General features: G+C 49.0%; 201 protein-coding genes, 22 tRNA genes, 3 rRNA genes, 1 other RNA gene and 5 pseudogenes (2 of these 232 only partly in view). 99 read left to right on the top strand and 133 right to left on the bottom strand.

Annotated elements, in window-relative coordinates:
- Positions 1 to 709: the 3' end of an IS66 family transposase gene (tnpC, locus tag EA26_RS04710; protein WP_039424673.1), read on the top strand. The gene continues 824 nt to the left of window position 1, outside the view; the window shows 709 of its 1,533 coding nt (coding positions 825-1,533); its start codon lies off the left edge, out of view; its stop codon occupies positions 707 to 709.
- On the opposite strand, the gene EA26_RS04705 is transcribed toward tnpC, so the two are convergent.
- The 4 genes from EA26_RS04705 to zipA form a co-directional block, all read right to left on the bottom strand.
- On the bottom strand, positions 706 to 1,140 hold the full coding sequence (locus EA26_RS04705; RefSeq protein ID WP_052079619.1) for a hypothetical protein: 435 nt from the start codon (positions 1,138 to 1,140) through the stop codon (positions 706 to 708). The genes tnpC and EA26_RS04705 overlap by 4 nt on opposite strands.
- Positions 1,141 to 1,219: 79 nt before the next feature.
- Positions 1,220 to 2,227, bottom strand: a complete 1,008-nt coding sequence (gene chiP, locus EA26_RS04700; protein WP_039424671.1) for a chitoporin — start codon at positions 2,225 to 2,227, stop codon at positions 1,220 to 1,222.
- Between the two features lie 489 nt (positions 2,228 to 2,716).
- Positions 2,717 to 4,726, bottom strand: a complete 2,010-nt coding sequence (gene ligA, locus EA26_RS04695) for an NAD-dependent DNA ligase LigA (protein ID WP_039424667.1) — start codon at positions 4,724 to 4,726, stop codon at positions 2,717 to 2,719.
- Between the two features lie 64 nt (positions 4,727 to 4,790).
- Complete coding sequence (zipA, locus tag EA26_RS04690; protein ID WP_039424666.1) at positions 4,791 to 5,669, bottom strand: cell division protein ZipA; 879 nt, start codon at positions 5,667 to 5,669, stop codon at positions 4,791 to 4,793.
- A gap of 220 nt (positions 5,670 to 5,889) precedes the next feature.
- Between zipA and cysZ the strand changes: the two genes are divergently transcribed.
- The 5 genes from cysZ (at position 5,890) to crr (ending at position 10,777) form a co-directional block, all read left to right on the top strand.
- The gene (gene cysZ, locus EA26_RS04685) at positions 5,890 to 6,627 is read left to right on the top strand and encodes a sulfate transporter CysZ (protein WP_039424662.1); all 738 of its coding nucleotides are present in this window, start codon (positions 5,890 to 5,892) and stop codon (positions 6,625 to 6,627) included.
- Between the two features lie 155 nt (positions 6,628 to 6,782).
- Complete coding sequence (gene cysK / locus EA26_RS04680; protein ID WP_039424659.1) at positions 6,783 to 7,751, top strand: cysteine synthase A; 969 nt, start codon at positions 6,783 to 6,785, stop codon at positions 7,749 to 7,751.
- A 277-nt stretch (positions 7,752 to 8,028) separates the two neighbouring features.
- A complete protein-coding gene (locus tag EA26_RS04675; protein ID WP_039424654.1) occupies positions 8,029 to 8,286 on the top strand; it encodes an HPr family phosphocarrier protein in 258 nt (85 codons plus the stop codon).
- Positions 8,287 to 8,423: 137 nt separating this feature from the next.
- Complete coding sequence (gene ptsI / locus EA26_RS04670) at positions 8,424 to 10,148, top strand: phosphoenolpyruvate-protein phosphotransferase PtsI (RefSeq protein WP_039424651.1); 1,725 nt, start codon at positions 8,424 to 8,426, stop codon at positions 10,146 to 10,148.
- 119 nt (positions 10,149 to 10,267) lie between these two features.
- A complete protein-coding gene (gene crr / locus EA26_RS04665; protein WP_039424649.1) occupies positions 10,268 to 10,777 on the top strand; it encodes a PTS glucose transporter subunit IIA in 510 nt (169 codons plus the stop codon).
- Between the two features lie 56 nt (positions 10,778 to 10,833).
- On the opposite strand, the gene EA26_RS04660 is transcribed toward crr, so the two are convergent.
- The 16 genes from EA26_RS04660 to EA26_RS04580 form a co-directional block, all read right to left on the bottom strand.
- Entirely contained in the window at positions 10,834 to 11,961 is a 1,128-nt protein-coding gene (locus tag EA26_RS04660; protein ID WP_039424647.1) for a flagellin, read from the bottom strand.
- Positions 11,962 to 12,082: 121 nt separating this feature from the next.
- The gene (locus tag EA26_RS04655) at positions 12,083 to 13,216 is read right to left on the bottom strand and encodes a flagellin (RefSeq protein ID WP_039424645.1); all 1,134 of its coding nucleotides are present in this window, start codon (positions 13,214 to 13,216) and stop codon (positions 12,083 to 12,085) included.
- Between the two features lie 582 nt (positions 13,217 to 13,798).
- Positions 13,799 to 14,956 carry a flagellin gene (locus EA26_RS04645; RefSeq protein WP_039424642.1) on the bottom strand — a complete coding sequence of 386 codons (1,158 nt, stop codon included), beginning with the start codon at positions 14,954 to 14,956 and terminating at the stop codon, positions 13,799 to 13,801.
- 409 nt (positions 14,957 to 15,365) lie between these two features.
- Entirely contained in the window at positions 15,366 to 16,559 is a 1,194-nt protein-coding gene (gene flgL / locus EA26_RS04640) for a flagellar hook-associated protein FlgL (protein WP_039424639.1), read from the bottom strand.
- A 14-nt stretch (positions 16,560 to 16,573) separates the two neighbouring features.
- Positions 16,574 to 18,490 carry a flagellar hook-associated protein FlgK gene (gene flgK, locus EA26_RS04635; RefSeq protein WP_039424637.1) on the bottom strand — a complete coding sequence of 639 codons (1,917 nt, stop codon included), beginning with the start codon at positions 18,488 to 18,490 and terminating at the stop codon, positions 16,574 to 16,576.
- Positions 18,491 to 18,627: 137 nt separating this feature from the next.
- On the bottom strand, positions 18,628 to 19,548 hold the full coding sequence (gene flgJ, locus EA26_RS04630) for a flagellar assembly peptidoglycan hydrolase FlgJ (RefSeq protein WP_039424636.1): 921 nt from the start codon (positions 19,546 to 19,548) through the stop codon (positions 18,628 to 18,630).
- Positions 19,549 to 19,566: 18 nt separating this feature from the next.
- Complete coding sequence (locus EA26_RS04625) at positions 19,567 to 20,658, bottom strand: flagellar basal body P-ring protein FlgI (protein ID WP_039424634.1); 1,092 nt, start codon at positions 20,656 to 20,658, stop codon at positions 19,567 to 19,569.
- Positions 20,659 to 20,716: 58 nt separating this feature from the next.
- Positions 20,717 to 21,496 carry a flagellar basal body L-ring protein FlgH gene (gene flgH, locus EA26_RS04620; RefSeq protein WP_039424631.1) on the bottom strand — a complete coding sequence of 260 codons (780 nt, stop codon included), beginning with the start codon at positions 21,494 to 21,496 and terminating at the stop codon, positions 20,717 to 20,719.
- A gap of 37 nt (positions 21,497 to 21,533) precedes the next feature.
- Positions 21,534 to 22,322: a flagellar basal-body rod protein FlgG gene (gene flgG / locus EA26_RS04615; RefSeq protein ID WP_039424628.1), complete on the bottom strand. Its 789-nt coding sequence runs from the start codon at positions 22,320 to 22,322 to the stop codon at positions 21,534 to 21,536.
- A gap of 18 nt (positions 22,323 to 22,340) precedes the next feature.
- Positions 22,341 to 23,090 (bottom strand): flagellar basal-body rod protein FlgF, encoded by a 750-nt coding sequence (flgF, locus tag EA26_RS04610; RefSeq protein ID WP_039424626.1) that lies wholly within the window; start codon positions 23,088 to 23,090, stop codon positions 22,341 to 22,343.
- A gap of 255 nt (positions 23,091 to 23,345) precedes the next feature.
- Positions 23,346 to 24,650 carry a flagellar hook protein FlgE gene (gene flgE / locus EA26_RS04605; protein WP_039424625.1) on the bottom strand — a complete coding sequence of 435 codons (1,305 nt, stop codon included), beginning with the start codon at positions 24,648 to 24,650 and terminating at the stop codon, positions 23,346 to 23,348.
- Between the two features lie 31 nt (positions 24,651 to 24,681).
- Positions 24,682 to 25,389 (bottom strand): flagellar hook assembly protein FlgD, encoded by a 708-nt coding sequence (flgD, locus tag EA26_RS04600; RefSeq protein ID WP_039424622.1) that lies wholly within the window; start codon positions 25,387 to 25,389, stop codon positions 24,682 to 24,684.
- 17 nt (positions 25,390 to 25,406) lie between these two features.
- A complete protein-coding gene (flgC, locus tag EA26_RS04595; RefSeq protein ID WP_039424619.1) occupies positions 25,407 to 25,823 on the bottom strand; it encodes a flagellar basal body rod protein FlgC in 417 nt (138 codons plus the stop codon).
- Positions 25,824 to 26,222, bottom strand: coding sequence for a flagellar basal body rod protein FlgB (gene flgB / locus EA26_RS04590; protein ID WP_039424618.1), 399 nt, complete (start codon positions 26,220 to 26,222; stop codon positions 25,824 to 25,826). It lies immediately after the preceding gene.
- 281 nt (positions 26,223 to 26,503) lie between these two features.
- Positions 26,504 to 27,331 carry a protein-glutamate O-methyltransferase gene (locus EA26_RS04585; RefSeq protein ID WP_039424614.1) on the bottom strand — a complete coding sequence of 276 codons (828 nt, stop codon included), beginning with the start codon at positions 27,329 to 27,331 and terminating at the stop codon, positions 26,504 to 26,506.
- An 11-nt stretch (positions 27,332 to 27,342) separates the two neighbouring features.
- On the bottom strand, positions 27,343 to 28,269 hold the full coding sequence (locus EA26_RS04580; protein WP_039424611.1) for a chemotaxis protein CheV: 927 nt from the start codon (positions 28,267 to 28,269) through the stop codon (positions 27,343 to 27,345).
- 83 nt (positions 28,270 to 28,352) lie between these two features.
- On the opposite strand from EA26_RS04580, the gene flgA reads away from it, so the two are divergent.
- The 3 genes from flgA to EA26_RS04565 all read left to right on the top strand — a co-directional run bounded on the left by flgA (position 28,353) and on the right by EA26_RS04565 (position 30,028).
- Entirely contained in the window at positions 28,353 to 29,099 is a 747-nt protein-coding gene (gene flgA, locus EA26_RS04575; RefSeq protein ID WP_039424608.1) for a flagellar basal body P-ring formation chaperone FlgA, read from the top strand.
- Positions 29,100 to 29,260: 161 nt separating this feature from the next.
- On the top strand, positions 29,261 to 29,587 hold the full coding sequence (gene flgM / locus EA26_RS04570) for a flagellar biosynthesis anti-sigma factor FlgM (RefSeq protein ID WP_039424606.1): 327 nt from the start codon (positions 29,261 to 29,263) through the stop codon (positions 29,585 to 29,587).
- A gap of 15 nt (positions 29,588 to 29,602) precedes the next feature.
- The gene (locus tag EA26_RS04565) at positions 29,603 to 30,028 is read left to right on the top strand and encodes a flagella synthesis protein FlgN (RefSeq protein WP_039424603.1); all 426 of its coding nucleotides are present in this window, start codon (positions 29,603 to 29,605) and stop codon (positions 30,026 to 30,028) included.
- Between the two features lie 196 nt (positions 30,029 to 30,224).
- On the opposite strand, the gene flgP is transcribed toward EA26_RS04565, so the two are convergent.
- On the bottom strand, positions 30,225 to 30,656 hold the full coding sequence (gene flgP, locus EA26_RS04560) for a flagellar assembly lipoprotein FlgP (protein ID WP_039424600.1): 432 nt from the start codon (positions 30,654 to 30,656) through the stop codon (positions 30,225 to 30,227).
- 9 nt (positions 30,657 to 30,665) lie between these two features.
- A complete protein-coding gene (locus EA26_RS04555; RefSeq protein WP_039424598.1) occupies positions 30,666 to 31,301 on the bottom strand; it encodes a FlgO family outer membrane protein in 636 nt (211 codons plus the stop codon).
- A 171-nt stretch (positions 31,302 to 31,472) separates the two neighbouring features.
- On the opposite strand from EA26_RS04555, the gene EA26_RS04550 reads away from it, so the two are divergent.
- The 3 genes from EA26_RS04550 (at position 31,473) to EA26_RS04540 (ending at position 33,422) form a co-directional block, all read left to right on the top strand.
- Complete coding sequence (locus EA26_RS04550; protein ID WP_039428768.1) at positions 31,473 to 32,606, top strand: flagellar assembly protein FlgT; 1,134 nt, start codon at positions 31,473 to 31,475, stop codon at positions 32,604 to 32,606.
- Between the two features lie 54 nt (positions 32,607 to 32,660).
- A tRNA-Arg gene (locus tag EA26_RS04545) sits at positions 32,661 to 32,737 on the top strand.
- A 178-nt stretch (positions 32,738 to 32,915) separates the two neighbouring features.
- Positions 32,916 to 33,422 carry a hypothetical protein gene (locus EA26_RS04540; protein ID WP_039424596.1) on the top strand — a complete coding sequence of 169 codons (507 nt, stop codon included), beginning with the start codon at positions 32,916 to 32,918 and terminating at the stop codon, positions 33,420 to 33,422.
- A gap of 122 nt (positions 33,423 to 33,544) precedes the next feature.
- Here the strand turns inward: EA26_RS04540 and gltX are convergent, their stop codons facing one another.
- A complete protein-coding gene (gene gltX / locus EA26_RS04535; protein WP_039424594.1) occupies positions 33,545 to 34,972 on the bottom strand; it encodes a glutamate--tRNA ligase in 1,428 nt (475 codons plus the stop codon).
- A gap of 241 nt (positions 34,973 to 35,213) precedes the next feature.
- Here gltX and EA26_RS04530 point away from each other — a divergent pair, with 241 nt between their 5' ends.
- Together EA26_RS04530 and EA26_RS04525 are read left to right on the top strand one after the other, a co-directional pair.
- On the top strand, positions 35,214 to 37,925 hold the full coding sequence (locus tag EA26_RS04530) for a cation transporter (protein WP_039424591.1): 2,712 nt from the start codon (positions 35,214 to 35,216) through the stop codon (positions 37,923 to 37,925).
- On the top strand, positions 37,925 to 38,368 hold the full coding sequence (locus EA26_RS04525; RefSeq protein ID WP_039424590.1) for a DUF411 domain-containing protein: 444 nt from the start codon (positions 37,925 to 37,927) through the stop codon (positions 38,366 to 38,368). Before EA26_RS04530 ends, EA26_RS04525 begins: the two co-directional genes overlap by 1 nt.
- A gap of 77 nt (positions 38,369 to 38,445) precedes the next feature.
- Here the strand turns inward: EA26_RS04525 and EA26_RS04520 are convergent, their stop codons facing one another.
- Positions 38,446 to 41,097 carry a beta-N-acetylhexosaminidase gene (locus EA26_RS04520; RefSeq protein ID WP_039424587.1) on the bottom strand — a complete coding sequence of 884 codons (2,652 nt, stop codon included), beginning with the start codon at positions 41,095 to 41,097 and terminating at the stop codon, positions 38,446 to 38,448.
- 278 nt (positions 41,098 to 41,375) lie between these two features.
- Between EA26_RS04520 and EA26_RS04515 the strand changes: the two genes are divergently transcribed.
- On the top strand, positions 41,376 to 42,374 hold the full coding sequence (locus EA26_RS04515) for a TraB/GumN family protein (RefSeq protein WP_226978279.1): 999 nt from the start codon (positions 41,376 to 41,378) through the stop codon (positions 42,372 to 42,374).
- Between the two features lie 189 nt (positions 42,375 to 42,563).
- Here EA26_RS04515 and EA26_RS04510 read toward each other — a convergent pair.
- Positions 42,564 to 42,640 (bottom strand) — tRNA-Pro (locus EA26_RS04510).
- A 257-nt stretch (positions 42,641 to 42,897) separates the two neighbouring features.
- Between EA26_RS04510 and EA26_RS20245 the strand changes: the two genes are divergently transcribed.
- The 3 genes from EA26_RS20245 to rluF all read left to right on the top strand — a co-directional run bounded on the left by EA26_RS20245 (position 42,898) and on the right by rluF (position 44,919).
- A complete protein-coding gene (locus EA26_RS20245) occupies positions 42,898 to 43,038 on the top strand; it encodes a DUF3149 domain-containing protein (protein WP_039424584.1) in 141 nt (46 codons plus the stop codon).
- 145 nt (positions 43,039 to 43,183) lie between these two features.
- Complete coding sequence (smrA, locus tag EA26_RS04500) at positions 43,184 to 43,768, top strand: DNA endonuclease SmrA (RefSeq protein ID WP_039424581.1); 585 nt, start codon at positions 43,184 to 43,186, stop codon at positions 43,766 to 43,768.
- A 104-nt stretch (positions 43,769 to 43,872) separates the two neighbouring features.
- A complete protein-coding gene (gene rluF / locus EA26_RS04495; protein WP_039424577.1) occupies positions 43,873 to 44,919 on the top strand; it encodes a 23S rRNA pseudouridine(2604) synthase RluF in 1,047 nt (348 codons plus the stop codon).
- A 60-nt stretch (positions 44,920 to 44,979) separates the two neighbouring features.
- On the opposite strand, the gene ybaK is transcribed toward rluF, so the two are convergent.
- From ybaK to hemA, 8 genes are all read right to left on the bottom strand, one after another.
- Entirely contained in the window at positions 44,980 to 45,453 is a 474-nt protein-coding gene (gene ybaK / locus EA26_RS04490) for a Cys-tRNA(Pro) deacylase (RefSeq protein ID WP_039424574.1), read from the bottom strand.
- Positions 45,454 to 45,556: 103 nt separating this feature from the next.
- The gene (ushA, locus tag EA26_RS04485; RefSeq protein WP_039424572.1) at positions 45,557 to 47,218 is read right to left on the bottom strand and encodes a bifunctional UDP-sugar hydrolase/5'-nucleotidase UshA; all 1,662 of its coding nucleotides are present in this window, start codon (positions 47,216 to 47,218) and stop codon (positions 45,557 to 45,559) included.
- Between the two features lie 325 nt (positions 47,219 to 47,543).
- Positions 47,544 to 48,395: a 3-deoxy-8-phosphooctulonate synthase gene (gene kdsA / locus EA26_RS04480; protein WP_039424571.1), complete on the bottom strand. Its 852-nt coding sequence runs from the start codon at positions 48,393 to 48,395 to the stop codon at positions 47,544 to 47,546.
- Positions 48,396 to 48,413: 18 nt separating this feature from the next.
- Positions 48,414 to 49,223, bottom strand: a complete 810-nt coding sequence (locus EA26_RS04475; protein WP_039424569.1) for a SirB1 family protein — start codon at positions 49,221 to 49,223, stop codon at positions 48,414 to 48,416.
- 6 nt (positions 49,224 to 49,229) lie between these two features.
- Positions 49,230 to 49,613 (bottom strand): SirB2 family protein, encoded by a 384-nt coding sequence (locus EA26_RS04470; RefSeq protein WP_039424566.1) that lies wholly within the window; start codon positions 49,611 to 49,613, stop codon positions 49,230 to 49,232.
- Between the two features lie 18 nt (positions 49,614 to 49,631).
- On the bottom strand, positions 49,632 to 50,498 hold the full coding sequence (gene prmC, locus EA26_RS04465; RefSeq protein ID WP_039424563.1) for a peptide chain release factor N(5)-glutamine methyltransferase: 867 nt from the start codon (positions 50,496 to 50,498) through the stop codon (positions 49,632 to 49,634).
- A gap of 4 nt (positions 50,499 to 50,502) precedes the next feature.
- The gene (gene prfA / locus EA26_RS04460; protein ID WP_039428763.1) at positions 50,503 to 51,591 is read right to left on the bottom strand and encodes a peptide chain release factor 1; all 1,089 of its coding nucleotides are present in this window, start codon (positions 51,589 to 51,591) and stop codon (positions 50,503 to 50,505) included.
- Between the two features lie 28 nt (positions 51,592 to 51,619).
- A complete protein-coding gene (gene hemA, locus EA26_RS04455) occupies positions 51,620 to 52,879 on the bottom strand; it encodes a glutamyl-tRNA reductase (RefSeq protein ID WP_039424560.1) in 1,260 nt (419 codons plus the stop codon).
- 155 nt (positions 52,880 to 53,034) lie between these two features.
- Between hemA and lolB the strand changes: the two genes are divergently transcribed.
- From lolB to EA26_RS04345, 22 genes are all read left to right on the top strand, one after another.
- Complete coding sequence (gene lolB / locus EA26_RS04450) at positions 53,035 to 53,649, top strand: lipoprotein insertase outer membrane protein LolB (protein WP_404976590.1); 615 nt, start codon at positions 53,035 to 53,037, stop codon at positions 53,647 to 53,649.
- Entirely contained in the window at positions 53,646 to 54,518 is an 873-nt protein-coding gene (gene ispE, locus EA26_RS04445) for a 4-(cytidine 5'-diphospho)-2-C-methyl-D-erythritol kinase (RefSeq protein WP_039424557.1), read from the top strand. Before lolB ends, ispE begins: the two co-directional genes overlap by 4 nt.
- A gap of 29 nt (positions 54,519 to 54,547) precedes the next feature.
- Entirely contained in the window at positions 54,548 to 55,495 is a 948-nt protein-coding gene (locus tag EA26_RS04440) for a ribose-phosphate pyrophosphokinase (protein WP_039424556.1), read from the top strand.
- A 131-nt stretch (positions 55,496 to 55,626) separates the two neighbouring features.
- Positions 55,627 to 56,217, top strand: coding sequence for an aminoacyl-tRNA hydrolase (gene pth / locus EA26_RS04435; protein WP_039424555.1), 591 nt, complete (start codon positions 55,627 to 55,629; stop codon positions 56,215 to 56,217).
- 10 nt (positions 56,218 to 56,227) lie between these two features.
- Positions 56,228 to 57,319 (top strand): redox-regulated ATPase YchF, encoded by a 1,092-nt coding sequence (gene ychF / locus EA26_RS04430; protein WP_039424554.1) that lies wholly within the window; start codon positions 56,228 to 56,230, stop codon positions 57,317 to 57,319.
- A 279-nt stretch (positions 57,320 to 57,598) separates the two neighbouring features.
- Positions 57,599 to 57,675 (top strand) — tRNA-Met (locus tag EA26_RS04425).
- 37 nt (positions 57,676 to 57,712) lie between these two features.
- Positions 57,713 to 57,797, top strand: a tRNA-Leu gene (locus EA26_RS04420).
- Between the two features lie 28 nt (positions 57,798 to 57,825).
- A tRNA-Gln gene (locus EA26_RS04415) sits at positions 57,826 to 57,900 on the top strand.
- A 76-nt stretch (positions 57,901 to 57,976) separates the two neighbouring features.
- Positions 57,977 to 58,053: transfer RNA gene (locus EA26_RS04410), tRNA-Met, on the top strand.
- A gap of 21 nt (positions 58,054 to 58,074) precedes the next feature.
- Positions 58,075 to 58,161 (top strand) — tRNA-Leu (locus tag EA26_RS04405).
- 18 nt (positions 58,162 to 58,179) lie between these two features.
- A tRNA-Leu gene (locus tag EA26_RS04400) sits at positions 58,180 to 58,264 on the top strand.
- Positions 58,265 to 58,290: 26 nt separating this feature from the next.
- Positions 58,291 to 58,365 (top strand) — tRNA-Gln (locus tag EA26_RS04395).
- 45 nt (positions 58,366 to 58,410) lie between these two features.
- Positions 58,411 to 58,495: transfer RNA gene (locus EA26_RS04390), tRNA-Leu, on the top strand.
- Positions 58,496 to 58,517: 22 nt separating this feature from the next.
- Positions 58,518 to 58,594: transfer RNA gene (locus EA26_RS04385), tRNA-Met, on the top strand.
- A 21-nt stretch (positions 58,595 to 58,615) separates the two neighbouring features.
- Positions 58,616 to 58,702, top strand: a tRNA-Leu gene (locus EA26_RS04380).
- 18 nt (positions 58,703 to 58,720) lie between these two features.
- Positions 58,721 to 58,805, top strand: a tRNA-Leu gene (locus tag EA26_RS04375).
- A 26-nt stretch (positions 58,806 to 58,831) separates the two neighbouring features.
- Positions 58,832 to 58,906, top strand: a tRNA-Gln gene (locus tag EA26_RS04370).
- Positions 58,907 to 58,951: 45 nt separating this feature from the next.
- Positions 58,952 to 59,036, top strand: a tRNA-Leu gene (locus tag EA26_RS04365).
- 28 nt (positions 59,037 to 59,064) lie between these two features.
- Positions 59,065 to 59,139, top strand: a tRNA-Gln gene (locus tag EA26_RS04360).
- 45 nt (positions 59,140 to 59,184) lie between these two features.
- Positions 59,185 to 59,269 (top strand) — tRNA-Leu (locus EA26_RS04355).
- A 26-nt stretch (positions 59,270 to 59,295) separates the two neighbouring features.
- A tRNA-Gln gene (locus tag EA26_RS04350) sits at positions 59,296 to 59,370 on the top strand.
- Between the two features lie 45 nt (positions 59,371 to 59,415).
- Positions 59,416 to 59,500: transfer RNA gene (locus EA26_RS04345), tRNA-Leu, on the top strand.
- Positions 59,501 to 59,622: 122 nt separating this feature from the next.
- Here the strand turns inward: EA26_RS04345 and EA26_RS04340 are convergent.
- The gene (locus EA26_RS04340; protein WP_039428758.1) at positions 59,623 to 60,771 is read right to left on the bottom strand and encodes a 2-octaprenyl-3-methyl-6-methoxy-1,4-benzoquinol hydroxylase; all 1,149 of its coding nucleotides are present in this window, start codon (positions 60,769 to 60,771) and stop codon (positions 59,623 to 59,625) included.
- 305 nt (positions 60,772 to 61,076) lie between these two features.
- On the opposite strand from EA26_RS04340, the gene miaB reads away from it, so the two are divergent.
- The 5 genes from miaB (at position 61,077) to lnt (ending at position 66,650) form a co-directional block, all read left to right on the top strand.
- The gene (gene miaB, locus EA26_RS04335) at positions 61,077 to 62,501 is read left to right on the top strand and encodes a tRNA (N6-isopentenyl adenosine(37)-C2)-methylthiotransferase MiaB (protein ID WP_039424552.1); all 1,425 of its coding nucleotides are present in this window, start codon (positions 61,077 to 61,079) and stop codon (positions 62,499 to 62,501) included.
- Between the two features lie 71 nt (positions 62,502 to 62,572).
- On the top strand, positions 62,573 to 63,685 hold the full coding sequence (locus EA26_RS04330; RefSeq protein ID WP_039424549.1) for a PhoH family protein: 1,113 nt from the start codon (positions 62,573 to 62,575) through the stop codon (positions 63,683 to 63,685).
- A complete protein-coding gene (ybeY, locus tag EA26_RS04325) occupies positions 63,675 to 64,139 on the top strand; it encodes an rRNA maturation RNase YbeY (RefSeq protein WP_039424546.1) in 465 nt (154 codons plus the stop codon). The genes EA26_RS04330 and ybeY overlap by 11 nt, the downstream gene beginning before the upstream one ends.
- 78 nt (positions 64,140 to 64,217) lie before the next feature.
- A complete protein-coding gene (gene corC, locus EA26_RS04320) occupies positions 64,218 to 65,093 on the top strand; it encodes a CNNM family magnesium/cobalt transport protein CorC (protein WP_039424543.1) in 876 nt (291 codons plus the stop codon).
- A 39-nt stretch (positions 65,094 to 65,132) separates the two neighbouring features.
- The gene (gene lnt / locus EA26_RS04315; protein ID WP_039428756.1) at positions 65,133 to 66,650 is read left to right on the top strand and encodes an apolipoprotein N-acyltransferase; all 1,518 of its coding nucleotides are present in this window, start codon (positions 65,133 to 65,135) and stop codon (positions 66,648 to 66,650) included.
- A gap of 80 nt (positions 66,651 to 66,730) precedes the next feature.
- On the opposite strand, the gene EA26_RS04310 is transcribed toward lnt, so the two are convergent.
- The gene (locus tag EA26_RS04310; protein ID WP_039424541.1) at positions 66,731 to 67,201 is read right to left on the bottom strand and encodes a zinc ribbon-containing protein; all 471 of its coding nucleotides are present in this window, start codon (positions 67,199 to 67,201) and stop codon (positions 66,731 to 66,733) included.
- Positions 67,202 to 67,323: 122 nt separating this feature from the next.
- Between EA26_RS04310 and leuS the strand changes: the two genes are divergently transcribed.
- The 13 genes from leuS to EA26_RS04245 all read left to right on the top strand — a co-directional run bounded on the left by leuS (position 67,324) and on the right by EA26_RS04245 (position 80,324).
- Positions 67,324 to 69,900, top strand: coding sequence for a leucine--tRNA ligase (gene leuS / locus EA26_RS04305; protein ID WP_039424538.1), 2,577 nt, complete (start codon positions 67,324 to 67,326; stop codon positions 69,898 to 69,900).
- Between the two features lie 175 nt (positions 69,901 to 70,075).
- Positions 70,076 to 70,594, top strand: coding sequence for an LPS-assembly lipoprotein LptE (locus EA26_RS04300; RefSeq protein ID WP_039424535.1), 519 nt, complete (start codon positions 70,076 to 70,078; stop codon positions 70,592 to 70,594).
- A gap of 5 nt (positions 70,595 to 70,599) precedes the next feature.
- A complete protein-coding gene (holA, locus tag EA26_RS04295; RefSeq protein ID WP_039424532.1) occupies positions 70,600 to 71,625 on the top strand; it encodes a DNA polymerase III subunit delta in 1,026 nt (341 codons plus the stop codon).
- Positions 71,626 to 71,694: 69 nt separating this feature from the next.
- Complete coding sequence (rsfS, locus tag EA26_RS04290) at positions 71,695 to 72,012, top strand: ribosome silencing factor (protein ID WP_039424530.1); 318 nt, start codon at positions 71,695 to 71,697, stop codon at positions 72,010 to 72,012.
- Positions 72,013 to 72,016: 4 nt separating this feature from the next.
- A complete protein-coding gene (gene rlmH / locus EA26_RS04285) occupies positions 72,017 to 72,487 on the top strand; it encodes a 23S rRNA (pseudouridine(1915)-N(3))-methyltransferase RlmH (RefSeq protein WP_039424527.1) in 471 nt (156 codons plus the stop codon).
- 30 nt (positions 72,488 to 72,517) lie between these two features.
- On the top strand, positions 72,518 to 74,410 hold the full coding sequence (gene mrdA, locus EA26_RS04280) for a penicillin-binding protein 2 (protein WP_039424524.1): 1,893 nt from the start codon (positions 72,518 to 72,520) through the stop codon (positions 74,408 to 74,410).
- Complete coding sequence (gene rodA / locus EA26_RS04275; protein WP_039424521.1) at positions 74,410 to 75,531, top strand: rod shape-determining protein RodA; 1,122 nt, start codon at positions 74,410 to 74,412, stop codon at positions 75,529 to 75,531. The genes mrdA and rodA overlap by 1 nt, the downstream gene beginning before the upstream one ends.
- Complete coding sequence (locus tag EA26_RS04270) at positions 75,531 to 76,325, top strand: septal ring lytic transglycosylase RlpA family protein (protein ID WP_039424518.1); 795 nt, start codon at positions 75,531 to 75,533, stop codon at positions 76,323 to 76,325. The genes rodA and EA26_RS04270 overlap by 1 nt, the downstream gene beginning before the upstream one ends.
- A 92-nt stretch (positions 76,326 to 76,417) precedes the next feature.
- The gene (locus EA26_RS04265; protein ID WP_039424515.1) at positions 76,418 to 77,599 is read left to right on the top strand and encodes a serine hydrolase; all 1,182 of its coding nucleotides are present in this window, start codon (positions 76,418 to 76,420) and stop codon (positions 77,597 to 77,599) included.
- A gap of 120 nt (positions 77,600 to 77,719) precedes the next feature.
- Entirely contained in the window at positions 77,720 to 77,998 is a 279-nt protein-coding gene (ybeD, locus tag EA26_RS04260; RefSeq protein ID WP_039424513.1) for a DUF493 family protein YbeD, read from the top strand.
- 178 nt (positions 77,999 to 78,176) lie between these two features.
- Positions 78,177 to 78,833, top strand: a complete 657-nt coding sequence (lipB, locus tag EA26_RS04255; protein WP_039424509.1) for a lipoyl(octanoyl) transferase LipB — start codon at positions 78,177 to 78,179, stop codon at positions 78,831 to 78,833.
- Positions 78,830 to 79,795 (top strand): lipoyl synthase, encoded by a 966-nt coding sequence (lipA, locus tag EA26_RS04250; protein WP_039424507.1) that lies wholly within the window; start codon positions 78,830 to 78,832, stop codon positions 79,793 to 79,795. Before lipB ends, lipA begins: the two co-directional genes overlap by 4 nt.
- Before the next feature lie 193 nt (positions 79,796 to 79,988).
- Entirely contained in the window at positions 79,989 to 80,324 is a 336-nt protein-coding gene (locus tag EA26_RS04245; protein ID WP_039424504.1) for a hypothetical protein, read from the top strand.
- A gap of 75 nt (positions 80,325 to 80,399) precedes the next feature.
- Here EA26_RS04245 and glyA read toward each other — a convergent pair whose 3' ends face one another.
- A complete protein-coding gene (gene glyA / locus EA26_RS04240; protein WP_039424502.1) occupies positions 80,400 to 81,650 on the bottom strand; it encodes a serine hydroxymethyltransferase in 1,251 nt (416 codons plus the stop codon).
- A gap of 346 nt (positions 81,651 to 81,996) precedes the next feature.
- Between glyA and EA26_RS04235 the strand changes: the two genes are divergently transcribed.
- On the top strand, positions 81,997 to 82,596 hold the full coding sequence (locus tag EA26_RS04235; protein WP_039424500.1) for a YitT family protein: 600 nt from the start codon (positions 81,997 to 81,999) through the stop codon (positions 82,594 to 82,596).
- A gap of 239 nt (positions 82,597 to 82,835) precedes the next feature.
- On the opposite strand, the gene treC is transcribed toward EA26_RS04235, so the two are convergent.
- The 4 genes from treC to gmhB form a co-directional block, all read right to left on the bottom strand.
- The gene (treC, locus tag EA26_RS04230) at positions 82,836 to 84,521 is read right to left on the bottom strand and encodes an alpha,alpha-phosphotrehalase (protein ID WP_039424497.1); all 1,686 of its coding nucleotides are present in this window, start codon (positions 84,519 to 84,521) and stop codon (positions 82,836 to 82,838) included.
- A 70-nt stretch (positions 84,522 to 84,591) separates the two neighbouring features.
- Complete coding sequence (gene treB, locus EA26_RS04225; protein WP_039424494.1) at positions 84,592 to 86,016, bottom strand: PTS trehalose transporter subunit IIBC; 1,425 nt, start codon at positions 86,014 to 86,016, stop codon at positions 84,592 to 84,594.
- 171 nt (positions 86,017 to 86,187) lie between these two features.
- Complete coding sequence (gene treR / locus EA26_RS04220; RefSeq protein ID WP_039424491.1) at positions 86,188 to 87,135, bottom strand: trehalose operon repressor TreR; 948 nt, start codon at positions 87,133 to 87,135, stop codon at positions 86,188 to 86,190.
- Positions 87,136 to 87,174: 39 nt separating this feature from the next.
- Positions 87,175 to 87,741 carry a D-glycero-beta-D-manno-heptose 1,7-bisphosphate 7-phosphatase gene (gene gmhB, locus EA26_RS04215; RefSeq protein ID WP_039424488.1) on the bottom strand — a complete coding sequence of 189 codons (567 nt, stop codon included), beginning with the start codon at positions 87,739 to 87,741 and terminating at the stop codon, positions 87,175 to 87,177.
- 270 nt (positions 87,742 to 88,011) lie between these two features.
- Between gmhB and metN the strand changes: the two genes are divergently transcribed.
- Genes metN through EA26_RS04200 form a run of 3 tightly spaced genes read left to right on the top strand, consistent with a single transcriptional unit; the run spans position 88,012 to position 90,556 of the window.
- Positions 88,012 to 89,046 carry a methionine ABC transporter ATP-binding protein MetN gene (metN, locus tag EA26_RS04210; RefSeq protein WP_039424485.1) on the top strand — a complete coding sequence of 345 codons (1,035 nt, stop codon included), beginning with the start codon at positions 88,012 to 88,014 and terminating at the stop codon, positions 89,044 to 89,046.
- Positions 89,036 to 89,713: a methionine ABC transporter permease gene (locus tag EA26_RS04205; protein WP_039424482.1), complete on the top strand. Its 678-nt coding sequence runs from the start codon at positions 89,036 to 89,038 to the stop codon at positions 89,711 to 89,713. Before metN ends, EA26_RS04205 begins: the two co-directional genes overlap by 11 nt.
- Before the next feature lie 33 nt (positions 89,714 to 89,746).
- A complete protein-coding gene (locus tag EA26_RS04200) occupies positions 89,747 to 90,556 on the top strand; it encodes a MetQ/NlpA family lipoprotein (protein WP_039424478.1) in 810 nt (269 codons plus the stop codon).
- 69 nt (positions 90,557 to 90,625) lie between these two features.
- Here EA26_RS04200 and EA26_RS04195 read toward each other — a convergent pair whose 3' ends face one another.
- Positions 90,626 to 91,402 (bottom strand): Zn-ribbon-containing protein, encoded by a 777-nt coding sequence (locus tag EA26_RS04195; RefSeq protein ID WP_039424475.1) that lies wholly within the window; start codon positions 91,400 to 91,402, stop codon positions 90,626 to 90,628.
- A gap of 2 nt (positions 91,403 to 91,404) precedes the next feature.
- Entirely contained in the window at positions 91,405 to 91,950 is a 546-nt protein-coding gene (gene syd, locus EA26_RS04190) for a SecY-interacting protein (protein ID WP_039424472.1), read from the bottom strand.
- Positions 91,951 to 92,041: 91 nt separating this feature from the next.
- On the opposite strand from syd, the gene queF reads away from it, so the two are divergent.
- From queF to xni, 5 genes are all read left to right on the top strand, one after another.
- Positions 92,042 to 92,887, top strand: a complete 846-nt coding sequence (gene queF, locus EA26_RS04185; RefSeq protein WP_039424469.1) for an NADPH-dependent 7-cyano-7-deazaguanine reductase QueF — start codon at positions 92,042 to 92,044, stop codon at positions 92,885 to 92,887.
- Between the two features lie 27 nt (positions 92,888 to 92,914).
- Entirely contained in the window at positions 92,915 to 95,179 is a 2,265-nt protein-coding gene (locus tag EA26_RS04180; RefSeq protein ID WP_081947124.1) for a tetratricopeptide repeat protein, read from the top strand.
- 99 nt (positions 95,180 to 95,278) lie between these two features.
- Positions 95,279 to 96,838, top strand: coding sequence for a GGDEF domain-containing protein (locus EA26_RS04175; RefSeq protein WP_039424463.1), 1,560 nt, complete (start codon positions 95,279 to 95,281; stop codon positions 96,836 to 96,838).
- A gap of 261 nt (positions 96,839 to 97,099) precedes the next feature.
- Entirely contained in the window at positions 97,100 to 98,476 is a 1,377-nt protein-coding gene (ppnN, locus tag EA26_RS04170; protein ID WP_039424459.1) for a nucleotide 5'-monophosphate nucleosidase PpnN, read from the top strand.
- 62 nt (positions 98,477 to 98,538) lie between these two features.
- Complete coding sequence (xni, locus tag EA26_RS04165) at positions 98,539 to 99,321, top strand: flap endonuclease Xni (protein WP_039424456.1); 783 nt, start codon at positions 98,539 to 98,541, stop codon at positions 99,319 to 99,321.
- A 223-nt stretch (positions 99,322 to 99,544) separates the two neighbouring features.
- On the opposite strand, the gene rlmM is transcribed toward xni, so the two are convergent.
- The 7 genes from rlmM to pomA form a co-directional block, all read right to left on the bottom strand.
- Complete coding sequence (rlmM, locus tag EA26_RS04160) at positions 99,545 to 100,636, bottom strand: 23S rRNA (cytidine(2498)-2'-O)-methyltransferase RlmM (protein WP_039424453.1); 1,092 nt, start codon at positions 100,634 to 100,636, stop codon at positions 99,545 to 99,547.
- Positions 100,633 to 101,031 (bottom strand): DUF423 domain-containing protein, encoded by a 399-nt coding sequence (locus EA26_RS04155; RefSeq protein WP_039424450.1) that lies wholly within the window; start codon positions 101,029 to 101,031, stop codon positions 100,633 to 100,635. Before EA26_RS04155 ends, rlmM begins: the two co-directional genes overlap by 4 nt.
- Entirely contained in the window at positions 101,021 to 101,647 is a 627-nt protein-coding gene (locus EA26_RS04150) for an alpha/beta fold hydrolase (protein WP_039424446.1), read from the bottom strand. Before EA26_RS04150 ends, EA26_RS04155 begins: the two co-directional genes overlap by 11 nt.
- Positions 101,625 to 102,548 (bottom strand): transcriptional regulator GcvA, encoded by a 924-nt coding sequence (locus EA26_RS04145; RefSeq protein ID WP_039424444.1) that lies wholly within the window; start codon positions 102,546 to 102,548, stop codon positions 101,625 to 101,627. The genes EA26_RS04150 and EA26_RS04145 overlap by 23 nt, the downstream gene beginning before the upstream one ends.
- A 411-nt stretch (positions 102,549 to 102,959) precedes the next feature.
- Positions 102,960 to 104,408, bottom strand: coding sequence for a tRNA uracil 4-sulfurtransferase ThiI (thiI, locus tag EA26_RS04140; protein WP_039424443.1), 1,449 nt, complete (start codon positions 104,406 to 104,408; stop codon positions 102,960 to 102,962).
- 138 nt (positions 104,409 to 104,546) lie between these two features.
- Entirely contained in the window at positions 104,547 to 105,494 is a 948-nt protein-coding gene (locus tag EA26_RS04135) for a flagellar motor protein MotB (protein WP_039424440.1), read from the bottom strand.
- Positions 105,495 to 105,509: 15 nt separating this feature from the next.
- Positions 105,510 to 106,271 (bottom strand): flagellar motor protein PomA, encoded by a 762-nt coding sequence (gene pomA, locus EA26_RS04130; RefSeq protein WP_039424439.1) that lies wholly within the window; start codon positions 106,269 to 106,271, stop codon positions 105,510 to 105,512.
- Positions 106,272 to 106,637: 366 nt separating this feature from the next.
- Between pomA and xseB the strand changes: the two genes are divergently transcribed.
- The 3 genes from xseB to dxs are packed head-to-tail and all read left to right on the top strand — an operon-like array spanning position 106,638 to position 109,670.
- Positions 106,638 to 106,880, top strand: coding sequence for an exodeoxyribonuclease VII small subunit (xseB, locus tag EA26_RS04125; RefSeq protein WP_039424437.1), 243 nt, complete (start codon positions 106,638 to 106,640; stop codon positions 106,878 to 106,880).
- 8 nt (positions 106,881 to 106,888) lie between these two features.
- Positions 106,889 to 107,785, top strand: coding sequence for a (2E,6E)-farnesyl diphosphate synthase (gene ispA, locus EA26_RS04120; protein ID WP_226978280.1), 897 nt, complete (start codon positions 106,889 to 106,891; stop codon positions 107,783 to 107,785).
- A gap of 19 nt (positions 107,786 to 107,804) precedes the next feature.
- Positions 107,805 to 109,670 carry a 1-deoxy-D-xylulose-5-phosphate synthase gene (dxs, locus tag EA26_RS04115; protein ID WP_039424434.1) on the top strand — a complete coding sequence of 622 codons (1,866 nt, stop codon included), beginning with the start codon at positions 107,805 to 107,807 and terminating at the stop codon, positions 109,668 to 109,670.
- An 85-nt stretch (positions 109,671 to 109,755) separates the two neighbouring features.
- Here the strand turns inward: dxs and pgpA are convergent, their stop codons facing one another.
- From pgpA to vcdP, 15 genes are all read right to left on the bottom strand, one after another.
- Positions 109,756 to 110,262, bottom strand: a complete 507-nt coding sequence (gene pgpA / locus EA26_RS04110; protein ID WP_039424432.1) for a phosphatidylglycerophosphatase A — start codon at positions 110,260 to 110,262, stop codon at positions 109,756 to 109,758.
- Positions 110,259 to 111,236, bottom strand: a complete 978-nt coding sequence (gene thiL, locus EA26_RS04105) for a thiamine-phosphate kinase (protein WP_039428751.1) — start codon at positions 111,234 to 111,236, stop codon at positions 110,259 to 110,261. The genes pgpA and thiL overlap by 4 nt, the downstream gene beginning before the upstream one ends.
- A gap of 62 nt (positions 111,237 to 111,298) precedes the next feature.
- Positions 111,299 to 111,766 (bottom strand): transcription antitermination factor NusB, encoded by a 468-nt coding sequence (nusB, locus tag EA26_RS04100; RefSeq protein ID WP_039424429.1) that lies wholly within the window; start codon positions 111,764 to 111,766, stop codon positions 111,299 to 111,301.
- Positions 111,766 to 112,236: a 6,7-dimethyl-8-ribityllumazine synthase gene (ribH, locus tag EA26_RS04095; RefSeq protein ID WP_039424426.1), complete on the bottom strand. Its 471-nt coding sequence runs from the start codon at positions 112,234 to 112,236 to the stop codon at positions 111,766 to 111,768. The genes nusB and ribH overlap by 1 nt, the downstream gene beginning before the upstream one ends.
- Positions 112,237 to 112,446: 210 nt before the next feature.
- The gene (ribBA, locus tag EA26_RS04090) at positions 112,447 to 113,556 is read right to left on the bottom strand and encodes a bifunctional 3,4-dihydroxy-2-butanone-4-phosphate synthase/GTP cyclohydrolase II (protein ID WP_039424424.1); all 1,110 of its coding nucleotides are present in this window, start codon (positions 113,554 to 113,556) and stop codon (positions 112,447 to 112,449) included.
- Between the two features lie 95 nt (positions 113,557 to 113,651).
- Positions 113,652 to 114,308 carry a riboflavin synthase gene (locus EA26_RS04085; protein ID WP_039424421.1) on the bottom strand — a complete coding sequence of 219 codons (657 nt, stop codon included), beginning with the start codon at positions 114,306 to 114,308 and terminating at the stop codon, positions 113,652 to 113,654.
- Positions 114,309 to 115,421, bottom strand: a complete 1,113-nt coding sequence (gene ribD / locus EA26_RS04080) for a bifunctional diaminohydroxyphosphoribosylaminopyrimidine deaminase/5-amino-6-(5-phosphoribosylamino)uracil reductase RibD (protein WP_039424418.1) — start codon at positions 115,419 to 115,421, stop codon at positions 114,309 to 114,311.
- 2 nt (positions 115,422 to 115,423) lie between these two features.
- Positions 115,424 to 115,873: a transcriptional regulator NrdR gene (gene nrdR / locus EA26_RS04075; RefSeq protein WP_039424414.1), complete on the bottom strand. Its 450-nt coding sequence runs from the start codon at positions 115,871 to 115,873 to the stop codon at positions 115,424 to 115,426.
- A 179-nt stretch (positions 115,874 to 116,052) separates the two neighbouring features.
- Entirely contained in the window at positions 116,053 to 117,303 is a 1,251-nt protein-coding gene (locus tag EA26_RS04070) for a glutamate-5-semialdehyde dehydrogenase (RefSeq protein ID WP_039424411.1), read from the bottom strand.
- Between the two features lie 25 nt (positions 117,304 to 117,328).
- Positions 117,329 to 118,468, bottom strand: a complete 1,140-nt coding sequence (gene proB, locus EA26_RS04065; RefSeq protein WP_039424408.1) for a glutamate 5-kinase — start codon at positions 118,466 to 118,468, stop codon at positions 117,329 to 117,331.
- 128 nt (positions 118,469 to 118,596) lie between these two features.
- Positions 118,597 to 118,986, bottom strand: a complete 390-nt coding sequence (crl, locus tag EA26_RS04060; RefSeq protein WP_039424405.1) for a sigma factor-binding protein Crl — start codon at positions 118,984 to 118,986, stop codon at positions 118,597 to 118,599.
- A gap of 106 nt (positions 118,987 to 119,092) precedes the next feature.
- A complete protein-coding gene (frsA, locus tag EA26_RS04055; RefSeq protein WP_039424402.1) occupies positions 119,093 to 120,343 on the bottom strand; it encodes an esterase FrsA in 1,251 nt (416 codons plus the stop codon).
- A 109-nt stretch (positions 120,344 to 120,452) separates the two neighbouring features.
- Positions 120,453 to 120,917, bottom strand: a complete 465-nt coding sequence (gene gpt / locus EA26_RS04050; RefSeq protein WP_039424401.1) for a xanthine phosphoribosyltransferase — start codon at positions 120,915 to 120,917, stop codon at positions 120,453 to 120,455.
- Between the two features lie 142 nt (positions 120,918 to 121,059).
- Entirely contained in the window at positions 121,060 to 122,349 is a 1,290-nt protein-coding gene (locus EA26_RS04045; protein WP_039424399.1) for an NCS2 family permease, read from the bottom strand.
- A 475-nt stretch (positions 122,350 to 122,824) separates the two neighbouring features.
- Complete coding sequence (gene vcdP / locus EA26_RS22660; RefSeq protein WP_483368912.1) at positions 122,825 to 122,914, bottom strand: small protein VcdP; 90 nt, start codon at positions 122,912 to 122,914, stop codon at positions 122,825 to 122,827.
- Positions 122,915 to 123,367: 453 nt separating this feature from the next.
- On the opposite strand from vcdP, the gene EA26_RS04040 reads away from it, so the two are divergent.
- The 3 genes from EA26_RS04040 (at position 123,368) to EA26_RS04030 (ending at position 126,625) form a co-directional block, all read left to right on the top strand.
- Positions 123,368 to 124,840 (top strand): aminoacyl-histidine dipeptidase, encoded by a 1,473-nt coding sequence (locus EA26_RS04040; protein WP_039424396.1) that lies wholly within the window; start codon positions 123,368 to 123,370, stop codon positions 124,838 to 124,840.
- 145 nt (positions 124,841 to 124,985) lie between these two features.
- Positions 124,986 to 126,044, top strand: coding sequence for a succinylglutamate desuccinylase/aspartoacylase family protein (locus EA26_RS04035; protein ID WP_039424393.1), 1,059 nt, complete (start codon positions 124,986 to 124,988; stop codon positions 126,042 to 126,044).
- A 113-nt stretch (positions 126,045 to 126,157) separates the two neighbouring features.
- Positions 126,158 to 126,625: a hypothetical protein gene (locus EA26_RS04030; RefSeq protein ID WP_052079188.1), complete on the top strand. Its 468-nt coding sequence runs from the start codon at positions 126,158 to 126,160 to the stop codon at positions 126,623 to 126,625.
- An 80-nt stretch (positions 126,626 to 126,705) separates the two neighbouring features.
- Here the strand turns inward: EA26_RS04030 and EA26_RS04025 are convergent, their stop codons facing one another.
- On the bottom strand, positions 126,706 to 127,023 hold the full coding sequence (locus tag EA26_RS04025) for a DUF3622 domain-containing protein (RefSeq protein ID WP_039424389.1): 318 nt from the start codon (positions 127,021 to 127,023) through the stop codon (positions 126,706 to 126,708).
- Between the two features lie 158 nt (positions 127,024 to 127,181).
- Positions 127,182 to 131,090 (bottom strand): phosphoribosylformylglycinamidine synthase, encoded by a 3,909-nt coding sequence (gene purL / locus EA26_RS04020; protein ID WP_039424386.1) that lies wholly within the window; start codon positions 131,088 to 131,090, stop codon positions 127,182 to 127,184.
- Between the two features lie 295 nt (positions 131,091 to 131,385).
- On the opposite strand from purL, the gene mltF reads away from it, so the two are divergent.
- On the top strand, positions 131,386 to 132,972 hold the full coding sequence (gene mltF, locus EA26_RS04015; RefSeq protein WP_039424383.1) for a membrane-bound lytic murein transglycosylase MltF: 1,587 nt from the start codon (positions 131,386 to 131,388) through the stop codon (positions 132,970 to 132,972).
- A gap of 442 nt (positions 132,973 to 133,414) precedes the next feature.
- On the opposite strand, the gene tadA is transcribed toward mltF, so the two are convergent.
- Entirely contained in the window at positions 133,415 to 133,954 is a 540-nt protein-coding gene (gene tadA, locus EA26_RS04010) for a tRNA adenosine(34) deaminase TadA (protein ID WP_039424380.1), read from the bottom strand.
- Between the two features lie 26 nt (positions 133,955 to 133,980).
- A complete protein-coding gene (locus EA26_RS04005; RefSeq protein ID WP_020328114.1) occupies positions 133,981 to 134,868 on the bottom strand; it encodes a LysR substrate-binding domain-containing protein in 888 nt (295 codons plus the stop codon).
- Between the two features lie 155 nt (positions 134,869 to 135,023).
- Between EA26_RS04005 and EA26_RS04000 the strand changes: the two genes are divergently transcribed.
- Together EA26_RS04000 and fghA are read left to right on the top strand one after the other, a co-directional pair.
- Positions 135,024 to 136,154, top strand: a complete 1,131-nt coding sequence (locus tag EA26_RS04000) for an S-(hydroxymethyl)glutathione dehydrogenase/class III alcohol dehydrogenase (RefSeq protein ID WP_039424373.1) — start codon at positions 135,024 to 135,026, stop codon at positions 136,152 to 136,154.
- 108 nt (positions 136,155 to 136,262) lie between these two features.
- Positions 136,263 to 137,111 (top strand): S-formylglutathione hydrolase, encoded by an 849-nt coding sequence (gene fghA, locus EA26_RS03995; RefSeq protein ID WP_039424371.1) that lies wholly within the window; start codon positions 136,263 to 136,265, stop codon positions 137,109 to 137,111.
- Positions 137,112 to 137,156: 45 nt separating this feature from the next.
- Here fghA and EA26_RS03990 read toward each other — a convergent pair whose 3' ends face one another.
- The 5 genes from EA26_RS03990 to EA26_RS03970 all read right to left on the bottom strand — a co-directional run bounded on the left by EA26_RS03990 (position 137,157) and on the right by EA26_RS03970 (position 141,822).
- On the bottom strand, positions 137,157 to 138,716 hold the full coding sequence (locus EA26_RS03990; RefSeq protein WP_039424368.1) for an AbgT family transporter: 1,560 nt from the start codon (positions 138,714 to 138,716) through the stop codon (positions 137,157 to 137,159).
- Positions 138,717 to 138,989: 273 nt separating this feature from the next.
- Positions 138,990 to 139,406, bottom strand: coding sequence for a type IV pilus modification PilV family protein (locus tag EA26_RS03985; protein WP_039424365.1), 417 nt, complete (start codon positions 139,404 to 139,406; stop codon positions 138,990 to 138,992).
- The gene (locus tag EA26_RS03980) at positions 139,396 to 140,742 is read right to left on the bottom strand and encodes a hypothetical protein (protein ID WP_039424362.1); all 1,347 of its coding nucleotides are present in this window, start codon (positions 140,740 to 140,742) and stop codon (positions 139,396 to 139,398) included. Before EA26_RS03980 ends, EA26_RS03985 begins: the two co-directional genes overlap by 11 nt.
- On the bottom strand, positions 140,739 to 141,329 hold the full coding sequence (locus EA26_RS03975; RefSeq protein ID WP_039424359.1) for a PilW family protein: 591 nt from the start codon (positions 141,327 to 141,329) through the stop codon (positions 140,739 to 140,741). The genes EA26_RS03980 and EA26_RS03975 overlap by 4 nt, the downstream gene beginning before the upstream one ends.
- On the bottom strand, positions 141,310 to 141,822 hold the full coding sequence (locus EA26_RS03970) for a GspH/FimT family pseudopilin (RefSeq protein ID WP_039424356.1): 513 nt from the start codon (positions 141,820 to 141,822) through the stop codon (positions 141,310 to 141,312). Before EA26_RS03970 ends, EA26_RS03975 begins: the two co-directional genes overlap by 20 nt.
- A 95-nt stretch (positions 141,823 to 141,917) precedes the next feature.
- Here EA26_RS03970 and EA26_RS03965 point away from each other — a divergent pair, with 95 nt between their 5' ends.
- A complete protein-coding gene (locus EA26_RS03965) occupies positions 141,918 to 142,358 on the top strand; it encodes a type IV pilin protein (protein WP_039424354.1) in 441 nt (146 codons plus the stop codon).
- A 703-nt stretch (positions 142,359 to 143,061) separates the two neighbouring features.
- Here EA26_RS03965 and dnaJ read toward each other — a convergent pair.
- The 4 genes from dnaJ to grpE form a co-directional block, all read right to left on the bottom strand.
- Positions 143,062 to 144,207, bottom strand: coding sequence for a molecular chaperone DnaJ (dnaJ, locus tag EA26_RS03960; protein WP_039424351.1), 1,146 nt, complete (start codon positions 144,205 to 144,207; stop codon positions 143,062 to 143,064).
- 199 nt (positions 144,208 to 144,406) lie between these two features.
- Positions 144,407 to 146,317, bottom strand: a complete 1,911-nt coding sequence (dnaK, locus tag EA26_RS03955; RefSeq protein WP_039424349.1) for a molecular chaperone DnaK — start codon at positions 146,315 to 146,317, stop codon at positions 144,407 to 144,409.
- Positions 146,318 to 146,554: 237 nt separating this feature from the next.
- Entirely contained in the window at positions 146,555 to 147,826 is a 1,272-nt protein-coding gene (locus EA26_RS03950; protein WP_039424347.1) for a dicarboxylate/amino acid:cation symporter, read from the bottom strand.
- 324 nt (positions 147,827 to 148,150) lie between these two features.
- Positions 148,151 to 148,753 carry a nucleotide exchange factor GrpE gene (gene grpE, locus EA26_RS03945; protein ID WP_039428747.1) on the bottom strand — a complete coding sequence of 201 codons (603 nt, stop codon included), beginning with the start codon at positions 148,751 to 148,753 and terminating at the stop codon, positions 148,151 to 148,153.
- Positions 148,754 to 148,899: 146 nt separating this feature from the next.
- Here grpE and nadK point away from each other — a divergent pair, with 146 nt between their 5' ends.
- The 3 genes from nadK (at position 148,900) to bamE (ending at position 152,180) form a co-directional block, all read left to right on the top strand.
- Positions 148,900 to 149,784 carry an NAD(+) kinase gene (gene nadK, locus EA26_RS03940; protein WP_039424345.1) on the top strand — a complete coding sequence of 295 codons (885 nt, stop codon included), beginning with the start codon at positions 148,900 to 148,902 and terminating at the stop codon, positions 149,782 to 149,784.
- A gap of 201 nt (positions 149,785 to 149,985) precedes the next feature.
- On the top strand, positions 149,986 to 151,650 hold the full coding sequence (recN, locus tag EA26_RS03935; protein ID WP_039424344.1) for a DNA repair protein RecN: 1,665 nt from the start codon (positions 149,986 to 149,988) through the stop codon (positions 151,648 to 151,650).
- 170 nt (positions 151,651 to 151,820) lie between these two features.
- A complete protein-coding gene (gene bamE / locus EA26_RS03930; protein ID WP_039424343.1) occupies positions 151,821 to 152,180 on the top strand; it encodes an outer membrane protein assembly factor BamE in 360 nt (119 codons plus the stop codon).
- Positions 152,181 to 152,297: 117 nt separating this feature from the next.
- On the opposite strand, the gene EA26_RS03925 is transcribed toward bamE, so the two are convergent.
- Together EA26_RS03925 and EA26_RS03920 are read right to left on the bottom strand one after the other, a co-directional pair.
- A complete protein-coding gene (locus EA26_RS03925; protein ID WP_039424341.1) occupies positions 152,298 to 152,594 on the bottom strand; it encodes an RnfH family protein in 297 nt (98 codons plus the stop codon).
- Entirely contained in the window at positions 152,591 to 153,022 is a 432-nt protein-coding gene (locus EA26_RS03920) for an SRPBCC family protein (RefSeq protein ID WP_039424339.1), read from the bottom strand. Before EA26_RS03920 ends, EA26_RS03925 begins: the two co-directional genes overlap by 4 nt.
- Positions 153,023 to 153,137: 115 nt before the next feature.
- On the opposite strand from EA26_RS03920, the gene smpB reads away from it, so the two are divergent.
- A complete protein-coding gene (gene smpB / locus EA26_RS03915; RefSeq protein ID WP_039424337.1) occupies positions 153,138 to 153,623 on the top strand; it encodes an SsrA-binding protein SmpB in 486 nt (161 codons plus the stop codon).
- A gap of 67 nt (positions 153,624 to 153,690) precedes the next feature.
- Positions 153,691 to 154,057, top strand: a transfer-messenger RNA (tmRNA) gene (gene ssrA, locus EA26_RS20235).
- Positions 154,058 to 154,300: 243 nt separating this feature from the next.
- On the opposite strand, the gene EA26_RS03910 is transcribed toward ssrA, so the two are convergent.
- Positions 154,301 to 154,894, bottom strand: coding sequence for an NADPH-dependent FMN reductase (locus tag EA26_RS03910; RefSeq protein WP_039424335.1), 594 nt, complete (start codon positions 154,892 to 154,894; stop codon positions 154,301 to 154,303).
- A 1-nt stretch (position 154,895) separates the two neighbouring features.
- The gene (locus tag EA26_RS03905) at positions 154,896 to 155,795 is read right to left on the bottom strand and encodes an EamA family transporter (RefSeq protein ID WP_039424333.1); all 900 of its coding nucleotides are present in this window, start codon (positions 155,793 to 155,795) and stop codon (positions 154,896 to 154,898) included.
- Positions 155,796 to 155,915: 120 nt separating this feature from the next.
- On the opposite strand from EA26_RS03905, the gene EA26_RS03900 reads away from it, so the two are divergent.
- The gene (locus EA26_RS03900; protein WP_039424332.1) at positions 155,916 to 156,395 is read left to right on the top strand and encodes a MarR family winged helix-turn-helix transcriptional regulator; all 480 of its coding nucleotides are present in this window, start codon (positions 155,916 to 155,918) and stop codon (positions 156,393 to 156,395) included.
- 55 nt (positions 156,396 to 156,450) lie between these two features.
- Here the strand turns inward: EA26_RS03900 and EA26_RS03895 are convergent, their stop codons facing one another.
- Positions 156,451 to 156,675, bottom strand: a complete 225-nt coding sequence (locus EA26_RS03895; protein WP_039424330.1) for a hypothetical protein — start codon at positions 156,673 to 156,675, stop codon at positions 156,451 to 156,453.
- A gap of 273 nt (positions 156,676 to 156,948) precedes the next feature.
- Between EA26_RS03895 and EA26_RS03890 the strand changes: the two genes are divergently transcribed.
- On the top strand, positions 156,949 to 157,911 hold the full coding sequence (locus EA26_RS03890) for an L-threonylcarbamoyladenylate synthase (protein ID WP_039424328.1): 963 nt from the start codon (positions 156,949 to 156,951) through the stop codon (positions 157,909 to 157,911).
- Between the two features lie 299 nt (positions 157,912 to 158,210).
- Positions 158,211 to 158,775 (top strand): annotated as a pseudogene (locus EA26_RS20230) (DedA family protein).
- 19 nt (positions 158,776 to 158,794) lie between these two features.
- Here the strand turns inward: EA26_RS20230 and EA26_RS03880 are convergent.
- Together EA26_RS03880 and EA26_RS03875 are read right to left on the bottom strand one after the other, a co-directional pair.
- A pseudogene (locus EA26_RS03880) lies at positions 158,795 to 159,771 on the bottom strand (ion channel).
- 87 nt (positions 159,772 to 159,858) lie between these two features.
- A pseudogene (locus tag EA26_RS03875) lies at positions 159,859 to 160,770 on the bottom strand (LysR substrate-binding domain-containing protein).
- 100 nt (positions 160,771 to 160,870) lie between these two features.
- Here EA26_RS03875 and EA26_RS03870 point away from each other — a divergent pair.
- Entirely contained in the window at positions 160,871 to 162,124 is a 1,254-nt protein-coding gene (locus EA26_RS03870) for a D-amino acid dehydrogenase (RefSeq protein WP_039424324.1), read from the top strand.
- Between the two features lie 294 nt (positions 162,125 to 162,418).
- Positions 162,419 to 163,960, top strand: coding sequence for an alanine/glycine:cation symporter family protein (locus EA26_RS03865; protein WP_039424322.1), 1,542 nt, complete (start codon positions 162,419 to 162,421; stop codon positions 163,958 to 163,960).
- 123 nt (positions 163,961 to 164,083) lie between these two features.
- On the opposite strand, the gene EA26_RS03860 is transcribed toward EA26_RS03865, so the two are convergent.
- The 4 genes from EA26_RS03860 to guaB form a co-directional block, all read right to left on the bottom strand.
- Positions 164,084 to 164,677, bottom strand: coding sequence for an acetate uptake transporter (locus EA26_RS03860; protein WP_039424320.1), 594 nt, complete (start codon positions 164,675 to 164,677; stop codon positions 164,084 to 164,086).
- A gap of 157 nt (positions 164,678 to 164,834) precedes the next feature.
- The gene (locus tag EA26_RS03855) at positions 164,835 to 166,526 is read right to left on the bottom strand and encodes a chitinase (protein ID WP_039424318.1); all 1,692 of its coding nucleotides are present in this window, start codon (positions 166,524 to 166,526) and stop codon (positions 164,835 to 164,837) included.
- Between the two features lie 242 nt (positions 166,527 to 166,768).
- The gene (gene guaA / locus EA26_RS03850) at positions 166,769 to 168,322 is read right to left on the bottom strand and encodes a glutamine-hydrolyzing GMP synthase (protein ID WP_039424317.1); all 1,554 of its coding nucleotides are present in this window, start codon (positions 168,320 to 168,322) and stop codon (positions 166,769 to 166,771) included.
- A gap of 114 nt (positions 168,323 to 168,436) precedes the next feature.
- Positions 168,437 to 169,900 carry an IMP dehydrogenase gene (gene guaB, locus EA26_RS03845; RefSeq protein ID WP_039424315.1) on the bottom strand — a complete coding sequence of 488 codons (1,464 nt, stop codon included), beginning with the start codon at positions 169,898 to 169,900 and terminating at the stop codon, positions 168,437 to 168,439.
- A gap of 232 nt (positions 169,901 to 170,132) precedes the next feature.
- On the opposite strand from guaB, the gene xseA reads away from it, so the two are divergent.
- Positions 170,133 to 171,464 (top strand): exodeoxyribonuclease VII large subunit, encoded by a 1,332-nt coding sequence (gene xseA / locus EA26_RS03840; protein ID WP_039424313.1) that lies wholly within the window; start codon positions 170,133 to 170,135, stop codon positions 171,462 to 171,464.
- Here xseA and EA26_RS20225 read toward each other — a convergent pair.
- The 20 genes from EA26_RS20225 to trmJ all read right to left on the bottom strand — a co-directional run bounded on the left by EA26_RS20225 (position 171,457) and on the right by trmJ (position 190,219).
- Positions 171,457 to 171,681 carry a zinc ribbon domain-containing protein gene (locus EA26_RS20225; protein ID WP_081946362.1) on the bottom strand — a complete coding sequence of 75 codons (225 nt, stop codon included), beginning with the start codon at positions 171,679 to 171,681 and terminating at the stop codon, positions 171,457 to 171,459. The two genes, xseA and EA26_RS20225, sit on opposite strands and share 8 nt — an antisense overlap.
- A gap of 31 nt (positions 171,682 to 171,712) precedes the next feature.
- Complete coding sequence (locus tag EA26_RS03835) at positions 171,713 to 172,735, bottom strand: GGDEF domain-containing protein (RefSeq protein ID WP_039424311.1); 1,023 nt, start codon at positions 172,733 to 172,735, stop codon at positions 171,713 to 171,715.
- 423 nt (positions 172,736 to 173,158) lie between these two features.
- Positions 173,159 to 174,649 (bottom strand): ribosome biogenesis GTPase Der, encoded by a 1,491-nt coding sequence (gene der / locus EA26_RS03830; RefSeq protein ID WP_039424309.1) that lies wholly within the window; start codon positions 174,647 to 174,649, stop codon positions 173,159 to 173,161.
- Positions 174,650 to 174,829: 180 nt separating this feature from the next.
- Entirely contained in the window at positions 174,830 to 175,990 is a 1,161-nt protein-coding gene (bamB, locus tag EA26_RS03825) for an outer membrane protein assembly factor BamB (RefSeq protein ID WP_039424307.1), read from the bottom strand.
- 12 nt (positions 175,991 to 176,002) lie between these two features.
- On the bottom strand, positions 176,003 to 176,617 hold the full coding sequence (locus EA26_RS03820) for a YfgM family protein (RefSeq protein ID WP_039424305.1): 615 nt from the start codon (positions 176,615 to 176,617) through the stop codon (positions 176,003 to 176,005).
- A gap of 68 nt (positions 176,618 to 176,685) precedes the next feature.
- Complete coding sequence (hisS, locus tag EA26_RS03815; RefSeq protein WP_039424303.1) at positions 176,686 to 177,954, bottom strand: histidine--tRNA ligase; 1,269 nt, start codon at positions 177,952 to 177,954, stop codon at positions 176,686 to 176,688.
- Positions 177,955 to 178,014: 60 nt separating this feature from the next.
- On the bottom strand, positions 178,015 to 179,133 hold the full coding sequence (ispG, locus tag EA26_RS03810; RefSeq protein WP_039424301.1) for a flavodoxin-dependent (E)-4-hydroxy-3-methylbut-2-enyl-diphosphate synthase: 1,119 nt from the start codon (positions 179,131 to 179,133) through the stop codon (positions 178,015 to 178,017).
- Between the two features lie 6 nt (positions 179,134 to 179,139).
- Positions 179,140 to 180,060: a RodZ domain-containing protein gene (locus EA26_RS03805; protein WP_039424299.1), complete on the bottom strand. Its 921-nt coding sequence runs from the start codon at positions 180,058 to 180,060 to the stop codon at positions 179,140 to 179,142.
- Positions 180,061 to 180,460: 400 nt separating this feature from the next.
- The gene (rlmN, locus tag EA26_RS03800) at positions 180,461 to 181,585 is read right to left on the bottom strand and encodes a dual-specificity RNA methyltransferase RlmN (protein WP_039424297.1); all 1,125 of its coding nucleotides are present in this window, start codon (positions 181,583 to 181,585) and stop codon (positions 180,461 to 180,463) included.
- Positions 181,586 to 181,809: 224 nt separating this feature from the next.
- Entirely contained in the window at positions 181,810 to 182,235 is a 426-nt protein-coding gene (gene ndk / locus EA26_RS03795; protein ID WP_039424295.1) for a nucleoside-diphosphate kinase, read from the bottom strand.
- A 63-nt stretch (positions 182,236 to 182,298) separates the two neighbouring features.
- Positions 182,299 to 183,597 carry an aminopeptidase PepB gene (pepB, locus tag EA26_RS03790; RefSeq protein ID WP_039424293.1) on the bottom strand — a complete coding sequence of 433 codons (1,299 nt, stop codon included), beginning with the start codon at positions 183,595 to 183,597 and terminating at the stop codon, positions 182,299 to 182,301.
- A 153-nt stretch (positions 183,598 to 183,750) separates the two neighbouring features.
- Positions 183,751 to 183,945 carry a Fe-S cluster assembly protein IscX gene (iscX, locus tag EA26_RS03785; protein ID WP_039424291.1) on the bottom strand — a complete coding sequence of 65 codons (195 nt, stop codon included), beginning with the start codon at positions 183,943 to 183,945 and terminating at the stop codon, positions 183,751 to 183,753.
- A 54-nt stretch (positions 183,946 to 183,999) separates the two neighbouring features.
- Positions 184,000 to 184,338 carry an ISC system 2Fe-2S type ferredoxin gene (gene fdx, locus EA26_RS03780; RefSeq protein WP_039424290.1) on the bottom strand — a complete coding sequence of 113 codons (339 nt, stop codon included), beginning with the start codon at positions 184,336 to 184,338 and terminating at the stop codon, positions 184,000 to 184,002.
- A gap of 12 nt (positions 184,339 to 184,350) precedes the next feature.
- Complete coding sequence (gene hscA / locus EA26_RS03775; protein ID WP_039424288.1) at positions 184,351 to 186,204, bottom strand: Fe-S protein assembly chaperone HscA; 1,854 nt, start codon at positions 186,202 to 186,204, stop codon at positions 184,351 to 184,353.
- A 20-nt stretch (positions 186,205 to 186,224) separates the two neighbouring features.
- The gene (hscB, locus tag EA26_RS03770) at positions 186,225 to 186,740 is read right to left on the bottom strand and encodes a co-chaperone HscB (RefSeq protein WP_039424286.1); all 516 of its coding nucleotides are present in this window, start codon (positions 186,738 to 186,740) and stop codon (positions 186,225 to 186,227) included.
- Positions 186,741 to 186,795: 55 nt separating this feature from the next.
- Positions 186,796 to 187,119: an iron-sulfur cluster assembly protein IscA gene (iscA, locus tag EA26_RS03765; RefSeq protein ID WP_039424285.1), complete on the bottom strand. Its 324-nt coding sequence runs from the start codon at positions 187,117 to 187,119 to the stop codon at positions 186,796 to 186,798.
- Positions 187,120 to 187,192: 73 nt separating this feature from the next.
- Positions 187,193 to 187,576, bottom strand: coding sequence for a Fe-S cluster assembly scaffold IscU (gene iscU, locus EA26_RS03760; protein ID WP_039424283.1), 384 nt, complete (start codon positions 187,574 to 187,576; stop codon positions 187,193 to 187,195).
- A gap of 47 nt (positions 187,577 to 187,623) precedes the next feature.
- The gene (locus EA26_RS03755; protein WP_039424280.1) at positions 187,624 to 188,838 is read right to left on the bottom strand and encodes an IscS subfamily cysteine desulfurase; all 1,215 of its coding nucleotides are present in this window, start codon (positions 188,836 to 188,838) and stop codon (positions 187,624 to 187,626) included.
- A 30-nt stretch (positions 188,839 to 188,868) separates the two neighbouring features.
- On the bottom strand, positions 188,869 to 189,375 hold the full coding sequence (gene iscR, locus EA26_RS03750; RefSeq protein ID WP_039424279.1) for a Fe-S cluster assembly transcriptional regulator IscR: 507 nt from the start codon (positions 189,373 to 189,375) through the stop codon (positions 188,869 to 188,871).
- 112 nt (positions 189,376 to 189,487) lie between these two features.
- Positions 189,488 to 190,219, bottom strand: a complete 732-nt coding sequence (gene trmJ, locus EA26_RS03745; protein WP_039424277.1) for a tRNA (cytosine(32)/uridine(32)-2'-O)-methyltransferase TrmJ — start codon at positions 190,217 to 190,219, stop codon at positions 189,488 to 189,490.
- A gap of 243 nt (positions 190,220 to 190,462) precedes the next feature.
- Here trmJ and suhB point away from each other — a divergent pair, with 243 nt between their 5' ends.
- Positions 190,463 to 191,266, top strand: a complete 804-nt coding sequence (suhB, locus tag EA26_RS03740; RefSeq protein ID WP_039424275.1) for an inositol-1-monophosphatase — start codon at positions 190,463 to 190,465, stop codon at positions 191,264 to 191,266.
- A gap of 155 nt (positions 191,267 to 191,421) precedes the next feature.
- On the opposite strand, the gene secF is transcribed toward suhB, so the two are convergent.
- The 6 genes from secF to EA26_RS03710 form a co-directional block, all read right to left on the bottom strand.
- Positions 191,422 to 192,369, bottom strand: a complete 948-nt coding sequence (gene secF / locus EA26_RS03735; RefSeq protein WP_039424273.1) for a protein translocase subunit SecF — start codon at positions 192,367 to 192,369, stop codon at positions 191,422 to 191,424.
- 14 nt (positions 192,370 to 192,383) lie between these two features.
- Positions 192,384 to 194,240: a protein translocase subunit SecD gene (gene secD, locus EA26_RS03730; RefSeq protein WP_081946361.1), complete on the bottom strand. Its 1,857-nt coding sequence runs from the start codon at positions 194,238 to 194,240 to the stop codon at positions 192,384 to 192,386.
- A gap of 21 nt (positions 194,241 to 194,261) precedes the next feature.
- Positions 194,262 to 194,591 carry a preprotein translocase subunit YajC gene (yajC, locus tag EA26_RS03725; RefSeq protein WP_039424269.1) on the bottom strand — a complete coding sequence of 110 codons (330 nt, stop codon included), beginning with the start codon at positions 194,589 to 194,591 and terminating at the stop codon, positions 194,262 to 194,264.
- A 117-nt stretch (positions 194,592 to 194,708) separates the two neighbouring features.
- Positions 194,709 to 195,845, bottom strand: a complete 1,137-nt coding sequence (gene tgt / locus EA26_RS03720; RefSeq protein ID WP_039424268.1) for a tRNA guanosine(34) transglycosylase Tgt — start codon at positions 195,843 to 195,845, stop codon at positions 194,709 to 194,711.
- Between the two features lie 161 nt (positions 195,846 to 196,006).
- Positions 196,007 to 197,059 carry a tRNA preQ1(34) S-adenosylmethionine ribosyltransferase-isomerase QueA gene (queA, locus tag EA26_RS03715; protein ID WP_039424267.1) on the bottom strand — a complete coding sequence of 351 codons (1,053 nt, stop codon included), beginning with the start codon at positions 197,057 to 197,059 and terminating at the stop codon, positions 196,007 to 196,009.
- A 199-nt stretch (positions 197,060 to 197,258) separates the two neighbouring features.
- Positions 197,259 to 198,485, bottom strand: a complete 1,227-nt coding sequence (locus EA26_RS03710; protein WP_039428745.1) for a S1 family peptidase — start codon at positions 198,483 to 198,485, stop codon at positions 197,259 to 197,261.
- A gap of 227 nt (positions 198,486 to 198,712) precedes the next feature.
- Here EA26_RS03710 and EA26_RS03705 point away from each other — a divergent pair, with 227 nt between their 5' ends.
- Complete coding sequence (locus EA26_RS03705) at positions 198,713 to 199,168, top strand: CBS domain-containing protein (protein ID WP_039424265.1); 456 nt, start codon at positions 198,713 to 198,715, stop codon at positions 199,166 to 199,168.
- Between the two features lie 76 nt (positions 199,169 to 199,244).
- Here EA26_RS03705 and aceA read toward each other — a convergent pair whose 3' ends face one another.
- From aceA to EA26_RS03690, 3 genes are all read right to left on the bottom strand, one after another.
- A complete protein-coding gene (aceA, locus tag EA26_RS03700) occupies positions 199,245 to 200,555 on the bottom strand; it encodes an isocitrate lyase (RefSeq protein ID WP_039424263.1) in 1,311 nt (436 codons plus the stop codon).
- Between the two features lie 136 nt (positions 200,556 to 200,691).
- Entirely contained in the window at positions 200,692 to 202,329 is a 1,638-nt protein-coding gene (gene aceB / locus EA26_RS03695) for a malate synthase A (protein WP_039424261.1), read from the bottom strand.
- Positions 202,330 to 202,934: 605 nt separating this feature from the next.
- Positions 202,935 to 203,840, bottom strand: coding sequence for a hydrogen peroxide-inducible genes activator (locus EA26_RS03690; protein WP_039424259.1), 906 nt, complete (start codon positions 203,838 to 203,840; stop codon positions 202,935 to 202,937).
- A 197-nt stretch (positions 203,841 to 204,037) separates the two neighbouring features.
- On the opposite strand from EA26_RS03690, the gene EA26_RS03685 reads away from it, so the two are divergent.
- From EA26_RS03685 to ppk2, 3 genes are all read left to right on the top strand, one after another.
- Entirely contained in the window at positions 204,038 to 204,649 is a 612-nt protein-coding gene (locus tag EA26_RS03685) for a peroxiredoxin C (protein WP_039424257.1), read from the top strand.
- 275 nt (positions 204,650 to 204,924) lie between these two features.
- On the top strand, positions 204,925 to 205,668 hold the full coding sequence (locus EA26_RS03680; RefSeq protein WP_039428744.1) for a copper homeostasis protein CutC: 744 nt from the start codon (positions 204,925 to 204,927) through the stop codon (positions 205,666 to 205,668).
- Positions 205,669 to 205,741: 73 nt separating this feature from the next.
- A complete protein-coding gene (gene ppk2, locus EA26_RS03675; protein ID WP_039424254.1) occupies positions 205,742 to 206,518 on the top strand; it encodes a polyphosphate kinase 2 in 777 nt (258 codons plus the stop codon).
- A gap of 5 nt (positions 206,519 to 206,523) precedes the next feature.
- Here the strand turns inward: ppk2 and phoU are convergent, their stop codons facing one another.
- The 5 genes and pseudogenes from phoU to EA26_RS03655 form a co-directional block, all read right to left on the bottom strand.
- Positions 206,524 to 207,222 (bottom strand): phosphate signaling complex protein PhoU, encoded by a 699-nt coding sequence (gene phoU / locus EA26_RS03670; protein ID WP_039424252.1) that lies wholly within the window; start codon positions 207,220 to 207,222, stop codon positions 206,524 to 206,526.
- Between the two features lie 45 nt (positions 207,223 to 207,267).
- Complete coding sequence (gene pstB / locus EA26_RS03665) at positions 207,268 to 208,086, bottom strand: phosphate ABC transporter ATP-binding protein PstB (RefSeq protein WP_039424249.1); 819 nt, start codon at positions 208,084 to 208,086, stop codon at positions 207,268 to 207,270.
- Position 208,087: 1 nt separating this feature from the next.
- Positions 208,088 to 209,056 (bottom strand): annotated as a pseudogene (pstA, locus tag EA26_RS03660) (phosphate ABC transporter permease PstA); the annotation flags it as partial.
- Between the two features lie 263 nt (positions 209,057 to 209,319).
- Positions 209,320 to 209,767, bottom strand: a pseudogene (locus EA26_RS22565) (phosphate ABC transporter permease PstA); the annotation flags it as partial.
- A 21-nt stretch (positions 209,768 to 209,788) separates the two neighbouring features.
- Positions 209,789 to 211,981 carry an ABC transporter permease subunit gene (locus tag EA26_RS03655; RefSeq protein ID WP_039424247.1) on the bottom strand — a complete coding sequence of 731 codons (2,193 nt, stop codon included), beginning with the start codon at positions 211,979 to 211,981 and terminating at the stop codon, positions 209,789 to 209,791.
- Positions 211,982 to 212,190: 209 nt separating this feature from the next.
- Between EA26_RS03655 and ppk1 the strand changes: the two genes are divergently transcribed.
- A complete protein-coding gene (gene ppk1, locus EA26_RS03650) occupies positions 212,191 to 214,293 on the top strand; it encodes a polyphosphate kinase 1 (RefSeq protein WP_039424246.1) in 2,103 nt (700 codons plus the stop codon).
- Positions 214,277 to 215,779, top strand: a complete 1,503-nt coding sequence (ppx, locus tag EA26_RS03645; protein WP_039424245.1) for an exopolyphosphatase — start codon at positions 214,277 to 214,279, stop codon at positions 215,777 to 215,779. Before ppk1 ends, ppx begins: the two co-directional genes overlap by 17 nt.
- Before the next feature lie 69 nt (positions 215,780 to 215,848).
- Here ppx and EA26_RS03640 read toward each other — a convergent pair whose 3' ends face one another.
- The 3 genes from EA26_RS03640 to phoB are packed head-to-tail and all read right to left on the bottom strand — an operon-like array spanning position 215,849 to position 218,803.
- Complete coding sequence (locus EA26_RS03640; RefSeq protein ID WP_039424243.1) at positions 215,849 to 216,799, bottom strand: PstS family phosphate ABC transporter substrate-binding protein; 951 nt, start codon at positions 216,797 to 216,799, stop codon at positions 215,849 to 215,851.
- Positions 216,796 to 218,094, bottom strand: coding sequence for a phosphate regulon sensor histidine kinase PhoR (phoR, locus tag EA26_RS03635; RefSeq protein WP_039424242.1), 1,299 nt, complete (start codon positions 218,092 to 218,094; stop codon positions 216,796 to 216,798). Before phoR ends, EA26_RS03640 begins: the two co-directional genes overlap by 4 nt.
- Before the next feature lie 19 nt (positions 218,095 to 218,113).
- Complete coding sequence (gene phoB, locus EA26_RS03630; RefSeq protein ID WP_039424239.1) at positions 218,114 to 218,803, bottom strand: phosphate regulon transcriptional regulator PhoB; 690 nt, start codon at positions 218,801 to 218,803, stop codon at positions 218,114 to 218,116.
- A 218-nt stretch (positions 218,804 to 219,021) separates the two neighbouring features.
- Here phoB and rdgC point away from each other — a divergent pair, with 218 nt between their 5' ends.
- From rdgC to EA26_RS03615, 3 genes are all read left to right on the top strand, one after another.
- Positions 219,022 to 219,936, top strand: coding sequence for a recombination-associated protein RdgC (gene rdgC, locus EA26_RS03625; protein WP_039424236.1), 915 nt, complete (start codon positions 219,022 to 219,024; stop codon positions 219,934 to 219,936).
- Between the two features lie 142 nt (positions 219,937 to 220,078).
- Positions 220,079 to 221,479: a prephenate-dependent tRNA uridine(34) hydroxylase TrhP gene (gene trhP, locus EA26_RS03620; protein ID WP_039424233.1), complete on the top strand. Its 1,401-nt coding sequence runs from the start codon at positions 220,079 to 220,081 to the stop codon at positions 221,477 to 221,479.
- 2 nt (positions 221,480 to 221,481) lie between these two features.
- Positions 221,482 to 221,736 (top strand): YfhL family 4Fe-4S dicluster ferredoxin, encoded by a 255-nt coding sequence (locus EA26_RS03615; protein WP_039424230.1) that lies wholly within the window; start codon positions 221,482 to 221,484, stop codon positions 221,734 to 221,736.
- Between the two features lie 17 nt (positions 221,737 to 221,753).
- Here the strand turns inward: EA26_RS03615 and mepA are convergent, their stop codons facing one another.
- Positions 221,754 to 222,593 (bottom strand): penicillin-insensitive murein endopeptidase, encoded by an 840-nt coding sequence (gene mepA, locus EA26_RS03610; protein ID WP_081947029.1) that lies wholly within the window; start codon positions 222,591 to 222,593, stop codon positions 221,754 to 221,756.
- Positions 222,594 to 222,815: 222 nt separating this feature from the next.
- Here mepA and EA26_RS03605 point away from each other — a divergent pair, with 222 nt between their 5' ends.
- On the top strand, positions 222,816 to 224,090 hold the full coding sequence (locus EA26_RS03605; RefSeq protein ID WP_226978283.1) for an erythromycin esterase family protein: 1,275 nt from the start codon (positions 222,816 to 222,818) through the stop codon (positions 224,088 to 224,090).
- A 91-nt stretch (positions 224,091 to 224,181) separates the two neighbouring features.
- Here EA26_RS03605 and EA26_RS03600 read toward each other — a convergent pair.
- The 7 genes from EA26_RS03600 to clpB form a co-directional block, all read right to left on the bottom strand.
- Positions 224,182 to 224,258: transfer RNA gene (locus tag EA26_RS03600), tRNA-Trp, on the bottom strand.
- A gap of 45 nt (positions 224,259 to 224,303) precedes the next feature.
- Positions 224,304 to 224,380 (bottom strand) — tRNA-Asp (locus tag EA26_RS03595).
- Positions 224,381 to 224,434: 54 nt separating this feature from the next.
- Positions 224,435 to 224,550: ribosomal RNA gene (rrf, locus tag EA26_RS03590) — 5S ribosomal RNA — on the bottom strand.
- Positions 224,551 to 224,685: 135 nt separating this feature from the next.
- Positions 224,686 to 227,572 (bottom strand): 23S ribosomal RNA (locus tag EA26_RS03585).
- 290 nt (positions 227,573 to 227,862) lie between these two features.
- Positions 227,863 to 227,938, bottom strand: a tRNA-Glu gene (locus EA26_RS03580).
- Positions 227,939 to 228,005: 67 nt separating this feature from the next.
- Positions 228,006 to 229,574: ribosomal RNA gene (locus EA26_RS03575) — 16S ribosomal RNA — on the bottom strand.
- Together the 16S, 23S and 5S rRNA genes with 3 tRNA genes alongside form the textbook arrangement of a ribosomal RNA operon.
- A gap of 466 nt (positions 229,575 to 230,040) precedes the next feature.
- Positions 230,041 to 230,686: the final stretch of an ATP-dependent chaperone ClpB gene (gene clpB, locus EA26_RS03570; RefSeq protein WP_039424226.1), read on the bottom strand. It continues 1,928 nt past the right edge of the window; the window shows 646 of its 2,574 coding nt (coding positions 1,929-2,574); the start codon falls outside the window, past its right edge; it ends in the stop codon at positions 230,041 to 230,043.

Below are 230,686 nucleotides of genomic sequence, written 5' to 3'. Positions count from 1 at the left end.
CTCGCCAGATGCCGCACTGCCCAATGTAAAAAATATCGTCTTGTATGACTATCAAAACAGTCGCGCGAGGTCGTGCCCTGTTGCCTTCTTGGGCGACTATGATGGGTATCTGCAAACCGATGGCTATGGTGTTTATGATGGGCTTCATCGAGTCACCAATGTCGGTTGCTTTGCGCATGCTCGGCGCAAGTTCATGGACGCGAAAAAGCTTCAAGGCAAAGGTAAGTCAGGCAAAGCGGATAAAGCGCTGGCCAAAATCCAGAAACTCTATGGGATAGAATCCCGCTTAAAAGGTGCCAGTGCCGAAAAACGGAAAGCAGAGCGCCAAGAGCATGCTAAGCCGATACTGGATGAGCTTTATGAATGGATGACAACTCAGAAAGTGCTTGAGTCTAGCCCGCTGGGTAAAGCGATAAAATACACGCTCGGTCAGTGGCCGAAGCTCATTCGCTATATCGATGACGGTCACTTATCGATAGACAATAACCGTGCTGAACGCGCAATAAAACCGCTGGTTATTGGGAGAAAGAACTGGCTCTTCTCGACCAATCCCAATGGAGCGGAAGCGAGCGCGATGCTTTACAGTATCGTCGAGACAGCGAAAGCCAACGGCCTTATCCTTTACGACTACATAGTCAAGTGCATGCAGGAGTTAGCGAAAGCAGAACCAGATATCGATGCACTCCTGCCTTGGAACTTCAAACACTAACAATATCGCCCCGTGGGTTCATGGGGCGGATACGGTATTTCAAACCACTGAGTAACCGTACAATGCTCCGTACAAGATTCTGCCGTGGGGCGATAATCAACCAATTCGATATCATTTCCCAACAAGTTAGCTGATTTAAAGGAATCATAGCTTTTAAAGTAACTGACAGACATTCTAATCTTGGAGTCTCTTACAGAGGCAGAATGAGATTTAGGCATGACCGCAAGATAGAACAGTTCGGCTTTAACCAAGTTGGTACCAATCAACGCTTGAGTATCTGGTTGAATTGATTTCGCCTGCAACTCTACATAACTACTCCTTTCCTTTGTACTTTTTACAACATCCTCAAAGTCACTGTTGCTGTCCAAAGTGGTACATCCAATAACAAGTAAGGATATAGAAATGAGGGACAGACTTCTTAATAGTTTCATGTTCTTGGTCCTTTAGAAAAATACGCCAGCGAGATGCTGGCGTACAAGTAGAAGAAAGGCAATAGAGATGTGTTGGAAATTAGAAGCCGTATTCAAGGCCTACACGGACAAACATTTTCTTATCATCGGCATTGTATGCGTCATGTTGACCCACACGAACATAAGGAACAAAACCGTTGTGCACATACATTAACTGTGCAGAAAGAACTTCGTCATCGTCTTTGAGCTCAACACCCTTGACTTCAGATTCCAAGTTAGCAGCATAACCTAGCTTGAAGCCCCATGGGCCATTCCAGTATTGACCGATAAGAGAAACTTGAACTTGCTCAGCTTCTTGACCAGCATATACAGTATGCTTCGATTCACCCTCGTTGTATTTGTAAGCACCTGCTAAACCAAATCCGGCTGGTAGCGGTAACTCAAACCCAAGAATATAGGCAGATGAATCAACAGCAGAGCCATCGTATTTGGAGTTTGATTCTAAACCGGCATGAACCGTAACAACGTCAGAAAAGTTGTAGTGAACAGCAGCACCAAAGTGGTTCGAGTCTTTAACTGCGGTATCGCCACGTCCTGCTGAAATGTTGAACGTTAAACCACCAAAAGCTGGCGAGTCGTAGCGAGCGATATCGCCTTTACGATCGTAATGAGCCTTAACATCACCGCCCCAGTCAAATACACGTCCAAGTCCTGGGTTTGAATATGGCCAGTCTACAATTTCGTATAGAGGAGTAAGCATACGACCGAAACGTACTTTACCCCAATCGCCTTGCAGTCCTAGGAATGTATCACGAGCACCTAGTGTAGAACCTTTGCCGTCCTCACCTACGTATCCAGATTCGATCTGCATAAACACGTTCAGGTTATCAAACATGTCTTTGCTAGCACGGAAGCCGATACGAGATTCATTCTCGTAGTCGTACCCGTTGCCATCTTCTTGGTTAAAGATAGAGATCGCAGCAACGCCATATGCCTGAACATTAAAATCAGAGATGACGCCTACTTGGGATGTTTCGTTAGCAAAAGAAGCAGTAGACGCAGCCGCAACTACAATACCTAGAAGAGTACGTTTAAACATTTTGTCCATGGAAAAACTCCTAAAAATGGATATAGCTGTATTGTCTTTCTCGCCTTTAGTTGGCCGCCGAAGGGGAGAAATCATTTCCTGTGAAAAAACCTCATAATGACTAATTTTGGTTTTTTTATTTCCTGCATACACCGTGTGTATCCATGACTCATAGACTAACTTCGCGGCGTAAAACATCCAATCAGAACTTATTTTTTTCTAAAAAAATATGAGCAACCCCAAATTTCCACGTCCTAAATTGATCGAGATCTAATTTTTCCCCAACCAAACAAAAAACGATAAAATCTTTTTAAAACAAAAAGATAAGCGGAAACCATTGAAGTGCGTCGCATTTTTGAGAGTGGAAAATGAAATGAAATCAAGTGGAGAGATTGCTCACAGCAAAATCTGCAAGGATTGTTCTCCTATTGTGGATGGGATTATTTTTGATAAAAAATAACCCTCTAAAGTTTCCTTTAGAGGGTTTTAGATTTCTCTGAATTTTGTTCTTTATAGCAGAGCGAGGAGATCTTGTTCGCTTCTTATCTCAACCCCAAGCTCTTGCGCTTTTACCAGTTTAGATCCCGCCGCTTCCCCGGCAAACAGTATGTCTGTTTTTTTGGAAACACTTCCTGTCACTTTGGCACCCAGAGATTCAAGTGCCGCTTTAGCTTCATCACGGTTAAGTTGAGTCAGCGTTCCGGTTAAAACCACTATTTTCCCAGCCAAAGGCTGCTGTGTTTGAACATTCGGCTCGACAATGTCAGGCCAATGGACCCCCTGAGCAAGCAGATCTTGCACCACCGCTTGGTTCTTTTCTTCCGAGAAAAATGCCGTGATATGGCTCGCAACGACATCGCCAATATCTTGCACCTCAACCAGCTCATCATGGGTCGCAACTTGCAACTTATCCAGCGTTTTAAAATGTCGAGCGAGATTCGCAGCCGTCGCCTCTCCGACTTCTCTGATACCGAGTGAGTAGAGAAAGCGTGGTAATGTGGTGTGTTTCGCTTTATTTAGAGCGTTTACCACATTTTGTGCCGATTTAGGCCCCATACGATCCAACACCGTCAGTACTCCAGCCGACAATCGAAAGAGATCCGCTGGCGTCTCAACCATTTCTCGGTCGACCAGTTGTTCAATCACTTTTTCGCCTAACCCATCCACATCCAGAGCCTTACGGGAGACAAAATGTTTCAGCGCTTCTTTGCGCTGTGCCTGACAGACTAACCCTCCCGTACATCGGGCCACAGCCTCCCCTTCCACTCTCTCTACATGAGAGTGGCAAACAGGGCAGTCTTTGGGAAACTCAATGGGCTGTTCTCTGCCCGTGCGGCGATCACGAACGACAGAAACAACCTGCGGGATCACGTCCCCAGCACGGCGAATCACCACACTATCACCAATCATCACACCAAGGCGGGCTATCTCATCGGCATTGTGCAAGGTGGCGTTACTCACCGTAACGCCGCCGACAAAAATAGGCTCTAGCTTTGCAACGGGTGTAATAGCGCCTGTACGACCAACCTGAAACTCCACATCATTTAAGAGAGTGATCTCTTCTTGCGCGGGAAACTTGTAGGCAATCGCCCAACGTGGTGCACGCGCCACAAACCCAAGTTGTTCTTGAACGGCGATATCGTCGATTTTGATCACCACACCGTCTATCTCGTAAGGCAGTGCGTCGCGACGAGCAAGAATATCAGCATAATAAGCGCGCACTTCATCAAGCCCTGACACCTTTTGCGTCTGAGGACACATTGGCAGCCCCCACTCTTTAAGTTGCAAAAAGCGCTGGTAATGACTAGAAGAGAGTTCCGTCCCCTCAACTAAACCAACACTGTAGGCATAAAATGCCAACGGACGTGATGCGGTGATACGTGAATCCAGTTGACGCAAACTGCCCGCTGCTGCATTGCGCGGGTTAACGAACACCTTCTCGCCTTTTTTACGCGCTTTTTCGTTGAGCTGCTCAAAACCGGCTTTCGGCATAAACACCTCACCGCGAACTTCAAGGCGAACCGGCCAGCCTTGACCATTCAGTTTTAATGGCACTGATGAGATGGTACGAACATTTTCAGTGATGTTCTCCCCTGTTGTTCCGTCCCCGCGAGTCGCAGCCTGAACTAAGATGCCATTTTCATAGAGCAGACTCACCGCTAAACCGTCCAGTTTCGGCTCGCAGCAAAACACTTCAATTGACGAACCCGCTAATCTGTCCTGCGCGCGTTTGTGGAAAGCGGCCAACTCTTCATCACTAAACGCGTTGTCTAGAGACAACATGGGGATTTCATGCGTAACTTGAGCAAAGCTCTCAAGCGGCATACCACCGACTCGGCGGCTTGGTGAATCTAGGGTCACTAAATCGGGATGAGCAGTTTCAATGTCAATCAACTCGCGCATCATTCGGTCATATTCTGCGTCGGGAATTTCCGGATTATCTTCGACATAATAGCGAAATGCATGGTAATGGAGCTGTTGTTTGAGTTCTTCTAGTCTATTCAATATCGATTCAGACATCTTCCAGTCCTTAAGCACTATAAAAAAGGGCTCCCTTGGGAGCCCTGACGGTTAACCAGGAAGCTTAAGACTTTGTGCTCTTAAACTCAACAATTTGGCGTCTGTATGCGGCCAATCTGTCGGGAGTCATGAGATTACGATGGTCGTCAAGCACATTCCCTCCCAAGTCATCAGCAATCTGCTGGGCAGTTTTAAGCATTAACTTGAAATTCTGCTCCGCATCGCCATAGCAAGGCAGCGTCATGAAAAAGGAGATGCCTTTAGTGGTAAACGTCGCCGGATCATCGTGTTTTAATGTGCCAGGATGCATCATATTGGCAACACTAAAGAGTACCTTGCCATTCCCAGACAAATCCGCATGGCGATGGAAAATGTCCATCTCGCCGTAAATCAGGCCATTTTGCTGCATGCTGTCAAACAATCGGGTACCAACAAAAGGAGCCTCCCCTGCGCAGTGAACATTTAAAACGATCACTTCCATCTCAGGTTCAGGGTCTGCCTGAGCTGCACTCTGTTTTGGCTCAGCTTGTTCGGAGGGAACAATCGGTTCTTCGCCATGAGATTCGTTGACCTCTGATGCAGAAAAACTTGGCGTAACCTCTACCTCATCATTTAGTACAGTTTGTGCAGGCTCGGCGAACTTTCTATCTTGGTTATCTAGATCATCGATCAATGGGTCACCAATTAAAGGATCTGGTGAGAAAGGCATGCTTTCTTCAAACGCAGGCTCTTTACGCTCTTTACGAATGATTTCAAAATCATCTTCAGGCGCGACGCTAAGTGTATTTTCCTGCGTTTCGTTTTCACTCAAATCCAGTTTACTCAGTGGCTTATCACCGAACTTGGCTTTTCCCTCTTTTTTGCTTGTCCATAATCCGTGAAACAGCAACGCTGCAATTGCCAGAGCACCGACAACAATGAGTACGAATCGCAATTCCTGCATTTTTTACTCTCATATTCCCCAAGACACACCAGTGACAAAACGTTGAAAGGTCTCTGCGGGTCAGTTAAAACATCATTATCGTGTTACTTTACCAAAGATAACAAGAGAGTTAGAACAAATTAATGTCATAAGTTCCGTAATTGGTGTGATTTCTTCCACGCTTTTTTTCTCTCGCCAGATGAGTACAATAAACGCTCTATTTCTTTTGCAGAACAACGAGATGAATACTGAGTACAATCAACGCAGTGGGTTTGGCTACTTTTTCTACGGCCTCGAGCTGGCCTTTGCTCCACGTATCCGACGCTTCATTATTTTGCCGCTGCTAGCGAATCTGCTACTGGTCGGCGGTGCACTTTACTATCTCTTCTCACACCTAAATGGTTGGATTGACAATTGGGTTGGTCAACTGCCCGAGTTTTTGTCTTGGCTAAGTTACCTACTGTGGCCTTTGTTAGCGCTTACCATCATTGCAACGTTTTCCTATTTCTTTAGCACCTTAGCGAATTTTATCGCCGCACCATTTAACGGCTTGTTGGCCGAAAAGGTGGAAGAGGCGCTCACAGGTCAAAAGGTCAATGATGAGGGTATAGCGGCGGTGCTCAAAGACGTTCCTCGAGTGCTCGCCCGTGAATGGCGTAAGCTTCTTTATGTTCTGCCGAAAGTGATTGGTTTATTTATCCTGCTGCTGATCCCTGCACTCGGGCAAACGCTCGGCCCCGTGCTGTGGTTTATCTTCACGGCTTGGATGCTTGCCATTCAATATTGTGACTATCCGTTTGATAATCACAAGGTGCCTTTCAACGACATGAGAAACACTTTGAAACAAAATCAAGCCAAAGCCTACACCTTTGGTGCGGTGGTTTCGATATTCACTTCTATCCCGATTTTGAACCTCTTCGTCATGCCCATTGCTGTATGCGGCGCAACGGCCATGTGGGTGAATGAGTTTAAGCGTTGATCTTGTGCCAGATGAGTGAGTTTGTCTCGTCTGGCAATATTTCGTTCCAACAGCGCCCGCCCTCATAAGATATAACTTTTTAATCCTTTTCCGTTGTGTATAACCAGCATATTCTTTTGCCATATTCACTAAACGTGTAATGAAGGAACATCACCATGAGCAAGATCTACGAAGACAACTCCCTGACCATTGGCAATACTCCTCTCGTTCGTTTGAACAAAGTCAGTAAAGGCAAAGTGTTAGCCAAGATTGAATCGCGCAACCCAAGTTTCAGCGTTAAATGCCGAATCGGTGCAAATATGATTTGGGAAGCCGAGAAGGCAGGAACGCTTAAACCTGGTGTAGAGCTCGTCGAGCCAACCAGCGGAAATACCGGTGTTGCGTTGGCATTCGTCGCCGCTGCTCGTGGCTACAAATTAACTCTAACCATGCCGGAATCAATGAGCCTTGAGCGTCGTAAACTTCTCAAAGCGCTAGGAGCAAACCTCGAACTGACTGAAGCAGCGAAAGGCATGAAAGGGGCAATTGCCAAAGCTGAAGAGATCGTAGCAAGCAACCCAGAAAAGTATCTGCTACTCCAACAATTTAATAACCCAGCTAACCCACAAATCCACGAAAAAACGACAGGCCCTGAAATTTGGGAAGCCACTGATGGTCAAGTCGATGTATTCGTTGCTGGTGTGGGTACTGGTGGTACATTAACGGGTACTAGCCGTTACATCAAAGGCGAGAAAGGCAAAGCCATCATCTCTGTTGCCGTTGAACCAGCGGAATCTCCTGTCATTAGCCAAGCGCTTGCGGGTGAGGAAATCAAACCAGCGCCACACAAAATTCAAGGTATCGGCGCAGGTTTCATTCCTGGCAACCTAGATTTAGAGATGATTGACCGCGTCGAAACCGTTACATCAGACGAAGCGATTGAGATGGCTCGTCGTCTGATGGAAGAGGAAGGCATTTTGGCGGGTATTTCGTCAGGCGCAGCTGTCGTTGCGGCAAATCGCCTTGCTGAACTACCTGAATTTGAAGGAAAAACCATCGTAACTGTGCTACCAAGTTCAGGTGAACGCTATTTGAGCACGGCACTTTTTGCAGGGATTTTCACCGAGAAAGAGAACCAGCAGTAATACGAATCCAAATCAATTTTTCGTTTAAAAAAGCCCCATTCAGGGGCTTTTTTGTTGATCCCTGCCTCACCTTTGGTAATATCGGGATGTTTTATTTTAAGCTTCAAAATAATTTATAACAACGATGTAACCTCTTAGGTTACGAGTTGCAAAAAATTTTGACTCGCGTCAGCTTCAACATGCTTACCGTTGCCCGTCGCTAGCGGGTATCGAATAAAGCAGTTAAGCTTAAAACTTGTCACTATCAACAAAAATACAATCAATTGGGGTATATCACATGTACGAGAAGCAAGTAGAAATCACAGCAGAAAACGGTCTTCACACTCGTCCAGCTGCGCAGTTCGTAAAAGAAGCAAAAGCTTTCGATGCGGATATCACTGTGACTTCTAACGGCAAAAGCGCAAGCGCCAAAAGTCTGTTCAAACTGCAAACTCTTGGCCTTGTGAAAGGCACTGTAGTTACAATTTCTGCTGAAGGCCCACAGGCTAAACAAGCAGTTGACCACCTAGTTGCTCTTATGGATCAACTTCACTAATCCTGTTCTCCTCAACAAAGCCATTTAGCCAACTAAATGGCTTTGTTTGAAGATAAAATCCGATTAGTCGGCTACAGTTTTCGTTAGCGATTTAGTCACACATTCCCGTTTACGTTTGACCAACTTAAGGTAAGGCTATGATTTCAGGCATCCTGGCATCTCCTGGTATTGCAATTGGTAAAGCACTACTACTTCAAGAAGATGAAATTGTCCTAAACACTAACACTATCACCGCAGAGCAAGTAGACGCTGAAGTTAAGCGTTTCTACGATGCCCGTTCTAAATCTTCTGCTCAGCTAGAAACCATCAAGCAGAAAGCGTTGGAAACGTTTGGTGAAGAGAAGGAAGCGATCTTCGAAGGTCACATCATGCTTCTTGAAGATGAAGAGCTAGAAGAAGAGATCCTAGCGTTCATCAAAAATGACAAGATGACGGCGGATAACGCAATTCACACCGTTATCGAAGAACAGGCAATGGCGCTTGAGTCTCTTGATGATGAGTACCTGAAAGAACGTGCCACGGATATCCGCGATATCGGTTCTCGTTTCGTTAAAAACGCCCTAGGCATCAACATTGTGTCACTGAGTGACATCAATGAAGAAGTTATTCTGGTGGCTTACGACCTAACACCGTCTGAAACGGCGCAAATCAACCTAAACTACGTGTTGGGCTTTGCGTGTGATATTGGCGGTCGTACTTCGCATACCTCAATCATGGCACGCTCACTTGAGTTGCCAGCCATTGTTGGAACAAACGACATTACCAAACGTGTTAAAAATGGCGATATGCTGATTCTTGACGCGATGAATAACAAAATTATCGTTAACCCTTCAGAAACTCAGCTTGAAGAAGCCAAAGCGGTCAAAGCGGCGTTTCTTGCAGAGAAAGAAGAGCTGGCGAAACTGAAAGATCTACATGCTGAAACTCTAGACGGCCATCGTGTAGAAGTATGCGGCAATATCGGTACAGTGAAAGACTGTGATGGCATCATCCGCAACGGCGGTGAAGGTGTTGGTCTGTATCGTACCGAGTTTTTGTTCATGGACCGGGACGCTCTGCCTACTGAAGAAGAGCAGTATCAAGCGTACAAAGAAGTTGCGCAAGCAATGGAAGGTCAAGCGGTGATTATCCGTACTATGGATATCGGCGGCGACAAAGATCTGCCATATATGGATCTACCAAAAGAGATGAACCCGTTCCTTGGCTGGCGCGCAGTACGCATCAGCTTGGATCGTCGTGAAATTCTACGTGACCAGCTACGTGGTATTCTGCGTGCATCAGCACACGGTAAACTGCGTATCATGTTCCCAATGATCATCTCTGTTGAAGAAATTCGCGCGCTGAAAGAAGCGATCGAAGAGTACAAAGCAGAACTGCGCGCTGAAGGTTTGGCTTTTGACGAAAACATCGAAATCGGTGTCATGGTTGAGACACCAGCAGCAGCAGCGATTGCACACCACTTAGCCAAAGAAGTGTCATTCTTCTCAATCGGTACCAACGATCTGACCCAGTATACACTCGCGGTTGACCGTGGTAATGAGATGATTTCTCATCTTTACAACCCACTTTCACCAGCAGTACTGACTGTTATCAAACAAGTTATTGATGCATCTCATGCTGAAGGCAAATGGACGGGTATGTGTGGCGAATTAGCGGGTGATGAACGCGCAACTCTGCTACTATTGGGTATGGGGCTAGATGAGTTCTCTATGAGCGGTATCTCAATTCCAAAAGTGAAGAAAGTAATCCGCAACGCAAATTTCGCAGCAGTAAAAGCAATGGCTGAAGAAGCACTTGCCTTGCCAACCGCTGCAGAAATTGAAGCGTGTGTAGAAAAATTCATCGCAGTGCACGCGAAGTAATCTGCAGCCAAAATTCGAGTTTATAGAGTACGTTAGGCGACTAAAAAAAGTCGTCTAACAACTCGGATTGGTATACTATAATTCGACAGAATAAAACTAAACCTTAGGAGCATGACGCAATGGGTCTGTTTGATAAACTTAAGAAGCTTGTATCTGATGACAGCGCTGATGCTGGCGCAATCGAGATCATCGCACCTTTGTCTGGTGAAATCGTAAACATTGAAGATGTGCCAGATGTTGTTTTTGCTGAGAAAATCGTAGGCGATGGTATCGCTATCAAACCAGCAGGCAACAAGATGGTTGCTCCTGTAAACGGTACTATCGGTAAGATCTTCGAAACGAACCACGCATTCTCAATCGAGTCTGACGATGGTGTTGAGCTTTTCGTTCACTTCGGTATCGATACCGTTGAGCTGAAAGGTGAAGGCTTCAAGCGTATCGCAGAAGAAGGTCAAACTGTAAAAGCAGGCGACACTGTGATTGAGTTCGACCTAGCGCTCCTTGAAGAGAAAGCAAAGTCAACCCTAACTCCTGTTGTTATCTCTAACATGGATGAAATCAAAGAGTTGAATAAACTTTCTGGTTCTGTGGTTGTCGGTGAAACGCCAGTTCTGCGCGTGACTAAGTAATTATTTTTACTTGGAACCGAACACCAAAAAACGCTGCAAATTGCAGCGTTTTTTGTTTATGCCAGTAAGCTGATTGCACCATTAGGCGATTGTTTGGCTTGAGCCAACAAAGCGGAAGTAGCTTGCTGACGGAACTGTGATTTAACTAAAGCAGTTGACTCTCTAGCAAAGTCGGCGTCCTCTATCCTTCCTCTTGATGCAGTGACATTGCGATGAATATTATGCAAATTGTCCATTGTTCCCGATACTCGGTTCTGAAAACCACCAATTTCACTCCGATGAGAATCAACGTATTTAATTGCACTATCTAACACAGCAATGGCCAGTTGAGCGTTACCCACTGTACTAATATCAAGATCATCGAGCGTAATCTCGTGATGCTCCTCAATATCGACCTCACTGTTAAAACTGCCGCTTATCCTTACTCCATCTGGCGCGTCACGATTTGAGACATAAAACTGCAACCTGCCATCTTGGGTTACCGATGAGTTCACGACATCTTGGCGTGCGTTGATATAAGTCGCAACTTCTTCAAGATTATCTCCAGGTTTTAAGGAAAGCTGTATCTTCTGCTCCTCACCACCCGCATCCTGATAAGTAAAATTGAGTTGCCGAGAATCTTTTGCGACCTGCCAATCAGGGGAGAGACTCACATCTGCCAAATAGTGACGCCCGCCCATTTCAGGTGTCTGGGTACACATATTATTTAATGTCAGTGAGATGGAGTTTGCATTCGCACCAAGATGAAAACTTTTAGAACCAAATTTGCCGTTAAACAATTCAGCACCGGCAAAGGTGGTGGTTCTAGCGATTCTATCCAGTTCATCTTTTAGCATCACCGTTTCCTGCTGCATACTCTGACGATCATCGTCAGTATTCGAGCCGTTAGCGGATTGCAAAGAGAGCGATCGTAATCTCTGCAGTATCGCACTGCTTTCCTGCAACGCCCCTTCAGCGGTTTGTGCCACTGAGTAGGCGTTATTTGCATTGGTCAGCGCCATATCCAAACCTCGCAGTTGTACATGTAAGGTATTGGCGATTTGCATGCCTGCAGCATCATCACTTGCACTATTGATTCTTGATCCGGAACTCAGATTTTTTTGGGTTTCAGCCACCTCGCCTGCCGCGTTGCCCAGATACCGCTGGGCGACCATCGCAGACACGTTGGTATTTATTGAAACCATTTATGCGATATCCCTCTCCTTTCGTCTTGTGCTAAACCAGACATATACGTCATGTCGAAATCGTTGCTAGTTAAGGAGAAAAAGCCAAGTAACCACTTACTTAGCTTTTTCTCAATCTCCATTAACCCAGTAGGCTAAGCGCTGAGTTTGGCGCTTGTTTCGCCTGAGCAAGAATCGAACTGGATGCTTGCGACAGAATTTGTGTTTTGGTCAATTGAGTCGTCTCTTTCGCGAAGTCGGTATCTTTGATACGGCTCTTCGACGCGTTCACGTTCTCATTGATGTTGTCCAAGTTGCTGATTGCGTGGTTGAAACGGTTCTGGAACGCACCCAGCTCTGCACGGTGGCTGTCCACGTATTTCAGCGCCGCATCGAGAATCGCTACCGACTCTTGCGCACCTTGCACGCTGGTCACGTCAATGGTGTCTACCGTTACTTCTTTGCCCTCACCAATGCCAAGCTCACCCGCTAGGCTGCCCGAGAAAGAGAGCTCGCCTTGCACTTTGTTGGTACCGGCGAAGATTTGCAGTTTGCCGCCTTCACCGACAGAGGCTTTCAGCAGGTCGGTTTGACCGTTGATGTAGGTGGCCAGCTCTTCGATGTCATCACCCGCTTTGGCGTTGATGTTGATCTCTTGCTCGTTACCAAATGTATCGGTCAGTGAGATAGTCAGGTCGTTGTCACCGGCAGAAACGGTCCAGTTTTTGTCTTTCCCTTCTTCTGCTTGGTAGCTGATGCCGCCCATCATCTTGTTGTCTGAGCGCATGTCTTTGAGTGACAGCATCACCGCTTCACCGTTGTCCGCACCAATCTGCATCGATTTGGTACCGTAGGTGCCGTTAAGCAGTTTGTTACCACCAAATGATGTGGTTTCTGCAATACGGTTCAGCTCGTCGTTAAGCGCAGTCACTTCTTCTTGAATCGCCACACGCTCTGCTTTGGAGTTTGAGCCGTTAGCCGATTGCAAAGACAAGTCACGCATACGTTGCAGGATGTTGGTGGTTTCGTTCATCGCACCTTCGGCGGTTTGCGCGATGGAGATACCATCGTTGGCGTTACGCACCGCCACATCCAAACCACGACTTTGTACGTTCAAGCGGTTCGAGATTTGCAGACCCGCTGCGTCATCTTTCGCGCTGTTGATTTTGAAACCTGAAGACAGACGTTCCATCGACGTTTGTTGCGCGCTGTTTGCGCCGTTTAGGTAACGTTGTGCTGTCATTGCTGCTACGTTGGTATTTACATTCACTGCCATGATGAATTCTCCAATTGATTTTCCGATGTTACGGTTTCCGACGTCTCGGAAAACCAAGTAGTTCTCTCAAAGTTACTTTTATTAACGACGTCAAACGCCGAAGCTTTAGCAAAATATTTAAAAAAATAATAAATAGAGATCGGATTAATAAATCTGAGTAAAACTTGCGCTTTGGCGCTCAAGTTTTGTTTGAAGATGTCGAATGGCGAGAATAGGAAAAGGTAAGCATTATCAGCGTTAACGGTGATTTTTTGCCACTTATCGGCAGCTTGTAGGAAAATTGCGCTGAAGAGGACAAATGTCGGCAGAAATGCCAAAGAATAGTCGTTAGAGGGAAACTGAGAAAAAGAAAAAGAAAAAGAAAAAGCCCCATTCCTTTGAGAGAACCGGGGCTAGGTTGGTAGCCAGAGCCAATGTGGAGATCAAGAGAAATGAACACATTTCCGGCACACCGGACAACTCCACATCAATAATGTCAGGCAGGTGAGAGATGAGAGAGCCTTTCATTCAATGTAAAGTTGTTTGCCACGTCATCCTGTACCATAAGCGCACGTCTGAGCCATAGCTGGTACAGGACTTCCGTTAGCCCTGCAATAGTGACATTGCAGAGTTTGGCAACTGTTTTGCTTGAGCAAGTATTGAAGTACCTGCTTGTTGCAATATTTGTGCTTTCGTCATTTGCGTTGTTTCCTTAGCAAAATCGGTATCTTTAATTCGACTGTTCGAAGCATCCACGTTTTCCTGCACGTTAGCGAGGTTGTTAATGCTGTGGTTGAGACGGTTTTGCTTCGCACCAAGATCCGCTCGCTGCGAGTCGACGTATTTTAGTGCGGCATCAATTACGCTGATGGCATTTTGTGAGCCTTGTACGGTGCGCAGATCCACATCCTGCACCGTCGTTTTGATCGGCTCATCACTGAGACCAAGTTCACTGGCTAGGCCACCAGAAATGGAGATTTCACCTTTCACGTTCGGCTCTGCGACGAAGATTTGCAGTTTGCCATCTTCACTCACTGATGCGTTAATCAGATCCGACTGGCCGTTGATGTAAGTCGCGAGTTCTTCAATGTCATCACCTACTTTGGCCATAATATTGATTTCTAGATCATCTACATCGCCATCTTCATCTTCGCCCATCATCGGCAGCACAATTGTCAAATCTGCCTTGTCGGCACTGACACTCCAATTGCGGTCTTTGCCATTTTCCGATTGGAAGGTGGTACCACCCATACGGAAGTCATCAGCGCGAACACTTGTCAGCCCCATAATCATGGCTTCACCGGAGTTAGAGCCAATTTGGAAGGACGCATCACCAAAGGAGCCATTGAGCAGACGCCGACCACCAAAAGAGGTCGTTTCTGCAATACGGTTAATCTCGTCTTGCAGAGCATTAGCTTCTTCGTTAATCGCCTGACGCTCTGCTTGCGTATTCGTGCCGTTGGCCGACTGGATGGACAGATCTCGCATACGTTGCAATACCGAGGTGACCTCGTTCATTGCCCCTTCTGCGGTCTGCGCAATCGAGATACCATCGTTCGCGTTGCGCATCGCCACATCCAAACCTCGCGACTGGGCCGTCAAACGGTTAGAGATTTGCAGACCGGCTGCGTCGTCTTTGGCACTGTTAATTTTGTGACCAGATGACAAACGTTCCATTGAGGTGTTTAACTCATCTGTCGCTTTGTTTAAGTAACGTTGGGCGGTCATCGCGGAAACGTTAGTACTTACTGTTACAGCCATTTTGCTCTCCTTCTGAGTTCGCAAGCTCCTGCGAAGCGGCCAGCTTTACTCTCATTTGGAAAAGCACTGACCGTAATTACTTGCCAAAACTGCCTTGGGCAGCTTGTAGAACCAGGTAAATCCACTCTGAATTATCTAATTCAATTTGTGTGCCAATTTTTCATCTCGTCATCTTAATTTTTTAAATTCATTTAAAACAAACAGTTAAATAAATAAAAATAAGACGCTCTTTGTCCTTTGGCACTTATCTTTGTGTTGCCATTCAGCTTTGCCACCTTGCCGCTTTGCCGTTTTTAAAGGCGAACTTCAAAGCGGCAATCTTATTCCATCTCTATCCGCGCTTAAGGCTTGGCACATAAGGCATCAATCGAGGCGGAAAAACGAATCAGCTACGACTTATATTGAACATTTATAAGTAGTTAAACAGAGTCAGATCTTTGGTTTTACCAAACGCGAGCTGCGAAGCTTGCAATGCTCTGGAATTCTCATTGAACTCAATAATTGCTTTGGAGTAGTCCAAATCTTCAAAGTTACTCTTAGCTTTGCTCAGAGATAAATTGAAGTCTTCATGCTGCTGCTCTTGGATATCCAAGGTACTGAGGCGCGCACCAATATCAGTACGGGCTTTGTTTAAATGGATGAAAGCCGCATGAAACTCCTCAGTCACCTGATGCAACTTCGCTGTTGCGTTGGCATCCGAGACTGGGGCGTCGGAATACTTCGCCGCATTTTTAAAACTGTCAAAAATCGAGAAATGTTCACGAGGTTTAAGCTCGATCACATCTCCCCGTTTGATTTGCCCACGCAAATCAATCGTCAAATCGTTGTATTTGATCCCAGTGCTGGCGTTAAACTCATCGGCGGCCACCACGCTGCCATCTTTCTCCAACTGATAGCCCCATTTGCCATTACTCATATCGACAAAAGTGACACGATAAGTCGACTTGTCGAAATAGTCCTCATTAACTGCTTTATCGAGTAGCAGTTCAGAGGCATTTTGCAGCTGGTATTCGGGTTCGTAATCACCAAATGGGTTCGGGATATCCATAAACAACTTGCTGCCCGGATCGTTCATCGCCATTTCTAAACTGGCCGAAATACGCATTTTGCGCTGATAGTCGTCACCGGAATAGGTGACGCTGCCATCGTAATCGCGGAAAAAAGGCTGGGTTTTCGATTTGGTTCCGGCAAAGGTGTAGTTGCCGGATTCATCCTGTGCGTTTGCCAGATAGAGGAAATTGTTTGCCAGTTCCTCTATTTCACGTTTTTTGGCCATTCGATCTTCCGGCGACAAAGCACCGTTAATCATTTCCATTACCGTGCGTTTGGCTTCATCGGCAAACTGCTCTTGGTTTGCCACATTCACTTCATGCTGTTCTAGGCGGTTGCGCACCAGCACAATCGCGTCTAAATACTGTTTTAGTTGCTCAGCTTGCTGACCGATATTTTGAATGTAGTGCGTCGCCAGCGGATCATCGCTCGGCGAGAGCAACTTTTTGCCCGAAGCCAGTTGCGCTTGATTGTGATGGATTTTATTTTCCATTCGGCGCAAGTCATTCTGAACGGACTGATAGTTATGGAAGCTGGCAATACGTGAAATCATCTACCGTCTCCTCTCTATCGCAATTGCAAAATGGTGTTAAAGGTATCGTTGGCGGCCTGCATGATGCGGGACGACGCCATGTAGGCTTGCTGAAAACGCATCATGTTGGACGCTTCTTCATCCAAGTTGACCCCAGAAATCGCCGCCACTCTCTCTTGTGCCGCTTCATTCTCATGCTGGGCTATGTTCGCTAGGCGCGTCGCCGTTGAGTTGCGTAATCCGACGTTGGTATTGAGGTTGTGATACACATCCAAAATGGTCGACTTATTGCCGTCCATTTTTTTATCCAACTGAATTTGCTGCATTTTCCGCAAATTGCCGTTATCGCCATCCGAGGGGACAAGGTTTGCCGTGAACTTATCGTTTGCCAGCGCACCGGAGGTCAACTCAAACACCGTCTCCTTGCCGTCTTTGTAGCTAGGATGGTTAGAAGGCAGCGCCACGGAAATCGGCCCTTCTGGTGGATAAGGCGCAGGGCTGCGCACCACGTTGCCTTTGGTGTCAATCACAGCAAATTGGTCACCTTTAGGCGATACAATCACTTCAAATTCACGCAAGTCACCCGCAGCCAGAATGTTGAACTGAGCGGTGCCTTGGGCAAAAGTGGTGGACGCTTCGTAGCTCTGCGCGGCAATGGTGTTGGCGTCATTGGTTTCCACCTTCATCTGCGCCGCCGAATTTCGTGTCGGCCGCAGGAGAATCTTTTCGCCCGATTTCGGTTCGTTGCGCACTTCAACCCGCATGCCGTCCAGATAGAAAGCGGACTTGGCTGAGTCGAGCGACACGGCAACGGTTTCACCAGATGGCTTGGTCACGGTGTAGTTACTACCATCATAGCGCAGGGCATACTCGCCGCCCTGTAAGGCGGCAATGTCATTGATGAAGACGGCGACTTCAGCCGTTGAATCCGGCGCAGCAACCGCGCGCGATTTGGCAATTAACTCCGAGTTGACATCGGTAAAAATCAGCCCACCAATATTTCCACGTAAATCCAAGCCTTGTTTTTGTAACAAGTTGACTTCATTAGAAAATGCAGCCGCCATTCTGCCCAGTTCATCCATAACATGGGGGATCTGATTGTCACGCATATCCAGCATGGCGCCGAGTTTGCCGTCTAAGGCAACACTTTTAATCGGTTTGAGCGAATTACCTTCGTAGATGGCCAGACGGCGTTGATGAACGTCTGGGTAGCCGCCAATCATCTTAAGCTGACTTGCTTCCGTACCCGAGACCAAAGTGTGGCCGTTACCGATATGAATATTGAAACCTTCCGCATTAGAGCGTGGCGTGACGGTGACTTTGGTGTACTCAGACAACTCTTTAACCAATTTTTCATGTTGGTCCATCAAGTCGTTATGCGGCCCGGGGGTGCGCATCATTAAGCGATGAATGTCACGAATTTCCACTGCGATCTGGTTGATGCGCTCGATGCCCATATCCAGCTTTTTATTGGTTACATCATACTGCTGGCGCACCGTTTCGTGAAAACCGTTCACCGTTTCGGCAATAATTCTCGCTTTTTCAAGCAATACTTTACGCGCACCAATGTCGTTTGGGCTGTCTGCCAACGTTTTTAGGGCATCAAACCATTCATTGAGGTTTTCTGGAATTTTCTTTGAGGCCACAGAAGAGAGCATACCGGAGAGCATCTCTAAGTTGGCTTCGATGTCGCTCTTGTTGGCATAGTTAGTGGCTGAGAGATTCAGTTCATTGACGGCAAATTGGTCCCACGAGCGGCGAACATTTTCCACATGCACGCCCATACCAAACGTTGAACCACCAAATTGACGCGGATCGTTGGTCGCCTGAACCACAGACTGACGGCTATAACCTTCTGTATTGACATTAGAAATGTTATGACCGGTGGTGTTTAACTGTCTCTGAGCCGTAAGTACGCTCTGAGTACCTACATTCAGAAGATCCGACGCCATACGTGCCCCCAAAAACTCAATCAAATCAGTAAAAACTGAGTACCTGAACACAATAAAGCAAAAGGTATGCCAATAGAGAAAAACGCTGTTTACACAAAGAATAAGGGCCTGATTTTACTCAGGCCCTTGCGTGGAACTTACATGTTTTCAATCCGTTCTTTTACGCTGAGTACCTTCTCAGCGTAATCAGGATCGGTCGCGTATCCGGCCCGGTGAATACCACGGATGAACGCTTCAGAGTCGCCATTGTGCTGCAAAGCCACTTGATAACGAGGGTTCTGATTGAGGAACGCCACATAATCGTTGAAGCTGTCAGCAAACGAGTTATAAGCGCGGAAGGACGCGGTCTCTTTCACTGGCGTATTGTCATGGAACTCCAGTGTTTGCGTGCGCACTTGCTCACCTTGCCAACTGCGATCCGCCTTAATGTTGAACAGGTTATTACTGCTGTTACGGGCATTTTTCACTACCTTCTGCCCCCATCCCGTTTCTAGCGCCGCTTGCGCTAACAGTAAACTAGGTTCTACGCCCAAGGTTTTGGCGGCGCGCTCAGCATAAGGACGCATCGACTGAACGAACGACTCTGGTGAATCAAAGCGAGCCGTCTCTTTGCGACTCAGTTCACCCGATTCGATTAAGCGTTGCTCAATCTCACGCGCTTTGCTGGTATTGACAGGCATTCTCAATGGCGCTTCTTTGCCGGCTTCTCGCATCGCCAGCTCGTTTTTATCCACGCCTTTGTTCGCGCTCAGCTGGGCAACAATCATGTCCGCTAAACCCAATGATCCGGATGAACTCAGTTCGCTGGCCATCTGTTCGTCCAACATCTGGCGATAGAACTGCTCATTCTGGCTATTCATCAGCTCCGACTCAAAGCCCGCATTGGCATCCCGCATGGATTTAAACAGCATCGAGGTGAAAATCGATTCAAACTGTTTGGCCGCCGCTTTCAGCGCTTCCTGTTCATGCGCCTCATCACCACCAACCGCTTGTTGGCGTAGCTTATCTAGGCTGCTGACGTCGTGAATAAAACCGATGTCATTTGCGTTGTTGATCATGTTTGCCTCCCCGAACCATCAGATGATGATCAGTTGTCCTTCAATGGCACCTGCTTGCTTAAGCGCTTGCAAAATCGCCATTAGATCCGAAGGGGCTGCGCCAACCTGATTGACCGCACGAACTAAGTCGTCCAGTGTCAGTCCCGGTTCAAACTTGAACATTTTGCCTTCTTCTTCGGTGACCGAAATATCGGAATTCGGCACCACGACTGTCTCACCACCAGCAAAGGAATTGGGTTGACTGACGCTCAGATTCTCTTTGATGGCCACCGTCATGCCGCCGTGCGTCACTGCCGCTGGCTTCAAACGCACATGCTTACCAACCACAATGGTGCCAGTGCGCGAGTTAACAATGATTTTTGCTGCACCATCTGCTGGGTCAAACTCTAAGTTCTCGATCGCAGAAAGAAAAGCAACGCGCTGGCTGATGTCACGTGGCGCACGAACTCGCACCGATGTGGCATCCACTGCAGAGGCCATTTGAGGGCCTAGGAAGTTATTGACCGCATCGGCCATACGCTGCGCGGTGGTGAAATCGGATTCGAGTAGGTTAAAGGTGATAAAGTCACCGCGACCAAACGGCGTAGGCACTTCACGTTCAACCATTGCGCCGCTGGAGATGATACCAACAGTCGGGTTATTGCCGACTATTTTCGAACCGTCGGCCCCTTCTGCACTAAAACCACTGACCACTAAGTTGCCTTGTGCAACGGCATAGACTTGCCCATCTAAGCCTTTGAGGAAGGTTTGCAGTAGAGTGCCGCCGCGCAAACTTTTGGCACTGCCGATCGATGAGACGGTAATGTCGATTTGTTGCCCAGGTTTTGAGAAAGGTGGCAGTTCCGCGGTAACCATCACGGCGGCAACGTTTTTGATCTTCGGCTTGGTGCCCGCGGGTAATTGAATGCCGAAGTTTTGCAACATGGCGTTAAAGCTCTGTTCGGTAAACGGTGTCGACTCCCCAGTGCCCGGCAAGCCAGATACTAGGCCATAGCCCACCAGTTGGTTACTTCTTACCCCCGCGACCTGGGAGACATCTTTGATGCGCGCCGCTTGTGCCGAAGTCACCGTCATAAATAGACTGATTAGTATCAGGGTGAATTTTTTCATCTTAACTTACCTTCCTCTCTCAACCACTGGCCATGTTCAATTGCCACTGGTTTGCCACTTACAGAGAGACATTAAAGAATCGTGCCAAGAATCCAGGTTGCTGCATATCCTGCTGCGTTCCAGTTCCAGAGTATTGGATTCTTGCGTTAGAGACGCGGTTTGACGCAATTGTGTTGTCAAAAGCGATATCGTCGGGACGAATGGTACCGCTAAGACGAATGTACTCGTCGCCCGTATTGAGAGTTAGCCACTTCTCGCCACGGATAACGAGATTGCCGTTTGCCAGCACTTCAATCACTTCGACCGTGATCGAACCACTGATGCTGTTACTCTGATTGGCAGAAGCGTCACCAGTAAAGCTGTTAGCATTGCTCAAGTTGTAGGAAAAGTTGTATTTGCCATCAATTTTCAGCTCTTGCCCGCCCACTTGCAAAGGATCCATGCTGGCATCATTACTTTTTGATAATCCGGCATTGGCACTTTTCGACGCATTGGTGGTTTCATCTAACAGCACGGTAATAATGTCGCCAAGACCACGTGGTTTGGAGTCATCATACAGATCGGAGATGTGATCGGCGCTAAACAGAGATCCCGTAGCCGCGGCATAATGCTCGGGCTTTTGATTAGGGTGGATGGGCGCCCAAGCCGGGTCACCAGCGACTGGATCGCTACGACCACGCAAGGTATCCACAATACCCGTGCTTTGGTCTTTCGATTTGTCACCTTCAACCGCATCCACGACGGTCGTGGCTTGGCTCACTTCGCTGGTTTCGATCGGTTCTAACATCGTACAACCGCTCATCACTGCCACTAATGCAATCAGACTTAAGCGTTTCATAGCACTCTCCCTCAGGTTCATCTCAAGCTAAGTACGATTACAACTGTTGGTTAACGAAGCTCATCATCTTGTCGACTGACGAGATCACTTTTGAGTTCATCTCGTAGACGCGTTGTGCTTCGATCATATTCACCAGCTCTTCCGTCACATTAACGTTCGAGGTTTCCAACATTGACTGACGCACTTCGCCTAAACCATCCAAGCCTGGAACCCCTTCTTGCGGATCACCACTTGCGCCTGTAGGTAAGTAAAGGTTCTGCCCAATCGGCTCTAAACCACCCGGGTTGACAAAATCGGTGATGGTTATCTGGCCCACAACTTGGTTATCTTGCTGACCACGGATTCGCACTGACACTTCACCATCGGTACCGACCGTAATGGAGATAGCATCTTCAGGAATGACGATTTCTGGTTCAAGCGGGTAACCCGAACCTGAAGTGACCACCACCCCTTCACCATTGAGAGTAAACTGGCCATTACGGGTATAGCCAATATTGCCGTCTGGCATGGTGATTTGGAAAAAGCCATCCCCTTCCACCATCAAATCCAGTGCGTTGGTTGTCGTTTGCGCATTGCCGTGGGTGTGCACTTTTTGCGTTGCCACCACTTTCGAACCCGCACCAAGCATCAGGCCGCTTGGCAGTTCCGTATTTTGTGACGATTGGCCACCAGGCTGGTTGATGTTTTGATAGAACAGATCTTCAAACACCGCGCGGCCTTTTTTAAAACCGATGGTTGAGGCGTTAGCTAGGTTGTTTGAAATGGTTGCAATGTTGGTTTGCTGAGCGTCGAGCCCTGTCTTACTTACCCATAGTGCCGGATGCATAATTTAACCCTTACTCTGTTAGCTCATACGAAGCAGTGAATCGGACGCTTTGTCCAGCTCTTCTGCCGTGCTCATCATTTTCACCTGCATTTCGAATTGTCTTTGCAGGTCAATCAGCGCGGTCATCTCGCCGACGGCATTCACGTTGCTGCCTTCAATCGCACCAGTCATGATCTGTACGGTGGCATCGGCGTCGTACGCTTGATTGGGATCTTTGTGACGGAACAGTCCGTTGGTATCTTTAAACAGCGTGCTGTTGTCGGTTTTGACAAGCTTAACGCGGTCGATCTGTTCCATTTCTTCGGCAGGCGCGCCTTGCGGCAACACAGAAATGGTGCCATCTCTGCCAATTTCGATCTTACTGATCGGTAAGGGAATCGTGATCGGTGCTCCGCCTTCACCAAGCACCAGATGCCCGTTGGCATTGGTCAGTAAACCATTTTGATCTACTTTCAGATTGCCGTTGCGGGTCAACCCCTCTTTGCCAATTTTGTCCATGACCGCAATCCAGCCATCACCTTCAACGGTGATGTCCATATCACGACCTGTGGTGATCACACTGCCCTGAGCAAAATTATGTCCTGGACGCTCCGTCATGCTAAATACACGAGTCGGTAAGCCTTCGCCATACGCTTGCATTGACCGAGCTTGTGCCAAATCGGCACGAAAGCCAGTGGTACTGACGTTTGCTAGGTTGTTGGCACGCAGTTGCAACGCTTGCATATTTTGTTTAGCGCCGCTCATGGCTAGAAAGAGTGCACGATCCATAATCTGCTCCTGAAATCGAATTCTAGGATCAGAAAAGCAATCATCATGCCAATTTATTTTTCATTTAAATATCAAATGGATGACTTAGAAATGTAAGCGAGAGGCAAACACATGAGTAGGAAAATCACTCAGCGGCATGCCGGGCGGCAAGCAAGAGGCAATCGAGATGATGGTTAAGGGGTAGAGAAGAAACAAGGCTTAACCTGGGTGAGGTCGTCCAGGTTAAGCACCAGATGAATGTCATGAATAAAACGATTAACGAATCTGCAAGATATTCTGTTGCAACTGGTTGTGCACTTCAAGCGCACGTGAGTTTGCTTGGAAGTTACGCTGAGCTGAAATCAGATCCACTAATTCTTGCGTCATATCGATGTTGGACTGCTCCAAAGAACCACTAGAAACGGTACCAAATGAACCTTTGTTCGATTCACCCCAGATTTTATCCCCGGAGTTGTTGGTAGAGTTCCACTGTGTGCCACCTTTTTTGTCCAAACCTTGCTCATTCGGTACACGAACTAACGCCACTCGACCTAAGGTAACACTCTCACCATTTGAATAAGTGCCGTAGATACTGCCACTTTCATCAAAGTCCACTTTGGTTAAGAAACCCGTTGTCGCGCCATCTTCGTCAAACTTAGTCAGCTCAAACGGAGCGGCAAACTGGGTGGAAGAGTTGAGGTCAAAGTTCAGCACTTGCGTCGGATCGCCACCATTCATATCAATGGGGTTAACGCCCGCACCGAGTTGGTCAGTCACAATCGGCTGCCCATTGTTTAAGCTAGCAAGCGTGCCATCATTATTGAACTTAATCGTGTGCCCGACATGACCCGTTGCGTTAGTGGCATCACCACCAGTGATGTTGACTGGCTTCTCACCTTGGCTATCCGTTACCGTGTAGTAGGTTTGCCAAGTATTCGGTTGAGTCTGATCTTTCAGGTAGTAAGTCGTCAGTTTGTACGACTGGCCCATAGAGTCATAAATGGTTGAAGACGTTGAACGGTTATAAGTATCAGGATCCTCAAAGTTAAACGCGAGAGGATCTTTAAGTGCACCACTTGCTGGCAAGTTCACTCCAACCGTCACATTTGCCGTCTGCTTTGGTTTGCCAAATTCCGCCGGAATGTTAATAGGTTGTGGTTCGTACGAGGTGACATCGCCACTCGCAGGATCAACCTGATAGCCCAGCAAATATTCATCATTTGCCGTGACCATGTAGTTGTTCTTGTTGAGGTGAAAAGCACCGTTACGGGTTAACTCGTTCTGATTCGGCACCATTCTGTCTTTTGCCACCGCAAAGAAACCCGTACCGCTAATACGCAAATCCATTGGGTTATTAGTGTAAACACTGGAACCCTCATGGAACTGCTGCGCCACTTGGTTTGCCTGAACACCACCACCTGGGGTGGTTTTCGCATTGGTAAACAGAGAATTTGAGTAGACATCGCCAAACTCAGCACGCGATTCCTTAAAGCCGTATGTGTTGGCGTTGGCAATGTTGTTACTCGTGGTGTTCAGATCTAACTGAGCTGCGGACAAACCGCTTAAAGATACATATGACATTCCAAAATCTCCTTAATCCAGCCAGCGTAAATTACGCTTTGCCAACTTCTAGTACTTCAGCAAGTCGAACTGGCGAATCAAAGCCAGCCAGATTGAGCAGTACGTTACCATCGCCTTTACCCAGCAGAACACTGTTCACGTTGGCATAGGTTGAAACCGGGAAGTCAGTCGCCTGACCATCCAGCAAACCGGATGCTTTCACTTTGTATTTGCCAGCCGGCAATGGATTACCGTTTTCATCTTTACCGTCCCATTCGACACGGTTATCACCCGCAGGTTTCGCCCCCACCTCAAAGGTACGAATTAACTGGCCAATCTCGTTTTCCACTCGCACAATCACGTTATCCATGGCTTGTGGTAGTTTGACCATGGCAGGCATGCCTGCCTCTTCCTGCTTCATACCCGCCGCGCCTGGCACCAACACATCACGCCCCACTAAAGAAGACGCTTGCAATGCTTGGTTGGACGTCATTGACGAGTTGAGACTCTCAAACTGAGTGTTCATCTTGCCAATGCCATCAACTGTCGCAAATGAAGCCATTTGCGCAATCATCTGGTCATTACTAACCGGCTTAAAAGGGTCCTGTTGAGCCAATTGCTTAGTCAGCAAGGATAAAAAGTCCTCTTGTTTAAGATCCTGTTTACCCGTTGTTGCCGTCGGCTTTTTGCTCTCTTGCAAACTCTTAAGCTGGTCGATATAGGACAAGCCGCTTTGACCAACGTTATTGATTCCGGCCATACGTTAACTCCTTATCCTTATTGACCCATCTGCAGCGTACGCAGCAGCATTTGTTTACTCGCATCTGCTACCTGAACATTCGTTTGGTATGAACGGGAGGCAGAAATCATATTGGCCATTTCTTCCATGACATTGACGTTCGGTTTGTAAATGTAACCTTCATCATTTGCCAATGGATGTTCAGGGTTATATTCCGCGGTCAACGGTTTATCACTTTCCACAATACCGAGTACTTGTACTGGCACTGTATCGCCACGGTTATACATGGCATTACTTAACTCAGCGCCAAACACAGCATGGCGCGCTTTATAAGTGTCTTTTGCAGAGCTGCTGACACTGTCGGCGTTGGCCAAGTTGCTTGAAGTGGTATTTAGACGAACGGACTCAGCACTCATTGCAGAACCAGTTACATTGAACACATTGAATAAGCTCATCTAGTTACCTCCTTTAAGCGCTTTGGTTAAGTTCTTGAATTTGCCACCCAGAAAATCCAGTGAGGCTTGATGGCGAATCTGGTTTTGCATAAACAGGTTACGCTCTAAATCCAAATCCACCGTGTTGCCATCTCCGGTGTCCGGTTGGGTCGGAAGGCGATAAAGTTTTTCCCCCATCACCGTTGTAGTGGCAGGAATATGCCGACTGTCCGTTCGGCTAAGACCAATGCTTGCCCCCGAACTTGCCGCCTGTAACTCCTTCGCAAAGTCTAAACCTCTTGCTTTGTATCCTGGCGTGTTCGCTTGCGCAATGTTGGTCGAGATAACCTCGGCATTGCGTTCACGTACTCCCACCGTGTACTGGTGGATGCCTAGTGCATTGTCAAAGGAGATAGCCATATGCGCCTCTACAAACAGAACTGACCGTTACTAACCAAATAAAAGCAAAGAGCGTGCCAATGCGTGCAATTTAAATTTATTCAGTCCATGGAAAAGTTAGCAATTACTAAGCCAAGTATGCAGATGGAATGTCGTAGTTCCGCATACCCAGACTTAAGCTAAAGATATACGCAGACGGATACAGGCTCAAGAAAAGGGGAGAGAGAAAAAACAGAGAAAGGGCAAATAAAAAGCCTGACAACAGGTCAGGCTAGTTTGCTAAGGAAAATAAAAGGTTTCCACTATTTCAATTTGTAGATGATGCCAGGGTTACAGCGAACCATTTCAAACCGGTCAGTTAAACCTGTCAACGACTCCGAAGCACCAAGCAACAAGTAGCCACCGGGGTTCAAACTGTTCGCCATTTGGTTCAACACTTTCGATTTCATATCCGGCGAAAAATAAATCAACACGTTACGGCAAAAAATAATGTCGAACTTACCCAACAAGGCGTAGCTGTCCATTAAATTTTGCGGGCGAAAATTAACCAAGCGCTTAACGTTGTCTTTGACCTTCATGCGGCCATCGCCCGTGTCTTCAAAAAAGGTGCGACGGCGTTCTGGGGACAACCCACGCCCCAAGGCCAGATTATCGTATATCCCAGCCCGACACATGTCCAACATGCTGGCTGAGATATCAGTTGCCGTAATCGACACACTTGGCAGCATACCTGGCTTACGTTGCTGTGTTTCCAGCACCGTCATTGCCATAGAATACGGTTCTTGTCCTGATGAACTGGCGGCAGACCAAATTTTTATCGGACGTTTGTTTGCCGCAATCTCAGGTAAAAGTTTTTCCGCCAAAACAGTAAACGGATAGGTGTCCCTAAACCACAGAGTTTCGTTGGTTGTCATTGCATCAACGGCGGCAACACGTAGTTCTCGGTTACGCCCCGTGACGACGTCTCTCAACAAATCAGACAACGAAGCGAGCTTAAATTTGGTTACTAACGGGCTAAGACGACTGCGTACCAAATACTGCTTGCTGTCGCCCAGCACGATACCACACTGAGATTCCAAAAAACGGCTGAAGTCGCGATACTCTTGATCACTGATTGTAATAGCAGTCATTAATGTCTCTTTTATTTTGTTAGTGCAGTTTTAACCGCATTCCCAAGTTCATCTGGGTTAAATTTCGCGATAAACGCATTTGCACCCACTCTCTCCACCATCGCTTGGTTAAAAACGCCGCTCAGTGACGAGTGAAGAATAACATACAAATCTTTCAAATCCGCATTGCGGCGAATTTCTGCCGTCAGCGTGTAGCCGTCCATTTCTGGCATCTCAATGTCAGAGATCACCAGAGAAATTTGGTCTCGAATTGGTCCTTCAGCTGCCATTTCTAACAACTTATCATACGCTTCTTTGCCGTCTTTCACCGAGACACAGTCAAAGCCGATATTGGTGATCGCACGCTCCACCTGTTTACGCGCAACCGTAGAGTCATCGGCGATCAAGATGCGACGAACCAGCGCTTTTTCCGTCTCTACTTTGGCGATCTCTTCACCGATAGAAGAATCCATGGTTTCATCAACTGGCGCAATTTCTGCAAGGATTTTTTCAACGTCGAGAATTTCAACCAGTTCATTGTCAATGTTGGTGACTGCGGTCAGGTAGTTTGCTCTACCTGCCCCTTCTGGCGGTGGCAGAATCGCTTCCCAGTGCATGTTAATGATGCGCTCAACCGAAGTAACCAAAAACGCTTGAATCGTTCGGTTGAACTCAGCGATAACGACAAAACACTTGTCGATGTCGGTTGTTGGCCGGCCACCAATCGCCAAACTCAAATCGATGACAGAAACCGTATGGCCACGGATATGAGCGACACCTTTAACTAAACGGTGCAGATTTGGCATTGAAGTAAGCTTAGGGCATTGCAGGACTTCTTTTACTTTAAATACGTTAATACCATAACGCTGGCGGCCCATTAAACGAAAGGTCAACAATTCCAATCGATTCTGACCGACGAGTTGCGTACGCTGATTCACAGAATCAAGAATACCCGTCATAAGCTCATCTCCATCTCAAACTCAAACTTTTCGATTAAAAGTGATACTCTAAAATTACAGCTGTATAACACCAGAGAAACAGAATGGCACACTCTAATACTTGTTTATATTCATTTACCATCTCTAAGTGTAGAGCTTTCTTCAAAAGTTACGCTAAGTCTATCGGCATTTTGCTAACTTTGTTTAGTTTTTTTGCTCATGCAGCCACAGAAAATCAAATAAAACAGATACAGTTAGCGGCGGAAGAGCACATTTTAGCCAACGTGGAACAGCCCCCTGGTGGTGAGCTGTCAGTGAGTGCCGCTAATATTGATAGTAGAATAAAAGCCACCGATTGCCCGGTTGCTTTGAGTACAAGTGCTAACTCAGATAACGCCAACCGCAGCAACATTAATGTGCTGGTCGAATGCCCTCCAGACGATTGGCAAGTGTATGTCCCTGTCCGTTTGTCTATCGCTATTCCTATGGTGGTTGCCACGCGAACCCTTGCCCGAGGAGAGGTTATCTCCCTTGGCGATGTAAACCATGAGATGATCGAGTTGCAGCGCTTTCGTAAAGAAGGCTTTGCCGAAAGCTCACAAGTGGTTGGTGCGAAAGTCAAACGCACGATTCGCTTGGGAGACGTGATAGAACGAGGTGACGTCTGTGTGGTCTGTCGCAATGAAAAGGTGATTATCAAGGCCAGCCAAGATGGGATGGTCATCACAACTCAGGGGACCGCATTACAAGATGGCGCGGCAGGTGAACAGGTCAGAGTGAAAAATGACAAGTCACAACGTATAATCGAGGGTATTGTCAGTGGCATTGCCGAAGTTACGGTTCAGTTCTAACCTTTTCGTGCCTTAACTCGCCGAAGTGGTATGATAAACGCGGTTGAATTCAGGCCCGATTCCTGCTAGTTAAACAAAAGGCAAATTTTTTTCTAAAGTATTGGCTGGGTGTGTCGATACTGTGTGTACGAGTTCAATTACTTCGTAATTAAGGTTTATATATGGCAAGTATCGATAACATACGTTCAGGGCAAGTGATGACGACGAACAGTCGTAGCGCTGCACGTACAGACTCTAGCTCGTTGGCGGAGACACGCACCGAAGCGAAAAAGAGTCCTGTTGCACAAGACGCCGTGTCGCTGAGTCAACAAAGTCGCGATATCGGACAACTCCATCAGGATATGGCCGCCAAACCAGCATTTGATGCTGCAAAAGTTGCCGCGATCAAAGAAGCCATTGCAAACGGCTCTTACAAAGTCGATCCTGAAAAGCTGGCTGATAATATGATGAAATTTGAAAACGAACTGGCTGATCGTATCAAAGCGTAGTCAAGGTAGGTAATCATGGCTGCTTTAGTTGATTTAGTGGAATTTCAATACGAAAGTGCTAAAGCTCTCTCTTTATTGTTGGAACAGGAAAGCAAGGTGATTGCTAGCCGTGTATCTGTTGATATTGAGAAAATTGCCAAAGAAAAAATGACGCTCATTGGTCGACTACAACAAACCGACCATCGCATTGCCTCTCACCCGCACGTCAAGCAACTTACCGAAGATCCTCAATTGAAAGAAAAGGTCGCCAGTATTCAATCGATCATTCTTGATTGCCAGCAAATCAATCAGATCAATGGCGATGCACTTAATCGAGCACAATCCAGTTTTAACAAACTCAACAATATGCTTCAGCAAAGCCACGGAAAAGTCGGCATGACTTATAACGCTGGCGGTAAAACCCATACCATTTCAACTTTGGGTACCAATATCAAAGCCTAAAGTTATTTGTAATAATTGATGTTTCTCGTCGCACTCCTTGATGCCCCGATTATCAACTCCCGTTGCTATTCGTCTTGCACCGCTTGTTTTATCCATACTGACCTTGTTTTATTAATACTGACTAAGCAAAAAAAAAGCGACCCATGAATGGGCCGCCTGAGTAGAGATTATCTGCTGCTTATCTGTATTGGGTGGTCTAGAAAAGTGTTTGCTGACGTTTCTCCGGCACTTGTTGCACTTCACCGTAGTCACGCAATTTGTCCATTTTACGGATGTCTAAGCGCAGTTCAGTGACATAACTATCCCCAACAGGGTAACTGCGCACTACCTCTGCTCCGCGTATCACCCCATCGACCGCGCCAGACGTGTTCTCGACACCAAGTCGTTGGTCCTCCAACTGCGCTCGACCACTGACACGCATGCCATACACTTGCTCGGCCAGCTCGCGGTATGCATCAATTTTTGAAGCTCTCATCGCGCGCACGCGCTTTTCTTCGTCATTTCGTCCGGTTTGTTCACTGATGCTGGCGTAACCAACGGCCACCAAAATCTCTTCCTGACGAATTTGTTGCAATGGCTGACAAGCACTAAGCAAAAAAGCAGCCAAGAGAAATAAGAACTTTTTCATTACCAACTCCTATGGACGCAAGATAACCGTGTAAGGCTGACGGATCGTTGGATCGGAGCGAATAATCACACCATCTTGAGTACGAATACTGTTTAGCGTATCTAAGTCGCGGCCAATTCGATCCGCAGGGAGGAAACCTTGCGCCGAAGCCACCACCACTCGTGTTTGCATGCCGACCACACGAGCATTGACTAACACACCGCCTTCTTGGCGCAACATCGTGCCCGTCAATACGTATTGAATCTCTTGCTCTTGCGCTAAATCTTTCCAATCACGACTTAAAGCAAAATCGCCCTGCTGGGTAACCTGAATGGAACCTGTGGTTTTGAAATCCACCACTTTAAAACCACGACGCTGCAACTGATAAATAAATCCTTCGGAAACCGAATTCCCCAACCAGTTGGTGGCATCCATATTTTGCAGGTCAACAAAAGAGGTAACGGCGATCGGAGTTCGCGCAGAAACGCTGGTATTTGAAAGGATCAAATCTTCCGTCAAGCTTTCCACGAAAAAGTCCATGGTATGACGAGGGCTTTCCATCAGCATAAACTGACTACCCGAGTAAGGTTCTTTACCGTTGTAAATCGGTGAGTACGCGCATGAGCTCAAGGCCATAACAGACGCGACAACAAGCCATTTTTTCATGGGTTAGTCTCCAGATAATCTCAGATGTCCAATAAGACTGCTTTTGTATTCCTGCTGGTTTACAATCTTGGAACAGTCTTTGCTTTTCTATCTCTGCAACAAGACGAAAACGACATCCAAATACAGCTGAAAAATGTAAAGCAATATTTGTACCCACTTGGTAATACAGTAATGAAAAAACTTATACTTGGTTTTATTTCAATAACTTTGATGATGGTTTCCTCGATCAAAGCTCATGCGTCTTGGTACGAGGTGACAGGGGTTGCCACCATTGTTTCCTCCGAAGAAGTAGCACGGATACACGCTCTGGAAGATGCCTTGTATAAAGCGGTGACGTTTTCTGGCGCGGACATAGGTAGCCTGAGTAACTTACGCCCCTATTTAGAAGATGGTCGCACGGAATACCAGTTTACTAACCATGAAGTACGCTACATCTTAATCGAGTCTCAGCGCACACGTGGCAACAAGGTTGAGATTAAAGCCCGAGTCGACATCTATCCGTCGGCAAATGGTTGCCATGTCAGCCAATACAAAAAGACGCTACTCGTCGGCAACGTCGAGCTGCTCTCCCCACAACAAGCGGTGATGGGGCAAATCTATAAGGTAGGGGATGATTTCAGCCAAGTGCTCAACAAGCAGTTTGACCAGCAATCAAAAAGTTTTGTCTCTGTCGGCACCACCGATTATGCAATAGACAAGCGCAATCCTGAGCGAATCAAAATGATTGCGCAGGATGCAGGTGCTCAATACATCATTGGGGGCGAAATCACCGACCTGACGGCAACCATTGAATCAAAATTGCTGGCTGACGATATCATTAACCGCCAGTTTGCGCTGGAAATGAAAGTCTACGACGGCAAAACCGGCAACGAGATTTATGCGAAAAGTTACCGTGAAGTAGCCAAATGGCCCTTTGCCAAAACCAGCCAAGTGGACACTCGTAGTGCTCGCTTCTGGGCTTCCACTTTTGGCGAAATGATGCTGCGCGTAAGCCGCAACATCATGCTCGACATGGAGTCGGAAGTATCGTGCAAAATTACCCTGCCGGAAGTGGTTGCCGTATTTGGTAACACAGTGACGATGGACCTTGGCCGCATACACGGAGTACGCCAAGGCGATAAGTTGCAGCTTTGGCATACTGCCGCCTTCATCGATCAGTATGGTTTGCCGCGTAACAAGGTATCGCAAAGTGACATTACCCTGACGGTTTCGCGAGTTTACGAAAATGAAGCGGAGCTTACTGTGGATCAGCCCGATTTGGCTTCCAGTATTCAAATTGGCGATGTGATGCACAAACCGCTTTAGAATCAAAGGATAAGTTTAAAACTCGAAGTTTATCTAGTAGAATATCGACGCTTTGCTCCCATGGCACAGCTGGATAGCGCAGCCCCCTCCTAAGGGGCAGGTCACAGGTTCAAATCCTGTTGGGAGCGCCATATTGAATGAAGACTGGTTAGCCTAGCTACCAGTCTTTTATTTTGCGGTTTGAAAATATCCCACCTCAATTTTCTGATGCCCATACAAATTTTTGCGTTAGCACGGCTTTTACTACTTTAATTATTTCTAATATTTTCTTACTCTAAACGTATATTAATAGAATTATTACTTAAAGTTATGACTAAGAGCAATCTGATAACGAACACTGGTCACCGTTTTATCTCCAAAGGTAGAACCGCTTTTAAGATCCACATCCATACTCCGGACGATACCGTGCTGCATCGCTCGATCGGCTTTATTAAAATGGGCGAAAAGAAAGCGCTGCAGAAAGCGCTCAAAATGCGCAATGAACTTGGCAAAGAGATGTGGGGCAAATTTTGGCGTCGTCTCCTTAAAGATCCGCATCTGATGACGCGCCTGCCTCACAGTTTAGAGCCCAAAATTGTTCATAAACCGAGCCCTACACAAAACGATCCAAACAACCGAGACACCTGCTACATCGCTAAATGGCGAGAGCTGAACGACCAGGGCGAGTATCGCTACAAAACCGTTGTTCGCTCTATCAATAAGTACGGCAAACTCGCCGCTTACTCGCAAACTAAAAAAGCGCTACTTGATGCTCATAAAGAGAATCTTGAGATCCTGACTTTTATGGGGCGGCTGAGCAGTATTGATTTGAAATAACCCTCATTAAGATTGCTTGTTCGTCAGTGCGCAATGGAGGGGTCTGCACTTCAAAAAAGGCCCAATTTCGCGCAAAAAAAACCGCAGCATCTGGGCTGCGGTTTGCTTTAGAAGAGCCATTCTTATTGAGCGTTGGCTTCACGCTCAGCGATAGACGCCAGCGCCATCTTAATACGTGCCACCACGCGCTCTTTACCAATCAGTTGCATTACCGCATCCACCGATGGCGACTGACCACCGCCAGTCACTGCAACGCGCAGCGGCATACCAATTTTACCCATACCGATTTCAAGCTCAGCACACACATCCGCAATCACTTGGTGTAGGTTTTCCGTTGTCCACTCAGACAGAGCCTCCACTTTCGCCAAGGCAAGCTCCAGCGGCTCTTTTGCCACACCACGTAGGTGCTTCTTCGCGGCATCTGCGTCAAACGCATCGAAATCTTGGTAGAAGTAAGCGATTTGATCGGCCAGTTCAACCAGTGTATTACAACGTTCACCAACCAGTTTAATGACCTCGGTGATCGCAGGGCCATTGTCTTTATTTATCCCTTTTTGATCTAAGTGCCATTGAAGGTGCTCAGCGACGTACTCAGGCTCAGAGGTTTTGATGTAGTGGTTGTTCAACCAAAGCAGTTTGTCGGTGTTAAACGCGGAAGCCGATTTTGAAATCGCATTCAGACTAAACAGATTGATCATCTCTTCTTGTGAGAAGATCTCTTGGTCACCGTGAGACCACCCCAAACGCACTAAGTAGTTATTCAGTGCGACTGGCAGGTAACCCATGTCGCGGTACTGCATAACCGAGACCGCACCATGACGCTTAGACAGTTTCGCACCATCGTCGCCGAGAATCATGGCACAGTGAGCGAAAGTCGGTACTGGCGCGCCCAAAGCTTCATAGATGTTAATTTGACGAGGCGTGTTGTTGATATGGTCTTCACCACGAATAACGTGCGTAATGCCCATGTCCCAGTCGTCTACTACCACACAGAAGTTATAGGTTGGTGAGCCATCGGTACGACGAATGATAAGATCGTCCATTTGGCTGTTGCTGATTTCGATACGACCACGAATTTGATCGTCAAACACCACGCTGCCCGATTTTGGGTTACGGAAACGAATCACACAAGGGTCGCCCTCTTTTGCCGCTTCGTTAACCGCTTTAATTTTCGGGTGATCCGCATCGTAACGAGGCATCTCTTTGTTCGCTTCTTGCTCTGCACGCACTTCGTCCAGCAGCTCTTTAGAAGCGTAACATTTGTAGGCTTTATCTTCCGCCAGCAACTTATCAACCATTTCGTTGTAACGGTCAAAACGTTGTGTCTGGAAGTAAGGGCCTTCGTTCCATTCCAGTCCAAGCCATTGCATACCTTCAAGGATGGCGTCTACCGCCTCCTGAGAGTTACGTTCTAGGTCAGTATCTTCAATACGCAGAACGAATTCACCACCTTGGCTTTTTGCGAACAACCAAGAGTAAAGTGCGGTGCGCGCACCACCAACGTGAAGGTAGCCAGTTGGGCTAGGAGCAAAACGAGTTTTAACCGTCATCAGAATTCCTTAGGGATAAAAGGCAGCATTCAAGGTGATTGCTGCGCGTTCAAGGATAAAAGTGGCGACATTTTACCACCGCAGAGCGAATCTACAACATGGAGATAGCATTCTACGCTCGCCTAATCCGCGTATCTCGCGCGGCAAATCAAGCGTTCATTTCTCACCAAAAGAATGCTTGACCTTCCCCCTAAGGGAAGGTTTATCGTGTTCAACACATTCTTTCGTTGGGAACCAAAAGATGACCTATTACACCCTGCCTTTATCTGGACTCAACTGCATGGGCTGTGCGCGCAAAGTGGAGAAGGCGCTGCATCAGGCACACTCCGTGAACATCACCGCCCTTTCCCCTACAGAAATTACTTTAGAAAGCGAGACGGCACTGCGCGACCTCGTAGCCACCATTGAAACCTTGGGTTACCAAGCCGGGCATCAGTATCACTTTGCTCTGCAAGGATTAAACTGTGGTGGCTGCGTGAAGAAACTGACCACGCTACTCAGCCAGCAGGCAGAAGTGGTGCGTTTTGATGCAAGCAAAGATGAGCTCACCCTCACCACCAGCTTAAGTGAAGCCGAAGTGGTGAGTTTGATTGCCACGCTGGGCTATCTGGCGCAGCCGTTTGCAAACCGGGGATTAGAAATCACCGATCCCACACAACCCTCTTCTGCGCCAGACCATCAGACTGAAGTAAAGAGCGCGTCCTCCGCTCATGCTCTGCATTTACTGATCCAAGGCATGACCTGCGCAAGCTGCGTCTCTTCTGTCGAAAAAGCCTTAAGCTCAGTGGCTGAGGTCGACAAAGCTCAGGTCAACCTTGCCGAACAAAGCGCGCTGGTTTTTACCCAGTCAGATACAGAAGCCTTACACAGCGCCTTGGTTGCCGCCGTTAAGCAAGCGGGTTACCAAGCCGAAGTGGTGCTTGACGCTGAACTCACTCAGCAAAAACAGAACGAGCAGATGCAACAAACTCAGCGCAAACACCAAAACAGCGCATTGGCAGGCATTGGGGTGGGAGCGCCTTTAATGCTGTGGGGCGTACTGGGTGGCAGCATGACGATTACCAGCACACAAGACCAAGTGGCTTGGGGTGCGGTCGGTCTCGCCTGTTTGCTCTTGCTTGCCACCGCGGGCAAGAGTTTTTTTACCAATGCTTGGCAGGCACTGATGCACAAACGCGCGACCATGGATACGCTGGTTGCATTGGGCACTGGAGCCGCTTGGCTCTACTCGATGTTGGTGGTTTTATTTCCAAATTGGTTTCCACAAGCCTCGCGTCATGTTTACTTTGAAGCCAGCGCTATGATCGTTGGCTTGATTTCACTAGGACACTATATCGAAGCGAAAGCCAAAGCGCGTACAACTCAATCGCTGCAATCGCTGATAAACCTTCAGCCTCAAACCGCAAGTTTGGTGACCGACCAAGGCGAGCAAACCATCGCTGTCAAACAGATTCAATTAGGGATGAAACTGCGCATCAAGCCAGGAGAAAAAATCCCCGTTGATGGTTTGGTGATTTCTGGCGAGTCGTATCTCGACGAATCCATGCTCACAGGTGAACCCGTTCCGGTTTTCAAACAAGCACAAGATAAGGTCTCGGCTGGCACACTGAATCAAGATGGTGCCCTAGTAATCCAAGCCACAGGAATAGGCGCAGACACTATGCTGGCGCGCATCATTCGTCTGGTTCGCCAAGCACAAAGCAGCAAACCGGCGATGGCCAAATTGGCCGACGAAATTTCGGCAGTTTTTGTTCCCGTAGTGGTTGCCATCGCGCTCTTTGCCGCCGCGATCTGGTTTGTGTTTGGCCCAGATCCGAAAGCGAGTTACATGTTAGTGGTCACGACGACAGTGCTGATAATCGCTTGCCCGTGTGCCCTAGGTTTAGCCACGCCGCTCTCTGTCACTGTCGGTGTTGGTAAAGCCGCCGAGATGGGCATTTTGATCCGCGATGCCGATGTACTGCAATCGGCCAGTCGCATCAATACTGTGGTGTTTGATAAAACAGGCACCCTGACCCAAGGCGCGCCGAGCGTACAACAGCTGTTTGCCTTCAATCACGACGCATCTTCGTTGCTTTCGTTGCTACTTAGCGCTGAGCAGCATTCAGAACATCCGCTGGCCAAAGCGATCGTCAACTACGCCAAAACGCAACAAGCCACGGCGCAAGCGCTAGAACAATTTGAAAACTTGCGCGGAAAAGGGGTACGCGCTGTGGTCACAGGACAGACCCTACACATTGCCTCTGTGACGCATTTGCAATCGCTCAAGGTTGATTTTAGCCAAGCGCAAGATGCTCTGAACACTTGCCAGCACAACGCTTGGACCACAGTCGCTGTCTCACTAGACGGCCAATTAATCGGCCTAGTGGCTATTGCCGATCCGGTCAAACCCGATGCTGCCAACGCGATTGCCACATTAAAAGCGCAGCGCATTCATACTGTGATGCTGACCGGAGATAACTTGCATGTTGCCAGCGCGCTTGCGAAGGAGCTCGGCATTGATGAAGTGATCGCTGGAGTGCTGCCCGATGAGAAAGCAGACCATGTCGCACGCTTGCAACAGCAAGGACGCCACGTCGCTATGGTGGGCGATGGCATTAACGATGCTCCGGCACTGGCGCAAGCCGACATCGGCATTGCCATGGGCAGCGGCAGTGATGTAGCGATTGAGAGTGCGCAAATGACGCTGCTCAACCCATCGCCAATCGCTATCATCAGCGCCATTGAGCTGTCCAAAGCGACGGTGCGCAACATGAAACAGAATTTATTCGGCGCATTTGTGTACAACTCATTGGGCATTCCTATTGCCGCAGGCGTACTTTACCCTGTGTCGGGCTTTTTGCTCAGCCCTGTGATCGCGGGTGCGGCGATGGCTCTTTCTTCCATTACCGTGGTCAGCAACGCCAATCGACTACGTCTTTTTAAATCTACAACCAACGCTGAGAGGTCATGATGAAACTCAAATCCCTAACCCTGCTAATGCTGACTGCGCTCTCTGCCAATGTGCTGGCAACGGAGGTTATCAACCATAAATCCCCCTATTGCGGCTGCTGTAGTGATTGGAGTAAACACATGCAAAATAACGGCTTTGAGGTGAAAGACGTGCTGCATGACGACATGAACAGGGTGAAAAAACAACTGGGTCTCAAAGACAGCAAACTTTACTCCTGCCATACGGCAGAAATTAACGGCTACGTTTTCGAAGGCCATGTGCCGGCCAAGGATGTCAAAACATTCTTAGCCAACCCGCCGCGCAATGCGAAAGGCTTGACGGTTCCCGGTATGCCGATGGGCTCGCCCGGTATGGAGTATGGCGAGAAGCAAGAAAGTTACTCGGTTTATGTCTTTAACGAACAAGGTCAAGCGTTTGAGTACAGCCACTACAAGGGAAACTAATCTCAAACATTAGGCAGAAAAAGGCAAAAACAAAACCCAGCCGTAGCTGGGTTTTGTACTCACGCGACATTAGCGAGTTATTTTACGCTAGTTACGCGGCTGCTTTTCTCTCCAGTGGCCGATACCGAACGGATGAACACTTCGCCAGTGACCGCTGGACGAGCATCATCTGCGTACGTCAGCCAGTTTTTACCATCTAGCGAGTATTGAAGCGTGACACCAGGGAACTGAACGTTCATAGCTAGCTTACCCTCTTCGACTTTCGCACCCGGTACAGGTAGGCGGTAGTCGATGCCTGCTTTTTCCAGTTTCGCCAGTTCACGCTGGCCAAGCAGGTTAGCAAAGCGGTTGTAGTCTTGGTTTAGTGCCGCCTTGTCTACTAGGTTAGAGTTTTGCGAGTACTCAACACCCACTTTGTAGTCGTTTTCCCAATCCGCGCGGTGCCATGCGCGCTCAGCGGCAGCGAGTACGCGAGGGAATACCATGTACTCATATTGTTCATCGTTACGCACGGTCTCAGACCAAAGCTGTGCCGACAATCCATAGAACGGCTTACCTTGGACATCGCCTTTACCAGAGAAGCCGTTGCCATCACGATCGAGTGACGTTTCCGCGTTTTGCGGCATGTTCTCGGGCGCAAAGCCGAACATCTTACGCGTATCTGTGGCTCGGGTGGCCCAGTAGTAGCCGCGCTCTTTCGGGTCCGCTTCGTATGGCATATCCATGTAGACGTAATCTGGGTTAGAAACAATCACGTCGTAGCCTTTCTTCGCCCACTCATACACGGATGAGGTACCGCCCCAGTACAAGACATCCCAGAAGTTAACGCGGGTCGTCTCGGTGGCGAACGCCGCTGGCCCTTCACTGTATTTCAAGCCATCTTGCCACGCTTGGAAGTTTGCAATGCCCTTCTCGGCCACAATCTTCGAAACTTGTTCAGCAAAATGGCTTGGCAGGTGAGCGAAGTCAGTGACCGTACCATCGGTAATGAGCGTCTGACATTGTGGAGACTGTGCAAATGGCTTGTCTTGCTTAGACAGGTCAATCGTGCCTTTCCAACTTACTTTGTCTTGTGCGTTAACATCTTGGAAACCAGCACCCAGCTTGATGTTTTTCGCTTCATCACCCCCAAAGTGCCAAGTGGAGAGAGACATGCCCGCTTCTACGTGCATTGCTGCCACTTCTGAAATTACCTTGTCAACAAAGCGCGTTGACGATTCCATACATGGGTTGATAAAGCTCTGCTTATCGTAGAACTGAACGGTCGTCACGTTCGATGTATCTTGAGGATCCATCAGACGGTATTCGTTTGCTTGTGCTTCTTTCCCTTCTGCCATGAGACGGTCGTAACGCGCTTCCATCGATACCACTGCGGCACGAGCGTGGGCTGGCATGTCGATTTCTGGAATCACTTCGATGTTACGTGCTTTCGCGTACTTGAGGATTTCCACGTAGTCCGCTTTGCTGAAGTAGCCAGAACCAAAGTTGTCTGACGTTGGACCCGAGCCAAGCTGAGGCAGTAAACAGATTTTCTCTTCAACATCGAAACAGCGATTAGCCCCCACTTCTGTCAGCTCAGGCAGACCAGGGATTTCCAAACGCCAACCTTCATCATCGGTTAGGTGAAGATGAAGTTTGTTCATCTTGTACGCCGCCATTTGATCTAGCGTAGCAAGAATGGCGTCTTTAGAGTGGAAGTTACGAGCCACATCCACCATCACGCCACGGTAAGCAAAACGAGGCGCATCTTTGATCGACAGTTGTGGTAGAGAATTAGCATGTTGGCTATCTATCAGGCCAAAGATAGATTGCACCGCGTAGAAAGCGCCTGCTTGGTCAAACGCTTTAATCGCAATACCGTCGCCTTTGATGCTCATCTCGTAAGCACCCGATTTTGCTAATTCACCAGTGAAGTCCGCTGGAACAAGCGTGATGCTAACCGGAACATCACCGCGAACATTCACACCGACCACTGCTGCGCGATCTTGAATTGCCGTAAATTGCGCCGCATCAAATACTTCTTTAGGCAGCGCAATGCCCGCCGCGATATCCACTGTGCCCTTGCCTGCTTTCACAAACAGTGGCGTCGGTAGCAAGGTGGTTGATACATCTTGTTTGGCTAGGTCTTGGTTCTTCTCGAAGCGAGACACAGCGCTCGCAAATAGGTTGTTGTCATCTGGCGTACGTTTTAGGTTGTTACCTTCAAGACCTGCCACAAAAGACGCCACATCTTCCGTGTTTAGCGAGGCAATCATCTTTGGCTGTGCGTTTGGCGCAGTAACGAAAGCACGTGGCATGAAGTCGGTTTCAAACAGCGTCCAGTATTCACCAATCAGCGGCAGTACAACCTCTTCACCCGCGGCAAAACCATCAAACTTCTCAGTCGGCTCTAGCTTGTGTAAATCACCCGTGACGCGAGAGATTTTGAACTGGTCATTCTCAACATCCAGAATCAGACGAATGCTGTGAAAGTAAATCGCCCAATCTTTCGAGTTGACTGCTTCGCCTTGATTCATTAGCGTCATATTCACTCGGTTACAAGAAGCCCATTCGGCCTCCATATCACCACAGGCCAGCCCCTCGTTCGCGCCATGATTTGTCATCACTTGGTATTGAATATCCAAATTATCCGCTAATGAATTGACGACACCTTGCTCATCACTTTGTAATGTAGAGCAGCCCGCTAAAGAAGCGATAACCGACGCAGCAATTAAAGTTTGTTTCAACATCTTACTTACCCTAAAAAATTGACCCACAGAGACAGCAAAACGCGGCCTCCTAACAATGCGCTCACCATAACGTGAGTTATTTCTAAGCGTAAAATTAATCGGCAAAATCGGTGATCCAGTTCAAAACAGGCTTCAACTAAGAAAATATAAAAACTTCAATATCAATAAGTTAAACTACACGTTAAATTCGTAACTTATTTTTTGACGTGTATTTACTCTGTCTCGATCACAAAAAATGGCCAATAAATAGCGGATCCAGCCTGAGTGTGTGCCATCATTTGCGTGTCTTAGAAGAAAGGCTTAAAAAAATTGAAGGTAAATTTGCCAACTGGATCGCAGTTTACGGCTCGTCAAAAGCCGTCAAAAAACTCAATATCAACGATTTTGCCGCAGGCAAAGGAAAAGAGATGAAGATGATAAATAAGCTGTGGGTGAACATGCTTGCCCTGACATTAAGCCTGCCCGCTTTCAGCGAACCTTTGGTGTGGCAAGTCTCCAACGGCGTGACCGAGTTTCGCATCACAGGTTCAATTCATGTCGGCAGCCAAGCACTCTACCCCTTACCCAAAGAGATTGAGCATTTTTTGCCAACGAGCAAAGGATTGATAATTGAAGCCGACCTTACAGAAAGCAGTGAGGTGCAATATCCGATACCGCGCTACACCAGCGAGCAAGTACTCGATAAAGAGCAGAAAGCAGCACTTGAGCAGATTGCCCGCATGCTCAATCTACCTCTGGATCAGGTGCGGCTCTCCCCTCCTTGGGTAAGCGCACTGACGATTCAAATCGCGCAAATCGCACAACTCGGCTATCACGCTGAACTTGGCGTCGACAACTATCTGATTGAACTGGCGAAACAACACCAATTACCCCTGATCCCGCTTGAAAGTGTCCAATTTCAAATTAATCTGTTGGCAAACATGCCACAAGATGGCAAAGAGCTTCTGATTAGCGCTCTTGAACAGTACGCCGAAGGCGAGCAACTGCTCTCTTGTCTCATCGAAAGTTGGTCTAAAGGCGATGGGCCAAACCTTGGCAAATTTGCCGATGTGTCAGAACTTTCCCCTCAATTGGAAAAAGTCATGATGACCGATCGCAATCACGCGTGGGCAGAGCAACTTGAGCAACGCGCTCAGCAGCAGCCGGGGAAATACACTGTGGTGGTCGGCACCTTACATTTGGTCGGCAAAGAGAACTTGCTTGAGCTGATGGAAGCAAAAGGTTTTCGTGTAGTACAACTCACCCAGAGTCAGCAAGCGAAGTGTGCATTTGACTAAAGCGCTTTGATGAAGGCTACAAAAGCGTAAAACGACGAAAGCCTGCTAAAAAGCAGGCTTTCTAAAAGTGGTCGGTGAAGAAGGATTCGACGCGGATGGGCTTCCATCGGACTGGCGTTCCAGCCCCCGTGCTATACAACCAAAACATTGCAAAAAGGCCCTGCATTTCTGCAGGGCCTTTTCTTAATATGGTCGGTGAAGAGGGATTCGAACCCCCGACCCTCTGGTCCCAAACCAGATGCGCTACCAAGCTGCGCTATTCACCGAGATGTTTAACAGGGACTTTGCCGTGCCAACGGAGGGCTATATTACGGATAATCGGCCTAGACGCAAGAGCAAAAACGAATTTTTTTACCGTTCAACTACTGATTGCTCAATCTGACAGCAGCGAATGATAAAATGTGAGCAAAAACACACCTGCTAGAACATATCGTTAACTTATGCAACACAATTGATCCAGATCAGTGTGCAGATCGCCACCAACTTTTAACTTAGCTCCTGTCTTCAACCCTTGGAGGAAACTATGGACTTTTGGCTTGATCTCCTATTTGGTAATGCAGTGGGGCTATCTTCAATGATAGTGATCTTTGGCGCTCTTGGTCTGATGCTGTTTTACGGCGGTTTCTTCATTTACAAGGTCATGAACGACAAATCTCCTCACTAGATATCGCCAAGCTCTATTATCGGTATAAAGCTTCGCACCGGAATGGGTTGTCTGCCTGTTCCGGTTTTTTATTTACAGTTTGATCGTTTTGCCTTTTCCGTTGGTATACTTCTGCAATCTTTCCGTTAGCTATTGAGATGCCGTTATGTCTCACGAAGATGATCTTGATCTGTTCCAACAGATGATGGGCGACGTAAAACCCATTTTCCACGACACCACCGAACATAAGAGAGTTCATCGCGCTTCAGAAGCCCAACTCGCCAGAAGAGAAGCCGCGATTTGGCTTGCGCAAGATAATCCAGAACATTTAAGTATTGACCATGCTGAGATGCTAAAACCCGACGACATCCTTGAGTACAAACAAGATGGCGTACAAGATGGGGTTTACCGCAAGTTACGTTTAGGCAAATATCCTTTGCAAGCCCGCCTTGATCTACACAAAAAGTCTATCAAGGAAGCTCGTGATGAACTGGTATCTTTCCTGAAGCAATGCATGCAGATGGACATTCGCACTGTGGTCATCGCTCACGGCCGTGGCGAGCTTTCCAATCCACCAGCAAAAATGAAGAGCTTTGTCTGCGCTTGGTTAAAGCAGATCAAAGAGGTCCAATGCTTTCATAGTGCGCAGCGTTTTCATGGTGGAACAGGCGCGGTTTATGTGCTGCTACAAAAAAGTGCGGAGAAAAAGCTGGAGAATCGCGAACGCCACATGAAACGACTCGGCAGTTGAAAGTGGAATTGTGCTTTGTATCAACGCCAAACCTGCTACACTGTCGCCCCCCTGCTACTAGCAGATCATACTGGATTTCCGTTGGGAAACGTTGAGAGAGTTATATGTCCGAAGAGAACGCAAAACGCTTAAACAAGTTCATCAGTGAAACGGGTTATTGCTCGCGCCGCGAGGCCGATAAGCTGATTGAACAAGGCCGTGTCACGATTAATGGCCAGCAGCCAGAAATGGGCACCAAAGTCCTGCCTGGTGACGATGTTTGTGTTGATGGCACCCCACTGCAAGCCAAAGAACGCCCAGTGTATATTGCACTGAACAAGCCAACAGGAATTACCTGTACCACCGAACGAGACATTCCGGGTAACATTGTCGATTTCATCGGTCATAAGAAACGCATTTTCCCAATTGGTCGCTTAGATAAACCGTCTGACGGATTGATCTTCCTCACCAACGACGGCGATATCGTCAACAAAATCCTCCGTGCTGGCAATAACCACGAGAAAGAGTACGTGGTGCGAGTCGATAAACCAGTCAGCGACGAGTTCATTAAAGCGATGTCCAGCGGCGTTAATATTCTCGATACCGTAACCCTGCCATGTAAGGTGACACGAGAAACCAAGTTTTCATTTCGTATTGTGCTGACTCAAGGGCTGAATCGGCAAATTCGCCGCATGTGTGAGGCGCTGGGCTATGAGGTGTTTAAACTGCGCCGTGTACGCATCATGAACATCACGTTGGATGGTATTCCCAACGGTAAATGGCGTTACTTAACCGACCAAGAGGTCGCTGAGATCTTGGCAATGTGCGAAGATTCCGTGGGGACCGAAGAAGTTTCTCGCCTCGCCAAAGGCAAGCGCATCCGTAAAGCAACCGACGCTAAGCTGTTTGACAGTCGCGAAGAAAATCAAGCCTCAACGGCAAGACGCAATCAAAAAGCGAAAACCTTCCGCGGGCACAATGCCGATGAGTTTCGACATGCGCCAAACTCAAAAAAAGGTCAGCAGAAACGCGGCCAACAAGAAGGCAAAGCGGCTCACGCTCAAGAGCGCGACAAGAAACCGAGCTCAACAGCCAACAAAACCCGCTATGATAATCCGAACGCAGCGAAACCAGCCAAACGCTCTAACGGCACCTTGAGTTTGAAAAAATAACTGAATCAAATCATCTCGATAGATCGAAAAGGACGCAAACGCGTCCTTTTTCATTGAGAGTCACAGACAAAGCTCGGCAAACTGCCCGCGAGTTAGCGCCAGTAAATCCTGTGGTGCCAGCTCAATTTCTAGGCCACGTTTACCGGCGCTGACACAAATAGTGTTTTGTGACTCAGCACTAGAGTGCAAAAAAGTCGGCAACGCTTTCTTTTGTCCAAGTGGGCTAATCCCACCAACCACATAACCAGTGATTTTCTGTGCAATGTCAGGATCGGCCATGTCGGCCTTTTTGGCATTGGCCGCTTTGGCGGCAAGCTTGAGGTTGAGTTTCTGATCAACAGGAATAATCGCGACGGCGAGATTTTTCGCTTCTCCATTCAGGCAAAACAGCAAAGTTTTAAATACTTTCTTAGGATCTTGGCCAAGCACTTGCGCGGCTTCTAATCCATAGCTGGTCGCACGCGGGTCGTGTTGATATTCGTGAATGGTGTGCGCAATTTTCTTCTTTTTCGCCAGATTGATCGCCGGTGTCATGGTTTTCTCCACTACAAACAAAAAGCGCTGCTCCCGATGTGGGAAACAGCGCTTTTAGTAAAAAAGATCAGTGAGTTTGAGTCAAACTCTTTCTGAGAGAGAATTACTTGTAAACAATCTCACCAGCAGGAGCAAACTTGTTGATATCGATTGGGCTGTTCTTCTCCATGAAGTCTTTCAGTACTTCCGCATCCACAAAGCCAGTATTGACGTAACCTGGGTGATCGCTCACTTTTGGATAGCCGTCACCACCTGCCGCGTTGTAGCTTGGGATAGTGAAACGGTAAGTTTGGTCAAGACGCAGCTGCTCACCACGGATGAATACGTCAGCGACTTTGTCTTTATATACTGTCATTGAAATGCCAGCAAACTGAGCATAAGCGCCTGAATCAACGGGTTTTGTTGCAACAACGTTCAGGTAATCAAGCACTTCTTTCCCGCTCATGTCAACGTAAGTCACGATGTTGCCAAATGGCTGTACGGTGAGCACGTCTTTGTAAGTCACTTGGCCTGCATCAATCGAATCACGCACGCCGCCCGAGTTCATTACGGCGAAATCGGCTTTCGCGCGATCCATGTGCGCAGCAGCAATCAGACGGCCTAGGTTAGTTTGCTTGAAACGTACTACGTTACGGTCACCTTCCAACTTACCGTTGGTTTCGGCAATTTTCACGTTCAGCTGTGCTTGACCTTGCTCTTGGTAAGGACGCAGGAACTCAAGCATCGCGTCGTCTTCTTTGATTTCGGATTCAATGAAGACACGCTGGCTCTTGCCGTTCACATCCACTTTCTTCTTCAGGTTCACTGGAATCAGATCGTAGCTCACCATTCTCAGCTCACCATTGAGGAACTCATAGTCAGCACGGCCAACGTATTTGCCCCACTCGTGCGCTTGAACAATGTAAGTGCCGTTTTGTTGATCAGGCTTACACTCATCGGATGGTTTGTAGTTTTTTGTCACCACATTCGGCGCTTCCATACACACTGGCTCTTGCGAGTGGCCGCCCACGATCATATCCAAATCGCCTTCATTGAGGTAACGCGCAAGAGCAACATCGCCTGGGGCGTTAATGCCGCGTTTGCCATCTTCGTAGTGACCCATGTGCGTCACGGCAAAGATCAGATCCGGTTTTTCCGTCTCTTTTAGTTCCGCAATCAGCTTTTTCGCTTCTTCTTTCGGATCACGGAAATCGATGCCGCCAATAAACTCAGGGTTACCCAGTTTTGCAGTATCTTCCGTCGTCAGACCGATAACCGCAATTTTGATGCCTTGTTTGTTGAACATTTGGTAAGCCTGAAACATGCGCTCACCCGTTTTCTTGTCGTAGATGTTGGCAGAAAGCATGGGGAAATTTGCCCACTCTTTCTGTTTCATCAGTACGTCGATTGGGTTGTCAAACTCGTGGTTACCCAGCGCCATCGCGTCGTAACCAATTTTGCTCATGCCTTTAAAATCTGGCTCTGCATCTTGGAGATCCGATTCTGGTACACCTGTGTTAATGTCACCGCCTGACAGCAGCAGCACACTGCCGCCTTCCGCCTGAATTTCAGCACGTAGCTCATCAATCAGAGTTTTACGGGCAGCCATGCCATACTCACCGTATTTGTTTTGCCAAAAACGACCGTGATGGTCATTGGTGTGCAAAACCGTCAGTTTGTAGCTCTTGTCCGTTTGCCACTCGTGAGTTGGCTGAGTAGCACAACCCGCCAGAGTAGCCAGAATTGCTGCGCTTAGCGCGGTTTTTAAAATCAGGCGTTGTTTCATTGTCATACCTTTTGAACGAATAGGATTCCACTGCCAATATCTATCGATTGAAAAAGCACACTCACCGCAAGTTAAGCGTATTCAACCAATAAAATTTGATACAGTTTAAAGTAACTGGATCAACCATTCAGAGCGTTTTCAAATTTATGTTGCATTGATCACCATAAAATCCATTCCTCGGTGCAATAACCTCGAGTAGTTACACTTTGAAAACGAATAGGATCACAGGCAAACGTTTCACTTTTTTACCGCTATTTCACAGCTAATAGGTAATTTATCAGCCAAGCGATAAGAAAAAGGCCAGTCGATGACTGGCCTAGCACGATTATTTGATGTCTATCTGCGGGAAACTTTTCACCAAATCATCCAACGCTTTCATTTGTGCGAGGAAAGGCTCAAGCTTATCCAGTGGCAATGCCGATGGGCCGTCACAACGTGCTTTGTCTGGATTTGGATGCGCTTCGATAAATAGACCTGCGATGCCAGTTGCCAAGCCCGCTTTGGCCAGTTCGACGGTCTGTTCACGACGACCACCAGAAGCGGCACCCGATGGATCGCGCATTTGCAGTGAGTGCGTCACATCAAAAATGATTGGGCTGCCTTTTGAAGCGTTTTTCATCACACCAAAGCCGAGCATATCCACCACAAGATTGTCGTAGCCATGGCACGAGCCGCGTTCACAAAGAATGATTTTGTCGTTACCACACTCGGCAAACTTCTCAACGATGTTACCCACTTGACCCGGGCTCATAAATTGCGGCTTCTTGACGTTGATCACTGCGCCCGTTTTGGCCATCGCTTCAACCAGGTCGGTTTGACGAGCAAGAAACGCGGGCAACTGGATAACGTCCACCACGTCGGCGACTGGCTGAGCTTGTGCTTCGGTGTGAACGTCAGTAATGATCTTCACGCCAAACGTCTCTTTGAGCTCTTGGAAGATTTTCATCCCCTCTTCGAGGCCGGGGCCACGGTAAGAGTGAACTGAACTGCGGTTTGCCTTATCAAATGAGGCTTTGAACACGTAAGGAATACCCAGCTTGTCTGTCACTTTCACGTAGTGTTCACAGATCTGCATGGCAAGATCACGGGATTCGAGCACGTTCATACCAGCAAACAGGGTAAACGGCTTGTCGTTCGCAACTTGAATGTCGCCAACTTGAACGATTTTTTGTTCCATTTATTTATCTCATATTCATTAATGTAGAGTGACCTGTTTGCCACTCATGACGTTAACTTGTTTTTTTAGCAGTTCGGCCGCCGGATCATCTGGGCACTGGTCGATAAAATATTGAAAATCCGACAGAGCAACCTGATGACAATCCAGTTGCTGGTAGATAAACCCACGGTCACGGATTTCATAAGGATCATCCGGCACAAACGTCAAAGCTAAGTTGGTGCAACGCAAAGCCAAAGTGTAACGCTCTTCGCGCAGCAATGCGCTTTTCAGTAACGCTAACCAGCGGCCAATCACCGTCGGGTTATCAGAAACCGCGAGATGCTCCGGCTTCAGCTTCGCCAAGGGTCCATCATGACCGATCAGCCATGCGTGTAGAATATGCTCGCCCACATACTCACCGTTAAACGGGTTGAGATAGCTGTTGCTACCGTCGCACCAATCAGCGCGCAGTAAAAATTGCGTAGGGAAAGTGACACCTTGCAGGGCAAATCCGAGGCGACGCCCTAAGTAGAGCAAGATAGCCCCTAAGCTGACCGGGATGCCTTTACGACGCAGCAGCACTTTGTCAATAAAGCTGTTATCTGAGTCAAAATAGGCATCACGATCACCGTGAAAGCCCCATTCAGTGTAGAACAGGCGCAGAAACGCCGCAAAACGGGCTTTTTCATCGTGCTCACAAACCAACGCCATTTCAGCTTCTTCAAACAAGCGCTGCAACTCGGCACGCGCCCAAAGTTCGTCTGTTTCAGGGTTAACCGCCTTGTTCAATTCCAAAGCGCCTTCCACCAACTCCATGTTGTCAAAGTCTTCGTCAAAGAATTCCAGCATCGGTAATTACCCAAAGAACAGCGGCGTTTTTGCTACCGCCAATTTACCTGCCATCGCCAGCCAACCTAGCGCGCCAAAAAATGAAAACGTGCGCAGCAGTTTGTTTTTACCGAGTTTCAGCGCAAACAGACCAAGTGCGATGTACGCTAGCACACAAGTGATCTTCTCCGTCAGCCACATATTTGCGGGAGTAAACGGAATAAAGCCGGTTACCACAATCAAGCCAATACCGGAGAGCAACAATAGGGAATCGTTGATGTGGGGGAATCGCTTGAGAAACGGATGCTGTAACTTCGGCGAGTCCATCATCATCAATGCATAACGGACAGAAAGCAGCAATGCACTGATGGCGATAGTGAGGAGATGAAAGTGTTTAAGAGCTTCGTACATAAAAATTCTCTTTTGTTTTTATTCGTCTGGCAGCCCTAAAAAGCAGCCCAGTGTGACGCGATCGTTGCCAGCGTAATCCTTTTCAGTCACAACCTTATGGTATCCAAGAGACGACAATATCTGTTGCACCGCCGTCGCCTGATCGTAACCGTGTTCAAACATCAGCCAACCGTGTGGCAACAGATAGTGTCGAGCACATTGTGCGATGTGACGAATGTCGGCTAAACCCGCCTCGTCCGCCACCAACGCAGATTTCGGCTCAAAGCGCACATCCCCTTGAGAGAGATGTGGATCGTTAGCGTCAATATACGGTGGATTGGAGACAATAAGAGCAAACTTTGTGCCACTCTCCAAAGGATCAAACCAACTTCCCTGCAAAAATGAGACATTGCGAATGTTTAAAGCCTCGGCATTGCTTTGTGCGAGGGTTTTGGCTTCCGCTTGCAGATCAATGCCTACCACTTGGCGATGGGGGAGCTCAGAAGCTAAGGCCAAGGCAATCGCGCCAGTACCTGTGCCGAGATCGAGGATTTTGCCTGTCTGTTGAGCGGTTTTTTCCAATGCCAACTCAACCAATCGCTCCGTATCGGGCCTTGGGATCAAGGTGGCACTAGACACTTTTAGCGGCAAGGACCAAAACTCGCGCTCACCGACAATATAGGCAATCGGCTCGCCGGCTAAACGGCGTTCTACCAGTTGAGAAAATTGCTGCTGCTGCACCGTAGTGAGCGCCTTCTCAGGCCAAGTCAGCAAATAACTGCGCGGCTTTTGCAATACATGACAAAGTAGCACCGATGCATCTAGCGACGGCGATTCTTTGCCAGCGGCTGAAAACTGCGATGCCGCCTGTTTTAAAGCGGCATCAAGGGTTAACACATCAGGCATCGGTTTATTGGTTCTCAGCCAGTGCAGCAAGTTGGTCGGCTTGATGTTCTTGAATTACAGGATCAATCAAGGATTGCAGATCGCCTTCCATCACTTCTGACAGGCGGTAAACCGTCAGGTTGATGCGATGATCAGACACACGGCCTTGCGGGTAGTTATAAGTACGAATGCGGTCACTACGATCGCCAGAGCCAAGCAGGTTACGACGCGTGTCGGAGATTTCCGCAGCACGTTTGGCTTCTTCAGCCTGAACAATACGCGCCGCCAGAACCGCCATCGCTTTGGCTTTGTTCTTATGCTGTGAACGCTCGTCCTGACATTCCACCACAATTCCAGTCGGTAAGTGAGTAATACGGATCGCCGAATCGGTGGTGTTGACGTGCTGACCACCCGCGCCCGACGAGCGGAAGGTGTCAATTTTCAGATCCGCAGTACGGATTTCAGGAATTTCCGCTTCTGGAATTTCCGCCATCACCGCAACGGTGCACGCCGAGGTGTGAACTCGACCTTGAGATTCAGTCGCCGGTACACGCTGCACACGGTGACCGCCAGACTCGAATTTCAAAATACCGTAAGCGCCATCGCCGTTTACTTTCGCAATCATCTCTTTGTAGCCACCATGTTCGGCTTCGTTGGATGACATCACTTCGATGCGCCAGCCACGTTTTTCTGCAAACTTGCTGTACATACGGAACAGATCGCCAGCGAAAATGCCTGCTTCGTCGCCGCCCGCACCTGCGCGAATTTCAAGGAAACAGTTGCGGTCATCGTTGGGATCTTTGGGCAGCAGCAAGATTTGCAGCTCATCAGCCAAACGTTCAATCGCCGCTTTCGCCGCTTTGATTTCGTCTTGAGCCATTTCACGCATTTCAGCGTCGTCTTCTTTGGCCATCTCTTCTGCTGCGCTCAAATCTTCCTGCGCTTGCTGATAAGCCTGAAAGCACTTAGTTACCTCTTCCAACTGAGAATACTCTTTGGACAGGGCACGGAATTTATCCTGGTCGCCAATGACACCAGGATCACCAAGAAGGTGCTGAACTTCTTCATAACGTTCAACCAGCATTTCCAGCTTGGTCAAAATTGAGGCTTTCATCATTTATTTATCTTACTGATCGATAGGATTACTTCAGATCATCCAAGCCAAGACTTTGGCGGATAACCGTTAATTTTGCGGGTTCGCCCTGCTCTGCTGCCAATTGTAGCGCACGAGTGGGGGCGTGAATGAGTTTATTTGTCAGTCGATTACTCAGCTCTCTGAGTACTTTCTCGGCATCGGCTCCACCAGCAAGAGCCTGTAAGCTTTTGCTAAGCAGCTCTTCACGAATCGCCTCGGCCGACTGCCGGTATTCGCGGATACTATCGACCGCTTGCAGCGAGCGCAGCCAACTCATAAAAGCGGCGCTCTCTTCCGAGACAATCGCTTCGGCTTGAATCGCTTCGACTTTGCGCTGCTCAATATTGCTGTCGATGATGGATTGCAAATCGTCCACCGTATACAGATAGGCATCGCTTAAGTCACCCACTTGGGCTTCAACATCTCGCGGCACTGCAATATCCACCAATAACATCGGCTGGTAGCGACGCTGTTTCAGTGCCGTTTCCACCATACCCTTGCCGATGATCGGCAGTGGACTTGCCGTGGAGCTGATTACGATATCCGCTTTGGGCAAATAATCGGGGATTTCTGGCAAACCAATCACCTCTGCGCCAAACTGCTCAGCGAGATTCATGGCTCTTTCTCGGGTTCTGTTGGCCACAATCATTTTAGTGCAGCCGTTGGCTTGTAAATGTTTAGCCACCAGTTCAATTGTCTCGCCCGCACCGACCAGCAATACCGTCGAATCGGCCAAGGATTCAAAAATGTGTTTTGCCAAGGTGCACGCCGCATATGCCACCGACACCGCATTACCGCCGATATCCGTTTCTGTGCGCACTCGCTTTGCCACGGAAAAGGTTTTCTGAAACAGCTTTTCCAGTGAGGCATCAACCGCCAATTGTTCACGAGAGTCAGAATAAGCCTGCTTCACTTGGCCAAGAATTTGTGGCTCACCAAGCACCAGAGAATCAAGGCCACAAGAGACACGCATCAGGTGTTTGATCGCCGCTTGCTCTTCATACACATACAGGCTGGGTTTGAGCTCTTCCAAACTGACATGGTGGAACTGACTGATCCATTCAACGACCTTATTCCTTGCGCCGGAGCGAACATCACAGTACACCTCGGTCCGATTGCAGGTGGATAGGATCACACTGCCATTGACCGCTTCGTGTTGACTGAGTTGCTGGAGCGCATTGGCCAGTTTGTCTGGGCCAAACGCCACTTTTTCACGTAAGTCAACCGACGCTGTATTGTGATTTATGCCGATAACAAGCAAGGACATCGATAGTGCTTTCTCTGGACAGGACGGGAAATAGGTGGCGAATTTTACTTGATGACCGCGTTTATTAAAAGGGCAAGAGGGATTTGTTTTCCCAGCTTCGTGAGTTCAGTGCTATAGTTGTGCGCTCAATGACTTAAATCGAACAGCAAGCCGACATGATGCGTTACCGAACTTACTTCTGGTTGATTCTTCTTCCATTTCTTCTCACCGGTTGTATAACCCTATCAGAACAACACACCAGCGTAGAGTGGCAAAGTCATCAAGCAAAATTAGCGCAGATCCGAGCTTTCCAAGTAACTGGCAAGCTCGGTTATATTGCGCCGGACCAGCGACAAAATCTCAGTTTCTTGTGGAAACACAGCGACACCCACAGCAATTTACGCTTCACCACCTTTCTCGGACAAACAGCACTCAACCTCACCATCACGCCAGACGGCGCAAGAGTCGAAACCTATGACGATCAGATTTTAAGTGCCGAGAATGCCACCGCGTTAGTCTATCAACTCACAGGCTTAGTGCTCCCAATTGAGCAGCTTCCTGATTGGATGCTCGGCATGCCAGACGGCGCAGATGCGTATACACTCACCGAACAAAATACCCTGCAAACGATCGATAAAACCATCGCATCCCAACCATGGCACATCGCCTACAGTCAGTATCGTGACACGCCGTTTGGCGCAAACGTCATTCCACTGCCTGCCAAACTGAGCCTTACTCAGAATAAGATCAAACTGAATATTGTTGTGACTAAGTGGACTCTACAACCATGATCAATCGTACGACTTGTTGGCCCTCACCTGCCAAACTCAATCTGTTTCTTTACATCAACGGCCGCACAGCCAATGGTTACCACGAACTGCAAACGCTGTTTCAGTTTCTCGACCATGGCGATGAGTTGAAAATCACCGCCAATGAAACGGGCAAAGTCACCATCAGCCCGGACATCGAAGGGCTCGCTCTGGAAGAGAACTTGATATGGAAAGCGGCCAGCGCGCTGCAACAATATGCTCACTGCTCGCTGGGCGCGCACATCGAACTGAATAAAATTTTGCCGATGGGCGGTGGTATTGGCGGTGGTTCTTCCAACGCGGCCACCGCTTTGGTTGCGCTCAATTATCTCTGGCAACTTCATCTTTCTGACGATGAGCTTGCTAATATTGGGCTTAAGTTGGGGGCTGACGTGCCAGTTTTTGTGCGTGGATTCGCCGCATTTGCCGAAGGTGTGGGCGAAAAACTTTCGCCAGCCCAGCCCGAAGAGAAATGGTATCTGGTCGTCAGACCTAACGTGCATATTGCGACCGTGGATATTTTCACCCATCCTCAATTGACGAGAAATACACCGAAACGAGCACTGGCAACGCTTCTTGACAGTGACTACGGAAACGATTGCGAAAAAATTGTCCGAATGCTTTACCCAGAGGTTGATAAGCAACTTTCTTGGCTGCTACAATACGCGCCGTCAAGATTGACCGGCACGGGATCTTGCGTTTTTGCTGAATTTAACAGCAGGCCAGAAGCGGAATCTATCCTTGCCCAACTCTCTGACAATGTCTCGGCATTTGTCGCTCAAGGGCGCAATATTTCGCCATTAAAAGAGACGCTGGCTGAATATCTTTCAGCCTCACACCAATCTATTTAAAAACTGGACGCAACCCTGAGGTTTCCACCGTGCCTGATATGAAGCTATTTGCTGGTAACGCAACACCTGAACTAGCCCAACGTATTGCTGATCGTCTCTACATCTCTCTTGGTGACGCTACTGTTTCTCGCTTTTCTGATGGCGAAGTCGCTGTACAGATCAACGAAAATGTTCGTGGTAGTGATGTATTCATCATTCAATCTACTTGTGCGCCTACCAATGACAACCTGATGGAACTGGTCGTGATGATTGATGCAATGCGCCGCGCTTCAGCGGGCCGTATTACAGCAGTTATTCCTTATTTCGGCTACGCACGCCAAGACCGTCGCGTACGTTCTGCTCGTGTACCTATTACTGCAAAAGTGGTTGCAGATTTCCTGTCTAACGTTGGTGTTGACCGCGTTCTGACCATCGACCTGCACGCTGAACAAATTCAAGGCTTCTTCGATGTACCAGTAGACAACATCTTCGGTACACCTGTGCTACTTGAAGACATGAAAGCACGCGGACTTGAAGATCCTGTTGTGGTTTCCCCGGATCTGGGTGGTGTTGTGCGTGCTCGTGCAACGGCAAAAGCGCTCGGTGATATTGATATCGCTATCGTTGACAAGCGTCGTCCACGTGCCAACGTTTCTGAAGTGATGAACCTGATTGGTGATGTTGAAGGCCGCGATTGCGTGATCGTCGATGACATGATCGACACCGGTGGCACACTATGTAAAGCCGCAGAAGCGCTCAAAGAGCGTGGTGCAAAACGCGTTTTCGCTTACGCAACTCACGCAGTGTTCTCTGGCAATGCAGCGAAAAACATCAAAAATTCTGTGCTAGACCAAGTGATCGTCACTGACTCAATCACTCTTAGCAAAGAGATGGCTGCAACCGGTAAAGTCACCCAACTGACTCTATCAGGTATGCTGGCAGAAGCGATTCGTCGTATCAGCAACGAAGAGTCTATCTCTGCAATGTTCAACCAGTAATTCTGGCTGCGCCCTATACAAAAAAACACCCCGCTCAGGGGTGTTTTTATTTGCAGCGACTCAACCTCGCCCACAGCAACTTTTCTGTGCTATCATACCGCGCTTTTGCAGATTCCAGAGAGATCCGAGCCTTGAGTCAACAGATCAAACTACTTGTCGGTCTTGCTAATCCAGGACCAGACTACGCCAAAACCCGCCATAATGCCGGGGCTTGGGTAGTAGAAGAGCTGGCACGCGTTCACAATGTGGTGCTGAAGAATGAAGCAAAATTCTTTGGCTTGACCGGACGCATCACGATAAACGGCCAAGATTTGCGGTTGCTGATCCCAACCACCTTTATGAATCTATCTGGCAAATCGATAGCGGCCGTTGCCAACTTCTATCAAGTCAGTGCGGAAGAGATCATGGTGGCGCACGATGAACTCGACCTACCGCCGGGTATTGCCAAGTTCAAAAAGGGCGGCGGTCACGGAGGGCACAATGGCCTGCGCGACACCATCAGCAAGCTGGCTAACAACAAAGAATTTTACCGTCTGCGGATCGGCATCGGCCATCCCGGACACAAAGATAAAGTGGCAGGTTTTGTGCTGGGCAAGGCCCCAGCCAATGAGCAACAGCTCCTTGACGCGGCAGTGGATGAATCCGTTCGCTGCCTAGACATCCTCCTCAAAGAGGGTTTGTCTAAAGCACAAAATCGCCTCCACACGTTCAAAGCTGAATAAGGTTACAATCATGGGTTTTAAATGTGGCATCGTTGGTTTGCCAAACGTTGGTAAATCAACTCTGTTTAACGCACTCACCAAAGCTGGCATTGAAGCCGCTAACTTTCCGTTCTGTACTATCGAGCCAAACACTGGCGTAGTACCGGTTCCGGACCTGCGCTTAGACGCATTGGCAGCCATTGTGAACCCACAGCGTGTTCTGCCGACCACGATGGAATTCGTTGATATTGCAGGTCTGGTTGCGGGCGCTTCACGCGGCGAAGGCCTTGGGAACAAGTTCCTTGCCAACATCCGTGAAACAGACGCGATTGGTCACGTAGTACGTTGTTTTGAAAACGAAAATATCGTTCACGTTGCAGGTAAAGTCTCTCCTATCGAAGATATTGAAGTGATCAACCTTGAACTGGCAATGGCAGACCTTGATTCCTGTGAACGTGCCATTCAGCGCCAAGCGAAAAAAGCCAAAGGCGGCGATAAAGACGCCAAGTTCGAACTGACTGTGCTTGAAAAGCTGCTGCCCGTTCTGACTGAAGGTGGCTCTGCACGTACGGTTGAACTGTCAAAAGAAGAGCAAGCGGCAGTGGGCTACCTTAACTTCCTAACGCTCAAACCAACCATGTACATTGCCAACGTCAATGAAGATGGCTTTGAAAACAATCCATACCTAGATGCAGTACGTGAGTTTGCCGCTAAAGAGAACAACGTAGTAGTTCCAGTTTGTGCAGCGATCGAATCCGAAATGGCGGAGCTGGAAGACGACGAGCGCGCCGAGTTTTTGGCTGATATGGGTATCGAAGAACCGGGATTGAACCGCGTTATCCGTGCAGGTTACGAACTGCTCAACCTACACACCTACTTCACCGCTGGTGTGAAAGAAGTGCGCGCGTGGACCATCCCTGTCGGTGCGACCGCACCAAAAGCCGCTGGCAAAATCCACACTGACTTTGAAAAAGGCTTTATTCGCGCAGAAGTGATCGGTTACGACGATTTTATCGAATTCAAAGGTGAAAACGGCGCGAAAGATGCGGGTAAATGGCGTTTGGAAGGCAAAGAGTACATCGTCAAAGATGGTGATGTTGTTCACTTCCGTTTCAACGTGTAAAACGTAGCACAAAACGCATTCTTAGAACGCATTTCAGAGCCGACAAAAATGTCGGCTTTTTTCATTTAAACCCAGTAAGATCAAGTTAAGTCATTCAAAGCTAGCCACTTTGCTAGCATTTTTCGATCACAAACACGCCTCTTTGTTTAAAAAGAAAGCGAACGATTGATTTGCCCGGATTTATTGCAAAAAACTATTGACGGTTGTCACTCAACTCCGCATAATGCGCCCCGTTCCCGACGCAACAGCAATGAAACAAAAGGGATAAAACATGGTAATGGCTACGTAGCTCAGTTGGTTAGAGCACATCACTCATAATGATGGGGTCACAGGTTCGAATCCCGTCGTAGCCACCATTCCTAAGTGTTTTTGCATAAAGCATTCAGGAATTGCGCGGAAGTGGCGAAATTGGTAGACGCACCAGATTTAGGTTCTGGCGCCGCAAGGTGTGAGAGTTCGAGTCTCTCCTTCCGCACCATAGTTTTGATAGCACTGGCTGTCTCTGCAGGTCTATCGCCAAGCGGTAAGGCAACGGGTTTTGATCCCGTCATTCCCTGGTTCGAATCCAGGTAGACCTGCCACTATTTACAAGTGAAAACCACCGACAAGGGGTTGTCACTGAGCAAGAGAATCGTTATATTGTCTCGCTCGCAAGATGGCTACGTAGCTCAGTTGGTTAGAGCACATCACTCATAATGATGGGGTCACAGGTTCGAATCCCGTCGTAGCCACCATTTTTATAACTGTCTGATTTCGCGGTGGTGGCGGAATTGGTAGACGCGCTAGCTTCAGGTGCTAGTGCCCGTTAGGACGTGAGGGTTCAAGTCCCTCCCTCCGCACCAAGTCAGATAAGTTAATATGCGGAAGTGGCGAAATTGGTAGACGCACCAGATTTAGGTTCTGGCGCCGCAAGGTGTGAGAGTTCGAGTCTCTCCTTCCGCACCATGATTTGATAGTTAAGCTATCACTGCAGGTCTATCGCCAAGCGGTAAGGCAACGGGTTTTGATCCCGTCATTCCCTGGTTCGAATCCAGGTAGACCTGCCACTATTTATACTGTTGAGATACATTCTTGATAGTAGAACAATTTATGCGGAAGTGGCGAAATTGGTAGACGCACCAGATTTAGGTTCTGGCGCCGCAAGGTGTGAGAGTTCGAGTCTCTCCTTCCGCACCATAAATTGTTTCAGTTTCAGAGTGGCTACGTAGCTCAGTTGGTTAGAGCACATCACTCATAATGATGGGGTCACAGGTTCGAATCCCGTCGTAGCCACCATTTTTATAACTGTCTGATTTCGCGGTGGTGGCGGAATTGGTAGACGCGCTAGCTTCAGGTGCTAGTGTCCGTTAGGACGTGAGGGTTCAAGTCCCTCCCTCCGCACCAAGTCAGATAAGTTAATATGCGGAAGTGGCGAAATTGGTAGACGCACCAGATTTAGGTTCTGGCGCCGCAAGGTGTGAGAGTTCGAGTCTCTCCTTCCGCACCATGATTTGATAGTCACACTATCACTGCAGGTCTATCGCCAAGCGGTAAGGCAACGGGTTTTGATCCCGTCATTCCCTGGTTCGAATCCAGGTAGACCTGCCACTATATCGCTGTTGAGATTCAATTCTTGATAGCAAGACAATTTGTGCGGAAGTGGCGAAATTGGTAGACGCACCAGATTTAGGTTCTGGCGCCGCAAGGTGTGAGAGTTCGAGTCTCTCCTTCCGCACCATAGTTTTGATAGCACTGGCTGTCTCTGCAGGTCTATCGCCAAGCGGTAAGGCAACGGGTTTTGATCCCGTCATTCCCTGGTTCGAATCCAGGTAGACCTGCCACTATATCGCTGTTGAGATTCAGTTCTTAATAGCAAGACAATTTGTGCGGAAGTGGCGAAATTGGTAGACGCACCAGATTTAGGTTCTGGCGCCGCAAGGTGTGAGAGTTCGAGTCTCTCCTTCCGCACCATGATTTGATAGTCACACTATCACTGCAGGTCTATCGCCAAGCGGTAAGGCAACGGGTTTTGATCCCGTCATTCCCTGGTTCGAATCCAGGTAGACCTGCCACTATATCGCTGTTGAGATTCAGTTCTTAATAGCAAAACAATTTGTGCGGAAGTGGCGAAATTGGTAGACGCACCAGATTTAGGTTCTGGCGCCGCAAGGTGTGAGAGTTCGAGTCTCTCCTTCCGCACCATAAACATTAAACCCAGCTTTGGCTGGGTTTTGTTTTATCTAAGCCTCTCAAATCTCTTTCGATTCCTCGTAAAAAAGCGAGCCCAAACAAGCTCGCTTCCTGAATAAAAAATAATGTGTTCTTTATAGCCCTAATGCGTATTTCAGCACTTGCTGCTTGATTGGCCCAGAATGTTCAGCCAGCTTCAACGCGGCATTACGGGCAAATTTTAATGGCGTAAGATCGTTGCTAAACCCTTTATAGAACAGATCCATTCCTGTTTGCATCAGCAGATTATCGGCACGACGCGCGGATTGATATTGCTTTTGCGCTTGCAAGGTCAATGGTTTGCCATCACAGACCTTAAGCAGTTGTTCGACATCTTTAAAACCTAAATTAACCCCTTGGCCGGCAAGCGGATTAATAGTGTGAGCCGCATCGCCAACAAGCAGGCAGTTGTGCTTGGCATAGCTTTGTGCGTGTCGACGAGTCAGCGGGAACGTCCCCCAACGTAATACGTTGATCTCGCCCAACTCGCCAGGAAAATGAGCGAGAACTTCTTGCTTAAGCTGCTCCGACGAGAGAGAAGAGAGCTTGCGAATACGCTGCGGTGAGTCATACCACACCAGAGAAGCTTGGTTCCCACACAACGGTAAGAAAGAGCGAGGACCACTTGGGGTAAATTGCTGCCACGTGATGTCTTGCTGCGGCAGCGCAGTCTCTACGCTTATCAACATACAATGTTGGCGATAATCCCAAGCCGTCACACCAATGCCCGCTAAATCTCGTACTTTGGAGTGAGCCCCATCGGCACCAATGACCCAATCCGCCTCAACCTGTAGGCCACTTTCCAGTGTTAACAGGTTAGTTTGCATAAACTGGATGCTTTGAAGACGTTCTGGGCACAGCAGCGTCAAATTGTCATAATGAGCAAACTCTTGCCATAAACCCAATTGAATCAAACGGTTTTCAACAATGAAACCCAACTGTTCTAGCTGCAGCGCATCACTGTGAAAACGTGTGCGACACTCTGGGTGCTCCCATGTTTCAAGGCGCTTGTAAGGACAAACACGCATCGCCTTAATGTGCTGCCAAGCGCCGAGAGTCTCGAGCAGTCGCACCGAATTATGCGAGATGGCAGAAACACGGATATCCATAGCCTGTTGCGGGAAAAACGCTTCAGGCACGGCGCTGTCTATCACCAGTACACTGCGGCCTTGCTTGGCAAAACCAATCGCAACCGCGGCACCTACCATGCCTCCACCGATAACAGCGATGTCATATTTGTTCATTTGCTTCTCTTGATCATCTTGATTCACAGACGGTTTTTCATTGTACGTTTTGCCGCGGCATATACGAAATACTTTGTCAAAAATGACCAAATGGAATTGATCGCCATCGCCTTTTTGTCAGTAAAAAACCTCACCATTTAAGAGGTGAAACCCTAGATTCCATCAGGGTTTGCAGAGAATTAGCCAGATGACTAGTCAGTCGGTTTTTAAAGCAGTACAATACGCCGCTTACCGCCGCGAGGGCGGCTATAATTTGAACATCCATAGTTCAACGTTTTTTCAGTATTAATACGAGCGAAAGTGAGATGAGTAAGAAACTGCTAATTAAGACCTGGGGTTGCCAGATGAACGAATACGATTCATCAAAAATGGCGGATCTGCTGAACGCAGCGAATGGCTACGAATTAACAGAAGAACCAGAAGAAGCTGATGTCTTACTCCTGAATACCTGTTCTATCCGTGAAAAAGCACAAGAGAAAGTATTCCACCAGCTTGGTCGTTGGAAAACACTGAAAGATAAAAAACCAGGCGTGGTGATCGGCGTTGGTGGCTGTGTGGCGACTCAGGAAGGGGATCACATTCGTGATCGCGCCCCGTTTGTTGACGTGATTTTTGGCCCACAAACCTTGCACCGCCTGCCTGAAATGATCAAACAATCACAAACCGAAGATGCGCCAGTGATGGACATCTCTTTCCCTGAGATTGAGAAATTCGACCGCCTACCAGAGCCTCGTGCGGAAGGCGCTACCGCTTTCGTATCCATCATGGAAGGCTGTTCTAAATACTGTACTTACTGCGTAGTGCCTTACACCCGTGGTGAGGAAGTAAGCCGTCCGATGGACGACGTACTTTATGAAATCGCCCAGCTTGCTGAACAAGGCGTGCGTGAAGTGAACCTGCTTGGGCAGAACGTAAACGCCTACCGTGGACCAATGCACGATGGTGAGATCTGCTCATTTGCTCAATTATTGCGTTTAGTTGCTTCAATTGACGGCATTGACCGCATCCGCTTTACCACCAGCCACCCGCTGGAGTTTACTGACGACATCATCGCGGTTTACGAAGACACCCCTGAGCTGGTTAGCTTCCTGCATTTGCCAGTACAAAGCGGCAGCGATCGTATTCTGACCATGATGAAACGCCCACACACGGCCATTGAGTACAAATCGATCATCCGTAAACTGCGTAAAGCACGCCCTGACATTCAAATCAGTTCGGACTTCATTGTCGGCTTCCCTGGTGAAAGCGACAAAGATTTCCAAGACACAATGAAACTGATCCGCGAGGTCGATTTTGATATGAGCTTTAGCTTTATCTTCTCACCTCGCCCTGGTACGCCAGCAGCCGACTATCCGTGTGATCTGTCAGAAGAGACCAAAAAAGAGCGTTTGTACGAACTGCAGCAACAGATCAATACCCAAGCAATGCGCTATTCTCGTCTGATGATGGGAACCGAGCAGCGTATTCTGGTCGAAGGCCCGTCGAAGAAAAACTTGATGGAACTGCGTGGCCGTACCGAAAACAACCGCGTGGTCAATTTCGAAGGCAGCGCTGACCTGATTGGCCAATTTGTCGATGTGAAGATCGTCGACGTTTTCCCGAACTCTCTGCGTGGTGAGTTGATTCGTACCGAAAAAGAGATGAATCTGCGCAGTGTTATTTCTCCAACCCAAATGATGGCGAAAACCCGCCGTGAAGATGAGCTGGGTGTAGCGACTTTTACGCCTTAAGCTTATAGAAACCGCCATAGGGGATCTGGTCGTTATCAGGTCCCCGAAAGTGGCCGTAATGAGAGGCAAATTTGAGCAATAAAATAGTTACTCTGGAAATCAATCTAGAACCTTCCGACAATCGTCGTCTTGCCAGTTTATGTGGCCCATTTGACGACAATATCAAGCATTTAGAACGTCGCCTTGGCGTTGAAATCAGTAACCGTGGCAACTTTTTTACCATCGTCGGTAAAGCGCACACCTCGGCTGCAGCACTGGACATACTCAAGACCCTGTACGTGGAAACCGCACCGGTACGCGATCAAATCAAAGACATTGAGCCAGAAGATATTCACCTCGCGATCAAAGAGTCTGGTGTTCTTGAGCAGCACAGTGAATCTGCGATTGCCCACGGAAAAGAAGTTTTTGTAAAGACCAAAAAAGGCGTCATCAAACCAAGAACGCCCAATCAGGCGCAGTATCTGGTCAACATGGTCACGCACGACATTACCTTCGGTATTGGCCCAGCGGGAACCGGTAAAACCTATCTAGCGGTCGCAGCTGCGGTCGATGCTCTGGAGCGCCAAGAGATCCGCCGCATTCTACTCACCCGCCCTGCCGTTGAAGCGGGCGAAAAACTCGGCTTTCTTCCCGGTGATTTGAGCCAAAAAGTGGATCCGTACCTGCGCCCATTGTACGACGCCCTATTCGAAATGCTCGGCTTTGAGCGCGTAGAAAAACTGATTGAACGTAACGTCATTGAAGTGGCACCACTGGCTTATATGCGCGGACGCACGCTTAACGACGCCTTCATTATTCTCGATGAGAGTCAAAACACCACGGTTGAACAGATGAAAATGTTCTTAACCCGCATCGGTTTTAACTCTCGCGCGGTGATTACCGGTGACGTGACTCAGATTGACTTGCCTCGCGGTGCAAAATCGGGCCTGCGCCATGCGATTGAAGTGCTCAATGAGGTCGACGAAATTAGCTTTAACTTCTTCCAATCAGACGACGTGGTACGCCACCCGGTGGTCGCTCGTATCGTCAATGCCTACGAAAAGTGGGAAGCGCAAGACCAAAAAGAGCGTAAAGCATTTGAGCAGCGTCGCCGTGAAGAACGTGATGCCAAATTACTGGAAGCCGCCAAAGCCGAACTGACCGCAACGCTCAATGCCGACAAGGAAACCACCAATGGCCATTGAACTGGACCTACAATTCGCAGTCGAAGATCACAGTGGATTGCCCTCTGCAGAGATGTTGCAAAGCTGGCTGGAGAAAACCATCGCGCCGTTCCAGCCACAAGCTGAAGTCACCATTCGTATCGTCGATGAGACAGAGAGTCACCAGCTCAATTTCGATTATCGCGGTAAAGATAAGCCAACCAATGTGCTCTCTTTCCCATTCGAAGCGCCGCCCGGAATGGAACTTGATCTGCTCGGTGATTTAGTGATCTGCCGTCAGGTGGTAGAGCAAGAAGCTATTGAGCAAAATAAGCCCTTGATGGCGCACTGGGCGCATATGGTTGTACATGGTAGCCTGCATCTGCTAGGTTATGACCATATCGAGGATGACGAAGCAGAAGAGATGGAATCCCTCGAGAGTGAAATCATGCAGGAAATGGGCTTTGAAGACCCCTATCTTGCGGAGAAAATGTAAGTATCTCGCGCTCTATCTTGCGCAGATACTGAGATGTGAGCTATCACACATCTGGTAGCGTTACTAATTAGAGAAACAATGAACGAAGATAATTCTCAAAATTCAGAAGGTCCGAGTAGAAAGTCCTTCTTTGAACGCCTTGGTCAATTATTTCAAGGAGAGCCGAAAGACCGCCAAGAACTGGTTGATGTCATTCGCGATTCTGAAGTCAATGACCTGATTGACCATGACACCCGCGACATGCTTGAGGGAGTGATGGAAATTGCAGAGATGTGGGTGAGAGATATTATGATCCCTCGCTCGCAAATGGTCACTATCGAGAGAAAAGACGATCTCGATACCCTTATCGCTCTCATCACCGACGCACAGCACTCACGCTATCCGGTGATCAGCGAAGACAAAGACCATGTCGAAGGCATTCTGCTTGCGAAGGACTTACTCAAATACTTAGGCTCAGACAGTGCTCCATTTGATATCGAAGAGGTGATCCGCCCAGCGGTGGTTGTCCCTGAAAGCAAGCGTGTTGATCGCCTGCTCAAAGAGTTCCGCCAAGAACGTTATCACATGGCTATTGTTGTTGATGAATTTGGTGGAGTATCCGGCCTTGTCACCATTGAAGACATTCTCGAAGAGATTGTCGGTGATATCGAAGATGAGTTCGATGAAGAAGAAGATGCCGATATTCGTAAACTTAGTAAACACACGTTTTCGGTCAAAGCACTCACTACCATTGAAGAGTTTAACGAGCTCTTTGGTACTCGCTTTAGTGATGAAGAGATCGATACGGTGGGCGGTTTGGTGATGACGGCCTTTGGCCATCTACCATCGCGCGGCGAAGTGATCGAAATTGAAGGTTACAACTTCAAAGTTACCGCCTGCGATAACCGACGTGTGATCCAACTTCAGGTAACCGTTCCAGAAGCGATGTCTGTAACCGAAACTCCTGAAGAGTAACGCTCACTTCCTCACGTGAGGAAAATCTGGCGAATAATGATGAATAACAACTTATTTCATCGCCTCAAGCGGCCCATTGCGGCCGCTTTTGTTGGCGCTTTAACCACTCTTGCTTTTGCCCCCTATCAAATCTGGCCGCTGGCGTTGCTCAGCCCGACGTTACTGCTACTGCTCCTGCACCGACAAACACCACGCCAAGCGTTGGGGATTGGCTATGCGTGGGGATTGGGACAATTTGCCTCAGGAGTGAGCTGGGTTTATGTCAGCATCTCTGGGTTTGGTGGCATGCCGTTAGCGGCGAACCTGTTTCTCATGGGGGCGTTAATCGCTTATTTAGCCCTGTATAGCGGCCTATTTGCTTGGTGCTATCAACGCTTTTTTGCCGAGGCCACCTTGGTTAATTTGCTGCTTGCCTCACCAGCCTTATGGTTAATCACGGACTGGTTACGTGGTTGGGTGATGACGGGCTTTCCTTGGCTATGGTTGGGTTACAGCCAAATTGATTCCCCTTTGGCAAGTTTCGCACCGATAGGTGGCGTTGAGCTACTGACGCTGCTGCTGCTTGTCTCTTCGGGCGCTTTCGCTTACATGCTAATCCATAAACGTTGGTCGATGGCTTTGCTCCCTCTGGTGCTTTTTAGCACTGGCTTTGGTCTTTCCTCATTCGATTGGGTTACGCCTCAGGCTGACAAAACGACCAAAGTGGTGCTAATTCAAGGCAATGTTGATCAAAATCTCAAATGGCTCCCCAGTCAGCGCTGGCCAACCATTATGAAGTACACCGACCTGAGCCGGGAAAACTGGGATGCGGATATCATCGTCTGGCCAGAAGCCGCCATACCAGCGCTAGAAGTCGATCTGCCTTCCTACCTGCGCAATCTCGATAGTGCGGCCAAAATGAACGATAGTGCCATTATCACCGGCGTGGTCAACCAATCTGAGGATGGTCAGTTCTACAACAGCATTCTCTCGGTAGGGGTCACTGCTTATGGCGATTACCAGTTTGATCTTTCAAAACGCTACCACAAACATCACTTGTTACCTTTTGGTGAGTTTGTGCCGTTTGAACAGCTTCTTCGCCCGCTGGCGCCCTTTTTTAACTTGCCGATGTCCTCGTTCAGCCGCGGCACCTTTGTCCAGCCAAACATTCGGGCGAACGGTTTTCATCTTGCGCCCGCACTCTGCTACGAGATTATTTTCAACGAGCAGGTACGGCAAAATGTCACCGATGAGACCGATTTCCTGCTCACTCTCTCGAATGACGCTTGGTTTGGCCACTCAATTGGTCCACTGCAACACATGGAAATCGCTCGTATGCGGGCACTGGAACTGGGGAAGCCGCTTATTCGCTCAACCAACAACGGCCTAACGGCTGTCACGGATCACAAGGGCAAGATTGTCGCTTCCATTCCTCAGTTTGAGACCGCCGTTCTGCGTGCCGAGTTAACGCCAACGCTTGGGCAAACGCCCTACCAACGCTTTGGTACTTGGCCAATCTACTTGTGGGTTGCTGGCGCACTGAGTTTGGCCCTGCTGGTCAATCGCCGCAAGGTATAACTCAGGCGCACAAACACAAAAGGTACGCAACTGCGTACCTTTTTACTGACTTGCAAACTCAGCGATGCTTAACAACTGACTTAAGGCTTGAGTGCCTGACGGCTAAACCCCGTGTGACCGCATTTAATGCAGGGAATAATCACCGTCGGATGGTTATAACTGGTTTTGTGTCCACACTCATCGCACACCAAATTCCCCAGGCCAATCACCTCTCCAGCCTCGTAGAGCCCTTGATGTTCGAGATCTTCAAACAGCTCAACCCACTCCACTTTGGTTCTATCGGTGATCTCAAGTAGCCCCTGCCAGATAGAATCGGCAATCGTCAGATAGAAAGGACCGCTTTTACTCTCTTCATAGCTGTCGGCGAACTCTTTCAAATCCGCCTTCACATAAGCGGAAATCAGCGCCAGCTCATCTTTGGTCATGTCATTCGCGGCGGAGATCACCTTGCCCGAGGTTTGCAGTACTTGATTCACTTCATCTGGGCTATGTTTGAGTGTCTCAATGACATCTTCCAACATTTCTTCATAACCGGTTTTACGTTTCGGCATAACTGACCTCCATCGGTAAAGATTGGCTATTGTTGTGCACCCTGCCTTTAGGTATTCTATGACGATCTATTTCAATCTGTTCTAACCGAACTCACAAATTCCAAGATAACCGGATACCATCGATGCAAGAACAATATAATCCACAAGATATTGAACAGAAAGTTCAACAGCACTGGGACAACAATAAAACCTTCGTTGTGACTGAAGATCCAACTAAAGAGAAATTCTACTGCCTCTCTATGTTCCCATACCCAAGTGGTCGACTGCACATGGGTCACGTGCGTAACTACACCATCGGTGACGTCGTATCTCGTTTTCAACGCCTACAAGGTAAAAACGTCATGCAGCCCATCGGCTGGGACGCTTTCGGCCTACCTGCAGAAAACGCAGCGGTAAAAAACAACACCGCTCCTGCACCTTGGACTTACGAAAATATCGAATACATGAAAAACCAGCTGAAATTGCTGGGTTTTGGTTATGACTGGAATCGCGAATTTGCCACTTGCCGCCCTGAGTACTACCGCTGGGAGCAAGAATTCTTTACCAAACTGTATGAAAAAGGCTTGGTTTACAAGAAGACCTCTTCAGTCAACTGGTGTCCGAACGACCAAACCGTTCTGGCTAACGAGCAAGTGGAAGACGGCTGCTGCTGGCGTTGTGATACGCCTGTAGAGCAAAAAGAGATCCCGCAGTGGTTCATTAAGATCACCGCATATGCGCAAGAACTGCTCGACGATCTGGATAACCTAGAAGGCTGGCCAGAAATGGTCAAAACTATGCAGCGCAACTGGATCGGCCGCTCTGAAGGCGTTGAGCTTAAGTTTGCGGTGAAAGACCAAGCGCAAGATCTGGAAGTGTACACCACACGTCCTGATACGCTGATGGGCGTGACTTATGTGGGTATCGCCGCAGGTCATCCTCTGGCTAAACTGGCGGCAGAAAGCAATGCTGAGCTCGCTGCGTTCATCGAAGAATGTAAGAACACCAAAGTTGCTGAAGCTGAGCTTGCGACCATGGAGAAGAAAGGTATGGCGACGGGCCTTACCGCGATTCATCCATTGAATGGTCGTGAAGTGCCAATTTACGTCGCTAACTTCGTACTGATGGACTACGGCACAGGCGCAGTGATGGCCGTTCCAGCGCACGATCAACGCGACTACGAGTTCGCCACCAAATACGGTTTGGACATCATTCCAGTGATCAAACCGGCTGACGGCAGCGAACTAGACATTTCAGAAGCGGCCTACACCGAAAAAGGCGTGCTGTTTGATTCCGGTGAGTTCGATGGCCTAGAATTCCAAGCGGCATTTGATGCAATCGCAGCGAAACTGGAAGCAGAAGGCAAAGGCACTAAGACTGTTAACTTCCGTCTACGTGACTGGGGTGTCTCTCGTCAACGTTACTGGGGTGCACCTATCCCAATGGTCACCACGGAAGATGGTGAAGTTCACCCAGTTCCGGCTGACCAACTGCCAGTGATTCTACCAGAAGACGTGGTGATGGACGGCGTAACTAGCCCAATCAAAGCCGACAAAGAGTGGGCGAAGACCACTTTTAACGGCGAACCTGCGCTACGTGAAACTGATACCTTCGATACCTTTATGGAATCGTCTTGGTACTACGCACGTTACTGCAGCCCACAAGCGGACGACATTCTCGATCCAGAAAAAGCCAACTACTGGCTACCAGTGGACCAATACATCGGCGGTATTGAGCATGCGTGTATGCACCTGTTGTACTCACGCTTCTTCCACAAACTGCTGCGTGATGCGGGTTATGTCACCTCTGACGAGCCGTTCAAGCAGCTGCTGTGTCAAGGTATGGTACTGGCCGATGCCTTCTACTACACCAACGACAAAGGTGGTAAAGAGTGGGTTGCACCGACAGAAGTGAAAGTGGAACGTGACGGCAAAGGCCGCATCACTTCTGCTGTGGATTCCGAAGGCCGTAGTGTGGAACACTCAGGCATGATCAAGATGTCTAAGTCGAAAAACAACGGTATCGACCCACAAGAGATGGTCGACAAATACGGCGCAGACACTGTACGTCTGTTCATGATGTTTGCCTCACCGGCTGACATGACGCTGGAGTGGCAAGAATCAGGCGTTGAAGGGGCAAACCGCTTCCTAAAACGTGTGTGGAAGCTGGTCAAAGAGCACACTGACAAAGGCGCAGCACAAGCGGTAGATGCGGCGGCACTGTCTGGCGATCAAAAAGCACTGCGCCGCGACGTTCACAAAACCATCGCCAAAGTCACCGATGACGTTGCTCGTCGCCAGACCTTCAACACCGCTATCGCAGCGATCATGGAACTGATGAACAAGCTGGCGAAAGCGCCTCAAGAGTCTGAGCAAGATCGCGCGATTCTCGACGAAGCACTAAAAGCGGTTGTTGCCATGCTTTACCCAATCACTCCGCACATCTGTTTTGAAATGTGGAGCGCTCTGGGCGAGAGCAACATCGACAACGCCGTATGGCCAACTCACGACGAGCAAGCCTTGGTTGAAGAGGAAAAACTCATTGTGGTGCAGGTAAACGGTAAAGTGCGCGGCAAGATCACCGTTGCCGCAGATGCCAGCAAGGAGCAAGTTGAATCGCTAGGTCTGAGCGAAGAGAACGTGGCAAAACACCTAGAAGGTGTCACGATTCGCAAAGTGATTTACGTACCGGGTAAACTGCTGAGCATTGTGGCAAACTAAGCACCGCTTGGTTGCGAACCTTTTCATGGCTTGATAGTCCAATCAGGGGCGGCTACCACCGCCCCTACTTATCTCAGTCTCTTATCTAAACCCATTGAACGATCAGTGCGTTTAGATAAGAACCATGAAATACAGGCGAGCGCTTGTATTTGCTAACATCAGGAAGAGTCTCTCCATGCGTTTTAAGTCTCTGTTCAACCTCGTCACTGTCCTGACACTCTCTAGCGTGATCTCGGCTTGTGGATTTCATCTGCGTGGGGAGTTTTCCGTACCCGATGAACTGAGTACCCTTTCTTTTACCAGTTACGATCAGTACAGCCCCCTCACCCGCTATGTAAACAGCCAGTTGACTCTCAACAAAGTCAATCTTGTTGCACCTGCGGAAAAGGTGCCCAACTTGTATTTGATGGAAGAAAAACTCACCGAGCGGACTCTCTCGCTGTACCAAAACAGCCGTGCAGCGGAAAAAGAGTTAACTTATGTGGTGAAGTACAAAGTTACGCTGCCCGATGTTGGCAGCAAAGATTTCACCACCACAGTCAACCGCAACTTCCTGGATAACCCGCTAACAGCACTGGCTAAGTCGGTTGAGCGCGACGTGATTGAAGATGAGATGCGTGCTCAGGCCGCCAGCCAGATGATGCGTCAGTTAGGCCGTTTGCGGGCCGAGTTTGATGAGCAAGACAACCAATAAGCAGTATGAGAATTTTTGCAGAACGGCTGGCAGAACAGCTCGATAAATCCCTTAAATCTGTTTACCTGATCTTTGGTAACGAACCTTTGCTTATCCAAGAAAGCCGCTTGGCAATTCAAAAAGCGGCTTTGCGCCAAGGCTTTGAGGAGCGACATCGTTTTGCCGTCGATGCCAGCCTCAACTGGAACGAGGTGTACGACTGTTTCCAAGCTTTGAGCCTGTTTTCCAGTCGCCAAATTGTCGAACTGGAATTACCGGAAACCGGAGTGAATGCGGCGATTGCCAGCGAGTTACTCACACTCTCCTCAATGCTGCATCCTGACACCTTGTTGGTGGTAGTTGGTAGCAAACTAAACAAAGCGCAAGAAAACGCCAAATGGTTTAAAACGCTCACGCAGCATGGCCATTGGGTCAGTTGCCAAACTCCAGACATGGCACGTTTGCCACAATTTGTGCAAAGCCGCTGCCGCCAACTCGGACTCAAACCCGATCAGCAAGCGGTACAAATGCTGGCACAATGGCACGAAGGGAACTTATTTGCCTTAGTGCAAAGCTTAGAAAAGCTAGCTCTGCTCTACCCTGACGGCGTGCTGAACTTGGTTCGCCTAGAAGAGTCTCTTAGTCGTCACAACCATTTCACCCCCTTTCACTGGATAGACGCACTACTCGAAGGCAAAGCCAATCGCTGCCAGAAAATCCTGCGTCAACTCGCCGCCGAAGGGGTAGAAAGCGTCATCTTGTTGCGCTCACTACAAAAGGAACTGATGCTACTGCTCAAAATGCAGGCTTTGTCGGCTCAATTGCCGCTCAACGCTATTTTTGAGCAACATAAAGTGTGGCCAAACAAAAGGCCACTCTACCATGCAGCGCTAACTCGATTGACTTACCAACGCCTTCAACGCCTGTTGCAGTTACTGACTCAGGTAGAGCTGCTGGCCAAAACCCAATATGAACAATCGGAGTGGCCACTTCTTCATCAATTAAGCTTGGAGATGTGCCTGCCTGACGCAGAGTTGGCTTGTAAAGCGTAAAAGCGTGCTATATTGCGCGCCTTACTGAATGAATAGTTGAATCAATAGATACACACCGAGGAAATTTGAGTGCTTCGCGAACAACTGAAAGACTTTTTGGCCGATAAAGCAGACGACATGAAAGCGGAGAACATCGTTGTTCTCAACGTTGAGGGCAAATCGAGTGTGACCGATTTTATGATCATCTGCAGTGGAAACTCAAAACGCCATGTTTCTTCCATCGCTGATCACGTTGCAGAAGAAGTGAAGAAAGTGGGGCTGACGCCACTTGGCATGGAAGGTGAGAAAGAAGGCGAATGGGTCGTTCTCGATCTGGGTGACGCCATGTTACACGTGATGCAAGAAGAACAGCGCCAACTTTATCAACTAGAAAAGCTTTGGGGTTAATGGTTTGAAGATTCAACTCATCGCCGTTGGCACCAAAATGCCGAAATGGGTCGAAGAAGGATTCCAAGAATACCGTCGCCGCTTCCCGCACGATATGCCACTGGAACTGATTGAGATCCCAGCGGGAAAACGAGGAAAAAATGCTGACATCGCACGAATTTTACAAAAAGAGGGCGAAGCGATGCTGGCCGCAGTGCCCAAAGGCAACCGCATCGTCACGTTGGATATTCCCGGCAAAAGGTGGGACACCCCACAGTTAGCCGAGCAATTAGAAGCGTGGAAGCTCGACAGTCGCGATGTTTCTATCCTGATCGGTGGCCCAGAAGGTCTGGCTCCGGCTTGCAAAGCGGCAGCAGAGCAGAGCTGGTCTCTCTCACCTTTGACCTTGCCTCATCCACTTGTTCGCGTGGTAATGGCGGAAAGCTTGTACCGAGCATGGAGTATCACGGCGAATCACCCTTATCACCGTGAATAATTGTCTTTCCAACCCTGAGAACCTGCGTTAATGATACGGAAACGCCGAAGTCAGATACGAGATTACCAAGCCGAAGCACGATTGTTTGCCCGTCGTGCCGTTGTCTCTTTTATTGGCATCATCGCTTTGATGGGCGTATTGGTGGCTAACTTGTACAATATCCAAGTCAACCAATATCAAGATTACAAAACCCGCTCAAACGATAACCGCATCAAAGTTGTTCCAATCGCCCCCAATCGTGGCCTGATTTATGACCGCAATGGCGTGCTGCTAGCGAAAAACCGTCCTGTTTTTGACTTAGAGATCACCCCTGAAAAAGTCAAAAACATGGATGAGACCATTGCGCAGCTACAGACGATTGTCGACATTTCCCCAGAACAAATTGAACGCTTTGAGCGTGAGCGTAAACGCACCCGACGTTTTAAATCGGTGCCTATTCTCACCCAATTGACAGAAGAACAAGTGGCGGTGTTTGCCGTCAATCAGTACCGTTTTCCCGGCGTCGAAGTGAGCGGCACACTCAAACGCTACTACCCTTACGGCGAAGTGTTAACCCACGTTATTGGCTACGTTTCTCGCATCAATGACCGCGACATGCAGCGCCTGATAGACGAAGAGAAAGACGCCAATTATCAGGCAACGCGAGATATCGGTAAACTCGGCATCGAGAAGCACTACGAAGATTTATTACACGGCACGGCTGGCTACCAAGAGGTCGAAGTCAACAGCCGTGGACGCGTGATCCGCACGCTCAAGTTTGTCCCACCAGTGCCCGGCAAAGATATCGTGCTCAATATTGATATTGAGTTGCAGCTGTATGTCCATCAGCTACTTGATGGCCGCCGTGGCAGCGCCATTGTGCTCGATCCGAAAGACAACGGCATTCTGGCCATGGTATCGAGCCCAAGCTATGACCCGAATGCGTTCGTTCATGGTATCTCAGGCAAAGGCTACGCAGACTTGCTCAACGACAAAAATCGTCCGTTAGTCAACCGTGCTACCTTAGGTATCTATCCGCCCGCGTCAACGGTAAAACCCTTTATCGCGGTCGCTGCGCTGCAAGAGGGCATTGTCACGCCGACCACCACTCGTAACGATCCTGGCTATTGGCGCATCCCAAACTCTAACACTCGCGCCTTTCGTGACTGGTTGCGTTGGGGCCATGGTAGAGTCAATCTAGTGCAATCGATTGAAGAGTCAGTTGATACCTTCTTCTATCAAATCGCTTACGATATGGGGATCGACAAACTGTCGCATTGGATGAGCATGTTTGGTTTTGGTGACTACACCGGCATCGATATTCTTGAAGAAAGTAAAGCCAACATGCCTACTCGTGATTGGAAAATGTCGCGTCATAAAACGCCGTGGTACAAAGGCGACACCATTCCGGTCGGTATTGGTCAGGGCTATTGGACCGCGACACCAATGCAACTGGCCAAAGCCACCTCCGTGCTGGTGAAAGAAGGCAACGTCACCGCACCTCACCTGCTACGCGCGACGATTGAAAATGGCGAAGCGTTCGACACTCGCCAGCTCTCAGACTATGAAACTTATCCACCAATTCAAAACGTGGCAGATAAGTATTGGAGCCTAGCAAAAGAAGGGATGCGTTTGGCCAACCATGGTAAAAAAGGCACTGCGCGACGCCATTTTACCAATATGCCTTACATGACCGCGGGGAAATCGGGCACCGCGCAGGTTTTTGGCCTTGCGGAAGATGAAGAGTATAAAGCGGACGAGATTGCCGAACATTTGCGCGACCACGCCTTGTTTACTGGTTTTGCACCATTCAACGATCCCAAGGTCATCGTCACTGTGGTACTGGAAAACGCGGGGGGTGGCTCCTCCAATGGCGCGCCAGTGGTGAGGCGAATTTTCGATAAAGCACTGCTCGACAAAGAGACTAACGAGGTCAAACGATAATGAAGCTTGATCCATCCACAGGCAAGAACCGGGCAATGTTCGAACGCCTGCATATCGATTTGCCATTGTTACTGGGCATTTTGCTGCTGATGGGCTTTGGCCTGGTGGTGATGTACAGCGCCAGTGGACAAAATTTGGCGATGATGGACCGACAAGCCATGCGTATGGTGTTAGCCACCGTGGTGATGTTGGTGTTGGCGCAACTGTCGCCACGTACCTACGAAGCATTGGCCCCACTGATGTTTGTCACTGGCGTCATTTTACTTTTAGGCGTGTTGTTCTTTGGTGAAGCGTCAAAAGGTGCACAGCGCTGGCTCAACCTCGGCTTTGTCCGTTTCCAGCCCTCAGAATTGCTCAAGCTTGCCGTCCCATTAATGGTGGCGCGTTACATAGGACGTCGCCCTCTCCCGCCGACGTTCAAAACGCTCTGCATCGCCATGGCGATGGTGTTTGTACCCACTATTTTGATCGCCAAACAGCCCGACCTAGGCACATCCATCCTTATTGCTGCATCAGGTATTTTTGTTATCTTTCTTGCTGGCATCAGTTGGCGCATTATCGCAGCAGCCGCGGTCGCACTGGGCGGGTTCATCCCCGTATTATGGTTTTTCTTAATGCATGAATACCAGAAAACCCGCGTACGCACACTGTTTAACCCGGAATCGGATCCGCTCGGCGCGGGTTATCACATCATTCAAAGTAAGATAGCGATTGGCTCAGGTGGCATCTCGGGCAAAGGTTGGTTGCAAGGCACCCAATCACAGCTTGAGTTCTTGCCAGAACGCCATACCGACTTTATTTTTGCGGTGATTGCCGAAGAGTGGGGCATGGTCGGTTTCTTGTTGTTACTCGCACTTTATCTGTTTATCATCGGCCGCAGCTTATACTTGGCCTCACAAGCACAAACTGCGTTTGGCCGCATGATGGCAGGCAGTGTGGTGCTCAGTTTCTTCGTCTACATTTTTGTCAACATCGGCATGGTCAGTGGAATATTGCCTGTGGTGGGTGTACCGCTCCCCCTCATCAGTTACGGTGGTACATCCATGGTGACCTTGATGGCCGGTTTTGGCATTTTGATGTCAATCCACACCCATCGCAAAGCATTCTCAAAGGCGACCTAATGCACTATTTGACCCATTTATCGCTATTCAGCTTTGCTACGATCTTATTGGTAGGATGCAACTCTGCACCGACCGGACGTTACGTGTTAGAATCGGACGTCGCACCGGATCAACCCATTTCAGTCGCGCACATCGAAGATGCGCATCCTCGATACGAACCTTACAGTTTAGGTGGAAATCGCGACTACACGCTGCGAGGTCAGGAGTATAAGATCGTTCGCGATGCCAAAGGCTTTCGCGAATCGGGCATTGCTTCGTGGTACGGCTCTAAATTTCAGGGGCACTTAACCTCAAACGGCGAGATCTACGACATGTATTCGATGACCGCCGCACACAAAACCCTGCCACTACCTAGTTATGTCAAAGTCACCAACAAAGATAACGGCAGAAGCACCATAGTACGCGTCAATGATCGCGGGCCGTTTCACGAAGGTCGAATCATCGATCTGAGCTACGCCGCGGCCTATAAGTTGGGCGTGCTCAAAACGGGTACGGCGAATGTTGAGATTGAAGTGCTGACGTTTGACCCACCAACCGATGCGAAATCGCTACAAAATCACCCGCGCTACACAGTGCAAGTACTAAGTTCAAAATCCGCGGAAAGAGCGCGAACTTTAGCGCAAGATTTGAGTCAAAGCCTCAAGGTCGAGGCGTTTCTCGACAGTAACGACGAGACACATAGGCTGATGTTAGGGCCATTTACTGACTATTCTCTGACGCAACAGCTGCTCGATCAGGTTAAGTTAGCGGGTTACCAAAGCGCCTTCATCAAAAAGTACACCGTGGCACGTTGACATACGCCCCAACACTTTCTAGTGTTAGACGCTCTGACTTACAGTACGAATCTGTTAAGATATGGACAATTAACCAAAAAAATAGAATTACCATGAACAAAACGACAAAACTTGTGAAATCTATTCTCGTTTCTTCCCTTGCATTTTCTGCAACGCTAGCTCACTCAGTTTCTGCTGCTCCCGTCGTGGTTCCAGACGCACCACAGATCGCCGCGAAAGGTTTTGTTCTAATGGATTACCATTCAGGCAAGGTTCTAGCTGAAAAAGAGATGGACACTAAACTCTCGCCAGCCAGCCTGACCAAAATGATGACCAGCTATGTCATTGGCCAAGAGTTAGGCCGAGGAAACATCAACCTTGAAGACGATGTGGTGATCAGCAAAAACGCTTGGGCCAAAAACTTCCCGGATTCGTCAAAAATGTTCATTGAAGTCGGTACCACGGTCAAAGTCAAAGAGCTTAACCGCGGCATCATTATTCAATCCGGTAACGATGCATGCGTCGCCATGGCAGAGCACATCGCCGGTTCAGAAGATGCTTTCGTTGATCTGATGAACGCTTGGGCAAGCTCAATCGGCATGAACAATACCCACTTTGCCAACGTGCATGGTCTAGACGATCCAAATCTTTACTCGACTCCTTATGATATGGCCCTTTTAGGTCAAGCGCTGATCCGTGACGTGCCTGATGAGTACCGTATCTACGCTGAGAAAAAATTCACTTACAACGGCATCACTCAGTACAACCGCAACGGTCTGCTGTGGGATAAGAGCATGAACGTGGACGGTATCAAAACTGGCCATACTGATAACGCAGGTTACAGCTTGGTCAGCTCAGCAACCGAAGGAAAAATGCGTTTGATCGCGGTTGTGATGGGTACCAAAGATATGAACGCCCGTAAATCTGAGAGTAAAAAACTGCTCAGTTACGGCTTCCGCTTTTTCGAAACTGTGGCACCGCACAAAGCGGGAGAAACATTCGTCGAAGAAAAAATCTGGATGGGCAACAAAGACACCTTGGCGCTCGGTGTGAATGAAGATACTTATGTGACCCTACCACGCGGACAAGCAAAAAATCTGACCGCTAGCTTTGTACTGGAGAAAGAGCTACAAGCCCCAATCAAAAAAGGTGACATCGTCGGTAAGCTTTACTATCAAGCCGATGGTGAAGATGTCGCGCAATATCCATTGATGGCATTGGAAACCGTCGAAGAAGGCAGCCTGTTCAGCCGACTATGGGATTACATTGTGCTGCTACTTAAGAGCTTGTTCTAAGCCAAAACAATGAGTTATTTTTAGCCGCCTTTTGGGCGGCTTTATTACTCTTGAGATCACAACCGATAGACAGTACTATTTCGCCCCGCACAACCGAATATCAACCTGGAGTTATTCTCAATGCTAACCATCAACTCTGACGCCAAACTAAAAGATCTTCTTGAGTTTCCTTGTTCGTTTACTTACAAGGTTATGGGTTACGCTAAGCCTGAACTACCAGAAAAAGTACTGGCTGTGATTCAGCGTCACGCGCCGGGTGACTACAGCCCAGCGGTCAAACCGAGTGCGAAGGGCAATTACCACTCTGTTTCCATCAATATCACCGCCACCTCTATCGAGCAGGTCGAAACCCTGTATAAAGAGTTGGGCGAGATTGATATCGTACGTATGGTTCTATAATTTTTTGATAAATTAAATTTTTTTTGAAAGCAGCATTTCGCTGCTTTCTTTATATTTATCAAATAGATAAATCAAGAAATTCCCACTCACGAGTTAAAAATCTGTTACAGACATATAGTTCAAACTGCTGAACAGGTTTATAATGCAAAAACTTTATTAAGCGATGACAGGATAAAGTATGCACAATCAACTGGTAGTAAAGCGCCTCGGTAGACAAGACTACTCCCCAGTCTGGCAGGCGATGCACCAATTCACCGACCAACGCAGCGAAGAGACCTGCGACGAAGTGTGGTTGGTGGAACACAACCCAGTGTTTACTCAGGGTCAAGCCGGGAAAGCCGAGCATTTGCTCAATACAGGAGACATCCCTGTGGTGCAAAGTGATCGAGGCGGACAGGTCACGTATCACGGACCGGGGCAATTGGTGGTCTACTTCTTGATTAACCTTCGTCGCAAAAAATTAGGGGTGCGCGATCTCGTCACTACGATAGAGAATCTCGTAATTAATACCCTAAAAGCCTACAATATCGATTCTGCAGCACGACCGGATGCTCCGGGCGTCTACGTGGATGGAAAAAAGATCTGCTCATTGGGCCTGCGTATCCGTAAAGGGTGCTCATTTCACGGTTTGGCTCTCAACGTCAATATGGATCTCTCCCCTTTCCTGCGTATCAACCCTTGCGGTTATCAAGGAATGGAAATGGTCCAAGTGAGTGAGCTTGGAGGCCCCAACGAACTTGCAACGATAGAGCAGCAACTAATCAAAGAACTGGTCAATTTGCTTGGTTACGAGCAAGTGACATTCAGCACAGAAGCAGAAGTAAGAGAAGCATGAGTAAACCAATTCAGATGGAAAAAGGCGTTAAATATCGTGACGCTGACAAAATGGCCCTGATTCCAGTCAAGAACATGCCGACTGAGCAGAAAGAGATGTTGCGCAAGCCCGCTTGGATGAAGATTAAACTGCCTTCTGACAGTCAGCGTATTCAAGACATCAAAGCGGCCATGCGTAAAAACAATCTTCATTCCGTTTGTGAAGAGGCTTCTTGTCCTAACCTTGCTGAATGTTTTAACCACGGCACCGCCACCTTTATGATCTTGGGCGCAATCTGCACCCGTCGCTGCCCATTCTGTGATGTAGCTCATGGCAGACCATTACCGCCAGAAGCGGAAGAGCCGACCAAGTTAGCCAAGACCATCGCCGACATGAAGCTCAAGTACGTGGTGGTGACATCGGTTGACCGTGACGATCTGCGCGATGGCGGCGCGAAACACTTTGCCAACTGTAACCGAGAAATCCGCGCACTCAATCCACACATTCGCATCGAAACACTGGTACCGGACTTTCGTGGCCGTATGGACGTTGCGTTAGAAGCATTGAAAGATAACCCGCCAGATGTGTTTAACCATAATTTGGAAACCGCGCCGCGTCTTTACCGTAAAGCGCGACCAGGTGCGAATTATCAGTGGTCACTGGATTTGCTGAAGAAATTCAAAGAGCAGCATCCTAGTGTGCCGACTAAATCAGGCCTGATGATGGGCCTAGGTGAAACCAAAGAAGAGATCATCGAAGTACTGAAAGATCTACGCGCGCACGGTGTCACCATGCTGACACTCGGCCAGTACTTGGCACCAAGCCGCCATCACCTCCCTGTTGAACGTTACGTTCCGCCAGAAGAGTTTGATGAACTGAAAGAGATCGCGTTAGAACTGGGCTTTACCCATGCCGCTTGTGGACCATTTGTACGCTCTTCCTACCATGCGGATATGCAAGCACAAGGACTGGAGGTCAAATAACCGTCCGTAGTGTTGCAAAGGCTGAATGTATATCACGTTCAGCCTTTTTATTTGTCTCATCTTATCTGCGCCACTGAGGTTTAACCTTGCTATGGGTTGCCATCCCTGCGCCATTTATATAGGCTTGATGCAAGTGCATATCATCTCAGTTGACTATGCTCATTAGCATTCCCAACACAAAGGATTTTATTGAATGAACAAGTTTGGATTTATCGCCCTGCTCTCTACGGCTCTACTGGTGGGCTGTGCGCAGCAAAATACCGCGCAAGATAATTATCGCGAAGCGTCTTTTGAATTGTGCAACACGGAAGTCAAAATCTATTCGGTGAGCAAAGATGGTCGTGTACGTATTGTCTGTGCCGATGGCGCGAAATTTGCGCTGAACAGCGAAGAAACGCTTAACACCATGCGTGACATCAATATCGATTATTGTGATGGTGAAGGGTTGGGTAAATTTAGCGAGACGTCAAGCTACTACTCATTCCAGTGTAAATCAGGCTCTTTGTTGAGTATCTCGAAAGAGAAGTAATCTCTATTCGATTGATTTTTCTGAGTAAACAAAAAGGCTTCCGCATGGGAAGCCTTTGTTTTATTGCTTTAATACTTATGCGTAAACCGGAAGACGCTGACAGATTTGCAAAACTTTCGCTTTGGTCGCTGCAATCACATCATCATTACCGATGTTATCTAGCACGTCACACATCCAGTTTGCTAACTCTGTCGCGTCAGCTTCAGTAAAGCCACGGCGAGTGATCGCTGGCGTACCAACACGAATACCAGAAGTCACAAACGGGCTACGTGGATCGTTTGGCACTGAGTTTTTGTTTACCGTAATGTTTGCTGCGCCAAGAGCGGCATCTGCATCTTTACCCGTGATCTCTTTGTCGATCAGATCAACAAGGAACAGATGGTTTTCAGTGCCGTTTGATACGATTTTGTAACCACGCGCTTGGAATTGTGCCACCATCGCTTTGGCATTTTTCACCACACGCTCTTGGTAAGCTTTGAACTCAGGTTCCATCGCTTCTTTAAACGCGACCGCTTTACCCGCGATCACGTGCATCAAAGGACCACCTTGACCACCAGGGAATACCGCTGAGTTCAGTTTTTTGTACATCTCTTCGCCCGCGTTTGACAAAATCAAACCACCGCGAGGACCAGCGAGCGTTTTGTGTGTTGTGGTGGTCACAACGTGCGCGTGTGGAACGGGTGTTGGGTAAACGCCTGCAGCAATTAGGCCGGCAACGTGCGCCATATCGACAAACAGATAAGCACCGACTTTATCCGCGATCTCACGCATGCGCTTCCAATCAACAATTTGAGAGTAGGCAGAGAAACCACCGATGATCATCTTCGGTTTGTGCTCAAGTGCCAGCGCTTCCATTTCGTCGTAATTGATTTGACCGGCTTCATCAATACCGTAAGGAATGACGTTGTAGTGTTTACCAGAGAAGTTAACTGGTGAACCGTGAGTCAAGTGACCGCCGTGTGCTAGGCTCATACCCAACACGGTATCGCCTGGATTAAGCAGTGCCATGTATACCGCGCTGTTCGCTTGAGAGCCAGAATGCGGCTGAACGTTTGCGTATTCACAACCAAACAGTTGGCAGGCACGGTCAATCGCCAGAGATTCGGCTTTATCCACGTACTCACAACCACCGTAGTAACGCTTACCTGGGTAGCCTTCTGCGTATTTGTTAGTTAGCTGAGAACCTTGCGCTTCCATTACACGTGGGCTGGTGTAGTTTTCAGAAGCAATCAGTTCGATGTGCTCTTCCTGACGAAGGGTTTCTTCCTGGATAGCTGCGAATAGCTCCGGATCGTAATCAGCGATATTCATATCACGCTTAAGCATCTGTATCTCCTGACTCAGATTAGACTGAAAGTTGCAAAAAAACTGTCAAATGACCCAACGCAAACGTTTTCGTCACCGTAATGGCGCGCATTCTACATAATTTGATCCAGGTCATAAAGAGAAAAGTTCACTTTTCTTATGCAGTTTTTTCATGATGACATTTGAGAAGATTCATCTTCACCAATGATGATGACAAGGATGCGACTTCAACTGTCAATTTTTGCGTTTTACACCCTGTAAAACAACAATTACATAGGTTTACCCTAATTTTAGTCGTCTAGCTACCGAAAAGATCAGCTTTTGACTACTATGCTCGCCCCTTCTTGCGCATTAAATTTAGGAACTGATGGAAAAACACTCACACAAAGAGGACTGGATTGCTATCTTGACCGGCACCTTTCTGGTCGCCCAAGGCGTCTTCTTTCTGCAATCGGCACATCTTCTCACTGGTGGCACAACGGGGCTCGCATTGCTGGTGTCCCAGTTTACTCCATTCACGTTTGGATTGTTGTACTTTTTGAGCAACTGCCCTTTCTATTTGCTTGCATGGCGACGTTATGGCAGACGATTTGCTTTTAATAGTGCCATTTCTGGCGCTTTAGTCTCTATTTTTGCCGATAACCTGTATTTAGTCATTTCTGTCGATAACATCCATCCGGTCTACTGCGCGATTACTGGCGGCCTTTTCATGGGATTGGGCATGCTTATCTTGTTTCGTCACCGTGCCAGTCTTGGTGGTTTTAATGTATTGTGTCTCTATGTTCAGGACAAATTCGGCATTTCGGTAGGAAAATCTCAGATGGCGATTGATGCGGCAATTCTGGCGGCGTCGTTTTTCTTTGTCACGCCAAACACGATTTTACTCTCGATTCTCGGTGCTTTCGCTTTAAACCTAGTGCTCGCCATGAATCATAAGCCCCACCGTTACAAGGTGAACTATTCTTGACGTCAAGCTTATGACGCGTTGTCCTGTTTTGGCCTATGAAAGTGCTATACACTATCAGCAGTGTTCATGACGTAACCCAGTGCGATGCAAGACTTTTTAACCACAGCAAAAGAGCAATCTGAACGCTTGTCTGTGAATCAGCAAAATCCGGTCACGACCACCATTTGGTTAGATTCACTACCGCTGTAAAAACAAAAGGCTTGGGTGAACCAAGCCTTTTTTGAGTCGCTTATTGGGGGTTAGCACTCAATCAGAAGAATCCGTGTCTCGTAAGGTCTGAGAATTTGATGATGGGACGCCATCGCAGAGGCCACATTCTGATAATTAGACAGCAAACATTTCGCCTGCTGCATGGCGAGATCCGAAGGTAGCACGCACTCGGTATCCACACCGTAATAGTTGTTGATACAGATCAGCTGCTGCTTAGCGTTGCGTCTTAGGTAAGCAAAAACCTGCTTGTGCTCTGGCAGTAAATCCAAGTAATCCCCATCGGTAATCACCGCTACTTGCTTGCGTAGCTCAATCAAACGCTTGTAGAAATAAAACACCGAGCCGAGATCCGCGACCGCCGCTTGAGCATTTACTTCAGGATAATTGCTGGCGACATCCAGCCACGGCTTACCACGTGTGAAGCCGGCATTCTCACTACCATCCCACTGCATTGGAGTACGCGAATTATCGCGAGATTTCTGCGCTAAAATCGCCATCATCTCCTCATGACTCACGCCTTGCTGCTGCACCATGATTTGATACATGTTGGTGCTTTCCACGTCACGGTACTGCTCAATATGACGGTAGCCCGGGTTGGTCATGCCAATCTCTTCACCTTGATAGACATAAGGCGTACCTTGCAACATGTGCACAGACGCAGCGAGCATTTTCGCCGACTCGACTCGATACCTCTGATCATCACCGAGGCGGCTGACAATTCTTGGCTGATCGTGGTTACACCAAAATATCGCGCCCCAGCCTTTGCCGTTAAGCCCGGTTTGCCAATGATTAAAGATCTGTTTGAGCTGAAGAAAATCAAACGGTGCTTTGGTCCATTTTTCCCCGTTGGGGTAATCCACTTTCAAGTGGTGGAAGTTAAACACCATCGACAATTCTTTGCCATCGAGCGAGGAATAGCGCTGGCAATGCTCCAGTGTGGTCGACGACATTTCGCCCACCGTGACACTGCCATACTGTTGAAACACTTCCGCACTGATCTCTTGCAGATACTCGTGAACCCGCGGCCCATCGGTGTAAAAACGGCGCCCATCACCGATATCATCACTGCAAAAATCCTGCTGCTTTGAAATCAGGTTGATCACATCAAGACGGAAGCCATCAACGCCTTTTTCTGCCCAAAAACGGATCACCTGCTTAACCTCTTCGCGCACCCCTGGGTTTTCCCAGTTCAAGTCGGCTTGCTCTTTGGCAAACAGATGCAGGTAATATTGCCCGGTATTCTCGTCCAACGCCCAAGCGCTGCCGCCAAACTTGGACTGCCAGTTATTCGGCACACCGCCATCAAGCGGATCTTTCCAGATGTAGTAATCGCGGTATGGGCTGTTTTTGTCCCCTAACGCAGATTGGAACCAATGATGCTCAGTCGAGGTATGGTTCACGACGATATCCATAATGACTCGGATGCCGCGCTCATGAGCCTGTGTGAGCAGGGCATCAAAGTCTGCCATGGTGCCAAATTCAGGGTTGATGGCGTAGTAGTCGGAAATATCATAACCGTTGTCGACCATTGGCGATTGGTACACGGGTGTGAGCCAAATAGCATCGACACCCAAGTGTTGCAGATAATCCAGTTTGCTGATGATCCCTTGCAGATCACCGGTGCCTTTATCGCCACTGTCGCAGAAACTTTTCGGATAGATCTGATAGATGGTGGCCGTTTTCCACCAGCTCATCTCTTGATTCGTTGTCGTCATGAAGTTGTTCTCACTTACCACAAAAATAAAGAAAAGGAGTGGCAAGCCGCCACTCCAAAAGGCATTGCGCTTAAGCGCTTACAAGGTCCAGTTCCCCTTTCGCCTGTGCACGCTTATAGAAGGCAAGCGTCAACACCGCTGGCAATGCGATAGCCACCAACATCGCCAGAGCATAAATTCCCCAGAACTGCGGCTGAATGGAAAGGATACCCGGCAAACCGCCGACTCCGATGCCGTTCGCCATCACTCCTGCACTGCCACAGATGGCCGCCGCGACAGCACTACCAATCATGGCGCAGAGCATTGGGAACTTGTATTTCAAGTTGATGCCGTACATCGCTGGCTCAGTCACCCCGAGGTAAGCCGAAATCGCGGCTGGAATAGAGATGTCACGCTCACCATGTTTTTTACTAATGATAATGATCCCAACCACCGCAGACGCTTGAGCAATATTTGAGAGCGCAATCAGAGGCCAGATCGGCGTGCCACCGAGCTCTTGCATCAGTTGCAGGTCAACCGCGTTGGTGGTGTGGTGGATACCTGTGATCACCAGCGGTGCGTAGAGGAAACCAAACACCATGGAGCCCAGCACGGCGAAATCGCCAGTCATCGCAGCTTTCGCCGCAATAGCAACCCAGTTACCTAGCTCACGACCAAATGGGCCAATGATTGAGTGCGCCAAAACAACCGACAGAATAATCGAGACAAACGGCACCACCACCAAATAGAGGTAAGAAGGGACAATGCGTTTGAGATTGGTTTCAATAAGAGCTAAGACAACCCCCGCCAGCATGGCTGGAATCACTTGAGCTTGGTAACCCACTTTCTCAATCACAAATAGACCAAAATCCCACACTTCCGGCGCTTGTTTACCGATGAGATAAGCATTCATCAATTGCGGCGACACCAGCGTGACACCCAAAGTGATACCGAGAATCGGTGTACCACCGAGTTTTTTCACCGTCGACCAACATACCCCGACCGGCAGGAAGAAGAAGATTGCTTCACCAATCAACCACAAGAAGGAATGCACGGTCGCCCAGAATTGGCTAATTTCCGTCAACGTTTGGCCATCAAACATCTTGATGTCGCCAATCACGTTTCTAAAACCGAGGATCAAACCGCCAGTGATAATGGCAGGCAGCAGCGGGACAAAAATTTCTGCCAAATGAGAGATCCCGCGCTCGAGAATGTTCATGTTTTGTCTAGCGGCTAATTTAGCGTCTTCTTTGCTGGCTTCACTTTTGCCCGAGATCTCAAGCAAAATTTTGTATACCGCATCGACTTCAGTACCAATCACCACTTGGAATTGGCCCGCATTGGTAAAGCAGCCCTTGACCATAGGCAATGCTTCTAGTTGTTTTACATCGGCAATCTCGGTGTCATTTAACACAAAGCGAAGACGTGTCAGACAATGGCTGACGCTAGCAATGTTGTCGCTACCCCCGACCAGCTCGATCAGACGTTGAACGTCTTGGCGCGCTATCTTACTCATAACTCTGTCCACCCTATTTTATGGATTTATGCAATTATAGTTGTTTTAATATGGGAACATTCCCATTTACAGATTAAATAGTGCCAGTTTTCATAAATAAACAAAATGGGAACAGTCCCATTAATTGAGTAGGATCACAGTAAATTGGAAAAGCGTTTTATAATGAAGTGCTTAGCGAATCAGTGGTGCTTGGGTAAGATGGGTGATGGTTTCGTGACCACTCAGTTGGGAAATCAACATCTTAGCGGCCTTTTCACCCGCTAGGTGATAGCCGGGATCAACGCTGAAGATCTTGGGAAAGAGAAAAGAGAGCAGCTCATTGCCACCAACACCTGTCACGCGAACCTCTTCACGTCCGAGTTCTTGTAGACGTTTGAGTACGCCCAGCGCCAAGGTATCACTGGCGCAGACAATCGCCTGCGTCTGCTCAGTGAGGACCTTGTCCACTAAACGATACGCGCTCTCATGGCTCAATTTGCCCGTTTGATAAACTGGCGACAGTTGATGTTGCTGACACCAGTTCCGATAAGCGTTGAGACGTGCCAGACCTGTGGTTCGGTCTTCAGGATTGACACCAATATACGCGATATGGCGCAAGGATTGAGCCAGCAAATGCTCCAGCGCCAGTTCAATCACGCGTTGGTTGTCGTAGTTAATTGAAGAGACCGAGGTCTCTTCGGTCGCAATCACCACCACGCGGTGTTGCCACTCGGCGACTTGCTGCATGTCACAATCGGTAAAGCCAAACAAGATCAACCCATCAACGTTGCGCCGCCGCAGTACATCTAAGTGTTCGTTAGTCTTTTCTCGATCGAACTGGCTCTCCATGATCACCACATCGTACCCGGCTTGGTAGAAGATATTGAGCATGGTGCTCACCGCACGATTTTCTGAGGGAGAATCGAGACGCGAGATGATAACACCCACCACTTTCTGGCTGCCACCTCGCATCGACTGCGCAGATTTCGACGGCACATAGCCCGACGCCGCAATCACTTCCTCCACTTTGGCACGCGTTTCTGGTTTGACTTTAGGGTCATTGGTCAGAACTCGCGACACGGTGGATTTCCCTACGCCGGACAAACGTGCGATGTCTAAAATGGTCAGCTTTTTATTCATATCGAGTCAAGATCACTCATTGGAGAAGAAAAAGGCCGCTTAGCGACCTTTGAGATGTTGTTTCACGTACTCGGGCACCTCACGGATGCTCTCCAGCACCGCCGTTGCCAGCGCCTCGCCTTGCTCTGTGAGCGGTTTTCCGGTCTTCACCAATAACTTGGTGCCGACACCAGCCGCGTCAGCGGCCATCATATCTTCCGCTTTGTCGCCCACCATAATCGAGTTGGCCATATCGATCTTCAAGAAATCACGCGCTGAGATAAACATGCCCGGCTTAGGCTTGCGGCAATCACAATCTTGCTTGTAGTCGCCAATACCGTGCTCGGCATGATGCGGGCAATAATAGATGCCGTCGAACTCAACCCCATTGTCAGCGAAATTCCAGTCCATCCATTGAGTCAAAGAGAGAAAGCGATCTTCACTAAACTTGCCACGCGCTATCCCCGACTGGTTGGTGACCAAAACCAGCAGGTAGCCCATCTCTTGCAGGGCTTTGGTCGCTGCGAATACACCATCGATGTATTCGAAATCATGCTCATCGTGAACATACCCATGATCGACGTTAATCACGCCATCACGATCTAAAAAAACAGCTGGTTTGGCCAAAATCTATATCTCTGTCAACAGGGTAACTTAAAGCGCGATTATAACCGAAAAGGCGACGTTTGCGAGTTTCAACTGCCACACAGCCAGCTCAATCGCTCTGCATAGACTATTCTTCTCTATCTAATGACGATTTGATTGGTAAACCGCTAAACGTTTGGACGTCTAGACGTAAAAATATCTATTGACTTGAAAACGTGAAAGCCATAGCATCATCTGAAAAGTGAGCCAGCGCTCAAAATATTATTCTGTTGTCCCTGCACAGGTATAAAAATGATTGAAATTAGTCAGGTAAATAAAGTGTTTTATCAAGGCAGTAAGGAAATACATGCTTTGAAAAACATCAACTTACATATCGAAGAAGGCACCATTTTTGGTGTTATCGGATCATCGGGTGCAGGGAAAAGCACGCTGATCCGCTGCGTCAACATGCTCGAAGCGCCAAGCAGCGGCCGCATTGTGGTGGACGGCGTTGATCTCACTACCCTCAGCAAAGCGCAACTGGGCGAAGCACGCCGCAACATTGGCATGATTTTCCAGCATTTTAATCTGCTTTCCTCACGCAGCGTGTTTGACAACGTTGCCCTGCCACTGGAACTGGCGGGCAAGAGCAAAGAACAGATCAAAGAGAAAGTGACGCAGTTGCTCAAACTGGTTGGCTTATCGGACAAACAGGAAAGTTACCCGGCCAATCTCAGCGGCGGGCAAAAGCAGCGCGTAGCGATTGCCCGCGCTTTGGCGAGCGATCCGAAAGTGCTGTTGTGCGACGAAGCCACCAGCGCACTCGATCCGGCGACCACGCAATCAATTTTGGAGCTATTGAAAGAGATCAACCGCAAGCTGAAAATCACCATGCTGCTTATTACGCATGAGATGGATGTGGTGAAAAGCATCTGCCATGAAGTGGCGATCATCGGTGACGGCGAACTGGTTGAAAAAGGCACGGTTGGCGAGATCTTCGCCCATCCGAAAACCGAATTGGCGCACGCGTTTATTCGCTCTACCTTGGATCTCTCCATTCCGGAAGATTACCAAGCACGCTTGCAGCCAAATCGTGTTGAAGGCAGCTACCCACTGGTCAGGCTGGAATTTACCGGAGCGACAGTGGACGCGCCGCTGGTGTCTCAGATCTCGCGTAAATTCAATATTGATATCAGCATTCTCAGCTCTGATCTCGATTACGCAGGCGGTGTCAAGTTCGGCATGATGGTCGCTGAGCTGTTTGGCAATGAAGAAGACGACAACGCCGCACTGGAATTTTTGCGCAAACATAACGTAAAAGTGGAGGTACTGGGTTATGTCCTTTAATACGATTGCACAGTGGCTGAGTTTAAATGGCGATCTCCTGCTGGGCGCAACTTGGCAAACCTTGTACATGGTGGCGGTGGCTGGCGTAGTCGGTTTTGCGATTGGCATTCCGCTTGGTGTGATTCTGCACACCAGTAAAAAAGGCGGCTTGTTGGAAAACACCAAACTTAACAAAATCCTTGGCGCCATCGTCAACGTAGGCCGCTCGGTGCCTTTTCTGGTGCTGATGGTGGCGATTATTCCGGTAACAAAATTACTGGTGGGCACCTTTATCGGCACCACCGCCGCCATCGTGCCGCTGACCATAGGGGCGATACCTTTTGTGGCTCGTTTGATTGAAGGCGCACTGCTGGAAGTGCCGTCGGGTCTGGTTGAAGCGGCGCAAGCCATGGGCGCTACGCCACTGCAAATTATTACCAAGGTACTGCTTCCTGAAGCGCTACCGACCATTGTTAACTCTGTCACTATCACCTTAGTGACGCTGGTCAGCTACTCCGCGATGGCAGGAACCGTTGGCGGTGGCGGCTTGGGCGATGTCGCCATCCGTTATGGTTTCCACCGCTACGACGTGGTGATCATGGCGGTGACTGTCGTCATGTTGATTGTGCTAGTACAGATTATTCAGTCTATCGGCGATGCAATTGTACGCCGCGTAGACCACCGCTAAGAATTGCAAGATAAAAATATAAGGAGATTTACGATGAAATTTAGCCTCAAAGGTTTATTGACGATTGCCGCCGCTGCCTCTGCACTGATTCTCTCTGGTTGTGGTGAAAAAGCCGCAGACAACAGCAAGATCAAAGTGGGCGTGATGGCAGGTGCCGAAGCCCAAGTTGCAGAAGTGGCGGCGAAAGTGGCCAAAGAAAAATATGGTCTAGATGTTGAGCTAGTGACCTTCACTGACTACGTCACACCAAACGCAGCGCTGGATGACGGCTCTATCGACGTCAACGCGTTCCAACACAAGCCGTACCTCGATCAACAAATCGCTGACCGTGGTTACAAACTGACTATCGCGGGCAACACCTTTGTTTACCCAATCGCGGGCTACTCAAAGCAAGTGAAATCGGTAGCAGAAATCCAAGACGGCGCGCGCATCGCGGTACCTAACGATCCAACCAACCTTGGTCGTTCACTGCTGCTGCTGGAGCAACAAGGCCTGATCAAACTGCGTGACAAAGTTGGTCTACTGGCTACCGTTCGTGACATCGTCGGTAACCCGAAAAACCTGACTATCGTCGAACTGGATGCCGCGCAGCTACCACGCTCACTGGACGACGTTGCTCTGTCTATCATCAACACCACTTACGCGAGCTCAATCAATTTGACTCCGCAAAAAGATGGCGTATTTGTGGAAGACAAAGAGTCACCTTACGTTAACCTGATCGTGGCGCGTCAAAACAACGTGCAAGCGGAAAACGTACAAAACTTTGTCAAAGCATACCAAACCGAAGAAGTGTACAAAGCGGCTTCTGAGATCTTCCAAGGCGGCGTGGTAAAAGGCTGGTAATTTCGCAAGCCGAAAGCAAGAAATCATTGGGGTTGACGTGTAAGCGTCAACCCTTTTTTTGTTCGGCAATTACTTTAAGTGATCCCAAGAGATATTGGAGACGATACGGCACGTATCGCATTTGAAGTGGAAGATGTCGTGCAGCGCCTGATCTTGTAGCCACTCACCGCCACATTTCGGACATTTTCGGCTCTGCTCGTCCGCCAGCGAGGTGCCACCAACCCGATACTGATAGTAATAAGTCGGGATCTGCGTGAGGTACTCGATCCGCCCGCGCAAATCCCAGCCGCGACGAAACAGCACACTGTCAACATCACAAATCTCGTGCAGCGCGGCGTGCTCAGCGCGGCAGCCGCCCGCCATCTGGATCTCATCACACGCTTGCCATTCCGTTTGCCATTTGATCACCGCTTTATGATCGCCATTTAACGTCGGACCATTACGATACAACGGAATCGGCAGCAAGGTTTCTCCGCTGCGCAGCGGAGAGCAGGTGTGTACATAGGTGGTGTAGAGGACTTGCCAGCTTGGTCTCTCTTCATCGGCCGCTTGTTCTGAGTTGATATCCCGCCCCAGCAAGCGCATTTTCGGCGCTAGAAGCGCGGCTTCAGACAAACGGTCCAAGCACACGCGCACAAAATCCGAATGGTAGCGAGGGTGCAAACTCTCTTTTTCCGGGCACACGGCGCGGACAAAAAACTCGCCATCGCCCATCACAATCGGAAACTCACGCCCCAGCACTTGGCCGTTATAGCGCAGCGCATCCATCAAACCGTTAATCGCTTTGTCGACCGCGCTCACTGTGGTGTTGTCAAAACATTCAAATTGCAATTCAACGACGTACATACTTACACCACAACCGCTAGGTTGGCCAAAAACTCCGCCACATTGGGCGCAAGCACTTCTCTTTTGTCGGTGCCGAGCCTTTCTAAGATCACGTTACCAGTGAGATTACAAATGGAAATCACGTCCAACTCGGCATCGGTCACGGCAATAAACACCGTCGGTTTGAGTTTCAGACGGCGCTGCGTCACCAAATGACCTAAGATATTCTCCTGCAAACGGCTGAAGTCCTCTTCACTCCACACTTGCAGCAGCGTCAGCTCATTACCTTGCCAAGTGGCGTTCATATCCGCCGCATACTGACTGCCGTAAAAGGCTTTGATGTCATCGTGCAACGTGAGCTCGATCGCCCGTTCGACATTGGCAAAATCGGCCGCCTCATCCAAAGCAACAGGCTGCCACCACACTTGATGTTCGGTTTTTCGTTGGATGCATGGAGAGTCGAGATCAACCAGATCGTCACTGCATGGCAGCTCATTATGTGTCTGTTGCCAGCACAGCTGAAAACGCTGGCTGAATTCGGCAAGCGCTTGTGAGACTGGATTCGTCATGAAAACTCCTAGTTATCCCGAGTTGCAAGATGGCTTTTAAGCGATGGATTCAGTAAAATTCCCGCCATTCTAATCGAAAATGACCACAAGTATGAGCAAATATTCTGACGCCAAAGAGCTGGCTGGGCTGACTTTGGGTAAAAAAACCGAATACGCCACGCAATACGACGCAAGTTTACTTCAACCTGTTCCGCGCAGCCTCAATCGCGACGATCTGCAACTGGGTGCGAACTTGCCGTTCGTCGGTCACGACATCTGGACGCTGTACGAACTCTCTTGGCTCAACAGCAAAGGCTTGCCACAAGTCGCGGTGGGCGAAGTGTATATTCCGGCCACCAGCCCCAACTTGATTGAGTCAAAATCCTTTAAGCTCTACCTTAACAGCTATAACCAGACTCGCTTTGCCACTTGGCAAGCGGTGGTTGAACGCTTAACAAGCGATTTATCCTCTTGCGCTGGCGAGCCTGTAACGGTGGAGGTCAATCCACTTAGCCATTACACACAACAACCGATTGTGACCATGGCGGGCGAATGCATCGACGATCAAGATATTGAGATCGAGCGCTACGATTTCGACCAATCTCTGCTGCAAGATGCTGCGGGAGAGACGGTGGTGCAAGAAACGCTGCACAGCCATCTGTTGAAATCGAACTGCTTGATCACCAATCAGCCCGATTGGGGCAGCGTGGAAATTGCTTATCACGGCAAACAGATTGATCGCGAAAAGCTGCTGCGCTATCTGGTCTCATTCCGTGAGCACAATGAATTTCATGAGCAGTGTGTTGAGCGTATTTTTACCGACATCATGAAGTATTGTGCGCCACAGAGCCTCACTGTGTACGCGCGTTACACCCGCCGAGGCGGTTTGGACATCAATCCTTACCGCTCCACGCAACAAGCAAAACCTGCGCACAACCAGCGTATGGCTCGTCAGTAACGATATCGCGTTGAGGGATTAAACATGGTGCGTTGGCAACGCCTAATTGGCATTTTGGCTCTGTTTTTTAGCGTGCAGTTGCACGCTACCGTGCTCTCTTCGGTCTTATTGACCGAAGCAGAGCAGTTGGTGGACATCGAGCCAGCGCAAGCAAAGAAGATAGTGCAAAATTATCTGACACAGCGCGAACTCACCAACAACCAAGACAAAAGCCCTTCCGCGATTTCCCGCGACGACACCGACCGTACGCTGCGCACGCCAAGTGGCAGCGTTGAAGCGTATAAAATCCTCGCCAGAGCGGAATTTGCTTTAGGCAACACCCGCTCAGCGCTGGTGCAGCTCAATACCGCGGAGCAGCTGACTAAAACCTTTCAGCTGCCTTATCTCAATTTGGATGTAAAGTTGCTGCGAACTCAATTGCTGTGGCAATTTGATAAAGACTACCTCAAAGCCAAACGCGCGTTAGACGAAATCAGCGGCCAGTTGGAGCTCGCCAGCACCTCTTTACAGATGACCGATAGCGTCAAGTACCGCTTGTTGATGCAACAAGCACTGCTCGCATCACAGCAAAATGATTTGCCGCAAGCAGAGCGCTACTACGGCGAAGCGCAAGAGCTGATTAAAAACAGTCGCTCTGAAAATACTCTGATTGATTACCACATCGCCGTCGGTGAGTTTTATCTCTCTCATCAAAAGTACAACTTAGCCTTGTCGGAACTGCTGTTTGGCTATTGGAAAGCGATTGAAGGCAACAAAAGCGCGCGACTCGCCAAAGTGAATCGCTTGCTGGCACAACTCTTTGAAGAGCGCCGCGTGCTCGACAAAGCGCTGGAATACCTTTCGCAAGCGGCCGATTTTTATGATGGCTATCCCAATTCGCCTATCCTCGCGCAAGTGATGGAGAGAATGGGCAACATCTATTTTCGCCAAGGCAAGTACAATCTGGCGCTAGTGCACTACTTTAACGTGCTGGATCACGACAGCTCAACACGCGACGTACAGCAAGTGGTTAGCATTCGGCTAAGTCTCGCGGCAACCTACCTGCAACTTTATAACTATCCGTTGGCGGAGCAATATCTGGAACGCGCGCTTGAAGTGTTGGAATTTGCCGATATCCCGAAACTCAAAGCGCAAGCGGCGCTGCTCAAATCCGGCTTGGCCTTCTATCAAAACGACAGCCAAGGGGTCATCGCCAACGCCAACAAAGCACTGGATATCACCGCGAGCGCCGCAGAAGAACATTTGGCGATCCGGCAACAAGCCTATCAATTACTATCGCTGGGCTACGAACAAGGCAAACAGTTTGATTTGGCGCTAGAGAGCCTGAAACACTACAACCAGTTAGTGAGTATTGAACAGAAAAAACTCAATCAAATCAGTGAAGATGCGTTTCGTCAGCAAAAAGAGTTCGCCGAACAAACCATTCACTACACAGGCCAAGCTGAACAGCTCGAAAAAATCACCATCGAGCACGCCAAGTTCCAGAAAATCGCCTTTGCACTGTTTTTGCTCTCACTGGTGCTGTTTTTACTCCTGATGAGACGAGGCGTGCTACTGCAGCGGCAAACAACGCAGATCGAACAGCTCACCGCCGATCTCTATACCCATTCGCGCTCCAAACTGCGTAACTTGCGCATGCTCAACGCGAAACTGTCCAACTCGCTGCGTAAAACCAATCAAACCTTTGAGCAGTGGCAACTCGGGGAACTGATCCACGAACCGCTGAATGACCGTTTACGTTTCGTGATGATAGACCTACCCTTCCTGCGCAGCATGTATGTACAGCACGGGTACAAAGCGGGCTTGGAGCTCGAACGGGCATTTGGCGCGTTTCTCAGTGACAAAATCAGCAAGCCTTCCCGCTTGTACCATTTTTCCGACGCCAATCTGCTCTATATCGAGCCCAACACGGAACGTCATTATTCGGCCGAAGACATTTTCGCCAAAGTGCAAGCTTGGGTCGATGAGTTTGCTGCCGCGCACCACATCAATCGCACTGTGCGCATGGGCATGGCAGATTACCCATTCTTACCTCGTGCCTACACGGCAATCAATGACCAAGAGTTGCTTGACCTGCTGCTGCTCGCCACGCACTTAGCACGCGAAGTGAGCTTGTTGGATAAGTGCAGCCACTATGTTTACCTCAAGGCCATCGACAACGCGCCCGCGGCGAGCCTTGCATCCGGTAACATAAGGGATGCGGCGCAACAAGCGATCCATCAAGGGTTGATCAAAATGCACTCGTCTTACCAGAATGAGGACAACCTCAAAAATTTATTAAAAAATGGCTAAATCTCGCACGCTTAAACCGCCAAATAGATGACGCTATAATGTTTTTTGTTATTATCAGGTCCATCGTTAAGTAGTACATGGACTGTGTTGTCGTTCACAATGGGCATTTTGGAATCGGATATTCAAGCGCAACTGCATCAGTTAAGTTGTCAATTAGACCAACTCAGGCTGACACATCGTGACACATCACTCAAATTCAAACGCGAACAGCTTGTTCTCAAGCGAATTGTGACTTCGCTGAGTGCCGCCTGTCAGGTGTCTGATGCTACACTGAGTCAAAATTTACAGGCTATCCAGCGCGAGCTGGAACAACAAAAAGATATCAGTCGTTTGCTCCCGCGCTTGGTAGTGCTGGAAAGAATGCTGAGACAACGAACCGTGGCTATGGATAAACAGACCAGTTTTCTTGACGAGCAATTAAAGCACAGTGGCGAAACCCTGCAACGCGTAGCGGGCTTGCCCGCGCAACTCAAACGCGAACTGCGCAACCTGATGGGGTTTAGCCATGGCCAAGGACGCAATGTCGATCACGCGGTCAAGCTGCTCAATATCTATGAACGCGCGTTAAAAATCATCACCTCCAACTCTCGGTTCAACTTTAATGAGCAAAACAGCCTCGACAGAAATCAGTTGGACTGCTTAGCCACAGAGCTGCAAAACGCAATTACCGAGTTAGACTTTGAAGGTGAGTCGGGCGATTTGCTGCTCGATATCCGCACTAAGCTGTTACTCGGTGTCTCAGCAGAAGCGTTGATCGAACTCACTTTGCAGGTTTTGAAATTGGTCATTGAAGGGACCCATTTCGAGCGCAAAGCGTCAGAGCAGTTTCTCGAACAGCTCAACGCTTCACTTGCTGCCAATCTAAAAACCTCCCATCAGAATGTCGATCAAAGCCAAACTTATTTTGAGCAGCGCCAGCAATTTAATAAAGAGCTAGGCAAATTGGTGGCCAAAAGTCGCTTTTCGGTCGATAGCGCCACCGAACTTGAGCAGCTCAAAGCCACGGTTTCACCACTTCTGGCGCAGATTGAATCACTTTCGCAGCGCTTGAGCCTCGCTGAAGAAAAAGAGCAGGTGCTGCAAGAGCGGTTGCAATATGGACAACATCAGCTTGAAGCGGTATTTGAAGTCACTCAAGATTATCGCCGCCGCTTGGAGGATCAGGCGCAGCGTATGCTGCTCGATCCACTCACCAAAGTGTATAACCGCACGGCGTTTAATGACCGTTTGGAGCTGGAATATCGACGTTGGATCCGCGCGCAACACAACTTACGAGTCGTGCTGCTCGACATCGATAGCTTTAAAGCGATTAACGACAGCTACGGCTACACCGCCGGCGACAAAGCGCTGAAAATCATTGCACGCACCATCCGTAAAGTCGCCGCAGACACCGATACGGTTGCCCGCTTTGGTGGCGAAGAGTTTATTCTGCTGATTCCCGAGCAAACCGATGAATACGCGCTGAACTTGGTGAAAAAAATCCAAAGCGAAATCAGCAAACTGCCGTTTAAGTTTCGCGAGCAACAGATCACCATCACACTCAGTGCGGTTTCCACCGCGTTTGGTGAAGCGGATAACCCAGAATATGTCGTAGATCGCTTAGGCACCATGCTCAAAGAGAGTAAACAACGCGGCTTGAATCAGCTCTACTGGCGCTGAACAATTGCACAAAAATGCAGCAGACGAACCTAACATCTCCGTCAGGTTCTGATTTTTCAACTAGTTATCACGTTTCTTTTCCACCATCCTTTGCTAAGCTAACAAAACTGCCATTAATTTTGTGCCACAGAGCATGGCTCTGTGGCAGCAATCCAGCCTGCACTCTCATTCGCCAATTTCTACAGCGACGTTATCTACAGGGCTCGGATTGCCACTATTAACCACGATGCTAATAACCACAACGCTAAGCAAGGAGGCCTTATGATTACTCATATCAGCCCTGCAGGAAGTATGGATCTGCTCTCTCAGCTGGAAGTTGAGCGCCTAAAAAAAACCGCCTCTAGCGAACTGTACCAACTGTACCGCAACTGTACACTAGCGGTACTCAACTCCGGTAGCCACACCGACAACTCCAAAGAGCTGCTGGACAAATATCAGTCCTTTGATGTCAACGTGGTGCGCCGTGAGCGTGGCATTAAGTTGGAACTGACCAACCCGCCAGAGCACGCTTTTGTCGATGGCGAGATCATCAAGGGCATTCAAGAGCACCTGTTTGCCGTGCTACGTGACATCGTTTATGTCAACATGCATTTGGCCGACAGCCAGCGCTTGAATCTGACCAACGCCACGCACATCACCAACCTGGTGTTCGCGATTTTGCGCAACGCAGGCGCACTGATCCCCGGCATAGAGCCGAACCTTGTGGTGTGTTGGGGGGGACACTCTATCAACCCAACAGAATATCAATACACGCGTGAAGTCGGCAGCGAACTCGGGCTGCGTGAGCTGAACATCTGTACGGGTTGTGGGCCGGGTGCGATGGAAGGGCCAATGAAAGGCGCGGCCATTGGTCATGCCAAGCAGCGCTACGCCCATCAACGCTACCTCGGCTTGACTGAGCCATCGATCATTGCTGCTGAGCCGCCAAACCCAATTGTCAATGAACTGGTGATCATGCCAGACATTGAAAAACGGTTGGAAGCGTTTGTGCGCATGGCTCACGGCATCATCATCTTCCCCGGTGGTCCGGGCACCGCCGAAGAGCTGCTTTATATCCTCGGTATCATGATGCATCCGGAAAACGCCACACAGCCGATGCCGATCGTCTTGACAGGCCCGAAAGAGAGTGAAGCCTACTTCCGTTCAATCGATGCCTTTATCGGCGATACCTTAGGCGAAGAAGGGCGTAAGCACTACCAAATCATCATTGACAACCCCGCGGAAGTAGCGCGAGTCATGAAACAGGCGATGAGTAAAGTGCGTCAGCATCGTAAAGACACCGGCGACGCTTACAGCTACAACTGGTCTCTCAAAATTGAACCTGAGTTCCAGTTGCCGTTTGAGCCGACCCACGATTCGATGGCGAGCTTAGATTTGCATCTGAATCAAAAGCCGCAAGTGCTGGCCGCCAATCTGCGTCGAGCTTTCTCTGGGATTGTGGCGGGTAACGTCAAGGCGGAAGGCATTCGCGAAATCGAACGTAAAGGGCCTTTCGTGATTGATGGCGATCCGGTTTTAATGAAAAAGATGGACAAACTGCTGCGAGATTTCGTCTCGCAACATCGTATGAAATTGCCCGGTGGCAGCGCTTATGTGCCTTGCTACAAAATCGCACCAAGCTCAAACGGTGGTCGATAGCGCAGGGATTTTCCGTTACACTCAGGGGCCATTGGCCCCTTTTCTTTTTGCAGTATTTTGTTATGGCTATTCATCTTGTTATCATCGATGCGCTCAACCTTATCCGCCGGGTCCACTCCGCTCAGCCCGATCCGAACGACATCGCCAATACCATCACCAATACTGGCAGAACACTGCAACGGATTATCCGTGAAGCGCAACCCACCCATATTGTCGCCGTGTTTGACCACCTAGGCACTGACCGAGGCTGGCGCGCCAAAATCTTGCCTGAATACAAGCAAGGACGCAAACCCATGCCAGAACCCTTGCTGCGGGGGCTAGAAAAAATTCAAGACGCTTGGTGGCAAATGGGTATTGACTCTTTGCTTTCCGAAGGGGATGAAGCCGACGATCTGGTGGCAACACTGGCGCAAAAAGTCGCCAGTCACGGCGAAAAAGTAACGATCATCTCTACCGATAAAGGCTATTGCCAACTGCTTTCTCCCACCCTGCAAATCCGTGATTACTTTCAGCATCGCTGGTTAGATGAGCCATTTATTGCCAACGAGTTTGGTGTCAAACCGACACAGCTCGCCGACTATTGGGGCTTGGCGGGCATCAGCTCAAGCCAAGTGCCCGGCATTCCCGGTATTGGCCCGAAGGCAGCCAAAGAGATACTCACACAGTTTGATGACATAGAACAAGCCAATCAAAGTGATGCGCTGCCCGCTAAATACCGGAAAAAGTTTGACCTGCATATTGATCAAGCGCGCCGCTGCAAACAGGTCTCCGCGTTAAAAACCGATATTGAACTTGGCTTTAATCTGCAAGATCTGCGCTTTAGCACCTCGCCTTCATCGCAATAGAGCTCGGCTAGTAAGCCCAACTCGCCCATTTCCCCCTGTAAATTGGCCTCCTATGCTTACCTCTTATACAGCGTGGTGATCGCGAGCGCATGGCTACAAAGTCATCTTAAATTCCGCTTTCAACAACGCTTATGAGAGATGTCGACTACATCGAACTCATGATTTAATTTTAAAGCCATTAGAACAAAGAAACGCTCCGAGGAGCGTTTCTGTTTTAGCTGCGTTAATGCGGCGAAATATTGGATAAACACTGCACGTGTACGGTGATCTCTTCACGGTCGTGATAAAGGTGTTTGGCTTGCAATCTGAATTTCACCTTGTTCTCAATCAGGAACATTTTCAGGTTTTCAATATCTTGCAACACCTCGTCGTAGCGACCTTTCATTGGCAATTTAAGATTAAAGATCGCTTCTTTAGCCCAACCTTTGAGGATCCACTGCCCCATTAAGTGAGCAACACGCGCTGGCTTTTCTACCATGTCGCACACCAACCAAGTGACGTTCTTACGATCGGGCTCAAACTTAAAGCCATCGACCATGTGATGACGGATCTGGCCGGTTTCCGTTAAGCTTTCTGCCATCATGCCGTTATCCACGCAGTGAACAAACATCGAACGCTTGACCAGTTGATAAGTCCAACCGCCCGGACACGCACCGAGATCGACTGCCCACATCCCCGAAGCTAAGCGGGTATCCCACTCTTCGCGAGGAATAAAGACGTGAAACGCCTCTTCCAACTTCAGGGTTGAGCGACTTGGCGCATCGGCGGGAAACTTCAGACGAGGGATGCCCATAAAGAAGCGCGAATTGTTATCCGAGTAGGAATACCCAACAAAGCAGTGCCCTGAGGCCACAAAGCAAACGTGCAACACAGGCTTTTTCGCATGCTCTTTCGTCATAAGGAAACCTTTTCCGCGCAAGGCCTGACGCATTGGCACCGTGAACTTACGACAAAACTTCAGCAGCTCTTTCGCTTCATTGGTGTCTGGCGTTTCGATACGCAGCTCACCACACATGGGGAAGCTATCGACTTCCTCAAGCTGAGATAAAATCGGGCTAATGCGATCCTCGGCAGGCAGTTCGGTAAACTCCGCTGCGACAGCAAACATCTGCCTTGCAAAGATCAACGCGTTGAAATCCAACTCACGAGCCAGCCTGTCGGCATCGCCTGCTTGGTAGCACTCAAACAGCACGTATCCTGCGTTTTTAAACACGCGTGGAAAGCCATAAACCTCTAGCTGAGTCGCTTTATCTTGAATCTCACCGGCGCACTCTTTCTCAAAGCCGGGGCGACAATAGAGCATTAACTGTTTCACTTAGATACCTCGTTCGTTTTCAAAGCCGCGAGCATAAACACCAGCCAGCCGACCATAAACATCAATCCACCCAGTGGCGTTACAGGGCCAAACCATTTTATCCCCGTCAACGCTAACGCGTATAAGCTGCCACTAAAGCAAAAGATGCCGATGATAAAGCAAATCGCGGCGATGAAAAAATAGTTTTGCGCTTTACTTGGCAACGCGCTGCGAAGCAGCAGTGCGCACAGTGCAATCGCCAAGGTGTGCCAGAACTGATACGTCACTCCGGTTTCAAACACCTCGAGCAAATAGGGCGCTAAGCTGCTTTTCAAACCGTGCGCGGCAAAAGCCCCCAACGCCACCGCTGTCGCGGCAGAAGCGCCAACAAAGGCGAGTAACCACTTACTTCTCATTTTGCATTCCTTGAATAAAGGCGGTTAACTGCACAACCGCCGTATTGATATTGTCCTGCTCACTCAGCCCTGAGCGTTTTCTCGGCTTAAAGCTGTGGTCACCATCGGGTAAAAACCGCATCTGCACCGCCGGAGAAAGCGGATACTCAGCGCACTCGCTTTGAGTGCCAAACGTGTCTCTTTCGCCTTGCAGGATCAGCGTGGGTTTAGTTATCACCGCAAGGTGTTCACCTTTGAACTTTTCCGCGTTACCCGGAGGATGAAACGGAAAACCGAGGCAGGCGATGGCGCTGACCAGTGGATGGTCGCCAAGCAGGCTGGCCATACGACCGCCCATCGACTTGCCGCCAATCACTACCGGAACCGATGTAACCGATTCAATCACGTCAACAAACGCTTCGAGCAGTTTCGGCGCACGATCTGGCGGCCGCTTTTTACCATCTTGCGCACGCTTGTCCATGTAGGGAAAATTAAAACGGATCACACGAATGCCATTGGCGGCCAACCCTTGCGCCACAAGGGTCATGAAGGCGTGATCCATCGGCGCGCCTGCACCATGGGCAAAAATAAACACTGGCCCATCTTCAGGACCATCAACCATGTAGGGCAGACTCATCCAACACCTCTTCTTGTTCTTTACGTGCGGTTGCTAACATCCAATCGCGGAACGTGGCGATGCGTCCCATCTCCGCCTGCTGATCATGACAAACCACATAAAAGGCATTCTTAGAGAGCAAGATTTCATCAAACGGGGCAATCAAGCGCCCGGCTTCCATTTCTGGCCGCGCCAACACGTTGTTGCCGAGCGCGACTCCTTGGCCGTGCGCTGCCGCCTGCAACACCATGGTGGAGTGGCTGAAGATCGGCCCTTGATTGACATTCACCTCATCTAAACCGTTTTCTTTGGCAAACTGTTTCCAGTCTTTTCTCGAGGTGTCATGCAGTAGGGTGTGATGTTTCAAGTCACTTAGAGATTCTAATGGTTTGTTGCTCAAAAGTAACGAAGGTGAACAGAGCGGGATCAGATACTCCTGATAGAGTTTGTCGGCACGCAGCCCGGGCCAATATCCGGCTCCATAGTAAATCGCCACATCAACGTCGTCGGTCAAAGAGCCTTCATCCATATCCACAGCTTTTATCCGGACATCGATATCGGGCTGCTGCGTGTTAAAATCGGCTAAGCGCGGCACCAACCATTGAATGGCAAAACTCGGCGGCAGACTGATGGTCAAAGCCCCTTTTTCGCTACGTTCCAGCACTTTATCGGTCGCTTCGGATAAGGCAGTAAAAATGTCTTTGATGTCGAGAAAATAGCTCTGCCCTTCTTCGGTGAGCAGCAAAGAGCGATTACGGCGACGAAATAACTTTAAGGAGAGAAACTCTTCTAATGCTTTAATCTGGTGACTGACGGCGGCTTGAGTAACAAAAAGCTCCTCCGCAGCGCGGGTGAAACTGAGGTGTCTGGCGGCGGCTTCGAACACGCGAAGCGAGTTCAGTGGCGGTAATCTACGTGACATACAACTTACTTACCATTAGTTTTTTTAATCTGAAACATTATAAATTGTCCGTTGTGGAACAGCCAGAGAAATTCTATATTTCACCCCGCAACGCTGGCCTGAACGGCTTGATTCTCTTTAGAATCAATTGGCTTAGTTGTTGCGATGTTGTGTTTGCAAACTCGTATTTCGAGTTAGGTAGATTTCTACCATGATGTTTTGTCTCACTCCCTGTGACAAAACATATACTTCCTGTATTTATTTTTGACCTGTCTGTCAAATTTGTTACACCGCCTATATTCGGCGGTGTTTTTTTATCTGTCGAAAACACCTTTACCCCGTTAAAACTAACAAGTAATAAAAAACTACAGGCAAGAAAAAATCCGAGTGACAACACTCGGATTTCATGGGCTTTGATAGATTCTCAGCGAACTATGGGCGATACACTTTCACGTTCTTAAAGCCTTGTTCTTGCAAATACAGCGCTTGCAAACGGCTCATCACCCCACGCGCACAATAGAGCAGGTAGGTTTTCGATTGGTCTAAGTCACCAAACTGAGTGCTGAGCTTGTAAAACGGAATGTGCTTAACCTCGATACCTTCGATTTCCAGAGGGTTATCATCCTCTTCATCCGGACTGCGGATATCAAGCACAACGGCATGTTCTTCAATCGCTTGAACTTGCTCAACTTCCGGCGCAGCCTGCTCAGACTCTTTGGCAATGTCGCGAATATCCATCTGACGGGCATTGCGCACCACTTGCTCGAGAATCGCAAAATCGAAGTTGGCTTCTTCTGCTTCCAGCTTCTCTTTCACCGCTTTAACGGTCGGTTTTTTCGAGATCACACCACAGTATTCAGGCATGGTCTTGGCAAAATCTTCGGTGCCAATGTCACGCGCCAGTTTGATGATCTCATCTTTGTCCCAGTTAATCAGAGGGCGCAAAATCAAACGGTCGGTCACGTTATCGATATGACGCAAGTTGGTCAGGGTTTGGCTCGACACCTGCCCCAGCGCTTCCCCCGTCACCAAAGCTTGAATGTCAAACTTCTCCGCAACCATGCCCGCTGCGCGCATAAACATACGCTTGAGTACCACACCCATCTGACCATCTTCGACTTTCTCTAAGATTTCGCCCACCACAGGCTCAAAATCGACCGAGATAAAACGCACCTTGGCTGAGGAACCGTATTTGTTCCACAGGTAGTGAGCGACTTGCTTCACGCCAATCTCATGAGCCGGGCCGCCGAGATTGAAGAAGCAGTAATGCACTTTTGAACCGCGCTTGATGTGCAGATAGCTCGATACACCTGAGTCGAAACCGCCAGAGATCAGGCTGAGAACATCTTCCTGAGTGCCGAGAGGGAAACCGCCCAGCCCTTTGTAATGCGCGAGGATCTGATTGAGCTTATCGTCAATCACTTCAACTTTGATGGTCACTTCTGGGTTATGCAGCTTGACCGATGCACTCGCAACGGCTTGGTTTAAACCACCACCGACATAACGCTCAAGTTCAATCGAAGTGAAATCGTGTTTGCCACGGCGCTTAGCGCGCACCACAAAAGTTTTGTTTTCAATGCGCTCGCGATTGAGCTCCAACACCTGCTCATAGATATGATGCAGGTCGTTAAAGTCAGATTGCTGCACTTCCAATATCTGTTGGATGCCCGGCGTGCTGGTGAGAATTTCCAACACTTGCTGACGATATTGGTCACTGTTCGCGGCCACTTCGATGTGGTCGCGACGGTTAAATACAGCCACAGATTCAGTGCGATTCTGAATAATGATACGGATGTTGCTCTCAAGAATCTTGGTAAAGCGCTTACGTACCGATTCACTCTTTACAAAAATTTCTGGATGGGGCTTTACAATAAATTTCATAGTTCGATTCGCAATCTGTTGGCTATCAAAGAACACCCGCGTTGCTGCGAAGGTGTCGGCGTTAGGGCGCAAGATTATACACGAATTATACCCATAAAAAAGGCGAGCATTGCTGCTCGCCTAGGTGATTACTGGTGGTTATTGAGGAACCGCTGGTATTTCATCGCTATAGAGTGGCTCCCCTTGCATGATGCTGATCTCTACCCGACGGTTCTTCGCTCGGTTTTCGTCAGTGTCATTGGCAACCAATGGCTCAGTATCTGCCATTCCCCGCACACGCAAGCGTTGATGGGAGAAACCACGCACCTTTTCCATCTCTTGCGCCACCGACACCGCACGCTGCGCAGAGAGATCCCAGTTAGAACGGTACAGTTCCGAATCCAACGGCAAACTGTCGGTATGGCCAGAAATGCGCACTATGCCCGGCACATCTTTAACCAATTCGGCAATTTGCCTTACCAACGGGCGAAACTTGGGTTGCAAGAATGCAGAACCTTCAGGGAAGGCGCCTTTTTCTCGCATACGAATGACAATTTGCTGGCCAAGGTTCTCTAGCTCGATCGCGCCCTGCTCTATCTCTCGCTGCAATGCTTTCTTAATGCTTTCCATCACCGTTTCCATCTCTTGCGACATGGACTCGGCTTGCTGCTGCTGGCGTTCTTCCTGAGTATTTTGATTGCTTTGCGTCGAGGTTTCCGGCGACTGACCGCCGGTCAGTTTTCCTTCATCGCGCTTCGTACCGCCCGCGCGATCCGATTCACCATCGTGAAACTCCAACGTCTGTTGGGTAATATCGATCGTCTGTTGCATGATGATGTCAATTGGCGTTGGCTCGGGTCGCCCAGGGCGAAACTCTTGGGCAATAATGCTGGTGCCTTTGGGAATGTCTTTCACCTCAAGACGGTTTTGTACCCCAAAAGCAAATTTCATCGAACCTGCGATCTGCTTAAACTTAAGTACATCCATCTCAGAAAACGACAGCAGCAACACGAAGAAACACATCAGCAATGACATCAAGTCAGCGAATGTTCCCATCCATAACGGCAAGCCGGGAGGGGGACATTTACACTTCTCTTCATCGTCCATCACTCACTCCCGTGATTACTCGTTAATGTCGAGAGCACGCTTACTCTCATTGAGATAATTTTTCAGATAGCCGTCAATCACTCGTGGGTTTTGCCCATCTTGAATCGCGAGTACGCCGTCCATAATCAGGCGGCGATTGAGCGTCTCTTGGTCACGGCGCAGCGCCAGTTTGTCAGCAATAGGGAAAAACACCATGTTAGACAAGATTGCTCCGTACAAGGTCGTTAAAAGCGCAACCGCCATCGCAGGGCCGATCGACTTAGGGTCATCCATGTTAGATAGCATCGCCACCAGACCAACCAGTGTACCGATCATGCCCATCGCCGGGGCAACGTCACCAAAGGCGCGAAATACCCCCGTTCCTTGGGTGTGACGTTCATCGGTCAGCGCAATGTCTTTTTGCAATGCAGCTCGGACCACATCGGCATCATGACCATCCACGAGCAAATCGATTCCTTTTTGCATAAAACTGTTGGAGATTTCCATCTCTTCCAGAGCGAGGAAGCCGCCTTTTCGCGCCGCGTCTGCCATTTCAACAATTTTGGCAATCAAATCCTCCGGCTCATCGGCCTTAAACATAAAAGCTTTGCCAGCGATTTTGGCCGCGCCGAAAAACTGCCCCATTGTGAACTTCATCAACACAACAAAAACCGATCCACCGACAACAATCAGGATGGAGGTCACATCGACGAACATCATGATGCTGCCGCCAAGAATCATCGCCATGACAACGAACGCAAGGCCACCAATCAAACCTAAAAGGGTTGCTAAATCCACAAAGCACTCCTCATGCTATTTATGTTTTTACTGCTGTGGGAAAAAACAGATTATTTCTTTTATCGACAACGATTAAGCTTCTTTTAGTAAAAACTTGGCTATTGAATCACAAAAAAGGCGGTAAGCGGCAAAATCTCCGTCAACCACCACGCTTCACGACTAAAGCAAGTGTACGACGATAGCCTATTTACTGCCATCGGCTTGAGCAAGTTTACTGCCATTTGTTAGGAGTGGAAGCTTGTTTTTGTTCTCGCTCGATTTCTCTATAATAGTTGCCCTCAATTTCAGATAAATTTCCCTGCTTAAATTTGACCAAGCAAGCACGCTAAGGTAACTTTCGGGCATTCTTTACAAGGCAGAAACAGTATGGCGACGAAGAAACCAGAAAACATGTCCTTCGAGGCAACCATCGAAGAGCTGGACGGTTTGGTAGATCAACTGGAAAACGGTGATTTGACCTTAGACGATGCGCTGAAAAAATTTGAGCGTGGGATAGCGCTCGCCAGAGCCAGCCAAGCGAAACTCAGCGAAGCAGAACAACGTGTCAGCATTCTTCTTAGCGAAGATGATCAAGCGCCGCTGAGCGATTTCACTATTCCGTCAGAGTAATTTTTTGCATGAATAATTCTATAGTTGACGTATTGACGTCGTATCAAAAGCGCAATAATGAACAACTCAATCATTGGTTGGACGGTTTGCCGCACCAAAACCAGGCGCTGATCCAGGCGATGCGGTACGGTCTCGTTTTGGGTGGCAAACGCGCTCGCCCCTTTCTGGTTTACATTACTGGCGAGATGCTCGGCTGCGCGCCACAAGATCTTGATACGCCCGCTTGCGCCATTGAGTGTATTCATGCCTATTCTCTGATCCATGATGATCTCCCGGCCATGGACGACGATGAGCTGCGCCGCGGCCAGCCAACCTGCCATATTAAGTTTGACGAAGCGACCGCCATTCTCACCGGCGATGCGCTGCAAACTCTGGCCTTCTCCATTCTTGCTGAAGGGACCTTGTCTGCACAAGGCGAGTCGCAGCGCGTACGTATGGTTCAAGCACTCGCAGAAGCCTCCGGCGCTCAAGGCATGTGTGTTGGACAAGCGCTCGATCTGGCTGCGGAAAACCGCTTGGTCAGCCTAGAAGAGCTGGAAGAGATCCATCGCAATAAAACTGGCGCTCTGATGCGCTGCGCAGTTCGGCTTGGCGCGCTCGCCGCGGGAGAAAAAGGGCGTGACATTCTGCCGCAACTAGACCAATACGCCGCCGCCGTTGGCCTCGCGTTTCAAGTGCAAGATGACATTTTGGACATCATCAGTGACACCGAAACGCTCGGAAAACCGCAAGGTTCCGACCAAGAGCTCAACAAAAGTACCTATCCTGCCTTGCTTGGTTTAGACGGCGCTATTGAGAAAGCTCACACTCTGTTACAGGAAGCACTTCAAGCTTTAGATGCAATCCCATACAATACCCAATTACTCGAAGAGTTCGCCCGATACGTCGTCGAGCGCAAGAACTAAACTATAAGCGCGCATATTTATGACTCTTGATATTTCAAAGTACCCAACACTGGCACTGGCAGAAGACCCTCAGGAGCTGCGTCTGCTCCCTAAAGAGACACTGCCAACGCTGTGCGATGAGCTGCGTACCTATCTGCTTAACTCCGTCAGTCAGTCAAGCGGCCACTTAGCCTCCGGTCTTGGCACAGTCGAACTCACAGTCGCTCTGCATTACGTCTACAACACACCCTTTGATCAGTTGATCTGGGATGTGGGCCACCAAGCCTATCCGCACAAAATTCTTACTGGCCGCCGTGAGCAAATGTCCACGATTCGACAAAAAGGCGGTTTGCATCCGTTTCCTTGGCGCGAAGAGAGTGAGTACGACACCCTGTCTGTCGGCCACTCTTCCACCTCCATCAGCGCTGCGTTGGGAATGGCCATCTGCGCGGAAAAAGAGGGGCAAAATCGCAAAGTCGTGAGCGTGATTGGCGATGGCGCCATTACCGCGGGCATGGCTTTTGAAGCGATGAACCACGCAGGTGATGTGCACGCGGATATGTTAGTGATCCTCAATGACAATGAGATGTCGATTTCTGAAAATGTTGGTGCACTCAACAACCATCTAGCGCGTCTCCTGTCTGGCAATTTTTACACCTCGATTCGTGAAGGCGGTAAGAAGGTCCTCTCTGGCGTGCCTCCAATTAAGGAGCTGGTGCGCCGCACTGAAGAGCACCTCAAAGGCATGGTTGTGCCGGGCACGCTGTTTGAAGAGTTGGGCTTTAACTACATCGGCCCGATTGACGGCCATGACGTCACGGAACTGGTGAAAACACTGAAAAACATGCGTGAGCTAAAAGGCCCGCAGTTTTTGCATGTGATGACCAAAAAAGGCAAGGGCTACGAGCCAGCTGAGAAAGATCCGATCGGTTATCACGGCGTACCTAAGTTTGATCCCGCACGCACCAGTTTGCCCAAAAGCAGCGGCGGCAAGCCGAGCTTTTCGAATATCTTCGGTGATTTCCTTTGTGATACGGCGGCGCAGGATCCCAAGTTAATGGCGATCACTCCGGCCATGCGTGAAGGCTCTGGCATGGTGCGTTTCTCCAAAGAGTACCCAGAGCAATATTTCGATGTGGCGATTGCCGAACAGCACGCTGTGACGCTGGCAACCGGCATGGCAATTGGCGGTTACAAGCCTATCGTCGCCATCTATTCGACCTTCTTGCAACGTGGCTATGATCAGTTGATTCATGATGTGGCCATTATGAACTTGCCAGTGATGTTTGCTATCGACCGCGCGGGATTGGTCGGTGCGGATGGTCAAACTCACCAAGGTGCATTCGACTTGAGTTACCTGCGCTGCATTCCCAACATGGTGATCATGGCGCCAAGTGATGAGAACGAATGCCGCCAAATGCTCTACACTGGCCACCAGCATAACGGTCCGAGCGCAGTACGTTATCCTCGCGGCAGTGGCATGGGCACACCGATTGAAGAGGCGTTTACCACCCTCGAAATTGGCAAAGGCCGCCTCATCCGAACGGGTGAGAAAGTGGCGATTCTCAGCTTCGGCACCTTCTTGGCAAATGCCCTCCAAGCAGCCGATAACCTTAACGCGACCGTCGCGGACATGCGTTTTGTTAAACCGCTTGATGAAGCGCTGATCCGCCAACTGGTTGCCACACACGATGTGATTGTCACCGTGGAAGAAAATGCCATCGCTGGCGGTGCTGGTGCCGGTGTAGTGGAATTTTTGATGCAGGAAAAACTCATCAAACCTGTACTCAATCTCGGTCTGCCGGATAAGTTTATTCCTCAAGGGACCCAAGAAGAGCTGCATCAAGAGCTAGGACTAGATGCCAATGGTATTGAGCAGGCGATTTTGGCTTATCTAGCTAAATAGTTCGCTCCTAGCAATGAAAAAGGGTTGGCTCAATTTGCCAACCCTTTTTGTTTTCCAACACTCACATTGCCATACCTAACGCCGCTTAACTTAACCAGCCTGCGTAGTATCCCACCAAGTAGAGAGCCACCGCTGACATTACGCCCGCCACAATGTCATCGAGCATAATCCCTAAGCCGCCATGTACTCGTTTATCCAGCCAGCCAATGGGCCACGGCTTAACCATGTCGAAAAAGCGAAACAGCACAAAACCGCTCACCAGCCATTGCCATTCACTCAACGGAATATTGAGCGCAGGCACAATCAGCATAGTGATCCAAAAACCGGCAAATTCATCCCACACTATCGAACCGTGATCGTGCACGCCCATATCCGCCGAGGTCACTTGACAGATTTTTATTCCCACCACACACGCTAGCAGTACAACCAATAGATAGATGGGTAATGGCAGGTAAGCCATCAGAAGGAAAAAGGGCACGGAAGCCAGCGTCCCCATGGTACCGGGGACCACTGGCGACAAACCACTACCAAAACCGGTGGCCAGCAAATGCCAAGGATTACTCAATGAGAGCTTCGCCAACGGGTTACTCATTTGCTTTGCCCCTTAAAGTGGTCAAAACCGCTGAGTTGCCAATCCAACTTAGTGCCGTTGTCATGCAGCTCAAAAAAGCCTTGCGGGCGAATTTGTCCAATGCAGGTGACTTTGCAACCAACATGCGCCAGCGAACTTTCTAACGAGCCGCGACTCTCTTCTGGGACGGTGAAACAGAGTTCGTACTCTTCGCCGCTGGTGAGCGCATATTGCTGCGCCGTTTCTCGATCATCGAGAAATGAAAGCAGCTCAGGGGAGATAGGCAGTTTCGAGACGTCGATGCTCACGCCGACGCCTGAGCGCTGCAGAATATGGCCCAGATCCGCAACCAGACCATCGGAAATATCAATCGCCGCCGATGCCAGCCCCACCAAGGCTTGTCCGGCCAAAATGCGCGGCATGCTCAGGTAATGCGCCTTCTCCAGTGCTAAAGCCGCAGGACGGCTGCGCTGCGCGCTATTGAGAATCACATCAAGCCCCGCTTTGGCATCCCCCAAGGTGCCCGTCACAAACACGTAGTCCCCCGGTTTCGCGCCACTGCGCTTGAGCGCTTTTCCTTCGGGAACGTAACCTTGCACCGTCAGGGTTAAACTCAGTGGCCCTTTGGTGGTATCACCGCCAATCAGCTGGATGCCAAAATAGTCGGCTAGCTTGAAGAACGCATCACAAAAAGGCGCAAGCCAAGTTTCGTCTGGTTCTGGCATGGTTAACGCCAAAGAGACCCACGCAGGTGTCGCGCCCATGGCCGCCAAATCACTGATATTCGACGCCAGCGCCTTGTGCGCCACCCAAGCCGGATCGGCTTCGGGTAAAAAATGAGTACCGCAAACTAGGGTATCGGTGCTGATAGCGAGTTGCACATTGGCGAGCGGTTTTACCAGAGCACAGTCGTCTCCAGCGGCAAGGTAAACATCTTTACGTTGTGCCTGACGGCCAACGAAGTATTTTTCAATCAGATTAAATTCGCCTGAGATCAAAATCCTTTCCTTTGTATAAAAAAGGTCAGCGAGTGCTGACCTTTTCTGTAGAACGCTTGTTACTTTTTGCGAACATGCGGTGCGGCTTTATCCAGCACACCGTTGACGAATTTGTGGCTATCTTCTGCCGCAAACACTTTCGCTAGTTCAATCGCTTCGTTGATGACCACTTTGTAAGGGACATCTTCACGGCGCGTCATTTCGTACATTGCCAGACGGAGCAATGCCAGCTCCATCATATCCAGATCCTGCATAGGGCGTGAAACGTAAGGACGAATCTTGCTATCCAGTTCCGCGTGACTCAATACAACACCGGTCAACAAGTCACGGAAGTATGCAACGTCAGTTTCAGGAGCAGCCAAGGCAGGCTCAGCAGCGCGATGTTCTTCTTCATCGTACTTTTCACCTGACAAAAATTGCTCTTCGATTGTGGCAACATTTTCTTTAGTAATTTGCCATGAGTAAATTGCTTGTAAAGCGAATTGACGTGCATTACGACGTGCGGCTGGTTTCACACTGGCCCCCATTAGGAATCGATTTCAGAAAGAACGTTGATCATCTCAAGCGCGCTCAGTGCAGCCTCTGCACCTTTGTTACCAGCCTTGGTTCCTGCGCGTTCAATAGCTTGATCGATCGTATCAACAGTCAAGACACCAAATGCGACTGGAATGCTAAATTCCATCGACACTTGTGCCAGACCTTTATTCATTTCACTACAAACATAGTCAAAATGCGGCGTGCCACCACGGATAACTGTGCCCAGAGAAACAATCGCATCATACTTGCCAGTTTTAGCAACACGTTGAGCAACCAGAGGAAGTTCAACTGCACCAGGGCAACGTACGACAGTGATGTTGTCATCGCTAACTTGTCCGTGACGCTTTAAAGTATCGATGGCACCAGACAATAAACTTTCGTTAATAAAACTGTTGAAACGAGAAATAACGATAGCAATTTTTGCGTTTGGCGCGGGGAAGCCACCCTCGATCACTTTCATAAGCCTTCCTTTAACTATGTTCATCAAGTAAGAATCGCCGGATTCTAGCACAAATTTGTGAGCAATATCTAATGGTATTTCGCCGCCGATTATCCTGCCAGCGGGGCTGTTATCTGTCGGTTTTAGTCCGTTAGAAGGAAAAACTCAGGTAAAAAAACGCAGCCAAACGTGGGCTGCGTTTCTCTTATCGGTCACACGAACGTCAGTTGGCTATTCACACACGTACTCAACCACGTTGAGGCCAAAGCCGCCCAGCGCATGGTACTTCTTGTTTGATGAGGAGAGCAGACGCATGTCATGCACACCAAGATCGGCCAGAATTTGAGAGCCAACCCCAACACGGCGTGATGTGCCCTGCTTTTTCGCCAGCTTCGGCGCATCGTCTTTATCTTGCGCTTCAAACATTTTCACGCGGTGGATCAAAAGTTCCGGCGACTCTTCGTTGCCAAGAATAACCAACACCCCACCCTCTTGGCCGATACGGGCCATCGCTTTATCGAGCGTCCAGCTGCGCTCAGCATTGCGGTCACTGCGCAATAGATCGGTAAAGGTGTCTTGCAAATGCACGCGCACCAATGGTGTGTTTTGTTTTAAATCGCCTTTGCACAGAGCAAAATGGATCTGCTGATCGATGATGTCGCGATAAGTCACCAACGTAAATTCGCCGTATTCCGTCGGCAGTTGGCACTGTGCGACACGCTCGATGGTGGTTTCAGTGTTGTTACGATACTCGATTAGATCAGCGATGGTGCCGAGCTTCAAACCATGCTTTTCAGCAAACAGTTCTAAATCTGGGCGACGCGCCATAGTGCCGTCATCATTGAGGATCTCGACAATCACGGAGGCAGGCTCCAACCCGGCAAGGCGCGCCAAATCACATCCTGCTTCGGTATGACCTGCGCGAGTTAACACACCGCCATCTTGCGCCGCGAGAGGAAAAATGTGCCCCGGCTGAACCAGATCCGCCGCTTTCGCTTCTTTGGCAACCGCAGCTTGTACGGTACGCGCGCGATCAGCAGCAGAAATCCCGGTGGTCACCCCTTCGGCCGCTTCAATCGAGACGGTAAAATTGGTGGTGTACTGGGCGTTATTGTCCTGCACCATTGGTGGCAAGCCAAGACGCTTGCAGCGCTCTTTGGTCATGGTCAGACAAATCAGGCCGCGCCCATGGGTCGCCATAAAATTAATCGCTTCAGGCGAAATGTGTTCTGCGGCCATGATCAGGTCGCCTTCGTTTTCACGGTCTTCGTCATCCATGAGGATAACCATTTTCCCCAAACGGATATCGTCGATAATTTCCTGTGGAGTGCTGATCGGCATAGTCTCTTTCCTGTCAATTAAGTGCAGAGCGTTAGATTCTGTGTAGTCTGAATTATCGTCTCAATGTGTCAATAAGCGTGCTAACGTTCTGTGAACTAAGCAAAACCATTCTGTTGCAGAAACTCCATCGTAAGGCGAGATTCAGGTGCCTCTTGCGCCTGATTTCCTTGCAACAGACGCTCCATGTAGCGCGCTAGCACATCCACTTCCAGATTCACTTTGCGCCCAACGTGGAAATCATTGATGGTCGTCTCTTCGCCCGTGTGCGGTACGATCGTCAGCTTAAAGGCGTTTTTACGCAGGTCATTGACGGTAAGACTGATGCCATCAACCGTAATCGAGCCTTTTTCGGCGACGTATTTGCTTATCTCTGCAGGCATCTGTACCCAGAACTCGATCGCCCGGCCAACCTGATTGCGCTCAACAATTTCCCCGACGCCATCAACATGCCCCGAAACGATGTGTCCACCAAAACGGGTGGTTGGCAACATGGCTTTCTCTAAATTGACTTTGGAGCCTACCTGATAATGCGCAAAACCGGTTTTTTTCAGCGTCTCTAGGGAGAGATCGGCGCTGTAATAGTTCGGGCCAAAATCAATCACGGTCAGACAAACGCCATTGGTGGCTATACTGTCGCCTAGCTTCACATCCGACATATCCAGCTTACCAGTTTGCACTGTCACACTGATGTCTTCACCGCGCGGAGTGATCGCCGTCAGCGTGCCTACGGCTTCGATAATTCCTGTAAACATTTAATTTTCTTTCTCTTTAGGAGTCGCGATGATGCGGATATCAGGGCCGACCATGCGTACATCTTTAATGGTTAAATCCATCACTTGCGCCATATTGCTCAGACCAAGTGCGCCAATCAGCCCGCGACCATCACTGCCCATTAACTTAGGGGCTAGGTAGACAATCAACTCATCAACCAAACCTTTGCTGAGCAGAGCACCAGCCAAAGTGGCCCCAGCTTCAACCCAGACATGATTGACGTTGAATTTGTGGGTAAGGCTTTGCAGCGTACGAGTCAGATCCAGACAGCCTTGCTCATCAAACTCTGGGGCAAGATCGCCAAGTGGACTGACGATCACTCGTTCTCCAGGCGTTTGGAAAAGTTTGAGCGAAGAAGTGAGTTGCGACTGACGATCCAAAATCACTCGCACAGGCTGGCGCAGGTCACTTTCTTCATAGTGCGCTTGCACTGAAGCGGGCAGCTCAGACCAACGCACATTGAGTGAGGCGTTATCTTCAATCACGGTTTTACTGGTCGATAAAATCGCTCCCGCTTTGGCGCGAAACCGTTGTACGTCACGACGGGCATTCGCGGAGGTGATCCACTGGCTTTGACCGTTGCTAAGCGCACTTTGCCCATCTAAAGATGCCGCCATTTTCAACTGCACAAACGGCATGCCCGTTTGCATGCGCTTAATAAAAGCAGGGTTGAGAGCGACAGCTTCGGCTTCCATGAGGCCGACGTGCACGTCAATACCGGCATCTCGCAGCATTTGAAAACCGCGTCCGGCCACTTGCGGATTGGGATCTTGCATCGCACCAATCACTTTCGCTACGCCCGCCTTAGTCAGGCCTTCGGCACACGGTGGAGTACGGCCATAGTGAGAACAAGGCTCTAAGGTCACATACGCCGTTGCGCCGCGTGCTTTTTCGCCCGCCATGCGCAGGGCATGCACTTCCGCATGTGGCTCGCCAGCTCGTGCGTGATAACCTTCGCCGACAATTTCTCCGTCACGCACCAACACACAGCCCACATTCGGGTTTGGCGCAGTGGTATAGATGCCCCGCTTGGCAAGGGCAATCGCCCGAGTCATCATTTGGTAATCAAAAGCGGTAAATGGGGATGGGTTCATGGCTAATCTTCTAACCTCGCGATCTCTTCGCCAAACTCGCGAATATCTTCAAAGCTACGGTAGACAGAGGCAAAACGGATGTAAGCCACTTTATCGAGATATTTGAGCTGCTCCATCACTAAGTTACCAATCATTTTACTCGGCACTTCCCGCTCACCAGTCGCTCTGAGCTTAGATTTGATCATGCTGATCGCCAGTTCAATCGCATCAGCGCTCACTGGGCGTTTTTCTAGTGCACGCTGGATGCCACCGACCATTTTGTCTTCATTGAATGGTTCACGATTGCCGTTGGACTTGATCACTTTCGGCATCAGCAATTCAGCGGTTTCAAATGTGGTAAAGCGTTCATTACACGCTAAACATTGACGACGACGGCGGACTTGATGCCCGTCGGCCACCAAACGAGAGTCGATCACTTTGGTGTCGTTTTCGGAACAAAAGGGACAATGCATATCACCTCCCAATAATGGATAAGCCGGTCAACACTCGAGGAGCAAAAATGGACTTTTCGCTTGTTTTATTCAGCCTAATTCGAGTGATGAAATGTGAGCTAGTGTAGCGGAATTGCCTAAGCGAATAAAACAAAAAGGGGCCATGATGGCCCCTTTCGCGCTGATATTCGCAGGTTATGTTAACTGCGTGGCAGGTAATTGGCTTTGCCGACCCATTTGTAGCTGGTGAGCTCTTCCAAACCCATCGGGCCACGGGCGTGCAGTTTTTGCGTTGACACGGCCACTTCAGCGCCAAGGCCAAATTGCGCGCCATCGGTAAAACGGGTAGACGCGTTGACGTACACCGCCGCCGAATCCACTGAGTTAATAAAGCGCTCAGCATTTTCCAAACTGTTGGTCATGATCGCATCCGAATGGCTGGCATTGTGCTCACGCATGTGTTCAATCGCTTGGGCCACATCCGCCACCACTTTCACGCCCAGTGTGTAGCTTAGCCATTCCGTGTCAAAGTCGCCCTCTTGTGCATCGCGCAGATGGTCTGCACTTCCCATCAACGCTTTCGCTTTCGGCTCTGCGACAAACGTCACTTTGTCATTCAAACGCGCCACCAGCATAGGCAGAAACTCCGCTGCAACCTGTTGGTGGACTAACAGCGTGTCCAGCGAGTTACACGCCGATGGGCGCTGCACTTTGGCGTTTTCAACGACGTCGAGTGATTTTTCTAGGTTTGCGCTCTCATCGACAAAAATATGACTGATACCAAAACCGCCGATGATGACCGGAATGGTGCTGTTCTCTTTGCACATTTTGTGCAGACCAGCACCGCCGCGTGGAATGATCATGTCCACGTACTCATCCATTTTCAGCAGTTGATTGACCAACTCGCGATCAGGCTTTTCAATATACTGCACCGATGCGGCTGGCAGCTTGGCTTTGGCCAGTGCCGATTGAATTACATTCACCAGTTCCATGTTGGAGAAGAACGTCTCTTTCCCACCACGTAGAATGCTGGCATTACCCGTTTTCAGACACAGCGCCGCGATATCAATGGTCACATTCGGGCGCGCTTCATAAATAACGCCAACCACACCTAATGGCACGCGGCGGCGAGAAAGCTGCATGCCGTTTTCCAACACTTTACTATCAATCTCACTACCGACTGGATCAGCAAGGCTGATGACGTTACGTACATCGTTAGCGATGCCATGCAAGCGCTGCTCATTAAGAAGCAGACGATCCAGCATAGCGTCGCTTAAACCCGCCTGACGCCCCAGTTCAATGTCTTTGGCATTCGCTGCTAAAATATCCGCTGCGTTAGCCTCAAGCTCATCGGCAATCAGCGCCAATGCACGGTTTTTCTGCGCCGTGGAGGCGGTCGCGAGTTGAAAAGCTGCCTCTTTTGCCGCTTTGCCTAAATTGGTCAATTCCACCTGAAATCCTCTTTGCTGTTGCCGACTATTCTTGAATCACCACCATGTCATCACGGTGAATCACTTCTGAACCATAGTCGTAGCCCAAAATAGAGATGATGTCTTTACTGTGTTTCCCTGCGATTTTTGCCATATCTTGGTGCGAATAGCTGGCGATACCACGAGCGATCAGCTGGCCTTGTTCATTGGTGATGCGGACCACTTCACCGCGAGAAAACTCGCCCAACACCTTAGTGACCCCTTTTGCCAGCAGACTGCTGCCTTTTTCCAGCACCGCTTTCACCGCGCCGCCGTCGATGACGATGTCACCTGAAGCAGCAGGGCCAGCCAAGATCCAGCGTTTACGGTTTTCCAATGCCTCTTCGCATGGCAAAAAGCGTGTGCCTTGCGGCGCATCGCCCAGTGAATCAAAAATCACGTTCTCTGCGCGGCCAGCAGCGATGATGACTTCAATACCAGCGCGGCGAGCAATATCGGCCGCTTGCAGTTTGGTCGCCATGCCGCCAGTGCCAAGCGTGGTGCCACTCCCGCCTGCGATCTTACGTAACGTGTCATCGATGGTTTTCACTTCTTTGATCAGCTCCGCGTTGGGATCTTTACGTGGATCGGCCGTAAATAGCCCTTTTTGATCGGTGAGCAGTAAAAGCTTATCTGCGCCACACAAGATACCCACTAAGGCAGAGAGGTTGTCGTTGTCGCCGACTTTAATTTCGCTGGTGGCCACGGCATCATTTTCGTTCACCACCGGAATGATGTCGTTTTCGACCAAGGCATTGATGGTGTCACGCGCGTTAAGAAAACGCTCGCGATCTTCTAGATCCGCACGAGTGAGCAGCATCTGGCCGATTTTTATTCCGTAGATGGCGAACAACGATTCCCACGTCTGAATCAACTGGCTTTGCCCAACAGCAGCCAGCAACTGCTTGCTCGCCATCGCATTGGGCAGCGCCGGGTAACCTAAGTGCTCTCGCCCGGCAGCAATTGCCCCTGACGAAACAACGACCACCGAATGGCCTTGCTTTTTGAGTTCTGCACACTGGCGAGCTAGCTCAACCATATGAGCTCGGTCAAGAGCCAATGTCCCGCCGGTTAACACACTGGTGCCCAGCTTCACAACGACCGTTTTTGCCTGGAATGCTGCGCTGCTTTGTTGATTCGTAGTCATGATGTCTTCTGAAATGAAACACAAATTAAGATAAGAGTGGTTGTTTTAGCAATCTAATCGGCAATTCACAAGCAGAAAAGGTGCGAAAATCGCACCTTTTTAATTGTTAGAGCGCAAGCCTTAGAAAATCAGACAAATTCTACCGACTCATCATGATAGGCGACGGTTAACTTAAACTGTTCATCCAAGGTTTTCACCAGCTTGGCATGAAAACAGTGCTGAGTTTGATTCACTTCCGTCGCGACTTTTTTAGGCAGCGCTTCATTGAGCCAATTTCCGTCAGTATCGTATTTTCCCGCATGGTATTTTGCCGTGAATCCCCCTTCGACAGATTCAAGCACCATCCACCAGCCCCAAAACTCACGCAGTTCAGGGGATTTTCGATCATCTACACAAACAGACAAGCAGTCAAAGTAGTAATGCCCTTCCTTAGACTGAGGATCTCTCAGGTAAGGCCCCATCGCACGCAGTTTGGTCAACAAACGGTTGTGAGTTGGGTTATTCGTCACTTCTGACATATTGAATCTCCATTTTCTTCAATGTTAAGAATGACAATAATTTTTATTTATCATGAGGTTATTTTATTAAACTCCTATTTCACTCTTAACTAAATTAGGAGGTTTGTCACCTTAATAGTTCATCTTCCAGCCACTTTATCGCCAAATCGAGGGATTGCTCATATCCTTGTGTAATTGTTTTGGCGCTAATTTGCTTCGCTTTGCCATAATTGCTGTAAAGCGCAACTAACTGATTGTCTGAATGGGGAGAAACGGGGTCGCCTTCTAAACTCATTGCCAAGATCGGCACTTTGGTTTTGCGGCTTGAGAGGAATCCTTGCACTTTTAAAGACCACGCCGCCATTTGCCCGGAGAGGCTGTAAATATCCACGACATTTTTGCCAAGCCTCGAAGCGAGGACATCGAGATACATCTTCGGCATGCTTTGCAGTTTTTGCGGTGAAGCAAATACATGATGAATCGGCGCGCCGAGCGTCACACACGCTTTGATTTTTTCCTGCTCAAGGAAAGATAAGCGCACCATAGTGTTGCCACCAAAACGAAATCCAATCAGGCCAACACGGTGGTGGTCCACATAAGGAATGGAAAACAGTTCATTCAATACAGCTTGATGTAGACAACTGTAGTCCTCGGTTAACGGCCATTTGGCGCTGTAGCCGACGGACGGCATGTCTACCGTTAGCATAGCAATGTCATGTTTAGCCAGATGATCACGAAACAGTCGCCACATATCGGTTTGCAAGCTGTCGAGGCCTGCACTGACGATCACCACCGGATGCGGTTTATCGGTATTAGTCAAATGCAGATGAGCAACAATAGTGCCCTTTTCGTAAGGGATCTCCAGTTGCTTGATGATGTATTGACTCTTCTCTGCGGCCTCGAGATAAGCGCGATTTGCCAGCACCTGAGCTTGCAGGGCTAAATTGTCATTTTTAAGGTGAGGGTATCCGGCAATGCTGTAGCAAAGTGAGGCGGAAAACAGCTCTTCTGCCGCTTTTTCCTTAGACATCTCAGCAGCTCGCTTTTGATGCAACATCCCCAGTTTTGTCCACTCATAAGCCCAGTTACCACTGTGATAACCCATGACGGTATCCAGCAACTGCTCGTCCGTGCGGGAGTGTTTTGAAGAGGCGATAGAGGCCAAAACTTGCTCTTGCTCGATAGGGTCAACGCCCTGCCATACCCACTGCAAACGGCGCAAGTTTCGATACCAAGCGTAACCCGTTTTGGCTTTCTGTTCGTCCAGCAGTGACTGGCTGGTTGGCATATATTGAGTTAATGCCGAGGTTTCTTTCGCCTGTTTATGCTTCACAAACAGAGTTTCAGACAAGTTTTTGCTGGTTTCTTCTTCAGACATACATGACTCAGGGCACTTAGCTAACATCAAAGACTTAGGCGAAACAGTATAACAGCAATAAAAAAAATGGCCCATGCAAGGGCCATTTTTTTACGCTTTGACAACGGTTTTACTTTTGCTTGCGATTGACTGGCTCTGCATACGAGAGCGCCATATCCCAAGGTTGTTCAATCCATGTATCTTGTGCAATATCAACAACGTAATCATCGAGCAGCGCTTTACCTGATGGCTTGGCACACACAGCAATCAATTTCGCTTTTGGATACATTTCACGCAACTTACGCGCTGTATCACCGCTATCGACCAAATCTTCAACGATCAAATAGCCTTCACCATCGCCTTCTGGCGCTTTGATGACGGTCATGTCACGCTGGTGATCATGATCGTAGCTAGAGATGCAAATCGTGTCGACGTAGCGAATACCCAACTCACGTGCCAAGATAGCACCAGGAACTAAACCACCGCGACTCACGGCCCAGATACCTTTCCACTGCTCTGCTGGCATTTGTTGCTCGGCCAGTTTGCGGCAGTAAGTTTGCATGGCATCCCAAGTAATAACGAATTTGTTGCTCATTGTAATAACCTAATTATTTGAAAATCTGTTGCCCCAAACGGATTTCGGGCTCTCATAATGATGAGAGCCCGAAAAGTAATAGAATGTCTGGGTTTCGAGCTGCGCAAACGATTATTCTACCGGAGCGCAGCAGCAAAAGCTATTAAGCGAAAAGATACTTAACGATAAAGATCGCCGCCATCACCCATACACTCAAAGAGACATCACGCCCTTTACCACTGAACAGCTTAATGGCCGCGTAAGCGATAAATCCAAGCGAAATGCCTTCTGCGATAGAGAACGTTAAAGGCATGAGCAGGCAGGTTACTACCACTGGCGCTGCTTCGGTGAGGTCGCGCCAATCAATGCTCACTAGGCCCGAAAGCATCAAGATCGCTACATAGAAAAGAGCACCCGAGGTAGCGTAAGCTGGGATCATGCCAGCAAGAGGAGAGAAGAACAGTGCCAGCAGGAATAAAACGCCCACCACGACCGCAGTCAAACCAGTACGACCACCTGCCGCTACACCAGCCACACTCTCAATGTAAGAGGTTGTATTGGAAGTACCCAACAGAGCACCAACCGAAGTTGCCGTCGAGTCCGCAAGCAGTGCTTTGTTTAGACGAGGGATTTTGCCGTCTTCTTTGATCAGTTCCGCTTTAGTTGCAACGCCGACTAAGGTGCCAGCAGTATCAAACAGGTCAACGAAAAGGAAAGCAAACACCACCGAAATCATGCCCACTTCAAATACCGCGGAGAAATCTAGCTGTAAGAAAGTCGGAGCAATACTTGGCGGCGTTGACATCACACCCGCCCATTGCACGTCGCCAAAAACCAGACCTAATCCGGTTACCGCAAGAATAGCGATCATTACTGCGCCTTTGACACCGCGATGCACCAAAGCGATAGTAAGGAAGAAACCGATAGCCGCCAAAACCGGAGCCAGCGAAGTAATGTGGCCAATTGACACCAAGGTGGCTGGGTTATCAACGACAATGCCCGCATTCTTGAGCGCGATAAAGGCAAGAAATAGACCGATACCCGCAGAGATACCCGTTCTCAGTGCATGTGGAATGGAGTTGATGATCCACTCACGGATCTTAAAGATGCTTAGCAAGATGAACAGCACACCAGAGACAAACACCGCCGCCAGCGCAACTTGCCAAGTGTAGCCCATCCCTAACACTACCGCGTAGGTAAAGAAGGCATTTAGACCCATACCTGGCGCTTGCGCGATCGGATAATTCGCCCACAGGCCCATAATGAAACAACCAATCGCCGCAGCAAGACAGGTTGCAACGAATACCGCTCCACGATCCATTCCTGCATCGGCAAGAATCGCTGGGTTAACAAAAATGATGTAAGCCATCGTTAAAAAGGTGGTCACACCTGCGATGATCTCAGTGCGCACATTGGTGCCATTTTCACTGAGTTTAAATAGCCTTTCGAGCATAATCGAATCCTGTAAGGGTAAAAAGTAAACGGTTGCGTAATCGATTGGCTGCCGATTATAAAGTTATCAAATAACAAATTCCAGATAGATTTTTTACTCGAATCGAGATTTCACTGGCTTCAAAAACAGAAAAAAGTAAGCCAAACGATAGGTAATGATATTTTTCTTTATAAAACAATAAGAAAAAACAACAGCTTTAAGAATTGCGCTGTGGAAAAAATCGACAATGTCATAAACTTTCAATAAATAAATCGACCGCTTTGCCGTTTTTGCATTACAAAAATGCGGTCAAACAGACCAAATGCAGTCAATAAAATACATAGAGGAGAAATCGACGTGGGAGAAAATGCAGACATAAAAAAACGCCACTCAACAAGAGTGGCGGTAGAATCATGTCAGCACTATTACTGAAAGAAAATTCCAATTTATAGGGGTGAACAAACTGTTCAGGGTCACATGCCGTTGGTTAACTGGATTATTTGTAACCAAAGCTTGTTGGGTAAGCAAAGTTGCTGGTGTAAACCGAGTGGTTGGACCAAAACATTGCAGAAGCTAAACCTTTCATAACTATCACCTTTACTAAATCAATAAGACACGTTTGATTTCTCGGTTCCTTGGAGGCGATAAAACGGACTCATCCTTTGAGCATTTCTTTCTTCGCTTAAGAAGTTGGTTATAAATATACCACCAAGAAATTTTATTACAAGTTTTTTAGTGACCCTTATCACATAAATTTCATTTATTGACTGGCATCAATTTTTTAACGTAATTAAATTACAAAAATATCATTCAGCACTTTGCATAACGAAAGGAAGCCGAGAAACGTACACAAATAAGCAAGTGAACGTTCACAGAATGTGACACTCTCGTTGTAAGCGCATCGTCAACGCAACTACTCGCCATACTCTGCTAGTGGTATGCTTGCTGCTGATTTATTATCAGCAGACTCGGCATTTATGCGCAGAAATCGGTCTGCTGCAGTACGCCATCTGGCAAATAATATGTAAAGGAGTCATCCGTGTCTGAATTCCATTCTGAAATCAGTAGTCTGTCCCCCGCTCCCCTTTGGCAGTTTTTCGACAAAATTTGTTCTATCCCTCATCCATCTAAACATGAAGAAGCGCTCGCGCAGTACATAGTGACTTGGGCAACGGAGCAAGGGTTAGAGGTTCGCCGTGATCCAACGGGCAACGTATTTATTAAAAAACCAGCCACCGCGGGTATGGAAAACAAAAAAGGTGTTGTGCTACAAGCGCACATCGATATGGTTCCACAGAAGAATGAAGACACCGATCATGACTTTACCCGCGATCCTATCCAGCCATACATCGATGGTGAATGGGTAACCGCAAAAGGCACCACGCTTAGCGCAGATAACGGCATCGGCATGGCCTCTTGCCTTGCTGTACTGGCATCAAGCGAGATCAAACACGGCCCACTTGAAGTGCTGCTGACCATTGATGAAGAAGCGGGCATGACTGGCGCATTTGGCCTTGAAGCAGGTTGGTTGGAAGGTGAGATTCTACTCAACACCGACTCAGAGCAAGAAGGCGAAGTCTACATGGGCTGTGCGGGTGGCATTAATGCAGAGCTGTTGTTTGATATCCAACGTGAAGCGCTACCACAAGGTTATGTCGCCCGTCAGCTTATTCTTAAAGGGCTCAAAGGCGGCCACTCAGGCTGTGATATTCACACAGGTCGTGGCAACGCCAACAAACTGATGGCGCGCTTTTTAGCTGGCCATGCCAATGAACTCGACATGCGTTTGATTGAGTTCCGTGGTGGTAGCTTGAGAAATGCCATCCCTCGCGAGGCTTTTGTCACTGTTGCGCTACCTGAGGAAAACCTCAACAAACTGGCAGAACTGTTTGAGTTTTACACTGAGCTGCTCAAATCTGAGCTCGGTAAAGTGGAAACCAATTTGGTGACCTTTAATCAAGAAGCATCCAGCGACGCGCGAGTCTTGCTGATGGCCGATCAACAGCGTTTGATTGCCGCACTCAACGCTTGCCCAAATGGCGTAATGCGCATGAGTGATGAGATTGAAGGTGTGGTTGAAACATCGCTCAATGTCGGTGTGATCAAAACCGAAGAGAATAAAGTAAGCGTGTTGTGTCTGGTTCGCTCACTGATCGATTCTGGCCGTACTCAAGTAGAAAGCATGCTGAAATCAGTGGCAGAGCTTGCCGGAGCGCGTATTGAGCTTTCTGGCGCTTACCCAGGTTGGAAGCCAGACGCCGATTCTGAAATCATGGCGATTTTCCGCGACATGTACCAAGGCATTTACGGTCACAAGCCGAATATCATGGTGATCCACGCAGGTCTGGAATGTGGTCTGTTTAAAAAGCCTTACCCTCACATGGACATGGTTTCTTTCGGCCCAACGATTAAGTTCCCTCACTCACCCGATGAGAAAGTGAAGATTGATACCGTCCAACTTTACTGGGATCAAATGGTTGCATTATTAGAAGCGATTCCAGAAAAAGCGTAAGACAACTTGCTAGCAACTTTCTTAGGGCTCCTGTGGGAGCCCTCTTTATTTCATCAACGCTTTTTGTCGTACCCTCAATAAGACAGAATGGTGTATAACTTTGCCAATTGATAAAGTCGCAATGATAGTAAAGGCAGGAAGTACTATGGTTCGCAATAAGAAAAATAAGATATTTGAGATTTTGGGGCACAAAATCAAACCTGGGCAGAGAGAAGAGATCGAGTTAGATGCCGCTCAGCTCTACACGCACTCACCGCTGTCGATTCCGATTGAAGTGATCAACGGCCGCTATGCGGGACCGGTTATCATGGTCAACGCGGCCATTCACGGCGACGAACTCAATGGGGTGGAAATTGTTCGCCAGCTCATCAACAGCTTAGATCCACAAAAAATCCGTGGCACTGTAATTGCCGTGCCGATCGTCAACGTCTTTGGTTTCATTCACAAATCACGCTATTTACCAGACAGGCGCGATCTTAATCGCTGTTTTCCGGGCAGCGAAAAAGGGGCGCTGGCATCACGTATGGCTCATACCTTTTTCAACAATATAGCGCTAAGAGCGGACTATATTATCGATCTGCACACAGGGGCGATTCACCGCACCAACCTGCCGCAGATCCGTGCCAATCTCAGCAACCCCGAGACATTGAAGATCGCCAAAGTTTTTGCAGCCCCCGTGATCGTTGATTCTGCGCTGCGCGATGGCTCCCTTCGCTCGGAAGCAGAAAAGTGTCAAATTCCGGTTTTAACCTATGAAGCGGGTGAAGCGCTGCGTTTTGATCCGCTTTCTATCAGCGCCGGTGTGCATGGTGTCAAACGGGTGATGCAGTCCATTGGCATGCTGCGCGCCAGCCGTAAACGCTTCCCTGATCCGGTGATTGCCAAATCAACCAGTTGGGTACGCGCTTCGGGCAACGGCATTCTGCGCACTGTGGTCAATCTCGGTGCCAAGGTAGAGAAAGGAGAAACTCTCGCCTACATCAGCTCTCCCCTTGGTCATGATGAAGTTGAGCTATTGGCGCCTAAAGGTGGGATTGTGATTGGCCAACAAACGCTACCTCTGGTGAATGAAGGCGATGCCATCTTCCATATTGCCTACTTCCGTCAAGACGATGACTCAGTAGAACAAGTGGTTGAAAGCTATATTGAAGAGTTGGTCGACGCCGACACTGACACCATCACCACCGGGCAGATCCCATTGTAAGATCGTCCCGGTTTTTACTGGGGCCATACAAATCAATACAAAACCATAATTGAACAGCGTTTAATTCGTTTTTATGATGTTTGGATGTTATTTCCAGTGTCGATTCTGATTCAATGCTACCTAAACGTTTTTATCTCTCGCTCAGCGCTGTGTTGCTGAGCCCCTCTCTTTTCGCGCACTCTGCTGGAGGGCCAAGTGGCGAAATAGCCCAGTACCTACAAGAACAGTTCACCGTTCAACGACGAAACAACGATACTGACCTTTTAGCTCAAACAGCGCCAACGGACTTAGATCTGGATGCGCGCCCCGCTCAAGTTGAATGGCAAATAGACGGTGTACAAAACCGAGCCAAGTGCATTTTGTCACAAAAAGAAAACGCCACTTCTCACGTAGATTTCGATTACGGTGAAGCCAACGATCTGTCGGATGGCTTGCAACATATTGATCTACCAAAGCATAAGAGCAGACAGATTTATCAGCAAACGCTTGTACCATCTGGGACATGGGGTAAAAAACCACCGTATGTGACGAAAGAGGACGGTTCACTCAGCCTATCGATTTCATCCGATTGCTTCGAATAAAAACGGCAACGCCAAAAGATGAAAAGAAAAAAGCCCTGACGACGAATCAGGGCTTTTCTGTTTGGTCAGAGAGCGTTAGCTTACGCTTCGTCTTCTTCTTCGTCATCCATCTCGGCGTCACGTGTGCGGCGCAGTTCAGCTTTACGAATCTTCGCGCTTAGCGCTTCCGCTTCACGTTCCTTACGCATTTGGCTTTTGCGCTCGTTACGGACAACTTGGTTCTGAACGAACTCCGCCAGCTCTTTTTCCGCCCAAGCTTGAGCCAGCGCTTCACTTTCAAAACCCATCTGGCGCTTGGAGACAACTGTCTTACGAGATGTCACTTGACGAGTGATCTCTGCCGCCCAACCTTCACGTTTTTCAGTTACGCGGATAGCAAATTTTTTGTTTTTCGACATTTGAAAGTTTCCTAAGGGAGTATTAAGGGATCAACGCCATCCCTTGGCAAGCGCGGTATTAGAGCACAAATAAAAGAGGTTGGCTATCCATCACTGGATAAAAAAACCGCCAGAGCAAAGCCCTAGCGGTTGAAGAGATAAGGTACTGTTACCGGCGATTAACCGAGATTCTTACGCGCGTTTTGGAACATACGCATCCAAGCCCCATTTTCACCCCAGTTATCTGGGTGCCATGAGTTCGCCACCGTGCGGAAGACACGCTCTGGGTGCGGCATCATGATGGTGACACGGCCGTCTTTGGTTGTCAGACCGGTAATCGCATTTGGCGAGCCGTTCGGGTTGTTCGGGTACTGCTGCGTCGGGTTACCGAAGTTATCCACGAAACGCACGGCAACCGTGCCTGATTGCTCAATCGCGCTGAGGTGAGCTTCATCGCGAACTTCCACGCGACCTTCACCGTGAGAGACCGCAATCGGCATACGAGAGCCTGCCATGCCATCGAAGAACACAGAATCCGACTTCTGCACTTCAACCAGACTAAAGCGCGCTTCAAAACGCTCCGATTCGTTGCGCACGAAACGTGGCCACAAGTCTGCTCCTGGGATCAAATCTTTCAGGTTAGACAGCATTTGACAGCCGTTACACACACCTAGCGAGAAAGTGTCCTGACGGTTGAAAAACTGCTCGAACTGTTCGCGAGCCTGCGCATTGAACAGCACCGATTTCGCCCAACCTTCACCCGCGCCCAGCACGTCACCGTAGGAGAAGCCACCACACGCAACCAGACCTTGGTACTCATCCAGCACCGCTTGACCAGTCAGAATGTCGCTCATGTGAATATCGACTGCGTCAAAGCCCGCACGGTCAAAGGCTGCCGCCATTTCAACGTGTGAGTTCACGCCCTGCTCACGCAAAATCGCCATCTTAGGCTTCGCGCCTGTGTTGATCATCGAAGCAGCGATGTACGGTGCCGCCACATCTTGGTTGACATCAAAGCTCAATGACACGTTCAGACCTGGATCTGAGTTGTCTTTTTTCGCTGCAAATTCTTGATCAGCACACGCGGGGTTGTCGCGCATTGCTTGCATCTTGTGCGTGGTCTCGGCCCAGATGGTGCGCAGTTCAGTGCGGGAGCGCTCAAGCAGAATCTCATCACCTGAGGTGATAACGAAATGGTCTGATGCGTCAACTTCACCGATAACGTGTGAACAATCCGCCAGACCATTAGCCGCCAGCGTGGCCAATACCGCATTCAGTTCATCGTTCTTGACCTGCATTACCGCACCCAACTCTTCGTTGAATAGCGCAGCCAGCACGTCGTCACCCATGGTTTCAATATTGGCTTTCACACCACAGTGACCCGCGAACGCCATTTCAGCCAGCGTGACAAACAGACCGCCGTCGCCTTTATCGTGGTACGCAAGTAATTTGTCTTGGCGAACCAGAGTTTGCATCGCATCGAAGAAACCTTTCAGTTGCTCGGCGTTATCCACATCCGCTGGCTTGTCACCCAATTGCTTGTAAACCTGAGCCAGCGCCGTAGCACCTAGGCGGTTCTTACCGTTGCCAAGGTCAACAAGAACAAGTGAAGTCTCGCCTTTGTCGGTACGCAGCTGAGGAGTAATGGTTTTACGCACATCTTCCACACGCGCAAACGCGGTGATGATCAGTGACAATGGTGAGGTTACTTCTTTGTTTTCGCCGTTCTCGTTCCACTTGGTCTTCATCGACATCGAGTCTTTACCAACCGGAATGGTCAGACCCAGCGCCGGACACAGCTCTTCACCCACAGCTTTCACCGCTTCGTACAGACCCGCATCTTCACCCGGATGACCGGCTGGAGACATCCAGTTCGCTGACAGTTTGATGTGTTTGATATCGCCGATATCCGTCGCCGCGATATTGGTCAGAGACTCACCCACCGCCAGGCGCGCCGATGCGCCGAAGTCAAGCAGAGCGACAGGAGTGCGCTCACCCATAGACATAGCTTCACCGTGGTAAGTGTCGTAGCTTGCTGCCGTTACCGCGCAGTTGGCTACTGGCACCTGCCAAGGACCAACCATCTGGTCACGAGCCACCAGCCCCGTTACAGTGCGGTCACCGATGGTGATCAGGAAGGTTTTCTCAGCCACGGCCGGCAGACGCAGCACGCGATCCACAGCTTCATTGAGTTCGATACCGCTGCGGTCAATCGCCGGGCTGGTCACTTTCAGCGTGGTCGCTTCACGGTGCATTTTCGGCGGCTTGCCAAGCAGAATGTCCATCGGCATGTCGATTGGCATGTTATCGAAGTGGCTGTCTTCCAGAGTCAGATGACGCTCTTCCGTCGCCACGCCCACCACGGCATAAGGTGCGCGCTCACGCTTACAGATGGCATCAAACGTCTCCATGTTCTCCGGCGCAACCGCCAGCACATAACGCTCTTGCGATTCGTTACACCAGATTTCCAGCGGGCTCATGCCCGGTTCATCGTTTGGCACGTCACGCAGCTGGAATTTACCGCCACGATCGCCATCGTTAACCAGCTCTGGCAGTGCGTTCGAGATACCGCCCGCGCCCACATCGTGGATAAACGCGATTGGGTTCGCATCGCCCAGCTGCCAGCAGCGGTCGATCACTTCCTGACAACGACGTTCCATCTCTGGGTTTTCACGTTGTACTGAAGCAAAATCCAAATCTTCTGCCGACTGACCCGACGCCATGGAAGACGCTGCGCCGCCGCCCAGACCGATGTTCATCGCCGGACCGCCCAGCACGATCAGTTTCGCGCCAACCGGGATCTCTTTTTTCTGTACGTGTTCGTCACGAATGTTACCCATACCGCCAGCAATCATGATTGGCTTGTGGTAACCACGGATCTCTTCACCCGCGTGTGAGGTGACTTTCTCTTCATAAGTACGGAAGTAACCCAGCAGGTTGGGACGACCAAATTCGTTGTTGAATGCCGCGCCGCCCAGAGGACCTTCGATCATGATATCCAGCGCGCTCACGATGCGGCTTGGTTTACCAAAATCACTTTCCCAAGGCTGAACGAAGTCAGGGATGCGCAGGTTCGAGACCGTAAAGCCCACCAGACCCGCTTTTGGCTTACCGCCGATACCGGTTGCGCCTTCATCACGAATTTCACCGCCGCTACCGGTTGACGCACCTGGCCAAGGCGAAATTGCCGTTGGGTGGTTGTGCGTTTCCACTTTCATCAGAATGTGGGCGTCTTCGTGGTGGTAAGTGTATTGACGTGAGTCCGGATCCGGGAAGAAACGGCCGACTTTCGAACCGGTCATTACCGCTGCGTTGTCTTTGTAGGCAGACAGCACGTGATCCGGCGTGGTTTCGAAGGTGTTCTTGATCATCTTGAACAGCGATTTGTCCTGCTCGACACCATCGATCGTCCAATCCGCATTGAAAATTTTGTGACGACAATGCTCAGAATTGGCCTGAGCAAACATCATCAGCTCGATGTCATTCGGGTTACGACCCAGCTTGATGAAGTTCTCCACCAAGTAATCAATTTCATCTTCAGCCAGTGCCAGGCCAAGGGAAACGTTGGCTTCTTCTAGCGCAACACGACCACCAGAGAGGATATCCACCTGAGTCATTGGCGCGGGTTCTGCCACACTGAACAGCGCTTGTGCCGCATCGAGTTCCGCAAACACCACCTCCATCATGCGATCGTGCAGCAAGGCTTGCAGAGTGGCTACCTGCTCTTGCGTCAGCGCCACTTCGCTCTCAACGTAGTACGCCGTACCGCGTTCCAGACGTTTGATCGACGCCAGACCACAGTTGTGCGCAATGTCGGTTGCTTTAGAAGACCAAGGAGAAATAGTGCCCGGACGAGGCGTCACCAGCAGGAGTAAACCCTGTGGCTCGTGTTCTTGAATGGTTGGACCGTAAGTCAGCAGCTTCTCTAACTTTTCCAGTTCCTGAGCATCTAACTCGGTTTTGAGGTCGGCAAAGTGCATGAACTCAGCGTAAATACCGCTCACAGGCAGGGCTTGTTCACGACAAAGTTCCAGTAGTTTGTTAACACGAAACTCAGAAAGAGCTGGGGAGCCACGCAAAATTCTCATGTGCTTAGGTCTCTTATGCAATTGATTAAGGTGATATTGGAATAAATTCAAAAACTTAATGAAAAACTTGCGAACTTATGCCGATTCCACCTCTCCTTTGCGGGCGCATTATAATGGATTTATTTTTGTGATGTAACAGCAAAAGCAACCGTTTGCGTCATTTTTTTTGTCAAACTGGCAATACAGGCAAAATGTTCTGTCGCTTGAACATCGGCGATGAGAAATCAGGCTTTTACTTTGCCAGTGCAGCGAGCTTTGATATAAAGGGACCAATTGCTTCTTGAGAATATCGTTAATGCGCTTAATCCCGTTCGCCAGAATCCGCCACTATCTTCTACTCTCGGCCGCCGTGCTGATGCTCTCTGCCTGTCAGATAGAGTCAAAACCCGCCAGCGAGCTGGATCAGATCAAACAACGCGGCGTACTGCGCGTGGGAACGCTCAATAACCAGCTCTCTTATTACATCGGCCCCGATGGTCAAGCCGGTTTAGATTATGAACTGGCCCGTCAATTTGCTGATCAACTTGGCGTGCGTTTGGAAATCAAACCCGCTTACCGCCAAGCCGAGCTGTTTCCAATGCTCAAGCGTGGTGATATTGACCTGATCGCAACCGGATTGAGCCAAAGCAAAAATGCCGTTAACCAGTTTCGCCCGGGACCTGCGTATTACTACGTCAGCCAACAAGTGGTGTACAAGAATGGCGATTTACGTCCGCGCAATCTTGAGCAGCTCATTAGCTACCAATCAGAAAAACAACAGAATGACAGCAGCGAAGCGCAAGGCGATGACAGCATCAATGACGCCGCTGCCGCCACGTTGCAAGTGGTTAAACAATCTCAGTACGCTTCTACGCTCAGAAGATTGCAGAAGGATTACCCCGAGCTTGCCTTCCAAGTGATCTCCAACGCTGACACCAACGATCTGCTGAAAAAGGTTTCGCAAGGTGAACTGCGTTTTACCGTAACCGATTCGGTTGAGCTCTCTCTTGCCCAGCGTTTGTATCCAGACCTTGCTCTGGCTTTTGAGCTGACGGAAGATCAACCTGTCTCTTGGTTTGTGCGCCGTTCGCCAGATGAATCGCTGTACGCCATGTTGATCGAGTTCTTTGGCGATGTGAACCAATCGGGGGAGCTGGCGCGTCTGGAAGAAAAGTACATCGGCCACATCGGTTCCTTTGATTACGTCGACACACGAGCCTTTATTCGTGCGCTCGACAGCCGCTTACCGAAATGGGCACCGCTGTTTGAACAGTATTCAGCGGAATTTGACTGGCGTTTGATCGCTGCATTGGCTTATCAAGAGTCCCATTGGAACCCGCTGGCTAAATCGCCAACGGGTGTGCGCGGCATGATGATGTTGACCCTACCTACGGCGAAAAGTGTTGGGGTGAGAAATCGCCTTGATCCGGAACAATCGATCAAAGGTGGTGTTGAGTATCTGCGCCGTATTGTTTCGCGAGTGCCAGAGTCGATTCCCCAGCATGAGAAAATTTGGTTTGCCTTGGCCTCTTACAATGTTGGCTTCGGCCACATGATGGACGCGCGCCGTTTGACCAAAAAACAGGGCGCTAACCCCGACTCTTGGGGCGATGTCAAAGAGAGATTGCCACTGCTAAGGCAGAAGAAATATTTTAGCCAAACCCGCTACGGCTTTGCCCGTGGTGATGAGGCGAGAAATTACGTGGAAAACATTCGCCGCTACTATCAGTCGATCATCGGTCATGTGGGGCAACGATCTTATTTACAAGCCAATGATGACGGGGAAATATTGGTTATCCCACCGCTTGAAGGCGAAGAGTTACTCACCGCCGATGAGATATCGGATGTCGCATCTGAGCCCTCGGATGAGGCCGAGCTCTCATCTGTCTCGGCAGAAAAGTAGTTTCTGCCGAGGATTTTTCTCTCCGTGGATTGATTTTTGGGGAAGGATTTCTCTAAAATCGCCCATTCGCTATTTACTGGCGCGTTGTCACTGAACGCGCCTTATTAGCCAGTAGAGGCGACTTTAGCGCACACTGCGCTTGAGTTCTCAGTCAACCGTTCCCATTCACCTAACTGCTTCGTTTCTTCACTCCCAGTGATGGGAGTAAGCAGAGCTGATGGGGATTTTTTGTCGTAAGCAGGAGGTCGTGATGTTGAGACGTCGTGTCCAATCAAAACGCCTAAATAAAACCGTTGCCGCTAACCGCCGCAAACGTAAATTAGCCAACACTAAAAGAAAAATTAGCGCACGTAACCGCATTTTCGTTCATCTTGTCAATCACGCTTAATCATTCGCAAACATCTACGCTCGGTAGATGTTTGCCCGCTTGTCTCTCTTCTCGTTAGTTAGTCGCGCCATCATCTTGCCCAGCATCGCGCTTTGCCGCCTCTTTCTGCGCTTTGATCTCTTTGCGCCGACGTTGGAAAAACGCCTGCAGTTGCTGGCGGCATTCCTCTTCCAACAACCCCTTTTCCACCGTGGCATAGTGATACGCCGCCTGACTGCTGAACAGATCCATCACCGTGCCTGCCGCACCGGCTTTGAGATCCGGCGCACCAAAAACAATCCGTTTAACACGGCTGTGCAGCAAGGCGCCCGCACACATCGGACACGGTTCAAGCGTCACATACAAGGTGGTATCGAGCAGACGATAGTTATGCAGCGTCTCGCCCGCTTTGCGCAGCACCTGAATTTCAGCGTGCGCAGTGGCATCGCAGGCACCAATGGAACGGTTCCATCCTTCCGCAATGATCTCGCCATCTTTGACCAGCAACGCACCGACGGGCACTTCACCTTCCGCTTCAGCCTGCTGGGCAAGTTCCATCGCTCGGCGCATGAAATGTTCATCTTCAGGGGTAAAAGTGGCGGCTGTATCTGTCATGGAAACCTCATCTGTTGGGGGCGCAATTATAGCGGCATCGCCGGTGCAGATAAATGCTGCGCCAGATAATCCACCAGCAAACGCACTTTCGGCGATAAATGGCGGTTTTGCGGATAAAGTGCCCAGACCCCTTCCCGGTCATCACGATAGCTTGGCAGCACTTCGACCAAACGGCCCGAAAGCAGATGCTCTTCGACGTAATAATCCGGCAGTTGCGCCAGCCCCATACCTTTGAGCACCGCATCCAGCAACACGACGCCGCTGCTGCAACTGAGGCGTCCTTTGACACGAATCGAGCGCGACTGCTGATTTTCTTTGAAACGCCAGTGATCGTATGTCCCGACCAGACAACTGTGTTTAGTCAGTTCAGACAGAGTGTGCGGCGTGCCACATTGGGCAAGATAATCCGGCGTCGCACAGACATACAAATGGCGATTGCTCAGGCGGCGGGCAATAAAGCTGGAATCGTCCAACTGACCAAGACGCACCGCGACATCCACGCCCTGCTCAATCAAATCCAGTTTCTGGTTGGTCAGAACCAATTCCAACTCCAACTTCGGATGCTGCAGCAAGAAATCGTTCAGCAACGGCGCAATTTTCTGTTCGCCGTAGGTAACTGGTGCCGTCACTTTCAGTTTACCTCTCGGCGTTTGTTGCATCTGGGTCACCGTCAGCTCAGCCTGCTCCAGCCCCTCCAGCAATGCACGGCATTGCTGGTAATACACCTGACCAGCCTCGGTGAGCGAGACTTTGCGCGTCGTGCGCAGCAGCAACTTGACCCCCAACCGCTCTTCCAGCAACGCAATCCTTCGGCTGACATTCGCCACCGAGGTCACCAAGCGTTTTGCTGCCTGAGTAAAACTGCCTGTCTCTGCGACGGCAACAAATTCACTCACCCCTTCCCAACTCGCCATTTCACCTTATCCGTTGCTTATTATTACAATGCCGTAAAAGTTATTCTCATTTTGACCCAATTATACCGCCAAATGAAAGGACTATACTGACAATCTTGGTTGGGCGTTTAGCCGCGCCAGCCACTCGATTGCAATGTATGAAAAGGAATCACTCCATGTCTCAAGACAAATTCATTAAATCTCGTGCCGCGGTTGCCTGGGGCCCAAATCAGCCACTGAAGATGGAAGAAGTGGACGTTATGCTGCCACGTAAAGGCGAAGTGCTGGTGCGTATCGTCGCATCGGGCGTTTGCCACACGGACGCGTTTACCCTGTCTGGTGATGATCCTGAAGGCGTATTCCCGGCAATCCTCGGCCATGAAGGCGGCGGTATCGTTGAAATGGTTGGCGAAGGCGTCACCAGCGTGGAAGTGGGCGATCACGTCATTCCCCTCTACACCGCCGAATGTGGCGAATGTAAGTTCTGTAAATCAGGCAAAACCAACCTGTGTAGCGCTGTGCGTGCCACTCAGGGCAAAGGCTTGATGCCAGACGGCACGACGCGTTTCTACAAAGATGGCGAACCCATTTTCCACTACATGGGCTGTTCAACCTTCTCTGAATACACCGTGCTGCCAGAAATCTCGTTAGCGAAAGTCAACAAAGAAGCACCACTGGAAGAGATCTGTCTGCTGGGTTGTGGCGTGACCACGGGTATGGGCGCAGTCATGAATACCGCCAAAGTGAAAAAAGGCGACACCGTTGCCATCTTTGGTCTGGGTGGTATCGGCTTGTCCGCGATCATCGGCGCTCGAATGGTTGGCGCGAGCCGCATTATTGGTATCGATATCAATGAGAAGAAATTCGAACTGGCGAAACAACTGGGTGCGACCAATTGCATCAACCCACAGAAATTCGATAAGCCGATTCAGGACGTCATCATCGAGATGACTGACGGCGGCGTCGACTTCTCGTTTGAATGTATCGGCAACGTGAACGTGATGCGCCAGGCGCTGGAATGCTGTCACAAAGGTTGGGGCGAATCCGTCATCATTGGTGTTGCGGGCGCAGGTCAGGAAATCTCTACCCGTCCATTCCAGTTGGTGACTGGCCGAGTATGGCGCGGCAGCGCATTTGGCGGCGTGAAAGGTCGTTCACAACTGCCGGGTATTGTTGAACAGTATCTGGCGGGTGAATTTGGTCTGCAGGAGTTCATTACTCACACCATGCCGCTCGACGAGATCAACGAAGCGTTTGAGCTGATGCATTCGGGTGAAAGTATTCGCTCGGTGATTCATTTCAAATAATCGCCAACCCTCAGCAATGACGGGCGATGCTGACCGGATAATAGAATGTTGCAGCCAGCAAAGCTGCAACATTGTCTGGGCAGGCAATACCTCGTCAAAGGAGTCACCATGAGTTTAACCAATCTTACTCAGGCCAAAGTGTTTGATGGCTGGCACAAACAGTATCAGCATCATTCGGACGTGTTGAGCTGCGACATGCGCTTTGCGATTTATCTGCCGCCTCAAGCCACCGCGGGCACACCAGTCCCCGTATTGTACTGGTTGTCCGGGCTAACCTGCACCGATGAAAACTTCATGCAAAAAGCCGCCGCGTTTCAAAAAGCGGCCGAACTGGGCATTGCGATTGTCGCACCGGACACCAGCCCCCGTGGCGAGCACGTACCGGATGATCCCGACGGTGCGTACGATTTCGGCTTGGGTGCTGGTTTCTACCTCAATGCGACACAGGAGCCATGGAAAGCCAACTATCAGATGTACAGTTACATCGTTGATGAATTACCAGCGCTTATCGAAACACATTTTCCGGTCAGCACACGTAAGGCGATTTCCGGCCACAGTATGGGCGGCCACGGCGCATTGACCATTGGTGCGAAAAACCAGAACCACTACACCTCAATTTCTGCCTTCAGCCCAATCTGCCATCCGATGGCAGTGCCATGGGGTCAGAAAGCGTTTCGCCATTATCTGGGCGACGATAAATCGGTCTGGGTACACTACGACGCGGTCGAACTGTTTAAATCGCACTTGGTGCGCACCCCCATACTGATTGATCAGGGCGAAGCGGATAGCTTCCTGCAAGAGCAGCTCCAGCCGGAAACACTGATGAGCGTCGCTAAAGAGAGGGATATTGATATCACGCTGAGAATGCATCCTGGTTATGACCACAGCTACTTCTTTATCCAAAGCTTTATTGCCGATCATTTGGCGTTTCACGCGAAATACCTCAAAGCCGACTAACGGCACGGATATGAAAAAGCCCGCTGTCGCGGGCTATTCTTTTATTTACATGCTGTAGGTGTACGGTGCCTGAATACCAAGCGGAATGCCCAATGCCCAGTAAGCAAGCAGGAACAACGTCCAACCAATCAGCATCGCAATCGAGAATGGCATCATCAGTGACGCCAGTGTGCCGATCCCCGTCGCTTTCACATAACGTTGGCAGTACACCACCACCAGCGGGAAGAACACCATCAACGGTGAAATGATGTTAGATACAGAATCGCCCACACGGTAAGCCGCCTGAGACAGCTCAGGAGAAATCCCCACCGCCATCAGCATTGGCACTAGGATAGGGCCGATCAACGCCCATTTGGCAGACGCAGAGCCGATCAACAAGTTAACCGCAGCGGTTAACAAGATCATGCCAACGATGGTCGCTTCACCGGGCAAGTTCATCGCTTTAAGCCCTTCTGCGCCGTAAAGCGCCAGCATGGTACCCAAATTGGATTGTGCAAACGCAGCAAGAAACTGAGCGCAGAAGAACGACATGACGATATAGGCGCCCATGGTCGACATGGTATCCGCCATCGCTTTGATGATGTCATTGCTGGTTTTAAATGTACCCGACACTTTGCCGTACACATAGCCCGGAATAATAAATAGGATAAAGATCAGTGGCACAATCGATTTCATGATCGGCGCAGAAAACGCGGTGATTTCCCCTTCTGGAGAGCGCAGAGCCGAGTTCTCTGGCAGCAACGCCACCACTAAAAGCGCAATGCCAACCAACATCGCCCAGCCCGCGTAACGGAAAGCTTTCGACTCGATGTCAGTGAACGAACCGAGATCAGGCGCTTCTTCAGCATCCACGTCTACAGGCATTTGCTGCAAACGGGGTTCAATAATTTTCTCGGTCACATACCAGCCAATCGCAACGATAAGTACTGAGGAGAGACCAGTGAAGAAAATATTCGCCAGAGGGTTAACCACGTATTGAGGATCAAGCACTTGCGCAGCGGTCTGAGTAAAGCCAGCCAACAGAGGATCGATACCAGAAGGAATAAAGTTGGCAGAAAAGCCACCGGATACGCCAGCAAACGCCGCCGCAATCCCCGCCAGAGGGTGTCGGCCCGCTGCGTGGAAAATGATACCGCCCAGCGGAATCACCAACACATAACCCGCATCGGCCGCCGTGTGCGACACAATCGCCACCAGAATCAGCATCGGCGTGAGCAGTTTCGCAGGGGTGAAGTTGAGCATTTTCTTCAGGCCCGTGGTGATAAAACCCGAAGAGTCGGCAACGCCGACCCCCAGCATCGCCACCAACACAATGCCAAGTGGTGCAAAGCCTGTGAAAGTTTTCACCATGTTTGCGAGGAAGCTTGCTAAAGATTCGCCAGTCAGAAGGTTGTTAATCGCAAGTGCTTCACCGGTGCGTGGGTTAGGAATGTCAAACGTCACATTCGACAACAGAGCAGACGCGGCCCACGTGATGATTAATGCCCAGAAGAACAAAATAGCGGGATCTGGAATTTTGTTCCCCGCCCGCTCGATAAAGTTTAGAAAACGATCCATTCCGCTCGGCTTCGGAGATGGTGCTTGATTTACTGCTTGGTTACTCATGGTAACTCCATAATCAATGATGTTGCTGTGTCAGGCGAATATAACTTATCGTCTTCGCCTTTTTTCAACGTCATATTCTATTGAAAGCGCAAATCAAAAGCACAAGATTCCGTCACTTTTCCATATTCGGAGACATATTTTGCAAAAAATGCGATCGGCAAAAACAATTCACCAACATCCCCGACTGCGAAAATGCAACAAAGTCAGTACCAATTTTTAATACATTGTGGTTATTTTTATCTGCAACCAAGACAGAAAGCAGCGAAAAGCAATTTAGTGCGTATCAAACTCGCTGTATTTGGAAATCATGGTTTTGAGCTCAACAGACTGGGGATGACCAAGGCGATCGGTCCACGTGGTTTGAACATGAATGGTTTTCAATGCCCCGGAGAGAGCGGTGGCAGGGACGCTCCAAGTCACTGTATAAGGAGGATGAGACGCATCCGAGCCTGCCACGATATCATCGGCAAAGTTGGCCACTGTAATTGCCGAAGATGCAGTTGCACCACGAGTGCGGAACCATTCTAACTTTTGCTCGGCTAAGTTAAGAGCCTCAATACTCTGAATGGCGTAGTCGGCTTTTTGTTCGATATAAACCTGAAGCTTGACTAAACCCAGAGCACCAATACCAATCAGCACAAAAGAAATCATCACTTCCAATAAACTAAAGCCACGTTGTTTATTGTGCATTCCAACTTCCTTCTTGCCATTGAATATTATTAGAAATAGAGGTCGGTCTTTTTCTTGAGTCAAATGTCAAACTCATTGAACCTGCGATAGAAACACCTAAGCCATCACTATCAAATCCATATCCACCGACTGCGTAAAAAGAGCCAGCATCAACATAGACTGTTTCACCGCTTGTAATGTACTGCTCCGCCGATTGCAAAGTTGTTGCTACCTTTGAGGTATGCTCCCCCTGAACGACCTTATTGTAAAACAGACTATCCCAGTAATTGTTGATATTTTCAGAGTTAAATTTCTCTTTACTTTTGTCAACAAGATGAAAAATCGATCCCTGAAATACAGTTGAACCAAAATTGGCAAACATGCCATCTTGAATAACTAGAGTATAATTTTTATCGTTGCCAGAAGAATCCTTTGATGGTAACGATAACGCTCCCTCAATAACACAGTCACCAGTTAACCAAACCTTATCAACATATTTAAACGCATTTTCAATAACAGTTTTACAATTCTTTGCGTTGGTAATATTTATTCTGCCCGCTTCAGGAAAGGATGATTTTACTTTGGCAATATTTTCTGGTGTTTTTTTGTAGCCAAAGAATGAATTAAAAGGATCCGCATCAGAATTGTAGACAAAATCATCTTTTAATCTTGAATCAGAGGTTTCTGGTTTGTCCGTTTTTGTAATTGATGTTTCCTTTTCCACAGTAGCATTCGTTGTCGTGTTTGAAGTACAATCTCCAGCCGGAGAGCCTGCATACAAAGCATTTTCGTCTATTCTTTGAGTTATATATTTGCTCTCAGATGACGGAGCTTTGATGGTATAGCTGTATTTGTACGTAATTGACACGCATTCATATTTTCCAGCTTCATTGGGACCACCGTTTGCATCTGGCTTTACGTTCAATTGCCCAAAAGTAGTTAGCCTTGAGGTGGTTTGTATCGCCCCTTTTCCTTTGCTTGTAGACTTAGAGAAGATTTTCTCTAAATTTGACCAATCATTTTGCGTTTTAGCGTGAATTCTATAGGTTGAGCTACTTAAATCTGATACATATAATTTTTTGAGTTTTAATGAATTTTTACAAATACCATCTAGTTCAGTGTGATCGTCAGGAATTACAGATACAATTCTCGAGACGTCTTCTTTCACATAGGTAAACAAACACTCCAATCCCCCTTCTGCGAGCCAGTGATCTTGCCTTGACTTGACTTCATTTTGTGCACGCTTAATTTGGTAAAACAGCGTTTTATAGGAGCCCAAAGTGATCACTAAAGCGACCGAAAGCAATATCGATGTGATTAATAATGTTGCTACCCCTTGTTGATATTGACGCATCATTGCCAATTCCTTTGTTGAACTTGTAATGACATCGAATGAGAAACCGATGAATCTTTCTTTAATTGAGCCTTCATAGAAATAGTAACAAATGCACTTTCTGCTGAATCACCCAACAATACTTTTTTATTAATATCAAACTGAGTCACTTTAATCTGTTTAGGATCAAATAGATCGAAACAACCTTTCGCAGCGGATACAACTGTTATAGGTAACAAAGAGTTATTTTGACAATATTCCAACATGCCACTATTTAGTCTATAGATAGTATTACTTGTTTGATTTGATGTTTTCCGATAAACATAACCAATCGCATTTGATTGCTGGTAAAGTACGGTGGTTGAACCAGAAAGCATCATTGAGTTTGTTGCTATACCATCGAACCCCGCTCGCTGAATATCCTCTTTCATTTGCTGCATCACACTGTTCATTTGCTGAAGAAGCATGATTTCTTTGCTGCGTTGAGCAGCAGATTTTTGATTGGAGAGAAAAACAGAGCCAACAATAGTCAGAGCCATTCCTCCTAGTAATGCCGCAATCATAAACTCAACTAGCGAGCTTCCAAGTTGCTTAACACTTTTCAAAGCCATACTTTGCCTCGCTTACAGTGCAGAGCTTGATACGACCAGCTCGGTTATGGACCACGACTTTAATCGGTTTCTGATCCGTTTCTGATAGTTTAATCGTGATATTGCCCGCCTCTAGGGGATTACCCATCACATGATCAAACTCAAGAGTATTGAGTGTACCTGTATTGGAAACCCATACATTGCGATATCGGCGACCGTCAAAGACAGCCAAGGTATTGGCACTGCTTACAGCTGAAGAGGAAGAAGCCGTAGAGAGAGATAAGGTCCATTTTCCATCCGATGCAGGAAGGCCATCGATATGCACCCACAAATCTTGGTTACGAAGCACTGCCTCTGATTTAGCTTGAATAAGAAAACCATGTATTTCATTGGCTAAGTTAACTGCTTTTGTTTGCTGACTCACTTTTGAAAAATTAGGTGATGCAAAAAGTAACAATACAGTTAAAACCACAACCGTAATTAAGAGCTCCAAGAGTGTAAAGCCGCGACGCATTTCCCAAAATCCTTTGCAAACAGCGAGATAATAATGAATCAACTTGCATAGATGCTAACAGCTATCAAAAATAGTGCAGAGCTTAGAAGAGAAGTATGGAAATGATTCGAAGAAATTTTTGTAACCCAATCACTGTTCAACACAAAGGCATGACATTGATCGAAATAATGATTGTGGTTGTGATCGTCGGCATCTTAGCCGCCATTAGCTATCCAAGTTATAGCAAGTACGTTATTGAGTCGCATCGAACGGTGGCAAAAGCGGATATGGCTAAAATACAGTTAGAATTGGAGCGAAGTTATAACGGCGGTTACCAATGGTCGCAGATTGTTTCCGGCGGCAAATGCATAATTTGTGACTCACCATCGGACAGATATAAGTTTGAGGTCGCCAGCTCAGCCACAGCTGCATACATTATTTCAGCCGAAGCGAAAACGGATAAAGGTCAAAACAACGACCCTTGCCTCGCCAATGAGACGGTTAAGAAAATGACGCTCGATTCCACCAACACAACCAAGCCCACTTCTTGTTGGTAGCAATAATCGAGTAGGAGGAGGCCTCACGGCCTCCGTCCTCTCACACCACCGTACAAGCGTGGGTCGCATACGGCGGTTCCAAGGTAGACTAACTTACGTTAGCTTAAGTCCACTATTTAACTTTAACGCCAATGTGGCTTGTCTCTCTTCGCTAGCAACAGATCCGTTTCCGACTTCACCATCATTATTAGCGTAGTTGTAGAGGTTCTACTTTTGACTGAGACTCCATACACACTGAGAATCTGTTAACTGTAGCCTTAAAACCTTGGTTCAGGCCTTCCCCCCATTGTAGGTACTATGCCCTCTGCTGACTTCTTATCAATCTTCGTCTAGCATCACTGCTAGCCTAGTCTCGCAGACAATTGATAAGACCTCCCGAGGTAAGATGTCACCCTTTCCCATAGCTCTGCCTGATTTACATAATCACACTTCCGTTCGAGACTTTGGGCTATTCTATCTGTTGCTAGGTTACCCAAGTTGATTATGCCTACTATCAGATTTCTGTTCGTCAAAGCTATGTTTTGCCATTTGCTTCCTTCAGATTCCACCTCACGATGGACACCCTTGCATAGGCTAACGCTTCCTGCTCGACAAGGCGCGTAGAGGACTTTCACCTCCTAGGTTGACACCATGCTCGGCGCACAAGTAAAAAGCCCATTTGGCAACACCAGACGGGCTTTTTTAGTTTAGAAAACTCTACGGACTAGCTAGTGAGATCGTCGAAGAACTTCTTCACGCCGTTAAAGAAACCTTCCGATTTGGGCTTATGCTTAGTCGCTGCTTCGCCGCCGCAAGATTCCTCAAACTCTTTCAAAAGTTCTTTTTGACGAGCACTGAGGTTGACTGGCGTTTCAACCACAAGCTTAACAATCAGATCGCCGATAGCACCGCCACGAACACCTTTGACGCCTTTGCCGCGCATGCGGAACATACGCCCTGTTTGCGTTTCGCTTGGCACTTTTAAGCTCACACGACCATCAAGTGTCGGCACTTCCACTTCACCACCCAATGCCGCCATCGCAAAGCTCACTGGCACTTCACAGTAAAGGTTGTTGCCATCACGTTCAAAGATATGGTGCTCTTTGACATGAACTTGTACATACAAGTCACCAGCTGGAGCGCCCATTTCTCCCGCTTCGCCTTCGCCAGAGAGACGGATACGATCGCCGGTGTCGACCCCGGCAGGAATTTTCACATTGAGCGTTTTCTTCTTGTGCTTGCGACCTTGGCCGTGGCAAACATTACATGGGTCTTTGATGATCTTGCCTTTACCATGACAGGTAGGACAGGTTTGCTGCACAGCAAAGAAGCCTTGACGCATTTGCACTTGGCCGTGGCCATGACAAGTCCCACAGGTCTCTGCCGAAGTGCCTTTCTTCGCACCGCTGCCGTCACACGAGTCACAGTGCACTAAGGTAGGTACTTCGATCTCTTTTGAAACGCCACGCACCGCTTCCTCTAGGGACAACTCCATGTTGTAGCGTAGATCGGCACCACGTTGAGCACGAGGGCCACCACCACGGCGACCGCCGCCGAAGATGTCACCAAACACGTCGCCAAAAATGTCGCCAAAATCCGCGCCGCCGCCGCCAAAACCACCGCCACCGAAGCCGCCACCACCCTGCTCAAAGGCCGCATGACCATACTGGTCATACGCCGCTTTCTTCTGCGGATCGGTCAGAATCTCGTACGCTTCTTTTACTTCTTTAAACTTATCCGACGCTGAATCGTCACCCTGGTTACGGTCTGGATGGAATTTCATCGCCAGACGCTTATACGCCTTTTTGATGTCGCGTTCAGAGGCATCACGGCCAACGCCTAATACTTCGTAAAAATCACGTTTTGACATGTTCTTCGTCACCAATTATTTACTGCAAACGGCACTGAGCCTGGTGTTTGTATCGATATAGATAAAGGTTCGAAACAATGACTACCCTTTATCTATAAACACACAATTTTGTACAAACTTGCGGGCGTAAGAGTTACCCCAAACGCCCGCAAACAGGAAGTTAAGTACCAGATGGCCTTAGCCATCTGGTTAAACAAGATTATTTCTTGTCGTCTTTCACTTCTTCAAACTCAGCATCAACAACGTCGTCTTCTTGAGACTTAGCACCAGCATCCGCTGAGCCTTGTTGTGCTTGAGCCTGCTGCTGAGCAATTTCCATCAGCTTTTGAGCTGCCGCCATCAGTGCTTGGATTTTCGCTTCGATCGCTTCTTTATCTTCGCCTTTGCGAGCTTGCTCAAGTTCTTCGATTGCCGTTTCAATCTTCGCTTTCTCGTCTGCTGGAAGGGCTTCACCCGCTTCTTCCACTTGTTTACGAGTACCGTGAATGATCTGGTCTGCTTGGTTACGCGCAGTCGCTAGCTCTTCGAACTTCTTGTCCGCTTCTTTGTTTGCTTCTGCTTCTTGAACCATTTTCTCGATTTCAGCATCGCTCAGGCCGCCAGAAGCTTGGATGGTGATCTTCTGCTCTTTACCCGTTTGCTTATCTTTCGCTGATACGTGCAGGATACCGTCCGCATCGAGGTCAAAAGTTACTTCGATTTGAGGCATACCACGTGGTGCTGGGTTAATACCCTCAAGGTTAAACTGACCAAGCGATTTGTTGTACATCGCTTGCTTACGCTCACCTTGTAGCACGTGAATCGTTACCGCACTTTGGTTATCTTCAGCCGTAGAGAACACTTGGTTCGCTTTGGTTGGAATCGTGGTGTTCTTCTCAACCAGCTTGGTCATAACGCCACCCATGGTTTCGATACCGAGAGACAGTGGAGTCACGTCCAGTAGCAATACGTCTTTAACGTCACCAGCCAGTACGCCGCCTTGAACTGCCGCGCCTACCGCAACCGCTTCATCTGGGTTTACGTCACGACGAGGTTCTTTACCAAAGAACTCTGTTACTTTCGCTTGAACCATTGGCATACGAGTCTGACCACCAACTAGGATAACGTCAGTGATGTCGCCTACAGAAAGATCCGCATCCGCTAGAGCAACTTTCAGTGGCTCAAGTGAACGTTGTACAAGATCTTCAACCAGTGATTCCAGTTTCGCACGTGTTACTTTGATGTTCATGTGCTTAGGACCCGTCGCATCCGCCGTTACGTACGGTAGGTTTACGTCGGTTTGAGTGGTTGAAGAAAGCTCAATTTTCGCTTTTTCTGCCGCTTCTTTTACACGTTGCATCGCTAGAGGATCTTTCTTCAGATCGATGCCTTGCTCTTTCTTGAACTCAGCCACTAGGTAGTTGATCAGACGGTTATCAAAGTCTTCACCGCCAAGGTGAGTGTCACCGTTGGTTGCTAGAACTTCGAAAGTTTTCTCGCCTTCTACTTCATCGATTTCGATGATTGAGATATCAAACGTACCGCCACCTAGGTCGTAAACCGCGATAGTACGGTCGCCGCCTTGTTTGTCTAGGCCGTAAGCTAGCGCCGCTGCCGTTGGTTCGTTGATGATACGTTTCACTTCCAGACCCGCGATACGGCCTGCATCTTTGGTTGCTTGACGCTGTGCATCGTTGAAGTAAGCAGGAACTGTGATAACCGCACCTGTTACTGGTTCACCCAGGAAGTCTTCTGCGGTTTTCTTCATTTTCTTCAGAACTTCAGCAGAAATTTGCGGCGCAGCCATTTTTTGGCCTTTTGCTTCAACCCAAGCATCACCGTTGTCAGCCTTAACGATTTTGTAAGGCATGATTTCGATATCGCGCTGAACTTCTTCGTCTTCAAAACGACGGCCAATCAGACGCTTGATTGCAAATAGCGTGTTTTCTGGGTTTGTAACTGCTTGACGTTTCGCAGGTTGACCAACCAGAGTCTCGCCATCGGTGTATGCAATAACGGAAGGGGTTGTACGCTCACCTTCTGCGTTTTCAATTACGCGTGGCTTGTCACCGTCTAATACAGCAACACAAGAGTTAGTAGTACCTAAGTCAATACCAATGATTTTACCCATCTGGCTATCTCCAAATAAATTCGATGTTCGTTTTGCTATACCCCTAATGTGGGGATGGAGAATCGGGTTTCAACCCCCGCTCACAAACAAAAACTGGTATGTTTGTTTCTCGTATGCCCCTTAAATAAGGGCAGCGAAGTCCTTTTCAAGGGGAAATCTGAAAAAAGTTTCAATTTTTCACATAAAAAAGCGAAGCCCTTAGGCCTCGCTTGATTTTACTTAATTTAAAAAGTCAATTTACCGTGATTCTGACGCCAGTTCAGTTTGCTCTTCATCACGCGCCAGTTCACCCTCACTTTTGGCCACAATGGTGTTCACCGCCGTGTCACCAACCACATTTGACGAGGTACAGAACATATCGTTAATACGGTCAACCGCGGCGATAATTGCCAGACCTTCTGGTGGCAAACCCAGTTGGTGCAACAGAACGCCGACCATCACTACGCCGCCGCCGGGTACACCACCCGCACCAATTGAAAGCAGCAGAATCGTCAGACCAAGCGTGAAAATATCTGCAGAGTTAATAGGCTGACCAAAGGCATTGGCAACAAAAATGGTGGCGAGGGCAATATAGATAGAAACACCAGACATATTCATGGTCGCGCCCAGAGGAACACCAAAACCCGCCACCGACTTGGATACCTGCAGTTTTTCTGTCAACGTGCGCATGGTAACGGGAATGGTCGCATTCGAGCTCGCCGTTGAAAGAGAGAACAGTACCTGTTCACGCGTCGCGCGCAAAAATTGCTTGGGTGACACACTGGTCGTCATGCCCACGACCATTGGGTAGAAAACGAAAATCCAGAACACCAGCATAGCAACAACCAGTGCCACGTAACCTGCTACCGACATCAAGGTATGCGCATCCAGCGTCGCGCCCAATTGGATCATCAGAGCGAACACCCCGTAAGGAGCCAGGCTCATCACCAGGCCAACCAGTTTCATCATAATTTCGTTGGCCAGCTTAAAAGTACGAATCGCCGGCCCACCGCGTGAGTCCAATGCTTGAATCGCCAAGCCAGTTAAAATCGCCATAAAGATGATTTGCAACATGTCGCCATTGGCAAAAGCTTGTACTGGATTGCTCGGAACAATATTGACCACCAAGGAGAAGATATCCGGGGTTTCAGTGGTCGTCAGCTTCACCGACTGCGCAACAGTACCAACCAAATTGGCATCCGCGCCGGGTTGGAAGATCATCCCGACCGTCAAGGCCGCCGTAATCGCGATGACAGTGTTAATGATATAAAGCGCAAAAGTTTTCGTGCCTAAACGGCCAAAAGCGGAGATGTCTTTTAGATCAACAATGCCACAGACGATCGAGACATAAACCAGAGGAACGACCAGCAGTTTAATCAGCGAAACGAACATACCGCCCGCGCCTTCTGCCGCGCCTAGCAAATAGACATCAAACAGCGACATTCCTTGAAAAAGATATTGAATGGCAGAACCAAGCAGTAGGCCAGCAAACAAGCCTATAAAAATTTTTGACGAGAGCGATTTATCCATCGTTCCACTCCAGATTGTTGTGTTGGGCATTTATCATTATGAAGTCGTTTATGTCACAAAAGGCGCTAAACGTCCGCGAATAATACACACACCAATAACAATTCGAAGCATTTATTTACAAAAGTGTTACATTAAGCAAGTTGAAATTTTCATCAGATTTAGCCCACCCAAGCAGCATAAATCTCTAAACAATTGAAAGTGTAGAGTTTTCCAATTCCAAACAGAGAAAATTTAGAATCCCCTTAATTAACAAGCTTTCGCTTATCGATTTCAAACAAAAAAAGAGAGGACTATGCCTCTCTTTTCATAAATGATGATGGTGATTTATTTTGCAACCATGACCATCGCTGGGCGAATCACACGACCATTCAGTTCATAGCCTTTCTGCATCACAAACATCACCGTGTTTGACTCATGATCTGGGCTTTCCTGAATAGACATCGCTTGATGGAATTCTGGATTGAACACTTCGCCCTCAGGGTTGATCTCTTTCAGACCAAACTTATTGACGGTATCGACAAACGTCTTGTGCGTCAGTTCAACACCCTCAAGCAATGGCTTCACAGCCTCGCTTTCCGCATCCGCAGCTTGAATTGCACGCTCTAAATTATCGATAACAGGCAATAACTCTTCAGCAAACTTGTTCAGCGCATACTTACGTGCTTTATCGATTTCCTGTTCGCTACGACGACGCATGTTCTCCACATCCGCTCTGGCACGCAGCACCGCATCTTGCTGCTCTTTTACTCGAGATTCACTTGCAAGCAGTGCCGCTTCCAGCTCAGCAATTTTCGCTGCCGCTTCGTCGCTTTCCTCTGCTTGGTTCCATTCGATATCAGCATCCGTACCAACAGCATCTACCTCGATGTCCGCAGATTCGTTCTGTTTTAGCTGTTCTTCGTTGATTTTATTTTCTTCGTTGCTCATGATATCTCCAGAATTCAACACTTTGTCCTTTAAAGCCAAGCCCATATAACTGGCTTTAACTTCACAAAAATTCGCAATAGTGGCTAACTTGCCATTATTATGGGGATGATAACGCCCGATTCAAGCCTCTTTAACGCGGAAAAGCTATGAAAAAACCATTTAACGTGATCGCTATTATCGGAAAACCCAGAGATCAGAAAGCGATACAAACGCATCGCGATTTGTATCACTGGTTAACCTCACTCGGCTATCAAGTGTTTATTGATGACAGGCTTGCGCATATTTTGGATGACGTTCCCGCCGCACACTTTTCGGGCTTGGTTGAATTAGGCGAAAAAGCTGATCTGGCGATTGTCGTTGGCGGAGATGGCAATATGCTGGGCGCAGCAAGAATACTGTCTCGCTTCGACATCTCAGTGATCGGCGTCAACCGAGGCAATCTCGGCTTTTTAACCGATCTCAATCCGGAGGATTTTCAAGCTGCGCTCGAAGCGGTTTTGAACGGGGCATACATCGAAGAAGAACGCTTTCTATTGGAAGCGGAGATTCATCGGCACGGGCAGATAAAAAGCCACAACGCGGCGTTAAATGAGGCAGTGCTTCACCCGGGGCAAATCGCTCATATGATTGAGTTTGAAGTGTATATTGACAACACTTTCGCTTTTTCTCAGCGCTCAGACGGCCTGATTATCTCAACACCAACAGGCTCCACCGCTTACTCTCTCTCTGGCGGTGGCCCCATTCTATCCCCCAGTTTGAACGCCATTTCCTTAGTCCCAATGTTTCCGCATACATTATCGAGCCGCCCACTGGTTGTCGATGCCAATAGAAGAATCAAACTGCTGGTTTCTCCAGATAATCGGGGCACGCAAGAGGTCAGCTGTGATGGACAAGTTTCCCTGCCCGTCTCTCCAGGCGACGAGATCCACATCTATCAAAGCCCTAATCGACTACGACTTATTCACCCGCAAGATTACAGCTATTACCATGTGCTGCGTAAGAAACTTGGTTGGTCGAGCAAACTTTTTTAGCTGACTGAAACGCATAGATAGAAAGGTTAATGATGACTCATCAACCTTTTTTTGTGTGCGATCTTTTTGTTTCCGATGAGAGAAGGTTGGCGAGAAATAAAATCTGACTCACAAATTTTTTCTCACACAACTTTACTGTATAAAGAAACAGTATATACTGAGTTTACATACAGTATTGTTCAGTTATACAGGTAAACCAAAATGCTGGCTCATCTAAGTGTGAATAATTTTGCCATTGTTAAATCTTTGCAACTCGAGCTATCTAAAGGAATGACCACCATCACCGGTGAAACCGGCGCTGGTAAGTCAATCGCGATCGACGCATTAGGCTTATGTCTAGGAGGTCGCGCCGAAGCGAGCATGGTCCGACGTGGAGAAGAAAAAACCGAGGTCAGCGCTGCATTTTTACTGGATAACAACCTTCACGCCTCACGTTGGCTTGAAGACAACGAACTCCTAGATGGTAGTGAGTGCATTTTGCGCCGCATTGTGACTAAGGAAGGGCGTTCGCGCTCGTTTATCAACGGCAGCCCGGTTCCACTTTCTCAATTGAAAGCTTTAGGGCAGTTATTGATCAATATCCATGGCCAGCATGCTCATCACCAGTTGATGAAAAGTGAACATCAAATGGCGATGCTCGACCAATACGCAGGTCACTTAAACCTGTTGAAAAATACTCGTGTCGCCTATCAAAACTGGCGACAAGCGGATAATCATCTCAAACAGCTCAAAGAAAACAGCTTACAGAATCAGGCTCAAAAACAACTGCTGGAATATCAAATTAAAGAACTCAATGAACTTGCTATCGGCGAAGACGAGTTTATTGAGCTTGAACAAGAACATAAACGTCTCTCTAACAGCGGAGAGTTGGCTAGTACCTGCCAGCAGGCAATTGAACTGATATACGAAGGCGAGGAAGTGAATGCGCTTGGCATTTTACAAAGTGCCAGCAATGCACTTATTGAATTGGCTGAGTTGGATCCTAAGCTGGCAGCTCTGCCGGATATGGTCGCAGAAGCCATCATTCAGCTAGAAGAGGCGAATAGCGAATTACGCAGCTATCTAGACAACATTGATGTTGATCCGTCGCGACTCGCCTATGTAGAAGCGCGCTTTTCTAAAGTGATGTCGATCTCTCGTAAGCACCATGTTTTGCCAGAAGAGCTGTACCAACATCATCAGGAACTGCTGGCACAGATCGAAGCATTAGATTGCTCCGATGAGAAGATGGATGAACTGGCTGCCAACGTCGAGGAAAAATATCACCGTTTTCTTGAATCCGCAGAGAAACTGCATAAATCTCGCTGCCGCTACGCCAAAGAGTTAAACAAACTCATCACGCAAAGCATGCATGAACTGAGCATGGAAAAAGCTGTGTTTAGTATTGAAGTCAGTAATGAAGGAACACATCCATCACCATTGGGCTTAGATAGCGTCTGTTTCTTGGTTTCAACCAACCCAGGCCAACCCTTGCAACCAATCGCCAAAGTGGCATCTGGTGGGGAACTTTCGCGTATTTCTTTAGCAATTCAGGTGATAACCGCACAAAAAGTCGACACACCAAGCTTGATTTTCGATGAAGTCGATGTCGGCATCAGCGGCCCTACTGCGGCGGTCGTCGGCAAAATGCTGCGCAAACTGGGAGAATCCACTCAAGTGTTGTGTGTTACCCATCTACCACAAGTAGCTGGATGCGGCCACCAACAGATGTTTGTCGCCAAGCACAGCAAAAACGGCACCACAGAAACGCAGATGAATCTCTTGGATCAAGAGCAGCGAGTATGCGAATTAGCACGCTTACTTGGCGGTAGCCAAATCACAGAGTCGACGCTCGCAAACGCCAAAGAGCTCTTGATCGCTGCCTAAAACCCGCTATTGGAGCCAAGTTCCCTTAACTTAGCTTTTTGACACATAATTGCAACTGATCTCAAAATTCGTTGTCAGATTGACCAATACATTACAGAGAGCTTTTTACATCTGCACTGAGCTTGTTTATTATCTGGCGCAGTATTTTTGAGGTTACTAAGAATTTAGCTATGCAATTAAAGAAGTGGTTGGTTGCCCTACCGTTGGCAATGATGATGCTGACAGGGTGTTCAGTATTGGAAAAATTGGTTTATCGAATCGACATTAACCAAGGCAATTATGTTGAGCAGCAAGCGGTAGACAAACTCAAGTTTGGTATGACCAAAACTCAAGTTCGCTTTGTCATGGGATCGCCCATGTTGGTTGAAAACGGTTACCCAAATACTTGGTACTACATCTATCATCACACCGAAGGGCACAAAGCATCAGTACAAAAGAATCTGATTGTGAACTTTAACAACGAAGGGACATTGGTCGATATCGCGGGTGATTTTCCCGCCAGTGACAGTTTTTTCGAAGAAATTCGTTAATATCAACTCCCAAGCACCGCCTCTAATAAAAACCCGGCAGTCAGTACTTGCCGGGATTTCTTATTGCTAATTAGTCAAATTCCACAACAGAACAAGGGCAATAGCCACCTTTTCGAGCTAGCGATTCTGTTGCTCTGCACGTTTCCTGCGAATCTCTTTCGGATCTGCCAACAGCGGGCGGTAGATCTCTATCCGATCTTTATCGCGCACAGTGGCATCGAGTTTTACCATTCGGCTAAATACTCCCACCTTGTTTTTGCTCAGATCGATCTCCGGATACAGTTCCAACACCCCAGACTGACGGATAATCTCTTCCACCGTCGCCTGCTGTTTTACCACCAACTTAAAAACTCGCTGCTCTTGTGGTAGCGCATAAACCACCTCAACGTGGATCATTTCATCTTCAATGCTCATAGATACACCTGCTTCGCTCGTTGCGTAAACGCATTCACCATATTGCCGGTGAGTTCATTAAAGATTTTACCAAACGCCAGTTCGATCATTTTGCTAGAAAACTCAAACTCCAGTTTGAGCTCTACCTTACAGGCTTGCTCATCAAGGGCGGTAAAAAACCAACCGCCGCGTAACGTCTTAAAAGGGCCATCGACTAAGGTCATCAGAATTGATTCCCCGGGAGTTAATGTATTAGCGGTAGTAAATGTTTTGCTGATTCCCGCCTTTGCTACATCCACGGAAGCAATCATGCTCGATTCAAGCGATTCAATCACTCGTGTACCTGAGCAACCTGGTAAGAATTCAGGGTATTTCGCCACATCATTAACCAGGGCATACATCTGTTCTGCACTAAAAGAGACCAATGCAGAACGGGTGACTTGCTTCATAGCTTCTCCTCTCAGGGACATTCTTTTTACGACCTGCACAATTTTACTTTTATTCTCAGCCAGCGCAAATAAAAGCATTTCCTATCAAAGTTGCACGCCGTATAATAAGCCCACTATGGCAAATAAAAACTCGAAACAAAAAGCCGGTAGCAACACTATCGCGCTGAACAAAAAAGCTCGTCACGAGTATTTCATCGAAGATGAAATCGAAGCTGGCATGGAGCTACAAGGGTGGGAAGTGAAAGCGCTTCGCCAAGGTAAAGCCAATATCGCTGAAAGTTACGTTTTTATGCGTGACGGCGAAGCCTTCGTTAGTGGCATGACTATCACTCCTTTGAATCAGGCATCGACACACGTAGTGGCTAACCCTACCCGTGTGCGCAAACTGCTGATGAGCCGTCGTGAACTTGATAATTTGCTTGGGCGTATCAACCGCGAAGGCATGACATTAGCAGCTCTTTCACTCTATTGGTCTCGTTCTTGGGTGAAAATCAAAATTGGTGTGGCAAAAGGTAAGAAGCTGCACGACAAGCGCGAAGATATTAAAGATCGCGATTGGCAACGCCAGAAAGCTCGCGTGATGAAGAGCTCACTGCGTTAAACTTAACCACTTAGACGCATACTACTGGACAGGCAGGGCTTTTCTGGTAGTATGCGCCAAATACCTTGGGGCTGATTCTGGATTCGACGGGAATTTTGCAGTCTGAGGTGCATGCCGAGGTGCGGTAGGCCTCGTTAACAAACCGCAAAAAAATAGTCGCAAACGACGAAAACTACGCACTAGCAGCTTAATACCCTGCTCAGAGCCCTCTCGCCCTAGCTTCCGCTTGTAAGACGGGGAACAACGAGGGGTCAAACCAAATCAAGCTGGCGTGGATTCCCCCACCTGAGGGATGAAGCGTGAGAAACAATTCAGGTTAGCTATTCATTCGCGTGTCGGTTCGCAGGTGGTAGTGAAATTAAAGATCGACTAAGCATGTAGTACCAATGATGAATGATTTTCGGACGGGGGTTCAAATCCCCCCAGCTCCACCAAATCATAGTTTAAAGACGTCCTAGGGCGTCTTTTTTCTTATCCAAAAGAAAGCAAAATCAATAACTTAGCGTATTTTAACGTTCATTACCTTCCCGTGGCTTCTTTGATTTTTAGGTACACGATTGGGTACACACAAAACCACACATGAAATTTATGTATCTGTTGTGGCAATGGGCGACAGCACTTAAAAGTCTGCAGCCCTTTTTTGCTTTTCTTCACTCCATCATTGAGGCAAACGCGAGCTACATTCCGTAGCGAAAGGTTTTTCCTGCTTGCACCATGTCACGATGTACTGGCGCGAGTGCATTGGCATAAGCCGCCAGCAATGAGATGGTGTATTCGCTGCGAGCATGAAGTTGCTCGTCTGCACATCTGTGCTCTTGATTAAACAAGCTGTCGCATTGGCGGAAGATAAGATGATCCGGTAAGAAACAGACATGATTGTTCTTATTGCCCGTCATACGCAGTTCGCTAATAGGGTACACGCCGTTGACACTGGCAGACACACTGACCAGCAATGCGGGCTTGTGGGCCAGTTCATCATCGGTGGCTAGCATCAGAAAGTTCTTCAAAGCTGGCGTTGCCATGCCGTGCCACTCCGGTGTAATAAAAATAAAGGCATCTGACTGCATGAGCATTTGCGCGATGGGCGACCACACTTGCCACTCTTCACTGCCCTGCCAAACCCCTTCATTCCAAAATGGCAGGTTGAGTTGATGCAAATCAAGCACGTTCACCTGAGTGAAATGCTTCTGCGCCAAGGTTTGTAGATAGTGAGCAACGTTGGTGCTTTGCGAGTTGGCACGTTGGCTACCAGAAACGATAGTGATGTTCATATTAGATTCCTTTTAACGATAAAGTGGTTTGATTGGCTCGCGGCTCAGAGCGAGGCACAGCCAGTAAAATGGCGAGTAAAATAGCGCCCGCGCCGAGTAATTGCGGCCAAGTCAGCGCTTGATTGAGCAACAGATAGCCAAGAAAACAGGCCGAGACACTGCTGAGAAAGCCGAGAAACGAAACAGTAACCGGTGGCAGTTTTTCGATGCCCCGAAACCAGAGAAAGTAACCAAGCACTGCGCCAATCAAACTCAAGTAGCCGTAACCTAGATAGTTAGTGGGAGTCAGCTGGGAAGGTATGCCTTCTAGCCACAGCGATACTGGTAATAAAGCCACACCACCAAACAGTAGCTGCCAACCTGTAAAACCTAGCAGTGACATACCACTTGGCCGGCCCCACTTTTTGGTCAACACCACACCTGATGCCATACTCAACGTACCCAGTGCGGCAATTACTAGCCCTTGTAGATTCAGAGCGACCGAACTATTGAGGACCAAAAGCGCAATGCCGATAACACCTACGCCACTCGCCAGCCACTGCCTTGATGTCACACGCACATTCAACCAGAACCAACTCAAAAACATGACCAGCATCGGCTGAAAAGACATCACCAAAGACGCCATACCACCGGGCAAATAGGTCGCCGCAAAAAAGAGGCAATAGAAAAACAGCCCAATGTTCAGTAGGCCTAAGGTCGCAAGACGCCCCCACCAGATGCCTTGCAGCCAAGTTCGGCTCAGAAGCACCAGCAGAATGCCCGCAGGCAGCGCGCGAATGGTCGAGGCAATCAACGGACTTTCTGGCGGTAAGGCTTGCGTGGTCACAATATAGGTACTGCCCCACACCAATGGCGCAACAGCAGTGAGGACAATGGTTTTTACCGAATCCACTTTATTCATGGCTCACCTGACTTGTGTTATAAGAAAGTTTCTTAAATAAAAGATACTTTTTAAAAAATAATGGAGAATTCACTTTTGATCAAGTATCTTTTTAGAAAGATATTAAGTTGAGAGAAAAGCATGGCAAACGATCAAGTCGACACGATTTTGTCGCAGTGGCGTGAAGTGAAACCCGATATGGATTGTTCCAGCATGGGCGTGGTCGGAAGGCTGAGACGCACTAGTGAACTGTGGAAGAAACAGTTAGAAGCTGTTTTCCAGGCACATGAGCTGAGTAGCATTGAGTTTGATATGCTCGCGACCATGCGTCGCAGCAACCGTGACATCACCCCAACCGAGTTGTATCAGACGCTGATGCTCTCTTCCGGTGCGGTTAGCACACGGATTGAACATCTGGTGCAACGCGGGTTGGTGCAGCGTATCGCCAGCGAACACGACAGGCGCAGTTGCAGCGTGTCACTCACCGAACAAGGTGTTGACGTCATCGACAAAGCGTTACAAGCACACGTGGCCAATATGGATCAGATGCTGAGTGTGTTGGACAAACAAGAGCAAGCACAACTGGCGGAACTACTGAAAAAGATTTTGCTAGCACAGTAAGTACCGACAGAAACGCGTGCCGTTGGCGAGCACACGGTTTGCTCGCCAAGGCTTTTTAATGTTCCTGATGGGCGATAAACGCTTTATCCCATTCGGTTAAATTGTCGGTTACTCGCGCCACCAGCGGCAACAAAGTGGCCGCTTCGCGCTCTTTGAAAGGATGATTGGTGATCACCGCAAATCCAGCAACGTAGCAGACGCCGCCTATGCGGTGGATAAAGCGAGCAATCATGCTCACCGCTTCTTCACTGTATGATTCAATTTTGTAGAGAGATTCCATTGTCATCTCCTTTTTAATTTGCTCAACGACGAAATAGTGTTGCCAGATTTTCGCCGCTTAGTCGATGGAACAGACTGAGTCCTGTATCTAATTTTTAAGCATATTTGATGCCAGCTATTTTCGGGCACCGATGCATTGGCATTGCTCTCGCATCTTGTTAGCAGTTGAGTATAATGTCGCCTTTGTTTTAAACCGCGCCTTCTGGCAAACGCCATGGTGTTGGGTAAGATTGTTATCTGGCCTTAGTATTAGGCCGCCCCAGAGGAAGTCACATTGAACACGCTTTATCTTTCTGCCGCTGAGCAAAAAGAGATCGACCAAGCCAAAGAGCTGCTTGCTCAAGGTGAGCTGGTCGCAATCCCGACTGAAACGGTTTATGGTCTGGCGGCAGATGCCACCAACCCAGAAGCCGTTAAGAAGATTTTTGCCGCGAAAGGAAGACCGGCTGATCACCCGTTGATCGTGCATATTGGCCAAGTTGAACAGTTGACGGATTGGGCTGTCGAGATCCCAGAAGACGCTTATGTACTCGCGCAGGCGTACTGGCCCGGCCCGTTAACGCTGCTGCTGAAAAAAGCCGATCACGTGACTCCAGTGGTGACGGGAGGCTTAGAAACCATAGGTATCCGTATGCCTGCCCATCAGGTGTTTGCCACCTTGCTGCAATCGTCGGGAATGGCGGTTGCCGCTCCTTCGGCCAACCCTTATAAAAAGCTCAGCCCAACCTCAGCGCAGCATGTCATCAACTCGCTGGGCGGCAAAATTGCTGCGGTCCTCGATGGCGGTGACTGTGCTCACGGCCTTGAATCTACGATTGTCGATCTGACCGAAAAGCCATTTCGCATTTTGCGAGCCGGGCCAATCACCGCCGCGCAGCTATCGGCCACGTTAGGCGAAGAGGTGAGCTCACCAGTGAACCACACGGTTGCCGTACCGGGGAACGTTACCAGCCACTACCAGCCAAATACGCGGGTCCGTTTAGTTGATGCGAGTGAACTGATTCACTTAACCAATGACAAAATTGCCTATTTGCACTATTCGCCATTTGATAATCACGCCAATATCAAAGCGAAACAAATGCCGGGATCGGTAGCAGACTACGCTCACGTGCTCTATCGTACGCTTGATGAGGCAGACAAGTGGGGCTGTGAGGAAATTTGGGTAGAAAGACCACCGATGGACGAAAGCTGGTCAGCAGTGCATGATCGCCTGAATCGAGCGCAATCAAACCTCTGATTTTAAATAAGAAAATTCATACCAAAGCAACCCGACTTAGTGTCGGGTTGCTTTTACTCAGCATTAGGTTTGCCATGTTCCAAAAGCAATTGAACCATAGGGTTCTCAACGCTTTTGGCCTACGATGAGCTCAATGCTTATCACACCTCGCTTGGCGAACCATTTCTATCAGGGTTATGTCAATTTCCAGCTTGCCGATGCCGTAAGCGTTGATTCTTTACTCGAACAGCGCTATTAAAGATCAGCGTTTCTCCAAGCGGACACCTAACTTGCAACAGCTCAATCAACTGCTTCTTGCCATGCAACCCCTTCTGGAACAGTACGGCTATCTTGCCTTGATCGTCAGTATTTTTCTTGAAGGCATTGGCGTGCCGATGCCCGGACAATCCTTGATGATTGCCGCCTCGATCCTCTCTGCACAACAAGTGATGAGCTTTCCAGCGGTGATGCTGGTGTCTTGGCTTAGTTGCTTTAGCGGAAATACGTTGGGCTACCTGCTTGGCTACCATTTTGAAGAGTGGCTGGATAAAAAAGGCTACATCTCAGGCAACAAGTTTCGCAAACTGCAAAGTACCATTCAAAAGTACGGTCCTGCGTGCTTGGTAGTTAGCCGTTTTATCGAAGGGATGAAGCAGTTTATGCCGTTAGCGTGTGGCGTCGCAAAAATGCCACTCAAGGAGTTCTTACTGGGCAACTTACTCGCCACCACCATTTGGGTCACTGTGTTTGGCCTTATTACTCATTTTGCCTTTGAACATTTAACGCAAATCAGCCAGTTTTATACTGACCATCGTCTGGTTTGCCGCTGCGGTACTGTTTGTTTTCATGCTCTACGCCTTACTCAAAAAGCGCCGCAATGTCTAAAAGATGAACCAAACTCCGGTTATCGGGTCATCTTCTTGACAAACACCACCACAAACAGTGCCATGGTGAAGCTGCCGAGAAAGGCCTCAAGGGCGGCGATAAAGCGCGCCATCCCAACCGGTGAAATATCGCCATAACCGAGAGTAGTGAAGGTCACAACACTAAAATAGACCGCGTTCAAAAATTCAAACAGATAGAACTTCCAACCCGTCATGTCGGCGTAAATCGGGTTAGCAGAAGTGGTGTCGAGAAAGAAATATGCGCTGGCGCAAGCCAAAATGAGGAAGATGGAAAACAGCACCACGCGTAACGGATCTTCACCGTAACCACAAAAAATATCCACCAGTTTGGAAAGAACACGCTGCATGCTCATCTTCGGCATTTGATAGCGGCGAAAACGCATCTCTTTTTTGAAAAACATCCCAGCCGTTTCAAATAAGCCCTGCTTTTCACACTGCTTACGAATGCCACGGCACACCTCTTCCACTTCCTGCCACAGCGACTCGGCTTTGTGCAGATCGCCCTTTTGCTTGGCTTGCCGAGCTTGACGCTCCTGCTTGAGCTCGCTACCCCAATCGATGTTTTCCAGCCGTGCTCGCGAAAGATCCGCGCCGAGTAGATTGCACCCTTCTAAGCGCGCGCAATGCAAGTTAGCGCTGACCAGTTTACACTTCATCAGCGACGAGCCGCGCAGATCTAAGCCAAAAAAGTGCGCATCACTGAGATCGGCACGGTAAAAATCGGCCTCACGACACTGGTAACCCACTTTGCTGCCCGATTGACCAGATTAAGATCCGCCAAGTTTGTTTTTGCCAACTGAAATCCGTCTAAAGGTTTACCTTCTGCTGCCCATTGCTCAACCTGAGATTTTACATCGTGGTTGCTTTTATCTATCTCGGGATCGTGCCAATAACAGAGGCCCGATTCGCCACTGGGTTGATCGCAGCACCAGCCATCAGGATTTTGATAGCGGCATCGGCCTTTATCTGACTTCATTTTGCTGCCTCGTTGTATCAAACAAAAAGTGCGGATACGCACTTTCGCTGTCAGACTAAGTGTAGATGCCTGCTATTGAGTTTCAACTCAGTTGTTAATTTGCCGTTTGAGCCAGGCGATAAACGCCGCCGTGCTGTCGTTTTCGCTATTGCGGATCAAGTAGTAACCTGCGTTGGCTTTGATCGGCTGAAATGGAGAAACCAAACGCCCGCTCTCCAGTTCGTTGTCAATCAGCGCCATGCGTGCCATGGCAATGCCAACGCCCGCCTCAGCCGCCGACATCGCCATATCGGTACGGTTAAAGAAATGGCCACGATCGGTCGGTAGATCCAAACGCCGCTCGGCCACCTAACTGAGCCATTCAAAATCGCGGGCCGCTTTTTCCCACGGCATGGCATCATGCAGCAGCACCACGCTGGCCCACTCTTGTGGGGTGTAACTGGTCTTGCTCAGCCAAAGGTGAGCGTGCAAATATTTGCCACTCATCACCGGCAACAAAGACTCATCCAGCAGCAATTCGGCATTGGGGTGACGATAGGGATGAGGGCGGTAATCGATCGCCAGATCAAAATCTCGGGTGTCACTGTTAACCAGCGCCCCTTCGGCAAAAATTTGGATCTGAATTTCCGGATATTGCTGATGAAAACTGTCCAGCTTAGGCACTAACCATTTGAAAGCAAATGACGGCGTCAACTTGAGGCGCACTTCTTGCGCTCGTCCCTGCTCTTGACGCAAACGCCCCACTTCCGCCTCAATTTCACCTAAGTGGACACTAGCACACTGATGCAACTGCCGGCCCTTGTCGGTGAAGCGAATACCGCGCGAGTGCCGTTCAAATAAACTAAAACCAAGTTGCTGTTCCAACTGGAGAAGTTGCTGACTCACCGCCCCAGTGGTTAAGCATAACTGCTTGGCAGCTGCTGTCAGGCTGGTGTGTTTTCCCACTTCTACAAAGGTGTAGAGTGCGGCAAGGTGGCTACTTTTGATTAATGTCGTCATTTTGCATTTAGTTTTTCTATAATCTGCGATTAATTTATATCGATTGTTACTGGCTTGTAAACAATGGAAACTCACGCTGTTTCTAACGAGGAGAACGTCGATGAAAGCAGTGGTGTTAGGCAGCGGTGTCGTGGGTTTAATGAGTGCATGGTATTTGCAAAAAGCAGGCTATCAAGTGACCGTGGTCGATAGGCAGTCACGCAGCGGTGAAGAGACCAGCTTTGCCAATGCCGGACAAATTTCCTATGGCTACTCCTCGCCTTGGGCCGCGCCGGGCATTCCGCAAAAAGCCATCCGTTGGCTGCTGGAAGAGCACGCGCCACTAAAAATTAAGCCATCGCTCGATCCGCAACTGTTCAAGTGGGCGACGCAAATGCTAAGCAACTGCCAGCTCAGCCGCTACCAAATTAACAAAGCACGTATGCTCGGCATCGCCAATCACAGCAGAGAGTGCCTGAGTGCGCTGCGTCAAGAACACCACATAGAGTATCAAGGCCGTCAGCAAGGCACACTGCAAGTCTTCCGCAATCAAAAACAGCTCAAAGCGATAGAAAAGGACATTGCACTGCTTGAACAAAGTGGCACTCGCTTTCAACGTATGAGCGTAGAGCAATGCATCAAGCAAGAGCCCGGGCTTGCCGCGGTAAGTGACAAGCTGACTGGCGGTTTATACCTGCCCGATGACGAAACGGGCGATTGCTATCTCTTTTGCCAACAAATGACGGAGCTGGCGAAAGCGCACGGGGTAGCGTTCTTGTTCAACACGCAAATTCAAGCGCTGAAAACCGAAGGCAATCACGTGATCGCCGTCGCCACTGACCAAGGCGACTTACAAGCCGACGTGTACGTGGTGGCCATGGGCAGTTACTCCACCTCGCTTTTGGCGACCGTAGGCATCGACATTCCGGTTTATCCGGTCAAAGGCTACTCGCTGACGGTGCCAATCAGCGATGCACAGCAAGCCCCTGTATCCACCGTGATGGACGAAACCTATAAAGTGGCGCTGACGCGCTTTGACGACCGAATCCGCGTCGCAGGTACGGCGGAGTTGGCTGGATTTGATCCCGCCATTCCTGAAAAGCGCAAAGCAACGATTGCGATGGTGGTGAAAGATCTCTTCCCACACTGCGGTGATTTTACTAAAGCCGAATTTTGGACGGGCTTTCGCCCAATGACGCCCGATGGTACGCCACTGATTGGCCGCACACCGATAGGCAACCTTTATACCAATACCGGACACGGAACACTTGGCTGGACCATGGCGTGCGGCTCTGGCCACCTGTTGGCGCAAGTGATTAGCGGCGAACAGCAAAAGCCCATTTCTGGCTTAGATTACTTCCGTTACGCCAGTTAACAGCAGATCGCTCTAATATCCTGACCAATTGCAGTGACACTCATACACCAGCTCTGTCTGTTACTGCAATGCATTATTCTGCATTTATCAGCAATATCTATTGAAACCTCTCCTCTTTCATCAATTGCGGTAAACCCGACCGAGTTTTAACATTTTGTTAGCATTTTGTGTTCAAAATCACGAACCTGACAGTTTGTAGATATTTTGGTTAACATTTGAGTTACAAAAAGATTAATATACCGAACAGAAAATACTCAAAACAAACACTACAAACACACAACAGGGAAAATACTCATGCAGTCATTCGTTGATTTTCTGAATGGAATAATTTGGAGCCCAGCACTGATCTATCTGTGCTTGGGCGCAGGTCTGTTCTACTCCATCATGACGCGCTTCGTGCAAGTCCGTCATTTCTTTGAAATGTGGCGTCTGCTTCTTTCTGGCAAAAGTTCCACCAAAGGTATCTCTTCTTTCCAAGCACTCGCCGTTTCACTCTCTGGTCGTGTGGGTACAGGTAACATTGCCGGCGTTGCTGCCGCCATCGGCTTCGGTGGCCCGGGTGCGGTTTTCTGGATGTGGGTAGTGGCGTTTTTCGGCGCTGCAACCGCGTATGCCGAATCCACTTTGGCGCAAATCTACAAAGAAGAAGACAACGGCGAGTTCCGCGGTGGTCCCGCTTACTATATTGAAAAAGCCATGGGGCAGAAGTGGTATGCGTGGATCTTCGCCATCTCGACCATCTTTGCCTGTGGCGTGCTGCTACCGGGCGTGCAGTCCAACAGCATCGGCAATGCGGTTGAAGCGGCATTCGGTTCAGGTGATATGATTGACACCGCTATCGGTACCTTCAGTTTTGCGAAAATTTTCACTGGTACGGTTATCTCAGTCATCCTCGCTTTCATCATCTTCGGTGGGGTAAAACGTATTGCCAGCTTTACTCAGGTGGTGGTGCCTTTCATGGCGTTGGCTTACATCATCACCGCATTCGTCATCATTCTACTCAACATCGGTGAAGTACCCCGTATTGTTGCCATGATTGTCGGTGATGCGTTCACACCAATGGCTGGTATTGGTGCGGCAATTGGCTGGGGGGTAAAACGTGGTGTTTACTCGAACGAAGCAGGCCAAGGTACGGGCCCTCATGCAGCCGCTGCGGCGAGTGTTGAGCACCCTGCGCAGCAAGGTCTGGTGCAGTCTTTCTCTATCTACATTGATACACTGCTGGTGTGTTCGGCAACCGCGTTTATGATCCTGATTACCGGTGCCTACAACGTACACGGTGCAGAAGGTTTCTTGGTACAAAACATTGCCGCAGACATAGCTGCTAACAGCCCTGTCTATACGCAGATGGCGATTGAAAGCGCGCTGCCTGGCGTCGGTAAACCATTTATCGCCATTGCACTGTTCTTCTTCGCCTTTACTACTATTTTGGCTTACTACTACATCGCTGAAACCAACATCGCTTACATCCGTCGCACCTTTAAAGTCGATGGCCTGATGTTTGTTCTGAAAGTGGTGCTGATCTCTGTGGTGTTCTACGGCACGGTGAAAACCGCAGACTTAGCTTGGGCAATGGGTGACGTCGGTGTTGGTTTGATGGCGTGGCTCAACATTGTTGGTATTCTGATCATCTTCTTCATGTCTAAACCCGCTCTCAAAGCGCTGCAAGATTATGAAGAACAACAAAAGCAAGGCGTGACAGAGTTTATCTTTAACCCGGTCAAACTCGGCATTTCAGGTGCGACTTACTGGGAAGAGAAGTACAAGCGTAAAACTGGTCAAGCGCCACAAGCGGATGATAAAGCCACCCGCGCCGTGGAGCAGCCTTCACTCTAACTTCTACGGAAGTGCAACACACAACATCGCATAATAAGAAAAAGCAGTATTGCCCTACGGGGCTCTAAAAAAGAGGGGTTAGCCAGTGGCTAACCCCTTTTAACTGTTCCCGAAATTTTCAGCTTAAGCAGCAAGCTCTTGCGCTTTCACTGCAGGTGCTTTCTTCTCACCAATTGGCAGAATAGTGCGGCCGTATTCGTTGTTCAGCACTTGCGCCATCGCAAAGTAAACCGCGCTTGCGCCACAGAAAATACCTTCGAAACCAGCGATGGTGCCGATCAGTTCGCTGCCGGTGAAATCACGTGCCGCCAATAGCGCAAACAGGATAGTCAGTGAACCGAATACCACTTGCTTCGCCGTTGGGTAGCATAGAGAACCGATAAACATGAAACCAGTGAAAATCCCCCATAGCGCCAAGTACCATCCCATGAATGGTGCTGGGCTGGCTGGCAGACCCATTTTTGGCATCACGATCAAACCGACTAAAGTCAGCCAGAAAAGACCGTAAGAGGTGAAGGCCGTCGTACCAAACGTGTCGCCACGTTTAAAGCACATGATGCCGACGATCACTTGGCTCAGACCACCGTAAAAGATGCCCATAGCCAGAATCATAGAGTCGATTGGGAAAAAACCTGCGTTATGGATGTTCAGCAGGATGGTGGTCATACCAAAACCCATCAGACCGAGTGGCGCTGGGTTAGCCAGTTTAGTAGACATCGGCACTTACCTTTCAAAAATGTTGATAAAAATTACGCGCGGATTTTAATTGAGCCTTGGATAAAAGATAGAAGGCGAAAGTGCAAACTAAGTTTCCAGATAAAGCCAGTAAAAAAGAGAGGCCCCGCGCATGCAGAGCCTCTTTGGCTAACTTCTTTTACTGACAGGATATTTCATCCCAGAACCAGTTGGACTGCGTCGGGGTTTCCCATACGCCCGGGCCATTTTTGGCCACAAAACATTTTCCGTTGTACGTCACTTTGTCACCATTGGCCACTTGGCTTGCTCCCGGTTCCCACTGCACAAACGTGTCTGGAATCGGTGTCGGATCGGGAATTGGGTCCGGTGTTGGGGTTGGATCTGGAGTCGGATCCGGCGTAGGAACCGGATCTGGTGTTGGCGTAGGCTCCGATGGTGTTCCCGCCACTAGCTCCCATGGGCCACCTTTGCTTGGATCATCACCTTGAGTCCACCATTTCGCTTTATAGGTCGCGCCTTGGTAAGTCACAAGATCGCCCGCTAGGTAAACTTTACTGCTCTCCCAACCATTGCCGCCCGGCTCAGTTCCGGGGTCAACAGGATCGAGTTTATCCACCACTCGTACTTGCGGCCAGCTAGCGTGCGAGCCATAAAAATTGCTCACGCATTTTTCGTAGTCTCCGGGCACCAAAGCCGAGTACGCTGTTTGAAAGCCAACTAACTCACACTCGAACGAATAGCCTCCGGGGCGATCTGCATAGTATTTCCAGTTGCCATCCCAGTTGGTGTACAACACATCAGTCGCACCATTAAGATTGAGGCTGCCGTACGGCGTTTGTTGCCAGCAGGTGTTTTTCTCGTCGGCTTCAATCGGGATCTGATAATGCTCCGCCAACCCTTCCCAGTAGCGAATACGGTTCACTGGCTGGCCTTTGTTTTTGTTCTGCTCACCGCACTCTATCCCGCCATTGATCACATTGATGGTGGTGCCAAAGCCATAGCCAATTCCGGCATCGATTTCACGCTGCGACGGAACCCAAGTGCGATCAATCACGTGCAGCATAGCGGGTTTGGGGGCTTGCGGGGTTAAGAAAAACCAAATTGCCGAAGCTAAATTGAGCCAAGAGTCCGCCACCAGCGCAGGATTTTTCAGCAGTACTGTCGCATCGCCGTCAAACATCACTTCGGAAAATGCGCCGTAATTGAAATGATAAGAGAGCTGTTTAGCGCCGCGACCAAAATAGCCTTGACCAGCTTCACACGGCCAGCGCTGATTCTGCCAATCGTTTTGACCACAGCCAGTCGTGTAACCCGCTTGCCCCTCAGACCAGCCCATTTCACGCACATGCACCAACGCTTGTTGCCACTCTTCCAAAGCTAAAGGGTTATCTGAAACATTGTCTTTGGCAATGTGGCCGCCAGTCTCTTGAGAGAAGTGAGCAAAAGCGGTCACGATGGACTTTTTACAAATCGCATCCGAATTTCGCCCATCGCTGTACTCCCCACAAAAAGCAGGAAACTTGCCCACTGCACGCAAAAAACGGGTGTAAGTGTACTCCGGCGCCGCCATCTGGGTTAAGAAATCCCACTCGCTTTGCGGGAACACACGTTCGACTCGTTTCACGTTTTCTGGATTGCTGCTGGCACCCGGCTCTATCGCTTCAACCACGGAGTTGGGGCGTGTTTGCAGGGCTTGCGACCAAATCGCATACATGGGATTAGCCGTTTTGGCTTGTTCCGCCGCTTGCAACTCTGCGCGCGAAACCAAATAGCCATTCGCATTTTGCGGGTCGGGCTGAATCGTCATCGCTGCCTGCGCTCCGGCCGCCAGTACGCAGCCAATCAACAGCGACAGATGGGAGATGTTCATCGTTTTATCCTCTACTCTACACAGTGAATTTACTCAGCAGATTAGACCGTTATCGACAAACTAGGCAGTAACAAACGCGGGTAAACATGAGAAATGCGAGTCATTTTGATGAGATGAAAACCGCACAACATCCTACGACATCACTTATGCCTGCCCTGTTCCAAAACCAGCAAAATGAGAGAACCAGAGATAAAAAAACCCTGAGACACAGCTCAGGGTTTGTTGAACAGACTTAGTGAGAATTATTCCCACTCGATGGTTGCAGGCGGTTTGCCGGAGATGTCGTACACCACGCGAGAAATGCCATTCACTTCGTTGATAATGCGGTTTGATACTTTACCCAAGAATTCATACGGCAAATGCGCCCAATGTGCGGTCATAAAGTCGATGGTTTCCACCGCACGCAGCGACACAACCCAGTCATATTTACGGCCATCGCCCATCACACCAACAGAACGAACTGGCAAGAATACAGTAAAGGCTTGAGAAACTTTGTTGTACAGATCGGCCGCATGCAACTCTTCAATGAAGATAGCGTCGGCGCGACGTAGCAAGTCACAGTACTCTTTCTTAATTTCACCCAATACGCGCACACCAAGACCCGGACCTGGGAATGGGTGGCGGTAAAGCATGTTGTAAGGCAAGCCAAGCTCCAAACCAATTTTGCGCACTTCATCTTTAAACAGCTCACGCAGTGGCTCAACCAGACCCATTTTCATGTCTTCTGGCAAACCGCCCACGTTGTGGTGAGATTTGATCACATGCGCTTTACCCGTTTTCGATGCCGCAGATTCGATCACGTCTGGATAAATGGTGCCTTGAGCTAACCATTTCGCGTTTTTCAGTTTCTTCGACTCTTCGTCAAACACTTCAACAAAAACACGACCAATGGTTTTGCGTTTCGCTTCAGGTTCATCAATACCTTTAAGCGCTTCAAGGAAACGATCTTCAGCGTCGACTTTGATGATATTCAAACCGAATTTGTCGCCGAACATGTCCATCACTTGCTGGCCTTCGTTCAAACGCAGCAGACCGTTGTCAACAAATACGCAAGTCAGGCGATCACCAATTGCGCGGTGAACCAGCATAGCAACCACGGAAGAGTCAACGCCACCTGAAAGGCCGAGGATAACTTCATCATTGCCCACTTGCTCTTTAATACGCGCCACGGCGTCTTCGATGATCGACTCAGAGGTCCACAGACGCTCACAACCACACACGCCAAGAACAAAGTTCTCTAGCATTTGTAGGCCATTTTTGGTGTGCGTCACTTCTGGGTGGAACTGAACACCGTAGTATTTCTTCTCTTCATTGGCCATAGCGGCGTAAGGGCAGGTGTCAGTCTCGCCGACTTTAACGAAATCTGCTGGGATCTCGACCACTTTGTCGCCGTGGCTCATCCAAACGTCTTGCGTCAGTTCAAGGTCTTTAAACAGCGCAGATTCGCCAGACACTTTGACCGCAGCGTAACCAAACTCACACTCATCCGAAGTCGACACTTTGCCGCCTAGTTGCTCAGCCATGGTTTGCATGCCGTAGCACACACCCAGTACAGGCACTCCAGAATCAAATACATATTGAGGCGCACGCGGAGAATTTTCTTCCGTTACGCTCTCTGGGCCACCAGAAAGAATGATGCCATCTGGATTGAATTCACGAATATCCGCCTCTTCAACATCCCAGCTCCATAGCTCGCAGTAAACACCAATTTCACGTACACGGCGCGCAACAAGCTGAGTGTACTGAGAACCGAAGTCCAAGATCAGAATACGTTGGTCATGAATATTTTTAGTCATTTTGGGCAGTCTTTTTTTAAGCTGGTTAAGAAAACGAGGCGAGTCTACTCGCCTCTCATCAATGCTTCAAGGAAAAAGCAAACGTTTACGTTGCGCTAATCCTTGTCGAAGCGATTAGCCTAAACGGTAGTTTGGCGCTTCTTTGGTGATCTGTACGTCGTGAACGTGAGACTCTTGCATACCGGCCCCAGTGATACGCACAAACTCGGCTTTGGTACGCATCTCTTCGATGGTGGCACTGCCCGTCAGACCCATGCTTGAGCGCAGACCGCCCATTTGTTGGTGAACGATCTCTTTCAGGCGGCCTTTGTAAGCGATGCGGCCTTCAATGCCTTCTGGAACCAGCTTGTCTGCCGCGTTATCAGATTGGAAGTAACGATCAGAGGAACCTTGAGACATCGCACCCAAAGAGCCCATGCCACGGTAAGCTTTGTAAGAACGGCCGTTGTACAGAATCACTTCGCCCGGTGCTTCTTCAGTACCCGCAAACATCGATCCGACCATGACGCAAGAAGCGCCCGCCGCAATCGCTTTACAAATGTCACCAGAGAAGCGGATACCGCCGTCAGCGATGACTGGAATCCCGTATTGGTTAGCCACTTCAGCAGCATCGGCAATCGCAGTGATTTGTGGCACACCCACACCCGTTACGATACGCGTCGTACAGATAGAACCTGGGCCAATGCCCACTTTCACTGCGCTTACGCCAGCTTCAATCAATGCTTTTGCGCCCGCAGCCGTTGCCACATTGCCGCCGATAATATCAAGATGAGGAAACGCTTCGCGAGTCGCACGAATACGTTGCAGCACGCCTTCAGAATGGCCGTGTGAAGAATCAATCAGCAACACGTCAACGCCTGCTTCAACCAGTGCAGCAACACGCTCTTCGTTGCCCGCACCGGCGCCAACCGCAGCGCCAACACGCAAACGACCACGCTCATCTTTACACGCATTCGGTTTACGTTCTGCTTTATGGAAGTCTTTTGCAGTGATCATGCCGGTCAGTTGGAACTCATCATTCACCACCAGCACTTTCTCAACGCGTGCTTCGTGCATTTTTTCTTGCACTTCTGCGCGGGTTGCACCTTCTTTGACCGCTGCAAGGTTCGCTTTTGGCGTCATCACAGAAGAGACTTTCTTGGAAAGATCAGTGACAAAACGTACGTCACGACCGGTGATGATGCCCACCAGTTCATTGCTTTCCGTCACCACGGGGAAACCAGCAAAACCGTGCTTTTCCGTAAGCGCCACCACATCAGCGATGGTTGCGTCAGGACTGACCGTCACTGGGTCGCTGACCACGCCCGCTTCGAACTTCTTCACCTGGCGAACTTCAGCAGCCTGCTGCTCGATTGACATGTTTTTGTGGATAAAGCCAATGCCACCTTCCTGCGCCAATGCGATAGCCAGACGGGCTTCCGTCACTGTATCCATAGAAGCAGAGATCATCGGAATATTGAGGGTAATGTTCTTGGTCAGCTGAGTGCGAAGATCAGCGGTGTTTGGGAGAACGGTGGAGTGTGCTGGCACGAGCAGTACGTCATCGAATGTCAGCGCTTCTTTGGCAATTCTTAGCATTTGCAATATCTCACAACTAGATAAGTAAAAAGAACAACCCAATCTCATCGTTTCGCGTAATGAGGACAACTCGTCATGGGACTCAGTTGCATTTGGATTAGATATTGCGGACGGATTATACGGTCAACGCAATCGCTTGACCACAAATTTTTTGATTTTTTTTCTTGCATTCAACCCCTTGCTATGTATTATATTGCGGCTAACTTCAATACCCACGTCCACGGGATTAGCTTTGTCTTCTCTGACCAATCAAAACATCTTCACCGTCTCGCGTTTAAATTCTGAAGTTCGTCTGTTACTCGAAAATGAAATGGGGATTGTGTGGTTAGTTGGTGAGATTTCTAACTTCTCTGCTCCGGTCTCTGGTCACTGGTATTTCACCCTTAAAGATTCGATGGCCCAGGTCAAATGCGCCATGTTTCGCGGTAACAACCGCCAAGTCTCTTTCAAACCAGCCAACGGCAATCAAGTACTGGTGCGCGCTCGGCTTTCGCTCTATGAACCGCGCGGCGACTATCAATTAATCATCGAAAGCATGCAAGCGGAAGGCGATGGTCGTCTTCAGCAGCAATTTGATGAGCTCAAAATGAAGTTAGCCGCCGAAGGCTTGTTTGCCCAATCGAGCAAACGGCCGATCCCTGAGCACCCTAAGTGTGTCGGTGTTATTACCTCCAAAACAGGCGCGGCGCTGTTTGATATTCTTGATGTACTGAAAAGGCGAGATCCGTCTTTGCCTGTCGTTATCTACCCCACACTAGTTCAAGGGGAAGAAGCGGCGATTCAGATCGCTCAAGCCATCGGCAGAGCCAACAGTCGCAATGAGTGTGATGTACTGATCGTCGGGCGTGGTGGCGGTTCACTGGAAGATCTGTGGTGCTTTAACCATGAGATTGTCGCTCGTACCATTGCCGCCAGTCAGATCCCCATCATTTCCGCGGTAGGGCATGAAATTGACGTAACCATTGCCGATTTTGTTGCCGACTTGCGTGCCCCGACCCCATCCGCGGCGGCAGAGCTGGTCAGCCGTGATCACAGCCATAAAGATCAAGCGCTTCTCAGCCTAGAACAGAAACTGCGTAGTGCATGGCGCCACTACCTAAGCGCACAACATCGTCAAGTGGTTGAATTTGCTCATCGTCTAGAGAAACAGCATCCTCGTTATCGTTTGTTGCGCCAAGCGCAGCAAGCCGATGAGCTGCAGATTCAACTGCAGCGGGCAATGGAAAAATATCTCGCCAAACGAGAAAACACACTCTCGCGTGCTTTTTATCAATTACAACTCAAGTCACCCGTTCGCCAAATTAGCCAGCAACAAAACAAAATGGCGCGGGCTGAACAGGCGCTGCAAGATGCGATGGAGCGAAAATTACTGTCGTTTCGCCACCATATTGCTCTGGCGGCAGAAAAGCTGGATGCTGTCAGCCCACTAGCGACGCTCAAACGCGGTTATTCGATCACGCAAAACGCACAAGGCGACGTGATTAGCCGCCAGGCACAAACAAAAACAGGTGACACTCTGGTCACCCGTTTAATGGACGGTGAAATTCGCTCGACCGTTAACTGATGGACTGAAAGACAAACCGTACTCGAGATTTGGATTTGAGTTCATTGCACGTATTACAAAAGTAGTTTGCAGCGCCACACGCCTGCAGTTTTTCCAATTCTGCCGTACATTCTGGGCAAAATCCTACCTTCTTAAAATCTTGCTCACACTGCTGGCAATGATATTGACCATTCCATTGCAATTCGTTTTGACACTGTGGGCAGAGATTTTCATTCATAACGCTTACCTTACTGTTCGTTGTGAGCTTTTCAGCTCAAACCTGCACTTACATCACGGTGCTGGCGCTTAACACGATACATGCTGAGATCCGCTTGACGGATCAGCTCGTTGAGATCAACCACCCCTTGCGCTGGTGTAGATGCCGCACCAATACTGACGGCCACAGAATAATCTTCTATGACAAAGAACAATTTGATCCCGATGCGCAACTGGCGATAAAAGTGCTCAAAGTCTTGCTCGGAAGCAAAAGTCGCAATGATGACAAACTCATCACCGCCGTAACGGGCAATCATGGCTTCTTGCGGGCTGCGAGTCATCAGCCACTGCGCGAGATCAATTAAGACTTGATCGCCCACATCATGCCCAAAGCGATCGTTGATGTATTTAAAATCATCCACATCGACAAAAAAGCAGCCAACCACCGCTTGCCCATGTTCCGGTGTAGAGAACTGCTGATGCGGAGATTGTAGTAACATTCGCCGATTGTAACATTGGGTTAGAGGATCACGGTTAACATGGTCATAAAGCTGCTGTTCACACTGATATTTCTCTAACGCGACCGCGTACAAGGTAGCCAACATCTGCAAAATTTCCAGCTCGGCTTCAGAAGGGGAAGACGGCTGATCACTGTAAATCGCAAAGGTCCCCAGCACTTGCTCATCTTGTGACAATACGGGGACCGACCAACAAGCGTGTAGATTCGCTTTTTGCGTTAACGCGAGATAAGGTTGCCAATTAGGATGAAGCTTGATGTTCTCAGCAACCACCGTTTGCCGTAGGAAAGCTGCAGCGCCGCAAGATCCCACTTTTTCACCGACGCGTACCCCTTCAATTGCTTGATTGTAAAAGTCGGGTAAAGAAGGAGCATATTCGACGTGCAGGGTGTTTTGTTGGGGATCAAACCTTAAGATCGAAGCTTTGCGTGCGTCAAAGAGATGTTCTGACAGTGAAATGATCTCTTGATTAAGCTGATCTTTCTCCAGCCCAAGAGCCAATTTACCCAGCAGGCCATTCACCGCACGGTGAGCCTGCAAAAGCTTGTTACTGTCCATAATCTGTACTCTTCTGTCGTGACTTTACGCTACATGACGATGATTTATTATTATTTCGGTGACATTTTAGCCACTCATATATTTGGGTCAAAAGAATAACACAGAAAAAATAGCTATAATCTGAACTCAAACACGCTTGTATGATCTTATATTGATCTTCTGCTTATTGAAATTTGATCAGCGATCAGCGTCTAAAAGAATATTTATATCACCATAGCCCGAAAGCATAAGTTACATGTTCTGCATTTCAATTTAAAACAAATTAATATTCCACAAATAAAGAAAAAATATCACTTCCTCAGAATTTTCAAGATCGATCTTTCAAAGCTATTTACCGACAACATTCATTTGACGCTGTAGCGACGAGAACTGTAGGTAAAAAAAGCCCAAGTCAAAACTTGGGCATTCGATATAAAGCTCGGTTTATTTACTACGGTTCTTCACCGCTGAAACCATACGCTTACGAGCGCGCTCTTGAGAGAGCGTCATCTTGCTGGTGCGGCCTTCAAATGGGTTTTCGCTGTTTTGGAACAAGATACGAATCGGTGTACCCATGATATCCAAAGACTTACGGTAGTAGTTCATCAGATAACGTTTATAAGAGTCAGGCAACTCGCGCACCATGTTACCGTGAATCACGATAATTGGCGGGTTGTAACCACCAGCATGGGCGTACTTCAGTTTTACTCGACGACCACGCACCATCGGCGGCTGGTGATCTTCGGTTGCCATTTTCATAATGCGTGTCAGAACTGAGGTACTAACTCGAGTGGTCGCAGAGCGATACGCTTCCTGTACCGACTCAAACAAGTGGCCCACACCTGTACCGTGTAGCGCAGAGATAAAGTGAATACGCGCAAAGTCGACAAAACCAAGACGACGATCGAGCTCTTTCTTCACATGTTCTTTAACTTCATTATCTAGGCCATCCCACTTATTGACCGCCAAGACAATTGAACGACCAGCGTTGAGTGCAAAGCCGAGCAAGCTCAAATCCTGATCAGAGATATTCTCACGCGCATCAATCACCAGCAGAACGACGTTAGCATCTTCAACGGCTTTAAGCGTTTTCACCACAGAAAATTTTTCTACCGTTTCATTAATGCGTCCACGGCGGCGTACACCAGCCGTATCAATCAACACATATTCACGACCATCACGCTCCATTGGAATGTAGATAGAATCGCGAGTCGTTCCAGGCATGTCATACACCACGACACGTTCTTCACCCAAAATCCGGTTGGTCAGCGTCGATTTGCCCACATTGGGACGGCCAATGATCGCCAGCTTAATCGGCTGATCTTGAAGACGTTTGAACGCTTCTTCCGCTTCTTCTTCGCTGTAATCAAGCGACTCTTCATCTTGGTCAGCAAATTCGGTCAAATCTTCAATTTCACCTTCTTTACCAGCGCTGAGCATGTTGTCAAAGAAAGGATCGAGTGCACGTTCGATCAACGCAGTCACACCACGACCATGCGCAGCGGCGATCTGGTACATATCATCGACACCCAGCTGCCAGAAATCGGCACTGGCGGCATCGGCGTCAATCCCATCGATCTTATTCACCACTAGCATGGCTGGCTTTTCGATTTTACGCAGATGCGCAGCAATCGCTTCGTCGGCGGATGTCAGGCCAGCACGACCATCTACCATAAACAGCACCACATCGGCTTCGTTGATCGCCGCCAGTGACTGCTGCGCCATCTTGGTTTCAACGCCCTCTTCAGAACCGTCGATACCACCTGTATCAATCACGATGAAGTCGTGTTCGCCTACTTTAGCCTGACCGTACTTACGATCTCGTGTCAGACCGGGAAAGTCTGCCACTAATGCGTCACGAGAACGAGTCAAACGGTTGAACAAGGTAGACTTACCTACGTTCGGACGCCCAACCAGGGCAACAACAGGTACCATAATAACCTCTACAATAATCTGTTCGTATGTAGTTATAGGTAACGACGGAAGTTAGCACAACCCGCACCAAGCCTTTACCTATAACCACATGTTCTATTTTAAGTTTTACAAAAGTTTCCAGCAATAAAACGGCTCCTAGCCGTTACCAGCCAGGAGCCGAATGTGAATTATATCACGATATTATTCGCTGAGCGTCAGTTTCTTTATTTTGCCATTACGAGTCACAATCAGATAACCGTCCGGCAATACAGTCGGCCCCACGGCAAAACCGCTATCATTGACCATCTGCTGTGCAACAAATTCACCCGTGCTTTTGTCCAACCAGTGCAAATAACCTTCACTGTCGCCAACCACCAAATAGTTGTTGACGATGACTGGCGCAGTCAGCAAGCGGTGTTGCAACTGAGCATTTTCCCACAGTTCGGTACCACTACGGGCATCGACCGCGACTAAATGATCTTTGTCCGTAACAAGAAACAAGCGGCTACCATCGGTCGCCATATCAATCGCTGAAGAGTAATTGCGCTTCCACGTTGCTTTACCTGAGCGCAAATCAATCCCAATCAGTTGGCCGTTGTAACCAACTACGTACAAGGTGCCACCGAGCAAAATCGGCGAGGAATCGACATCGACCAGACGATCAATTTCGGTCGCGCCTTTTGGAGTGCCAACAGGTTGCTGCCAAATCAGTTGACCGCGTTCGACGATCGCAGCAGCCAATCGACCATTGGCTGTGCCCCAAAATACCCCACCAGAAACCGCCACCGGCGTGCTATCGCCACGTAAGGTCAGATTGGGTACATCGGTGCTAATCGCCCATTTCTGTTCACCATTGGTTTGATCCAGCGCGATGAGGATACCATTGCTGGTATTCACAATCACCAGACTGCCTTCCGCTACCGGCTTGGCTAAGACTTCACCCGCAACCGCTACGCGCCATTTCTCTTCGCCAGTCTCCTGATCTAGCGCGATCACTTCACCATTTTCGCTGCCAATGAAAACCTGACTGTAGGCTGCGGTGATGCCACCCGACAACTTCGCGCTGCCGTCTTTGCCAAGCTGCACACGCCAAAGTGTGTTGCCTTTTTGCGGATCAAGTGCTTTGACTTCCCCACCACGACTGGCGATAAACACTTTGTCGTAAGCGTATTCGGGGGCGAGCTTAGAAAAGTAATGACCAACACCATCACCAACCGAAGCACTCCAGCTACTCTTTGGGGTAAACTGACTTTTTACCTGAGGCACTGGCGCCATAACGATGGTGTCTTCTTCACCGGCACAACCCGCAAGAATACCGACCGTGATCAGTCCTAATACGGCTCTTCTGAACACATTCTTCATGCCATGAAGTCCTTATTTCGCCAGATCGTCAAGCTTCATCTGCAGTGTTTGACCAGCATCTTCTGCTTGTTGGGCTTCCGAGTAAGCCGCGTATGCTGCTTCTTTATCACCTTGACGCAGAGCAATGTCACCACGCAGTTCGGCAATACGGCCGGTCCAACCTTTGTTGCTCACTTTAGCCAGTTCAGCATTTGCCGCATCAAAGTTGCCCAGTTCTGCTTCGATACGTGCGATTCGATAGCTGACAAGAGGCGCAATGGCGGCATCTTTGCTGTTGCTTTGAGCCCACTTTAACTGCACTAACGCAGCGTTAAGATCGCCAGCATCCACTTGTGTTTTCGCCAGTTGCAAAGCCGCCAGCACAGAGTACTCTTTGACTTCATTGCCATCGATGAAACTTTGCACATCCGCCGCAGCGTCCACACCTTTTGCTTGCAGAGTATTAATTGCGGAAGTATAGCTTTGAGAAGCCGCTTCACGAGCCGAAGTCACAGAATCTTGGTAGTAACGCCAACCAAAAAGACCGCCAAGACCAACAACAGCGCCGATAATCACGGCTTTGCCATTCTCTTTCCACCACTCTTTTATCGCTTCTACTTGTTCTTCTTCAGTATTGTAAACTTCCACTTCCTGTCCTCTTTAAAAACTTCAAAAATGGCAGGTTCTCCTGCCATTTAAATTCGAAACTGCTGTACTTAAATCAGTTCAGCGATTTTTGCCGCCACTTCAGCTTGCGCATAGGTGTTTTGCTCACCACCTGCGAGATCTTTCAGCACAACGGTACTATCTGCCACTTCATTTTCGCCCAGCACGAGTGCAACTACTGCGCCAACTTTGTCCGCACGCTTGAACTGCTTCTTGAAGTTACCACCGCCAAAGTGGTTCATTACACGCACGCCGGGAAGCGATTCACGTAATTGCTCAGCCAGCTTCATGCCTGCCATCATCGTTCCTTCACCCGCGGTGACTACGTACACATCGACACTGCGACGCACGTCGGTAAGCTCTAGGGTTTCGAGCATCAATACTAAGCGCTCAAGCCCCATGGCAAAACCGACTGCTGGCGTTGGCTTACCGCCAAGTTGCTCAACGAGGCCATCGTAACGACCACCGCCACACACTGTGCCTTGCGATCCTAAGCTCTCGGTAATCCACTCAAAAACCGTACGATTGTAGTAATCTAGGCCACGAACGAGGCGCTGATTGACTGTGTATTCGATGCCAGCAGCGCCAAGAAGTTCACACAAACCTGCAAAATGTTGCTTGGACTCTTCATCCAAATAATCGGCCAGACGTGGCGCATCACCTAAAATCGCCTGCACCTCTGGATTTTTTGAATCCAGCACGCGCAGTGGGTTGGTGTGCATACGGCGTTTGCAATCTTCATCAAGCACTTCAATATGTTGCTCAAGAAACTCAATAAGTGCGCTGCGGTAGTTGGCACGCGCTTCCAGTGAACCAATCGAGTTCAACTCTAAGCGCACGTGCTTGTCGATGCCCAGTTCACGCCACAAGCGCGCTGTCATCATGATAAGTTCAGCATCCACATCAGGACCATCCAAGCCAAATACTTCGACACCACACTGGTGGAACTGACGGTAACGACCTTTTTGTGGGCGCTCATGACGGAACATCGGACCGATATACCACAAGCGTTGTTCTTGATTGTACAAAAGACCATTTTCGATCCCGGCGCGGACACAGCCCGCGGTGCCTTCCGGACGCAAGGTCAGGCTATCGCCGTTGCGATCCTCAAAGGTGTACATCTCTTTCTCAACCACATCGGTTACTTCACCAATAGCGCGGCTAAACAGATGGGTCATCTCAACAATTGGCATGCGCACTTCATTGTAGCCGTAGGCGCTGATGACATTCTTCACTGTGTTTTCTAGTTTCTGCCACAGCGGTGATTGAGTTGGGAGGCAGTCGTTCATGCCTCGGATTGCTTGAATTGTTTTTGCCACAATAGTTACCGTAATGTTGCTGACTACCCGTTCGTTTGCTGAACGTAACGGGTATTGAGATTAATCGTGAACTTTCACGTCGATGCGGTTGCTGGCATCCATCCGCGCCGCTTTAGCACGAATTTTTGCTTCCAACTGATTCACCAAGTCATCGTTATCGAAACGCTCTTTCTGACGCTTACCGTCTTCATAGAAAGCGCTCTTCTTGTTGCTGCCCGCAAGGCCTAGATGAGAAACTTCCGCTTCGCCCGGGCCATTCACCACGCAACCGATGATCGAAACATCCATCGGCGTGATGATGTCCTCTAAGCGCTCTTCTAACGCATTCACCGTGTTGATGACATCAAATTCCTGACGCGAACACGAAGGGCAGGCAATAAAGTTGATACCACGCGAGCGAATGCGCAGCGATTTGAGAATATCAAAGCCGACTTTGATCTCTTCAACTGGATTCGCTGCCAGCGAGATACGCAAGGTGTCGCCAATACCTTCGGCCAGTAGCATACCAAGGCCAACCGCCGACTTCACCGAGCCCGCACGCGCACCACCTGCTTCGGTAATCCCCAAATGCAGTGGTTGGTCGATTTTCTTTGCCAGCAGGCGGTAGGAATCAACCGCAAGGAAGACATCCGATGCTTTGACGCTGACTTTAAACTGATCAAAGTTGAGACGATCTAGGATATCAACGTGGCGCATCGCCGACTCCACCAAAGCGGCTGGGGTCGGTTCGCCATATTTCATTTGCAGATCTTTTTCCAGAGAACCGCCATTAACACCAATGCGGATCGGGATATTTTTATCGCGAGCGCAATCAACCACCGAACGAATACGCTCCTCGTTCCCTATATTGCCTGGGTTAATTCGCAAACAATCGACGCCGTATTCCGCCACTTTCAGGGCGATGCGATAGTCGAAATGAATGTCGGCCACCAACGGCACCGATACCTGCTGCTTAATCAGTTTAAATGCTTCAGCGGCATCCATGGTTGGCACAGAAACACGAACAATATCAGCACCCACTTTTTCCAGTGCTTTGATTTGTGCGACCGTGGCTTCAACGTCGGTGGTTCGGGTATTGGTCATGGACTGCACCGCGATCGGTGCACCATCACCAATAGGAACATTACCCACGTAGATACGCGTCGATTTACGACGGATAATTGGAGATTCGTTGTGCATAATTCTTTATAAAGGTAAGGTGAATCTTGCTACTTTGCCTGCAGTATACCGAGAAAGGTCGACAGGTTCACTTGCAAATGTCATGGCGACGCCTTCTGGCGCACCTAAAATGACTTTAAACGGGGCTTCTCCTGAAAGCTCAAGATCTTGTCCCGCTTTGCGGATACCAGAAATCAATGTCTTGCCCTGAGCGTCTTTCACTTGGATCCAGCAATCCGCTTCAAAGGTCATGGTGATCACTTGTTGATCGTCCGCCAGTGTTGCAGAGGTTTGCACAGATTCAGCCACTTCGGCTTCAACCGCAGCAGGCTCTTCGATAAGCACTTCCTCAGGCGTCGCGTCTGAAGAAGGGGCTTCAACAGAAGGAGAGACCTCCTCAGGAGCAACCGTCAGTTCTTGCATGACCACGTCATCTAGCGCGGGTGTGTTTTCGCTCTCTTCCATCACTGCTGGTACCTCGACTGCCGAAGTATCATTCACCGATTGGGAAAGACTGTTATCTCGTTGGTTTTGCCACCACCACAGGGAAGAAATCCCGATAATAATGATAAACACTCCCCAAGTGATAAGCATGATACGGCTGTTGTGTTTCTCCGTTTTGGTCTTGCGAGAAAAACTTTGCATCTCCTGCTCTTGGTGCTGCGCATCGCCCGCATCATCCAAAGCGGCTAACACAAGCGATTCATCCACGCCGACCAATCGCGCGTAAGAGCGTAAATAGCCACGGGTAAAGGTGGCGACTTGATCGGTGGCAAGTTGGTTGTTGTCGATTTGCTCAATCACCGTTAAACGCAACCGAAGGCGATCCGCAACTTGTTTTTGGCTGTAACCCAGCTCTTCGCGCTTACGCTTAAGTAACGTACCAACTTCAATTGCCGGCGCAGTGTCATGGGATGTTTGTGCTAAATTTTCGTTTTCTGTCGTCATAACTTCTTAAAATCTTTTTTAATTAACACCCGCACTCTGTTTTTCTTTATCGTTATTTTGGCGCGTGTCTAAGAGTGAACAATCTGTAGATCAGATTATAAAGAGACTTCCCTCGGACCGAATTGGCTACTGATTATTGTGCCATTGGGAAGATTTCTGGCACGTTTTATCCACCAAGACTAAACATGCTTTACTCATGATAAGCCAATGTCTTGAATTGACAAAAACTCTTTGCTGAGAAATTTACCCTCAGCTCAAGCTTTTGTCCAAAACTTGACACAAGAAATTCGAACTATCGTCCAATAACGCAGGAAATGGCAAGAAATGGTGGGCAAAAAGTGCCCAAAGATTGAAATAAAGCAGCCAGAGCATGGCTCTGGCTGACATAGATCGGAGACGGTTACAGCGCGCGAACTTCGATGGTTTCCCCCTTCGCCGCTTTGAGCACCGCGGTCCGTTTGGTTCGGTCAATCACATCACCGACCAATTGGCCACACGCAGCATCAATATCATCACCGCGAGTTTTACGGATAGTGACCGTGTGCTCGTATTGCATCAAGGTTTTTTGGAAGCGGTCAATACGTGAGTTGCTTGGCTTTTTATATGGCGAACCTGGGTACGGGTTGAATGGGATCAAGTTGATCTTACAAGGGGTGTCTTTCATCAACTGCGCCAACTCATGTGCATGCTCGGTTCCGTCATTAACGTGATCCAGTAGAACATACTCCACCGTCACTTTACCGCGGTTGGCATTCGATGATGCGATGTAACGACGCACGGATGCTAGGAAGTCTTGGATATCCCAACGATCGTTAATCGGCATAATTTCGCTACGCAGTTTGTCGTTCGGCGCATGCAAAGAGATAGCTAAAGCCACGTCGATTTTGCCCGTCATCTGATCCAAGCCAGAGACCACGCCAGAGGTAGAAACAGTCACACGACGCTTTGACAGACCAAAACCGAGATCATCGAGCATAATTTCCAGTGCCGGGATAAGGTTTTTCATGTTAAGCAGCGGCTCACCCATTCCCATCATCACCACGTTAGTGATAGGGCGTCGACCCGTCTCTTTTTCCAGACCGATTTCGCGCGCGGCGCGCCATACTTGACCGATAATTTCCGATACTTTGAGGTTACGGTTAAAACCTTGCTGTGCCGTTGAGCAGAATTTACATTCCAAGGCACACCCCACCTGAGAAGAAACACACAAGGTCGCGCGATCTTCTTCAGGAATATAGACGGTTTCAACATCTTGATCGCCAACGCGCATTGCCCACTTGATAGTGCCATCCGATGAGTGCTGAGCTTCAGAAACCACCGGAGCGACAATTTCACATTTCTGCTTGAGCTTTTCGCGCAAATTCTTGTTGATGTTGGTCATGTTATCGAAGTCATCCACACCGAAATGGTAGATCCACTTCATAACCTGATCGGCACGAAATGCTTTCTCGCCTAACTCTTGGGCGAAAAGCTCACGCATACCTTGGCGATCAAAGTCGAGTAGATTAATTTTCCCAGTGCTCATGTTGCCTCTCAATGACTGATCAAGATTAAGGGCGCGAATTGTACAGGCTTTACGCAGTGACAACAAGGGTTGTAAAACCCCGAATTTGCTAAGAGATTAAATCCTCTGCGATTATTTTTTAACCGAGTTTAACACCGACTTGAGAACCTTGCTCAATGGTAAAAACAAGTACACAGAAAGCAAAAAACCCAGCGTTTACGGCTGGGTTTGTTCTGCTCAAACGATTAACGAGGACAGATTTCTGACTCAGGGAAAAAGAAGGCAATTTCACGCTCAGCCGATGCCGGGCTATCACTTCCGTGCACTGAGTTGTGACGCATGCTCAGCGCATAATCGGCACGAATCGTGCCACACGCGGCTTCTTCTGGGTTGGTTTTTCCCATCAACTCACGGTAACGAGCGATGGCATTTTCGCCTTCCAGCACTTGCACCATAATAGGGCCGGAGGTCATAAACTCTTTAAGTGGTTGGAAAAACGCTTTACCTTCGTGTTCTGCATAAAAGCCACTGGCCTGCTCATCGTTCAGTTGCACCATTTTAGCGGCAATAATACGCAAACCCGCTTTCTCGATGCGATGGTAAATCTCGCCGATCAGGTTACGTTCTACAGCGTCGGGCTTGATAATAGAAAATGTTCTCTCTAGAGCCATAAGGAGTCCTTTTACTTCATTCGTTGTTATAGTAAGCAGCCGAAAACGGCTGCCTTAGTGAATTTATTTGCTCGCTTGTTCAGTGAGAATACGCGCTAAGGTACAAACCCCCATGCCGGTTGCGCCCGCTGACCACTTGTCGCTGGCAGACTTACGGTAGGTGCCAGAGCAGTCAAAATGCAGCCAACCTTTTTGGTAGTCTTGCACAAAGTAAGAAAGAAACGCCGCTGCGGTGCTCGCACCCGGCGAATAGTCGCCACCGCTGATGTTCGACAGGTCCGCAAAGTTTGAAGGCAACATTTCACGATGAAATTCCGCCAGTGGCAGAGGCCACAAGCCTTCTTTCTCTTCATCAGCGGCCGCTAGCGCTTGTTGCGCTAACGCTTGGTCAAAAGTCAGAAGTGCGTGGTAGTCATTACCCAGTGCATTTTTTGCCGCGCCAGTCAATGTCGCACAATCGATGATCAGCTCAGGATTGTGTTCACACGCGTAGATCAGACCGTCGGCCAAAACCAGACGCCCTTCTGCGTCGGTGTTCATGATTTCAACCGTTTTGCCGTTTTTATAGGTGATGACATCGCCCAGTTTCAGCGCACGACCGGAGATCATGTTTTCTGCGCAGCACAAGATCAACTTCACGCGCTTATTCAGACCACGCATGATCGCTAAGCCCAAGCCGCCAGTGATGGTGCCGGAGCCACCCATGTCCGCTTTCATCGCGTCCATAAAGTTGGATGGCTTGATACTGTAACCGCCAGAGTCAAACGTGATGCCTTTGCCGACCAAACAGGCCCACACAGGCGCGTTTTCATCACCGGTTGGGTTGTAGTCGAGTTGTAACATCGCCGAGGTGCGCTCAGAACCACGGCCCACCGCGTAAATCCCTTCCCAACCTTCAGCTAGCAAATCTTTATCTTTAACGATGCGAGCGGTGACGGTGCCTTCTGGTGCCACTGAACGAATAAACTCCGCCGCCATGGTGGCCAATTGACGTGGCGCGACTTCTTCTGCCGGTTTGTTAATGATATCGCGCGTAAACTCGGTTGCTTTAATACGAGCGTCTAACTCCGCTTGCGCTTTTTCTTCGAGCGCAACCCATTCCAACTGATTTTGTTTTTTTGGACTGCGGTAGCCCTGATAAAACGCCCAAACGGCATCAAGGTTCCAACCTTCGCCCGCGAGCATCACCGCTTTTACGCCTTGGCCATCGAGTTTGCGCGCCGCACGTTGGATTTTCACCAAGTCGGTTTTTTCACCGAGGTGAATGGTCGCCCCGTTGTCATTGAACGAGACCAGTGCTTTTTCACCCCACTGTGGAGCTGCAGCCTCCTGGCTTAAATATACAGACATCTGTGTAGACATGGTTTCTCCTTGCCTTATAACGGCGTTACCTGCGCCTTTCTTTTTTAATAACCCACGGATGTTAGCATTATGTAGGGCAGAAATGTCAACTTGATAAAAAAACGGACCATAAGGTCCGTCTTTTTTAATAAAAATTGTTAACTGAGCTGGATTTTATTGCCACTCATCCAGCCAACACAAGATAACCGCTTCGAGGATTTTTTCATTGGAACGGTTTGGTTCATCGTCAAAATCGTCCAATTCTAAAATCCACTGATGTAAGTCGGTAAAGCGAACCGTCTTAGGATCCGTATCTGGGAACTTTTCACACAGTTCGATAGCGATATCTCGCGAATCTGTCCATTTCATAACTTTTCCTCAGGGCGTTTAGCCAAAGCAGCACCTCTGTGCTGCTGTGGATGATTAATGATCTTCGGATGCGTGGTTAAGCGTGTATTTCGGGATCTCAACCACCAGATCTTCATCAGCGATCTTCGCTTGGCAACCAAGACGAGATTCCGGCTCAAGCCCCCAAGCTTTATCGAGCATGTCGTCTTCTAATTCGTCACTTTCATCAAGAGAGTCAAAGCCTTCACGGATAATCACGTGACAGGTTGTACAAGCGCAAGATTTCTCACACGCGTGTTCAATCGCAATCCCGTTTTTCAGTGCCACATCCAGCACAGTCTCACCTGCTTGGGCTTCTAACACCGCGCCTTCAGGGCACAAATCTTCATGAGGCAGTACAATAATCTTAGGCATACTTTTTATCTCTTAAATAGTGTCGATTGACTGGCCAGCCAGAGCGGCACGGATCGATTTATCCATGCGGCGCGATGCAAAATCTTGGCTCGCTTTATCCGTGTCTTTAATTCCCTGCTCGATCGCTGTGGCATCATCGCCGTTACGCAGCGCAATCAAAGATTCAATCGCTTGTAACAGCGCTTGTTTTTCGTCTTCATTCAGCAGCGCATCGCCATCGGCTTGCAACGCAGAAATCAGCCCTTCAATCACGCGGTCAGCTTCAACGCGTTGCTCAGCCAGCGCACGCGCTTGCATGTCTTCTTTGGCATAAGCCATTGAGTCACGCAACATGTTGGCGACTTCATTATCGCTCAAGCCATAAGACGGTTTGACTTGGATTTCAGACTGAACTCCAGTGCTCTTTTCCATGGCAGTCACTGACAGCAGACCGTCGGCATCCACCTGATAAGTCACGCGAATATGCGCAGCCCCTGCCGCCATCGGCGGAATGCCTTTAAGCGAGAAGCGAGCCAAAGAACGGCAATCGCCGACCATTTCGCGCTCGCCTTGCACCACGTGCACGCTCATTGCGGTTTGACCATCTTTAAAGGTGGTGAACTCCTGAGCGCGTGCGACAGGAATGGTGGTATTGCGCGGGATAATTTTCTCCACCAAACCACCCATGGTTTCAATGCCGAGCGACAGCGGGATCACATCCAGCAGTAGCATCTCTGAATCCGGCTTGTTACCGGCCAAAATGTCAGCCTGAATTCCCGCGCCTATTGCCACGACTTCGTCTGGGTTAATGCTCGTCAGTGGGGTACGGCCGAAAAATTCGCCGACCATCTCGCGCACCAATAAGGTACGAGTGGAGCCACCAACCATTACCACTTGCAGCACTTCGTCCGTCTCAACATCAGCATCTTTCAGTGCGCGGCGACAAGACATCAAGGTTTTTTTCACTAACGGACGAATAAGATCTTCAAACTGTTCACGGGTGACCTCGCCTTTCCAGCCAAAGACATCAACCTCAACACTTTCTTTTTCAGAAAAAGCGATTTTGGTTGCCGTGGCAATATTGAGCAGCACTCGATTTTGCTCAGCAGAGAGCGGAGAAACCAGCCCAGCTTTTTCTTTGAGATAATCCGCCAGCAGATGGTCAAAGTCATCGCCGCCGAGTGCAGAATCACCGCCAGTGGCCAGTACTTCAAACACCCCTTTCGAAAGACGCAAAATGGAGATGTCAAAGGTGCCGCCGCCCAAATCGTAGACGGCAATTACGCCTTCCTGACCAGAATCAAGCCCATAGGCAATCGCCGCCGCCGTCGGCTCATTGAGCAGACGCAGTACATGCAAACCAGCAAGTTTGGCGGCATCTTTGGTGCCCGCACGCTGCGCATCATCAAAATAGGCGGGAACGGTAATCACCACGCCAGCAAGTTCGCCACCCAGCGTCTCTTGCGCGCGTTTTGCCAGTGCTTTGAGAATATCTGCCGACACTTCAATCGGGTTTTTATCGCCTTGCTGAGTTCGCAGCACGGGCAAACCGTTTTCACTGGTTTTGAACTGATAAGGTAAAGAAGGATAGCGCGCCTGAATGTCTTGCAATGATCGACCAAGCAGACGTTTAACGGAGATAATCGTCTCTTCAGGTTGAATTTCCGCTTGGGCTTTTGCCTCATAACCGACCAGAAGCGTTTCACCGGCGTAATTCACAACCGAAGGCAGTAGGCTTCGGCCTTGCTCATCTTTTAATGTGGTAGCCTCACCACTTCGTACCGAAGCAACCAGTGAATTGGTTGTGCCGAGATCAATACCAGCCGCGAGCTTGTGCTCATGAGGTGCCGAGCTCTGACCCGGTTCTGCGATTTGAAGTAATGCCATGATGGATCCTTGTTTTTCAACTAGCCGAAGAGCTTCTCTTCCACTAGTTCGATTTCGTTCTTTAATTTGGCAATAAATTTCAGCTTACGAACGCGATCTGCGGCTTGCTGCCACAACGCCTCGTTAAGCTCTTGCTCTATCGCACTTAGATGTTGCTTATACATTTTGCTCACTCGAGCATCAAATTCCGCCAGTGCATCTTGTGCGTCTGAAGCGCTTGGGATCGCTTCGAGCTCTTCTCTCAGCTCCATCTGTTCCATGAGGAACATGGGGTCTTGCAAGGTTTGTTGCTCACCGCGCATTTCCACCCCATTTTGCGCCAATAAATATTCCGCGCGTGAAATGGGATGTTTCAAAACTTGGTAAGCGTCGTTGATTTGTGCCGCTTTTTGCACCGCCAACAAGCGATCCCGCTCGGAGGCGGTGGCAAAATTATCCGGATGGAAACGCTTTTGCAATTCCCGGAACTGAGAAGAAAGAAGGCTACCATCCAGCTGATACTGAGTTGGTAGCCCAAATAGTTCAAAGTGATTCATCGAGTTCTGGCCCTTGATTAAACGTTCTGAGCCATCAGGCCCAGAACTTCAGTCATTAGACGTTGAAGCTTTCACCACAACCACATTCACTTTTCGCATTCGGGTTATTGAACTCAAAGCCTTCGTTCAACCCTTCTTTGACGTAGTCGAGCTGGGTGCCGTCGAGATACACCAAACTCTTTTTGTCGATAATCACTTTCACACCTGAATGTTCGAATACTTCGTCTTCTTCATTCAGTTCATCAACAAATTCCAGCACATACGCCATGCCTGAACAGCCAGTGGTTTTCACTCCCAGACGCAAACCAATCCCTTTACCACGGTTATCAAGGAATGCTCTTACTCGACTTGCTGCGCTTTCTGTTAGTGTAACGGCCATACTGCACCTTAGTTAATGTGTTGACGATTCTAATGGGAGCGAAAAGGCTCCCATTATAGCTGTAAATAGTGGCTTAAAGTTGGTGTTTTTTCTTGTAATCCGCAACTGCGGCTTTAATCGCGTCTTCGGCGAGAATAGAGCAGTGCACTTTCACTGGTGGCAACTCTAACTCTTCGGCGATCTCAGAGTTTTTGATCGACGCCGCTTCTTCAATGCTCTTGCCTTTCACCCACTCAGTAACCAGTGAGCTGGATGCGATCGCACTGCCACAACCGTAGGTTTTAAACTTCGCGTCTTCGATGATGCCTTCTGGCGTCACTTTGATCTGCAGTTTCATTACGTCACCACAAGCGGGTGCGCCAACCATACCACTACCGATAGACGGATCGTCTTTGTCAAACGAACCAACGTTACGTGGGTTCTCGTAGTGATCAATTACTTTTTCGCTGTATGCCATGATATTTCCCTCGAATCCTCTATAAATTGCTCTGGATTAACTCGCGCTTAGTGGTGCGCCCACTCAACCGTGTTCAAGTCAACCCCATCTTTGTACATATCCCATAGAGGAGACATGTCGCGTAGCTTGTTTACGGCTACACGGATCTGTTCAATAACGTAGTCAATCTCTTCTTCGGTGGTAAAACGACCAAAGGAGAAACGAATCGAGCTGTGAGCCAGTTCGTCATTCAAGCCAAGTGCACGCAGCACGTAAGATGGCTCAAGGCTGGCTGAAGTACATGCACTGCCTGATGAAACCGCAAGATCTTTTAGCGACATCAGTAGAGACTCACCTTCAACGAAAGCGAAACTCACGTTGAGGTTATGTGGTACGCGCTGCTCAAGATCGCCGTTGATCGTGACCGCTTCCATGTCTTTAACGCCATCAAGCAGACGGCTACGCAATGCCAATGCATGGTCGTAATCTTTTTGCACCTCTTCTTTAGCGATACGGAACGCTTCGCCCATACCAACGATTTGGTGCGTGGCCAGAGTACCAGAGCGGAAACCGCGTTCATGACCACCGCCATGCATTTGCGATTCAAGACGGATACGTGGTTTACGACGTACGTACAGTGCGCCGATACCTTTCGGACCGTAAATCTTGTGTGCTGAGAGTGAAATCAAGTCCACTTTCATCGCTTGAACGTCAATCGCCACTTTACCAGCAGACTGAGCTGCATCCACGTGGAAAATGATCTTGCGCGCACGGCACAGTTCACCAATCGCAGCGATGTCTTGAATCACGCCGATTTCGTTGTTGACGTGCATGATCGAGACGAGAACTGTATCGTCACGCATCGCGGCTTCGAGTTTGTTCAGATCGATGATGCCGTTCGCTTCAGGCTCAAGGTAAGTCACTTCAAAACCTTCACGCTCTAGTTGGCGAGTCGTGTCGAGCACCGCTTTATGCTCTGTTTTGCAAGTAATAATGTGCTTGCCTTGCTTTGAATAAAAATGGGCTGCGCCTTTGATTGCCAGGTTATCTGACTCGGTTGCACCCGAAGTGAAAACAATTTCACGTGGGTCTGCATTAAGCAGATCGGCAATTTGCTCACGAGCGGTGTCGACCGCTTCTTCCGCCTGCCAACCGTAACGATGAGAACGTGACGCCGGGTTACCAAAAATACCGTCCATCGTCATGTGCTGAACCATTTTCTCAGCGACACGAGGATCAACGGGGCACGTTGCCGAATAGTCTAGATAAATAGGCAGTTTCATTCTTCACTCCAATGTAAACATGCTGACCGCTTAAGAGCGGAAATTTACACCGATGGGCGCGGTGCTTGTATTTTTGTTAGCCAACCCATGATTTACCGCTAGGGTTATTTCCTGACGGTCAGAAATTTCGAGAACTTCATTGTCACTCATCAGCTCACCAAGAGTGATGTTGTTCAAGAAGTCACTAATACGCGAGCTTAAGTCACGCCATAGTGTGTGTGTTAGGCAACGCGTGCCGCCTTGGCAGTCACCTTTGCCTTGACACTTGGTGGCATCAACCGATTCATCAACTGCCGCGATCACCGTACCAATAGAAATCGAGAACGCATCGCCGCCCAAACGGTAACCACCACCCGGGCCACGCACACTGGCAACTAGGCCTGCTTTACGCAATTTAGAAAAAAGCTGCTCAAGATAAGAGAGCGAAATCCCCTGACGCTCAGAAATATCAGCCAGAGGAACAGGACTTTTTTGCGAATGCAGCGCCACATCCAGCATTGCTGTTACCGCATATCTTCCTTTAGAGGTCAGTTTCATAACACACCGTATCCACACTTTTACAATGGATACATTTTTCCATACCTGACAAAAACGGTCAAGTATTTATTTGACTATTTTACTCAGGTATTCATCCCTTAATTTTTAAGGGTTATTTTTTGCTCAGGTGCGATTTTTCAATCGCCGTCAGCACGCCGCGCAAAATGTTGAGCTCTTGCGCTTCCGGGCGAGCACGACTGAACAGACGACGCATTTTGTTCATCACTTGATTAGGTTGATCGGGACTGATGAACTCACTTGCCAGCATCACCTTTTCGAGATGTTGATAGAAAAGTTCTAACTCTTTGTGTCGAGGATATTCCACTTCAGCAATGGGTGCGTACTGACTTTGCTGATCATTGAGGTACGCCATACGCACTTCATAGCTAAGCGTTTGTACCGCCATGGCAAGGTTTAATGAGCTGTACTCTGGATTGGCTGGAATACAGACGTGATAGTGGCACTTTTGCAGCTCTTCGTTGGTCAAGCCAGTACGCTCGCGACCAAAAACCAGCGCTCCCGCACCTTGCTTGCTTTCTTGGATCATCTTCTCACCGCACTCTCTTGGCTCAAGCATCGGCCATTCCAAAGTACGTGAGCGAGCACTAGAGCCAACAATCAAAGCGCAGTCACTCACTGCCTCTTCTAAAGAAGAAACAATACGCGCATTCAAAGCCACATCAGAGGCACCAGAGGCCAGCGCAATTGCTTGGGCATCCACTTCGCATTCCGGCTGTACGAGAACCAATTGGCTAAGGCCCATCACTTTCATTGCGCGAGCGGCAGAGCCGATATTACCTGAGTGGGACGTTCCGACGAGAACAACTTTGACCTGATCTAACATGCGAGTTTTTGGCACCTGATTCAAAACCGCAGGATGTTAGCACATTTTTCTCTATCGCCCTAGGTTGTTGGCGGCATGCAGGGAATTAATCGCTCGGTCGAAGAGCGTAGAGCTGCGTTTTCTTGATACTCATCACATCAAGCAAGGAACGCCGCCTAAAAAATCACCACTTCACATTTCATTTTTCTCTGGTATACTCGCCGCCGCTTTCATTTGTTCTTTAACATCCGTTGGGAAATTCGTATGCATCCAATGCTAAACATTGCTATTCGCGCTGCGCGAAAAGCAGGCAACCATATTGCTAAATCACTAGAAAACGTTGAGAAAATTGAATCTACGCTAAAAGGCACAAACGACTTTGTGACCAACGTAGACAAAGAAGCAGAAACGATCATTATCGATACTATTAAAAACTCTTACCCAGAGCACTGCATCATCGCTGAAGAAAACGGCACGATTGATGGTAAAGATAAAGACGTACAATGGATCATCGACCCACTGGATGGCACCACCAACTTTGTCAAAGGCATTCCTCATTTCGCAGTTTCTATCGCCGTGCGCATCAAAGGCAAAACTGAAGTCGCTTGTGTTTACGACCCAATGCAAAATGAACTGTTCACCGCTCAACGTGGTTCAGGTGCACAGCTCAACAGCGCACGTATCCGTGTAAAACAACCCAAAGATCTGCAAGGTGCGATTATCGCAACCGGTTTCCCATTCAAGCAGAAGCAACATTCTGAATCTTACTTCAAAATCATGTCTGCCATGTTTGTTGAAGTCGCAGACTTCCGCCGCGCTGGCTCTGCTGCGCTGGATCTTTGTTACGTTGCCGCTGGCCGCGTTGACGGTTACTTTGAGCTTGGCCTAAAACCTTGGGACATTGCTGCGGGCGAGCTGATCGCACGTGAAGCGGGCGCGATCATCACTGACTTTGCCGGCGGTACAGAATACCTGAAATCAGGTAACCTCGTTGCTTCAAGTGCGCGCGGCGTTAAATCACTGCTGAAACATATCCGTGAGAACGGTAACGACGCAATTCTTAAGTAATCCATAGCCCGTCACGCTGATTACTTTTGAATGAGCCCCTTCCGCAAGGTTGGGGCTTTTTTATTTCCGGCCACTGCATAAATAAATAGCCTACACAAAATAGAAAAAAGCCGCTGTGGTTTGCAGCGGCTTTTGCGTTTTATGCGGTAAAGCGGTTAAGGCAGTTCTTCGAACTCAGCACCTTCTTTTTCCACTTGCGGCGGTATCAGGTGCTCTTTCTGAATACCCAGTTTCAGCGCCAGCGCCGAAGCCACATAAAGAGAAGAGTAAGTACCAACGGTGATACCCAGTAGCAATGCGGTAGCAAAACCGTGGATCATCACCCCGCCCTGTGCAAACAGCGCAATCACCACAAACAAGGTTGTGCCAGATGTAATCAACGTACGACTCAACGTTTGGGTGATCGAGCTATCCATCACATCGGCTGGCTCACCTTTGCGCATCTTGCGGAAATTCTCACGAATACGGTCAAACACCACAATGGTATCGTTTAGCGAGTAGCCCACCACCGTCAACAAAGCGGCAACGATGGTAAGATCCACTTCGATTTGCATCATGGAGAAAACACCCAACGTAATGATCACGTCGTGTGCTAATGCCAATACCGCCCCCGCCGCCAAACGCCATTCAAAACGCATCGAGACATAGAGCAAAATACACAGCAAAGAGACCAAAATCGCCAGACCACCCGCTTCGGTGAGCTCATCACCCACGTTCGGTCCTACGAATTCGATACGGCGCATTTCAACGTTTTTGCCTGTGCCTTCTTTAATCGCACTTAAAATCTGGTTGCCCAGCGTTTCACCCGCAACATCTTCACGAGGACGCAAACGCACCATCACATCACGCGCTGAACCGAAGTTTTGTACTGTCGCATCGGCAAAGCCTTTGCTTTCCAGCGCACTACGGATCTCTTCAAGATTGGCAGGCTGTTCAAAGCCTACTTCAATTAAGGTACCGCCGGTAAAGTCCAACCCCCAGTTCAACCACTTAGTGGAGAGGGTAAAGATCGACGCCCCAATCATCACAATCGACAATGCGAATGCGAATTTCGACCAACGCATAAAGTCGATCGCTTTGTCTGCTTTTAGAATCTGAAACATAACAATTCCCAGCCTTAGATCGACAGTTTATTAATACGTTTGCCGCCGTACAGTAGGTTGACAATACAACGCGTACCGATGATGGCCGTAAACATCGAGGTTAAAATACCGATAGATAAGGTCACCGCGAAACCTTTGATCGCCCCTGTACCGACTGCGAACAAAATAATCGCCGTGATCAGTGTGGTGATGTTGGCGTCGGCGATTGTGCTAAACGCATTCGCATATCCTTGATGAATCGCTTGCTGCGGATTGCGCCCTTCGCGCAGCTCTTCACGGATACGCTCAAAGATCAGCACGTTGGCGTCAACCGCCATACCGACCGTGAGAACAATACCCGCAATGCCCGGCAAGGTCATAGTCGCCCCCGGGATCATCGACATCACACCAATAATCAGTACCAAGTTCGCCATCAGCGCCACGTTGGCAATCAAGCCAAACTTGCGATAGTAAAGCAGAGTAAATAGCATGACCGCCACCATACCCCAGATACACGCTTGGATACCCATGTCGATGTTCTGCTGACCCATAGATGGGCCGATGGTACGTTCTTCAACGATGGAGATCGGTGCAATCAGCGCACCAGCGCGCAATAGCAGCGCCAAGTTGTGCGCTTCAGCGGCAGAATCAATTCCGGTAATGCGGAAGTTGCGTCCCAGCGCCGACTGAATGGTCGCTTGGTTGATCACTTCTTCATGCTTAGTGAGAATAACTTTGCCTTCAGGCGTGCGACGACCACTGTCTTTGTATTCCGCAAACACCGTCGCCATTAGCTTACCGATGTTCTTCTTCGAGAAGGCGGACATTTTATTGCCACCTTCGCTATCGAGCGAAATATTAACCTGTGGACGACCGTATTCATCGGTACTGGAGCTGGCATCGGTAATGCTTGCACCACCGAGAATTACCCGTTTTTTCAGCACGACTGGACGACCATTACGATCCGTTTTGATTTCACTACCCGCCGGAGCACGGCCATTCGCCGCCGCCGCTAGGTCAGCTTTATCATCCACTTCACGAAACTCAAGTGTTGCCGTTGCGCCTAAGATCTCTTTCGCACGCGCGGTGTCTTGCACCCCTGGCAGCTCAACCACAATCCGGCTCGCGCCTTGGCGTTGAACCAATGGCTCTGCCACACCGAGCTCGTTCACACGGTTACGTAAGATGGTAATGTTCTGCTCAACCGCGTAGTTGCGGATCTCTTGCAGACGCGCTTCGGTAAAGGTAGCAACCAGCTCATAGCGACCATCTACCGTTGACTCAACAAACGTCATGTCTGGATGATTTTTGACTAACAGTTGCTTCGCTTCGGCCACTTGCTCTGCATCACGCAGCAACACTTCAACCGCTTGTTTACCGGAAGGACGAATAGAACGGTAACGGATTTTGGCATCGCGCAGCTCACTGCGAAACGCTTCTTCTTGCTGGCCGACCAGCTTCTCCATCGCGGCATCCATGTCCACTTCCATCAGGAAATGCACACCACCACGTAGGTCAAGGCCAAGCTTCATCGGCGCAGCGCCGATAGATTCCAGCCAATCTGGGGTAGAAGGCGCCAAGTTAAGCGCGACAATCTTGTCTTTGCCAAGCGCTTCACTGACGACATCGCGAGCACTCAATTGGGTGTCGGTATCATTGAAACGGACAAGAATCGAGCCATTTTCTAGGGCAATCGATTTGTGGGTAAGGTTCTCTTTGGTAAGAGCATTGGTGACAGCATCCAGCGTTGACATATCTACAGAGGCGCCACGCGCCCCTGTAACTTGAATTGCCGGATCTTCACCGTAGATATTTGGAAGTGCGTACAAGGCAGCGATAGCGATGGTTAACACCACCATCAAGTACTTCCATAATGGGTAACGGTTTAGCACAGCGAGGATCCTCTAGCTGTTTTATAGAGATTTAAGCGTACCTTTTGGTAGCACAGCGGTAACGAAGTCCTTTTTGATCACGACTTCGTTGTTGGTGTTCAACTCGATTGAAATGTAATCGTTGTCTTCTGCGATCTTAGTGATTTTCCCCACTAGACCACCACTAGTCAGCACTTCGTCGCCTTTACCCATCGCCGCCATTAAGCTTTTGTGTTCTTTAACACGTTTCGCTTGAGGGCGGTAAATCATGAAGTAAAAGATAACGGCAAACATGCCGAGCATGATCAGCATTTCGAAACCACCACCTTGTGGTGCACCTTCTGCCGCAGCGTGAGCTTGAGAGATAAACATTAAAACATCCTCATTAATTTTTATTGATAATCCAACAAATTGGGTAACGCCACCTCATTTTCAAGCGAAGTCGCTCACAAAAACAAGATGGCGCAACATTTTTTTACTTTTACGAAATTAAGCCTGCTTACCAAGTGGCGGCACTTCGCGATTGCGCCTTGCGTAAAACTCTTCCACAAACTGCTCGAAGCGATCTTCATCAATCGCCTTACGAATGCTTTCCATCAAACGTTGGTAGTAACGCAGGTTATGGATAGTGTTCAAGCGAGCACCGAGGATTTCGTTACAACGGTCCAAATGGTGCAGATACGACTTTGAGTAATTTTTGCAAGTGTAACAGTCACAATGTGGATCGAGAGCGCTTGTATCGGTTTTATGTGTCGCATTACGGATCTTGATCACACCACCAGTAACAAACAGGTGCCCGTTACGCGCATTTCTCGTTGGCATCACGCAGTCAAACATGTCGATCCCGCGGCGAACGCCTTCCACCAAGTCTTCCGGCTTACCCACGCCCATCAGGTAGCGCGGCTTATCTTCCGGTAATTGCGGGCACGTATGTTCAAGCACGCGATGCATGTCCTCTTTAGGTTCACCCACCGCAAGACCGCCGACTGCGTAGCCATCAAAGCCTATTTCCGTCAGCCCTTTGACCGAAACATCACGCAGGTCTTCGTAAACACCACCTTGCACAATGCCAAACAGGTTATTAGGGTTTTCGAGCTTATCGAAGTGATCGCGCGAACGCTGAGCCCAGCGTAGTGACATTTCCATCGACTTTTTTGCTTCCGCATGCGTCGCTGGATACGGAGTACATTCGTCGAAAATCATCACGATGTCAGAGCCAAGATCTTTTTGGATTTCCATCGATTTTTCCGCATCCATGAAAATCTTGTCGCCGTTCACCGGGTTACGGAAATGCACGCCCTCTTCGGTGATTTTACGAATGTCGCCCAAGCTGAACACTTGGAAACCGCCCGAGTCGGTCAGAATCGGGCCTTGCCAGTTCATGAAATCGTGCAAGTCGCCGTGCATTTTCATCACTTCTTGGCCCGGGCGTAGCCACAGGTGAAAAGTATTACCGAGGAGAATTTCAGCGCCTGTGTCTTTCACTTCTTCTGGTGTCATCCCTTTAACGGTGCCGTAAGTACCCACAGGCATGAACGCCGGCGTTTGCACGGTCCCGCGTTCAAAGGTCAGTTGACCACGACGGGCGTTGCCATTTTTCTTTTTAAGATCGAACTTTAATTTCACGAAGCCTCCAACGTCAGAGAAACAGTCTGACGGTTTAGTCACGGACGATGTACGTCCCACGAGAGCGGTCGCTGTCTCCTTGCGAAGCGGTTACCATGGCGGTAGCCCCTCTAGCTTTCTGCTAGCACTCGTAATTGGTTCACGCGGCGAGTCTGCCGCGCTTAGCAAGTCTTCTTTTCAATAAACATCGCATCACCATAAGAGAAGAAGCGATATTGGCTGTCCACCGCGTGCTGATAAGCGCGCATGGTATGTTCATAACCCGCGAACGCACTCACTAACATGATGAGCGTCGATTCTGGCAAGTGGAAATTGGTGATCAAACAATCGACCAACTGGTATTGATAACCTGGGTAGATGAAGATCTCGGTATCGGCAAAAAATGGCGCGAGCTCAGTGCCTTTTTTCAGCGCATCTTGCGCGGCACTTTCCAAGGAGCGTACCGACGTGGTACCGACCGCGATAATGCGTCCACCACGTGCTTTGGTCGCCGCAATGGCATCCACCACCTCTTGCGGCACTTCCGCGTACTCGGCGTGCATGTGATGGTCGTGAATATTGTCGACCTTCACTGGCTGGAAAGTCCCCGCCCCAACATGCAAAGTCACGTAAGCCAGTTCGACACCTTTGGCTTGCATTTGTTCCAGCAATTGCGCGTCAAAATGCAATCCAGCCGTTGGCGCGGCAACCGCTCCGGGTTTCTGGTTGTAAACGGTTTGATAGCGCTCTTTATCCGCATCTTCGTCTGGGCGGTCGATGTACGGAGGAAGGGGCATGTGGCCAATCTCTTCCAGCACCTCTAATAGCGTTTTATCGCCGTTGAGCTTGAGCTCAAACAAGGCTCCATGACGCGCGACCATCTCCGCACTGTACTGGTTGTTTTCACCCAGAATGACGGTGCTGCCCGGTTTGGGCGATTTAGAACAGCGAACATGCGCCAGCAGACGCTTGTCATCGAGCATCCGCTCCACCAGCACTTCCAGTTTACCGCCCGAGGCTTTACGGCCAAACATCCGCGCCGGGATCACTCGGGTATTGTTAAACACCACTAAATCCCCCGGCTGAACTAAGTCCAACACATCTTTAAAGGTGCCATCTTTTACCTCGCCAGTGTTGCCATTTAGCTGAAGTAAACGACTGGCCGTGCGCTCTGGTTGAGGATAACGGGCGATCAGTTCGTCAAGTAAGTCGAAGTGAAAATCTGAAACTTGCATGCTACTGCTCTTGGTAAATTCTTCTGAGGTTTAACGTCATTATAATGCGAGTGAATTTTTCGCAGTGGGGTAGTATAGAGCGACAAGGTTCAATAGCAAGCAAAGTTCTCGGCGAGAGTGTAACAAGCCTCGCCAAACTTAAGCCGCGAGGCAAACATCGACTCAGCGAGCGAAACTGGGCCGCTGAGTCGATGATAGGTTAGCGTTTTGTTCTGAAAATCCGCGCAGCAAAAAGACTCAACACCCACAGATAGTGGACGCTTCCAGCGCCTTGGGCTTTACCGGTAAATTGACAGCTGTTGGTGGAGATGCCACCGTGACAATCGCCGGACGCATTATCATTCCCTTCTCCACTGTCACTGCCAGCATCACTGCCCGTATCACTGCCCACATCACCGCCATTGTCGGCGGCATAGTTGCGGATAAAATCGGGCGGCAGGATCGGTGAAGCTGGCGGATTCTCGGCATTGACGTAGCCGACTATCCAATCGTAGTAGGTACTTACTTTGGTATAAAAACTTGGCAACGTCACCGCCGCGCAAGTTGGCGTTAACAGTGGAATTCCGCTGACGATACCAATCTGTTTGCCAGTGACATCATCCAGCAAAGGGCCACCACTATCGCCTTTACACACATTATTGCCGTATTGCGTTCTCTCATCAGGGTTCCAAGGCAATACTTCATTGGCCATAGTGCAGATTTTGCTCACATTGGTTGGCGCTTCAATGATTCCCGGCAAGTCGTTACCCAGTTCTAAGCGCTGATAGCAGTTCGTGATTGGCAAGTAGGTTAACTGCGTTTTCTGCAGTGTAGGCGAAGGAGTGGATGCGTTGGCAACGGTTGCACCCCATCCCGATGCGGTGACATTTTTGGGTCGCAGGTTGGTGGCAAATTCATCATCCCACTGACTGTTGAGTCGGGTTTCAATTTGGCGCATCTCTTCCATTGTCGGCAATGAAGATAACGCGCCCCCCGTCACGGGCCGATCGAGATACAGCAACGCGACATCACTATCCAGGCTGGTGCTCACCAAGGTCATCTGACCGTCACTGCCCTTTTTGTATTCGCTCAAGCGTGTATAGCTTGGATGAACCACGACGTGAGAGACATGAAAGTAGTTCTCTATCTGCGACTGATTAAGATCCGCCGTGCGTGCCGTGACCGAGATCTGATGAGGTTTGGTGACAAAATAGCTGGCGAGATCGGTGCCTTCGCCCATGACCACACAATGCGCTGCCGTCAATACCCAGCGCTCTGATACCATAGTGCCACCGCAGACCGGAAATTCGGCCATGTTGCTTGAGCGAATCGTCACTCGAAAACTGGCGTCTGGATCGTTTTCCCCGAGAATGATGGCTTGGGCGCTGGCACAGACCGTCCAAGCGCCCACCAAAAGAAGCGTTTTTTTCCACATGATAAAGACCACTGATAGCTCAACTGCGCTCATATTCAGCCAGACTCTTCGACAGGGAAATCCCCGGCCGAAAAATGTGCGAGGAATATCCTCTCTTGCGCCGTTGCCAGTGCTGGGATTGCGCATAAAATGCCAACTGACTCGCAACAAATTTGTTGTGGAAAAACGCGTTGGCTCCCAGATATTTATGCCATTTGTTTCTATAGTAAAAAGGAAGAACGGAACGACTGGAGGACACCATGATCAAAGTAGAAGATATGATGACTCGCAACCCTCATACCTTGTTGCGTTCGCATACCCTAGCAGATGCGCGCAATATGATGGCCGCACTCGACATCAGACACATCCCGATTGTTGACGCGAACAAACGCTTGCTGGGAATCGTGACCCAACGCGATATTCTCGCGGCGCAAGAATCCAGCTTACACAACGCGCCAGCCGATCAATCCTACACCGACGATACGCCGCTTTATGAAATGATGCACAGCAGCATTATGACCGCAGAGCCAAAAGCCGGGCTTAAAGAGAGCGCCTTGTGCATGCAAAAACACAAAGTTGGCTGTTTACCTGTGGTCGATAGAGGCCAATTGGTGGGCATTATTACCGACTCGGATTTTGTCACCATCGCGATTAACTTACTGGAACTGCAAGAAGAAGTGGAACCTGACGAGCTGGAAGTGGAAGACGATCTTTAGGATCGCTGCGAAATGTATTGCTAGCGTTGAAGAGCAAAAGAGCGGCCGAAGCCGCTCTAAGCACTTTGCGCTAATATCAGTGGAACTGATCTTCTTCGGTTGAGCCCGTGAGCGCCGTAACAGAAGAGTTGCCGCCCTGAATGGTGTTGGTCATACGGTCGAAGTAGCCAGTCCCCACTTCTTGTTGGTGCGCAACGAAGGTGTAACCTTTCTCCGCCGCTTGAAACTCAGGACGCTGCACTTTCTCAACATAGTGACGCATCCCTTCGCCCTGCGCGTAAGCGTGTGCCAGTTCAAACATGTTGAACCACATATTGTGAATGCCCGCCAAAGTGATGAACTGGTATTTGTAGCCCATATCAGAGAGCTCTTGCTGGAACTTGGCGATGGTTTCGGCATCCAAGTTTTTCTCCCAGTTAAATGATGGCGAGCAGTTGTACGCCAGCAGTTGCTCTGGGTATTGCGCATGAATAGCCTCTGCAAACTTACGCGCTTCTTCTAGGCATGGGGTGGCTGTTTCACACCAGATAAGGTCAGCGTAAGGCGCGTAAGCAAGACCACGAGAAATTGCCTGATCAATACCGGCACGTACGCGGTAGAAGCCTTCTTGAGTACGCTCACCAACGATGAAATCGGCATCATAAGGGTCACAATCTGACGTCAGTAGATCGGCTGCGTTGGCGTCGGTACGAGCAATAACCAGCGTCGTCGTGCCCGCAACGTCAGCGGCCAATCGAGCGGCCACCAGTTTTTGCACCGCTTCTTGCGTTGGTACTAATACTTTGCCGCCCATGTGGCCACATTTTTTCACCGATGCAAGCTGATCTTCAAAATGCACGCCTGCTGCGCCCGCTTCAATCATCGATTTCATCAGCTCGTAAGCGTTCAATACGCCGCCAAAGCCCGCTTCAGCGTCAGCCACAATCGGTAGGAAGTAGTCAATGCCACCCTCTTCCGGTGATTTACCATTCGCCCACTGGATTTGGTCTGCACGACGGAACGAGTTGTTAATGCGCTTCACCACTGACGGTACCGAGTCGACTGGGTAGAGTGACTGATCTGGGTACATGGTAGATGCGGTGTTGTTGTCCGCAGCAACCTGCCAACCAGACAGATAGATGGCTTCAATGCCCGCTTTCGCTTGTTGAACCGCCTGACCACCCGTCAGTGCACCCAAACAGTTTACATAACCTTTTTTGGCGCTCCCGTTGACCAGCGACCACAACTTATCTGCGCCACGTTGGGCCAGCGTGTTGGCAGGAACAATAGAACCACGCAGATCCACCACTTCTTCAGCGGTGTATGGACGCTTGACGTGCTTCCAGCGAGGATTGGTTGCCCAGTCTTTTTCTAGAGCTTCGATTTGTTGGCGGCGAGTTAATGTCATTGGTCTATCCCTCTTTATTATTGGCGCTTCACGGCGCTTTTGAGTTTCCATTTCTCCGGCAGTACTTCCTTATCTGCCTTCAAGTTGTTCACGTTATTGGTAGTAAGTTGTCGGTGTTCAGTTATCAGTTTTTCACTCAGTCCAGATAGTCGTAACCTGGAACCGTTAAGAAATTACTCAGTTCATCGCTGGTGGTTAACCTTGCCATTAGCTCAGCAGCTTCAAAAAAGCGTCCGGCTTGATAACGCGCGTCACCTATTTCCTGTTTCACGACCTCAATTTCTTCTTTGAGATATTGTTCAAACAGCGCTTTAGTAACCGTCAAACCGTTATCTAAGGTTTTTTGATGTTGAATCCATTGCCAGATAGAGGCGCGCGAAATTTCGGCCGTCGCGGCATCTTCCATCAAGCCGTAAATCGGTACACAGCCGTTACCGGAAATCCACGCTTCGATGTATTGCAGCGCGACTCGAATGTTGTGACGCATGCCATGCTCTGTTCTCTCTCCGTCGCACGGCGCAAGAAGTTCTTCGGCACTGATCGGCGCATCTTGCTCGCGGCTAACATCCAGTTGGTTGCTACGCTCGCCAAACACTTGATTAAACACGGCCATTGCGGTATCCGCCAAACCTGGGTGAGCAACCCAAGTGCCGTCGTGGCCATTGTTGGCTTCCAGCATTTTATCCTTGAGGATTTTGTCTAAAACGCGCTGGTTTTCCACCGGATCTTTAGCGGGAATAAACGCCGCCATTCCTCCCATCGCAAAGGCACCACGTTTGTGGCAAGTACGGATAAGCAAACGCGAGTAAGCGTTGAGGAAAGGCTTATCCATCGTTACGACTTGGCGATCTGGCAGAACGCGATCTGGATGTTTTTTCAAGGTCTTGATGTAGCTGAAAATATAGTCCCAGCGGCCACAGTTCAGACCGACGATGTGCTCTTTGAGAGAAAAGAGAATTTCATCCATTTCAAACACCGCTGGAAGCGTTTCGATCAGCACTGTCGCTTTAATCGTACCTGTGTCTAGACCGAAATAATCTTCGGTGAAATGGAATACCTCACTCCACCACTTCGCTTCATGGTGAGACTGCAGTTTAGGCAGGTAGAAATAAGGGCCGCTGCCTTTTTTTAGTAACGCTTTGTAGTTGTTATAGAAGTAGAGCGCGAAATCAAACAATGCTCCAGGAATGCTCTCTCCCTGCCACGTGACATGCTTCTCTTTTAGATGCAGTCCGCGCACACGGCAGATGAGCACCGCTGGATTTTCCACCAGTTGGTAGTGCTTGCCATTGTCTGGATTGGTGTACGAGATGGTGCCGTTGACCGCATCGCGCAAGTTGATTTGACCATCTAACACTTTCTCCCAAGCCGGCGACATGGAATCTTCGAAGTCAACCATGAACACTTTGACGTTGGCATTGAGGGCGTTGATCACCATTTTGCGATCGGTTGGGCCGGTAATCTCCACTCGACGATCTTGCAGATCGTGAGGAATACCAAGGATCTTCCAACTCCCTTCACGGATATCCTGCGTTTGCGGCAGAAAATCGGGCAGTTCGCCTTGGTCGATACGTTCCTGTCTCTCTTCACGGGCAGTAAGCAGTTCATCGACTTGAGAGGCAAACCTAGCACACAACTGAGATAAAAAGGTTTGGGCTTCAACAGGGAAAATTGCTTGATGCTCTGGCGATAGCTTGCCAGTCACCTCAAGCATGCCTTGGGTCTGTTGCTGTTCAGTGGGTGCGTTTTGTTTCTCGGGAGTTTGAGCAAGCATGTTTCTTCTTCCTTAAATTAATTTGCTTGTGAAAGGCAAAGCGACATTTGTAACTTTAAAACCACAAAAAACATCCTCGCTTTTCATGATTTTTCACCTAACGATTCGGCTTTATGTCTTTAACATCTCTGAGATGCTTTGCAATATCAATCTAGACATAAGTCTTACAAGCCTTTAATTAACTTACACCAACATGCGTTAGAGTAAAAGTTCAAAAGTAAACAAAGCGTTAAATTCGAAGTTTTATTCCGTTTGAAACAAGTGCTTGATTTTTGCCTTTAAAATGTAATTTATTACGTAATTTAATTACATTAAATTGGGCGCGCAGATCGGGTTTCAAACAGGTGTATGAATAAATACGTAGGGAGGAAAGGCCTTTATTTGCTTGCGCTGTGAATCATAAGCTGGGGATATTTTAAACAGAGCATGAGCGCGAATGTGTAAAATTAACATTGTGAAGTTTTACAATTTTATGAAAGCTTCACCAAGGCATTGCTGTAAAATTTTACAAGTCAAACTGCACCAGCAGCATAAAATGCTAAAAGGCACGCTTTTTATAGCGTGCCTTTGATAACAATAATGAAAAATAGAGCTAATACTATTTGCTACAGTAGCTCTGAAACCACATCCGCCAATTGATTGAAAATTTGCGTCCGTGCTGAACCGGGTCGCCAAACCAGACCAATATCACGGTAAGCGAGTTGGCCAGGCGGCTCCACCACGACTAGATTTTGGTTGTCTAGCAGGCCATGATCGATCGCCATTTGAGGAATGAAGGTCGTGCCCAACCCATTTGCCACCATCTGCACTAGTGTATGCAAGCTGGTGGCACTGAATGGATTGATTTTCTCTTTATCCGTGAGTTTGCAAGCGGAGACCGCATGCTCGGTCAGGCAGTGCTCGCGCTCCAAAAGAAATACCGACTCATCCGGCAAATCACAATAACTAATCGGCACTTTGATTTTGTCTGCTTGATGACGGCTGATCACCATCTTAAACGGATCTTGGCCAACCACTCGGTTCTCCATCCCCTCAATATCGACAGGCAGCGCCAAGATCAACACGTCCAACTCACCATGACGTAAGGCCGTTAACAGATTGGTCGTGGTATCTTCACGCAACAGCAGGTTGAGCTGAGGAAAACGTTGGTTCACTTCTTGAACGAGGTCACCAAGCAAGAAAGGGGCGATGGTCGGAATGCAACCCACTTTAAGTTGCCCTTGCATGCCGTCTCCTTGACACAAGTTGCCAAGCTCCACCAAATCCTGCCCTTTGGCTAACAACTCACGCCCATGCAGCACCACCAGCTCGCCAGCCTGAGTAAACACCAGCGGGCTCTTTTTGTCTTTTTTCTCGTACAACGGACAACCAATCAGCTCTTCGAGATTTTGTATCCCCTTACTTAAAGTCGATTGACTGACAAAACACCGCTCAGCCGCATCGCTAAAATGGCGAGTTTCGTACAAGGTGATGAGATAGTGTAACTGCTTAAGACTGGGCCACTTATTCATAGAATTATTATTATTTACCGTCGTTTGTTTGATTGACTCGGAGGAAATCGATCTATCGCTTTTTTCGATGAACCTAATCTATTTATTTCGCTTTTTTCAATACTACAATCTGTACTATAGTTTGTCTCGCAAAAACACGGACCAGACTAAAGAGAGCACTCTTGGTCAGGAACTAACTATATTTTTAGGAGCAAAAAATGGTACTAGTAGGTCGTCAAGCCCCAGATTTTACTGCTGCAGCTGTGCTAGGTAACGGTGAAATCGTTGATAGCTTCAACTTTGCTGAATTCACTAAAGGTAAGAAGGCAGTTGTTTTCTTCTACCCACTAGATTTCACTTTCGTTTGCCCATCAGAGTTGATCGCGTTCGACAACCGTTACGAAGATTTCAAAGCGAAAGGCGTTGAAGTTATCGGTGTATCTATCGACTCTCAGTTCTCTCACAACGCATGGCGTAACACTGCTGTTGAGAACGGCGGTATCGGTCAAGTTAAATACCCACTGGTTGCAGACGTTAAGCACGAAATCTGTAAAGCGTACGACGTAGAGCACCCAGAAGCAGGCGTTGCTTTCCGTGGTTCTTTCCTTATCGACGAAGACGGTCTAGTACGTCACCAAGTAGTTAACGACCTACCTCTAGGCCGTAACATCGACGAAATGCTACGCATGGTTGACGCACTGAACTTCCACCAGAAGCACGGCGAAGTATGTCCTGCTCAGTGGGAAGAAGGTAAAGCAGGTATGGACGCTTCACCAAAAGGCGTTGCAAGCTTCCTAGCGGAACACGCATCTGACCTAGCTAAGAAATAATTGACCTTTTAACGCCCGCGCTCAACGGGTGAATGGTTGGATGATTCTCACAGAGAAATAAAACATTACAGTGCGATAAATCGCCAACGCCAATCAGTTAAAAGTAAAGTCCTATTCAAGCCCGATGCCAGTCATCGGGCTTTTGCTTATCTGTTTACAAGCCAAAAAGGGCAAGCTTCGCGCGCATTTTTACCCCTATTCTCTCCACGTCACACCACGCTCAGCTGTTATCATAAAGCGCATTTTTCCTGTTACCGGCACAAGAGCATCCCATGGTGAATTACCACATTGAAGTATGTATCGACAACATTGAATCCCTCCACCAAGCGATTGCAGGTGGCGCAACGCGGATAGAGCTCTGTTCATCGCTTGCACTAGGTGGCCTTACCCCCAGCTTTGGTTTTATGCGCCAAGCCGCGGCGCACTCGCCGATTCCGGTCTACGCCATGATTCGCCCACGCCAAGGGGACTTTTTCTATACTGAAGAGGAAGTGGAGATCATGATGTGGGATATCGAGATGGCACAACGCGCTGGGCTGCAAGGCGTTGTGCTGGGTCTGCTCAACCCAGACGGCTCAATTGATCGCAAACGCACTCAGCGTTTGTGCCAGCATGCCACGGCTTTAGACCTCGGCGTCACCTTTCATCGTGCGTTTGACCAATGCAGCGAGCCCAAACAAGCGCTGGAAGAAATTATCACGCTTGGCTGCGAGCGCATTCTCACCTCTGGCCTTGCGCCTTCAGCACCGCAAGGCGCAGCGCTACTGGCTTCGTTGGTTGAGCAAGCCGCAGGGCGTATTGCCATCATGGCGGGTGCTGGGGTGAACGCCAGTAATGTCAAAGAGTTAGTAGCAAAAAGCCACGTCACGGAAGTGCATCTCTCTGGTAAAGGCGTACGCGCGAGCAAAATGCACTTCATCGCTGAGCAAAGCAAAATGGGCGCAGCCGATGTTGATGATTTTATGATCCCACTGACCGACATTGAGGCAATTGCTAAGACAGTTTCAGCTCTCAAATAACTGAATCCGCTCTTTTTTTGCCAAGGCTCAATGTTAAGATGACCACTTGCCACTATCCAAGGAGGGACTTTCGATGGGCAAATTGAAGCGCAAGCTCTACGAGTGTGAACTAGAGCAGCTACAGATTGAACTGGTTAAGCTGCAAGAGTGGGTCAAATACAAAGGCTTGAAGGTGGTGGTGATCTTCGAAGGCCGCGACGCAGCGGGCAAAGGTGGTGTGATCAAACGCATTACCGAAAAACTCAACCCCCGCGTCTGTCGAGTTGCGGCTTTGCCTGCCCCAACGGAAAAAGAGAAAACTCAGTGGTATTTTCAGCGTTACGTCGCACATCTCCCGTCCGCAGGCGAAATCGTACTGTTTGATCGCAGTTGGTACAACCGTGCCGGGGTGGAAAAAGTGATGGGCTTCTGCTCACAAGATGAATATGAAGAATTTCTACGCGCCTGCCCTGAGTTTGAACGCATGCTGCAACGGTCCGGGATCATTTTGCTCAAATATTGGTTCTCGGTTTCCGATGAAGAGCAAGAGAAGCGTTTTCTGGAGCGGATAAATACCCCTATCAAACGCTGGAAATTTAGCCCAATGGATCTGGAATCGCGCAATCGTTGGGCCGAATACTCCCAAGCCAAAGACAAGATGTTTGCCTATACCGACACCAAACACAGCCCTTGGTGGGTGGTGCCGTCGGACGATAAACGCAAAGCGAGACTCAACTGCATTCACCATCTGCTTAGCCAAGTGGATTATCAGGAGCTGCAACATCTACCGATTGAGCTGCCAGAAATCAATAAAGAAGGCTACGTCCGTTCCCCTGTTGAAGAGCAGACCTTGGTGCCGCAGAAATATTAAACTGGCTATTTCAGGGCGTCGTTGATGCCCTGATCGCCCAAATGGCGTACATCTTTGCCTTTCACAAAGTAAATGATGTATTCGCAGATGTTCTGACAACGATCCCCCACTCGCTCTATCGCGCGCGCCGACCACATCACTTGCAATATATTGGGGATGTTTTTCGGATTCTCCATCATGTAGGTCATCAACTGGCGGATCACCGCTTCGTATTCCGCATCCAGTTTATCGTCCATTTTATGGACTTTTGCCGCCGCATCGACATCCATGCGCGCAAAGGCATCAAGCACTTGATGCAACATGCCAATCGCCTGACGAGCGAGCGGCTCCAACGACACATGAAACTGACTCTCTTTAGATGACGGGCTCTCAATTGCCACGTAGGCCATTTTGGTCGCCACATCACCGATGCGCTCTAAATCGGTAATCGTCTTGATGATCGCCATGATCAAGCGCAGATCTTTTGCTGTCGGTTGCCGCTTGGCAATAATGCGCGTACAAGCGTCGTCTATCGATACTTCCATCGCATTGACTTTATGGTCGTCGCGCACCACCCGCTTCGCCAGTTCCACATCGTCGTTATGTAATGCCTGCATCGCAAACGAAAGCTGTTGTTCTACCAGCCCTCCCATAGTCAACACATGAGTACGAATCGATTCTAACTCGACATTAAACTGACCAGAGATATGACGACCAAAATGCATAGTGTTCCTTTTTCGATTGTGGTGGTGATCCGCGCATTGTTACGATTAACCGTAACGGCCGGTAATGTAATCCTCGGTTTGCTTTTTCACCGGAGAGGTAAAAATAGTATCGGCATCCGAATATTCAATCAGTTTTCCCATATGAATGAAAGCGGTGTAATCGCTCACTCGCGCCGCTTGCTGCATGTTATGGGTGACAATCACCACAGTATATTGAGTCTTAAGCTCATTGATAAGCTCCTCAATGGTTAAAGTAGAGATCGGATCCAAAGCGGAGGTGGGTTCATCTAACAATAGCACTTCTGGCTCAATGGCGATGGCACGCGCAATCACCAATCGTTGCTGCTGCCCCCCCGATAAACCGAATGCGTTTTCGTGCAGACGATCTTTCACTTCATCCCACAACGCCGCCGAGCGCAAAGCTCGCTCTGCAGCATCGTCTAGCGCTCGGCTATTTTTTATCCCTTGTAAACGCAAACCATACACGACGTTTTCATAAATCGACTTCGGAAATGGGTTCGGCCTTTGAAACACCATGCCCACTCGGCGACGTAGCGTGGCCACATCAACGCCCATATCGTAAACATTCTTGCCGTGCAGTTTGACTTGCCCGGTCACACGGCACCCTTCGACCAAATCATTCATGCGGTTAATACAGCGCAACAGGGTCGATTTTCCACAACCCGACGGACCGATAAAAGCCGTCACCCGTCCTTTGGGAATGCGCATCGATATGCCATGCAGCGCCTGAGTTTGCCCATAATAGAGATTTAAATCCTCGATGCAGATGGCAGTTTGCTCATCGCTCAAGCGGCTTACATCCAATGGAGCTTGATACCCCAAGGTCTCGTTAATTGAAAACATCTCAGTCTTGCCCCAAAGTACGGTATTTTTCTCGTAAGTTATTGCGAATGCTAATGGCGGTTAAATTGAGCCCGACGATCACCGTTACCAGCAGAAAAGAGGTAGCGTATACCAACGGCCGCGCCGCTTCGATATTGGACGTTTGAAAGCCGACATCGTAGATGTGAAAACCCAGATGCATGAACTTGCGATCGAGATGGACATAGGGAAACTGGCCATCCACAGGTAAACTCGACGCCAGCTTCACCACGCCCACCAGCATCAAGGGCGCCACTTCCCCTGCCGCTCTGGCAATAGCCAGAATCAAACCCGTGATGATCGCGGGAGTCGCCATAGGCATCACCACTCGCCACAAGGTTTCATATTGCGTTGCCCCCAGCGCCAAAGAGCCGTGTCGCACCGAGTTAGGAATGCGCGTCAACCCCTCTTCCGTGGTCACAATCACTACGGGCAGAGTCAGTACGGCTAAAGTGAGCGCCGACCAAAGTAACCCTGGTGTACCAAACGTTGGCGCTGGCAAACGTTCAGCGTAGAACAGTTCGTCGATAGAGCCGCCAATGGTGTAGACAAAAAAGCCCAGCCCAAACACCCCATAAACAATCGACGGCACACCCGCTAAGTTAATCACTGCGATACGAATAATGCGAGTAAAGGCATTGTTTTTCGCGTACTCATGCAGATAAATGGCGGCAATCACACCAAGCGGCATCACGATGATTGACATGATCAAAACCAGAAAAACCGTACCAAAAATCGCAGGAAAAACTCCGCCTTCAGAATTAGACTCACGGGGATCATCAGACAAGAACTTCCAAAGTTGCTGCGCCCAATGCCCCATTTTCTGCGCAAAATTCATTTGGTTTGGCAACCAATAGTCAAGAATATCACTCAGCGCGATCGGCACTTGTTCGCCTGTCATATCCTCCACGAGCAAAGAATAGCCGGTTAACTGCAAACGCAGGCTGTCCAACTGCTGATCATAATTGGAGAGCTGCAACTCAAACTGCGCTTTCTGGGTGAGATAGTTCGCCAAGTAATCTGGCGTTACCGTTTTGTTCAATTCGCGTTTACGCTTTTCAAGGCGCAATTGCTCTAAGCGCCAACTGAGTGGTTTAATGTTGTGCTCAACAATCAGAGTGATCTCTTCACGCAGTCGCTGCGCATAGGCGATCTTCTCATCCAGTAGCGGCAACACTTTCTGAGTGGTTTGCACCTCTTCGTCAACAAACGCGAGGATACGGCCAAAAAAATACCCGCCGCGGCGACGTTCTATCACCGCGATATCACTCGGAGTCTGCGCCTCACTCAGTTGTACTTGCAGTAGCGAGAGAAACTCCGACGGGTAGCGCTCACGATTGGCCACTTTAATGTTTAAACGCGTGAGCTGATCCTCTCCTGCCGCCAAGGTTTGCCATGGCTCAGGTAGTTGGGCGGTAGGTACCTGCTCTTTTTGATACAACTGCCCTACAATCCGCTCACCGACTTTGAGCGGCAAGGTTTGATGAGCGACGGGCGCCTCGAGCAATGTCCATTGATACACTGGAGCGGGCCAGAAGTAGTTAAGCCCTTTCCAGCCAATCAAAGTGAGCAGCCCAAGTACAGCCAACAAACTGATACTGACCGCGCCACCCGTTAGCCAGATCCACGGTGCGCCAGAGCGAAACCAATTCAGCACCCACATTCTCCTTTCGTCGTTCGGTGGTTAAAGTGCACGGTATTTTTCTCTTAATCGTTGACGCACCCATTCCGCCACAGAGTTGACTGCGAAGGTAAAGACAAACAGCAGGAGCGCGGATAAAAACAGCAGACGGAAATGAGAACTGCCCACTTCAGACTCAGGAAGTTCCACCGCAATAGTGGCAGAGAGGGTTCGCATCCCTTCGAGAATGTTCCAGTCCATCATAGGCGTGTTGCCTGTCGCCATCAGGACGATCATGGTTTCTCCCACCGCGCGGCCAAGCCCCATCATAATGGCAGAAAAAATCCCTGGGCTGGCAGTGAGCAACACCACACGCGTTAAGGTTTGCCAAGGTGTTGCACCAAGTGCCAATGAGCCATCCGACAGATGCTTTGGCACCGAGAAAATCGCATCTTCAGCGATAGTAAAAATGGTCGGGATCACCGCAAAGCCCATCGCCAACCCCACCACCAGCGCGTTACGCTGATCAAAGCCAATGCCGTGTTCTGACAGGTAGAGACGAATATCACCGCCAAACCAGATGTGTTCGATGCTTGGCGCAATCCAAAGGCCAATCGGCAGCATCACCAGCAGTGTAGGCATCAAGATCAGCGCATGCCAACCGTTGGGGATACGGTGTCGCCAGTTAGCTGGTAATAGACGCCACAGCGCCCCAATCACGATGGTGCTCAGCGGCAAAAAGATCATCAGCGAAATCACCGAAATCAGATGATTTTCAACGATAGGGGCGAACCAAAGCCCAGCGAGAAAACCAATAATCACGGTTGGCATCGCTTCCATCAATTCGATCGACGGCTTCACCACCCGGCGCATTCTCGGCGCCATAAAATAAGCGGTATATATGGCACCGAGCACCGCGATCGGCACCGAAAACAGCATGGCAAACATCGCCGCTTTGATTGTGCCAAAAGCGATAGGAATAAGACTGAATTTGGCTTCAAAGTCATCACTGGCTGAAGTCGATTGCCAGACAAACTGCGGCTCCGGGTAGCCTTCATACCACACTCGTTGCCACAGCGAAGAGAGTGACACTTCCGGATACGGATTCTCTACTTTGGTGACATTTAACTGGCCGGGAAAATAAGAGAGCAAGTAATGCTCATTGTTGGACATGGCCGAAAGCTGCGGCGCTTGAGAGAAAGCGCGAGAAAACAGCACCAACTTTTCACTGGTAGTGTAGTGACTTTGCAAAGTGCCATTGGTGTAAAAACTGTAAAAGCCCTTACGATGCGTATCGGGCAGCAGATACTGCACCTGTGAGGCCAATTTGAAGTCACGAATGTGCGTTAAGCGGCGCTGATTGTCGCGACGCGTATCAAACCACTGCGACACACGACCATCATTGTGCGTGACCAATAAGGAGTATGCGCCCGCCAAAAGATCGATATTTCTGACCGAATGCTTTTTGTCCCCCAAGGTTAAATCCACTACCTCTCGCACGCGAAAAGCCTCTTGCCGCTTGCGGGCAATAATCAGCTCTGAGCCACTGCGCAGATACAAGGTCGCGCCATCGGGCGTCAGCAACAGTTGATCAATATCGTGAAACGGGCTTTCAAACTGAAAATCGATTTGACGCTTCGTTAACGCAGATTTCATCAACCAGCGCGCCGACAAAGTGCCATCACGATCAAGCCAAACCAAGGTGGGTGAGTCAGGGTTCACACTGAACGCAAATTGCCGAATAGACTCGCCGTTTTCAGCCAAACGAAAGCTAAATTCTGGCGAGTAAAACTCGATATCTGGCTGTTGAACTTCTTTTGCCAACGAGCTGTTGAATTCGGGCTTGAAGAGCGTCACTTCACCACTTTCATCCAAAAATCCATACCACTCAACCGCCGGAATAGTACGGGCGAACAACAGCGGATTGGCCGTTAACTGGATCTCTTTAAGACGAATGCCCAGATCAAGTTGCCAGAAAGAGAGTAAACCAGATTGACTGACGCTCATCGCGCGCTGACCGTAGTCATCCACCGCCAAAGCCACTGGCTGATTGAGCGTCACTGGCATTGTTTGATAATTACGCTCTAATTTAGCGTCGGAAAAGAGCGGAAACACCACCATCGCTAGGTAGACAAAAATCAGTACTAACGCAGCAAGTACGCCCAAACCGCCACAAGTGACAGCAAAACGAGCCAGTCGATCTTTGAGCAATCTCGACCTATCTTTTTCCTGCAATGTGAATCCGGCTCTGGCCATCTGTTCTCTACCTATTTACACGTAAAAGCATAATATTTCGTTAAGATGACAATTATATTACAGTTCACATTAACCGTATGAAAAGAATACAACTATTAGCTAGAACATGATATGAAATAAATCTGTAACAAAAAACACATAATGTTCTTGCTCAATAAGGGTTAAAGAACCACTTATCTATAAATTTTTATTAGTGTCAGGTTAGGTTTATGAGTGCGGAAAAGTTGTATATCGAAAAAGAGCTCAGTTGGCTCTCCTTCAATGAAAGAGTTTTGCAGGAAGCGGCAGATAAAACCGTTCCTTTGATCGAAAGAATTCGCTTTTTGGGGATCTTCTCCAATAATTTGGACGAGTTCTATAAAGTTCGCTTTTCCGACGTCAAACGCCGCATTCTGATTAACCGCGAGCAAGGTGGCAACGACATTTCCAAGCACTTGTTGTCGAAAATGCAGACCAAAGCGCTCAAACTGAATGAACGTTTTGACGAACTCTACAATGAGCTTATTCGTGAAATGGCGCGTCGGCGCATTTTTTTGGTCAACGAGGGGCAACTAGACGAAGCACAGCAAAAGTGGATCACCAAATACTTCCAAAAAGAAGTGCTACCGCACATCACGCCAGTGATGTTGACCGACGAAATCGACGTGCTGCAATTTCTCAAAGACGAATACGCTTACATTGCCGTTGAGCTTAAAACTGACAGTACCTCGAAGTATGCGCTGCTAGAGATCCCAACCGATCACTTGCCACGTTTTGTCATGGTGCCTGAGCAAAAAGGCAAGCGAAAGAAAACCATCATTTTGCTCGATAACATCATCCGTTACTGCCTAAACGACATTTTCCGTGGTTTCTTCGAGTACGATGAACTCAACGGCTACGCCATGAAACTGACGCGCGACGCCGAATATGACTTGCGTCATGAAGTGGAATACAGCCTGTTAGAGCAGATGTCGGAAGGCTTAAGCCAGCGTTTGACTGCGCTGCCAATCCGCTTTGTTTATGAGCGTGAAATGCCAGAAGAGATGCTGAAGTACCTCTGCTTTAAATTAAAGATTTCTCACTATGACAGCTTGATCCCTGGGGGACGCTATCATAACTTCAAAGATTTCATCGGCTTTCCAAACGTTGGCCGTGATTACTTAGAAAACAAACCGCTGCCACCGATGAGCTGCGCCGATTTTGAAGGCCACGCCAACGCCTTTGACGCTATCCGTGCGCAGGACATTTTGCTGCACTACCCCTACCACTCGTTTGAACACATCACAGAGCTGGTTCGCCAGGCGTCGTTTGACCCGAAAGTGGTCAGCATTAAGATCAACATTTATCGCGTGGCGAAAAACTCCCGTTTGATGAACTCTTTGGTGGACGCGGTGCACAACGGTAAGCGTGTAGTGGTGGTGGTCGAGCTGCAAGCTCGCTTTGACGAAGAGGCCAACATTGAGTGGTCACGCGTACTGACCGATGCGGGCGTTCACGTCATTTTTGGTGTTCCGGGCATGAAAATCCACGCCAAGTTACTGCTGATCACCCGACGTGAAGACGATCAATTTGTCCGCTATGCCCATATTGGAACGGGGAACTTTCACGAGCGTACCGCTCGTATCTACACCGACTTCTCTCTGCTCACCGCCGATCAAGAGCTCGCCGCGGAAGTACGTTCGGTGTTTGGTTACATTGAAAATCCGTTCCGTCCGGTGAAATTCAACCATTTGATCGTCTCGCCACGTAACTCAAGAACCCAGATCTATCGCCTACTCGATGGCGAAATTGCCAATGCCAAAGCTGGCAAGAAAGCCGAGATTACACTTAAGGTAAACAACTTAGTCGACAAAGGATTGATCAGCAAACTTTACGGAGCCAACAATGCGGGCGTGAAGATTCGTATGATCGTGCGCGGTATGTGTTCTTTGGTTCCGGGTGTTGAAGGAGTCAGTGAAAATATTGAGATTATCAGTATTATTGACCGTTTCCTCGAACACCCTCGTGTTCTGGTGGTGCATAATGACGGCAATCCACTGGTGTACATCTCCTCCGCGGACTGGATGGAACGCAATATCGATAACCGAATCGAAGTGATGGCACCCGTAAGAGATCCGCGCATCAAGCAGCGAATCATCGACATTCTCAATATTCAATTTATCGATACAGTGAAAGCCCGCCGCATCGATAAAGAGATGAGTAACAGCTACGTAGAACGCGGCAACAGGAAAAAAATCCGTTCTCAAATAGCGATTTACGACTATCTTAAAAATGTAGAGAAACAGACACGTAAGAATAAAGGGCATTTAGAAACGAATGACAACAGCCAGTAACACCAGAGAGATAGCGGCTATTGATCTTGGGTCAAATAGCTTTCACATGGTGGTCGCGAAAGTTGCAGATGAAGATCTGCAACTGGTCAGCCGTCATAAACAACGAGTTCAGCTTGCAGATGGCCTCGACGATGAGATGAACTTAAGCGATGAAGCGATGGAGCGTGGTCTTGAATGCCTCTCCATGTTCGCCGAGCGCTTGCAAGGATTCGATGCCGATAACGTCAGGATTGCCGCCACGCACACCCTGCGCCAAGCGAAAAACGCGCACGTGTTTCTGCAACGTGCGCGCCAAGTACTGCCCTTCCCGATTGAAATCATTCCTGGGGAAGAAGAGGCGCGCCTTATTTATCTTGGTGTTGCTCACACGCAAATTGAGGCGACATCGAAATTGGTGATTGATATCGGTGGTGGCAGTACCGAGATGATCATCGGCACCGAGTTTGAGCCTGAACTGCTCAACAGCAAACAGATGGGCTGTGTCAGTTTCACCAACCGTTTTTTTAGCAACGGTAAAATTTCCAAGAAGAACTTCTCCAAAGCGATTCTCGCCTCAGAGCAGAAACTGGAATCGATCGCTGCGCAGTATCGAAAACGCGGTTGGGACATTGCGTTTGGCTCTTCAGGCACGATAAAAGCGATACGCGAGGTGTTGATTGGCATTGGTTTTGAAGACGGTATCATTACTGGTCCACGCCTTAACACTCTAATTGAAGTGCTGTGCGAGTTTGACACCATCAACGATATCGAGCTTCCCGGCTTAACCGAAGAGCGAAAAAGCGTGTTCGCCGCTGGCGTCGCCATTCTCAGCGCTATCTTCCAAGATCTCAAAATCAAAGAGATGCACTACTCTGACGGTGCGCTACGTGAAGGCCTGATGTACGAAATGGAATCGCGCCTAGCACGCTCAGACATCCGCATGCGCACCACCGAAAACTTGGCGAAAAAGCATCTGGTTGACTTAGAGCACGCTGCGCGAGTCAAAGGCTTGGCCGTAGAGCTACTTGAGCAGGTACATCAAACGCTCGGCATAAAGCGTAAAAGTGACCTGTTTGCCATGCTCGAATGGGCAGCCTTGCTGCACGAGGTGGGGCTGAGCATCAGTTTACGCGGTTTTCAGCGCCATTCGGCTTATATTCTTCAGCATACCAACATGCCTGGCTTTAACAGCGAACAGCAGCTTTTACTCTCTTCTCTCACCCGTTATCAGCGTAAATCGCTCAAGCTGACGGAACTGGCGGATTTCCATCTCTATGATAAAGAGCAAGTGGTGCATTTGATCCGTATTTTACGTTTGGCGATATTGATCAACGGCCAGCGTAACGACGATCCTTTACCGGAATTCAGTTTGGAAGTGAACGGCAACTGCTGGACGCTGCGTGGTCAACAAGCGGATTGGTTGGACAACAACAAACTGCTGTCCGCCGACTTGCAAAGTGAACAAGAGCGCTGGCAGCAAGTGAACTGGCAACTGGTGATTGAGTGACAAGGCTAGTGGTCAAAACAGCACAAAAGGCCCAAACGGGCCTTTTTTAATTCGTTTTACTACACAGTTCTACAGACCGATTTTACTCAGCTCATTCTGAGCAAACTCGCGCGTAATCGATACATAGCCATCTTTTTCCACCAGCGCTTGCCCCTGAGCAGAATAGATAAAACGGATAAATTCCGCTTCAATCGGGCTAAGTGGCCGATTCGGGTGTTTATTAACATAGACATACAGATAGCGTGACAAAGGATAAGCCCCTGTGACAATATTTTGCCGCGTTGGCTGAATGTAGTCAGTCCCCTCTTTGGCTATCGGCACTAAACGCACGCCCGCCACTCGATAGCCAACACCTGAATAGCCTATCCCGCTGATGGTGGATGCCACCGATTGAACCACAGAAGCGGAGCCCGGTTGCTCATTGACGCGATTTTTAAAATCCCCCCCGCAAAGGGCGTTTTTCTTGAAATAGCCATATGTACCGGAGACTGAGTTGCGCCCAAACAGCTGGATGTTGCGCTTGGCCCATTCAGCATCAATCCCCAGCTCAGCCCAGTTGCCAGAAAAATCTCTCGCCCCGCAGCGCAAAGTGGCCGAAAAAATGGCATCCAGCTGCTGGAAATTGAGCCCTTCAACTGGGTTGTCCTGATGAACAAAAATACCGATCGCGTCAATCGCTACCCGTAACGCCGTGGGTTTGTAGCCGTGAGCACGTTCAAACGCCTCCAGCTCGCGCAAGCGCATCGGACGACTCATCGGGCCAAACTGCGCCGTTTGCTCTGTGAGCGCAGGCGGTGCTGTGGAAGAACCCGACGCTTGAACTTGAGCGTTGATATTCGGGTACAGTGATTTAAACTCCTCCACCCACAATGTCGTCATACCCGCCAGCGTGTCCGAACCAACGGAAAGCAGATTGCCTGACACGCCCGGTACTTTGTGGTAATCCTCTAGTGGTGCATCAAACGCCTGCGCTGGACTAAGCAGCGACAAACTGAGCGTCAAACTCCATAGCACTCTCATTCCACCACCAACTTACTGGGAAGAACGAAAGAAAATTTACTGCCCACACCTACTTGGCTTTGGATCTGCAAATGCGAGTCATGATGGGAGAGCGCGTGCTTGACGATCGCCAGCCCGAGCCCACTGCCACCGGTGTCACGAGAGCGCGCTTTATCGACGCGATAAAACCGTTCGGTCAAGCGATGAATGTGTTGTGGCTCGATACCATCGCCACTATCTTGCACTTCAAGACACGCCCCCTTACTGGTGTTGAACCAACGTACATCGATATGTGCGCCAGCTGGAGTGTACTTGACGGCGTTGTAGACCAGATTAGAAATAGCGCTGCGCAGTTGGTCTTCGTCGGCATACACTTTTAAGCTCTTGTCGACATCAAACTTGATCACGTGCGCTTTATCGCCGCTTAAACTGACTGCTTCTTTTTCCAGCACGTCCAACATAGCAGGCACATGCACCACTTGATCCAGTTCGTGAATCGGCGCAGCCTCGATTTTTGATAAGGTAAGCAGTTGATTCACTAAGCTATTCATGCGATTGAGCTGCTCGGTCATTACGCCATGTGCTTTGCTCCACATCGGGCCAGCCAGCACATCGGGCTCTTCCGTCATCTCTAAGTAGCCTTGCAATACCGTCATTGGCGTGCGCAGTTCGTGTGAAACGTTAGCAAAAAAGTTGCGGCGCATCCCTTCCAACTGTTTCAGTTGACTGATGTCACGCACCACCATCAAATGCTCACCTTCGGTGTATGGCACGATCCGCAGTTCCAGCGTGCGCTCGATGTTCAGCGGCGCGCGCATTTCTAGCGGCTCAGAGAAATCTTTATTACTGAGATAACGAATAAAATCCGGAGTACGGATCAAGTTGGAAATAGGCTGCCCAGCATCTTCTGGCCAATGAAAACCGAGCAGATGTTGCGCCAGTTTGTTGCACCAAACAATGTTGCCTTCGGCGCGAAACACCACTACCGCATCGGGCAGCGATTCGGCCCCATTGCGAAAGCGTCTGATCAAATTGGTCAGCTCTTTGCGCTTACGCCGCTGCCTTTGTTGCAAGCGATACAGGCCATTAAACAGCGACTCCCAATGACCGCTCCCTGATGGCGGCGTGAGGCGTTTTTCATCCCAAAGCCAAGAAGAAAGGCGTACCTGATTATGCAGATGCCAGCCAAGCTGCAACACCGTGGCAGCCAGCAGCAACCACGGCATCGAACCAAAAATCCATCCTACGATCACCCAAGGGGTGTAAAAAAAAGCCAGCTCCCAAGCCAGCTTTTTCCACGTTAATCTTTCAACCACTCAACACTCCGACATGGTATTACGCTTTTGTTGAGAAACGATATCCTGCACCACGGACGGTCTGGATCAGCTTGTCATGTCCAGCGTCTTCAAGCGCTTTGCGTAAGCGACGAATATGCACATCGACGGTGCGATCTTCCACATACACATTGGTGCCCCAGACATTGTTCAACAGTTGTTCGCGGCTGTAAACCCGCTCTTGGTGAGTCATGAAGAAATGCAGCATTTTGAATTCCGTCGGGCCCATGTCGACGGGTTGATCATTGGCGGTAACACGATGAGAAACCGGATCCAACTTCAGGCCTTGTACGTCAATCACATCTTCGAGTGCTGTTGGCGTCACTCGGCGAATCACCGCTTTTAATCTCGCCACTAACTCTTTCGGCGAGAACGGCTTAGTAATGTAGTCGTCTGCACCGACTTCAAGACCGCGCACTTTATCTTCTTCTTCACCACGCGCGGTAAGCATCACCACCGGGATATTGCGCGTCAGCTCTTCGCGCTTCATATGTTTGATAAAGTTGATACCACTGCCACCAGGTAGCATCCAATCCAGTAAAACCAGATCCGGGAAGGGTTCAGCGAGCTTAGTTACCGCAGTGTCGTAATCTTCCGCTTCCACCGCCTGATAACCTTTCTGCTCTAAGACAAAGCACAACATTTCTCGGATTGGCGCTTCATCTTCGACTACCAGAATCCTTCTAGACATAATTGAATAACCTTATGTTAGTTTGAATAATTTTCAGGCCCTAGCCCTTTGCAACTGTCAGCATTATTACCGCCAATTATGACACTTTTGTGACCTTTGCAAACAAATTTTCATATAACTTTCTTTATCAATTCATCATCAATTTTTGAAATTCCCTTAAGACAAGCGCCCTAAAATTGCCTATTATGGCCCCCTTATTTTTAGCCTAGAGACAAGTTATGTGGTTTAAAAACTGTATGGTCTACCGCGTTAATCGCGACATAGATTTCAACGCTGAACAACTGGAAAAACAGTTGGCTGAGTTCCGCTTTACCCCTTGTGGCAGTCAAGACAAACAGAAATTTGGCTGGGTGACCGCGATGGGCAGACATGGCGATATGATGACTCACGTATCAGAGAACCGCATCCTGCTCTGCGCCAAAAAAGAAGAGAAAATGCTGCCTGCGTCAGTGATCAAAGACTCACTCAACGCCAAAGTGGAAGCGATGGAAGCGCAAGAAGGCCGTCCTTTGAAGAAAAAAGAGAAGGACGCCTTAAAGGAAGACATCATTATCGATTTGTTACCCAGAGCGTTTAGCCGCAGCAACCACACCAATGTGCTCATTCTGCCAACGGAAGGGTTTATTTTGGTCGATGCCAGCAGCTACAAGAAAGCCGAAGAAGTACTGGCGCTGCTGCGTAAAACCATGGGCAGCTTACCTGTGGTTCCGGCTATTCCAGAAAAGGCCGTGGAAGTGACACTCACCGAATGGGTCAAAACAGGTCAAACGCCGCAAGGCTTTACTCTGCTGGACGAAGCCGAGCTCAAATCGGTACTGGAAGATGGCGGTATCATTCGCTGTAAAAAGCAAGAACTGACCAGCGATGAGATCCGCAGCCACATCGAAGCAGACAAGATGGTGACCAAACTTGCCCTCGATTGGCAGCAGCGTCTTGAGTTCATTCTCGCAGATGACGGTAGCATTAAGCGCTTTAAGTTTTCTGATGAATTGCGCGATCAAAACGACGATATCCCTCGCGAAGATCAAGCGGCGCGTTTTGATGCCGATTTCTCTTTGCTCTGCGGTGAGCTCTCGGCCTTCTTACCTAACTTGTATGAGGCGCTGGGGGGACTTCCCCATCCCAACGCTTAATCGCTTCTTCGACGCCTTCTTGATGGAGGCGTTTTTCTCTCCTTTACCTAGTCAAAGATCACAATTTAGCGTAAAATTTGCGCCCCAATTCCATCTGGTGGAATTGGACTGACCTGAGATCAGAGAGAAGAGAAAACGAGCAATGACATCCACCAAACCTTTTGTTCCCGAGCTATTGTCACCTGCGGGCAGCTTGAAAAATATGCGCTATGCTTTCGCCTATGGTGCCGATGCGGTTTACGCCGGACAACCTCGCTACAGCCTGCGTGTACGTAACAACGAATTCAACCATGAGAATCTGCAAATCGGTATCGATGAAGCACATGCTCAAGGTAAAAAGTTTTATGTGGTGTGCAACATTCAGCCACATAACTCCAAACTTAAAACCTTCATCCGTGATCTCAAACCCGTGGTAGATATGGGCCCAGATGCGCTGATCATGTCAGACCCTGGCCTGATTATGATGGTGCGTGAAGCCTTCCCGCATATGGCCATTCACCTGTCAGTACAAGCGAACGCGGTCAACTGGGCAACCGTCAAATTCTGGGCCGCTTATGGCGTGGAACGTGTGATTGTCTCTCGCGAACTGTCACTCGAAGAGATCGAAGAAATTCGCCAACACTGTCCTGAAACCGAACTGGAAGTGTTCGTTCATGGCGCTCTTTGTATGGCTTACTCTGGCCGTTGCCTGCTCTCTGGCTACATCAACAAACGAGACCCAAACCAAGGTACATGCACCAATGCTTGCCGTTGGGAATACAAAGTTGAGCAAGGGAAAGAAGATGATGCTGGCCAGATCGTCGAACAGTTCGATCCAAACGCAGCTCAAGCAATTGAAGTACAGGAAGAGCGCCCAGAAACCACCATTGGTCGCGGCAAGCCGATTGACGATGTGGTACTGCTCTCTGAAAGCCATCGTCCAGAAGAAAAAATGGCCGCATTTGAAGATGAACACGGCACCTACATCATGAACTCAAAAGACCTGCGTGCCGTACAGCACGTTGAGCGTTTGACGAAAATGGGTGTGCATTCATTGAAAATCGAAGGCCGCACTAAATCGTTCTACTACTGTGCGCGTACCGCTCAGGTTTACCGCAAAGCGATCGATGACGCGGTTGTAGGCAAGCCTTTCGACGAGAGCTTGATGGGCACACTGGAAAGCTTGGCGCACCGTGGCTATACCGAAGGTTTTCTTCGCCGCCACACCCACGATGCCTATCAAAATTACGACTACGGCTACTCAGTATCAGACGCACAGCAATTTGTCGGAGAGTTCACTGGCAAACGCCGCGGCGATATGGCAGAAGTGGAAGTGAAGAACAAGTTCATCGTGGGTGACAGCTTAGAACTGATGACGCCGAAAGGTAATGTTATTTTCAGATTGGAAGCGATGGAAAACCGCAAAGGTGAAGCCATTGACGACGCAAAAGGCAATGGTCACTTTGTTTACGTGCCAGTACCTGCGGAGCTAGATCTGCAATACGCTCTACTGATGCGTAATCTGAATGACGGTCAGGATACCCGCAACCCCACAGGTAAGTAGTTATGGCACTGCTCATCACGGATAAATGCATTAACTGCGACATGTGTGACCCTGAGTGTCCGAATGGTGCGATTTCGATGGGGGAGAAGATCTTTGAAATTGATCCCAACCTCTGTACGGAATGCAAAGGACACTACGACAAGCCAACCTGTCAGTCCGTTTGTCCGATCACCAAGTGCATTATTACCGACCCTGCACATATCGAAACTGAAGCACAATTGCTTGAGAAATTCGTCATTATTCAGGGACTTGCCTAAAATCACCCAGAGCGCATTTATGGCGCTCTGTCTGTTTCCAGCACTCTCAGACACACCTCTGGCATAGGCGGGGGAGATGATGGTTTTTTGGGTGGCGGTGTGGGGCGAATGCGCCAACTGGTCACCTCTTCACCGCATCCATCGCCCTCAGGTGGCAGCGGCTGACTGACACATTCATCACTTTTTTGTGGGCATTTAAGCCGAACGTGCATGTGGGCGCTGTGTCCCCACCATGGACGCACCTTGCGCAGCCAATCTCGCTCGTCGCTTTTTTCCATCACGCACAGGCGCTCTTTGATCACCGGATTGATAAAAATACGCGCCACACGTTCATCCTCTGCGGCTTTTTTAACCAGTTCAAAGTAGTCATCACGCCATACGGCCTCATCAATGTTCTGAGCTTTCACATCAACCAGACTTTCGGTCTTTGCCTCAGCCAATCGCTGTATCTCTAATGGGCTAGAGTTCAGTTTTAACCAGACGTCCACATCTAATCCCGTTTGATGGCTGGCATGCCCATAAGCAAATCGGCCGCCACGGGGGAGGCCGACGTCGGCAATCATCAAACTGGCGTGCAGTGTCTCTTTGGCATACAGGCCAAGGCGCTGCACAAAGTTCTGTGTATCAGGGTGAGCAAAATAGCGCCTTCTTTCAGCACGAACTACTTGAAATCCCTCCCCTTCCAAGGGCAAAGCCACAGCTCCAATAAGACAACCATTTGCGTAGGAACCAACGGCACGGGCATCGGCCACAATTGGCGTAGAGACCGTTTCCCAAGGGGTCGATGCGTATGAGAAAAAGCTCGTTAGTAACAGTGCGAACAGCAGATAAATTTTCTCCACTTTTCCTCCTCTCATACCATCATCCCGCGTCATTTATATCAGTTAAGATTCCGACAGTTTAACCCACTACAACCCTGTACGTAGAAAAACCTTTCTAAAAGTAGCCTTCTCGTCAGCTCGATTAACTCCCCCAAAAACACCCACTTGAGTTCTTATTTTGCAGTCGCTCGCAGCCCAACTTCTTATTCCTGTCTTTCCCTCTGCTACTCGATTGAAATAGAGGAAAAAGGAGTAGATATGCATAGATTTGCCCTAGTAAGCCTAATTCTCCTCGCCGGGTGTAATCACACTGAACCAGAGGCAGTTGGAGATATTCACTATCAAGCGTTACTTAGCACCGATTTAAATAGTAATAACATGGATTTAAGTGAATTCATCTCCGCAACTCGCGCTATTGACATCGTCAGCGTTGGAGAGAGAACTCACCAAGGATCCAAGGCCTACAGCTATAAGGCGCGCATGGCCAAGGCACTGTATGAAGAGGGTGATTTAAATTTTATCGCATTTGAAGCAGGCCTCTATGACGGGCTAGCTGCGTGGCAAAATTACCTCAACGGCAAACAAACATTACAGGAGGCAGTGATAGGTCCCGATGCCAACTACATGTATGGACACCGTTTTAGCCAAGAAGTGGCCGCATTGATGAGGTATGTTAATGATGTTCCCCAGAGAGAAAAACCGTTGTTGCTGATTGGCTACGATGCCCGCATCAATAGCGATCCTGGCTGCAGCATCATGTTCGAGGAGCTGGAAAACTATCTAATAACCAACAACTTGGAGATGGCGAACTACAAGAAGATCAAAGAAACTGCGTCACGTATGATGTGCCCTTGGTACACGACGCAGCCTTATACTCAAGCGGATCACCGCTTTTTAATCACCGAATTAAAGTCACTTGAAACACTGTTAGTCACACAGAAGCAAGCGGAAACGGTTCCAGTATATGATCCGGATAGGCCGAGAGAGTTTCGCAACTACGCATCTTTTTGGCTGCAAATCGTCAAGAGTCTTCAGGCACAAGCTTATTTCATCATCAATAACATAGACAATTCCTATACCAATGCGCAGTCAGCCGAAAACTTGTACTGGCTGATTAACGAATGGTTTCAGTTGAAAGGACAAACGTTAGTCTGGGCGCACAACATCCATGCCACACCAATACAAAGCTCGATGATTTCTGCGCTACAGCAGCGCTACCCAGATCTATCAACCTATAGTGTTATGCAATTAGGTTTTAAAGGCACGTTAGCCGCCAATACCCCAGACCACAGCCGATGGTTGAAAGAGACAGAAACCTTTAAGGAGGAAAACAACACGCTGAACTACGCGTTATATTCGGCCGGATATCCTGATGTTTCGTCAATCTCGCTACTCAACCGGATAGCATTAAACGATATTTTCAGAAAATGTTCTACTTACGTTATGCGTGGGGAACGCTTACCCCACACATTCCTTGGAATAGCATGGATGGGTTTCTTTTTATTCCGCAAGAAGAACCAGCAACACCAATAGAGCTCCCTTAGCAAGACATGCTCGAGTTCGAGAGATAGTGTAAAGTGAGGAATAAAAAAAGCCCCAGTCTTTCGACTGAGGCTTTCAATGATGGCAGGGGTGGAGAGATTCGAACTCCCAACACGCGGATTTGGAATCCGCTGCTCTGCCAATTGGAGCTACACCCCTGCAGATTTGACAAAACCTTGCACGCTAGCAAGGTCTCTTTATAAGTGGCGGAGCGGACGGGACTCGAACCCGCGACCCCCGGCGTGACAGGCCGGTATTCTAACCGACTGAACTACCGCTCCGCATCAGTTAGACTGTAAGTCTGGTATCAGGCAACGCCTAACACGATATTTAAAGCCTGGCGATGTTCTACTCTCACATGGGGAAACCCCACACTACCATCGACGCTGTTTCGTTTCACTTCTGAGTTCGGGATGGAATCAGGTGGGTCCAAAACGCTATGGTCGCCAAGCAAATTCTGTTTGAAAGACTGTTCCTAGAACCTAGGGCCTTATCTTTCAATAATCTGGAAAGCTGTTTATGTTCTTCTTAACACAATCAAGTTTTTGTTCTTGCTTTGAGTCCATCAAAACCCTTTGGGTGTTGTATGGTTAAGCCTCACGGGCAATTAGTACAGGTTAGCTCAACGCCTCACAGCGCTTATACACCCTGCCTATCAACGTTCTAGTCTCGAACAACCCTTTAGGACAGTTAAACTGTCAGGGAAGACTCATCTCAGGGCTCGCTTCCCGCTTAGATGCTTTCAGCGGTTATCAATTCCGAACTTAGCTACCGGGCAATGCGTCTGGCGACACAACCCGAACACCAGAGGTTCGTCCACTCCGGTCCTCTCGTACTAGGAGCAGCCCCCTTCAATCTTCCAACGCCCACGGCAGATAGGGACCGAACTGTCTCACGACGTTCTAAACCCAGCTCGCGTACCACTTTAAATGGCGAACAGCCATACCCTTGGGACCGACTTCAGCCCCAGGATGTGATGAGCCGACATCGAGGTGCCAAACACCGCCGTCGATATGAACTCTTGGGCGGTATCAGCCTGTTATCCCCGGAGTACCTTTTATCCGTTGAGCGATGGCCCTTCCATTCAGAACCACCGGATCACTATGACCTGCTTTCGCACCTGCTCGAACCGTCATTCTCGCAGTTAAGCGGGCTTATGCCATTGCACTAACCTCACGATGTCCAACCGTGATTAGCCCACCTTCGTGCTCCTCCGTTACTCTTTGGGAGGAGACCGCCCCAGTCAAACTACCCACCAGGCACTGTCCGCGACCCCGATGAGGGGCCAACGTTAGAACATCAAACATACAAGGGTGGTATTTCAAGGACGGCTCCAACGCAACTGGCGTCACGTCTTCAAAGCCTCCCACCTATCCTACACATGTAGGTTCAATGTTCAGTGCCAAGCTGTAGTAAAGGTTCACGGGGTCTTTCCGTCTAGCCGCGGGTACACTGCATCTTCACAGCGATTTCAATTTCACTGAGTCTCGGGTGGAGACAGCGTGGCCATCATTACGCCATTCGTGCAGGTCGGAACTTACCCGACAAGGAATTTCGCTACCTTAGGACCGTTATAGTTACGGCCGCCGTTTACCGGGGCTTCGATCAAGAGCTTCGCTTACGCTAACCCCATCAATTAACCTTCCGGCACCGGGCAGGCGTCACACCGTATACGTCATCTTGCGATTTTGCACAGTGCTGTGTTTTTAATAAACAGTTGCAGCCACCTGGTATCTGCGACTCTCGTCAGCTCCATCCGCGAGGGACTTCACCATCAAGAGCGTACCTTCTCCCGAAGTTACGGTACCATTTTGCCTAGTTCCTTCACCCGAGTTCTCTCAAGCGCCTTGGTATTCTCTACCCGACCACCTGTGTCGGTTTGGGGTACGATTCCATCAAATCTGAAGCTTAGAGGCTTTTCCTGGAAGCATGGCATCAATGACTTCACTACCGTAGTAGCTCGACGTCGTGTCTCAGCCTATCGAGTGTCCGGATTTACCTAAACACTCAGCCTACGCACTTGAACCTGGACAACCGTCGCCAGGCCCACCTAGCCTTCTCCGTCCCCCCATCGCAATTTGATCGAGTACGGGAATATTAACCCGTTTCCCATCGACTACGCCTTTCGGCCTCGCCTTAGGGGTCGACTCACCCTGCCCCGATTAACGTTGGACAGGAACCCTTGGTCTTCCGGCGGGGAGGTTTTTCACCCCCCTTGTCGTTACTCATGTCAGCATTCGCACTTCTGATACCTCCAGCATGCTTTACAACACACCTTCAACGGCTTACAGAACGCTCCCCTACCCAATGTTCCAAGAACATTGCCGCAGCTTCGGTTTACAACTTAGCCCCGTTACATCTTCCGCGCAGGCCGACTCGACTAGTGAGCTATTACGCTTTCTTTAAATGATGGCTGCTTCTAAGCCAACATCCTAGCTGTCTAAGCCTTCCCACATCGTTTCCCACTTAGCTGTAATTTGGGACCTTAGCTGGCGGTCTGGGTTGTTTCCCTCTCCACGACGGACGTTAGCACCCGCCGTGTGTCTCCCGGATAGTACTTACTGGTATTCGGAGTTTGCAAAGGGTTGGTAAGTCGGGATGACCCCCTAGCCTTAACAGTGCTCTACCCCCAGTAGTATTCGTCCGAGGCGCTACCTAAATAGCTTTCGGGGAGAACCAGCTATCTCCGAGTTTGATTGGCCTTTCACCCCTAGCCACAAGTCATCCGCTAATTTTTCAACATTAGTCGGTTCGGTCCTCCAGTTGATGTTACTCAACCTTCAACCTGCCCATGGCTAGATCACTCGGTTTCGGGTCTAATGCTAGCAACTATACGCCCAGTTAAGACTCGGTTTCCCTACGGCTCCCCTATGCGGTTAACCTTGCTACTAACATTAAGTCGCTGACCCATTATACAAAAGGTACGCAGTCACACCACGAAGGTGCTCCTACTGCTTGTACGTACACGGTTTCAGGTTCTATTTCACTCCCCTCACAGGGGTTCTTTTCGCCTTTCCCTCACGGTACTGGTTCACTATCGGTCAGTCAGGAGTATTTAGCCTTGGAGGATGGTCCCCCCATATTCAGACAGGATAACACGTGTCCCGCCCTACTCGATTTCACTGAACATGCGCCTATGACTACGGGACTATCACCCGGTATCGTTGGCCTTTCCAGACCATTCGTCTAACGCATGTAAAGCTTAAGGGCTAATCCAATTTCGCTCGCCGCTACTTTCGGAATCTCGGTTGATTTCTTTTCCTCGGGGTACTTAGATGTTTCAGTTCTCCCGGTTCGCTTCGCTGCACTATGTATTCATGCAGCGATACTTACTTATGTAAGTGGGTTTCCCCATTCGGAAATCGGTGACTCAAGTGGCTCTTACTGCCTCATCACCGCTTATCGCAAGTTAGTACGTCCTTCATCGCCTCTGACTGCCAAGGCATCCACCGTGTACGCTTAGTCGCTTAACCATACAACCCCAAAGGGTCTTCTGTTTAAACAACCAAAGTTCGCTATCTCATTATTTGAATGAGCGAGATAGCATTGATTTGCCGGACTCAATTTTGAATTGTCACTATAAGTGACATTCCCAAGAACACTTGAATGTGTTTTGTTGGTGTTTGTCTTAAAGACAAACATTGAGAACTTTACAAGTAATTTATCCATGAAGATAAATTACTTTGTCAGCTTTCCAAATTGTTAAAGAGCAGATTTTCTAATGAAAACCATGTTTAAACACACTCGCAAGAATGCTTAAAGATGGTATCCCGTAGGGGAGTCGAACCCCTGTTACCGCCGTGAAAGGGCGGTGTCCTAGGCCTCTAGACGAACGGGACACTAAGATGCTCTAAACTTTCTAAACCGTATCAATCTGTGTGAACACTCATCGCAATAATCATCGTATAAGGAGGTGATCCAGCGCCAGGTTCCCCTAGCGCTACCTTGTTACGACTTCACCCCAGTCATGAACCACACCGTGGTGATCGTCCTCCCCTAATCTCGAAAGAAAAGGGGTTAAACTAACCACTTCTGGTGCAGCCCACTCCCATGGTGTGACGGGCGGTGTGTACAAGGCCCGGGAACGTATTCACCGTGGCATTCTGATCCACGATTACTAGCGATTCCGACTTCATGGAGTCGAGTTGCAGACTCCAATCCGGACTACGACGCACTTTTTGGGATTCGCTCACTTTCGCAAGTTGGCCGCCCTCTGTATGCGCCATTGTAGCACGTGTGTAGCCCTACTCGTAAGGGCCATGATGACTTGACGTCGTCCCCACCTTCCTCCGGTTTATCACCGGCAGTCTCCCTGGAGTTCCCGACATTACTCGCTGGCAACTAAGGATAAGGGTTGCGCTCGTTGCGGGACTTAACCCAACATTTCACAACACGAGCTGACGACAGCCATGCAGCACCTGTCTCAGAGCTCCCGAAGGCACACCTGCGTCTCCGCTGGCTTCTCTGGATGTCAAGAGTAGGTAAGGTTCTTCGCGTTGCATCGAATTAAACCACATGCTCCACCGCTTGTGCGGGCCCCCGTCAATTCATTTGAGTTTTAATCTTGCGACCGTACTCCCCAGGCGGTCTACTTAACGCGTTAGCTCCGAAAGCCACGGCTCAAGGCCACAACCTCCAAGTAGACATCGTTTACGGCGTGGACTACCAGGGTATCTAATCCTGTTTGCTCCCCACGCTTTCGCATCTGAGTGTCAGTATCTGTCCAGGGGGCCGCCTTCGCCACCGGTATTCCTTCAGATCTCTACGCATTTCACCGCTACACCTGAAATTCTACCCCCCTCTACAGTACTCTAGTTTGCCAGTTTCAAATGCAATTCCCAGGTTGAGCCCGGGGCTTTCACATCTGACTTAACAAACCACCTGCATGCGCTTTACGCCCAGTAATTCCGATTAACGCTCGCACCCTCCGTATTACCGCGGCTGCTGGCACGGAGTTAGCCGGTGCTTCTTCTGTTGCTAACGTCAAATGATGCTGCTATTCACAACACCACCTTCCTCACAACTGAAAGTGCTTTACAACCCGAAGGCCTTCTTCACACACGCGGCATGGCTGCATCAGGCTTGCGCCCATTGTGCAATATTCCCCACTGCTGCCTCCCGTAGGAGTCTGGACCGTGTCTCAGTTCCAGTGTGGCTGATCATCCTCTCAGACCAGCTAGGGATCGTCGCCTTGGTGAGCCCTTACCTCACCAACTAGCTAATCCCACCTGGGCATATCCTGACGCGAGAGGCCCGAAGGTCCCCCTCTTTGAGCCGAAGCTATCATGCGGTATTAGCCATCGTTTCCAATGGTTATCCCCCACATCAGGGCAATTTCCCAGGCATTACTCACCCGTCCGCCGCTCGCCGCCCAACAAATCCCCCGAAGGTTCAATGTTGTCGCTGCCGCTCGACTTGCATGTGTTAGGCCTGCCGCCAGCGTTCAATCTGAGCCATGATCAAACTCTTCAATTAAAGTTTTGGCTCAATGAATACTGATAACATTACTACGTAATGTTGAATTGACTGTGCTCGATACCGAAGTATCGAATTGGTCACTCAGTTCATTGATAAATCTTTTGCGATTATCATCAACGAGTGCCCACACAGATTGATAGGTTTATATTGTTAAAGAGCTTTGCTTTTCGAAGGTTTCTTCTCGAAGCGGAGGTGCATTCTAGCGAGATAACTGAGAGTGTCAAACACTTTTTTCAATTTTCTTTTTCAGAAGCTTTCACCTCGATGACAACCGCTGAAGCCTTGTGGCGTCTGCCGTGTCAGTGGATGCGCATTATAGGGAACGCTTTTTTCTTGGCAAGTGGAAAATAGTATTTTTATCGAAATTGACGCTCAACCGTTCAGATTTCAACCCAATTGAGCATTTACCAAACAAAATAAGGGGCAAGGCCCCTTATTTTGTCATTTACTCGCATAATTTTATCTATTGATGAGCGATGATCTGATCATTGCTGACCACCAATTGAATTTTCTTATCTGGCAACACTTGACCAGAAAGAATGGATTTTGCTAACGGGTTTTCGACACTTTGCTGAATCGCACGTTTTAGTGGTCTCGCACCATAAACCGGGTCGAAGCCAACTTGTGCGATCAATTCCAGCGCTTTTTCTGACACTTCCAATAAGTAGCCTTTTTCTTCCATCCGTTTAGCCAATCGACTCAGTTGAATGGAGGCGATAGATTTAATGTGCTCTTTACCCAAAGGATGGAACACCACGCTTTCATCTATCCGGTTTAAAAACTCTGGACGGAAATGTTTGCCGACAACGTCCATCACCTGCTCTTTAATACCTTGGTAATCGAGCATGGCGAAGTTTTCTTGGATTCGGGTTGAACCCAAATTCGAGGTCATAATCACGACCGTGTTTCTAAAATCGACCGTACGTCCCTGTCCATCTGTTAATCGCCCATCATCCAGTACTTGCAACAAGATGTTGAAAACGTCGGGATGCGCTTTTTCGACTTCATCAAGAAGGATGACAGAATACGGCTTACGACGCACTGCTTCCGTCAGATAACCGCCTTCCTCATAACCAACGTAGCCAGGAGGCGCGCCGACCAATCTCGCC

The sequence above is a fragment of the Vibrio navarrensis genome (assembly GCF_000764325.1).
Classification (GTDB): domain Bacteria; phylum Pseudomonadota; class Gammaproteobacteria; order Enterobacterales; family Vibrionaceae; genus Vibrio; species Vibrio navarrensis.
The sequence above is the reverse complement of the archived record's forward strand: the minus strand, read 5'-3'. Positions and strand labels throughout refer to the sequence as shown.

What these genes read in the sequence shown, in the direction of transcription:
- hemA (WP_039424560.1), bottom strand. Translation starts at nt 52,879, where the DNA reads ATGTCCTTGCTTGTTATCGGCATAAATCACAATACAGCGTCGGTTGAC.
- flgA (WP_039424608.1), top strand. Translation starts at nt 28,353, where the DNA reads ATGGCACACTCTAATACTTGTTTATATTCATTTACCATCTCTAAGTGT.
- bamE (WP_039424343.1), top strand. Translation starts at nt 151,821, where the DNA reads ATGCAATTAAAGAAGTGGTTGGTTGCCCTACCGTTGGCAATGATGATG.
- EA26_RS03905 (WP_039424333.1), bottom strand. Translation starts at nt 155,795, where the DNA reads ATGAATAAAGTGGATTCGGTAAAAACCATTGTCCTCACTGCTGTTGCG.
- recN (WP_039424344.1), top strand. Translation starts at nt 149,986, where the DNA reads ATGCTGGCTCATCTAAGTGTGAATAATTTTGCCATTGTTAAATCTTTG.
- EA26_RS04520 (WP_039424587.1), bottom strand. Translation starts at nt 41,097, where the DNA reads ATGTTGAAACAAACTTTAATTGCTGCGTCGGTTATCGCTTCTTTAGCG.
- crl (WP_039424405.1), bottom strand. Translation starts at nt 118,986, where the DNA reads ATGTCAGAAGTGACGAATAACCCAACTCACAACCGTTTGTTGACCAAA.
- pepB (WP_039424293.1), bottom strand. Translation starts at nt 183,597, where the DNA reads ATGTCTACACAGATGTCTGTATATTTAAGCCAGGAGGCTGCAGCTCCA.
- aceA (WP_039424263.1), bottom strand. Translation starts at nt 200,555, where the DNA reads ATGACATTAACTCGCCGCCAACAAATCGAAGCTCTAGAAAAAGACTGG.
- flgP (WP_039424600.1), bottom strand. Translation starts at nt 30,656, where the DNA reads ATGAAAAAGTTCTTATTTCTCTTGGCTGCTTTTTTGCTTAGTGCTTGT.
- yajC (WP_039424269.1), bottom strand. Translation starts at nt 194,591, where the DNA reads ATGTTTATCTCTCAAGCTCACGCTGCGGCAGAAGGTGCACCACAAGGT.
- EA26_RS04550 (WP_039428768.1), top strand. Translation starts at nt 31,473, where the DNA reads ATGAAAAAACTTATACTTGGTTTTATTTCAATAACTTTGATGATGGTT.
- nusB (WP_039424429.1), bottom strand. Translation starts at nt 111,766, where the DNA reads ATGGGGGCCAGTGTGAAACCAGCCGCACGTCGTAATGCACGTCAATTC.
- EA26_RS03690 (WP_039424259.1), bottom strand. Translation starts at nt 203,840, where the DNA reads ATGAATAAGTGGCCCAGTCTTAAGCAGTTACACTATCTCATCACCTTG.
- mrdA (WP_039424524.1), top strand. Translation starts at nt 72,518, where the DNA reads ATGATACGGAAACGCCGAAGTCAGATACGAGATTACCAAGCCGAAGCA.
- kdsA (WP_039424571.1), bottom strand. Translation starts at nt 48,395, where the DNA reads ATGGAACAAAAAATCGTTCAAGTTGGCGACATTCAAGTTGCGAACGAC.
- EA26_RS03965 (WP_039424354.1), top strand. Translation starts at nt 141,918, where the DNA reads ATGGAAATGATTCGAAGAAATTTTTGTAACCCAATCACTGTTCAACAC.
- EA26_RS04145 (WP_039424444.1), bottom strand. Translation starts at nt 102,548, where the DNA reads ATGTCACGTAGATTACCGCCACTGAACTCGCTTCGCGTGTTCGAAGCC.
- zipA (WP_039424666.1), bottom strand. Translation starts at nt 5,669, where the DNA reads ATGCAGGAATTGCGATTCGTACTCATTGTTGTCGGTGCTCTGGCAATT.
- EA26_RS04265 (WP_039424515.1), top strand. Translation starts at nt 76,418, where the DNA reads ATGAACAAAACGACAAAACTTGTGAAATCTATTCTCGTTTCTTCCCTT.
- treR (WP_039424491.1), bottom strand. Translation starts at nt 87,135, where the DNA reads ATGAATAAAAAGCTGACCATTTTAGACATCGCACGTTTGTCCGGCGTA.
- EA26_RS04245 (WP_039424504.1), top strand. Translation starts at nt 79,989, where the DNA reads ATGAACAAGTTTGGATTTATCGCCCTGCTCTCTACGGCTCTACTGGTG.
- ispG (WP_039424301.1), bottom strand. Translation starts at nt 179,133, where the DNA reads ATGCACAACGAATCTCCAATTATCCGTCGTAAATCGACGCGTATCTAC.
- EA26_RS03975 (WP_039424359.1), bottom strand. Translation starts at nt 141,329, where the DNA reads ATGGCTTTGAAAAGTGTTAAGCAACTTGGAAGCTCGCTAGTTGAGTTT.
- miaB (WP_039424552.1), top strand. Translation starts at nt 61,077, where the DNA reads ATGAGTAAGAAACTGCTAATTAAGACCTGGGGTTGCCAGATGAACGAA.
- fghA (WP_039424371.1), top strand. Translation starts at nt 136,263, where the DNA reads ATGAGTTTAACCAATCTTACTCAGGCCAAAGTGTTTGATGGCTGGCAC.
- EA26_RS03920 (WP_039424339.1), bottom strand. Translation starts at nt 153,022, where the DNA reads ATGAAGCAAGTCACCCGTTCTGCATTGGTCTCTTTTAGTGCAGAACAG.
- EA26_RS03835 (WP_039424311.1), bottom strand. Translation starts at nt 172,735, where the DNA reads ATGGACAGTAACAAGCTTTTGCAGGCTCACCGTGCGGTGAATGGCCTG.
- EA26_RS04205 (WP_039424482.1), top strand. Translation starts at nt 89,036, where the DNA reads ATGTCCTTTAATACGATTGCACAGTGGCTGAGTTTAAATGGCGATCTC.
- ppk1 (WP_039424246.1), top strand. Translation starts at nt 212,191, where the DNA reads ATGAGTGCGGAAAAGTTGTATATCGAAAAAGAGCTCAGTTGGCTCTCC.
- EA26_RS20245 (WP_039424584.1), top strand. Translation starts at nt 42,898, where the DNA reads ATGGACTTTTGGCTTGATCTCCTATTTGGTAATGCAGTGGGGCTATCT.
- iscR (WP_039424279.1), bottom strand. Translation starts at nt 189,375, where the DNA reads ATGAAACTGACCTCTAAAGGAAGATATGCGGTAACAGCAATGCTGGAT.
- guaB (WP_039424315.1), bottom strand. Translation starts at nt 169,900, where the DNA reads ATGCTAAGAATTGCCAAAGAAGCGCTGACATTCGATGACGTACTGCTC.
- smrA (WP_039424581.1), top strand. Translation starts at nt 43,184, where the DNA reads ATGTCTCACGAAGATGATCTTGATCTGTTCCAACAGATGATGGGCGAC.
- flgE (WP_039424625.1), bottom strand. Translation starts at nt 24,650, where the DNA reads ATGTCATATGTATCTTTAAGCGGTTTGTCCGCAGCTCAGTTAGATCTG.
- EA26_RS04565 (WP_039424603.1), top strand. Translation starts at nt 29,603, where the DNA reads ATGGCTGCTTTAGTTGATTTAGTGGAATTTCAATACGAAAGTGCTAAA.
- EA26_RS03950 (WP_039424347.1), bottom strand. Translation starts at nt 147,826, where the DNA reads ATGGATAAATCGCTCTCGTCAAAAATTTTTATAGGCTTGTTTGCTGGC.
- xni (WP_039424456.1), top strand. Translation starts at nt 98,539, where the DNA reads ATGGCTATTCATCTTGTTATCATCGATGCGCTCAACCTTATCCGCCGG.
- EA26_RS04195 (WP_039424475.1), bottom strand. Translation starts at nt 91,402, where the DNA reads ATGTACGTCGTTGAATTGCAATTTGAATGTTTTGACAACACCACAGTG.
- EA26_RS04300 (WP_039424535.1), top strand. Translation starts at nt 70,076, where the DNA reads ATGCGTTTTAAGTCTCTGTTCAACCTCGTCACTGTCCTGACACTCTCT.
- fdx (WP_039424290.1), bottom strand. Translation starts at nt 184,338, where the DNA reads ATGCCTAAGATTATTGTACTGCCTCATGAAGATTTGTGCCCTGAAGGC.
- pgpA (WP_039424432.1), bottom strand. Translation starts at nt 110,262, where the DNA reads ATGAGTAACCCGTTGGCGAAGCTCTCATTGAGTAATCCTTGGCATTTG.
- EA26_RS03985 (WP_039424365.1), bottom strand. Translation starts at nt 139,406, where the DNA reads ATGCACAATAAACAACGTGGCTTTAGTTTATTGGAAGTGATGATTTCT.
- EA26_RS04655 (WP_039424645.1), bottom strand. Translation starts at nt 13,216, where the DNA reads ATGGCAGTGAATGTAAATACCAACGTAGCAGCAATGACAGCACAACGT.
- chiP (WP_039424671.1), bottom strand. Translation starts at nt 2,227, where the DNA reads ATGGACAAAATGTTTAAACGTACTCTTCTAGGTATTGTAGTTGCGGCT.
- ribH (WP_039424426.1), bottom strand. Translation starts at nt 112,236, where the DNA reads ATGAAAGTGATCGAGGGTGGCTTCCCCGCGCCAAACGCAAAAATTGCT.
- EA26_RS04175 (WP_039424463.1), top strand. Translation starts at nt 95,279, where the DNA reads ATGGGCATTTTGGAATCGGATATTCAAGCGCAACTGCATCAGTTAAGT.
- grpE (WP_039428747.1), bottom strand. Translation starts at nt 148,753, where the DNA reads ATGAGCAACGAAGAAAATAAAATCAACGAAGAACAGCTAAAACAGAAC.
- ptsI (WP_039424651.1), top strand. Translation starts at nt 8,424, where the DNA reads ATGATTTCAGGCATCCTGGCATCTCCTGGTATTGCAATTGGTAAAGCA.
- guaA (WP_039424317.1), bottom strand. Translation starts at nt 168,322, where the DNA reads ATGACTAAAAATATTCATGACCAACGTATTCTGATCTTGGACTTCGGT.
- EA26_RS04645 (WP_039424642.1), bottom strand. Translation starts at nt 14,956, where the DNA reads ATGGCTGTAACAGTAAGTACTAACGTTTCCGCGATGACCGCCCAACGT.
- purL (WP_039424386.1), bottom strand. Translation starts at nt 131,090, where the DNA reads ATGAGAATTTTGCGTGGCTCCCCAGCTCTTTCTGAGTTTCGTGTTAAC.
- EA26_RS03900 (WP_039424332.1), top strand. Translation starts at nt 155,916, where the DNA reads ATGGCAAACGATCAAGTCGACACGATTTTGTCGCAGTGGCGTGAAGTG.
- lipA (WP_039424507.1), top strand. Translation starts at nt 78,830, where the DNA reads ATGAGTAAACCAATTCAGATGGAAAAAGGCGTTAAATATCGTGACGCT.
- gpt (WP_039424401.1), bottom strand. Translation starts at nt 120,917, where the DNA reads ATGAGCAACAAATTCGTTATTACTTGGGATGCCATGCAAACTTACTGC.
- EA26_RS04200 (WP_039424478.1), top strand. Translation starts at nt 89,747, where the DNA reads ATGAAATTTAGCCTCAAAGGTTTATTGACGATTGCCGCCGCTGCCTCT.
- trhP (WP_039424233.1), top strand. Translation starts at nt 220,079, where the DNA reads ATGACATCCACCAAACCTTTTGTTCCCGAGCTATTGTCACCTGCGGGC.
- dnaK (WP_039424349.1), bottom strand. Translation starts at nt 146,317, where the DNA reads ATGGGTAAAATCATTGGTATTGACTTAGGTACTACTAACTCTTGTGTT.
- EA26_RS04135 (WP_039424440.1), bottom strand. Translation starts at nt 105,494, where the DNA reads ATGGACGATGAAGAGAAGTGTAAATGTCCCCCTCCCGGCTTGCCGTTA.
- EA26_RS04025 (WP_039424389.1), bottom strand. Translation starts at nt 127,023, where the DNA reads ATGTCGAAAAACAAAAAATTTGCTATCCGCGTAACTGAAAAACGTGAA.
- glyA (WP_039424502.1), bottom strand. Translation starts at nt 81,650, where the DNA reads ATGCTTAAGCGTGATATGAATATCGCTGATTACGATCCGGAGCTATTC.
- EA26_RS03895 (WP_039424330.1), bottom strand. Translation starts at nt 156,675, where the DNA reads ATGGAATCTCTCTACAAAATTGAATCATACAGTGAAGAAGCGGTGAGC.
- flgD (WP_039424622.1), bottom strand. Translation starts at nt 25,389, where the DNA reads ATGGCCGGAATCAATAACGTTGGTCAAAGCGGCTTGTCCTATATCGAC.
- EA26_RS04540 (WP_039424596.1), top strand. Translation starts at nt 32,916, where the DNA reads ATGACTAAGAGCAATCTGATAACGAACACTGGTCACCGTTTTATCTCC.
- phoU (WP_039424252.1), bottom strand. Translation starts at nt 207,222, where the DNA reads ATGCATTTTGGTCGTCATATCTCTGGTCAGTTTAATGTCGAGTTAGAA.
- proB (WP_039424408.1), bottom strand. Translation starts at nt 118,468, where the DNA reads ATGACTACGAATCAACAAAGCAGCGCAGCATTCCAGGCAAAAACGGTC.
- holA (WP_039424532.1), top strand. Translation starts at nt 70,600, where the DNA reads ATGAGAATTTTTGCAGAACGGCTGGCAGAACAGCTCGATAAATCCCTT.
- ispE (WP_039424557.1), top strand. Translation starts at nt 53,646, where the DNA reads ATGATCAATCGTACGACTTGTTGGCCCTCACCTGCCAAACTCAATCTG.
- syd (WP_039424472.1), bottom strand. Translation starts at nt 91,950, where the DNA reads ATGACGAATCCAGTCTCACAAGCGCTTGCCGAATTCAGCCAGCGTTTT.
- ppk2 (WP_039424254.1), top strand. Translation starts at nt 205,742, where the DNA reads ATGGGCAAATTGAAGCGCAAGCTCTACGAGTGTGAACTAGAGCAGCTA.
- EA26_RS03910 (WP_039424335.1), bottom strand. Translation starts at nt 154,894, where the DNA reads ATGAACATCACTATCGTTTCTGGTAGCCAACGTGCCAACTCGCAAAGC.
- flgG (WP_039424628.1), bottom strand. Translation starts at nt 22,322, where the DNA reads ATGCATCCGGCACTATGGGTAAGTAAGACAGGGCTCGACGCTCAGCAA.
- secF (WP_039424273.1), bottom strand. Translation starts at nt 192,369, where the DNA reads ATGTTTCAGATTCTAAAAGCAGACAAAGCGATCGACTTTATGCGTTGG.
- EA26_RS04525 (WP_039424590.1), top strand. Translation starts at nt 37,925, where the DNA reads ATGAAACTCAAATCCCTAACCCTGCTAATGCTGACTGCGCTCTCTGCC.
- corC (WP_039424543.1), top strand. Translation starts at nt 64,218, where the DNA reads ATGAACGAAGATAATTCTCAAAATTCAGAAGGTCCGAGTAGAAAGTCC.
- rlmN (WP_039424297.1), bottom strand. Translation starts at nt 181,585, where the DNA reads ATGAGCACTGGGAAAATTAATCTACTCGACTTTGATCGCCAAGGTATG.
- EA26_RS03870 (WP_039424324.1), top strand. Translation starts at nt 160,871, where the DNA reads ATGAAAGCAGTGGTGTTAGGCAGCGGTGTCGTGGGTTTAATGAGTGCA.
- iscA (WP_039424285.1), bottom strand. Translation starts at nt 187,119, where the DNA reads ATGGCCGTTACACTAACAGAAAGCGCAGCAAGTCGAGTAAGAGCATTC.
- EA26_RS04585 (WP_039424614.1), bottom strand. Translation starts at nt 27,331, where the DNA reads ATGACTGCTATTACAATCAGTGATCAAGAGTATCGCGACTTCAGCCGT.
- EA26_RS03605 (WP_226978283.1), top strand. Translation starts at nt 222,816, where the DNA reads ATGCATAGATTTGCCCTAGTAAGCCTAATTCTCCTCGCCGGGTGTAAT.
- EA26_RS04155 (WP_039424450.1), bottom strand. Translation starts at nt 101,031, where the DNA reads ATGAGAAGTAAGTGGTTACTCGCCTTTGTTGGCGCTTCTGCCGCGACA.
- hscA (WP_039424288.1), bottom strand. Translation starts at nt 186,204, where the DNA reads ATGGCATTACTTCAAATCGCAGAACCGGGTCAGAGCTCGGCACCTCAT.
- EA26_RS03705 (WP_039424265.1), top strand. Translation starts at nt 198,713, where the DNA reads ATGATCAAAGTAGAAGATATGATGACTCGCAACCCTCATACCTTGTTG.
- nrdR (WP_039424414.1), bottom strand. Translation starts at nt 115,873, where the DNA reads ATGCATTGTCCCTTTTGTTCCGAAAACGACACCAAAGTGATCGACTCT.
- EA26_RS04470 (WP_039424566.1), bottom strand. Translation starts at nt 49,613, where the DNA reads ATGTACGAAGCTCTTAAACACTTTCATCTCCTCACTATCGCCATCAGT.
- flgB (WP_039424618.1), bottom strand. Translation starts at nt 26,222, where the DNA reads ATGGCTATCTCCTTTGACAATGCACTAGGCATCCACCAGTACACGGTG.
- ybeD (WP_039424513.1), top strand. Translation starts at nt 77,720, where the DNA reads ATGCTAACCATCAACTCTGACGCCAAACTAAAAGATCTTCTTGAGTTT.
- EA26_RS03990 (WP_039424368.1), bottom strand. Translation starts at nt 138,716, where the DNA reads ATGAGTAACCAAGCAGTAAATCAAGCACCATCTCCGAAGCCGAGCGGA.
- EA26_RS04270 (WP_039424518.1), top strand. Translation starts at nt 75,531, where the DNA reads ATGCACTATTTGACCCATTTATCGCTATTCAGCTTTGCTACGATCTTA.
- rdgC (WP_039424236.1), top strand. Translation starts at nt 219,022, where the DNA reads ATGTGGTTTAAAAACTGTATGGTCTACCGCGTTAATCGCGACATAGAT.
- aceB (WP_039424261.1), bottom strand. Translation starts at nt 202,329, where the DNA reads ATGCTTGCTCAAACTCCCGAGAAACAAAACGCACCCACTGAACAGCAA.
- lolB (WP_404976590.1), top strand. Translation starts at nt 53,035, where the DNA reads ATGATGCGTTACCGAACTTACTTCTGGTTGATTCTTCTTCCATTTCTT.
- smpB (WP_039424337.1), top strand. Translation starts at nt 153,138, where the DNA reads ATGGCAAATAAAAACTCGAAACAAAAAGCCGGTAGCAACACTATCGCG.
- flgC (WP_039424619.1), bottom strand. Translation starts at nt 25,823, where the DNA reads ATGAGCTTATTCAATGTGTTCAATGTAACTGGTTCTGCAATGAGTGCT.
- EA26_RS03970 (WP_039424356.1), bottom strand. Translation starts at nt 141,822, where the DNA reads ATGCGTCGCGGCTTTACACTCTTGGAGCTCTTAATTACGGTTGTGGTT.
- thiI (WP_039424443.1), bottom strand. Translation starts at nt 104,408, where the DNA reads ATGAAATTTATTGTAAAGCCCCATCCAGAAATTTTTGTAAAGAGTGAA.
- ybeY (WP_039424546.1), top strand. Translation starts at nt 63,675, where the DNA reads ATGGCCATTGAACTGGACCTACAATTCGCAGTCGAAGATCACAGTGGA.
- EA26_RS03805 (WP_039424299.1), bottom strand. Translation starts at nt 180,060, where the DNA reads ATGACGACAGAAAACGAAAATTTAGCACAAACATCCCATGACACTGCG.
- EA26_RS04310 (WP_039424541.1), bottom strand. Translation starts at nt 67,201, where the DNA reads ATGCCGAAACGTAAAACCGGTTATGAAGAAATGTTGGAAGATGTCATT.
- queF (WP_039424469.1), top strand. Translation starts at nt 92,042, where the DNA reads ATGAGCAAATATTCTGACGCCAAAGAGCTGGCTGGGCTGACTTTGGGT.
- EA26_RS04675 (WP_039424654.1), top strand. Translation starts at nt 8,029, where the DNA reads ATGTACGAGAAGCAAGTAGAAATCACAGCAGAAAACGGTCTTCACACT.
- flgK (WP_039424637.1), bottom strand. Translation starts at nt 18,490, where the DNA reads ATGGCGTCGGATCTTCTGAATGTAGGTACTCAGAGCGTACTTACGGCT.
- EA26_RS04235 (WP_039424500.1), top strand. Translation starts at nt 81,997, where the DNA reads ATGGAAAAACACTCACACAAAGAGGACTGGATTGCTATCTTGACCGGC.
- treC (WP_039424497.1), bottom strand. Translation starts at nt 84,521, where the DNA reads ATGACGACAACGAATCAAGAGATGAGCTGGTGGAAAACGGCCACCATC.
- flgL (WP_039424639.1), bottom strand. Translation starts at nt 16,559, where the DNA reads ATGATTTCACGTATTGCCAGCTTCCATAACTATCAGTCCGTTCAGAAT.
- EA26_RS04660 (WP_039424647.1), bottom strand. Translation starts at nt 11,961, where the DNA reads ATGGTTTCAATAAATACCAACGTGTCTGCGATGGTCGCCCAGCGGTAT.
- EA26_RS04030 (WP_052079188.1), top strand. Translation starts at nt 126,158, where the DNA reads ATGCTACCTAAACGTTTTTATCTCTCGCTCAGCGCTGTGTTGCTGAGC.
- ppx (WP_039424245.1), top strand. Translation starts at nt 214,277, where the DNA reads ATGACAACAGCCAGTAACACCAGAGAGATAGCGGCTATTGATCTTGGG.
- ligA (WP_039424667.1), bottom strand. Translation starts at nt 4,726, where the DNA reads ATGTCTGAATCGATATTGAATAGACTAGAAGAACTCAAACAACAGCTC.
- ushA (WP_039424572.1), bottom strand. Translation starts at nt 47,218, where the DNA reads ATGAAACAACGCCTGATTTTAAAAACCGCGCTAAGCGCAGCAATTCTG.
- EA26_RS03980 (WP_039424362.1), bottom strand. Translation starts at nt 140,742, where the DNA reads ATGATGCGTCAATATCAACAAGGGGTAGCAACATTATTAATCACATCG.
- EA26_RS04005 (WP_020328114.1), bottom strand. Translation starts at nt 134,868, where the DNA reads ATGGCGAGTTGGGAAGGGGTGAGTGAATTTGTTGCCGTCGCAGAGACA.
- ribD (WP_039424418.1), bottom strand. Translation starts at nt 115,421, where the DNA reads ATGAACCCATCCCCATTTACCGCTTTTGATTACCAAATGATGACTCGG.
- suhB (WP_039424275.1), top strand. Translation starts at nt 190,463, where the DNA reads ATGCATCCAATGCTAAACATTGCTATTCGCGCTGCGCGAAAAGCAGGC.
- iscU (WP_039424283.1), bottom strand. Translation starts at nt 187,576, where the DNA reads ATGGCATACAGCGAAAAAGTAATTGATCACTACGAGAACCCACGTAAC.
- bamB (WP_039424307.1), bottom strand. Translation starts at nt 175,990, where the DNA reads ATGAAGAATGTGTTCAGAAGAGCCGTATTAGGACTGATCACGGTCGGT.
- phoB (WP_039424239.1), bottom strand. Translation starts at nt 218,803, where the DNA reads ATGTCTAGAAGGATTCTGGTAGTCGAAGATGAAGCGCCAATCCGAGAA.
- lipB (WP_039424509.1), top strand. Translation starts at nt 78,177, where the DNA reads ATGCACAATCAACTGGTAGTAAAGCGCCTCGGTAGACAAGACTACTCC.
- EA26_RS03655 (WP_039424247.1), bottom strand. Translation starts at nt 211,981, where the DNA reads ATGGCCAGAGCCGGATTCACATTGCAGGAAAAAGATAGGTCGAGATTG.
- leuS (WP_039424538.1), top strand. Translation starts at nt 67,324, where the DNA reads ATGCAAGAACAATATAATCCACAAGATATTGAACAGAAAGTTCAACAG.
- EA26_RS03640 (WP_039424243.1), bottom strand. Translation starts at nt 216,799, where the DNA reads ATGAGAGTGCTATGGAGTTTGACGCTCAGTTTGTCGCTGCTTAGTCCA.
- lnt (WP_039428756.1), top strand. Translation starts at nt 65,133, where the DNA reads ATGAATAACAACTTATTTCATCGCCTCAAGCGGCCCATTGCGGCCGCT.
- EA26_RS03865 (WP_039424322.1), top strand. Translation starts at nt 162,419, where the DNA reads ATGCAGTCATTCGTTGATTTTCTGAATGGAATAATTTGGAGCCCAGCA.
- ispA (WP_226978280.1), top strand. Translation starts at nt 106,889, where the DNA reads ATGAATAATTCTATAGTTGACGTATTGACGTCGTATCAAAAGCGCAAT.
- EA26_RS04555 (WP_039424598.1), bottom strand. Translation starts at nt 31,301, where the DNA reads ATGAAAAAATGGCTTGTTGTCGCGTCTGTTATGGCCTTGAGCTCATGC.
- prmC (WP_039424563.1), bottom strand. Translation starts at nt 50,498, where the DNA reads ATGCCTGATGTGTTAACCCTTGATGCCGCTTTAAAACAGGCGGCATCG.
- tadA (WP_039424380.1), bottom strand. Translation starts at nt 133,954, where the DNA reads ATGACAGATACAGCCGCCACTTTTACCCCTGAAGATGAACATTTCATG.
- flgM (WP_039424606.1), top strand. Translation starts at nt 29,261, where the DNA reads ATGGCAAGTATCGATAACATACGTTCAGGGCAAGTGATGACGACGAAC.
- ppnN (WP_039424459.1), top strand. Translation starts at nt 97,100, where the DNA reads ATGATTACTCATATCAGCCCTGCAGGAAGTATGGATCTGCTCTCTCAG.
- EA26_RS04705 (WP_052079619.1), bottom strand. Translation starts at nt 1,140, where the DNA reads ATGAAACTATTAAGAAGTCTGTCCCTCATTTCTATATCCTTACTTGTT.
- hscB (WP_039424286.1), bottom strand. Translation starts at nt 186,740, where the DNA reads ATGAATCACTTTGAACTATTTGGGCTACCAACTCAGTATCAGCTGGAT.
- mltF (WP_039424383.1), top strand. Translation starts at nt 131,386, where the DNA reads ATGCGCTTAATCCCGTTCGCCAGAATCCGCCACTATCTTCTACTCTCG.
- flgJ (WP_039424636.1), bottom strand. Translation starts at nt 19,548, where the DNA reads ATGATCAACAACGCAAATGACATCGGTTTTATTCACGACGTCAGCAGC.
- EA26_RS04085 (WP_039424421.1), bottom strand. Translation starts at nt 114,308, where the DNA reads ATGTTTACAGGAATTATCGAAGCCGTAGGCACGCTGACGGCGATCACT.
- EA26_RS04340 (WP_039428758.1), bottom strand. Translation starts at nt 60,771, where the DNA reads ATGAACAAATATGACATCGCTGTTATCGGTGGAGGCATGGTAGGTGCC.
- metN (WP_039424485.1), top strand. Translation starts at nt 88,012, where the DNA reads ATGATTGAAATTAGTCAGGTAAATAAAGTGTTTTATCAAGGCAGTAAG.
- rluF (WP_039424577.1), top strand. Translation starts at nt 43,873, where the DNA reads ATGTCCGAAGAGAACGCAAAACGCTTAAACAAGTTCATCAGTGAAACG.
- crr (WP_039424649.1), top strand. Translation starts at nt 10,268, where the DNA reads ATGGGTCTGTTTGATAAACTTAAGAAGCTTGTATCTGATGACAGCGCT.
- iscX (WP_039424291.1), bottom strand. Translation starts at nt 183,945, where the DNA reads ATGAAATGGACAGATTCGCGAGATATCGCTATCGAACTGTGTGAAAAG.
- pstB (WP_039424249.1), bottom strand. Translation starts at nt 208,086, where the DNA reads ATGTTTTCAATTAACGAGACCTTGGGGTATCAAGCTCCATTGGATGTA.
- EA26_RS03860 (WP_039424320.1), bottom strand. Translation starts at nt 164,677, where the DNA reads ATGTCTACTAAACTGGCTAACCCAGCGCCACTCGGTCTGATGGGTTTT.
- der (WP_039424309.1), bottom strand. Translation starts at nt 174,649, where the DNA reads ATGGTACCTGTTGTTGCCCTGGTTGGGCGTCCGAACGTAGGTAAGTCT.
- flgF (WP_039424626.1), bottom strand. Translation starts at nt 23,090, where the DNA reads ATGGATCGTGCACTCTTTCTAGCCATGAGCGGCGCTAAACAAAATATG.
- EA26_RS03685 (WP_039424257.1), top strand. Translation starts at nt 204,038, where the DNA reads ATGGTACTAGTAGGTCGTCAAGCCCCAGATTTTACTGCTGCAGCTGTG.
- ybaK (WP_039424574.1), bottom strand. Translation starts at nt 45,453, where the DNA reads ATGACACCGGCGATCAATCTGGCGAAAAAGAAGAAAATTGCGCACACC.
- flgH (WP_039424631.1), bottom strand. Translation starts at nt 21,496, where the DNA reads ATGAAACGCTTAAGTCTGATTGCATTAGTGGCAGTGATGAGCGGTTGT.
- EA26_RS04150 (WP_039424446.1), bottom strand. Translation starts at nt 101,647, where the DNA reads ATGAGTCTGCCCTACATGGTTGATGGTCCTGAAGATGGGCCAGTGTTT.
- EA26_RS03615 (WP_039424230.1), top strand. Translation starts at nt 221,482, where the DNA reads ATGGCACTGCTCATCACGGATAAATGCATTAACTGCGACATGTGTGAC.
- gltX (WP_039424594.1), bottom strand. Translation starts at nt 34,972, where the DNA reads ATGACGGTTAAAACTCGTTTTGCTCCTAGCCCAACTGGCTACCTTCAC.
- frsA (WP_039424402.1), bottom strand. Translation starts at nt 120,343, where the DNA reads ATGTCTGAAGAAGAAACCAGCAAAAACTTGTCTGAAACTCTGTTTGTG.
- dxs (WP_039424434.1), top strand. Translation starts at nt 107,805, where the DNA reads ATGACTCTTGATATTTCAAAGTACCCAACACTGGCACTGGCAGAAGAC.
- nadK (WP_039424345.1), top strand. Translation starts at nt 148,900, where the DNA reads ATGAAAAAACCATTTAACGTGATCGCTATTATCGGAAAACCCAGAGAT.
- trmJ (WP_039424277.1), bottom strand. Translation starts at nt 190,219, where the DNA reads ATGTTAGATCAGGTCAAAGTTGTTCTCGTCGGAACGTCCCACTCAGGT.
- EA26_RS04530 (WP_039424591.1), top strand. Translation starts at nt 35,214, where the DNA reads ATGACCTATTACACCCTGCCTTTATCTGGACTCAACTGCATGGGCTGT.
- ribBA (WP_039424424.1), bottom strand. Translation starts at nt 113,556, where the DNA reads ATGCCGATCAGCACTCCACAGGAAATTATCGACGATATCCGTTTGGGG.
- xseB (WP_039424437.1), top strand. Translation starts at nt 106,638, where the DNA reads ATGGCGACGAAGAAACCAGAAAACATGTCCTTCGAGGCAACCATCGAA.
- EA26_RS04625 (WP_039424634.1), bottom strand. Translation starts at nt 20,658, where the DNA reads ATGAAAAAATTCACCCTGATACTAATCAGTCTATTTATGACGGTGACT.
- EA26_RS03925 (WP_039424341.1), bottom strand. Translation starts at nt 152,594, where the DNA reads ATGAGCATTGAAGATGAAATGATCCACGTTGAGGTGGTTTATGCGCTA.
- treB (WP_039424494.1), bottom strand. Translation starts at nt 86,016, where the DNA reads ATGAGTAAGATAGCGCGCCAAGACGTTCAACGTCTGATCGAGCTGGTC.
- ychF (WP_039424554.1), top strand. Translation starts at nt 56,228, where the DNA reads ATGGGTTTTAAATGTGGCATCGTTGGTTTGCCAAACGTTGGTAAATCA.
- queA (WP_039424267.1), bottom strand. Translation starts at nt 197,059, where the DNA reads ATGCAAGTTTCAGATTTTCACTTCGACTTACTTGACGAACTGATCGCC.
- cysZ (WP_039424662.1), top strand. Translation starts at nt 5,890, where the DNA reads ATGAATACTGAGTACAATCAACGCAGTGGGTTTGGCTACTTTTTCTAC.
- cysK (WP_039424659.1), top strand. Translation starts at nt 6,783, where the DNA reads ATGAGCAAGATCTACGAAGACAACTCCCTGACCATTGGCAATACTCCT.
- EA26_RS04580 (WP_039424611.1), bottom strand. Translation starts at nt 28,269, where the DNA reads ATGACGGGTATTCTTGATTCTGTGAATCAGCGTACGCAACTCGTCGGT.
- dnaJ (WP_039424351.1), bottom strand. Translation starts at nt 144,207, where the DNA reads ATGTCAAAACGTGATTTTTACGAAGTATTAGGCGTTGGCCGTGATGCC.
- EA26_RS04045 (WP_039424399.1), bottom strand. Translation starts at nt 122,349, where the DNA reads ATGCTCGAAAGGCTATTTAAACTCAGTGAAAATGGCACCAATGTGCGC.
- ndk (WP_039424295.1), bottom strand. Translation starts at nt 182,235, where the DNA reads ATGGCTCTAGAGAGAACATTTTCTATTATCAAGCCCGACGCTGTAGAA.
- prfA (WP_039428763.1), bottom strand. Translation starts at nt 51,591, where the DNA reads ATGAAAGCCTCAATTTTGACCAAGCTGGAAATGCTGGTTGAACGTTAT.
- EA26_RS04000 (WP_039424373.1), top strand. Translation starts at nt 135,024, where the DNA reads ATGTCTCAAGACAAATTCATTAAATCTCGTGCCGCGGTTGCCTGGGGC.
- EA26_RS04035 (WP_039424393.1), top strand. Translation starts at nt 124,986, where the DNA reads ATGGTTCGCAATAAGAAAAATAAGATATTTGAGATTTTGGGGCACAAA.
- mepA (WP_081947029.1), bottom strand. Translation starts at nt 222,593, where the DNA reads ATGAGAGGAGGAAAAGTGGAGAAAATTTATCTGCTGTTCGCACTGTTA.
- vcdP (WP_483368912.1), bottom strand. Translation starts at nt 122,914, where the DNA reads ATGAAAGGTTTAGCTTCTGCAATGTTTTGGTCCAACCACTCGGTTTAC.
- rodA (WP_039424521.1), top strand. Translation starts at nt 74,410, where the DNA reads ATGAAGCTTGATCCATCCACAGGCAAGAACCGGGCAATGTTCGAACGC.
- EA26_RS03855 (WP_039424318.1), bottom strand. Translation starts at nt 166,526, where the DNA reads ATGAACATCTCCCATCTGTCGCTGTTGATTGGCTGCGTACTGGCGGCC.
- EA26_RS20225 (WP_081946362.1), bottom strand. Translation starts at nt 171,681, where the DNA reads ATGAATGAAAATCTCTGCCCACAGTGTCAAAACGAATTGCAATGGAAT.
- EA26_RS03755 (WP_039424280.1), bottom strand. Translation starts at nt 188,838, where the DNA reads ATGAAACTGCCTATTTATCTAGACTATTCGGCAACGTGCCCCGTTGAT.
- EA26_RS04475 (WP_039424569.1), bottom strand. Translation starts at nt 49,223, where the DNA reads ATGCTGGAATTCTTTGACGAAGACTTTGACAACATGGAGTTGGTGGAA.